Origin of the sequence: Azoarcus sp. DD4, from assembly GCF_006496635.1 — a bacterium.
Classification (GTDB): Bacteria; Pseudomonadota; Gammaproteobacteria; order Burkholderiales; family Rhodocyclaceae; genus Azoarcus.
In genome coordinates this window covers 2,790,705-3,018,566 of sequence record NZ_CP022958.1, presented here as the reverse complement: position 1 = coordinate 3,018,566, position 227,862 = coordinate 2,790,705, and the positions used below count along the sequence as shown (strand labels likewise).

214 protein-coding genes and 6 tRNA genes (2 of these 220 running past the window's edge) are annotated in these 227,862 nt (G+C 64.4%); 134 read left to right on the top strand and 86 right to left on the bottom strand.

All coding sequences use genetic code 11. The features are described 5' to 3' along the window. A protein-coding gene (locus tag CJ010_RS13950; RefSeq protein WP_141018597.1) for a bifunctional O-acetylhomoserine aminocarboxypropyltransferase/cysteine synthase crosses the window boundary here: on the bottom strand, nt 1–1,139 show its 5' portion. 133 nt of this gene lie to the left of the window's left edge; 1,139 of the gene's 1,272 nt are visible here — the first part of the coding sequence; its start codon is at nt 1,137–1,139; the stop codon falls past the left edge of the window. A 237-nt stretch (nt 1,140–1,376) separates the two neighbouring features. Between CJ010_RS13950 and CJ010_RS13945 the strand changes: the two genes are divergently transcribed. After that, nucleotides 1,377–1,706 (top strand): hypothetical protein, encoded by a 330-nt coding sequence (locus CJ010_RS13945; RefSeq protein ID WP_141018596.1) that lies wholly within the window; start codon nt 1,377–1,379, stop codon nt 1,704–1,706. Between the two features lie 6 nt (nt 1,707–1,712). On the opposite strand, the gene CJ010_RS13940 is transcribed toward CJ010_RS13945, so the two are convergent. Next, on the bottom strand, nt 1,713–2,342 hold the full coding sequence (locus CJ010_RS13940) for a YbhB/YbcL family Raf kinase inhibitor-like protein (protein ID WP_141018595.1): 630 nt from the start codon (nt 2,340–2,342) through the stop codon (nt 1,713–1,715). A gap of 66 nt (nt 2,343–2,408) precedes the next feature. Continuing rightward, on the bottom strand, nt 2,409–3,947 hold the full coding sequence (murJ, locus tag CJ010_RS13935; protein WP_141018594.1) for a murein biosynthesis integral membrane protein MurJ: 1,539 nt from the start codon (nt 3,945–3,947) through the stop codon (nt 2,409–2,411). A gap of 162 nt (nt 3,948–4,109) precedes the next feature. Here murJ and rpsT point away from each other — a divergent pair, with 162 nt between their 5' ends. Next, nucleotides 4,110–4,376 (top strand): 30S ribosomal protein S20, encoded by a 267-nt coding sequence (gene rpsT / locus CJ010_RS13930; protein WP_141018593.1) that lies wholly within the window; start codon nt 4,110–4,112, stop codon nt 4,374–4,376. A 161-nt stretch (nt 4,377–4,537) separates the two neighbouring features. On the opposite strand, the gene CJ010_RS13925 is transcribed toward rpsT, so the two are convergent. After that, on the bottom strand, nt 4,538–4,822 hold the full coding sequence (locus CJ010_RS13925; protein ID WP_141018592.1) for a DUF3579 domain-containing protein: 285 nt from the start codon (nt 4,820–4,822) through the stop codon (nt 4,538–4,540). Between the two features lie 244 nt (nt 4,823–5,066). Here CJ010_RS13925 and CJ010_RS13920 point away from each other — a divergent pair, with 244 nt between their 5' ends. From CJ010_RS13920 to CJ010_RS13890, 7 genes are all read left to right on the top strand, one after another. Then, on the top strand, nt 5,067–6,239 hold the full coding sequence (locus tag CJ010_RS13920; protein ID WP_141018591.1) for an aspartate aminotransferase family protein: 1,173 nt from the start codon (nt 5,067–5,069) through the stop codon (nt 6,237–6,239). A 17-nt stretch (nt 6,240–6,256) separates the two neighbouring features. Further along, nucleotides 6,257–7,183, top strand: a complete 927-nt coding sequence (gene argF / locus CJ010_RS13915) for an ornithine carbamoyltransferase (protein WP_141018590.1) — start codon at nt 6,257–6,259, stop codon at nt 7,181–7,183. A gap of 163 nt (nt 7,184–7,346) precedes the next feature. Next, the gene (locus tag CJ010_RS13910; protein ID WP_141018589.1) at nt 7,347–8,576 is read left to right on the top strand and encodes an argininosuccinate synthase; all 1,230 of its coding nucleotides are present in this window, start codon (nt 7,347–7,349) and stop codon (nt 8,574–8,576) included. Between the two features lie 12 nt (nt 8,577–8,588). After that, nucleotides 8,589–8,816, top strand: a complete 228-nt coding sequence (locus CJ010_RS13905; RefSeq protein WP_141018588.1) for a DUF2788 domain-containing protein — start codon at nt 8,589–8,591, stop codon at nt 8,814–8,816. A 14-nt stretch (nt 8,817–8,830) separates the two neighbouring features. Further along, nucleotides 8,831–9,154, top strand: coding sequence for a pyrimidine/purine nucleoside phosphorylase (locus tag CJ010_RS13900; RefSeq protein ID WP_141018587.1), 324 nt, complete (start codon nt 8,831–8,833; stop codon nt 9,152–9,154). A 20-nt stretch (nt 9,155–9,174) separates the two neighbouring features. After that, a complete protein-coding gene (locus tag CJ010_RS13895) occupies nt 9,175–9,660 on the top strand; it encodes a YajQ family cyclic di-GMP-binding protein (protein ID WP_141018586.1) in 486 nt (161 codons plus the stop codon). 22 nt (nt 9,661–9,682) lie between these two features. Further along, the gene (locus tag CJ010_RS13890) at nt 9,683–9,877 is read left to right on the top strand and encodes a YjfB family protein (RefSeq protein WP_141018585.1); all 195 of its coding nucleotides are present in this window, start codon (nt 9,683–9,685) and stop codon (nt 9,875–9,877) included. Nucleotides 9,878–9,879: 2 nt separating this feature from the next. Here CJ010_RS13890 and CJ010_RS13885 read toward each other — a convergent pair whose 3' ends face one another. After that, nucleotides 9,880–10,929: a 2Fe-2S iron-sulfur cluster-binding protein gene (locus CJ010_RS13885; protein ID WP_141018584.1), complete on the bottom strand. Its 1,050-nt coding sequence runs from the start codon at nt 10,927–10,929 to the stop codon at nt 9,880–9,882. A gap of 1 nt (nt 10,930) precedes the next feature. Next, entirely contained in the window at nt 10,931–11,956 is a 1,026-nt protein-coding gene (locus tag CJ010_RS13880) for a diiron oxygenase (RefSeq protein ID WP_141018583.1), read from the bottom strand. A 236-nt stretch (nt 11,957–12,192) separates the two neighbouring features. Here CJ010_RS13880 and CJ010_RS13875 point away from each other — a divergent pair, with 236 nt between their 5' ends. From CJ010_RS13875 to CJ010_RS13830, 10 genes are all read left to right on the top strand, one after another. Then, nucleotides 12,193–12,843, top strand: a complete 651-nt coding sequence (locus tag CJ010_RS13875; protein WP_141018582.1) for a TIGR02281 family clan AA aspartic protease — start codon at nt 12,193–12,195, stop codon at nt 12,841–12,843. Between the two features lie 115 nt (nt 12,844–12,958). Further along, a complete protein-coding gene (locus tag CJ010_RS25620; RefSeq protein WP_141018581.1) occupies nt 12,959–13,381 on the top strand; it encodes a type IV pilin protein in 423 nt (140 codons plus the stop codon). Nucleotides 13,382–13,394: 13 nt separating this feature from the next. After that, nucleotides 13,395–13,874, top strand: coding sequence for a GspH/FimT family pseudopilin (locus CJ010_RS13865; protein WP_141018580.1), 480 nt, complete (start codon nt 13,395–13,397; stop codon nt 13,872–13,874). Nucleotides 13,875–13,921: 47 nt separating this feature from the next. Then, on the top strand, nt 13,922–14,407 hold the full coding sequence (locus CJ010_RS13860; protein WP_168224954.1) for a pilus assembly protein: 486 nt from the start codon (nt 13,922–13,924) through the stop codon (nt 14,405–14,407). After that, nucleotides 14,404–15,309 (top strand): PilW family protein, encoded by a 906-nt coding sequence (locus tag CJ010_RS13855; protein ID WP_141018578.1) that lies wholly within the window; start codon nt 14,404–14,406, stop codon nt 15,307–15,309. Before CJ010_RS13860 ends, CJ010_RS13855 begins: the two co-directional genes overlap by 4 nt. 16 nt (nt 15,310–15,325) lie before the next feature. Continuing rightward, nucleotides 15,326–16,057, top strand: coding sequence for a hypothetical protein (locus CJ010_RS13850; protein WP_141018577.1), 732 nt, complete (start codon nt 15,326–15,328; stop codon nt 16,055–16,057). Nucleotides 16,058–16,073: 16 nt separating this feature from the next. Continuing rightward, on the top strand, nt 16,074–19,526 hold the full coding sequence (locus CJ010_RS13845; protein ID WP_141018576.1) for a pilus assembly protein: 3,453 nt from the start codon (nt 16,074–16,076) through the stop codon (nt 19,524–19,526). Nucleotides 19,527–19,775: 249 nt separating this feature from the next. Continuing rightward, a complete protein-coding gene (locus CJ010_RS13840) occupies nt 19,776–20,312 on the top strand; it encodes a CoA pyrophosphatase (protein WP_240794610.1) in 537 nt (178 codons plus the stop codon). Nucleotides 20,313–20,403: 91 nt separating this feature from the next. Further along, nucleotides 20,404–21,330 carry a CobD/CbiB family protein gene (locus CJ010_RS13835; RefSeq protein WP_141018574.1) on the top strand — a complete coding sequence of 309 codons (927 nt, stop codon included), beginning with the start codon at nt 20,404–20,406 and terminating at the stop codon, nt 21,328–21,330. Nucleotides 21,331–21,350: 20 nt separating this feature from the next. Beyond that, a complete protein-coding gene (locus CJ010_RS13830) occupies nt 21,351–22,532 on the top strand; it encodes an acetyl-CoA C-acyltransferase family protein (RefSeq protein WP_141018573.1) in 1,182 nt (393 codons plus the stop codon). A gap of 67 nt (nt 22,533–22,599) precedes the next feature. On the opposite strand, the gene CJ010_RS13825 is transcribed toward CJ010_RS13830, so the two are convergent. The 4 genes from CJ010_RS13825 to CJ010_RS13810 all read right to left on the bottom strand — a co-directional run bounded on the left by CJ010_RS13825 (nt 22,600) and on the right by CJ010_RS13810 (nt 26,912). After that, nucleotides 22,600–24,255 carry a methyl-accepting chemotaxis protein gene (locus CJ010_RS13825; RefSeq protein WP_240794366.1) on the bottom strand — a complete coding sequence of 552 codons (1,656 nt, stop codon included), beginning with the start codon at nt 24,253–24,255 and terminating at the stop codon, nt 22,600–22,602. Between the two features lie 107 nt (nt 24,256–24,362). Beyond that, complete coding sequence (msrB, locus tag CJ010_RS13820) at nt 24,363–24,791, bottom strand: peptide-methionine (R)-S-oxide reductase MsrB (protein WP_141018572.1); 429 nt, start codon at nt 24,789–24,791, stop codon at nt 24,363–24,365. Between the two features lie 39 nt (nt 24,792–24,830). After that, on the bottom strand, nt 24,831–26,000 hold the full coding sequence (locus tag CJ010_RS13815) for a DUF2863 family protein (protein ID WP_141018571.1): 1,170 nt from the start codon (nt 25,998–26,000) through the stop codon (nt 24,831–24,833). Between the two features lie 78 nt (nt 26,001–26,078). Continuing rightward, complete coding sequence (locus CJ010_RS13810) at nt 26,079–26,912, bottom strand: pyruvate, water dikinase regulatory protein (protein WP_141018570.1); 834 nt, start codon at nt 26,910–26,912, stop codon at nt 26,079–26,081. Nucleotides 26,913–27,073: 161 nt separating this feature from the next. Here CJ010_RS13810 and ppsA point away from each other — a divergent pair, with 161 nt between their 5' ends. The 4 genes from ppsA (at nt 27,074) to CJ010_RS13790 (ending at nt 31,453) form a co-directional block, all read left to right on the top strand. Then, on the top strand, nt 27,074–29,440 hold the full coding sequence (gene ppsA / locus CJ010_RS13805) for a phosphoenolpyruvate synthase (RefSeq protein WP_141018569.1): 2,367 nt from the start codon (nt 27,074–27,076) through the stop codon (nt 29,438–29,440). A 229-nt stretch (nt 29,441–29,669) separates the two neighbouring features. Beyond that, on the top strand, nt 29,670–30,608 hold the full coding sequence (locus CJ010_RS13800; RefSeq protein WP_141018568.1) for a M23 family metallopeptidase: 939 nt from the start codon (nt 29,670–29,672) through the stop codon (nt 30,606–30,608). 1 nt (nt 30,609) lies between these two features. Continuing rightward, nucleotides 30,610–30,972 (top strand): hypothetical protein, encoded by a 363-nt coding sequence (locus tag CJ010_RS13795; protein WP_141018567.1) that lies wholly within the window; start codon nt 30,610–30,612, stop codon nt 30,970–30,972. A gap of 58 nt (nt 30,973–31,030) precedes the next feature. Continuing rightward, nucleotides 31,031–31,453, top strand: coding sequence for a polymer-forming cytoskeletal protein (locus CJ010_RS13790; RefSeq protein ID WP_141018566.1), 423 nt, complete (start codon nt 31,031–31,033; stop codon nt 31,451–31,453). Between the two features lie 84 nt (nt 31,454–31,537). Here CJ010_RS13790 and CJ010_RS13785 read toward each other — a convergent pair whose 3' ends face one another. From CJ010_RS13785 to CJ010_RS13765, 5 genes are read right to left on the bottom strand one after another with little or no spacing between them, the layout of a single operon-like run. Beyond that, nucleotides 31,538–32,272, bottom strand: coding sequence for a phosphatase PAP2 family protein (locus CJ010_RS13785; RefSeq protein ID WP_240794365.1), 735 nt, complete (start codon nt 32,270–32,272; stop codon nt 31,538–31,540). A 13-nt stretch (nt 32,273–32,285) separates the two neighbouring features. After that, nucleotides 32,286–33,821, bottom strand: a complete 1,536-nt coding sequence (locus CJ010_RS13780) for a glycosyltransferase family 39 protein (RefSeq protein ID WP_240794364.1) — start codon at nt 33,819–33,821, stop codon at nt 32,286–32,288. A gap of 8 nt (nt 33,822–33,829) precedes the next feature. Next, nucleotides 33,830–34,876: a glycosyltransferase family 2 protein gene (locus tag CJ010_RS13775; protein ID WP_141018564.1), complete on the bottom strand. Its 1,047-nt coding sequence runs from the start codon at nt 34,874–34,876 to the stop codon at nt 33,830–33,832. A 16-nt stretch (nt 34,877–34,892) separates the two neighbouring features. After that, entirely contained in the window at nt 34,893–35,813 is a 921-nt protein-coding gene (locus CJ010_RS13770) for a lysylphosphatidylglycerol synthase domain-containing protein (RefSeq protein ID WP_240794363.1), read from the bottom strand. After that, complete coding sequence (locus CJ010_RS13765) at nt 35,810–36,622, bottom strand: phosphatase PAP2 family protein (RefSeq protein WP_141018562.1); 813 nt, start codon at nt 36,620–36,622, stop codon at nt 35,810–35,812. Before CJ010_RS13765 ends, CJ010_RS13770 begins: the two co-directional genes overlap by 4 nt. A 228-nt stretch (nt 36,623–36,850) precedes the next feature. Between CJ010_RS13765 and purL the strand changes: the two genes are divergently transcribed. From purL to CJ010_RS13720, 9 genes are all read left to right on the top strand, one after another. After that, nucleotides 36,851–40,792: a phosphoribosylformylglycinamidine synthase gene (purL, locus tag CJ010_RS13760; protein ID WP_141018561.1), complete on the top strand. Its 3,942-nt coding sequence runs from the start codon at nt 36,851–36,853 to the stop codon at nt 40,790–40,792. An 87-nt stretch (nt 40,793–40,879) separates the two neighbouring features. Further along, nucleotides 40,880–41,272: a DUF2946 domain-containing protein gene (locus tag CJ010_RS13755; protein WP_141018560.1), complete on the top strand. Its 393-nt coding sequence runs from the start codon at nt 40,880–40,882 to the stop codon at nt 41,270–41,272. 228 nt (nt 41,273–41,500) lie between these two features. After that, nucleotides 41,501–43,792, top strand: coding sequence for a TonB-dependent receptor (locus CJ010_RS13750; protein ID WP_168224953.1), 2,292 nt, complete (start codon nt 41,501–41,503; stop codon nt 43,790–43,792). 9 nt (nt 43,793–43,801) lie between these two features. Then, nucleotides 43,802–45,055, top strand: a complete 1,254-nt coding sequence (locus CJ010_RS13745) for an exo-alpha-sialidase (protein ID WP_205754786.1) — start codon at nt 43,802–43,804, stop codon at nt 45,053–45,055. A 101-nt stretch (nt 45,056–45,156) separates the two neighbouring features. Next, nucleotides 45,157–45,516, top strand: coding sequence for a hypothetical protein (locus CJ010_RS13740; protein WP_240794362.1), 360 nt, complete (start codon nt 45,157–45,159; stop codon nt 45,514–45,516). A gap of 58 nt (nt 45,517–45,574) precedes the next feature. After that, nucleotides 45,575–46,045 (top strand): copper chaperone PCu(A)C, encoded by a 471-nt coding sequence (locus CJ010_RS13735; protein ID WP_141018557.1) that lies wholly within the window; start codon nt 45,575–45,577, stop codon nt 46,043–46,045. Between the two features lie 124 nt (nt 46,046–46,169). Next, nucleotides 46,170–46,514: a DUF2946 family protein gene (locus CJ010_RS13730; RefSeq protein ID WP_168224952.1), complete on the top strand. Its 345-nt coding sequence runs from the start codon at nt 46,170–46,172 to the stop codon at nt 46,512–46,514. Nucleotides 46,515–46,804: 290 nt separating this feature from the next. After that, nucleotides 46,805–48,862, top strand: a complete 2,058-nt coding sequence (locus CJ010_RS13725) for a TonB-dependent copper receptor (RefSeq protein ID WP_141018555.1) — start codon at nt 46,805–46,807, stop codon at nt 48,860–48,862. Between the two features lie 179 nt (nt 48,863–49,041). Continuing rightward, nucleotides 49,042–50,082, top strand: a complete 1,041-nt coding sequence (locus CJ010_RS13720) for a DUF481 domain-containing protein (protein ID WP_168224951.1) — start codon at nt 49,042–49,044, stop codon at nt 50,080–50,082. 87 nt (nt 50,083–50,169) lie between these two features. On the opposite strand, the gene CJ010_RS13715 is transcribed toward CJ010_RS13720, so the two are convergent. Then, the gene (locus CJ010_RS13715; RefSeq protein ID WP_141018553.1) at nt 50,170–51,813 is read right to left on the bottom strand and encodes an electron transfer flavoprotein-ubiquinone oxidoreductase; all 1,644 of its coding nucleotides are present in this window, start codon (nt 51,811–51,813) and stop codon (nt 50,170–50,172) included. 197 nt (nt 51,814–52,010) lie between these two features. On the opposite strand from CJ010_RS13715, the gene CJ010_RS13710 reads away from it, so the two are divergent. The 7 genes from CJ010_RS13710 to ftsB all read left to right on the top strand — a co-directional run bounded on the left by CJ010_RS13710 (nt 52,011) and on the right by ftsB (nt 59,391). After that, nucleotides 52,011–52,418 (top strand): thioesterase family protein, encoded by a 408-nt coding sequence (locus tag CJ010_RS13710; RefSeq protein ID WP_141018552.1) that lies wholly within the window; start codon nt 52,011–52,013, stop codon nt 52,416–52,418. 37 nt (nt 52,419–52,455) lie between these two features. After that, nucleotides 52,456–54,435, top strand: coding sequence for an acetoacetate--CoA ligase (locus CJ010_RS13705; RefSeq protein ID WP_141018551.1), 1,980 nt, complete (start codon nt 52,456–52,458; stop codon nt 54,433–54,435). Nucleotides 54,436–54,489: 54 nt separating this feature from the next. Further along, nucleotides 54,490–55,032: an isochorismatase family protein gene (locus CJ010_RS13700; protein ID WP_141018550.1), complete on the top strand. Its 543-nt coding sequence runs from the start codon at nt 54,490–54,492 to the stop codon at nt 55,030–55,032. 104 nt (nt 55,033–55,136) lie between these two features. Further along, entirely contained in the window at nt 55,137–56,777 is a 1,641-nt protein-coding gene (locus CJ010_RS13695; protein ID WP_141018549.1) for a CTP synthase, read from the top strand. An 11-nt stretch (nt 56,778–56,788) separates the two neighbouring features. After that, nucleotides 56,789–57,628 (top strand): 3-deoxy-8-phosphooctulonate synthase, encoded by an 840-nt coding sequence (gene kdsA / locus CJ010_RS13690; protein WP_141018548.1) that lies wholly within the window; start codon nt 56,789–56,791, stop codon nt 57,626–57,628. Nucleotides 57,629–57,724: 96 nt separating this feature from the next. Then, on the top strand, nt 57,725–59,014 hold the full coding sequence (eno, locus tag CJ010_RS13685) for a phosphopyruvate hydratase (protein WP_141018547.1): 1,290 nt from the start codon (nt 57,725–57,727) through the stop codon (nt 59,012–59,014). 101 nt (nt 59,015–59,115) lie between these two features. After that, nucleotides 59,116–59,391 (top strand): cell division protein FtsB, encoded by a 276-nt coding sequence (gene ftsB / locus CJ010_RS13680; RefSeq protein WP_141018546.1) that lies wholly within the window; start codon nt 59,116–59,118, stop codon nt 59,389–59,391. A 122-nt stretch (nt 59,392–59,513) separates the two neighbouring features. On the opposite strand, the gene CJ010_RS13675 is transcribed toward ftsB, so the two are convergent. The 5 genes from CJ010_RS13675 to CJ010_RS13655 all read right to left on the bottom strand — a co-directional run bounded on the left by CJ010_RS13675 (nt 59,514) and on the right by CJ010_RS13655 (nt 62,419). After that, nucleotides 59,514–59,948: a cyclic nucleotide-binding/CBS domain-containing protein gene (locus tag CJ010_RS13675; RefSeq protein ID WP_141018545.1), complete on the bottom strand. Its 435-nt coding sequence runs from the start codon at nt 59,946–59,948 to the stop codon at nt 59,514–59,516. A 96-nt stretch (nt 59,949–60,044) separates the two neighbouring features. Continuing rightward, a complete protein-coding gene (locus tag CJ010_RS13670) occupies nt 60,045–60,668 on the bottom strand; it encodes a C40 family peptidase (RefSeq protein WP_371415667.1) in 624 nt (207 codons plus the stop codon). A gap of 41 nt (nt 60,669–60,709) precedes the next feature. Further along, the gene (locus CJ010_RS13665) at nt 60,710–61,063 is read right to left on the bottom strand and encodes an MliC family protein (RefSeq protein WP_240794361.1); all 354 of its coding nucleotides are present in this window, start codon (nt 61,061–61,063) and stop codon (nt 60,710–60,712) included. Further along, nucleotides 61,056–61,772, bottom strand: a complete 717-nt coding sequence (locus CJ010_RS13660; RefSeq protein WP_141018544.1) for an SIMPL domain-containing protein — start codon at nt 61,770–61,772, stop codon at nt 61,056–61,058. The genes CJ010_RS13665 and CJ010_RS13660 overlap by 8 nt, the downstream gene beginning before the upstream one ends. A 101-nt stretch (nt 61,773–61,873) precedes the next feature. Next, nucleotides 61,874–62,419 carry a gamma carbonic anhydrase family protein gene (locus CJ010_RS13655; protein WP_141018543.1) on the bottom strand — a complete coding sequence of 182 codons (546 nt, stop codon included), beginning with the start codon at nt 62,417–62,419 and terminating at the stop codon, nt 61,874–61,876. A 225-nt stretch (nt 62,420–62,644) separates the two neighbouring features. On the opposite strand from CJ010_RS13655, the gene CJ010_RS13650 reads away from it, so the two are divergent. The 4 genes from CJ010_RS13650 to CJ010_RS13635 all read left to right on the top strand — a co-directional run bounded on the left by CJ010_RS13650 (nt 62,645) and on the right by CJ010_RS13635 (nt 65,865). Then, complete coding sequence (locus CJ010_RS13650; protein ID WP_141018542.1) at nt 62,645–63,490, top strand: 23S rRNA (adenine(2030)-N(6))-methyltransferase RlmJ; 846 nt, start codon at nt 62,645–62,647, stop codon at nt 63,488–63,490. After that, nucleotides 63,487–63,840, top strand: a complete 354-nt coding sequence (locus CJ010_RS13645; protein ID WP_141018541.1) for a nucleotide pyrophosphohydrolase — start codon at nt 63,487–63,489, stop codon at nt 63,838–63,840. Before CJ010_RS13650 ends, CJ010_RS13645 begins: the two co-directional genes overlap by 4 nt. 82 nt (nt 63,841–63,922) lie before the next feature. Continuing rightward, on the top strand, nt 63,923–65,503 hold the full coding sequence (locus tag CJ010_RS13640) for an inorganic phosphate transporter (protein WP_141018540.1): 1,581 nt from the start codon (nt 63,923–63,925) through the stop codon (nt 65,501–65,503). A 32-nt stretch (nt 65,504–65,535) separates the two neighbouring features. Continuing rightward, nucleotides 65,536–65,865: a DUF3301 domain-containing protein gene (locus CJ010_RS13635; RefSeq protein ID WP_141018539.1), complete on the top strand. Its 330-nt coding sequence runs from the start codon at nt 65,536–65,538 to the stop codon at nt 65,863–65,865. A 15-nt stretch (nt 65,866–65,880) separates the two neighbouring features. Here CJ010_RS13635 and folE read toward each other — a convergent pair whose 3' ends face one another. Next, complete coding sequence (folE, locus tag CJ010_RS13630) at nt 65,881–66,558, bottom strand: GTP cyclohydrolase I FolE (RefSeq protein ID WP_205754785.1); 678 nt, start codon at nt 66,556–66,558, stop codon at nt 65,881–65,883. Nucleotides 66,559–66,739: 181 nt separating this feature from the next. Between folE and CJ010_RS13625 the strand changes: the two genes are divergently transcribed. Further along, the gene (locus CJ010_RS13625) at nt 66,740–67,723 is read left to right on the top strand and encodes an AAA family ATPase (protein WP_141018538.1); all 984 of its coding nucleotides are present in this window, start codon (nt 66,740–66,742) and stop codon (nt 67,721–67,723) included. A 24-nt stretch (nt 67,724–67,747) separates the two neighbouring features. Here the strand turns inward: CJ010_RS13625 and CJ010_RS13620 are convergent, their stop codons facing one another. Both CJ010_RS13620 and fabI read right to left on the bottom strand, forming a co-directional pair. Then, nucleotides 67,748–68,344: a hypothetical protein gene (locus tag CJ010_RS13620; RefSeq protein ID WP_141018537.1), complete on the bottom strand. Its 597-nt coding sequence runs from the start codon at nt 68,342–68,344 to the stop codon at nt 67,748–67,750. Nucleotides 68,345–68,358: 14 nt separating this feature from the next. Further along, the gene (gene fabI / locus CJ010_RS13615; RefSeq protein ID WP_141018536.1) at nt 68,359–69,138 is read right to left on the bottom strand and encodes an enoyl-ACP reductase FabI; all 780 of its coding nucleotides are present in this window, start codon (nt 69,136–69,138) and stop codon (nt 68,359–68,361) included. A 214-nt stretch (nt 69,139–69,352) separates the two neighbouring features. Between fabI and CJ010_RS13610 the strand changes: the two genes are divergently transcribed. From CJ010_RS13610 to CJ010_RS13600, 3 genes are all read left to right on the top strand, one after another. After that, nucleotides 69,353–69,850: an HAD domain-containing protein gene (locus CJ010_RS13610; protein ID WP_141020696.1), complete on the top strand. Its 498-nt coding sequence runs from the start codon at nt 69,353–69,355 to the stop codon at nt 69,848–69,850. A 134-nt stretch (nt 69,851–69,984) separates the two neighbouring features. Then, nucleotides 69,985–70,770, top strand: a complete 786-nt coding sequence (locus CJ010_RS13605; RefSeq protein ID WP_141018535.1) for a hypothetical protein — start codon at nt 69,985–69,987, stop codon at nt 70,768–70,770. A 10-nt stretch (nt 70,771–70,780) separates the two neighbouring features. After that, nucleotides 70,781–71,332 (top strand): YaeQ family protein, encoded by a 552-nt coding sequence (locus CJ010_RS13600; RefSeq protein WP_141018534.1) that lies wholly within the window; start codon nt 70,781–70,783, stop codon nt 71,330–71,332. A gap of 10 nt (nt 71,333–71,342) precedes the next feature. Here the strand turns inward: CJ010_RS13600 and CJ010_RS13595 are convergent, their stop codons facing one another. The 5 genes from CJ010_RS13595 to CJ010_RS13575 all read right to left on the bottom strand — a co-directional run bounded on the left by CJ010_RS13595 (nt 71,343) and on the right by CJ010_RS13575 (nt 76,295). Next, entirely contained in the window at nt 71,343–72,224 is an 882-nt protein-coding gene (locus CJ010_RS13595) for an alpha/beta fold hydrolase (RefSeq protein ID WP_141018533.1), read from the bottom strand. 76 nt (nt 72,225–72,300) lie between these two features. Continuing rightward, the gene (locus CJ010_RS13590; RefSeq protein ID WP_141018532.1) at nt 72,301–73,287 is read right to left on the bottom strand and encodes a serine/threonine protein kinase; all 987 of its coding nucleotides are present in this window, start codon (nt 73,285–73,287) and stop codon (nt 72,301–72,303) included. 3 nt (nt 73,288–73,290) lie between these two features. After that, on the bottom strand, nt 73,291–73,941 hold the full coding sequence (locus CJ010_RS13585) for a GDSL-type esterase/lipase family protein (RefSeq protein WP_240794360.1): 651 nt from the start codon (nt 73,939–73,941) through the stop codon (nt 73,291–73,293). Then, entirely contained in the window at nt 73,917–75,863 is a 1,947-nt protein-coding gene (locus CJ010_RS13580) for a DEAD/DEAH box helicase (RefSeq protein ID WP_141018531.1), read from the bottom strand. Before CJ010_RS13580 ends, CJ010_RS13585 begins: the two co-directional genes overlap by 25 nt. Before the next feature lie 222 nt (nt 75,864–76,085). Next, the gene (locus tag CJ010_RS13575; RefSeq protein ID WP_141018530.1) at nt 76,086–76,295 is read right to left on the bottom strand and encodes a cold-shock protein; all 210 of its coding nucleotides are present in this window, start codon (nt 76,293–76,295) and stop codon (nt 76,086–76,088) included. 280 nt (nt 76,296–76,575) lie between these two features. On the opposite strand from CJ010_RS13575, the gene ylqF reads away from it, so the two are divergent. Next, complete coding sequence (ylqF, locus tag CJ010_RS13570) at nt 76,576–77,487, top strand: ribosome biogenesis GTPase YlqF (protein WP_141018529.1); 912 nt, start codon at nt 76,576–76,578, stop codon at nt 77,485–77,487. Nucleotides 77,488–77,511: 24 nt separating this feature from the next. Here ylqF and CJ010_RS13565 read toward each other — a convergent pair whose 3' ends face one another. Then, nucleotides 77,512–79,023, bottom strand: coding sequence for an aldehyde dehydrogenase family protein (locus CJ010_RS13565; RefSeq protein WP_168224950.1), 1,512 nt, complete (start codon nt 79,021–79,023; stop codon nt 77,512–77,514). A gap of 482 nt (nt 79,024–79,505) precedes the next feature. Continuing rightward, the gene (locus CJ010_RS13560) at nt 79,506–79,805 is read right to left on the bottom strand and encodes a DUF6156 family protein (RefSeq protein ID WP_141018527.1); all 300 of its coding nucleotides are present in this window, start codon (nt 79,803–79,805) and stop codon (nt 79,506–79,508) included. 233 nt (nt 79,806–80,038) lie between these two features. On the opposite strand from CJ010_RS13560, the gene CJ010_RS13555 reads away from it, so the two are divergent. From CJ010_RS13555 to pnp, 15 genes are all read left to right on the top strand, one after another. Continuing rightward, on the top strand, nt 80,039–80,818 hold the full coding sequence (locus CJ010_RS13555) for an alpha/beta fold hydrolase (protein ID WP_371415666.1): 780 nt from the start codon (nt 80,039–80,041) through the stop codon (nt 80,816–80,818). An 11-nt stretch (nt 80,819–80,829) separates the two neighbouring features. Beyond that, on the top strand, nt 80,830–81,660 hold the full coding sequence (locus CJ010_RS13550) for a 3',5'-nucleoside bisphosphate phosphatase (RefSeq protein WP_240794359.1): 831 nt from the start codon (nt 80,830–80,832) through the stop codon (nt 81,658–81,660). 15 nt (nt 81,661–81,675) lie between these two features. Then, nucleotides 81,676–82,308 carry an L-threonylcarbamoyladenylate synthase gene (locus tag CJ010_RS13545; RefSeq protein ID WP_141018524.1) on the top strand — a complete coding sequence of 211 codons (633 nt, stop codon included), beginning with the start codon at nt 81,676–81,678 and terminating at the stop codon, nt 82,306–82,308. A gap of 46 nt (nt 82,309–82,354) precedes the next feature. After that, the gene (locus CJ010_RS13540; RefSeq protein ID WP_141018523.1) at nt 82,355–83,014 is read left to right on the top strand and encodes a site-2 protease family protein; all 660 of its coding nucleotides are present in this window, start codon (nt 82,355–82,357) and stop codon (nt 83,012–83,014) included. 37 nt (nt 83,015–83,051) lie between these two features. Beyond that, nucleotides 83,052–83,882, top strand: a complete 831-nt coding sequence (locus CJ010_RS13535) for a ScpA family protein (protein ID WP_141018522.1) — start codon at nt 83,052–83,054, stop codon at nt 83,880–83,882. After that, nucleotides 83,860–84,471: an SMC-Scp complex subunit ScpB gene (gene scpB, locus CJ010_RS13530; RefSeq protein WP_141018521.1), complete on the top strand. Its 612-nt coding sequence runs from the start codon at nt 83,860–83,862 to the stop codon at nt 84,469–84,471. The genes CJ010_RS13535 and scpB overlap by 23 nt, the downstream gene beginning before the upstream one ends. Nucleotides 84,472–84,583: 112 nt before the next feature. Next, nucleotides 84,584–85,453 (top strand): 23S rRNA pseudouridine(2605) synthase RluB, encoded by an 870-nt coding sequence (gene rluB / locus CJ010_RS13525; protein ID WP_141018520.1) that lies wholly within the window; start codon nt 84,584–84,586, stop codon nt 85,451–85,453. Between the two features lie 120 nt (nt 85,454–85,573). After that, nucleotides 85,574–85,714, top strand: a complete 141-nt coding sequence (locus tag CJ010_RS25150; protein WP_168224949.1) for a hypothetical protein — start codon at nt 85,574–85,576, stop codon at nt 85,712–85,714. A 10-nt stretch (nt 85,715–85,724) separates the two neighbouring features. After that, nucleotides 85,725–86,159, top strand: coding sequence for a ribosome maturation factor RimP (rimP, locus tag CJ010_RS13520; protein WP_141018519.1), 435 nt, complete (start codon nt 85,725–85,727; stop codon nt 86,157–86,159). Between the two features lie 27 nt (nt 86,160–86,186). Beyond that, nucleotides 86,187–87,662 (top strand): transcription termination factor NusA, encoded by a 1,476-nt coding sequence (gene nusA / locus CJ010_RS13515; protein ID WP_141018518.1) that lies wholly within the window; start codon nt 86,187–86,189, stop codon nt 87,660–87,662. 13 nt (nt 87,663–87,675) lie between these two features. After that, entirely contained in the window at nt 87,676–90,480 is a 2,805-nt protein-coding gene (gene infB / locus CJ010_RS13510; RefSeq protein WP_141018517.1) for a translation initiation factor IF-2, read from the top strand. Between the two features lie 3 nt (nt 90,481–90,483). After that, nucleotides 90,484–90,867: a 30S ribosome-binding factor RbfA gene (rbfA, locus tag CJ010_RS13505; protein WP_141018516.1), complete on the top strand. Its 384-nt coding sequence runs from the start codon at nt 90,484–90,486 to the stop codon at nt 90,865–90,867. A gap of 19 nt (nt 90,868–90,886) precedes the next feature. Next, complete coding sequence (truB, locus tag CJ010_RS13500) at nt 90,887–91,792, top strand: tRNA pseudouridine(55) synthase TruB (protein ID WP_205754784.1); 906 nt, start codon at nt 90,887–90,889, stop codon at nt 91,790–91,792. 97 nt (nt 91,793–91,889) lie between these two features. Further along, the gene (rpsO, locus tag CJ010_RS13495; RefSeq protein ID WP_141018514.1) at nt 91,890–92,159 is read left to right on the top strand and encodes a 30S ribosomal protein S15; all 270 of its coding nucleotides are present in this window, start codon (nt 91,890–91,892) and stop codon (nt 92,157–92,159) included. A gap of 194 nt (nt 92,160–92,353) precedes the next feature. Beyond that, complete coding sequence (pnp, locus tag CJ010_RS13490; protein WP_371415710.1) at nt 92,354–94,459, top strand: polyribonucleotide nucleotidyltransferase; 2,106 nt, start codon at nt 92,354–92,356, stop codon at nt 94,457–94,459. Between the two features lie 94 nt (nt 94,460–94,553). Here pnp and dksA read toward each other — a convergent pair whose 3' ends face one another. Beyond that, nucleotides 94,554–94,979, bottom strand: a complete 426-nt coding sequence (gene dksA / locus CJ010_RS13485; protein WP_141018512.1) for an RNA polymerase-binding protein DksA — start codon at nt 94,977–94,979, stop codon at nt 94,554–94,556. Nucleotides 94,980–95,156: 177 nt separating this feature from the next. Between dksA and CJ010_RS13480 the strand changes: the two genes are divergently transcribed. The 4 genes from CJ010_RS13480 (at nt 95,157) to ftsH (ending at nt 97,617) form a co-directional block, all read left to right on the top strand. After that, nucleotides 95,157–95,233, top strand: a tRNA-Pro gene (locus tag CJ010_RS13480). Between the two features lie 24 nt (nt 95,234–95,257). Further along, a tRNA-Arg gene (locus tag CJ010_RS13475) sits at nt 95,258–95,334 on the top strand. A 51-nt stretch (nt 95,335–95,385) separates the two neighbouring features. Continuing rightward, nucleotides 95,386–95,461 (top strand) — tRNA-His (locus CJ010_RS13470). 257 nt (nt 95,462–95,718) lie between these two features. Further along, nucleotides 95,719–97,617 carry an ATP-dependent zinc metalloprotease FtsH gene (gene ftsH, locus CJ010_RS13465; RefSeq protein WP_205754783.1) on the top strand — a complete coding sequence of 633 codons (1,899 nt, stop codon included), beginning with the start codon at nt 95,719–95,721 and terminating at the stop codon, nt 97,615–97,617. 81 nt (nt 97,618–97,698) lie between these two features. On the opposite strand, the gene CJ010_RS13460 is transcribed toward ftsH, so the two are convergent. After that, complete coding sequence (locus CJ010_RS13460; protein ID WP_141018510.1) at nt 97,699–98,139, bottom strand: Hsp20/alpha crystallin family protein; 441 nt, start codon at nt 98,137–98,139, stop codon at nt 97,699–97,701. Between the two features lie 454 nt (nt 98,140–98,593). Between CJ010_RS13460 and CJ010_RS13455 the strand changes: the two genes are divergently transcribed. Together CJ010_RS13455 and CJ010_RS13450 are read left to right on the top strand one after the other, a co-directional pair. After that, the gene (locus CJ010_RS13455) at nt 98,594–99,901 is read left to right on the top strand and encodes an aspartate aminotransferase family protein (RefSeq protein ID WP_141018509.1); all 1,308 of its coding nucleotides are present in this window, start codon (nt 98,594–98,596) and stop codon (nt 99,899–99,901) included. 27 nt (nt 99,902–99,928) lie between these two features. Next, entirely contained in the window at nt 99,929–101,422 is a 1,494-nt protein-coding gene (locus CJ010_RS13450; RefSeq protein WP_141018508.1) for a CoA-acylating methylmalonate-semialdehyde dehydrogenase, read from the top strand. 143 nt (nt 101,423–101,565) lie between these two features. Here the strand turns inward: CJ010_RS13450 and CJ010_RS13445 are convergent, their stop codons facing one another. After that, nucleotides 101,566–103,083, bottom strand: a complete 1,518-nt coding sequence (locus CJ010_RS13445; protein ID WP_141018507.1) for an alkaline phosphatase PhoX — start codon at nt 103,081–103,083, stop codon at nt 101,566–101,568. A gap of 119 nt (nt 103,084–103,202) precedes the next feature. Next, nucleotides 103,203–103,844: a lytic transglycosylase domain-containing protein gene (locus CJ010_RS13440; protein ID WP_141018506.1), complete on the bottom strand. Its 642-nt coding sequence runs from the start codon at nt 103,842–103,844 to the stop codon at nt 103,203–103,205. A gap of 197 nt (nt 103,845–104,041) precedes the next feature. Between CJ010_RS13440 and gspG the strand changes: the two genes are divergently transcribed. The 14 genes from gspG to CJ010_RS13370 all read left to right on the top strand — a co-directional run bounded on the left by gspG (nt 104,042) and on the right by CJ010_RS13370 (nt 116,735). Beyond that, entirely contained in the window at nt 104,042–104,479 is a 438-nt protein-coding gene (gspG, locus tag CJ010_RS13435) for a type II secretion system major pseudopilin GspG (protein ID WP_141018505.1), read from the top strand. 4 nt (nt 104,480–104,483) lie between these two features. Next, the gene (locus CJ010_RS13430) at nt 104,484–105,680 is read left to right on the top strand and encodes a type II secretion system F family protein (protein WP_141018504.1); all 1,197 of its coding nucleotides are present in this window, start codon (nt 104,484–104,486) and stop codon (nt 105,678–105,680) included. Then, nucleotides 105,677–107,353 carry a GspE/PulE family protein gene (locus CJ010_RS13425; RefSeq protein WP_141018503.1) on the top strand — a complete coding sequence of 559 codons (1,677 nt, stop codon included), beginning with the start codon at nt 105,677–105,679 and terminating at the stop codon, nt 107,351–107,353. The genes CJ010_RS13430 and CJ010_RS13425 overlap by 4 nt, the downstream gene beginning before the upstream one ends. Then, entirely contained in the window at nt 107,334–108,056 is a 723-nt protein-coding gene (locus CJ010_RS13420) for a hypothetical protein (protein WP_141018502.1), read from the top strand. The genes CJ010_RS13425 and CJ010_RS13420 overlap by 20 nt, the downstream gene beginning before the upstream one ends. Continuing rightward, on the top strand, nt 108,053–108,610 hold the full coding sequence (locus CJ010_RS13415; RefSeq protein WP_141018501.1) for a PilN domain-containing protein: 558 nt from the start codon (nt 108,053–108,055) through the stop codon (nt 108,608–108,610). The genes CJ010_RS13420 and CJ010_RS13415 overlap by 4 nt, the downstream gene beginning before the upstream one ends. Further along, entirely contained in the window at nt 108,607–109,188 is a 582-nt protein-coding gene (locus CJ010_RS13410) for a hypothetical protein (protein WP_141018500.1), read from the top strand. The genes CJ010_RS13415 and CJ010_RS13410 overlap by 4 nt, the downstream gene beginning before the upstream one ends. After that, on the top strand, nt 109,185–109,688 hold the full coding sequence (locus CJ010_RS13405) for a hypothetical protein (RefSeq protein WP_141018499.1): 504 nt from the start codon (nt 109,185–109,187) through the stop codon (nt 109,686–109,688). The genes CJ010_RS13410 and CJ010_RS13405 overlap by 4 nt, the downstream gene beginning before the upstream one ends. Further along, a complete protein-coding gene (locus tag CJ010_RS13400; RefSeq protein WP_141018498.1) occupies nt 109,685–111,697 on the top strand; it encodes a secretin N-terminal domain-containing protein in 2,013 nt (670 codons plus the stop codon). The genes CJ010_RS13405 and CJ010_RS13400 overlap by 4 nt, the downstream gene beginning before the upstream one ends. Then, nucleotides 111,694–112,170: a type II secretion system protein gene (locus tag CJ010_RS13395; RefSeq protein ID WP_141018497.1), complete on the top strand. Its 477-nt coding sequence runs from the start codon at nt 111,694–111,696 to the stop codon at nt 112,168–112,170. The genes CJ010_RS13400 and CJ010_RS13395 overlap by 4 nt, the downstream gene beginning before the upstream one ends. 5 nt (nt 112,171–112,175) lie before the next feature. After that, nucleotides 112,176–112,592 (top strand): type II secretion system protein, encoded by a 417-nt coding sequence (locus tag CJ010_RS13390; protein WP_141018496.1) that lies wholly within the window; start codon nt 112,176–112,178, stop codon nt 112,590–112,592. Between the two features lie 16 nt (nt 112,593–112,608). Next, the gene (locus CJ010_RS13385) at nt 112,609–113,097 is read left to right on the top strand and encodes a type II secretion system protein (RefSeq protein WP_240794358.1); all 489 of its coding nucleotides are present in this window, start codon (nt 112,609–112,611) and stop codon (nt 113,095–113,097) included. After that, the gene (locus CJ010_RS13380) at nt 113,094–113,855 is read left to right on the top strand and encodes a LuxR C-terminal-related transcriptional regulator (protein ID WP_141018494.1); all 762 of its coding nucleotides are present in this window, start codon (nt 113,094–113,096) and stop codon (nt 113,853–113,855) included. Before CJ010_RS13385 ends, CJ010_RS13380 begins: the two co-directional genes overlap by 4 nt. Before the next feature lie 136 nt (nt 113,856–113,991). Next, nucleotides 113,992–115,443 (top strand): mannose-1-phosphate guanylyltransferase/mannose-6-phosphate isomerase, encoded by a 1,452-nt coding sequence (locus tag CJ010_RS13375; RefSeq protein ID WP_141018493.1) that lies wholly within the window; start codon nt 113,992–113,994, stop codon nt 115,441–115,443. A gap of 59 nt (nt 115,444–115,502) precedes the next feature. After that, nucleotides 115,503–116,735, top strand: coding sequence for an MFS transporter (locus CJ010_RS13370; protein ID WP_141018492.1), 1,233 nt, complete (start codon nt 115,503–115,505; stop codon nt 116,733–116,735). A gap of 8 nt (nt 116,736–116,743) precedes the next feature. On the opposite strand, the gene CJ010_RS13365 is transcribed toward CJ010_RS13370, so the two are convergent. Next, complete coding sequence (locus CJ010_RS13365) at nt 116,744–117,124, bottom strand: Mth938-like domain-containing protein (protein WP_141018491.1); 381 nt, start codon at nt 117,122–117,124, stop codon at nt 116,744–116,746. A 219-nt stretch (nt 117,125–117,343) separates the two neighbouring features. On the opposite strand from CJ010_RS13365, the gene CJ010_RS13360 reads away from it, so the two are divergent. The 3 genes from CJ010_RS13360 (at nt 117,344) to thrC (ending at nt 121,662) form a co-directional block, all read left to right on the top strand. Beyond that, entirely contained in the window at nt 117,344–118,687 is a 1,344-nt protein-coding gene (locus CJ010_RS13360; protein WP_141018490.1) for a pyridoxal phosphate-dependent aminotransferase, read from the top strand. 39 nt (nt 118,688–118,726) lie between these two features. Next, nucleotides 118,727–120,037: a homoserine dehydrogenase gene (locus tag CJ010_RS13355; RefSeq protein WP_141018489.1), complete on the top strand. Its 1,311-nt coding sequence runs from the start codon at nt 118,727–118,729 to the stop codon at nt 120,035–120,037. Nucleotides 120,038–120,198: 161 nt separating this feature from the next. After that, entirely contained in the window at nt 120,199–121,662 is a 1,464-nt protein-coding gene (gene thrC / locus CJ010_RS13350; protein WP_141018488.1) for a threonine synthase, read from the top strand. Between the two features lie 93 nt (nt 121,663–121,755). Here thrC and nadC read toward each other — a convergent pair whose 3' ends face one another. The 7 genes from nadC to CJ010_RS13315 all read right to left on the bottom strand — a co-directional run bounded on the left by nadC (nt 121,756) and on the right by CJ010_RS13315 (nt 131,358). Next, complete coding sequence (gene nadC, locus CJ010_RS13345; protein ID WP_141018487.1) at nt 121,756–122,604, bottom strand: carboxylating nicotinate-nucleotide diphosphorylase; 849 nt, start codon at nt 122,602–122,604, stop codon at nt 121,756–121,758. Between the two features lie 85 nt (nt 122,605–122,689). Beyond that, nucleotides 122,690–123,583: a DMT family transporter gene (locus CJ010_RS13340; protein ID WP_141018486.1), complete on the bottom strand. Its 894-nt coding sequence runs from the start codon at nt 123,581–123,583 to the stop codon at nt 122,690–122,692. Between the two features lie 39 nt (nt 123,584–123,622). After that, nucleotides 123,623–124,870: an HD-GYP domain-containing protein gene (locus CJ010_RS13335; RefSeq protein ID WP_141018485.1), complete on the bottom strand. Its 1,248-nt coding sequence runs from the start codon at nt 124,868–124,870 to the stop codon at nt 123,623–123,625. 138 nt (nt 124,871–125,008) lie between these two features. Beyond that, complete coding sequence (locus CJ010_RS13330) at nt 125,009–126,520, bottom strand: NAD(P)H-hydrate dehydratase (protein WP_141018484.1); 1,512 nt, start codon at nt 126,518–126,520, stop codon at nt 125,009–125,011. Between the two features lie 54 nt (nt 126,521–126,574). Next, on the bottom strand, nt 126,575–128,110 hold the full coding sequence (locus tag CJ010_RS13325; RefSeq protein ID WP_141018483.1) for a SpoVR family protein: 1,536 nt from the start codon (nt 128,108–128,110) through the stop codon (nt 126,575–126,577). Further along, nucleotides 128,107–129,375 carry a YeaH/YhbH family protein gene (locus CJ010_RS13320; RefSeq protein WP_141018482.1) on the bottom strand — a complete coding sequence of 423 codons (1,269 nt, stop codon included), beginning with the start codon at nt 129,373–129,375 and terminating at the stop codon, nt 128,107–128,109. Before CJ010_RS13320 ends, CJ010_RS13325 begins: the two co-directional genes overlap by 4 nt. Nucleotides 129,376–129,435: 60 nt before the next feature. Then, the gene (locus CJ010_RS13315) at nt 129,436–131,358 is read right to left on the bottom strand and encodes a PrkA family serine protein kinase (RefSeq protein ID WP_141018481.1); all 1,923 of its coding nucleotides are present in this window, start codon (nt 131,356–131,358) and stop codon (nt 129,436–129,438) included. 335 nt (nt 131,359–131,693) lie between these two features. On the opposite strand from CJ010_RS13315, the gene tig reads away from it, so the two are divergent. The 10 genes from tig to arsC all read left to right on the top strand — a co-directional run bounded on the left by tig (nt 131,694) and on the right by arsC (nt 141,521). Next, nucleotides 131,694–133,007 carry a trigger factor gene (gene tig / locus CJ010_RS13310; RefSeq protein WP_141018480.1) on the top strand — a complete coding sequence of 438 codons (1,314 nt, stop codon included), beginning with the start codon at nt 131,694–131,696 and terminating at the stop codon, nt 133,005–133,007. Nucleotides 133,008–133,024: 17 nt separating this feature from the next. Further along, entirely contained in the window at nt 133,025–133,663 is a 639-nt protein-coding gene (gene clpP / locus CJ010_RS13305; RefSeq protein WP_141018479.1) for an ATP-dependent Clp endopeptidase proteolytic subunit ClpP, read from the top strand. A gap of 17 nt (nt 133,664–133,680) precedes the next feature. Then, nucleotides 133,681–134,949, top strand: a complete 1,269-nt coding sequence (clpX, locus tag CJ010_RS13300) for an ATP-dependent Clp protease ATP-binding subunit ClpX (protein WP_141018478.1) — start codon at nt 133,681–133,683, stop codon at nt 134,947–134,949. Nucleotides 134,950–135,026: 77 nt separating this feature from the next. Continuing rightward, complete coding sequence (gene lon / locus CJ010_RS13295) at nt 135,027–137,447, top strand: endopeptidase La (RefSeq protein ID WP_141020694.1); 2,421 nt, start codon at nt 135,027–135,029, stop codon at nt 137,445–137,447. 196 nt (nt 137,448–137,643) lie between these two features. Beyond that, complete coding sequence (locus tag CJ010_RS13290) at nt 137,644–137,916, top strand: HU family DNA-binding protein (protein ID WP_141018477.1); 273 nt, start codon at nt 137,644–137,646, stop codon at nt 137,914–137,916. Between the two features lie 37 nt (nt 137,917–137,953). Continuing rightward, nucleotides 137,954–138,029 (top strand) — tRNA-Val (locus CJ010_RS13285). Between the two features lie 132 nt (nt 138,030–138,161). Further along, a tRNA-Val gene (locus tag CJ010_RS13280) sits at nt 138,162–138,236 on the top strand. A gap of 49 nt (nt 138,237–138,285) precedes the next feature. After that, a tRNA-Val gene (locus CJ010_RS13275) sits at nt 138,286–138,360 on the top strand. A 967-nt stretch (nt 138,361–139,327) separates the two neighbouring features. Further along, complete coding sequence (locus tag CJ010_RS13270; protein ID WP_141018476.1) at nt 139,328–141,145, top strand: M61 family metallopeptidase; 1,818 nt, start codon at nt 139,328–139,330, stop codon at nt 141,143–141,145. Nucleotides 141,146–141,167: 22 nt separating this feature from the next. Then, entirely contained in the window at nt 141,168–141,521 is a 354-nt protein-coding gene (gene arsC / locus CJ010_RS13265; RefSeq protein ID WP_141018475.1) for an arsenate reductase (glutaredoxin), read from the top strand. Nucleotides 141,522–141,531: 10 nt separating this feature from the next. Here the strand turns inward: arsC and CJ010_RS13260 are convergent, their stop codons facing one another. The 3 genes from CJ010_RS13260 to lexA all read right to left on the bottom strand — a co-directional run bounded on the left by CJ010_RS13260 (nt 141,532) and on the right by lexA (nt 144,252). Continuing rightward, entirely contained in the window at nt 141,532–142,899 is a 1,368-nt protein-coding gene (locus CJ010_RS13260) for an MATE family efflux transporter (RefSeq protein ID WP_141018474.1), read from the bottom strand. Between the two features lie 54 nt (nt 142,900–142,953). Beyond that, complete coding sequence (locus CJ010_RS13255; protein ID WP_141020693.1) at nt 142,954–143,499, bottom strand: hypothetical protein; 546 nt, start codon at nt 143,497–143,499, stop codon at nt 142,954–142,956. Nucleotides 143,500–143,643: 144 nt separating this feature from the next. After that, entirely contained in the window at nt 143,644–144,252 is a 609-nt protein-coding gene (gene lexA, locus CJ010_RS13250; RefSeq protein WP_141018473.1) for a transcriptional repressor LexA, read from the bottom strand. A gap of 267 nt (nt 144,253–144,519) precedes the next feature. Between lexA and CJ010_RS13245 the strand changes: the two genes are divergently transcribed. The 3 genes from CJ010_RS13245 to CJ010_RS13235 all read left to right on the top strand — a co-directional run bounded on the left by CJ010_RS13245 (nt 144,520) and on the right by CJ010_RS13235 (nt 147,642). Continuing rightward, the gene (locus tag CJ010_RS13245; RefSeq protein WP_141018472.1) at nt 144,520–145,047 is read left to right on the top strand and encodes a peroxiredoxin; all 528 of its coding nucleotides are present in this window, start codon (nt 144,520–144,522) and stop codon (nt 145,045–145,047) included. Next, on the top strand, nt 144,992–145,477 hold the full coding sequence (locus tag CJ010_RS13240) for a peptidylprolyl isomerase (protein WP_141018471.1): 486 nt from the start codon (nt 144,992–144,994) through the stop codon (nt 145,475–145,477). Before CJ010_RS13245 ends, CJ010_RS13240 begins: the two co-directional genes overlap by 56 nt. A 77-nt stretch (nt 145,478–145,554) precedes the next feature. Further along, a complete protein-coding gene (locus CJ010_RS13235) occupies nt 145,555–147,642 on the top strand; it encodes a dipeptide ABC transporter ATP-binding protein (RefSeq protein ID WP_141018470.1) in 2,088 nt (695 codons plus the stop codon). Here the strand turns inward: CJ010_RS13235 and CJ010_RS13230 are convergent. Next, nucleotides 147,632–149,035, bottom strand: coding sequence for a transglycosylase SLT domain-containing protein (locus CJ010_RS13230; protein WP_141018469.1), 1,404 nt, complete (start codon nt 149,033–149,035; stop codon nt 147,632–147,634). The two genes, CJ010_RS13235 and CJ010_RS13230, sit on opposite strands and share 11 nt — an antisense overlap. Before the next feature lie 229 nt (nt 149,036–149,264). On the opposite strand from CJ010_RS13230, the gene CJ010_RS13225 reads away from it, so the two are divergent. Beyond that, entirely contained in the window at nt 149,265–150,242 is a 978-nt protein-coding gene (locus CJ010_RS13225) for a diguanylate cyclase (protein ID WP_141018468.1), read from the top strand. A 2-nt stretch (nt 150,243–150,244) separates the two neighbouring features. Further along, a complete protein-coding gene (locus CJ010_RS13220) occupies nt 150,245–150,631 on the top strand; it encodes a response regulator (RefSeq protein WP_141018467.1) in 387 nt (128 codons plus the stop codon). A gap of 40 nt (nt 150,632–150,671) precedes the next feature. On the opposite strand, the gene gloB is transcribed toward CJ010_RS13220, so the two are convergent. Beyond that, nucleotides 150,672–151,433 (bottom strand): hydroxyacylglutathione hydrolase, encoded by a 762-nt coding sequence (gloB, locus tag CJ010_RS13215; protein ID WP_141020692.1) that lies wholly within the window; start codon nt 151,431–151,433, stop codon nt 150,672–150,674. 28 nt (nt 151,434–151,461) lie between these two features. Between gloB and CJ010_RS13210 the strand changes: the two genes are divergently transcribed. From CJ010_RS13210 to dnaQ, 3 genes are read left to right on the top strand one after another with little or no spacing between them, the layout of a single operon-like run. Further along, nucleotides 151,462–152,199 carry a class I SAM-dependent methyltransferase gene (locus CJ010_RS13210; protein WP_141018466.1) on the top strand — a complete coding sequence of 246 codons (738 nt, stop codon included), beginning with the start codon at nt 151,462–151,464 and terminating at the stop codon, nt 152,197–152,199. Further along, complete coding sequence (rnhA, locus tag CJ010_RS13205) at nt 152,200–152,658, top strand: ribonuclease HI (RefSeq protein ID WP_141018465.1); 459 nt, start codon at nt 152,200–152,202, stop codon at nt 152,656–152,658. 14 nt (nt 152,659–152,672) lie between these two features. Next, entirely contained in the window at nt 152,673–153,392 is a 720-nt protein-coding gene (gene dnaQ, locus CJ010_RS13200; protein ID WP_141018464.1) for a DNA polymerase III subunit epsilon, read from the top strand. Nucleotides 153,393–153,435: 43 nt separating this feature from the next. Here the strand turns inward: dnaQ and CJ010_RS13195 are convergent, their stop codons facing one another. From CJ010_RS13195 to CJ010_RS13185, 3 genes are all read right to left on the bottom strand, one after another. Beyond that, complete coding sequence (locus CJ010_RS13195; protein ID WP_141018463.1) at nt 153,436–154,191, bottom strand: fused MFS/spermidine synthase; 756 nt, start codon at nt 154,189–154,191, stop codon at nt 153,436–153,438. Continuing rightward, nucleotides 154,188–156,725 (bottom strand): DNA mismatch repair protein MutS, encoded by a 2,538-nt coding sequence (gene mutS / locus CJ010_RS13190; RefSeq protein WP_168224948.1) that lies wholly within the window; start codon nt 156,723–156,725, stop codon nt 154,188–154,190. Before mutS ends, CJ010_RS13195 begins: the two co-directional genes overlap by 4 nt. Before the next feature lie 149 nt (nt 156,726–156,874). Beyond that, nucleotides 156,875–157,687: an inositol monophosphatase family protein gene (locus CJ010_RS13185; RefSeq protein WP_141018462.1), complete on the bottom strand. Its 813-nt coding sequence runs from the start codon at nt 157,685–157,687 to the stop codon at nt 156,875–156,877. Nucleotides 157,688–157,778: 91 nt separating this feature from the next. Between CJ010_RS13185 and CJ010_RS13180 the strand changes: the two genes are divergently transcribed. From CJ010_RS13180 to iscX, 11 genes are all read left to right on the top strand, one after another. After that, nucleotides 157,779–158,507 carry an RNA methyltransferase gene (locus tag CJ010_RS13180; protein ID WP_141018461.1) on the top strand — a complete coding sequence of 243 codons (729 nt, stop codon included), beginning with the start codon at nt 157,779–157,781 and terminating at the stop codon, nt 158,505–158,507. Between the two features lie 98 nt (nt 158,508–158,605). Continuing rightward, entirely contained in the window at nt 158,606–159,361 is a 756-nt protein-coding gene (gene cysE / locus CJ010_RS13175; protein WP_141018460.1) for a serine O-acetyltransferase, read from the top strand. Nucleotides 159,362–159,483: 122 nt separating this feature from the next. Then, entirely contained in the window at nt 159,484–159,966 is a 483-nt protein-coding gene (gene iscR, locus CJ010_RS13170; RefSeq protein WP_141018459.1) for a Fe-S cluster assembly transcriptional regulator IscR, read from the top strand. 12 nt (nt 159,967–159,978) lie between these two features. Continuing rightward, a complete protein-coding gene (locus CJ010_RS13165; protein WP_141018458.1) occupies nt 159,979–161,127 on the top strand; it encodes a cysteine desulfurase family protein in 1,149 nt (382 codons plus the stop codon). Nucleotides 161,128–161,163: 36 nt separating this feature from the next. Further along, a complete protein-coding gene (locus tag CJ010_RS13160) occupies nt 161,164–162,372 on the top strand; it encodes an IscS subfamily cysteine desulfurase (RefSeq protein WP_205754982.1) in 1,209 nt (402 codons plus the stop codon). Between the two features lie 31 nt (nt 162,373–162,403). Next, on the top strand, nt 162,404–162,787 hold the full coding sequence (iscU, locus tag CJ010_RS13155) for a Fe-S cluster assembly scaffold IscU (RefSeq protein WP_141018456.1): 384 nt from the start codon (nt 162,404–162,406) through the stop codon (nt 162,785–162,787). A gap of 16 nt (nt 162,788–162,803) precedes the next feature. Continuing rightward, the gene (gene iscA / locus CJ010_RS13150; RefSeq protein ID WP_141018455.1) at nt 162,804–163,127 is read left to right on the top strand and encodes an iron-sulfur cluster assembly protein IscA; all 324 of its coding nucleotides are present in this window, start codon (nt 162,804–162,806) and stop codon (nt 163,125–163,127) included. 13 nt (nt 163,128–163,140) lie between these two features. Further along, the gene (hscB, locus tag CJ010_RS13145) at nt 163,141–163,674 is read left to right on the top strand and encodes a Fe-S protein assembly co-chaperone HscB (protein WP_141018454.1); all 534 of its coding nucleotides are present in this window, start codon (nt 163,141–163,143) and stop codon (nt 163,672–163,674) included. 14 nt (nt 163,675–163,688) lie between these two features. Continuing rightward, nucleotides 163,689–165,557, top strand: coding sequence for a Fe-S protein assembly chaperone HscA (gene hscA / locus CJ010_RS13140; RefSeq protein WP_141018453.1), 1,869 nt, complete (start codon nt 163,689–163,691; stop codon nt 165,555–165,557). After that, nucleotides 165,554–165,895 carry an ISC system 2Fe-2S type ferredoxin gene (gene fdx / locus CJ010_RS13135; RefSeq protein WP_141018452.1) on the top strand — a complete coding sequence of 114 codons (342 nt, stop codon included), beginning with the start codon at nt 165,554–165,556 and terminating at the stop codon, nt 165,893–165,895. The genes hscA and fdx overlap by 4 nt, the downstream gene beginning before the upstream one ends. Further along, the gene (iscX, locus tag CJ010_RS13130; protein ID WP_141018451.1) at nt 165,895–166,089 is read left to right on the top strand and encodes a Fe-S cluster assembly protein IscX; all 195 of its coding nucleotides are present in this window, start codon (nt 165,895–165,897) and stop codon (nt 166,087–166,089) included. The genes fdx and iscX overlap by 1 nt, the downstream gene beginning before the upstream one ends. A gap of 18 nt (nt 166,090–166,107) precedes the next feature. On the opposite strand, the gene CJ010_RS13125 is transcribed toward iscX, so the two are convergent. The 6 genes from CJ010_RS13125 to dapC form a co-directional block, all read right to left on the bottom strand. Continuing rightward, nucleotides 166,108–166,566: a response regulator gene (locus CJ010_RS13125; protein WP_141018450.1), complete on the bottom strand. Its 459-nt coding sequence runs from the start codon at nt 166,564–166,566 to the stop codon at nt 166,108–166,110. 77 nt (nt 166,567–166,643) lie between these two features. After that, nucleotides 166,644–167,600, bottom strand: a complete 957-nt coding sequence (gene prmB, locus CJ010_RS13120; RefSeq protein ID WP_141018449.1) for a 50S ribosomal protein L3 N(5)-glutamine methyltransferase — start codon at nt 167,598–167,600, stop codon at nt 166,644–166,646. A 10-nt stretch (nt 167,601–167,610) separates the two neighbouring features. Further along, nucleotides 167,611–168,756, bottom strand: a complete 1,146-nt coding sequence (gene dapE, locus CJ010_RS13115; protein ID WP_141018448.1) for a succinyl-diaminopimelate desuccinylase — start codon at nt 168,754–168,756, stop codon at nt 167,611–167,613. A gap of 46 nt (nt 168,757–168,802) precedes the next feature. After that, entirely contained in the window at nt 168,803–169,984 is a 1,182-nt protein-coding gene (locus tag CJ010_RS13110) for a PilT/PilU family type 4a pilus ATPase (RefSeq protein WP_141018447.1), read from the bottom strand. Nucleotides 169,985–170,077: 93 nt separating this feature from the next. Next, nucleotides 170,078–170,899, bottom strand: coding sequence for a 2,3,4,5-tetrahydropyridine-2,6-dicarboxylate N-succinyltransferase (gene dapD / locus CJ010_RS13105; protein WP_141018446.1), 822 nt, complete (start codon nt 170,897–170,899; stop codon nt 170,078–170,080). Nucleotides 170,900–170,910: 11 nt separating this feature from the next. Next, nucleotides 170,911–172,128 carry a succinyldiaminopimelate transaminase gene (gene dapC / locus CJ010_RS13100; protein ID WP_141018445.1) on the bottom strand — a complete coding sequence of 406 codons (1,218 nt, stop codon included), beginning with the start codon at nt 172,126–172,128 and terminating at the stop codon, nt 170,911–170,913. A gap of 205 nt (nt 172,129–172,333) precedes the next feature. On the opposite strand from dapC, the gene smc reads away from it, so the two are divergent. Genes smc through galU form a run of 4 tightly spaced genes read left to right on the top strand, consistent with a single transcriptional unit; the run spans nt 172,334 to nt 180,002 of the window. Beyond that, nucleotides 172,334–175,873 (top strand): chromosome segregation protein SMC, encoded by a 3,540-nt coding sequence (smc, locus tag CJ010_RS13095; protein WP_141018444.1) that lies wholly within the window; start codon nt 172,334–172,336, stop codon nt 175,871–175,873. A gap of 15 nt (nt 175,874–175,888) precedes the next feature. Further along, nucleotides 175,889–177,010, top strand: coding sequence for a cell division protein ZipA C-terminal FtsZ-binding domain-containing protein (locus CJ010_RS13090; RefSeq protein WP_141018443.1), 1,122 nt, complete (start codon nt 175,889–175,891; stop codon nt 177,008–177,010). Between the two features lie 4 nt (nt 177,011–177,014). Further along, nucleotides 177,015–179,060 (top strand): NAD-dependent DNA ligase LigA, encoded by a 2,046-nt coding sequence (gene ligA, locus CJ010_RS13085; RefSeq protein WP_141018442.1) that lies wholly within the window; start codon nt 177,015–177,017, stop codon nt 179,058–179,060. Nucleotides 179,061–179,093: 33 nt separating this feature from the next. Next, nucleotides 179,094–180,002: a UTP--glucose-1-phosphate uridylyltransferase GalU gene (galU, locus tag CJ010_RS13080; protein WP_141018441.1), complete on the top strand. Its 909-nt coding sequence runs from the start codon at nt 179,094–179,096 to the stop codon at nt 180,000–180,002. Between the two features lie 446 nt (nt 180,003–180,448). Here galU and CJ010_RS13070 read toward each other — a convergent pair whose 3' ends face one another. Beyond that, nucleotides 180,449–181,213: an SDR family oxidoreductase gene (locus tag CJ010_RS13070; RefSeq protein ID WP_141018440.1), complete on the bottom strand. Its 765-nt coding sequence runs from the start codon at nt 181,211–181,213 to the stop codon at nt 180,449–180,451. A gap of 153 nt (nt 181,214–181,366) precedes the next feature. Here CJ010_RS13070 and CJ010_RS13065 point away from each other — a divergent pair, with 153 nt between their 5' ends. Next, nucleotides 181,367–182,236, top strand: a complete 870-nt coding sequence (locus tag CJ010_RS13065; RefSeq protein WP_240794357.1) for an AraC family transcriptional regulator — start codon at nt 181,367–181,369, stop codon at nt 182,234–182,236. 421 nt (nt 182,237–182,657) lie between these two features. Here CJ010_RS13065 and typA read toward each other — a convergent pair whose 3' ends face one another. Then, the gene (gene typA, locus CJ010_RS13060; RefSeq protein ID WP_141018438.1) at nt 182,658–184,475 is read right to left on the bottom strand and encodes a translational GTPase TypA; all 1,818 of its coding nucleotides are present in this window, start codon (nt 184,473–184,475) and stop codon (nt 182,658–182,660) included. Nucleotides 184,476–184,631: 156 nt separating this feature from the next. Here typA and CJ010_RS13055 point away from each other — a divergent pair, with 156 nt between their 5' ends. Continuing rightward, on the top strand, nt 184,632–185,372 hold the full coding sequence (locus CJ010_RS13055; RefSeq protein ID WP_141018437.1) for an S-methyl-5'-thioinosine phosphorylase: 741 nt from the start codon (nt 184,632–184,634) through the stop codon (nt 185,370–185,372). 16 nt (nt 185,373–185,388) lie between these two features. On the opposite strand, the gene CJ010_RS13050 is transcribed toward CJ010_RS13055, so the two are convergent. The 26 genes from CJ010_RS13050 to CJ010_RS12930 form a co-directional block, all read right to left on the bottom strand. Further along, complete coding sequence (locus tag CJ010_RS13050; protein ID WP_141018436.1) at nt 185,389–185,913, bottom strand: MarR family winged helix-turn-helix transcriptional regulator; 525 nt, start codon at nt 185,911–185,913, stop codon at nt 185,389–185,391. 135 nt (nt 185,914–186,048) lie between these two features. Next, nucleotides 186,049–186,927 (bottom strand): alpha/beta hydrolase, encoded by an 879-nt coding sequence (locus CJ010_RS13045; RefSeq protein ID WP_168224947.1) that lies wholly within the window; start codon nt 186,925–186,927, stop codon nt 186,049–186,051. Next, nucleotides 186,917–187,627, bottom strand: a complete 711-nt coding sequence (locus CJ010_RS13040; RefSeq protein ID WP_141018434.1) for an ABC transporter ATP-binding protein — start codon at nt 187,625–187,627, stop codon at nt 186,917–186,919. Before CJ010_RS13040 ends, CJ010_RS13045 begins: the two co-directional genes overlap by 11 nt. Next, complete coding sequence (locus CJ010_RS13035; protein ID WP_205754782.1) at nt 187,624–188,397, bottom strand: ABC transporter ATP-binding protein; 774 nt, start codon at nt 188,395–188,397, stop codon at nt 187,624–187,626. The genes CJ010_RS13040 and CJ010_RS13035 overlap by 4 nt, the downstream gene beginning before the upstream one ends. After that, entirely contained in the window at nt 188,397–189,428 is a 1,032-nt protein-coding gene (locus tag CJ010_RS13030; protein WP_205754781.1) for a branched-chain amino acid ABC transporter permease, read from the bottom strand. The genes CJ010_RS13035 and CJ010_RS13030 overlap by 1 nt, the downstream gene beginning before the upstream one ends. A gap of 5 nt (nt 189,429–189,433) precedes the next feature. Continuing rightward, nucleotides 189,434–190,354, bottom strand: coding sequence for a branched-chain amino acid ABC transporter permease (locus tag CJ010_RS13025; protein ID WP_141018433.1), 921 nt, complete (start codon nt 190,352–190,354; stop codon nt 189,434–189,436). 90 nt (nt 190,355–190,444) lie between these two features. Beyond that, on the bottom strand, nt 190,445–191,614 hold the full coding sequence (locus CJ010_RS13020; RefSeq protein WP_141018432.1) for an ABC transporter substrate-binding protein: 1,170 nt from the start codon (nt 191,612–191,614) through the stop codon (nt 190,445–190,447). Nucleotides 191,615–191,727: 113 nt separating this feature from the next. Next, nucleotides 191,728–193,332 carry an AMP-binding protein gene (locus tag CJ010_RS13015; RefSeq protein ID WP_141018431.1) on the bottom strand — a complete coding sequence of 535 codons (1,605 nt, stop codon included), beginning with the start codon at nt 193,330–193,332 and terminating at the stop codon, nt 191,728–191,730. Between the two features lie 252 nt (nt 193,333–193,584). Continuing rightward, entirely contained in the window at nt 193,585–194,358 is a 774-nt protein-coding gene (locus tag CJ010_RS13010; RefSeq protein ID WP_141018430.1) for a class II aldolase/adducin family protein, read from the bottom strand. Nucleotides 194,359–194,398: 40 nt separating this feature from the next. Beyond that, the gene (locus tag CJ010_RS13005) at nt 194,399–195,409 is read right to left on the bottom strand and encodes a ketopantoate reductase family protein (protein WP_141018429.1); all 1,011 of its coding nucleotides are present in this window, start codon (nt 195,407–195,409) and stop codon (nt 194,399–194,401) included. A 190-nt stretch (nt 195,410–195,599) separates the two neighbouring features. Continuing rightward, nucleotides 195,600–196,361, bottom strand: a complete 762-nt coding sequence (locus CJ010_RS13000) for an ABC transporter ATP-binding protein (RefSeq protein WP_141018428.1) — start codon at nt 196,359–196,361, stop codon at nt 195,600–195,602. 3 nt (nt 196,362–196,364) lie between these two features. Then, on the bottom strand, nt 196,365–198,170 hold the full coding sequence (locus tag CJ010_RS12995) for an ATP-binding cassette domain-containing protein (protein ID WP_141018427.1): 1,806 nt from the start codon (nt 198,168–198,170) through the stop codon (nt 196,365–196,367). A gap of 65 nt (nt 198,171–198,235) precedes the next feature. Then, the gene (locus CJ010_RS12990) at nt 198,236–199,273 is read right to left on the bottom strand and encodes a branched-chain amino acid ABC transporter permease (RefSeq protein WP_141018426.1); all 1,038 of its coding nucleotides are present in this window, start codon (nt 199,271–199,273) and stop codon (nt 198,236–198,238) included. Between the two features lie 281 nt (nt 199,274–199,554). Next, the gene (locus tag CJ010_RS12985) at nt 199,555–200,706 is read right to left on the bottom strand and encodes an ABC transporter substrate-binding protein (protein ID WP_141018425.1); all 1,152 of its coding nucleotides are present in this window, start codon (nt 200,704–200,706) and stop codon (nt 199,555–199,557) included. 65 nt (nt 200,707–200,771) lie between these two features. Further along, on the bottom strand, nt 200,772–201,500 hold the full coding sequence (locus CJ010_RS12980; RefSeq protein ID WP_141018424.1) for an SDR family NAD(P)-dependent oxidoreductase: 729 nt from the start codon (nt 201,498–201,500) through the stop codon (nt 200,772–200,774). A 10-nt stretch (nt 201,501–201,510) separates the two neighbouring features. Further along, on the bottom strand, nt 201,511–202,296 hold the full coding sequence (locus CJ010_RS12975; RefSeq protein WP_141018423.1) for a cyclase family protein: 786 nt from the start codon (nt 202,294–202,296) through the stop codon (nt 201,511–201,513). 202 nt (nt 202,297–202,498) lie between these two features. After that, on the bottom strand, nt 202,499–203,758 hold the full coding sequence (locus tag CJ010_RS12970; RefSeq protein ID WP_141018422.1) for an SDR family NAD(P)-dependent oxidoreductase: 1,260 nt from the start codon (nt 203,756–203,758) through the stop codon (nt 202,499–202,501). A gap of 1 nt (nt 203,759) precedes the next feature. Further along, nucleotides 203,760–204,935 (bottom strand): thiolase family protein, encoded by a 1,176-nt coding sequence (locus tag CJ010_RS12965; protein ID WP_141018421.1) that lies wholly within the window; start codon nt 204,933–204,935, stop codon nt 203,760–203,762. After that, entirely contained in the window at nt 204,932–206,566 is a 1,635-nt protein-coding gene (locus tag CJ010_RS12960; RefSeq protein WP_141018420.1) for an AMP-binding protein, read from the bottom strand. The genes CJ010_RS12965 and CJ010_RS12960 overlap by 4 nt, the downstream gene beginning before the upstream one ends. A 13-nt stretch (nt 206,567–206,579) precedes the next feature. After that, entirely contained in the window at nt 206,580–207,062 is a 483-nt protein-coding gene (locus CJ010_RS12955; RefSeq protein ID WP_141018419.1) for an aromatic-ring-hydroxylating dioxygenase subunit beta, read from the bottom strand. 182 nt (nt 207,063–207,244) lie between these two features. Further along, the gene (locus CJ010_RS12950) at nt 207,245–208,567 is read right to left on the bottom strand and encodes an aromatic ring-hydroxylating dioxygenase subunit alpha (protein WP_141018418.1); all 1,323 of its coding nucleotides are present in this window, start codon (nt 208,565–208,567) and stop codon (nt 207,245–207,247) included. Between the two features lie 16 nt (nt 208,568–208,583). Continuing rightward, the gene (locus CJ010_RS12945) at nt 208,584–209,561 is read right to left on the bottom strand and encodes a PDR/VanB family oxidoreductase (RefSeq protein WP_141018417.1); all 978 of its coding nucleotides are present in this window, start codon (nt 209,559–209,561) and stop codon (nt 208,584–208,586) included. Nucleotides 209,562–209,605: 44 nt separating this feature from the next. Then, nucleotides 209,606–211,192, bottom strand: a complete 1,587-nt coding sequence (locus CJ010_RS12940) for an indolepyruvate oxidoreductase subunit beta family protein (protein WP_141018416.1) — start codon at nt 211,190–211,192, stop codon at nt 209,606–209,608. Nucleotides 211,193–211,206: 14 nt separating this feature from the next. Continuing rightward, the gene (locus CJ010_RS12935; protein ID WP_141018415.1) at nt 211,207–213,420 is read right to left on the bottom strand and encodes an indolepyruvate ferredoxin oxidoreductase subunit alpha; all 2,214 of its coding nucleotides are present in this window, start codon (nt 213,418–213,420) and stop codon (nt 211,207–211,209) included. Beyond that, on the bottom strand, nt 213,413–213,535 hold the full coding sequence (locus CJ010_RS25570) for a hypothetical protein (RefSeq protein ID WP_256378925.1): 123 nt from the start codon (nt 213,533–213,535) through the stop codon (nt 213,413–213,415). The genes CJ010_RS12935 and CJ010_RS25570 overlap by 8 nt, the downstream gene beginning before the upstream one ends. Before the next feature lie 446 nt (nt 213,536–213,981). After that, a complete protein-coding gene (locus CJ010_RS12930) occupies nt 213,982–214,758 on the bottom strand; it encodes a cyclase family protein (protein WP_141018414.1) in 777 nt (258 codons plus the stop codon). Between the two features lie 467 nt (nt 214,759–215,225). Here CJ010_RS12930 and CJ010_RS12925 point away from each other — a divergent pair, with 467 nt between their 5' ends. The 8 genes from CJ010_RS12925 to CJ010_RS12890 all read left to right on the top strand — a co-directional run bounded on the left by CJ010_RS12925 (nt 215,226) and on the right by CJ010_RS12890 (nt 223,385). Further along, nucleotides 215,226–216,566 carry a Rieske 2Fe-2S domain-containing protein gene (locus tag CJ010_RS12925; RefSeq protein ID WP_141018413.1) on the top strand — a complete coding sequence of 447 codons (1,341 nt, stop codon included), beginning with the start codon at nt 215,226–215,228 and terminating at the stop codon, nt 216,564–216,566. A gap of 274 nt (nt 216,567–216,840) precedes the next feature. After that, complete coding sequence (locus tag CJ010_RS12920; protein WP_141018412.1) at nt 216,841–217,737, top strand: alpha/beta fold hydrolase; 897 nt, start codon at nt 216,841–216,843, stop codon at nt 217,735–217,737. 22 nt (nt 217,738–217,759) lie between these two features. Next, nucleotides 217,760–218,713: a 3-carboxyethylcatechol 2,3-dioxygenase gene (locus CJ010_RS12915; RefSeq protein WP_141018411.1), complete on the top strand. Its 954-nt coding sequence runs from the start codon at nt 217,760–217,762 to the stop codon at nt 218,711–218,713. A 54-nt stretch (nt 218,714–218,767) separates the two neighbouring features. Beyond that, entirely contained in the window at nt 218,768–219,562 is a 795-nt protein-coding gene (locus tag CJ010_RS12910; RefSeq protein ID WP_141018410.1) for a 2-keto-4-pentenoate hydratase, read from the top strand. A gap of 30 nt (nt 219,563–219,592) precedes the next feature. Continuing rightward, on the top strand, nt 219,593–220,513 hold the full coding sequence (locus CJ010_RS12905) for an acetaldehyde dehydrogenase (acetylating) (protein WP_065340438.1): 921 nt from the start codon (nt 219,593–219,595) through the stop codon (nt 220,511–220,513). 14 nt (nt 220,514–220,527) lie between these two features. Then, nucleotides 220,528–221,562 carry a 4-hydroxy-2-oxovalerate aldolase gene (gene dmpG / locus CJ010_RS12900; protein WP_141018409.1) on the top strand — a complete coding sequence of 345 codons (1,035 nt, stop codon included), beginning with the start codon at nt 220,528–220,530 and terminating at the stop codon, nt 221,560–221,562. 138 nt (nt 221,563–221,700) lie between these two features. After that, nucleotides 221,701–222,798: an alcohol dehydrogenase catalytic domain-containing protein gene (locus CJ010_RS12895; protein ID WP_141020688.1), complete on the top strand. Its 1,098-nt coding sequence runs from the start codon at nt 221,701–221,703 to the stop codon at nt 222,796–222,798. A gap of 53 nt (nt 222,799–222,851) precedes the next feature. Then, entirely contained in the window at nt 222,852–223,385 is a 534-nt protein-coding gene (locus CJ010_RS12890; RefSeq protein WP_141018408.1) for a cupin domain-containing protein, read from the top strand. A 24-nt stretch (nt 223,386–223,409) separates the two neighbouring features. On the opposite strand, the gene CJ010_RS12885 is transcribed toward CJ010_RS12890, so the two are convergent. Continuing rightward, complete coding sequence (locus tag CJ010_RS12885; protein ID WP_141018407.1) at nt 223,410–224,147, bottom strand: FCD domain-containing protein; 738 nt, start codon at nt 224,145–224,147, stop codon at nt 223,410–223,412. 181 nt (nt 224,148–224,328) lie between these two features. Between CJ010_RS12885 and CJ010_RS12880 the strand changes: the two genes are divergently transcribed. From CJ010_RS12880 to CJ010_RS12860, 5 genes are all read left to right on the top strand, one after another. After that, complete coding sequence (locus CJ010_RS12880; RefSeq protein ID WP_141018406.1) at nt 224,329–225,183, top strand: alpha/beta fold hydrolase; 855 nt, start codon at nt 224,329–224,331, stop codon at nt 225,181–225,183. A 29-nt stretch (nt 225,184–225,212) separates the two neighbouring features. Then, nucleotides 225,213–225,656, top strand: coding sequence for a lipocalin-like domain-containing protein (locus CJ010_RS12875; RefSeq protein WP_141018405.1), 444 nt, complete (start codon nt 225,213–225,215; stop codon nt 225,654–225,656). Nucleotides 225,657–225,679: 23 nt separating this feature from the next. After that, nucleotides 225,680–226,564: a VOC family protein gene (locus CJ010_RS12870; RefSeq protein WP_141018404.1), complete on the top strand. Its 885-nt coding sequence runs from the start codon at nt 225,680–225,682 to the stop codon at nt 226,562–226,564. 82 nt (nt 226,565–226,646) lie between these two features. Beyond that, nucleotides 226,647–227,648, top strand: a complete 1,002-nt coding sequence (locus CJ010_RS12865; RefSeq protein WP_141018403.1) for an AraC family transcriptional regulator — start codon at nt 226,647–226,649, stop codon at nt 227,646–227,648. A 101-nt stretch (nt 227,649–227,749) separates the two neighbouring features. Continuing rightward, on the top strand, nt 227,750–227,862 hold the 5' portion of the coding sequence (locus CJ010_RS12860) for an AraC family transcriptional regulator (protein ID WP_141018402.1). The gene runs 874 nt beyond the window's last position; only the first 113 of its 987 coding nucleotides appear in the window; it begins with the start codon at nt 227,750–227,752; its stop codon lies off the right edge, out of view.

The following is a 227,862-nucleotide window of genomic DNA, read 5'->3' as shown; positions in this document are numbered from 1 at the left end:
GTGGAGGCCGGGTGGCAGGCGAGCGATTTGGCGTCGCCGATGTTCACCAGGCGCGTCACCAGTTGCAGCGCGTCCTGGAAGCGGCCGCCCGCTTCAAAACCACCCTTGACCCCGAACGACAGGATGCCCGAGGCGCGGCCGCCGAGGTATTTCTGCACCAGACCGTGATCCGCATGGTCGGGCAGGCCGGCGTAATTGACCCATTCCACCTTGGGATGTCCCTTGAGGAACCCGGCAACCTTGAGCGTGTTGTCGCAGATCCGGTCCATGCGCAGGGTGACGGTTTCGATGCCCTGCAGGATGAGAAAGGCATTGAACGGGCTGAGCGCGGCGCCCGTATTGCGCAGCGGCACGACGCGCGCGCGGGCGATGTAGGCGGCGGCGCCGAGGGCTTCGGTGTAGACCACGCCGTGGTAGGACACGTCCGGTTCGTTGAGGCGGCGGAAGCGCTCCTTGTGCTGCGCCCAGGGGAATTTCCCCGAATCCACAATGATGCCGCCGATCGAATTGCCGTGGCCGCCGAGATACTTGGTGAGCGAATGCACGACGATGTCGGCACCGTGTTCGAACGGACGGCAGAGGTAAGGCGTCGGCACGGTGTTGTCGACAATCAGCGGCACGCCGGCGCGGTGCGCGATTTCCGCGAGACGCTCGAAGTCGGTGATGTTGCCCAGCGGGTTACCGACGGATTCGCAGAAAATGGCCTTGGTGCGGCCGTCGATCAGGGTCGCGAACGCGTCCGGGTCACGATGGTCCGCGAATCGGACTTCGATGCCGAACTGCGGAAAGGTGTGTGCGAAAAGATTGTAGGTACCGCCGTAGAGCGTCGAAACCGACACGATGTTGTCGCCGGCTTCGGCGATCGTCTGGATGGCGTAGGTGATCGCAGCCATGCCGGATGCAACGGCCAGGGCCCCGATGCCGCCTTCCATTGCTGCGACGCGCTGCTCCAGCACCGCAGTGGTCGGATTCATGATCCGGGTGTAGATGTTGCCCTGGACCTTGAGGTCGAACAGGTCGGCGCCGTGCTGGGTGTCGTCGAAGGCGTAGGACGTGGTTTGGTAGATCGGCACTGCCACGGCCTTGGTCGTCGGATCGGGCGAGTAACCACCGTGCACTGCCAAGGTTTCGAGCTTCATTGGATCCCCCTCGGTTGAACTGGGCGCCGAGTATAGCCAGCGCTTCACTGATATCGAAATAAGTTGTTTCGATTTGGATTTCCCTAGTGAAATAGCATCGATCGCGGGGTCGGGGCCATGAGCACTTCGGGGCCCCGCTTGATGCCTCTCGTTGCGCGTGGATAATGCTTGCTAATACAGCGATAAATACAACGCCCCGACGAGGGCGAGTCGGCAATTCACGAGGAGGGGGTCACCATGGACAACATCGCGACATGGCTGGATCTGGCGCTGGTCTCAGCCAGGCCGGAGAGGGCGCGCACGGTGCGCATTCACGATGTCGGCAGCGGCGCGCGCCGCAACTGCTTCGCACTCAGCGTGGAAAATCGCTGGTTGCATGCCGGCGGCGGCGAACTGACCGTGTTCCACGGCATGAGCACCGTGCTTCATTTTCTCAAGCTCGCCGGCGTGCGCGCATTCGAACCGGGCCTGCCGCGCCGGGAGCCGGTAAGTTGCGGTGGCGGCGCATGTCTGTGCCTGGATGGGCGCCGCAAACTGGAGCGGTGCGCTCGGGCGGCTGGCAGCTAGGTGGCGTCAGTCAGTTAGCCGGGGGTTGAGCGAATAGGTCGACGTCAGGCTTGCCTGGGCCAGCACATGGCCGGCCACTGCATTGCGCACCAGGGGACCATCGAACCGGCCTTCCACCGGGCAGCGGTCGACGTCTAGTGCGTAGAGCGTGAATACATAGTGGTGCACTCGCTCGTCGTTCCACGGCGGGCAGGGGCCGTCGTAGCCGTAATAGTCGCCGCGCATGGATTCGTCCGCGGCAAACCATGCGGTGTAGTCGTTCACTCCATGGCGTGTTCCCTGCGGTCCCGCCGGTCCGGGCTTGCCGGCCGGCGTGACTTCGCTCGAGAAGGCGCCGGCTTCGATCTCGCGCAGGTCGGCAGGCAGATCGACCATCACCCAGTGGAAGAAATCCACCCGTGGAAGGCTGGCGGCGATGATGCGTCCTTCCTGATTCACGTCATCGCCCACGCTGGGAACGTCGGGATCGTGGCAGATCAGCACGAAAGACTTCGTCCCAGCCGGCACGTCCGACCAGCGCAGCTGGGGATTGCGATTTCCGCCAAGGCAGACGTGGTCACTGCTTGACGGATTGCAGAACGCGAACTCGTCGGGGATGCGGCTTCCGTCGGCAAAGCTGTTGCTGGTGAGCTTCATGTGTGCCTGTCTCCTGGTAAGCGGGTCCGTCGTCCGCCAGTTTGACCTTCGGCTGAAATGCTACGCCTATTCGGCAGCCCGACGGCGGAAGTCGCGCGGACGGAAGCCGAGCGCAAACAGCGTTGCGAAGTAGCTGGCGATGCCTGCCGAGATCACCATGCTCAGTTTCATGATGCGTTCGCTGCCGCTGCGGCTGAGCCAGGTTTGATCGGGGCCGGCGGTGAGCCAGAGTACGCTGCCCATGACGATGAGTGCCGCGAGCAGCTTCAACCAGAATTTGGTCCAACCAGGTTGCGGTCGGTAGATGCCGCGCCGGCGCAGGCCGAGATAGAGCAGGCCGGCGTTGAGACAGGATGCGAGGCCGATGGCGAGCGCAAGCCCGGCGTGGCGGAACGGCACGATGAAGGCGAGGTTCATCGCCTGCGTTGCAGTCAGCGTGATCAGGGCAATCTTCACCGGGGTGCGGATATCCTGGCGAGCATAGAAGCCGGGGGCCAGTACCTTTACCAAGATCAGGCCGGTCAGGCCGACGCTGTACGCAACCAGGGCATCGCGGGTGTGCAGCACATCGCTGATTTCGAATGCGCCGTAGTGAAAGAGTGTCGCCACCAAGGGTACCGAAAGTATTGCCAGCGCGAGCGCGGCGGGCAGGGTGAGCATCAGCGTCAGCCGCAGCCCCCAGTCGAGTAGCGAGGAGAAGGCCTCGCTGCGTTTGTCTGCATGCAGTTTGGCGAGACTGGGTAGCAGAATGGTGCCAAGGGCCACCCCGAGCAGGCCGGACGGGAATTCCATCAGGCGATCGGCGTAGTAGAGCCAGGACACGCTGCCGCTTTCGAGGAAGGATGCGAAAATGGTATTGATGAGCAGGGAGAGCTGGCTGACCGATACGCCGAGTATGGCCGGCGCCATCAGCTTGAGAATGCGGCGGACGCCCGGGTCGCCCGGGTCCAGGTCGAAGCGGGGCAGCATTCCGATGCGTGCCAACGGGCGGGCCTGCAATACAAGTTGCAGTATTCCGCCGAGGAACACTGCCCAGGCGAGCGCGAGGACAGGAGGGTCGAAATAGGGGGCGGCGAACAGTGCCATGCCAATGAAGGAAAGGTTGAGCAGCACCGGCGTGAATGCCGGAATGGCGAAGCGGCTCCAGGTGTTGAGCACGCCGCCGGCAAGAGCCACCAAGGCCATGAACAGGATGTAGGGAAAGGTGATCCGGGTAAGTTCCACGGTGAGTGCGAACTTCTCCGGGCTTTCGGAGAAGCCGGGAGCCGACACCTGAATGATCAGTGGAGCGCCGATCACGCCCAGAATCGCGACAAAGGCGACGATCAGCCCGAGCAGCGTGGCAACCCGGTCCACCAGCACCCGTGTTGCATCGGCGCCCTGCGTATTCTTGTATTCGGCGAGAATCGGCACGAAGGCCTGCGAGAAAGCACCTTCGGCGAACATGCGGCGCAGCAGGTTGGGCAGGCGGAAGGCGACAAAGAAGGCATCGGTGGCAATGCCCGCGCCGAATGCGCGCGCGATCACGAAGTCACGTACGAAGCCGAGGATGCGGGAGAGCAGGGTCATGCCGCTCACGGTGGCGAGGGCGCGCAGCAGGTTCATGCGTGGTCGGCGGCAGCAATACGGAAAGCGCGCATGATAGCCGGCCGCGGGGGATGCGTCAGTGCGACTCGGGCACGGCGTCTGCATAAGCTTCTTGCAGAGGCCGGAATTAGTCGATAGAATCGCGAGCTTTACAGAACCACCATTACGGGAATTAGACATATGGCCAACTCGGCACAAGCTCGCAAGCGCGCACGTCAGGCGACCAAGGCTCGCGCTCATAACGCCAGCCTGCGTTCGCGTCTGCGTACTGCGATCAAGGCCGTGCGTAAGGCTATCGTGGGTGGCGACAAGACCGCTGCACAAGCCGTCTTCCGCACCTCGATGAGCACCATCGACAGCATCGCCGACAAGAAGATCATCCACAAGAACAAGGCTGCTCGCCACAAGAGCCGTCTGTCGTCGGCCGTCAAGGCCATGGCTGCCTGATCGTACATAGCCCGTTCGGATTGCGCCTCCTGGAGGCGCCAAAAAAAACGGCGACCATCCGGTCGCCGTTTTTTTATCGTCCATCCGGTTGTCGGGCAATCTTCCGGTTCAGGCTGGCTATGGGGTGCCGGTCCGCCGGGTTGTGCCTCTGCCCGTTCCGCTCAATCGTCTTCGATGGGCTCCATCTGGAGGTCGTTGTCGTTCGCGAAGTTGATCAGAAACTTGTAGGCGAGCGGTTCTATGTCATAGAGGCGGGCGTTCACAACGACGGTCTTGTCGCCTTTCAGAGTGCAGCCCGGACGTACATAGGGTGAGTACATCATGCGATGGTCGGCGCCGAAGGCCGACATGACGCCGCAAAGACGATCCGCCCAGTCGCTGGGGCGAAACTTCTTCCCATCCCTAGTGACCCCGATGATGACAAAGCTTTCGATCTTCTGGTTCATGTGTCACGCCATGACGGCTACAGGGGCTCAGGTCGCCCGCAATCACTTCGGACGCCGCGCAAAACGGGCGGCATTCTAACAGAAACCTCATCGTTGGCGCAGCTTAGATCCGCATGCCTGGGAGCCCGAAAGCGGCCGCGAAGCTATACAGCCCTCCCTCTTTTGGCTTAACATCGCCGCCTTGACCTCTCACGGCGGCTTGTGCCGCCGTGTGCATTTCTGGTTCACCTGATCGGGGTTTCCCATGTCCCACGTCATGAACACCTACGCCAGATTGCCGGTGGCCTTCACGCACGGCGACGGCGTCTGGCTATACGACGAGGCCGGCACGCGCTATCTGGATGCGCTGTCCGGGATCGCGGTGTCTACGCTCGGCCACAATCATCCGGCGCTTGTCGAAGCCATCGCCGGGCAGGCGTCCCGCGTGCTGCATACGTCCAACCTCTATCGCATTCCGCTGCAGGAAAAGCTCGCCGATCGCCTGTGCGAGGTTTCCGGAATGGACGAGGTTTTCTTCTGCAACTCCGGTTGCGAAGCGAACGAGGCGGCGATCAAGCTGGCGCGACTCCACGGGCACCGCAAAGGGGTAGAGCAACCCACGATCATCGTCATGGAGAACGCCTTTCACGGGCGTACGCTGGCGACCCTGTCGGCAACAGGAAACCGCAAGGCCCAGGCAGGGTTCGACCCCTTGGTGTCCGGTTTCATTCGTGTGCCGTACAAGGACATCGACGCCATCCGGCGGGTGGGTGAGCACAATCATGATGTCGTCGCCGTGATGCTGGAAATGATCCAGGGCGAAGGCGGCATCAATATCGCGGATGAAGCCTTCCAGCGCGAACTGCGCGCATTGTGCGATGAGCGTGGCTGGCTCCTGATCTGCGACGAAGTCCAGTGTGGCCTGGGACGTACCGGGAGGTGGTTCGGCTGGCAGCATGCGAACGTGAGACCGGACGTGATGACGCTCGCCAAGGGCCTGGGTTCGGGCGTGCCGATCGGTGCGTGCCTGACATCGGGCGCAGCCGCAGGGCTGTTCGGTCCGGGCAATCACGGTTCGACCTTCGGCGGCAATCCGCTTGCCTGCGCAGCCGGGCTGGCCACGCTCGACACCATCGTTGCGGATGGCCTGTTGGAGCGTGCGGTCACCGTTGGCGAGGCGATCCGTTCCGGTCTGCATGAAGCTCTGGCGGGGCAGGCTGGCGTGGTCGACATCCGTGGCCGCGGTCTGATGATAGGGATCGAACTCGACCGTCCGTGCGGCGAACTCGTAAAGCGCGGCCTGGACGCCGGTTTGCTCATCAACGTTACCGCCGAACGCGTGGTCCGTCTGTTGCCCGCCCTCGTATTCACCACCGCGGACGCGCAAGGCCTGGTGGCCGCGCTTGCTCCGCTGATCCGCGACTTCTTGTCGCAGTAAAGGGAAGGTGTCTGCCGATGATAGCCCCAAGACACTACCTGCAGTTCAAGGACTTCGCCGCCGAAGAGTACGACCACATTTTTGCGCGTACTCGCTGGATCAAGGAGAAGTTCAAGCAGTACGAACCGTATCATCCGCTGTTCGACCGCACGCTGGTGATGATCTTCGAAAAGGCCAGCACCCGCACCCGGCTTTCGTTCGAAGCGGGCATGCAACAGCTTGGCGGTTCCGCGATCTATCTCAATACCCGCGATTCGCAACTCGGGCGCGGCGAGCCGGTGGAGGATGCGGCCCAGGTCATTTCGCGCATGAGTGATCTGGTCATGATCCGCACCTTCGAACAGGCCATCATCGAACGCTTTGCGGCCCACTCGCGGGTGCCGGTGATCAATGGCCTGACCAACGAATACCATCCTTGCCAGATCCTTGCCGACATCTACACCTACATCGAGCACCGGGGCAGCATTCGCGGCAAGACGGTGGCCTGGGTGGGCGACTCCAACAACATGTGCAATACCTGGCTGCAGGCCGCGGAGGTGCTGGATTTCAACGTCCATGTGTCGACGCCGCCAGGCTACGAAGTCGAGCCGGAACGTGCGGGCCTGCATGGAACCGGGCACTTCGCGCAGTTCGCGGATCCGTTGGAAGCCTGCCGCGGTGCCGATCTGGTAACAACCGACGTCTGGACCTCCATGGGCTTCGAAGCCGAAAATGAGGAACGGATGAAGGCTTTTGCTGATTGGTGCGTGGATGCGGAGATGATGTCGGTGGCTGCACCGCAAGCCGTCTTCATGCATTGCCTGCCGGCGCACCGTGGCGAGGAGGTGACCGCCGAGGTGATAGACGGGCCGCAATCGGTAGTCTGGGATGAAGCCGAGAATCGTCTCCACGCGCAAAAGGCGTTGATGGAATACCTGGTCCTCGGGCAGGTCGAAGACAAGTAGGCCGATACCGCAATCCGGGAGGCACAGCCGAACGGGTTGCCGCATCGAAGTGAAGTGAGTGTCTCGTTTCCGGTCGCGTCGGAAACGATGAGTCTGAAAACGCGAGATTGCTGCTAACCGCCGTGCGCCCATGAAGCGATACGGCAACAGATTGGACAGGACGATGAGCGACGTGAAGAAAGTGGTGCTCGCCTATTCGGGCGGGCTGGATACCTCGGTGATCCTCAAGTGGCTGCAGGACACCTACCAGTGCGAAGTGGTGACCTTCACCGCCGACCTCGGCCAGGGCGAAGAACTCGAGCCCGCTCGCCAGAAAGCGCTCAAGTTCGGGATCAAGCCGGAAAACATTTTCATTGACGACCTGCGCGAGGAGTTCGTCCGCGATTTCGTCTTCCCGATGTTCCGCTGCAACACGGTCTACGAAGGCGAGTATCTGCTCGGTACGTCCATCGCGCGCCCTCTGATCGCCAAACGCCAGATCGAGATCGCCCGTGCCACCGGTGCCGACGCGGTGTCGCACGGCGCGACCGGCAAGGGCAATGACCAGGTCCGTTTCGAACTCGGCTACTACGCACTGATGCCGGGCGTGAAGGTGATCGCACCGTGGCGCGAGTGGGATCTGCTGTCGCGCGAAAAGCTGCTCGCCTACGCCGAAAAGCACGGTATCCCCATCGAGATGAAGCACAAGCGGGGCGGTTCTCCCTATTCGATGGACGCCAACCTTCTGCATATCTCCTTCGAAGGTCGTCACCTCGAGAACCCGGCTGCCGAAGCCGAGGAGTCGATGTGGCGCTGGACGGTGTCGCCGGAAGCTGCCCCGGATGCTGCCGAGTACATCGATCTCGAATTCGAGAACGGCGACGTTGTCGCCATCAACGGTACCCGTCTGAAGGCGCATGAAGTGCTTGCCAGGCTCAACGAACTGGGTGGCAAGCACGGCATCGGACGCCTCGATCTGGTCGAGAACCGTTACGTGGGCATGAAGAGCCGCGGCTGCTACGAGACGCCGGGGGGCACCATCCTGCTGAAGGCGCACCGCGCGATCGAATCGATCACGCTGGATCGCGAAGTCGCCCACCTCAAGGACGACCTGATGCCGCGTTACGCCAGCATGATCTACAACGGCTACTGGTGGAGCCCCGAGCGTCAGGCCCTGCAGGCGCTGATCGACCACACGCAGCAAACCGTCAATGGTTGGGTGCGGATCAAGCTGTACAAAGGCAACGTCATCGTCACGGGCCGCGATTCCAAGAGCGATTCGTTGTTCGATCCGACGATCGCGACCTTCGAGGACGACCAGGGCGCCTACAACCAGAAGGATGCACATGGTTTCATCCGCCTCAATGCACTGCGCATGCGCATTGCTGCAAACGCGAAGGCAAAGCGGGGTTAAGGAGCTGCGGTCATGGACGACCCGCTGATCTTCGGGCTGACGATCGCCGAGTTCGAAGACATCTCGCTCAAGGTGTGTTTCACAGCCTTGATCCTGTACATGCTGTTCATCATCGGCAACCTGGCGAAGGAGTCGAAGGCGGGCAAATACGGAACGATGTGGATGTTCCTCGCGCTCGGCCTCGGCTTCATCGGCTTCGTCGCCAAGGGTTTTATCCAGAAGTTCATGGGTATCGAATAAGGAATCAGGTTTTCATGAGCATTACCGAAAAGCTCGACGGCGTTGCCGTCACCACCAAGGCCAATGTCTATTTCGATGGCAAGTGCGTCAGCCACAGCGTGCGTTTTGCCGACGGTACAGGCAAGTCGGTTGGCGTGATCCTGCCGGCGACCCTCACCTTCAACACCGGCGCGCCCGAAGTGATGGAAGGCGTGGCGGGTAGCTGCCGAGTGCGCCTGAAGGGCGAGGCGGAGTGGAAGACCTATGGTGCGGGCGAGTCCTACCAGGTGCCGGGCAACTCCAGCTTCGACATCGAGGTGACGGGCGACCCCTATCATTACATCTGCCATTTCGGCTGAACCTTGCACGGACGCGAACCATGCCTTCATTCGATATCACGTCCGAAGTCGATCAGCCGGCGCTGCGTAATTCGATCGATGTCGCCAACAGCAAGATCGCTGGTCGCCACGATTTCAAGGGTACCAGCGCAAACGTCGAACTGAACGAGAAGCTGCTGACCCTGTATGGAGATAGCGATTTCCAGCTCGATCAGATGAAGGCGATCCTGCTGCCCGAGATGACCAAGAAAAAGGTGGATGTCCGCTGTCTGGATTACGGCGACGTGCAGAAGGTCAGCGGCAACAAGGTCAAGCAGGAAGTAAAGGTGCGCGTCGGCGTCGAGCAGGATCTCGCCAAGAAGATCGTCAAGCTCCTGAAAGACAGCAAGCTGAAAGTTCAGGCTGCCATTCAGGGCGACGCGGTCCGCGTGTCCGGTGCCAAGCGCGATGTGTTGCAGGACGCGATTGCGCTGGTGAAGAAGGAAATCGTCGATTTCCCGCTGCAGTTCGGCAATTTCCGCGAATGACGCAGCGTCGGAGGGGCGCTCTATGGACGTGAGTTCGATAGCCGCTGCTGCCAGCGCAAATGCGATGGCGCAGGTGCAACAACAAACCTCGGTTGCAGTGCTGAAGAAGGCGCTGGACATCCAGGAGCAGAGCGCCCTTCAGCTGCTTGAGGCCTTGCCTCCGCCCGTCAGTGCCCCGGTTGGCACGATGGGCGGGGTGATCGATACCTACGCCTGAGTTCAGGCGGGGATCAGATGGCTGGCCGGTGCGGTTTCCGGCTGTGCCTGGCCGAAATAGCCTTCCGTGTGGATCATGTTGCGGCGGGCGCCCAGTGCCTGGGCCGCGTCGACGCAGGCGCTGACGAACTCAGGGGTTCCGGCGACGAAGACGCTGTGTTGAGACAGATCCTTGAACACGGAAGGCAGAATCTCCGGTATGCGCCCCGACAGGCAGCCGTCCACGGTTTCGCGTGTGAGCGTGGGCTTGTAGGTGAAGTTGCGATGCTTGGTTTCCCAGTAGCGCATCAGCCCCGAGTCGTACAAGTCTTCCGCACGTCGTGCCGAGAACATCAGCGTTACCGGCTTGCGATAGCCCCGCCTGAGTGCTGCCTCGGTCAGCGACAGGATGGGAGCGAGGCCCGATCCAGCCGCCATGCAGAGCACCGGCGATTCCACCGCTGGATCCCCGATGAAGGTGCCGTACGGGCCCGACAGCTTGACGACGTCGCCCAGCCGCATGTTGTCATGCACCCAGCGGCTGGTCAGGCCTTCGTCCACGCGCGTCACCTGCAGCACGATCTCGCCGTCCGGCCGCGGCGCATTGGCGATCGAGTAACAGCGCGGCGGCGCTCCTGCCTTGTCGTCGCCCAGCGTGACGTACTGGCCGGGCCAGTAACGCATGGCCTGGCCGACAGGGCGCAGCCGTAGCTCGACGATGCGTGGCGTCCGTTGCAGGCGGTCCACCAGGACGAAACGCTGATCTTCACGGGGCGGGAAGAGCTTGGGCTTCGCGTCCTCCGTACCCCATTCGATCACCAGTTCCGCCGAGAGCGGCTTGGCCATGCACATCAGGCCGTAACCCTGCTTGCGCTCGTCCTGCGAGAGCGCCATGTCGAGCACCATGCCCTGGTCGAACTGGCCCGACAGCACCTTGACCTTGCACTCGCCACAGGCGCCTGCCCGACAGTTGTTGGGCAGGGCGTAACCCGCTTTCTCGAGTGCGCCGAGCACGGTATCGCCCGCGGCGCACTCGACCTCCCGTCCGGACGGATGGAGTCTGATTCTTTGCATTTCAGAACACCGGGATGATGTCGTTCATTTCGATATCGGACACTTCCTGGCCGGTGATGCCGACTTCGGGGATGGCGGGGAAGGGGATGTCGTAGCGGTCGAGCACGCCCTTGAGGTTGAGCATGGCGTTGCGCCAGTTGTCCAGCTTCGCGTCGTAGCTGGGTACGCCGAAACCGGCGCCACGTGCGACTTCCTCGGCTTCGCGCTGGTTGTCGATGAAGTCGTTCGGCAGATCCCAGAATTCCATCGGCGGTTCGAACAGCACCGCGGACAGGAAGAGGTAGCCGGCACGGATCTGCTTGGTCACCACCGCCTTGTCTTCGGCCGGCAAGCGCGGATAGTCGCGTTCCATCAAGGCCATGCAGATCGCCATGTGACGGCCTTCGTCCCGACCGATGTTGCGGAAGGCCTCCTTGAACACGAGTTCGCGCGAGTTGTCGTGCATCTGCTTGAAGATGGTCGCAGCCGCGATTTCGCCCATGAGGAAGGAGCTGAACAGCACCGCGAGCGAGTACTTCGGCACGGCCTTCTTGTAACCGGTCCAGTAACGGCCACCGTTGTAGTAGAGCCACTTTGCGTTCTTCTGCAGGCGGCCACCGAGGTCGGTCTTGGGTTCGTAGGTGATAGGGTCCGGATGGCCGAGGAACTTGGTGATCGCGAGCCCGCACATCTGCTCGTGGTTCTGCTCGTCGCGGGTCACCGAGAAGAAGCAGCGACGTACCGGGTCTTCCTCGTGGACCTCGTAGGTCTTGATGAAGGCTTCGGCAAACACGGGGGGCGCCGAGGCGTCGAAGACCGACAGCAAGGTCCACCAGTAGGCGATCGATTCGCGCTCCTCCCAGGTGTAGGAGTCGACGTCGAGCGTGTCCCACGGCAGCTTCTTGGGATCCCAGTTCTCGCGCTGAGCGGCATCCCAGACTTCTTCCATCTTGGCGGTCTGAGCGTTCCACGACAGCGGATAGACGTTCGGCTGTTCGGTTGCCGGGGGGAACTCCATCGACTGCGCGAGTTTTTCGTTATGGGCCATGCTGGTCTCCTCTTGCTCTGGTCTGAATTTGTCTGCGTCGAAGCGCGGGCTGAACGATGCAGTCTTGAGCGGCCGACAGGTTTGATCCAGGTCAACAAATCGCCATATTGATCGACCGGTCGGTCAGAATTGTGTGTGGCGAAGCCGCGTCGTACATGCGCTCATCCGCTCAAGCGACAGACCTGCGTTCGCCGGGCATCTGGCACAATCCGCAACGCATACAACCGGAGCTCACCATGCCCTTTCTCCAGCGCGCTTGCCTGGCTGTCGCGACCCTGCTGTGTCTCAGTCCCGTCGCCCATGGTGCCGACGTCCAGCTCGGCGGCGTCATCGGTAATCGAGCCATCCTCATCGTAAATGGGGGGCGGCCACAAACGATCGCGCCGGGGGCGGTGACAAAGGAGGGCGTCAGGTTGTTGTCGGTCTCCGGCGACGAAGCCGTGATAGAGATCGAAGGTCGACGCGCACGCGTCGGCCTGGGCGATCAGCCGATCTCGATAGGCGGCAGCGATGCCGGCAGAGGAGAAGTGCGTCTGACTGCCGACAGCCGAGGGCACTTCTCCTCGGCCGGTCTCATCAATGGGAGTCGTGAGCAACTCCTGGTGGATACAGGCGCCACCTTCGTCTCCATGGGGGCGGACGCAGCCAAGCGTGCGGGTATCGACTATCGGGCGGGCAGTCCGGCTATCAGCACGACGGCCAATGGCCAGGTTCGCAGCTGGATCGTCAGGCTCGATACCGTCCAGGTGGGCGGTATCGTCCTTCATGGAGTCGATGGCGTGGTCCATGAGTCGCCGCTGCCGGTGGTGTTGCTGGGGATGAGTTTTCTCAATCGAACCGAGATGCGGCGTGAAGGCAATACGCTCTTGCTCCGCAAGACTTACTGAACACGCAGCCGGCACTGCTGCCACTGGTCCCTTTCCGTATGCCGTTCATCTCGCTGGAGTAGCGTTCGGCGACGTGGGAAAGCAATCATTCAGCGTGGGAAATCAGGAATCCGTCATGACCATTCGTTCCGCCATTCGATCGCGTTCCGTTGGCGCTCGCCCTGCGGGCTTCTCGCTTATCGAGCTGATGATCGTTGTTGCCGTGATCGGCATTTTGGCCGCCATCGCTTATCCAAATTATCAAGAGTACGTGGTCAAAACCAATCGTACCGCGGCGAAAAGCTTCCTAATGGAAGTCGCCCAACGTCAGCAGCAATACCTGCTCGATGCGCGTGAATACGCAGCCGACCTGACTACCTTGGGAATGACGGTGCCGGCCGACGTGAGTCGCTACTACACGGTTTCGATCACGGGCGTCGCGGCCGGCGACTCTCCTCCCGATTTCGTTGCGCAGGCAGTCCCGATCGCGGGCAGTACTCAGGCTAACGACGGAAACCTGACGGTCGACGAAACCGGGGCCAAGACTGGAAAATGGTGACGAGGGCCTTGTCATGAAGATCTTGGGACTCACGCCAAGAATGCGTTCTGGCGGTTTCAGTCTGGTCGAACTCATGGTTGTCATCGCCCTGCTGGGTATCGCCATGGCGATTGCCACGCCTTCATTCACAAGAATGATTGCGGATCAGAGGGTGCGGGCCGCCGCCACTGATTTCCACACGGCCATGCTCCAGGCGCGCAGTCTTGCGATCACTCACAATCTCAACGTGACAGTAGAACCCAACGACGCCGGATGGGAGGCTGGTTGGTCGGTGCATCCGGAGAGCGGTGCGTCGCCCGTCTATGACCAAGGAGGGGTCTCTGCCGGCGTTACGGTTAGTGGTGGTGACGCAGGCGTGACCTTCACGCCATCAGGGCGGGTTAAAGCCGCTGCGGCTTTGACTGTGACCTCTGACTCCGACAACTCCCTTGTACGTTGTGTTCGGGTTGAACTCACGGGGCGGCCGGTTACCGAAGCAGGAGCCTGCACATGAGAGCAGCGCATAGCGACATGGGGGGATGCCAGGGAGGTTTCTCCATCATGGAGATCCTCATTTCCATCGTGGTGATTGCGATCGGATTGCTTGGACTCGCCGGCTTGCAGACCAAGATGGTTGGCGTCGAACTCGAAGCCTATCAGCGCAGCCATGCGCTCATCCTTCTCGACGACATTATGAATCGCATCCGCGCTGACGAAGCCAGTGCGCGGGCGGGTGCTTACGACGCCTTGCCAGGCGACTGCACGACTCCGGGGACTACCGCGGCTGCGAACATGTGTGCCTGGCTGAATGCCATCCAGGGCGTTTCCGGAGGGGAGGAGGTGGGCTCGCTCATTGGTGGTCAGGGGTGCGTTGAGTCGATCGGGATCGCCCCCAAGACCTTGCGCGTGACCGTAGCTTGGCAAGGCTTGACTCCCACTGCCGCGCCGGAAGCAGGCATTACTTGCGGTGCTGACGACTACGGGGACGAGGCAATGCGCCGCGTGGTCTCCGGCGTCGTCGTGATTCTGCCGGAAGAGGAGGAATGATGGTAAGCGAGTCTTCACATGGTCTTTGGCGTCGCTGCAAGGGCATCACCCTTGTTGAGGTCATGATCGCAATGGTGCTTGGCCTGATTCTGCTAGCAGCGTTATCGAACGTCTTTATCGGAAACATGCAAACGCGCGCAGAGATCGAGCGGGTAGGACGCCAGATAGAAAATGGCCGTTTCGCGATGCAGATCATGTTAGAGGACATCAGCAATGCGGCGTTCTATGCGGGTGCGACGCGTGGAGATGGTAATGACGACGGGAACGATGATGCACTCGAGGAGCTGAACTATTGCGATCTGTCTGCAATCAATTCACGCATGCTCGTGCCCGGGCTTGCTACTACGTCCGCGGCGCTTGCCTGCACGCCGGACCATAAGGCAGGTACGGACATCGTCATCGTTCGGCGTTTCAGCACTAACGCGGTGGGTACGGCTGTGGCGCAACACTGCGGTGACGATGCCGAAGGTGCGCTCGCGCCGGCAGCGACTTGCGTGCAGATCGATTCGAATGGTGTGGCTCAATTCGGCCGGGGGGCGATGAACGCCAAGTTGCATGACGGCGTGACCTATGCGCCCGTGCGCATCCCGGTGGCACACATCTACTACGTGGATGTCTCGAATAACCTGCGCCGTGCGGACATCGTCTGGGCGGACGGCAGTGCGTCGTTCCCCGACGCCCCCGAGACCCTGGTCGATGGCATAGAGATGATGTCGTTCTCAATCGTTGGACAGAGCGCGCAACTGAACCTGCTGGCGCGCGCTGCTAGCGGCTCGCCCAAGCTTCAGGTGGAAACCAAGACCTATCCGGCCTTTCAGGTTGCCGGGGTGGATTATGAAACCAACGACAACATTCGCCGCCAGTTCTACTCTGCGGCCATCAATATCTACAACCCGCTCTGAGTAAATGGTGGATCCGATGACATCGCAACTACGCGCGGTAGGTTTCGGGGGAGAGCGCGGCTCCACCCTGCTGATTGCGTTGATCATGCTCATCATGATTACCCTGATGGTCGTGACCAGCTTCAAGATCGGATCCGGCAATCTGAAAATTGTCGCGAACGCGCAGGACAGGCAGCGCGCGACGACGATAGCCGAGGAGCTTCTCAACGAAAAGCTGTTCGACATCAACAGTGGATTGAGCAGCGACCCGTGCGACATGACCGCTCTGCTTGCCGAGGATGGCACTCTGACCGAAACGCGCGACAACGTCGCTGTGACCTTCTCGCGGACGCTCACGCGCGCTGAGTGCGTAAGCAAGAATAGCGTCGTCGATCCGTTGAAGCTCGCCGAGCAGGCTCTGTTGGCTGCGGAGGCAACGGTGGTTCAGGAATGCGCAGCCGAAGCGGAAAATTCGGCCGAATGCCTCCAGGCGAAGGCGGACCGTGACAACAAGCGTGCGATTCGGGACAGAACCCAGAAGAGGGCCCTCGAATGCATCACGCCAGGCGAAAGCGGTGGCAGTCATGTCGGTACCGATCCTGCGCTCGGCTCTGCTGCCGAGGATGCTGCAGTGGCTGGATCGACCTATTGCGTCGACGTCGTAATGGAACTCACGGCGGAAGCGAGAGATTCCATCAGCGGCGCCAGAGGCACAGTCATGCGTGGGATCGCTCTCCACTGCAGCAACCACGATATTCCAGAATGTTGATTCCGAGGGCACGGCAATGAAGCGCAATTGGAAAAAGGCGATTTGTGCGGTCGCCACAGCGGGCCTTGCGTTACAGCCCCTTACCGCACACACCGAGGATATTGATCTCTTCGTTGGCAATAATAGCGATACAACTAGACCCAACATTCTGATCGTGCTCGATAACACGTCGAACTGGTCGCGCCAGAGCCAGCAGTGGCCCGGGGGCTTGGCCCAGGGACAGTCCGAGGTGAGGGCGATCAAGAATGCGCTCGCTGGCATTGCGACGGGTTCGGTGAACGTTGGCTTGATGGAGTTCGTCACCGAGGGCAATGCCAATGATGACGGTGGCTATATCCGTCATGCGGTGAAGTTGCTCGACGAGACAAATTACGACCTCTTTTCGGATAAGCTCGATACGATCTTCGATGGTATAGGGACGCCGATCGAAAAACGAAACTCGAATACCGCCTACGGTAACCTCGTCTACGATGTCTATAATTATCTTGCTGGCATAGATGTATACAACGGCGGCGCAGGTACGCCTAATCTGCGTGACGCGGATGGCTATACCGCTGTGCACAGCCGGTTTCGATCGCCTTTGACCGAGGAGACGATCTGCGGTAACACCTATGTTATCTACATAACGAATCCCAATAGCAGTGGGCCGGCTACCGATAGTTCTGCGAACTCCACGACGCTAAAGAACCTCATCGCGGGTGTCAGTGGTACGGCAGCCAAGTTGGCTGGCGACTCATCGGGTACGCCACTGCCGCTCCCGAACTTTAGTACGTCGTCCACTACGACGACTCAAAGTTTTGGTTTGACCTCGCAGTGCTACAACCGGAACAACGCGACTTGTACGGACATCGGGGCCAATGCCACTGACGCTAGCTTGATTACTCAATGCACTGCTTACGGCACGTGCATTTGTGCGGCAAGCTCAACCAGTTGCGGAGGTAGCAACCGGAAGTTCGAGATCACGGGTGAGAACACCGTGTTTACTGTGACGCCCACGAACACGTTCAACAACGTGATCGGTTCGGCCTGGAACTTCGATGACTGGGCGCGCTTTCTCTATAACTACGGTGTTCCCTTCGGTTCCGGGGAGTCGGCGACGCGTGGCAAGGTGGTGACCTACACGATTGACGTATTCAATGCGCATCAGAACGGCGAGCACACCAGCCTCATGATGAGTGCCGCGAAGGTTGGTGGTGGACGCTATTTCGCTGCGAGGAACGAGGAGGCAATCGAATCTGCTCTGGAGGAAATCTTTGCCGAAATCCAGGCGGTCAACTCGTCCTTCGCCTCGGCCGCGCTTCCGGTTACCGCGACCAACCGGAGCGAAAACGAAAATCAGGTCTACGTACCGATGTTCCGCCCGAGCCGCCTGCAGAAGCCGCGTTGGTTCGGTAACCTCAAGCGATATCAGATCGGTTACGTGAACGGCTTTCTTTCGCTCACCGATGTAGAAGGCACTCAGGCTTCGAATCCCCAAACCGGCTTTATTGCCGACTGCGCCAGAAGTTGGTGGACCTCCGCTCCCGGTACGACGGCGTTCACCGACCAAAATGGGGCGGCGCTGTACAACTACTGGGATGCTACCGCTCACTCCGTCACACTCGATGATGACCTCGCGAGCAAGTGCTTGAACGTCGCTTATCCGTATTCGGATAGTCCAGATGGTCCATTTGTCGAGAAGGGTGGTGTCTCGGAGCAGCTACGCAAGGGCAACAATGGACTCGAAAACCGTACCATCAAGACGCGTAGCGGCAATACGCTGGTGGACTTCACTGACACCGTCGATCTCGGTCTGGCCTCGGGCCTGGACAACGCGGACGTCGTCAATTTCATTCGCGGGCGGGACGTCGACAATGCCGAGGGCAACAAGACCGCCGAGAGTGAAGCCCGCGTCGGTATCCATGGCGATGTTGTGCATTCCCGACCGCTTCCCGTCAATTACGGCGGAGATACGGGCGTCGTGGTGTATTACGGAGGTAATGACGGCACGTTCCGTGCAGTAGATGCCGATACCGGTGCGGAGTTATGGTCCTTCGTGGCGCCGGAGCATTACAGCAAGTTCTCCCGCTTGTACGCGAATTTGCCCAACATCCGCTATCCGAATCAATCGGACGAGGTCGCGGCCGGGAATCTGCCGAAGGACTACTTCTTCGACGGGTCGACGTCGTCGCTGCTCTATTATGACGCCGATAACGAGATCAGTCGCGCCTGGATCTTCCCGACCATGCGTCGCGGTGGTCGGATGGTTTACGGTTTCAATGTAACCAATCCGGCTTCTCCTGCACTGCTATGGGCCGCCGGTTGCCCCAATATGGCCAACGATACCGGTTGTAGCACCGACATGTCGGGTATAGGCCAGACTTGGTCGCTCCCGACGGTTGCCCTCATCAAGGGGTATGGCCGGCCGCTGGGCGGCGGTGCCACTGAAACGGCTGGGAACAGTCCGGTGCTGGTGATCGGCGGTGGTTACGATAGTTGCGATGACGACGAGTCGACCACGGTCGACGGCAACGGCGCGATCACTGCGGTTTCTGCGGCATGCACCAGCAGTGCGAAAGGGCGCAAGGTGTTTGTTCTCGATGCGACCACCGGCACGGTGATCCGCTCCTTCGATACCGATGCCCCGGTTCCAGCGGACATCTCGGTGACTGATATCAACTCCGATCGACGAGCCGACTTCGCCTATGTGGCCGACACCGGCGGCAATGTCTATCGGATCGATTTCGTTACCCCGTCGACCGGCCTGCCGCGAGCTCCTGCCGACTGGACGATCCGTAAGATCGCGTACATCCAGGTTGCGAACGGGAGCGTACGTAAGTTCCTGTATGGTCCGACTGTTCTCAACGTCGGTGATGGCAACTACCTAGCCCTTGGTACAGGGAACCGGGAGCGTCCGCTGATGGTGAATTACCCTTACGCGGTAGACGTGCAGGATCGCTTTTACGTCTTCTACGACCACTATCGATCTGATGTGGCCGCATTCAACCTCGATGATACGACCTACATGCAGGCTGCTCGTGACGCGACCTGCGACACCGAGGGGGTTGGGTTTGGCAGTACGAAGCTCGGTTGGTTTTACGACTACGCAGCGCGGGGGGAGCAAACGGTCACCTCGGCGGTCATCCATCTTGGCACGGTCACTTTCAGTACCAGTCAGGCGGGGCCCACCCAGTCGGAGAACAACATGTGCGTCCCGGATCTTGGCACTGCACGTAGCTATACGCTTAACCTCCTGACCGGTTCGGGCGCGCGCAATACGGCGAACGGGTGTGGCGGCGATGACTTCGTCGTGATGGCGGGCGGTGGTATTCCACCGTCTCCGGTACTCGCCACCGTCAACGTTGGCGGTAAGAAAGAGACGGTCATCATCGGTGCCGGTTCGGGGGGCATCGGCGACGTTGCCGATGCCCGACCCAAGGTTGCGCCGAAAGTGAAGCGGAAATACTGGAGTTCGAAGATCGACGAATAGTAGGTTTCGTGTAGGTGCCGTTCTGCAGTAGAGGCAGAGAGGCGGCCCCGGTATGGGGCCGTTTCTGTCTGCTGGTCGACTGCGCCTCTGTGGCCAATCTACGATCGTGCCTCAAGGCCTCGGATTGACGGCGCAGCCTTGCGGGCGGTCAAATAGTGCAAAGTCTGAATCGAGCTTCCATTGTTGCCCTCTCTCTCTCCGCTGTCCCTCCTGCGTGAGCGTCTGGCCCTGATACCGGGGGGGCACGCGCTGGCCGCAGCAGATTGGCCTGAAGCGCTGGAATCCGACGACCACACTCCTGCAGCGGTACTAGTGCCGATTGTCAGTAGGGGAGATTCGACGTTTGTTCTGCTCACGCGTCGCACCGATCATCTCCATCATCATCCGGGGCAAATCAGCTTTCCCGGCGGCAGAATGGAGCGTGCCGATCGTTCGGCGGCCGATACTGCCTTGCGCGAAACCGAGGAGGAGATTGGCCTCGATCGCACGCACGTCGAGTTGCTTGGTGTCTTACCCGACTACATTACCGGCACGGGCTTCCGGGTGACTCCGGTCGTCGGGCACGTACAGGCTCCCTTTCAGCTCACACTCGATTCCTTCGAAGTCGCCGAGGTCTTCGAAGTCCCGCTCGCTCACTTTCTCGACCCGGCCAACCATCAACGCCACAGCAGGGAATTCGAGGGCAGGCTGCGGCATTTCTACGCAATGCCCTATGGCGACTATTACATCTGGGGTGCGACCGCCGGGATGTTGATGTCGCTTTACCAGGTGCTGAGCGAGGATTGACGCGCCGTCCGGCGTAGCCAGCCGGTCTCGCCTTTGTGGTATCTTGGCCATCAATCCGTTGTCGTTTTGCCATCCAGGCCATCCCTTCCGAATGACCCTTTTCTCGCTGATATTTGCTCTGCTGATCGAGCAGGTGCGTCCGCTTCCGGTGCAGCAGCTTGTCCTGTATCCCTTGCGCAAGTTGTCGGCTGCGCTCATCGAACGTTTCAACGATGGCCAGGATCGACATGGCAAGGTGGCATGGTGGTTGATCGTATTGTTGGCGACGGTTGGATGCGCGGTCGTCTATTTTCTTCTGTGGCATCTCCAGCCGCTGCTCGCGGTGGCCTTCAATGTTGGGGTTCTCTACCTGACGCTGGGCTTTCGCCAGGAGAGCCATTTCTTTACCGATATTCATCTGGCCCTGCGCATGGGCGAAGTGGAACGGGCGCGGGCCCTGCTGGCGGAATGGCGTGGCGGGCAGTATCAGGATGCGAGTTCGAGCGAGGTCGCCAGGCTGGCGATCGAGCAAGCGCTGATCGCGGCGCATCGTAACGTTTTCGGGGTGGCGTTCTGGTTTGTGCTGCTGCCGGGGCCGAGCGGCGCGGTAATGTATCGCCTGGCGCGCTTCTTTGCCGAAGAGTGGGGTAGCCGGCAGGATGTCGAGTTCGGTCAGTTCGGGGCCTTCGCCAGACGGGCGTTCGAGTTGATCGACTGGCTGCCGGTGCGGCTGACTGCTGCGTCGTTCTCGGTTGTTGGAGATTTCGAGGATGCCGTGTACTGCTGGCGCACCCAGGCCATGCTCTGGCCGGACAAAGGCTCGGCTATACTCATCGCAAGTGGAGCCGGCGCGCTGGGCGTAAAGCTGGGCATGCCGGTACACGAGTCAGGCGAGATCGTCGAACGCCCCGAAATGGGCGTTGGCGATGAAGCCGATGCCGACTACATGCAGAGCACGGTGGGGCTGGTGTGGCGAGCCCTGGTCGTGTGTCTGCTGATGCTGACCCTGCTCGGTGTTGCCGGCTGGGTCGGTCGATGAATCTCTAGGAGGGAGTGCAGATGGCAAGTCGTGAAGTCGTTGTGCTGAGCGCAGTGCGTTCGGCCGTTGGTGGTTTCGGTGGTTCGCTCAAGGACTTGGAGCCGGCTGAGCTGGGCGGACTGGTGGTCAAGGAAGCGATCGCCCGAGCAGGCGTCGATCCGAAGGAAGTGAGTTTCGCCACCGTAGGTAACTGCATTCCGACCGAGTCGCGCTACCCGTACGTTGCCCGCGTTGCGACGATCCAGGGTGGTATGTCGATGGACTCCGTTGCATTTGCGGTCAATCGTCTTTGTGGTTCTGCGCAGCAGGCCATCGTCAACTCCGCGCAGGCGATCATGCTCGGCGACGCCGACTACGCGATCGGCGGTGGTGTTGAAGTCATGTCGCGCGGCGCCTACCTGTTGCCGGCGCTGCGTACCGGTGCCCGCATGGGTGACACCAAGGCGATCGACGCCATGGTCGCCGTGCTGACCGACCCGTTCGGCGTCGGCCACATGGGGATTACCGCCGAGAATCTGGCGTCCAAGTGGGGCATCACCCGGGAAGAGCAGGACGCCTTTGCGCTCGAGTCGCAGAATCGTGCGGCTGCAGCCATCGCCGATGGCCGGTTCAAGGGCCAGATCGTCCCGATCTCCTTCGAGACCCGCAAGGGAACCGTCGTGTTCGACACCGACGAGCATCCGCGCGCAACCACCATGGAAGCGCTGGCCAAGATGAAGCCGGCCTTCAAGAAGGACGGTTCGGTTACCGCCGGCAATGCGTCCGGTATCAACGATGCCGCCGCCTTCCTGGTTCTGGCCGATGCGGCCAAGGCTGCCGCCGCCGGTCACAAGCCGATGGCGCGCCTGGTTGGCTACGCGATTGCCGGTGTGCCGAACGAACTGATGGGTGAAGGTCCGATCCCGTCGTCCAAGTTGGCCCTGCAGCGCTCCGGTCTGACGCTCGACAAGATTGATCTGATCGAATCCAACGAAGCCTTTGCTGCCCAGTCGCTGACCGTGGCCAAGGGTCTGGAGCTGGATCCGGCCAAGACCAACCCGAACGGTGGCGCGATTGCGCTCGGCCATCCGGTCGGCGCAACCGGTGGGGTGATCATCACCAAGCTGTTGCACGAACTGCACCGTACCGGTGGCCGTTACGGCATGGCCACCATGTGTATCGGCGGTGGCCAGGGCATCACTACGATCTGGGAACGTATCTGAGTCGCGCCGATAATCAGGTGTGAAAAAGCCGGCGGAGTTCCGCCGGCTTTTTTTGTTGACGCCGCCGTCAGAGCTGGAAGCGTTTGACGGTGTCCAGCATGTTGGCGGCGACGCCGTTGAGGGTGTCGGCCGAGCGTGCGGCTTGCGCCGTGGCGGCGCTGGTTTCCTCCGCGTGCGTCGCGATCTCCTCGATTCGTTTGGCGACTTCGGCGGAGGCGGAGGATTGCTCCCGCAGCGCGGTATCGACCTCGCCGATAATCTCGGCAACCCGGCGCGCGATGTCCTGGAGAGCGGCGATGGTCTCGCCAGCGTGTTTTGCGTGCTCGACGCTGTTGCCGACGGCGCTCACGCCCTCGTCGATGCCTGCGACCACCTGCCGGGTCGAGTCCTGGATCGAGGCCACCATGCCGGTGATCTCGCTCGTGGAATGCGCAGTGCGCTCGGACAGTTTGCGGACCTCGTCCGCTACGACGGCAAAGCCGCGTCCATGTTCGCCTGCCCGCGCTGCCTCGATGGCCGCATTGAGTGCGAGCAGGTTGGTCTGCTCGGCGATTTCCTTGATCACCTGGACGATGTTCGAGATTTTCTGTGACTCGGACTCGAGCCCCGTGATGCGTTCCGACGCCGCGCTGACCACCTTGGAAACGCGGTGGATCTCCTCGATCAGCCTGTTGATCGTTTCACGTCCCTCGCGGGCCTGCCGGTCGGAGTCCTGAGCGAGGCGGCTGGCGTCTCCGGTGCTATCCGAGACGTGCGTGATCGACACGGTGAGCTCCTCGACGTTCGCTGCAATGGCCGAGGCGGCGGAACTCTGGACGGTGACACTGCGCTCCATCTGGCTGACACCGTCGCCGAGTTGACGGGCAGCCGCGGAAAGTTCACTCGCGTTGTCGCTTGTCTTGCGCAGGGTGTCCTGCAAGGCCGCTTGCATTTCTCCCATGGCCTTGACCAGTTGGCCGATTTCGTCGCGTGACTGCGGCGGCAGCGGGCTGCGCAGGTCACCTCCGGCGATGCGTCGCGCGGCACCGACGACCTGAGTGAGCTGCAGGCCCATGCGGCGTGCCATCAGCCAGCTGGTAAGCATCGCGATCAGAATGCCGAATACCAATGCGCCGAAGCCGTATAGTCTGGCCAGACGTATCTGTTCGTCGACATGCCGGGCATCCACAGCGGCACCATCGACGTTCAATTTGGTCAGGCTGGCGAGGGCGTCGCGCAGTTGGTCAGCGCTCTTCACCCACTCGCTACGTCGCAGCGCTTGGGCGCCTTCCTCGTCACCGCCTTGCTGCAATTGCACGGCCTTGTCTACGCTGGCCTTGTAGGCGGCGGCGTACTGCGCGATCTGGTCGATGAGCTGTCTTTCTTCCGGCGAGGTTACCAGCGGGCGGTACTCGTCGATGGAGGCGACCACGCTCTTGTTGAGCGATTCCAGTGATGCGGCGAGTTTGGCGCGTTCGTCGGTGCCGCCGGGCAGCATGTATTCCAGGCTGCGAACGCGGAAGCGCAGACGCTCACGGCTCATCTTTTCGATCTGGACGAGCGAGGGCAGCCAGTTCTTGGAGATTCGCTCAGCATCGGCGGCAATCCTGTCGATCTGCCACAGGCAGACAATGATGGCGAGAATGAAAACGCCACCCGAAACCAGGAAATTGACGATGAGCTTGCCTCGCAGGCCGAGGTTGTCGAACCATTGCATGCCTTTCTCCCCTTTGCTGTCGAACATGTGCCGCCTGCCGCTGTGGTGTCAGCGGGTGGTGGTCTTACCACTTCGCTAACGGCACTGGAGCCGTGGGGCTTGAGCGCAATATTCGATGGCGCCTGCCGGACGGGTCAGACGGCCTTGTCGTCGTCCGCTGCCGTGGCCGGATCTGGCGCCAGCTTTATCGAGGCTGAGTTGATGCAGTAGCGTAAGCCGGTCGGCTGGGGGCCGTCTTCGAACACGTGGCCGAGATGTGCGCCGCAATCGTGGCAGAGCACTTCGGTGCGATGCATGAAGTGGCTGAAGTCTTCTGCCGTTTCGACCTTGTCAGGCTCGGCCGCAGTCCAGAAACTCGGCCAGCCGCAGCCGGCGTCGAACTTGTGTTCGGAGCGAAAGAGCGGGGCGCCACAACATACGCAGTTGTAGGCGCCCTTGGTCCAGGTGTTCCAGTATTCGCCGGTAAAGGCGCGTTCGGTGCCTTTTTCGCGCGTGACGTGATACTGCGTGGGGGTGAGTTCGGCACGCCATGCGGATTCGGGCTTCTCGATCTTGCGGCTCATGGTCTGCTTCTCCGTGTGGTCGCGCCGACCTGTCGTCGATCAGTGCAGGTGGCGTGGCATCTGGTCGGCCTGTTCTGCAGGCATTTCGGCATGGACGACCTCGCCTTCCGGCGAGGGGTAGAGCGGGGCGCCGCAGTCGTCGCAGTATTCGAGCGGAAAGCGGTGTTCGAGCACAAGAATGTCGTTGACGCCACACTCCCGCAACACGCTTTCGATCTGCGCAACGCCCTCGCCGTTCTCGTCCTCGACGCCGAGCAGCGGCCAGACGACGCCGTGTACCACCTCTTCGCGACCGCGCAGGGTGATGCCGATCCGGTATTCCTCGAGCTGGTTCTCCCAGAACGGGGCGATCACTGCGCGCAGATTGGAGGCGGGCGCGTCGAGCGAGGTTCCGAGGAAGGCCACCGAAGCCCGCACCGCATAGGGTCGGCTCGCCTTGTCTGCGGCACGGCTGGCGGCGAAATAGGCCTCGGGCAGCACCACTTCGATGGCACAACCCGGCAGCAGCGGCGCAAGACTGGCACCGCCCTGGGCCCGCCACTGCGCCAGTGCCTGATCGCGGCTGCTGTCCCGTTCCTGCCAGCGGAACAAGGCCTGGCCGCGGGGGACTGCGACGGCAGCCAGCAGATAGCGCGTATCCGACAGGAATTGTGCGGTTTCGGGCATGCCGTCGGTTTCGATGTGAACGTCGTGGTTGTCCAGCGCCGCTGCGCCCAGGGTGCTGGCGAATTCGGCGGTGGCGCAATAGCCCTGCGGCAGTTGATCCGGACTGAACAGGAAATCGGCAAGGGCCAGGCGGGCGCCGTCGGCAAGCACGTGCGCCTGCAAGTGGACGCGAAGGTTCGCGAGGGCGGCTGGCGGAATGGTCGTTGCGGAGATGCGGTATCTCGACCAGGCGAGGACCGGTGCGGCGATCAGCAGGATGTCGTGATCGGCTGAGAGGCGAGCGACGGATTCGGCGCGCGATTCGATGAAATCGGCGAGTTCGTCGTAGCCGGCGGCATCTGCGCTGAAAAGATGGTCGAGCGCTGCATTGAGGACTTCCTCGTCGTGCTGCTCGAGTTGCTCGTCGATACTGGCGGCGAGCCCCAGCTCCCAGTGGCGGTCTTCGGCGCGGGAGCCCGACTGTGCAAGGCCGCTTGCCAGCCAGATGAGCTTTTCAGCGTTGCGGCCGAGGCCGCCACGGCGCTTGATGCGCGTTCTTTTCATTGTGTGTCCTGTTTGGGATGCATGGTGTCCGTCGATGCAGGGCACCGCGGGAGGCCAGCTTCATTCTAGCAGTCGGTTTCAATAGCCCGGACGATTGAGGCGAACCGACTGGAGGATGGTGGCGGAGATCTCTTCGATCGACTTGGTGGTCGAATCCAGCCAGCGGATGTTCTCCCGCCGCATCAGCTTCTGTGCAGCGTCGATTTCGTACTGGCAGTTGTCGAGCGAGGCGTAGCGGCTGTTGGGGCGACGTTCCTGCCGGATCTGCGACAGACGTTCCGGTGCGATGGTGAGGCCGAAAAGTTTGTTGCGATAGTTGTGCAACTCGCCGGGTAGCTTGTTGCGTTCGAAGTCTTCGGGAATCAGCGGGTAGTTGGCGGCCTTCACGCCGAACTGCATGGCGAGGTAGAGGCTGGTGGGTGTCTTGCCCGAACGCGAAACGCCCACGAGTATGACGTCGGCTTCCGCGAGTTCGCCATCCGAAGAGATGCCATCGTCGTGCGCCATGGCGAAGTTGATCGCCTCGATGCGGTTCTTGTAGTCGGTGCTGTCGGCGATGCCGTGGAAACGGCCGACCGTGTGGGTCGAGCGCTGGCCGAGTTCGGTTTCGAGCGGACCGATGAAACGGTCGAAGAGGTCGAGAAAGAGCGCGTCCGCCTTGTGCAGGGCCTCTACCGTGTCCGGGCTGACAAGGGTGCTGAAGACAATGGGGCGCACGCCATCGTTGCGCGCCGCTTCGCGGATCTGGTTGGCGCAGTCGATGGCCTTGTCGAGATCGTCGATGAAGGGAGCCCGCACCTGGCGGATGCGGGCATCCGGGAACTGCGCGAGCAGGCTGTGGCCCAGGGTTTCGGCGGTAATGCCGGTGCCATCGGAAATGAAGAAGACTGTGCGGATCGGCGGGGTGCTCATCGTGTTTCGCTGGGCTGGCTGAAGGGTGTTGGACGGGCCGTTTGCTTGCGTCCCGTTACACAGCGGACCGGGTATTGGGGCAAACCCTGCCGTGCAGCGCAGCACCAATTCTCGGTAAAATCACATTTTGCTTTTTCTTTGTTCATTCCGGAAGGCCATCCATGACCCGCTATGTCATCCCCTTCACCGAGTTGCGCATGACCGACGTCGACCAGGTCGGCGGCAAGAATGCCTCGCTCGGCGAAATGATCAGCCAGTTGCCCTCGAGTGTGCGCGTGCCGGGCGGCTTCGCCACCACCGCGGCAGCCTATCGCGAGTTCCTCGCCCACGGCGGGCTGGCCGACCGGATCAATGCCGCGCTTGACGCACTCAACGTCGACGACGTCGATGCCCTGGTCAAGACTGGTGCGCAGATCCGCCAGTGGATCGTCGACACGCCGTTCCCGAGCGCACTCGAAGCCGAGATCAAGACTGCCTACGACAAGATCACGGCCGAAGGCGAGGGCAGCTTCGCTGTGCGCTCGTCGGCAACCGCCGAAGACCTTCCGGACGCCTCCTTCGCCGGTCAACAGGAAACCTTCCTCAACATCCACGGTTACGAGAACATCCTTCACGCGATGAAGGAAGTGTTCGCGTCGCTCTACAACGACCGTGCCATCGCCTACCGGGTTCACAAGAACTTTTCCCACGCCGAAGTGGCGCTGTCCGCCGGCGTGCAGCGCATGGTGCGCTCGGATACCGGCGCCTCGGGTGTGATGTTCACCATCGACACCGAATCCGGCTTCAACGACGTGGTGTTCATCACCGCGTCCTTCGGCCTGGGCGAAACCGTGGTGCAGGGTGCGGTGAACCCCGACGAATTCTATGTGCACAAGCCTACGCTGGCGCTCGGCAAGCCGGCGGTGATCCGTCGCAACCTCGGCTCCAAGCTGATCAAGATGGTCTTCGCAGACAAAGCCGTGGCCGGCAAGTCGGTGCGTACCGTCGATGTGCCGGAGTCCGACCGCAACCGTTTCTCGCTGACCGACGAGGACGTGCTCGAACTCGCCCGCTACGCGGTGATCATCGAGAAGCACTACGGCCGGCCGATGGACATCGAGTGGGGCAAGGACGGCCAGGACGGCAAGCTCTACATCCTGCAGGCGCGCCCGGAAACCGTTAAGAGCCAGTCCTCCGGCCTGGTGATGGAAAAGTACCGCCTCAAGCAGTACGGCAAGGCGCTGACCCACGGCCGCGCCATCGGCCAGAAGATCGGCGCCGGCACCGTGCGCGTGGTCAAGGACGCTTCCGAGATGAACCGCGTCCAGGCTGGAGACATCCTCGTCACCGACATGACCGACCCGAACTGGGAGCCGGTGATGAAGCGTGCCAGCGCCATCGTCACCAATCGCGGTGGCCGGACCTGCCACGCGGCGATCATCGCGCGTGAGCTCGGCATCCCGGCCATCGTCGGTTGCGGCAACGCCACCGAGGTGCTGGAAGAGGGCGATTCCGTCACGGTGTCCTGCGCCGAAGGCGACACCGGCTATGTGTATCGCGGCAAGCTGGAATTCGAAGTGATCACCACCGACATGGGCAATCTGCCCGAGATCCCGGTGAAGATCATGATGAACGTCGGCAATCCGGAACTCGCCTTCGAGTTCGCGCAGATTCCGAACGGCGGCGTCGGTCTGGCGCGCCTCGAGTTCGTCATCAACAACATGATCGGCATCCACCCGAAGGCGATCCTCGAACTCTCGCAAGTGCCCGCCAGCCTGCGCGACGAGATCATGCGCCGTTCGCGCGGTTACGCGACGCCGAAGCAGTTCTTCATCGAGAAGCTGGCGGAAGGTGTGGCGACGATTGCCGCGGCCTTCTACCCGAAGCCCGTGATCGTCCGCATGTCCGACTTCAAGTCGAACGAGTACCGCAAGCTGCTTGGTGGCGACATCTACGAGCCGGAAGAAGAAAACCCGATGCTCGGCTTCCGTGGCGCCTCGCGCTACATCGCTCACAGCTTCCGCGACTGTTTCGAGCTGGAATGCGCGGCGATGAAGAAGGTCCGCAACGAGCTTGGTCTGACCAACGTGCAGATCATGATCCCGTTCGTGCGCAACGTCGAAGAAGCTGCTGGCGTTGTCGACCTGCTTTCCGAGCATGGTCTCAAGCGTGGCGTGAACGATCTCAAGCTCATCATGATGTGCGAGATCCCATCCAACGCATTGCTGGCCGACAAGTTCCTGGAGCACTTCGATGGCTTCTCCATCGGCTCCAACGACCTGACGCAGCTGACGCTCGGTCTCGACCGCGATTCGGGTCTGGTGGCGCACGCTTTCGACGAGCGCGATCCGGCTGTCAAGCAACTGCTGTCGATGGCGATCAGCACGGCGAACAGGTTGGGCAAGTATGTCGGCATCTGCGGCCAGGGGCCGTCGGACCACGCGGATTTTGCCGAATGGCTGATGGATGAAGGCATCCAGACCATTTCGCTGAACCCCGACACGGTGGTCGACACCTGGCTGAAGCTCGCTTCGCACAGCAAGAAATAAGTCCCGATTCTTGGCAAAGAACGGCGGCCGCGTGCCGCCGTTTTTTTTGGGGCGCGCGCGGGCCCCGGGGGAGCTTGCTCGAAGTGGGCACGATGGTGTTACACTCGCCGAGCTTTGTGTTTGACCAAATGAAACCGGCAGCGCTGGTTCTTGGTCGGCTTCCCGAATTCTGTCGATCTGTCTGCAAGCCTGGTTCCAGGACGACAATCGAACCAACCGGAGGAACAGGATGGCACTGGTCATTCTTTCCGCCGGGACGATGACCCAATCCAGGGTACGTACCCTCAGCCTCAGGGCGACGATTGTCTTCGTCTCGGTATTTCTGCTTGTGGTCGCGGCTGGCGCTTTTGCGCTTGGCGTCGGCGTGGGGCGGAGCGTGTCCGAGCCGGTGCCCGAGGTGGCCCGGGTGCAGTTCGACCAGCCCGAAGGCAAGGTTCTGATCGATCGCGTCGGGGAAATCTCCGGCCGCCTGGTCCGGCTGGAAAGCGAGGCAGTGACGCTTGCGCAGCGTATAGGCTTGTTGAAGGATTTCGAAGCACGCCAGGCAACGCCACTGCGGGAGCCTGTCCGCAAGACCTTCGAGGGCATGCGCCCGGCCACGCCGGCAGGCGGCCCGATGATTCCGCCGCGTTTGGCGATGAATCCGGGGGAGGCGGAGGTTGCGGATGACCACGGTACCGGGCTCACTGCGCTCGAGCGCGATCTTCAACGCCTGGATGCCACGCTCCTGGCGATCGAGCGCGCAACCGACGAACGCAATCTCGAGTTCATGACCTATCCGAGTCGCACGCCGGTGCCGGGCGTGGCGCGCAACTCCGGTTTCGGCAATCGTGCCGACCCGTTCAACCGTGCTGCGGCCTTTCACAGCGGTCTGGATTTTCCGGCACCGACCGGCACTCCCATCGTGGCCAGCGCAGGCGGCCGTGTGATTTACGCGGGTTACCGTGCCGAGTACGGCTACACGGTCGAGATCGATCACGGTAACGGATTGGTGACGCGCTACGCCCATTGCTCCCGTCTGATGGTCAAGCTCGGCGAAGTCGTATCGCCCGGGCAACGCATTGCGGCGATCGGCAGCACCGGTCGCTCGACCGGCCCCCACCTGCACTTTGAGGTGTTGAAGGACGGCCGCTATTCCGACCCCGAACTGTATCTCGCCAGTTCCTGACTTGATGCGTTTCTTCCGGCGATCGCCAACCCGTTCGCTGACCGGCGCCCGTCTTGAGCTCGCATCCGGCCAGCGTCACCGCCGGACCGCATTGCTGGCTGTCGGCCTGCTGCTGGCCGCAGCGCTGCTCGCTGGCGGCCTGCGTTACTTCGAAAGCCATTTCTCGCCGGCCCGCCGCGCTGCCGAACTCGAACGCGAGAATGCCGCCTTGCGGGCCGCGGTGGACCGTGACCGGCTCGCGCTTGAGATGGAGAAGGCGACAAGGCTGGAACTGGAGAAGCAGCTTGGCGAACTGAACGACAAGCTGAAGGCCTTGCAGGCGGAGCTTGTTTTCTACAAATCTCAAGGCCAGGCACGGCCCTGAGCCAGCTTCCTTCCGGGCTGTGCGGTTTGCGGCTCATCCAGAACAAGGAGTGTTCACCATGTTTCGCAAGAAGCAGGGCAAATCCATCGAGATCACCAAACTCTCAAGCCTGATCGCGGACAACGTCCATATCGTCGGCGACGTGGTGTTTTCCGGTGGTCTGCGCGTTGACGGTCATATCGAGGGCAACGTCATCAGCAAGGAAGGTGCCCGGGGGCTGCTGGTCGTCAGCGAGAAGGGCAGCATCAAGGGCAAGGTGGTGAGCTACGACGCGGTGGTGAATGGCAGTATCAGCGGCGAGCTCACCGTACAGCATTTTCTCGAGCTGCAATCCAAGGCGCGGCTGTCGGGCAGCATCAGCTATCGACAACTGCAGATGGAGTGCGGCGCGACGATGGAAGGCCAGTTGCACAGGCTCGATGAGACGAGCCACGAAGCCAAGGTAGTCGACATCGGCGCATCCCAACACGTCGCGGCCTGATCAGGCCGCAGGAGCGCATTAGCGGGGCGTCATGTTCCGCTTGCACCTCGTCCTCGTTTGACAGGCGGCCTTGTCCGGCCGATGTCAGGCGCCCGGCGGGTCGTCCTCCAGCCAGCCCAGCTTCACGAACAGGCGCCAGGCTAGCCACGCGCCGAACCAGGTCGCGTAGAAGCTGAAGACGATGTCGCTCAGAAAGTGCCCCCCCTGGGTGACGCGGCCCAGGCCGAAGACCGTGCCGACGACGAGGCCGATCAGTGTCCAACGGCGACGTGCGAGCGCTCCGCCGAGAAAGCCCAGGCTTACCAGATAGAACCCTGCCGAGGCATGACCACTGACGAAGGAGCAATTGCCTTCACACTGGTCGGATGGGACGAGGGCTGGCGTGAAAGTGCTGGCGCCTCCAAACACCTCGACCTTGGCCGGGCGGGCCCGACCCCAGTAATCCTTCAGCAGTACATCGACCAGCAGACCGGGGCCGAGTGCAAGGGCGGCGATCAGGAAACCGACCTGAATGCGCCGCCGCCGGCCGTGTGCCCCCCGCTGAAAGCTGTAGGCGAACAGCGCGATGAACAGGCCCAGGATGGTCGCCTTGGACATCAGTGGCACCCCCCGGTAGATCGCGAGCACGAGCGGATGCTGTTCGCCGATGAAACCATGGCTCGCGTTGTAGAAGCTGGCGCTGACCGCGATGTCGATCTGCGGCCACAGGCTGAAGACGATGCCGCAGATGACCATGCTGACGAATACCGTGAGTGTCAGCCGGCTGATGGGGCGTTCGGTCGCAGGTGGCAGATCGGCGATGGGCTTGTCGGTGTTCAAGGGAGGCAGGTCATCAGGTTGGGGGCAAACGGCGGATCAAGGCGACGCCGCCTTTGCGGAAGAGAACGTCGTAACCGCTGTCTGGGATACGGTCGACGCGGGTCAGCGCGATTTCTCCCACTGCCGGTTCGCGTGAAGGCGTGACCGCCTGTCGATACACGCTGAAGCTAGGGGCGTCCAGTCGCCAGACGACTACCGTCGCATCGTACTTGCGTGCCTCGGCTGCAGCGAGCTTGATTGGTCCTTGGAGCACGGCGCCGACCCAGGGGACGACGGTGGTCGTCAGCACGACAACCTGGAGGACCGCTGCGATGGATAGCTGCTTCCAGGCCGGTAGGGTCGTGCGCAGCGCGATCAGCAGCCATCCGGCGAGGGCAGCGATGGTGACTGCGTAATAAGGCCAGCCTGCTTCGCCGAGCGCTTCGCCGAGCTGGGCACGGTAGTAGGCGTTGCCTGCATCGCCCAGCGACAGCTGATGAAAGATGAAAGGCAGTACCACGAAGCAGGCCAGCAGCAGCGTGGGTGGGGCGAGGTGCAGCCATTTCCGCCGCAGGAGATCGCGATGGCAGGCGAGCATCAGGAAGAGTGGCGTCGAACCGTACAGCACGTAGTGCGGTAGCTTGGTCCCGGAAATCGAGAAGAAGACGACGACAAAACCCGCCCAGATCCACAGGAAGCGTCGCACGCCGGTCGCGGCGTCGCTGCGGATCTGGCGCAGCGAGGCCAGCAGCGGCGACGTCCAGGGCAGCATCAGCAGCGGTACCGCGAAGATGTAATAGAACAGGCTGCCTGCGTGGCCTTCCAGTGTGCCGGTGAAGCGTTCGACGTTGTGCTTCAGGATGAAGCCGTCGATGAACTTCTGGCCGTGGATCGCCAGGGCGGCGGTGTACCAGGGCACGACCAGCGCGGCGAGGATGATCCAGCCTATCGGATCGAACACCGAGCGCAGCCAGCGGCGCCATTCCAGCCGGCTGGCGCAGTACAGGAAGCTCACCGCGCCGGGAACGATCAAGGCGATCGGCCCCTTGGTGAGCACGCCCAGGCCGATCCACACATAGCTGCGCAACAGCGGGGCGCGCTGCCCGCTCTCCAGGTGACGCCAGGCGTCGAACAGGGCCAGCGCGAGCAGCATGTTGAGGAGGGCGTCGGCGGTGGCCGCGCGACCGATGGCGAAGGGGCCGAGTGCGGTTGCAGCGACGGTGAGGGCCGCGATCGCGGTGTCGGCACCGAAGCGTTCGCGGGCAAACTGCCAGGTCGCATAGCTCCACACTGCAGCCGCCACGGCCGACGGCAGACGGAAGGCCCATTCGTTGGCGCCGAAGATCAGGAAGCCGATCGCCTGCAACCAATAGACGAGAATCGGCTTGTCGAAGCGGTGCTCGCCGTTGAGATAGGTGGACAGGAAATCGCCGCGCTCGAACATCTCCCGCGTCGCCTCGGAGAAGGCGCCTTCATCCACGTCGAAGAGCGGAAAGGCGCCAAGGCAGAGGAAGAAGCTCAGCAGCGGCAGCAGCAGGGCGAGAAGGTCGAGCGCCTGCTTGCGTTGCATCGGACCGTTCATCTTGCGCCCGCGCGGTACCAGCCGTCGTCACGGGCAAGCTCGCCGGCCGGGCGGGCGAGATAGGCGCGGGTGGAGCCGGATTCGTAATAGACGCGCGCGAGCAGTTCGGCGAGCACGCCGGAAGTCACCATCTGAATGCCGGCGATGACCATGAAGAAGCCGCCGAAGAGCAAGGGCCGAGTGCCGATGGATTCGTCGAAGATGAGCTTGACGCCTGCCAGGTAGGTGAGGATGAGCATGCCTATGGTGCCGAGGCCGATGCCGATGCCACCGAAGAAGTGCCCCGGACGGGTGCGGTAGCGCATGAAGAAGTAGACGAAGATGAGGTCGAGGACGACACGGAAGGTGCGCGAGATGCCGTACTTCGACTGGCCGAACACGCGGGCGTGGTGGGTGACCACTTCCTGGGCGATGCGCCGTGGCGTGGTCACGGTGGCGAGCCAGGCCGGGATGAAGCGGTGCATCTCGCCGTACAGCCGGACGCTCTTGATTGCGCTGGCGCGGAAGACCTTGAGGCTGCAGCCGTAGTCGCGCAGATGAACGCCGGTCATGCGGGCGATCAGGCGATTGGCGATGCGCGACGGGATCTTGCGCAGCAAGAGGCCATCCTGCCTGTTCTTGCGCCAGCCGGCGACCAGGTCGAGGTCCTCGGTGAGCAGGCGGTTGACCATGCGCGGGATGTCGATCGGATCGTTCTGAAGATCGCCGTCCATGGTCACGATCACGCTGCCGCGGGCCGCGTCCAGGCCGGCCTGCATTGCGGCGGTCTGCTTGAAGTTGCGCACGAGCTCGACGATGCGGACATGGGGGCCGAACAATTTGGCGCAACGTGACAGTTCCGCCGGGGTGGCGTCGGAGCTGCCGTCGTCCACCAGCACCACCTCCCACGGCCAGGGGTAGGGGCCGAGGGCGAGGTGAATGCGGTCGAGCAGGGGTTCGACGTTCTCGGCCTCGTTGTACATCGGCACCACGACGGAAAGCGTGTGCTCGGGCAAACCTTCGGGAATTTGCGGTTCGGCGGCGGGCAGGGGCGATTTGCTCATCGAGATCGAGGCTCTTTCAAAGGGAAGTATTCGGGTGGCGGCCGTCGGTGGTCGGCCCCGCATTCGGGAACAGACTTGCGATGGCGCCGGCGGTGACCGCGCAGGCAATCACGAAAAGATGGAGTGCTAGCGCGGCGCGAAGACCAGCGGCGATGTCGATGCCGGCCGGCAGCAGTGCGGCGGCGGCTCCGGCTTCGTAGGTGCCGAAACCTGCTACGCCCTGGATCGGCAGAATTGCCGCGAGTTCCGCCCCGAGGGCGCCGCTGGCACCCACCGCAAGCGGGGCGGCGAGCAGCGCACCGAGCAGCCAGGCCTGGGCTGCGAGCTTCACCATCCAGTTCGTCACGGTCCACAGCCAGCCGTAGCGTGCGTGTGCGGCGGATTCGGCGAAGGCGTCCCGCAACTTGGCAAGCTTGCCGGTGAAGGCGCCGCGCTCGTTCCAGTTGTGCGGACGACGCGCCCAGCGCGGCAGAAACCAGGCTGCGGCGATCAGGCAGAGGATGCCGCCTGCACGCAGCGGGAGGGGCAATCCGGGCCATATCAGTGCGGCCACGATGGCGACGACGAAGGCATCCTGCAGACGAAACCAGAACAGCGATGCGATCGCACGGGGCAGGGGGGTGCCGAAGGTGCGCCCGAGCAGCATCGGAAAGGCCGCCTCGCCGCCCCTAAAGGGCACCACGTTCACCATTGCGTTATGGATCAGCACGATGCGCAGGCAGGCGCCGAAGCGTCCGTGGGCGCTGCCGCGAAATTCGTCGTACACCCGCAGCGCGCGCAACAGGTAGCTGGCGGCGAAGCCGGTCGCGGCGATCGCGACGGCTTGAGGGTCCAGGCGGCCAATGGTCTCGCCCAGCTCGCGCCAGCGCCCGTCGGCGGCCAGCCAGGCCAGCAGCCCAAGGCTGAGGAGAACGGCAAGCAGACGCTTGAGCTTCACGGGGCGCTCCGGCCCTTGAGGCGCAGGAGGGCATGCGCCGCGCCAAGAAGGCCGCATGCGACCAGCAGGTACTGCGCCCACAGGCCTTCTGGATAGCCGACGTCTTCGAAGGCGAAGGCGACGGCTATCAGGGTGAGGATCATGGCCATCGTCCGCACACCGCGGGCGCGCTCCCAGAAGCGCCAGCGCGTGGCGAGCGCGGTGCCGATCGCGCCGCATAGCCAGCCGCCGGCGGCACCGGTGAAGATGTCCAGTGGCCAATGGGCGCCGACGGCGATGCGCGAGAACGAGACGAGGGCTGCTGCTGCCAGCACGAGCAGTGCCGGCCAGCTGCGACCGCTGCGCAGACTGTAGAGCGCGACGACACCGGCGACGACGAAGGCAGTCGTCGAATGCCCCGAGGGGAAGGAGTCGGTTCGCAGGGCCAGGCCGACGACGGTGAAGCTGTCCGGATCGAGCACCGCGGCCGGGCGAGGTTCCGCATAGGTGTATTTCAGGCCTTGTGCAAAGACGCCGGCAAAGGGCGCCGCCAATAGCGTAGCGGCGACCCAGTGTGGTTTTCTCGCCAGCGCCAGCGCGATCAGGCAGAAGGCGCCCAGGGTGGCGCCGAAGTTGGTGATACCGGCCCACAGCGTCGGGGGCAGCCAGCGGCTGGCTGCGGCGTTCCATGTCAGGAAAAGGCCGGTATTGAGGTCTTGCGCCGCGATCAGCCCGGCCATCAGCGCACACACGAGGGCCGGAACCACGATCCAGGGAAGGATGAGGCGGTGGTCGGAGCGGCTGGCGGAGGAATCCGGGGGCAGGGGCATGGGCGAAGCCGGGAAAAAAGCGCGCTATTTTAGCCGATAGGCGTGCTGTTCTGCCTCCTTGCGCATTTCCGCTTCGTCGGCCCGTGGCGCGGGCAGCGCCGTCGTCCGGCTTGGGTGCCGGAAACGGTCAGTGGCTCGGGTATAATCGCCGGTCTTTGTAGCAGCCGGTTGCGCCATGCGTACCGAGCAATGCCCGCATACGTTCTCCACGCTCCTGACTCCATCGAAATGACCCAAATTCTCAAGCTGCGGGGCACGCCCGCTTTGTCCGCTTCCCGTCTGGAACGTCTTTCCCGAGCCGTCGGGGCTGCGTTGCCGAAGCTGCGCGGGCTTGCGGCCGAACACTGGTATTTCGTGGAATTGCGTGCCCCGCTCGGCCAGGATGAGCTCGATCGCCTGATCGATCTGCTCGATGCACGTCCGGTCAGTGCCGAAGCGCCGGCCGGCCATGCGCTGCTGGCAGTGCCGCGCCTGGGAACGATCTCACCCTGGTCGTCCAAGGCCTCCGATATCGCCAGCCAGTGCGGCTTCGACAAGATCGTCCGGATCGAGCGCGGCACCTGCTATTCGCTGGATATCAAGGCGCTGGACGAGAAGCAACGCGCCGCGGTGCTGCCGCTGCTGCACGACCGCATGACAGAGTCGGTGCTGGCCACGACGGACGAGGCCGAGGCGCTGTTCCATCACTACGAGCCGCAGCCGCTTACCACAGTGGATGTGGTCGGCGGCGGCCGCGCCGCGCTCGAAGCCGCCAACGGCGAGCTCGGCCTCGCGCTGTCTGACGACGAGATCGACTACCTGGTCGACAACTTCACCCGCATCGGCCGCAACCCGACCGACGTCGAGCTGATGATGTTCGCCCAGGCCAACTCCGAGCACTGCCGCCACAAGATCTTCAACGCCGACTGGGTGATCGACGCCCGGCCGATGGAGAAGAGCCTGTTCGGCATGATCAAGGACACCCACAAGGCTCACCCCGAAGGCACGGTGGTGGCCTACTCGGACAACGCCTCGGTGATCGAGGGTGCGGTCATCGACCGCCTGTACCCGGACGCCGACGGCGCCTTCCGCTATCACAACGAGGAAACCCACATCCTCGCCAAGGTGGAAACCCACAACCACCCGACCGCGATCTCGCCCTTCCCGGGCGCCTCCACCGGCGCCGGCGGCGAGATCCGCGACGAAGGCGCCACCGGCCGCGGTTCCCGTCCCAAGGCGGGCCTCGCGGGCTTCTCGGTGTCCAACCTCAACATCCCGGACTTCGTCCAGCCCTGGGAACAGCCCTACGGCAAGCCGGAGCGCATCGCCTCGGCGCTCGACATCATGATCGAAGGCCCGCTCGGCGCCGCAGCTTTCAACAACGAATTCGGCCGTCCCAACCTCGCAGGCTATTTCCGCACCTTCGAGCAGGCGGTCGAAGGCGAGGTGCGCGGCTACCACAAGCCCATCATGATCGCCGGCGGCCTCGGCAACATCCAGGCGCAGCAGTCGATGAAGCCGCAGTTCCCCGCCGGCACGCTGCTGATCCAGCTCGGCGGCCCGGGCATGCTGATTGGCCTGGGCGGCGGTGCCGCCTCGTCGATGGCCACCGGCACCAACACCGCCGACCTCGACTTCGCCTCGGTGCAGCGCGGCAATCCGGAAATCGAGCGCCGTTGCCAGGAGGTCATCGACGCCTGCTGGCAGCGCGGCGACGCCAACCCGATCATCGCCATCCACGACGTCGGCGCCGGCGGCCTCTCCAACGCGATGCCGGAGCTCGCCGACCACGCCGGTCTGGGCGCGAAGTTCGAGCTGCGCGAAGTGCACATCGAAGAGCCGGGCATGAGCCCGCGCGAAATCTGGAGCAACGAATCGCAGGAGCGCTACGTGCTGGCGATCTCGCCGGACGATCTCGAAGTCTTCCGCGCCATCTGCGAACGTGAGCGCTGCCCGTTCGCGGTGCTCGGCACTGCCACCGATGACGGCCACCTCACCGTCACCGACCGCCATTTCGACAACAAGCCAGTCGACATGGACATGCAGGTGCTGCTCGGCAAGCCGCCGAAGATGACCCGCAACGTATCGCGCCGCGCCGTCTTCCTGCCGCCCTTCGACGTCGCCGGGCTGGACCTGAAGGACGCTGCTTTCCGCGTGCTGCGCAACCCGACGGTGGCGAGCAAGAGCTTCCTCATCACCATCGGCGACCGCTCGGTCGGTGGCCTCACCGCCCGCGACCAGATGGTCGGCCCGTGGCAGATGCCGGTCGCCGACGTCGCCGTCACCGCGATGAGCTTCCACGGCTACCGCGGCGAAGCCTTCGCCATGGGCGAGCGCACCACGGTGGCTTGTCTCGATGCGCCGGCTTCCGGTCGCATGGCAATCGGCGAGGCGATCACCAACATCGCCGCCGCCGACATTCCGAACCTCGGTGACGTCAAGCTTTCCGCCAACTGGATGGCCGCCGCCGGCCACCGTGGCGAGGACGCCAAGCTGTTCGACACCGTCAAGGCGGTGTCGGAGTTCTGCATCAGCGCCGGCCTGTCGATCCCGGTAGGCAAGGATTCGCTGTCGATGCGCACCGCCTGGCAGGACGAGGGTGAGAACAAGCAGGTGGTGGCGCCGCTGTCGCTGATCGCCACCGCCTTTGCGCCGGTGGAAGACATCCGCAACACGCTGACACCGCAGCTGCAGTTCCCCGAAGGCGAGGAAACCGAGCTGCTGCTGCTCGACCTCGGTAACGACCGCAACCGCATCGGCGGTTCGGTGCTGGCCCAGGTGTACAACTCGGTCGGCGAACACGCGCCGGACGTCGATCCCGCCCAGCTCGCGACCTTCTTCAAGGTGGTGCAGCGTCTGCGCCGCGAAGGCCTGATCCTGGCCTACCACGACCGCTCCGACGGCGGCCTGTTCGCCACCGTGTGCGAAATGGCTTTCGCCTCCAAGTGCGGCCTGTCGCTGGTGCTCGATACCGTCTGCTACGACGTCTTCATGAACGACGTCGACGGCCTGGAAAAGAAGCCTGACACGCTCAAAGGCCGCTTCGACGACCGCCTGGTCGGTGGCCTGTTCGCCGAAGAACTGGGTGCGGTGGTGCAGATCCGCCGTGCCGATCGCGCGAAGATCACCGAGATCCTGCGCGCCGAGAAGCTCAACTACCACTTCATCGGCGAGCCCAACGACAAGGACGAGCTCCGCTTCTGGCGCAGCGCCAAGCTGGTGCTGAGCGCCACCCGGACCGAGCTGCTGCAGGCCTGGTCGGAAACCAGTCACCGCATCGCGCTGCTGCGCGACGATGCCGAATCAGTCCAGCAGGAATTCGACGGCCTCGCCGACGCGGCCGATCCCGGCTTGTCGGTCAAGCTCTCCTTCGACGTCACGGAGGACGTCGCCGCGCCCTTCGTCGCCAGCGGCAGCCGGCCCAAGGTCGCGGTGCTGCGCGAGCAGGGTGTCAATTCGCAGTTCGAGATGGCGGCGGCGTTCGAGCGCGCCGGCTTCGAGCCGGTGGACGTGCACATGTCCGACCTGCAGAGCGGCCGCCGCCAGCTGGTCGATTTCCACGGGCTCGCCGCCTGCGGCGGTTTCTCCTACGGCGACGTGCTCGGCGCCGGCCAGGGCTGGGCAAAGTCCATCCTGTTCAATCCGGCGCTGCGCGCGCAGTTCGAAGCCTTCTTCGGCCGCAGCGACACCTTCGCGCTCGGCGTCTGCAACGGTTGCCAGATGATGGCCCACCTCGCGCCCATCATCCCGGGCGCCGAAGCCTGGCCCACCTTCCACCGCAACCGCAGCGAGCAGTTCGAAGCCCGCTTCGTGATGGTGGAAGTTTCGGAGAGCCCGTCCATCCTGTTGCAGGGCATGGCCGGCAGCCGCATGCCCATCGTCGTCAGCCACGGCGAGGGCAGGGCCGTGTTCGCGGCCGAGGCCGACCGCCAGCAGGCGCTGGTCGCGCTGCGCTACATCGACAACCACGGCGCACCGGCCGTCGCCTACCCGAAGAACCCCAACGGTTCGCCGGACGGCGTCACCGGCTTCACCACCGCAGACGGCCGCTTCACCATCATGATGCCGCACCCGGAGCGCACCGCCCGCACGCTGCAGATGTCGTGGGCGCCACAGTGGCTGGTCGAGACCAGCCCGGATGCCTCGCCCTGGCTGCGTATGTTCCGCAACGCGCGCAAGTGGCTGGGCTGAGGAAAATGATGTCGATCAAGGCGGCGATCCTGGCAACCGTTAGAATCGCGCCTTGAGCTGAACCCTGACCCAAGCTACCCGACCACCATGTTCCGAGTCCACGCCCGGCAGCGCTTCACCGCCTGGATCGCCTGTCTGGCGGTCCTGCTGGGTGCATTGATGCCGACGATCGGGCAGGCAACGGTGGTCGCTGGCGACAGTTCGGGGCGCTGGCTGGAAATCTGTACCGCGATGGGACTGGAACGCATCGCGGTGAACGATGGCAGCGACGAGCCGGATGGTTCGCCCGCTGACGCAGACGTGGCGCATTGCCCCTACTGTCTCACCCATGCCGGCAGCTTCGCGCTGCCGCCGGTCGAACTGCCGGCCTTCGCCGTGCTTGGCGGGGCCGATGTCGTGCCCACGCTCTTCTTCCTCGCGCCGCGCCCGCTCTTCGCCTGGGCGAGTTCCCGGTCGCGCGCACCGCCTCCCTCCGCCTGACCCTGCCGCACGTTGCGCTTCCCCGTCCTCGGGACAGGGTAGAGCGCACTGCCGGCTCCTGTCGTTCATAACGATTCGTCGCTGCGGCGCTGCCGCCTGGTGTGCTTCCGCACCCGTCCTGCGCCGACCAAACCGGTCGCGCGGGGCCGCGAGTCGTCACGTGGGATACATCCGTTACGGTCCCGGGCTTCCTGCGAAGCACGAACCGGACGTGGGAAGGGGATGCACATGTTTCGTCAGCCGGAGATCAAGCCGGTGGCTGCCGCGGTGGGTGCCGTGCTCGCAGTCTTGTTTTCGCAATTGGCGGTCGCGCAGGGAGTGGCGACAGAGCGTGAATTGAGTCCCGTCGTGGTTGCCGACGGTGGCAGCTATGTACCGCTGGATCCGACACTGCCGTCGTCCAGCCACTCGGTCACGCGCAAGGAGTTGCAGAACCAGAGTTTCGTCAACACCGAGGACGCGCTTGCCTACGCACCCAATACCACGGTCCGCAAGCGTTTCATCGGCGACCGCAATGCCAACCTGTCGGGGCGCTCGTTCGGGACGCTGCAGCCGGCTCGCGGGCTCGCCTATGTGGACGGGTACCTGATCTCCAACTTTCTCGGCCGTTTCGATGCGCCGCGCTGGAACATCGTCGCGCCGGAAGAGGTGGCTCGGACCGACGTGCTCTACGGACCGTTCTCGGCGATCTACCCGGGCAATTCGATCGGCACCACGGTGGCGATCACCACCCGTACGCCCGATGCCCCCGAAGCGTCGGCACGCGTGCTGGCTTACCGGCAGACTCACGACGATTACGGCCTCAAGCGCGACTATGGCGGCGACCAGGAAAGTGTCTTCGCCGGTCGCCGCTGGGGCGACCTGTCGATGTCGGTGTCGCTCAACCGCCTGGCCTATGAGTCGCAGCCGATGGCCTATGCGAGCGCGAGCGCGACCAGTGCCAACGTCGCCGGTCTGCCGGTGGTGAGTGGCGCGGTGCTCGATCGCGATCCGTCCGGCAAGGCGCGGGCGGTGCTTGGCGCGACAGGCATGCAGGAAGGCGTGCAGACCCAGGCCAAGATCAAGCTCGCCTACGACATCGGCAAGGAGCTCCAGGCCGACATGCTGTTCGCGCACTGGCGCAACGACTACCGGGTGAGCAACGAGACCCTGCTGCGCGACGCCGACGGCAACCCCTACTGGCGACCGGCCAGCGGCAGCAGTGCGGTGAACATCGACGGCCAGCGCTACACCGTGCCGGCGATGCCGCCACAGCGCGGTGAGGACGAGCATGTGCAGTTCGGTGGCCGCCTGCGCACCACACGCGACGTCGGCTGGAACCACTCGATCCAGGTGTCGCGTTACCAGATGGACACCGACAGCCTGCGACAGGCGAATGTGTCGGATCCCTTCGCCAAGGGCGCGGTCGCGGGCTCCGACACACGGCGCGACGGGACCGGCTGGACCACGCTGGAGCTGCAATCGACCTGGACGCCGGCGCAGCACCTCGGCCATGCGCTTACGTTCGGCTATCACCGCAATCTCTATGAACTCGAGAACCGGGTGTATGCGCTTGCGAACTGGCATTCGTCGGCCAATCGCGGCGCCGAGACGCAGAGCTATCTGGGCAAGACCGAGGTGCAGGCACTCTATGCACAGGATGCCTGGCGCTTCCACCCCGACTGGGTGGCAACGCTGGGCCTGCGGCTGGAGCGCTTCCGTGCCTTCGACGGCGCGCAGTTCGCGGCCGGAAGCAGGGTGGAGCACGACGACCGCAGCGCCTCGGCGGCCAGCCCCAAGCTGTCGCTCTCCTATGCGCTCAGCGACACCTGGCTGCTGCGCGCGTCCTACGGTCGCGGCGTGCGTTTCCCGACGGTTTCCGAACTCTTCCAGGGCACGGTTTCCAACAACAGCATCTATAACAACGATCCCGATCTGAAACCGGAAAAGAGCGACGCGATGGAACTGTCGGCGATGCGCGATACCGGCGCCGGCAACCTGCGGATCTCGCTCTACCAGGACAACATCCGCGACGCGATCTATCAGCAGCGCCAGGATGTCGGCGGTGTCGCGGTCAACACCGTGCAGAACGTGGCGAGGGTGCGCACCCGCGGGATAGAGATCGCCTGGCAGGCGGCCGACGTCCTGATCGAGGGCTTCGACCTGCAGGCGAGCGCCGCCTACAACGATGCCGTCACCGTGTCGAATCCGGCTCTGCCGGCGACCGAGGGCAAGCGCTTCCCGCGCATTCCGCGGGTACGGGCAAGTCTTCATGGCAGCTACGAGCACGGACCTTGGACCGCTTCGCTGGGGATACGGCATTCAGGCCGGCAGTACGGCGAACTCGACAACAGCGATCGCAATGCCGACACCTTCGGCGCGGTGTCCAGCTTCACCGTGGCGGATGCACGCTTTATCTATCGCTTCGGCCGGCAGGCGAGTCTTGCCCTCGGCGTCGACAACCTGACCGACGAGCGCTACTACGTCTATCACCCTTATCCCGGGCGGACCCTGTATGCGGAATTCAGCCTTGCGTATTGAGGAGCTTGCATGACATCGAACAGAACACTTGCGGGCGCGTGGCTGCGCAGGTCCGGGGGCGTCGTGCTGCTGGCTGTCCTTGTCGGCGGCAGCGCCTATGTCGGGGCGCATGAGGGCCATCGCGGACAGGAGGCTGCAGGGACTCGCGCCACCCCTTCCACCACCTCTGCCCCGGTTCGTCCGGCGCTCGGCAGCAGCGCCGCCTACGCACCCGACGGCTGGCTGTATGCGGTGACGAGCGAGGACGGTCATGTGCTGTTGCACCGCAGCGCCGAGGGCCGGATATGGCAGACGGTGACCAAGGTCAATCGCGAGCCCGAGCCGATTTCCGCTGACGGCGAAAACCGGCCCAAGCTTGTTTTCGGCGCCGATGGCAGCGCGCTGGTGTCGTGGACGCGGCCGCTGTCCAAGCCCTACAGCGGCGAGATCCGTTTCGCCCGTGCAGCGGACGGCGAGCATTTCGACGCGCCGATCACCGTGCATCGCGATCGCAGCGAGATCACGCACCGTTTCGAGTCCATGATGGTGTCGGGCGAGGGGCAGGTGGTCGTGGCCTGGATAGACAAGCGCGACCTCGAAGCGCACAAGCGGGGCGGGGAGGGCGATAGCGCCTATCGCGGCGCCGCGATCTATGCTGCCGTCTCCACCGACAACGGTCGCAGCTTCGCAGCTGAGCAGAAGCTCGCCGACCATTCCTGCGAGTGTTGCCGGATTGCGATGGCGCGGGATGTCGATGGCCAGCCGGTGCTGCTTTGGCGGCATGTGTTCGAACCCAACGAACGCGATCACGCGATGCTCCGCATCAATGCCCGGCTGCGGCCGGAGGGCTTGCAGCGCGCCACCTTCGACCGTTGGCGGATCGATGCCTGCCCGCACCACGGCCCCTCGCTCGCCATCGCCGAAGACGGCACGCGCCACGCGGTGTGGTTCAACGAGCGGGACGGCGAGACCCGGGTGTTCTATGGCCGCCTGGGGGCCGCAGCCGTCGAAGGCCAGCGGCTGGTGGGTGACGATCGTGCCGCACATGCCGATATCGAGGTCACGGGGAAGGAGGTCGCGATCGTCTGGAAGGCGTTCGATGGCGAGCGTACCGTGCTGCGCGTGGAACGCTCGATGGACGGTGGCCGGCATTTCGACGAAGCGAAAACGCTCGCTACGACCGAAGGCGCATCCGACCAGCCGCGACTGCTGCGACATGGCTCTCGCATGTTGGCATTCTGGCGAACCGAACGTGAAGGCATGAAGGGGTACCCCTTACCATGAAGCGCCTAACACTCGTGATGCTCTGCTTGCTGCTTGGCGCGACGACCGCATCGGCCGCAGACGGGTTTCGCTTGCTCGACCGGGCTGCCGCCCAAAGACTGGTGGATCCGGCCGCGTACCGCTCGCCCACCATCGTCGCGCTGTGGTCCACCGACTGCGTGCACTGCAAGAAGAACCTTCGCCTGCTCGCCGAACTCGCCGCGGCCGGGCACGACCTCAAGCTTGTCACGGTCGCGGTCCAACCCTATTCGGACGACCTGGCCGAGCCCTTGCTGCGGCTTGCGGTGCCGGGAGAACGCTACGCCTACGGCCACGATGCGCCGGAGGCGCTGGCGTTCGCGCTGGATCCGAAATGGCGCGGCGAACTGCCGCGTACGCTGCTGTTCGACGGTCGCGGCCACCGTATCGCCATCTCCGGGGTGCTCGACCGCGACGCGGTGGTCAGGGCGCTCGGGCGCTAACCGGTATGCCCGGCAGGTTTCGATTAGACAACTCACCCACTCAAGCAGGAGAACACACATGAAGAACCGTACGATCGCCGGCCTGTGCGTCGCACTTGTTGCCACCGTCGTTTCCGCCACGGCGCTGGCGCAGGTCAGCGTGAGCGAGCCCTGGGTGCGCGCCACCGTGCCACAGCAGAAAGCCACCGGCGCCTTCATGCAGCTCACTGCGGCCGAGGATGCGAAGCTGGTCGAGGTGCGTTCGCCGGCGGCCAAGGTCGTCGAGGTGCATGAAATGGCGATGGAGGGCAACGTGATGAAGATGCGCGCCATTCCCGCGCTCGCGCTGCCGGCCGGTAAACCGGTCGCGCTCAAGCCGGGTGGCTACCACGTCATGTTGATCGACCTCGTGGCGCCGGTTAAAGAGGGAGAGACGGTGCCACTGACGCTCGTCGTGGAGGGCAAGGACGGCAAGCGCACGACAGTGGACGTGGCGGCGACGGTCCGGCCGCTGAACGCGCCGGGCGTGGCGCCGATGCACAAGCACTGACCGGACATGTCATGCCCGCCGGCCCGCTGGGGTCGCCGGGCCTGGTGTCGATGCCGACACTTCATTCCTTGCTCAGATGATCAGGCGCAGCCTTCGCCGACGGTTCATCGCGGCCGTGGTCCTGGTGACCCTGCTGCTGCCCGCGTTCGCGCCGGCGTTGCCGATGGACGTCCACCGCCGCGGCGCCGATACGGCTGCCTGGGCCGAGGTGTGTACGACGGATGGCATCCAGCGCCTCGCCGTATCGGACGAAACGGGCGGTAGCGAGCCGCCCGATGCGGGCAGGGCACATTGCCCGCTCTGTCTGCCCAACGGCAACCTCCTGGCCTTTCTGCCGCCACCACCCCCGTGGGTGCCTGCCTTGCCGGCTGCGAGCACGCGGCCGGCCTACCCCGAGACGCCCGGCGAACCGCCAACCGGCGCCATCTGGCCGGCGTTTCATTCGCGTGGGCCGCCGCCGTCCGCCTGAGCTTCTTCCCCGGTATTCCCTTTCCCGTTCCATATCGCTGAACGCCGGCGTCGGATGGCTGCGTCCGCAGTGTTCCGTGCCGCGTGTGCTGGCTCGTTCCGATGGTGCTGGTGCCGTCTTGGGGCGATCCGATGACCTTCTCCCGCCGACGCAGTCGTCGCGCGGGTGGCAGCGCACGTCCAGGCGTCATGTATCTGGTTTGAACCGAAGCGGATGGGACACACGCGATCTGTCGACCGGCAGCCCACTTGCCGACGGCAGCGCTCTCTTGAACTCGTGGAGCTTTGTCGATGTATCGTCTGAAATATTCCCCGTTCGCCGCCGTGCTGGCTGCGATCGCCGTACCGCTGCATGCGGCGGAAGCGCCGTCTTCCCTCGAGCAGGTCGTGGTGACCGCGCCGACGATGGCCGATCCGCCGACCGTGGTGACCGACCCGAAGGCACCGCGCCAGCCGATTCCCGCCCATGACGGCGCCGACTTCCTCAAGAGCATTGCGGGCTTTTCAGTGATCCGCAAGGGTGGCACCGACGGCGACCCGCTGCTGCGCGGGATGTCCGGCTCGCGCCTGGGCATCCTGCTCGACGGGCAGGAAATCTACGGTGGCTGTGGTGGTCGCATGGACCCGCCGACGGCCTACGTCTATCCCGAATCCTATGACAGGGTGACGGTGCTGAAAGGACCGCAGAGCGTGATCTATGGTGCGGGTTTCTCGGCCGGCGCCGTGATGTTCGAGCGCGATCTCAAACCGCTGGTCGAACCGGATTGGGCGCTGGACGGCAGTCTGACGGTGGGCAGCTTCGGCCGCAACGATCAGGTGGTGGACGCACGCGGTGGCACCCCGGCGTTCCAGGTCCGGGCCGGGGCAAGCCGTGCGCACGCCGACGACTACGAGGACGGCGACGGCACGAAGATCCACTCGCGCTATACCCGCTGGAGCACCCAGGCGGCGGTGGCGTGGACGCCGGACACCGATACCGCCCTCGAACTGTCGATGGCGCACAGCGACGGCGAAGCCGCCTATGCCGACCGCGGCATGGATGGTTCGCGCTTCTCCCGCGACAACCTGGCGCTCATGTTCGAACGACGAGAACTGTCGCCGTTGGTCGAGAAGCTGTGGGCGCAGGCCTACTACAACTACGTCGATCACGTGATGGACAACTACAGCCTGCGCGATCAGCCGCTGGCCAACCGGTTTTCGGCGATGAACCCCGACCGCATTACCACCGGCGCACGCATCGGCGTGGTGCTTGCGCCGGGCGAGGCGTGGCGGGTGACGCTGGGCGCGGACGCCAAGGAAGACATTCATCGCGGTCGCAGTGCGATGAACAGGGCCAGCGGTGATGCCGCGGAGGACTACTTCGAGAGCCTGCCGTACGAGGAGGACATGCGCTTCCGACAGTTCGGCGTGTTCGGCGAAGTCGCCTATCGTGATGCCGGCGGCGGCCGCACCGTGGCCGGGTTGCGGATCGACGAGCATGCCGCGAAGGACGGTCGGCGCTGCGTCGCCGGCATGTTCATGAACGGCATGTGCATGATGGTACCGGCCAACCAGACCCGCGGCGAAACCGACCGCGCGACGCTGACCAGCGGTTTCATGCGCTACGAGGGAGTGCTTGGCGATACGACCTGGTATGCCGGGCTAGGGCATGCCGAGCGTTTTCCCGACTACTGGGAGCGCCTGTTGCGCGACGAGGATACGCTCAACAGTGCTTTCCTCAGCATCAAGCCGGAAAAGACCACCCAGTTCGACCTCGGCGCAAACTGGACGAGTGGCGCCTGGAGCGGATCGTTGTCGGGCTACATCGGCAAGGTCCAGGACTACATCCTTCTGACCTGGATCGCACCGAGCCGGGTGCGCAACGTCGACGCCACCGTGGTCGGGCTGGAGGCGGACAGCGTCTGGCGATTCGCGCGCAACTGGCGCGCAACCGGCACGCTGGCCTGGGTGCGGGGTGAAAACTATACCGACGACAAGCCGCTCGCGCAGCAGCCGCCGCTCGAAGCCAGGCTGGCGCTGGAGTACGACGACGGCACTTTCTCCTATGGTGGCCTGCTGCGCATGGTGGCGGACCAGCACAGGGTGGATGTCGGCTCCGGCAACATCGTCATGAACGGGCAGGACATCGGTCGTTCGCCCGGATTCGCGGTGTTCTCCGTGAATGCGGGCTGGCGGCCGCGCAAGGGGTTGCTGGTGACGGCGGGTATCGACAACCTGTTTGATCGGACCTACGCGGAACATCTGTCGCGTACCGGGGTGTCGCTCCCCGGCTTTGTGTTTCCGGCGGATACGCGGATCAACGAGCCCGGCCGCAACCTCTGGTTGAAAGCCCGGCTCGCGCTGGACTGATCGAGCCAATGCATCCTCCCCGTCGACGGATGGACTTCGTCGGGTGTCTGTCGGCGGGCGTCGTTCAATACGTTTCAAACCGTAAGCGAGTCGGTTGCTGCATTGCGGGATCGGGGCTTTGGTCATACCCTTTCCCTGTACCCGTCAGCGTCAGTCCCGCGCCCCGCGCCCATTCCCCGATGAGTTCCGACCAGATCTGCTCAAGGCACGTATTCGCACTTGTCTGGCCCTTGCTGGCCACGATGCCGGCCCTGGCCGACGAAGTGATCCTGACCAACGGTGACCGTCTGAGCGGAACGGTGCTCAGCAAAACGCCGGAAGGCCTGGTGCTGGAAACGAAGTACGCCGGCAAGGTGAGGATCGACTGGAAAATGGTCGAGACACTCAACACCGAGAAACCGGTGCGCGTGCTGATGCGTAACGATGAAGGCGCGCTCGACACCCGGCTCGGCAGTTCGGACGAGGTAGGTACGGTCAAGCTTAGCGAGGTGCCGGAAGTGCCGCCGCTCAAGCTGGATCGGATCGCCTATCTCAACCCGACGCCGAGTCAGTCGGGAGAGGGCACCGAGTACAAGGGCCGCATCAATCTGGCGGGTAGCGCCACCAGCGGCAATAGCGATACGACGCAACTTGCCATCGAGACGGAACTTAGCGGCGTGGCAAAGACGTCGCGCTTCACCACGCGTCTGCGCGGAGAGCAACGCACGGAGAACGGCGGTACCTCGGCCTCGAATGGCCTCGCGAGCGCTGACCGCGACTGGTTTCTTGGTCAGAAGCACAAGGATTTCGTGTATGGACGGACGTCGGCCGAACACGATCGCTTCCGCGACCTGGCCTCGCGCTTCACCGCCGGCGGCGGCTACGGCGTACAACTGGTCGAGAATGACGACGTCGGCCTGTCGGTGAAGGGCGGTCTCGATTATGTGCGCGAGAATCGCTACGACGAACAGAGCCAGTCCTATCCGGCGCTCGGTTGGGGCCTCCGTTACCGCCACTGGCTGGTCGGCCGGTCGGCCGAGTTCTTCCACGAACAGGATGGCTACATGAACGTGGATGAGGTTGAAGACGTGACTTGGCGCTCCCGTACCGGCATGCGCGTCCCGATCGCCGACCGCCTGACTGCTCAGGTCCAGGGCCTGTACGGTTGGGAGGGCAAGCCGGCAAAGGGCAAGGAATCCGGTGATCTCAGCCTTCAGTTCGGCGTGGGGTACGAGTGGTAGGAGTGAAGGAATGAGGGCATCACCGCCAAGCGCGATGATGCCCCCGTAAGCAAGGCGCCGTGTGTTGCCAATAACGGCCGTGTTGACTTACATCCCCTGATAGATCGGCCCTTCGCCGCCCTGCGGCACGACCCAGTTGATGTTCTGGGTCGGATCCTTGATGTCGCAGGTCTTGCAGTGCACGCAGTTCTGGGCGTTGATCTGCAGGCGCGGGGCGCCGCCTTCTCCATCACGGACAATCTCGTAGACGCCGGCCGGGCAATAGCGCTGCTCGGGCGCGTCGTACATCGCCAGGTTGATCGCGATCGGCACCCCGGCATCCTTGAGCTGCAGGTGACAGGGCTGCTCCTCCTCGTGGTTGGTGTTCGACAGGAACACCGAGGAGAGCCGGTCGAAGCTGAGCTTGCCGTCCGGCTTGGGGTAGTCGATCTTCGGGCACTCGGCCGCGGGCTTGAGCGCGGTATGGTCGGCGCTGTTGTGCAGCGTCCACGGCACCTTGCCGCCGAAGAGCTTCTGCTCCGCACCGAACAGGAAGGAGCCCAGCCACAGGCCCTTCTTCATGTAGGGCTTGAAGTTGCGCGTCTTGTAGAGCTCGGCGTGCAGCCAGGAATCCTGGAAGGCCGACGGATAGGCGGTGAGTGCGTCGCGCTCGCGCTTGGCCACCAGCGCATCGAAAGCAGCCTCGGCGGCGAGCATGCCGCTCTTGATCGCCGCATGGCTGCCCTTGATGCGGGCGGCGTTGAGGAAACCGGCGTCGTCACCGATCAGCGCGCCACCCGGGAAGACGAGGCGCGGCTGGCTCTGCAGGCCGCCGGCAGCGATCGCGCGGGCACCGTAGGCGAGGCGCTTGCCGCCCTCCAGATACTTGCGGATCTCGGGATGGGTCTTGTAGCGCTGGAACTCCTCGAAGGGCGACAGGTGCGGGTTGCTGTAGTTGAGACCGACCACATAGCCGACCGCGACCAGGTTGTCCTCGAGGTGATAGACGAAGCCGCCGCCGTAGGTGTCCGCGGGCAGCGGCCAGCCGGCGGTGTGCACCACCAGGCCGGGGCGGTGGTTCTCCACAGGCACTTCCCACAGCTCCTTGATGCCGATGCCGTAGGTCTGGGGATCGACGCCGTCGCGCAGCTTGTACTTCGCTTCGAGCTGTTTGCCGAGGTGGCCGCGGCAGCCTTCGGCGAAGAGGGTGTACTTGGCGTGCAGCTCCATGCCGGGCTGATGATGGGGGCCGGGGCTGCCGTCGCGGTTCAGGCCCATGTCGCCGGTGGCCACGCCCTTCACCGCACCGGCCTCGTCATAGAGGATCTCGGCGCCGGCGAAACCCGGATAGATCTCGACGCCCATCGCCTCGGCCTGCTCGCCCAGCCACTTGGCGACGTTGCCTAGGCGCACGATGTAGTTGCCGTGGTTGATGAAGCAGTCGGGCAGCAGGTTGTTGGGGATGCTGCGGCCGCCCGTCTCGTTGAGGAAGATCACCTTGTCCTCGGTGACCGCGGTGTTGAGCGGGGCGCCGCGCTCCTTCCAGTCGGGGAAGAGCTCGGTGAGCGCCTTCGGGTCCATCACCGCGCCGGACAGGATGTGGGCGCCGATTTCGGCGCCTTTCTCGATCAGGCACACCGAGATGTCCTGACCCTTGGCTTCGGCCAGCTGCTTCAACCGGATCGCAGAGGCCAACCCTGCAGGGCCGCCGCCGACGATCAGGACGTCGAATTCCATCGACTCACGTTCCATCCAATTCTCCTCGTACTCGCTTGCTTGTATCTTGTTCGCTTGGCGGCGGACAGTGTAATACAGGGGGTGAGTCTTGAGCGCCGCAACACCATCGGAAAGCCCGCTGCGCCTTGCTAAGGGCTGCTGCGGACCTGGTCATTAACATACGGTGCCGTATGTTACATTAGACGCGAAGAGCAACCAACAAGGAGACCGGTATGGAGGCCAAGGGCAAGTTCCTGCACGAAACGCGAATCGCCGTACGCTGGGGCGATCTCGATTTCTATGGTCACGTGAATAACACGATCTACTTCCGCTACTTCGAGCAGGCGCGGGTGGAGTGGATAGAGCGGATGGGGTACCGCGTCGGACCCGACGTGCCGACGGGGGCGGTCATCATCAATGCCGATTGCACCTTCTACGCGCCGGTCAATTACCCCGCGACGGTGATCGTACGGATGTATGGCGGAGAGCCTGGCCGCTCGAGCGCAATGACCTGGTATGAGCTCTACGTCGAAGGTGAAGATCGTCTCTACGCGGACGGTGCTGCCAAGGTGGTGTGGATGGATACCGCCACTGGTAAATCGGTGGCGTTGCCGGATACACTTCGCGAAGCGTTGAGTTAGCTATTATCAAATAAATTAAACAATAGAGGAGACCAGTATGAGCATTGCCACCGATCAGGCCTTGTGGGCCCCTTCGCCTGCGCGGATTGCTGCCGCCAATGTCACCGCCTTCCGCCAGACCGCCGAACGCCACTGGAACGTGTCGCTACCCGATTATGGTGCGCTCTACGACTGGTCGGTCGCACAACCCGAGCAGTTCTGGGTCAGCATCTGGGAGGATGGCAAGGTGCTCGGCGAGCGCGGCGAGCGCGTACTGGTCGATGGCGACAGGATGCCGGGCGCGCAATGGTTCCCGGACGCGCGGCTCAACTTCGCGCAGAACCTGTTGCGCAGTCGTGACACGCACGATGCGGTGGTGTTCTGGGGCGAGGACAAGGTCAAGGACCGTCTCTCGCACGGCGAGCTCTATCGCCGCGTCGCCCAGTTCGCCGCGGCATTGCGCGAGCAAGGGGTTGTGGCGGGCGATCGCGTTGCCGCCTATATGCCCAACATGCCCGAGACGCTGATCGCAATGCTCGCCGCGGCCAGCATCGGCGCAATCTTCACCTCGGCCTCGCCGGATTTTGGCGTGCAGGGCGTGCTCGACCGCTTCGGCCAGACCGAACCCAAGGTGCTGGTCGCCTGTGACGGCTATTACTACAACGGCAAGACGGTCGATTGTCTCGCCAAGCTCGCCGAGATCGTGCCGCAGCTGCCGTCGGTCGCGCGCGTGGTGGTCGTGCCTTATGTGCATCACGACCACCACGCGCTGGCGGGTATCCCGCATGCGCGCCTCTATGCCGACTTCGTCGCCCCGCATCATGCGATCACCGAGATCGACTTCGCGCCGCTGCCGTTCTCGCATCCGCTCTACATCATGTATTCCTCGGGAACGACCGGCGTGCCCAAATGCATCGTGCATTCGGCCGGCGGCGCCTTGCTGCAGCACCTGAAGGAGCATCGCCTGCACAGCGACGTGAAGCCGGGTGACCGGGTGTTCTATTTCACCACCTGCGGCTGGATGATGTGGAACTGGCTCGTCTCTGGCTTGGCGGCCGGCGCCACGCTGCTGCTCTACGACGGCTCACCGTTCGCGGCCGACAATCGCATCCTGTTCGACTACGCCGATGCGGAGGGGATGACCCACTTCGGTACCTCGGCCAAGTTCATCGACGCGGCCGCCAAGTTCGGTCTCAAGCCGCGCGAGACGCACAGCCTCGTCACCGTGCGCGCAATGATGAGTACCGGCAGTCCGCTGGTGCCTGAAGGTTTCGACTACGTTTATCGGGATATCAAGGCAGACCTGCAGCTGTCGTCGATCTCGGGCGGTACCGATATCCTGTCCTGCTTCGTGCTCGGCAGCCCGGTGCTGCCGGTGTGGCGGGGCGAGATACAGTGCCGCGGCCTGGGGCTCGCGGTCGACGTGTGGGATGACGAAGGTCGGCCGGTGCGCGGCGAGAAGGGCGAGCTCGTTTGCGCCAAGCCTTTTCCGGCAATGCCCGTGGGATTCTGGAAGGACGAGGACGGCAGCAAGTACCACGCGGCCTATTTCGACCGCTTCCCCAATGTGTGGTGTCACGGCGACTTCTGCGAGATCACGTCGCACGGTGGACTTGTCATCTACGGTCGTTCGGATGCGACGCTCAACCCCGGCGGGGTAAGGATCGGAACCGCCGAGATCTACCGTCAGGTGGAAAAGCTCGATGAGGTGGTCGAATCCATCGTGATCGGTCAGGACTGGCCGCCACAGAACCCCAACGACGTGCGTGTGGTGCTGTTCGTCAAGTTGCGTGAAGGGCTCACACTCGACGACACGCTGATCGAGCGTATCAAGCGCACCATACGCGACAACACCACCCCGCGCCACGTGCCGGCCAAGGTGCTGCAGGTGGCCGACATTCCGCGCACCAAGAGCGGCAAGATCGTCGAACTGGCGGTGAGGAACGTGGTGCACGACCGGCCGGTGAAAAACCAGGAGGCGCTTGCCAATCCGGAGGCGCTGGATTACTTCCGTGGGCGCGACGAGCTGCATGGCTGAATATGTTATGTCGCCGGGCCGCGCGCCCGGCGAAGGATGTTCGGAGGGTGCATCATGCTGATGAATCGTGAAACATCGACATTGCTCGTCATCGACATGCAGGCGCGACTAGCGCCCGCTATCGATGATGGCGAACGCGTCGTCGACAACTGCGCCTGGCTTGCGGCCGTGGCGGGGCGGGTCGGGGTGCCGATCGTTGTCACCGAACATTGTCGCGACAAGCTTGGCGAGACGGTCGATGCCGTGAGGGCAGCAACGGTGGGCGCCGCCTACGTCGGCAAGACCTGGTTCTCGGCGCAGCGGGAGGGGAGTTTGCACGGAACCGCGGTCGATGGCCGGCGCCAGGTCGTGATCTGCGGCGCCGAGGCTCACGTCTGCGTACAGCAGAGCGCGCTGGAGCTGCGCTGGGCGGGCAAGGAGGTCTTCGTGGTGGCGGACGCTTGCGGTTCGCGCGCGGCAGCAGATCGCGAACTTGCGTTCTCGCGCATGCGGTCCCACGGGATCGAGATCGTATCCCGCGAAATGGTTGCCTTCGAGTGGTTGCAGCGCGCGGGTACAGACCTCTTTCGCAGCGTCAGCCGCGACTTCATCCGCTGAGCGTATTGCTGCGAAACAAAGCGAAACCGGCGTAAACCGCCGGGCGCGCTTCCGGCTGCGGGGGGTGATCGGTTATCATCGCGCTTTCCCGCAGCACAGTTCCCATGACCAAATACGTCTTCGTTACCGGCGGTGTCGTGTCCTCCCTGGGCAAAGGCATCGCGGCGGCCTCGCTCGGGGCCATTCTCGAATCCCGCGGCATCAAGGTGACCCACCTCAAACTGGATCCGTACATCAACGTCGATCCGGGCACCATGAGCCCCTTCCAGCACGGTGAGGTCTTCGTCACCGAGGACGGCGCCGAAACCGACCTCGACCTCGGCCACTACGAGCGTTTCACCAGCGCCAAGATGAGCAAGCGCAACAACTTCACCACCGGCCAGATCTACGAGGCGGTGATCAAGAAGGAGCGGCGCGGCGAATACCTCGGCAAGACGGTGCAGGTCATCCCGCACATCACCGACGAGATCAAGAGCTACGTCAAGCGCGGCGCCGAAGGCGCGGACGTTGCCATCGTCGAGGTCGGCGGCACGGTGGGCGACATCGAATCGCTGCCCTTCCTCGAAGCCATCCGTCAGATGGGCATCGAGGAAGGCCGCAACGCCACCTGTTTCATCCATCTCACGCTGCTGCCCTATATCCCGACCGCCGGCGAACTCAAGACCAAGCCGACCCAGCATTCGGTCAAGGAGCTGCGCGAGATCGGCATCCAGCCCGACATCCTGCTGTGCCGTGCCGACCGCTCCATTCCGGCCGACGAACGCCGCAAGATCGCGCTGTTCTGCAACGTGATGCCGGAAGCGGTGATCGAGTGTCTCGATGCCGACTCCATCTACAAGATCCCCGGCCAGCTGCACGACCAGATGCTGGACGAGATCGTCTGCCACAAGCTGGGCATCCTCGCCCGCGCGGCCGACCTCTCGGTGTGGGAAAACCTCATCCGCGCGCTGGAAAACCCGAAGCAGTCGGTGGATATCGCCTTCGTCGGCAAGTACGTCGATCTGACCGAGTCCTACAAGTCGCTGATCGAGGCGCTCAACCATGCCGGCATGCACACCGAATCCAAGGTGAACATCCACTATCTCGACTCCGAAGAGATCGAGCGTAGCGGCTGCGGCGTGCTCGACAAGATGGACGCCATCCTGGTGCCGGGCGGCTTCGGCAAGCGCGGCACCGAGGGCAAGATCGCTGCAATCCGCTATGCGCGCGAGAACAAGGTGCCTTATCTCGGCATCTGCCTCGGCATGCAGCTCGCCGTGGTCGAGTTCGCCCGCGACGTCGCGGGCATGACCGAAGCCCACTCGACCGAGTTCGAGCGCGACACGCCGTATCCGGTGATCGGCCTGATCACCGAATGGGCCGACCGCAGCGGCAAGGTCGAGAAACGCAGCGAGGATTCCGATCTCGGCGGCACCATGCGTCTGGGTGGCCAGGTCTGCAAGCTCGCCGACGGTTCTCTGGCGCGCGAGGTCTACGGCGCAGGCGAGATCATGGAACGTCACCGTCACCGCTACGAGGTGAACAACACGCTGCTCGCCAAGCTGGAAGAGAAGGGGCTGGTGGTGTCGGGCCGTGCGCCGGTCACCGATTTGTGCGAAATGGTCGAACTGCCCGCCGAGGTCCATCCATGGTTCGTCGGCTGCCAGTTCCACCCGGAGTTCACCTCGAACCCGCGCAAGGGCCATCCGCTGTTCACCGCCTACGTGAAGGCGGCGATCGCCCGTCGAGTGGCGGTCAAGGCTTGAAGGAGCGCGCCATGAAATTGTGCGGATTCGAAGTCGGTATCGACAAGCCGGTTTTCCTGATCGCCGGTCCCTGCGTCATCGAGTCGCGCGAGATGGCCTTCGAGACCGCCGGTGCGCTCAAGGAGATCTGCGCCGAGCTCGGCATTCCCTTCATCTACAAGTCGTCCTACGACAAGGCCAACCGCAGCTCGGGCAAGTCCTACCGCGGCATGGGCATGGAGAAGGGTCTGGACATACTCGCGGACGTCCGCAAGCAGCTTGGCGTACCCGTCCTGACCGACGTGCATGCAATCGAGGAGATCGAGGCGGTCGCGGCGGTTGTCGACGTGCTGCAGACGCCGGCCTTCCTGTGTCGCCAGACCGACTTCATTCATGCGGTGGCCGCCAGCGGCAAACCGGTGAACATCAAGAAGGGCCAGTTCCTCGCCCCGGGCGACATGAAGAACGTGGTCGACAAGGCGAAGGAAGCGAATGGCGGCGCCGACACCATCATGGTATGCGAGCGCGGCGCTTCGTTCGGTTACAACAACCTCGTCTCCGACATGCGCTCGCTGGCGATCATGCGGGAGACCGCTTGCCCGGTGGTCTTCGACGCCACCCATTCGGTACAGCTGCCGGGCGGGCAGGGGACGGCTTCGGGCGGGCAGCGCGAATTCGTGCCAGTACTGGCGCGTGCCGCGGTGGCCGTCGGCATTTCCGGTCTCTTCATGGAAACGCATCCCGATCCGGCCAAGGCATTGTCGGACGGCCCCAACGCCTGGCCGTTGCCGAAGATGAAGGCTTTGCTGAAAACCTTGAAGGACATCGACGCGCTGGTGAAGTCGCACGGTTTCCTCGAAACGGCTCCCTGATCGGGGGCGATCAAGGAAGCAGCGGGAGAAGCTTGTGCCTTCATCCGTACAGTATTGTTTTTCCGATTCAAATCCGTAACCGAAACAGGAACAATCATGAGTGCAATCGTTGACGTGATCGCCCGCGAGATTCTGGACTCCCGCGGCAACCCCACTGTCGAAGCCGACGTGCTGCTGGAATCCGGTGTGATGGGCCGTGCCGCAGTGCCGTCCGGCGCCTCCACCGGTTCGCGCGAAGCCATCGAGCTGCGTGACGGCGACGCCGCCCGCTTCCTCGGCAAGGGCGTGCTGCGTGCGGTCGAGAACGTGAACACCGAAATCTCGGAAGCCATCATCGGCCTCGACGCCGAAGAGCAGGCCTTCATCGACCGTACCCTGATCGAACTCGACGGCACCGAAAACAAGTCGCGCCTCGGCGCCAACGCCACCCTGGCGGTGTCGATGGCGGTGGCCAAGGCTGCCGCTGAAGAGGCCGGCCTGCCGCTGTACCGCTACTTCGGCGGATCGGGCCCGATGGCCATGCCGGTGCCGATGATGAACGTCATCAACGGCGGCGAGCACGCCAACAACAGCCTCGACATCCAGGAATGCATGATCATGCCGGTCAGCATGGGCAGCTTCCGCGAAGCGCTGCGCTGTGGCGCCGAGATCTTCCATCACCTGAAGAAGATCACCGACAAGAAGGGCTACCCGACCACCGTCGGCGATGAAGGCGGCTTCGCCCCCAACGTCGCGGGTACCGAAGAAGCGCTCAACCTGATCCAGGAAGCCATCGCCGCCGCCGGCTACGAGCCGGGCCGCGACGTGCTGCTGGCGCTGGACTGTGCCGCTTCTGAGTTCTACAAGAACGGCAAGTACGAACTCAAGGGCGAGGGCCTCAGCCTGAGCTCCGAAGGCTTCACCGACTACCTCGCCACGCTGGCCGACAAGTTCCCGATCGTTTCGATCGAGGACGGCATGGCCGAAGGTGACTGGGCGGGCTGGAAGCACCTGACCGACCGCCTCGGCAAGAAGATCCAGCTGGTGGGCGACGACCTCTTCGTCACCAACACCAAGATCCTCGAGCAGGGCATCGACCAGGGCGTGGCGAACTCGATCCTGATCAAGATCAACCAGATCGGTACCCTGTCGGAAACCTTCGCCGCGGTCGAAATGGCCAAGCGCGCCGGCTACACCGCGGTGATCTCGCACCGCTCGGGCGAAACCGAGGACTCCACCATCGCCGACATCGCGGTGGGCCTGAACGCCATGCAGATCAAGACCGGTTCGCTGTCGCGCTCGGATCGCATCTCGAAGTACAACCAGCTGCTACGCATCGAGGAAGATCTCGGCAACACCGTCAGCTACCCGGGCAAGCGTGCCTTCTATAATCTGCGCGCGCGCTGATTGCGCTAAGGCGCCGCAGTACCGCTGAAATCGAAAGGCCGACGGACTCCGCCGGCCTTTCGATTGTTATCGTTGTCCTTGTTCGAGGTCTTCCCCGTGTCATGCGCTGGCCTGTAATCATTCTCCTCGCACTGGTCGTCGTGTTGCAGTACCCGCTCTGGCTGGGTAAGGGCGGCTGGTTGCGCGTCTGGGAGGTCGATCGCAAGCTGCACGAACAGCGGGAGGAGAATACGCGCCTTGAAAACAGGAATGCCGGACTGGATGCCGAGGTGCGTGACCTCAAGTCGGGCAACGAAGCGATCGAGGAGCGCGCCCGCTTCGAGCTCGGTCTGACCAAGCCCAACGAGATCTTCGTGCAGATCCCCCAGCGGCATTGAGCGGCGCTTGCGAGCCCGCTCTGAGGACCCGCGTCGCTTTGTTGGCCGGCGTTGGATATATAAAAGCCGGCATGAGGCCGGCTTCAATTCACTGCGATCTCTTGTTTGCTGTATGACGCGATTCAGAGCAGTTCGGTAATCAACTCCCGCTGTTCGAGCTCTTCCTCGAAAGCAACCATTTCGGGTCCCAGCGCATCGCGCGCCGAGATCATGCCCATCGGCCTACCGTTGCCGTCAACCACCGGTACGTGACGGAAGCCCCCGTCGTACATCAGATGCATTGCGTGACCAAGCGGCTTGTCGGGCGAGATGGTCTGCGGATCGCGGGTCATCACCTCAGACAGCTTGGTGCGACAAGGGTCGCGGCCGGATGCGATCACCCGCACCAAGGCGTCGCGCTCGGTGAATATCCCGTGCAGGCGACCGTCTTCGACGATCATGATCGAACCCACCCGCAAGTCCGTCATCCTGCGCGAAGCTTCCAGTACGGTCATGTCTTCATCGGTCGTCAGGATCTTCTGTCCCTTTACCACGTCTCCAATCTTGCGCATCGGCATGTCTCTTCCTCCTCCGGAAAAACAACGATCGGCTCCTTCAAGTTAGATAGTTGACGGAGCGGAAGCAAGTCGGAACAAACCCCAACTTTCGGGGCCTCAGTTGCTTGCGAGGAGGCGGCGGGCGCCGTCGATGCGGGGCGCGAAATAGGGGCTGTTCAGCTTTTCGATACGGACGCTGCCACGGCTCGACGGCGCATGGACGAAGCGGCCGTCGCCGATGTAGATGCCCATGTGCGAATGACGGCGCCGCATGGTGTTGAAGAACACCAGATCGCCCGGAGCGAGTTCGTCTATGTCGATCGGTCGCGTTCGATCGGCGATCTGCGCCGCGTTGTGAGGCAGGCGCTGGCCGCTGATCTGCTCGACGATGTAGCTGACCATCCCGCTGCAATCCAGGCCCGCCTCCGGATTGCGTCCACCGAAACGATAGCCGGTGTCGAGCAGGCCGAGTGCGAAGACGACCATTTCCTGGGTGTGAGCCGGATCTTCGAGCGTGAAGTAATTGCGTGTGGGCTGTGTGGCTGGCGTTGGGGGCTGCGCGGGAGTTGGCTCGAACCGCGGCGGTGGGAGTGTTCCGCAAGCCGAGATCAGCAGGCTAATTGTCACTGCGGCCAAGCTGGCGCGGGTGCGCACATGGCCATGCGAACGGATTGACGCGATCGAATTCAGCATGGGCGCAAAGATAGGCGATCCCATCGTTGGCGTCCACCCGGTGGTCATCCACGGCGCCACGGAAGACGCCATGCCAATTGGATTTTGAGTCAGGAGCGGGTGGCTTCCCGCATGCAACCGTTTGCCGCAGGCAGGCCAGCCCGCTCGAGGATGGCGTCGGTGCCGTTGTCCCAGAACACGGTCTGGCCGTCCGTGTACTTGTCGCCGCGAGAGGCGGGAACCGAAGTTAGGGCGAAGATTCCGGCACCGGTACGCAGACGGATATGGTTGGTGTGATGTTCGACGGCAAAGCGTTCGCCGTTGCGGCAACTGTAGTTGTCGATTGCAGCGCCTTCGCGCGTCCAGGCGGTGGACGCGAGCCCCGCGGTGACGGTGGCGAGAAGCGCCGCAGCGAGAATACGTAGGGTTCTGGGCATGTTTTTCTGAGAAAGGGATTCAGTCAATCAGCTCGATGCTGCCGCTGATCGTTACGCTTACATCGGTTTCGCCGGCTTCGAGTGGGGCAGGCGCTGCTTCCGCCATCATCGGCGCCGCACGCATGCGGGTGTAGATCGGTCGATGCCCGCTCTCGGCGACGTTGAGCTGGCGTATACGGTAACGCTTGCCCAGCGTGCTCGAGACCAGTGCCGCGCGCTGTTCGAAAGCACGAATGGCATCCACCGTGGCTTCGTCCAGTACCTTGCGGCGCGTGTCGGGTGCCGGCTGCATGTTCACCTGTGCCAGCGCGAGCGTGGCCTGCAGCTTGCCGATCAGTTCGGACATCGCGGCGAGGTTGCGACCTTCGAGGCGCACCTCGGCGCGCATGCGCCAGCCGTCGATCTTCCCGCTGCTGCTGTTCTTGCCGTAGACCGGCCAGGTGCTCGTACCGGCAGACTGGGCTTTGATGTCCGTATAGGGGCGGGCAACATCGAATGCTGCCGCCACATTGCGATTGACCTGACGGGCCAGGGCTGCAGCGTCCGTTCCTGCCTGTTCCACGTACAGGATGGCAACGATAAGGTCGTTCGCTGCAGGGCGGCTGGCGTCAGCGGAAAGCTCGATTGACGCGGTGGCTGCCGAAGGCGTTTCGGCTGCATGTGTGGACCACGCCACACCGGCAAGCAAGACGGCAACGAGTACGCTGGAAAGTCTTTTTTGGGGTCTGCGGGTCATGACGATTGAGGAACGGCACTGATGCGGCAGCTTTATACCGTATCGGCCTTGGTATCGGACCGGTGAGGTGTAAGCGGGTGTGATACGAAAGCCACAGCGAATCAGGTGCCGAGCACCTCGGTCGGGTCGAGCGGCCGGAGTTCGGCTTCGTATTGCCGGGCGTTATCCACATAGTGCTGCGCATTGCGCTTGATGTCGGCGATCTCGGCGTCGGTGAGTTCGCGGATCACGCGGCCGGGCGAACCGACGACCAAGGAGCGGTCCGGAATCACTTTGCCTTCGGGAATCAGGGCATTGGCACCAATGATGCAATGCTTGCCGATTACTGCGTTGTTGAGAACAACCGCGTTGATGCCGATCAACGTACCGTCGCCGACGGTGCAGCCGTGCAGCATGACCATGTGGCCAATGGTGACGTCCGAACCGATGGTCAGCGGGATGCCTTCATCGTTATGGAGGATGGAGCCGTCCTGGATGTTGGTGTTGTCGCCGATCACGATGGGGTCGTTGTCGCCCCGTATCACCGCGTTGTACCAGATGTTGACGTTGCGGCCAGCCTCGACCAGGCCGATCACGGTCGCGTTGTGGGCAACCCAGCACCCCTCGCCAAAACGGGGTCTGCGCTCTCTCAGGGCATAGATGCTCATTTGTCTCTCAGGTGATTTTCTGCGTGCCCGATGTGACCCGGGGGCGGAATCATAGCAAGTGGGGGGCAAAAGGTGGGCAAGTCCTTGGTGCGGATGAATCTTCTGGCGCTTGCGGTGTGCCCGCGGCGGGCCGGCAGTGGTAGCATGCTGCGCCTGTTGCCGCCAGCTGCGACATCGTTGCAATCGCCTGCGGCAAGCCGATTCTGCCCGTCTTCTTCGATCTACATGCTCAGCTACCGTCACGCCTTTCACGCCGGCAATCATGCCGACGTCCTCAAGCACACCGTGCTGCTCGAGCTGCTCGAGTACTACAACCGCAAGGACAAGCCCTGGTGCTACATCGATACCCATGCGGGTGCCGGTTGTTATGCGCTCGACAGCGAACATGCATCCAAGAATGCGGAGTTCGCGGACGGTATTGGCCGGCTGTGGGAGCGCGATGACCGGCCGGCTCCGGTCGAGGCTTATATCCGTGCGGTCCGCCAGTTCAACCCGCATGGGCGGCTGCTGTTCTATCCGGGTTCGCCGGCCTTGGCGATGACGCAGGCGCGGCCCCAGGATCGCCTGCGCCTGTTCGAGATGCATCCGGCCGATGCAGTGTCCCTGGAGCAGACCTTCCACAATGAAGCCGACCGGGTTCAGGTACGCAAGGCCGATGGTTTCGGCGGACTGCGGGCCTTGCTGCCGCCGCCTTCGCGACGCGCGATCGTGCTCATCGATCCGCCCTACGAGCTGAAGGAAGACTATCGCCGCGTGGTCGATGCGGTGCGTGAGGCCATGAAGCGTTTCGCCAGCGGCACCTACATGGTGTGGTATCCGCTCCTGGCCCGGCCTGAAGCCCGCCAACTGCCGGAACGCCTGGCGGGGCTGGGGGCCGAGAGCTGGCTGGATCTCCGTCTGGCGGTCCGGCAGCCTTCGCCGGACGGCTTCGGCATGTTCGGCAGCGGTCTTTTCATCGTGAATCCGCCCTGGGTGTTGCCCGAACGGCTCGAAGCCATGATGCCGTGGCTGGTGCAGGTGCTTGGTATGGATGACGGTGCCGGCTTCGATCTGGAACATTCGATCGCATGACAAACGACGCTTTGCTCGCGCTGCGCGACCAACTCCGCTCCTTTGCCGCGGAACGTGAATGGGAGCGCTTCCATACGCCGAAGAACCTCGCGATGGCACTTGCAGGCGAGGCGGGCGAGGTCATCGAGCACTTCCAGTGGCTCACGGCGGAAGAGTCGGCGCAGTTGCCTTCCGAGGTGCAGGGCGAAGTTGCGCTGGAACTCGCGGATGTCCTCCTTTACCTGGTACGGCTGGCTGATGTGCTCGGTATCGATCTGGCCGATGCCGCCGCGCGCAAGCTTGCGATCAACGCGGAGCGCTATCCGGTGGATCGCGCCCGTGGCAAGGCAGAGAAGTACACCAAGTCGTAAGCAAAGCACTATCTGCGCGGCGTTTGGGCGAGTGCAGCTTTTCTGAAACAATGCGCGCTCACCGCCTACGGGATCCACTGCATTGGAACTGCAACATCTGACCGAGATCGAGCGCGCCGCTGCACACGGCCGCGGCGAACTGCTGCGGCTCGGCACCGCCTTCCTCTTTCTCGTCGGGGTGATGGTCCATGCGGTGGTGCACGGCGGTGACGGCAATGTAATCCTGGTGATCGGCGCCATGCTCGCCGCCTACCTGGCGATGAACATCGGCGCCAATGACGTGGCCAACAACGTCGGGCCGGCCGTTGGCGCGAGGGCAATCAGCCTGGTGGGTGCGCTGTCGATCGCCGCCGTCTTCGAGGCGGCAGGCGCCCTGATTGCCGGTGGGGCGGTGGTCGATACCGTCCGTGGCAGCATCCTCAACCGCAGCCTGTTGCCCGACGATCAAACCATCGTCTGGATCATGCTCAGTGCACTGTTGGCGAGCGCGCTCTGGCTGAACCTTGCCAATGTGCTCGGCGCACCGGTGTCGACGACCCACTCCATCATCGGTGCGGTGTTGGGCGCGGGCATCGCTGCGAGTGGGATGCGCATCGTCAACTGGGATACCGTGGGCGCCATCACGACCAGCTGGGTAATCTCTCCCCTGCTGGGGGCAGGCTTTGCTGCCGCTTTCCTGTACATCATCAAGCGCATCATTACCTATCAGGTCGACATGGCTGGGGCTGCGCGCAGGATGGTGCCCTACATCATGGCCGTGGTGAGCTGGATCTTCTGCGCCTTCCTGCTGCTGAAGGGGCTGAACCGGCTTGTTTCCATCCGTCTTGTCGAGGCGGCACTCTATGGTCTGCCTCTGGCCGGACTCGTCTTCCTGTGGACTCGATCGACGCTCAGGCGCAAGGGCGGGTTGATCGCGAATACGAAGGACAGCGTAAACCGCTTGTTCAACCTCCCCCTGGTTCTGGCGGCGGCCTTGTTGAGCTTTGCCCACGGCTCCAATGACGTGGCGAACGCGATCGGGCCGCTGGCTGCCATCGTGGATGCGATGGGCGGGGTGAGCTGGACAAGCACCGTCGTCGGGCCACCGACCTGGGTCATGGTGATCGGCGCCTTCGGCATTTCGGTGGGGCTGGCTTTGTTCGGCCCGCGGGTGATTCGTACCATAGGCAGTGAGATTACCGAACTCGACCAGATGCGCGCGTTCAGTATCGCGATGTCGGCCACGGTGACGGTCATCGTCGCCTCGGAGCTTGGTTTGCCGGTCAGTTCGACGCATACCGTGGTAGGCGGCGTGTTCGGTGTCGGCTTCCTGCGGGAATTTCTCAAGAGCCATTACGAACGTACCGTCGCCGAGATCAAGGCCCACCATCCGGCCGGCGAACAGCAACAGATCGATGACTTTCTTGCCCGTTTCGAACGCGCATCGATTGCGCAGAAGGATGTGCTCCTGAAGGATCTGAAGGCGCGTTCCAAGCGGAGCGAGGATCCGGCGAATTTCTCCAAGGCAGAGCGCAAGCATCTGAAGCGGGTGTACAAGCAGGAACTGGTCAAGCGCTCGCAGTTGGTGCGTATCGTGACCGCGTGGATCATCACCGTTCCTGCGTCGGCAGGGATGGCAGCGGGGCTTTACCATCTGATCGGCAGCACGCTTCGGCAAGGCTGAAGCGCGTCCTTCCCCACACTTTCCGTTGTGTCATGTCCGGATACGAACTCGCCATCCTGCTTGCCCTGGGTCTCGTGGCCTGGTATTGGTTCGACAGCCTCAAGGCGCGCGAGGTCGGCATTGCCGCAGTGCGGACAGCCTGCGCCCGCGATGGCGTCCAGCTGCTCGATGAAACCGTCGCGGGGCAGGGCGTGCGTCCGGTACGGGGCGATGATGGACGGCTGGTACTGCAACGTTCCTACGCCTTCGAATACTCCGATTCCGGCTTCGACCGTTTTCGCGGATCGGTCACGTTGCGGGGGCGGGAAGTGGTGATGCTCGAACTGTCGGCGCACCGCGGCCATCTGCGCGTGATCCACTGAGCAGCGCTTGCATCGTCACGCCAGGCGGTTGCCGGCGATGGCACGCAGGAATTCATTGCGCAACTGGTCCGAACGTTCGAATTCGCCGGAGAAGGCCTGGGTGATCACGCGCTCATCGCCACGCCTGTCCTCGCCGAGAAGCAGACAGAGTTGTTCCGCTTCGATCACGCAGGCGGCGCCCGATGCCCTACCGTGGTGCATCAGCGCGTCGGCGATGTCGCGCGTCATCCACTCCTGATAGGTAAAGCGATGGCCGATGGCATCGACCAGGCGGGCGATGCGACCGAAGCCGTGCAGACGGCCGCCGGGCAGGTAGGCGACATGGGCGAGCCCACGGAAGGGAACGAGGTGATGGGGGCAGACACCGTGGACGGCGATTCCACGCACGACCACCATGTCACGGCGCGTGTCCTCGAAACCCTCTCCAAGCGCTTCGGCCGGATCGAGTTCGTAGCCGCCGAGCAGGCGTTTTTGCCACAGTTCTCGAACCCTTAGCGCCGTGCGGCCGGTATGCGCGGTATCCGGTGCCACGCCGCAGGCATGCAGCAGGTCGGTGACGGCACGCTCGAAGGCCACGGGGTCGAAGCCGCCCACGCGCGGGATGCCTATCGTGCCGGGGCGGGGCGAGGGCGTGTGATCGTGGTCGCAGGCTGGCAATGGATTGTCGGGCTGTGTCGATTTTGGGGGTGACATTGTCGGATTTCCGCGTACTGGTGGCCCCGATGATACGCCGGATGCCTGTCGGCACTGGTTTGCTGCGTTGCAACAAAACCGGCACGCCTCCTGCTTGTCGAAAGTCGTAGACTCGGATGGCGATCGGGTTGCACGTGATCCGGGTGGTGAGCACACTGCGGTGAATGGCGAGGAGGCCAAGATGATTGCGACAGCAACGAAACAGCCGAACGAAATCTGCATTCCGCTGGCCGACTCCCGGCAGATCTACCGGGTAGAGGACGTGGACAAGGCGCTCGAGGCGAGTGCGCCGGCACGCAACGAGGCCCTCGCGTCCTTCTACGAGCGCATGCGGGAGACGGGTGGTACCCGTTTCGTCGTTAAACCCAGCCGGGCCGACAGTGTGGATCCCTTGCATGAAAGTTGCCCCAATTTTGGGGAGGTGATCGAGGACATCCGCAAGTCGCTCGCGCTCGCGGTGTCCGGTAACGAACCGGTGTCTTTCGCCCCCATCCTGTTGCTGGGTGAACCTGGCATCGGCAAGACGCACTTTGCCCGCGCGCTCGCCGAACGGCTGGGCACCGGCTACCACTTCGTATCGATGAGCTCGCTGACCGCCGGCTGGATCCTGTCTGGCGCTTCGGCACAGTGGAACCACGCCAAACCCGGCAAGGTTGCCCAGGCGCTGGTTGGCGGCGAACTCGCCAACCCGGTCATCGTGCTCGACGAGGTCGACAAGGCTGGCGGCGATGCCCGCTACGATCCGCTCGGCCCGCTCTACGAACTGCTCGAGCATGACACCGCCAGGCGTTTCCGTGACGAGTACGTCGATGTGGAGATGGATGCCTCGCACTTACTGTGGGTGACCACGGCCAATGACGAGCGCAACATCCCGGAGCCCATACTCAACCGGATGAATGTCTACGTTGTGCCGCGTCCGGATGCCGACGAGTCGTTCATGATTGCCTGCCGTCTCTATCGCGACATCGTTTCGGCACATGACTGGGGCTTTCCGATGGACCCGCCGCAGGACGTCATGGAATGCCTGGCCAGCTTGCCACCGCGCTCGCAGCGGCGGGCGTTGATGTCGGCCTTCGGCAGTGCCAAGCTGGCCGGGCGCGACCGCCTGGCTGCCGATGACCTCGACAGCTACCGGCCGGGCAGCAAGCGCAAGATCGGCTTCTGACGAGTGCGGGGGGCGCTGGTACGCTCAGGCGATGAACACCGGATCGGCGAACACCAGGGTCCCGTCCTTGCGCGTCATCAGGTTGTTGGCGTTGAGTATGTCCGGGAGCACGTGGTATTCCTCGACGAAATCGGACAGGGCCCGCAGTGCCTGTTGCACGCTGTCGTTGACCTCGAGCGGATTGCTGGTCATGTGATAGAGCGCGATGCGGCCCATGTCCATGCCGAGTCGGCTCCATTGTTCGCAGGCCGACCAATAGACGTCGATGAGTCGGGTGGCAAGGTCGGCAGCCGGCGTGTCGTCCTGCAGGGGGTACAGGCGTTCCATCTCGAGCAGATGGAACGGGTAGCCCGACTGTGCCCGGCCGACCACGCCGTGATCGGCATAGACGATGGGAAAATGCTTGCCTTGCGGCCTGTCGGGCGCGGTCAGCAGGAAGTAATCGGCCGGCGAGCTCACTACTTTGTACACGCGCTCGCCGTCACCCTTGTCGATCACGATTGAATACTCGCCGCGGCCGATTTCAGGTTTGCCGTCGAGCAAGGGGTGGGGCGGGACGGGATCGGGAAGCAGCAGCGCTGCTCGACCCAGTTTCGCCCGCGCGGCGGATAGATCGACCATCCTCTCGGCCGCGATCAGCCCATGACGTTGTAGCCGGCGTCCACGAAGTGCACGCCGCCGGAAATCAGGCGTCCGGCGTCGGAAACCAGGAAGGCGGTGAGGGCGCCGATGTCTTCCGGGGTTACCAGGCTGTGCATGGGGGAGCGTTCGACCGCAGCGGCCATCAAACCGTCGAAGCCGGCGATGCCGGAAGCGGCACGGGTCATCAGGGGGCCGGGAGACACGGCGTTCACACGGATGTTCTTGCCACCGAGTTCGGCAGCCATGTAACGGGTGGCGGCTTCCAGCGCCGCCTTGCACAGACCCATCACGCCGTAGTTGGGAATGACTTTTTCCGAGCCGAGATAGGTCATTGTCACCAGGGCGCCACCGCCAGCCTTTTCCATCAGCGGTTCGGCCTTGCGCGCGAGGCGGACGAAGGAGTGGGTGGAGACGTCCATCGCAAGCGCGAAGCCGTCAGACGAGGTGTCGACGACGCGGCCGTGGAGGTCGTCGCGCTTGGCGAAGGCCATGCTGTGCACGGCGAAGTCCAGCTTTCCGTAACGTGCCTCGATCTCGGCAAAAGCGGTGTCCAGGGTCTCGGGCTGGGTGACATCGAGCAGGAAGACGTCGGTGATGCCGAGGCGATTGATGATCGGTTCGATGAAGGCGCGGGTTTTCTCGTTCTGGTAGGTGATGATGAGCTTGGCGCCGGCCTGGGCGCAGGCTTCGGCAACGCCGGTCGAGATCGATTTTTCGTTTGCGATGCCGGTGATCAGGCCGACTTTGCCTTCGAGATTGATGATCGGTGTCATTACGGAGCTCCGGTTTCTTGTTGGTCGTTGATTTGCTGGTGCCGTGGCATTGCATCACGGCGGGATGACGATTGAAGGAAGATCCTGGTTTGCCGGCGCAAAAAGGCATGCACCGTATTGCAGCCAGGACGATGGTTTGAAGTATATTCTGCAATGCAGCATCAATGAACCCTCGGAGTCCGGGGTTTCTCCGGTTTACAGCAATGAGCAAGCAATGACCCGTACTGCCTACATCTTCATGGATTTCGATGGCGTTACCCATCCGTGGGGCGAGGTCGAGGATTTCCGTTGCCTGCCCCTGATCGAATCGGTAGTGCGTGATTTTGACGAGGCGCGCATCGTGATCGCGTCCGACTGGCGCATGCTGTTTTCATTATCGAAGCTGGTCAGCCGTTTCTCGGAGGATGTGCGTCCGAAAGTTGCTGGCGTTACCCCGCACATGCTGCCCAAGCACGGGACCGAACTGCATGGTCTGCGGGAACGCGAGGCGATGCTGTGGCTCGCCCAGCACGAGCCGGATATCGAAACCGCGCCTTGGTGCGCGCTCGACGATGCGCCGGGCAACTGGCTGACTCGCTCCCGCCTTGTTTTGACCGACTTCAAGCGCGGCTTCATCGAGGAGGATGCGGAAGCCCTGCGTCGCATGCTCAGCGGCTTCCGCGAAGGTCTGCCGGACAACGCACGGCCACGCTCGATGCTGCGCTGGGCCTGAGCCGCTGCATCGCCGGCCGGTCGTAGCATGTAGACCGCCGGTGACGGCGATGGCTGTGTGACGTGCCCGCCGTTGTCCCGCGGATTGCCCGAACGGTGCCTGCTGGGCACAATGCCGCATTTTGGGATTCCTTCATGTCCTCCCCGTCTTCCGAGAATGCGCTGCCGGCCATCCCGGCCGATCCACTGGCCGCACTGGCCAGCCCGGACATCCAACGCCAGGCTTCGCGGATGGCGCAGGACGCGTTCGCGCGAGTCTTTCGCCTGTCGGTCGAAGCAGGCGACGACGCGCGCCGGGAGGGCGTCGCGGAGTTGCAGCAGGCACTCGGCAACTGGGCTCTGGCGGCAGACGGCGACAGCGCCCGGGCCCTGCGTCTGGCCATGTTGTTGACCGGGATGGATCAGTGGGGGCTTGCCTGGACGCGCGCTTTCGGCCTGGTTGCGATTCCCGGTCTGACCGAGCTGATCGGCGCTCTGCGTACCGGACTGTCGGCCGAGGCCGATGCCCGTTTCCTGCAGCAGTTCGAGGCGCTGTCGGCTGCCGAGGAGAATGCGATCGACTTCAAGGTCGAGTTGCGCCGCGGCATACACCTGGCCCTGTGGCATTCGGCGATTGCGGCAGAGGGGCGTGACGAAGCGCTCAGGCTTGCTGCCGAGCTAGGATCGCAGCTGCTTGCCCTGGTCCGCGACATGCCGGTGGCGGGCTGGCGACTGGCGGCCGACGCACTCGCGCACATCCAGATCCGTTGTCTGGCGGAAGGTCTGGCGACCGACGACATCGGGCAAGAGGCGACGCAGGCCTTGTTCACGGCGCTGGGACGCGAGCTTCCGGTCGATCGGCGCGACATCGTGATGGCTCATGCCAGCCAGGCGGTCATCTCGTGGCAGCGGGCCGGCCGCCCGACGGCAACGGTCCACTGAGCACGGCGACATGGCACTGAAAGCAACGGTATACAAGGCGGATCTGCAGATCGCCGACATGGATCGCAGCCACTACGGCGACTACGCCGTGACGTTGGCGCGACATCCTTCCGAGACCGACGAAAGAATGATGGTGCGCCTACTCGCCTATGCGCTCTATGCCGATCCGGCGCTCGCCTTCGGCAAGGGGCTGTGCGTGGAGGACGAGCCGGACCTGTGGCAGAAGGATCTGACCGGTGCGATCGACCGCTGGATAGACGTCGGTCAGCCGGACGAGAAGTGGATACGCAAGGCTTGCGGACGCGCGGCCGAAGTCGTGGTGCTGAGTTATGGGCGTGCGTCGGACATCTGGTGGAATGGCGTGCGCGACAAGCTTGCCCGCCAGGAGCGGCTCACGGTGCTCAACATTCCGCCGGAGGCCGCCCCCGATCTTGCCAGGCTGACCGGGCGCACGATGCGGCTCCAGTTTACTATCCAGGATGGGCAGGTTTGGGTGACCAACGGGCAGGACACGGTCCAGGTCGAACCGGTGGTCTGGAAAGGCAAGTCGAACGCCGCTTGAGCGGCGTGCTTCAGCCGCCGGCAAGGAGGAAGCTGCGGATTGCGGCCGCAGCGGTCGCCGGGTCTTCCTGCATGAAGCAGTGTCCTCCGGGAAGTGCTGCCTGGCTCACATGGGGGTTTTCGACGCACCAGCGTGCGATCCCCTTGGCTGCGAAGGGATAGCTGCCTTCTCCGCGCAGCACCTGCGTCGGGGTCACGACGCGGGCGAGCGAAGCCCACAGCCGGCGCGGGTAGGAGCTGAAAATCTCGGCTTCGCGTGCGGGCCGGCATTTCAGTTCGACGCCACCGTTGGCCGCATCGCGCAGGGCGTGATTGACATAGGCCCAAAGCGCCTCCTCGCGCCAACCCTTGAACATGCCGCGTTCGCTCAGGGCCGCATAGGCGGAGCGGCGGTCCGGCCAGTGATGGCGTCGCTTGCGGGCGCGTTGGGCGAGCGCGTTGCGCGAGTAGAGGCCGACGACATCCGACAGGGCCATCAAACCTATCATCGCCGGCGTGAACAGCACAGGATCGAGCAGGACTGCGCGCGAGAACGCCTGCGGCGCACGCGCCAGCATCAGGCTGGTGATGACGCCGCCGAAACTGTGGCCGACGGCGAAAACCGGCACGTTGCCGAAGATCCTGCCGCGGGCCCGCCACGCTTCCAGCGCCAGTTCGGCCGTGCGGTTCCAGCCATGGAAGCGGCCACCGTGGTCGCTGTCGCCATGGCCTTGCACATCGCTCAGAAAGAGGTCGAAGTCGTGTGAGAGCCGCGCCAGCATCGGTTCATAGGTGCGCCCGCAATAGCCGTTGCCGTGCACGAAATGGATGACTGGCTTGCCCGAAGGCAGGGAGTGTTCGCCGCGCAGCGTGAAGCCGGCGGAGCAGGAGTGATACCAGGCCTGGAGTTGCATGAATAGGGCATGTCCGCGTGATGCCGTCGAGTTTAACCCGTCATGCCGGGGCTGCGGCGTGGCTGGTCGCGCCTGATCACGCGGGCCAGAGCGGCGCTTCGTCCATGAGGGCGATCTGCTCGCGCAGTTCGAGCACGCGGTCCTGCCAGTAGCGTTGGGTGTTGAACCAGGGAAACGCGGAGGGGAAGGCCGGGTCGTCCCAGCGGCGCGCAAGCCAGGCGGAGTAGTGGATCAGGCGCAGGGTACGCAGCGCCTCGATCAGATGCAGCTCGCGCGCAGAGAACTCGCAGAAGTCTTCGTAGCCGGCAAGGATATCGGCGAGTTGGCTGGCCATCTCGGGGCGTTCGCCTGACAGCAGCATCCACAGGTCCTGCACCGCCGGGCCGCTGCGCGCATCGTCGAAATCGACGAACTGTGGCCCGCCGCCGTCGCCGGGCAGCCAGAGCACGTTGCCCATGTGGCAATCGCCGTGCAGCCGGAGGGTGGCAAAGTCACCGGCACGGTCGAAGGCGCGTCGAACGCCGTCCAGTGCCTGATCGACCGTGGTGCGCCAGGCGGTGAGCAGGTCGGGCGGAATGAAATCGTGTTTGAGCAGCCAGGCGCGTGGCTCTTCGCCGAAGCTGGCGATGTCGAGGTCGGGCCGGACGGCGAAGGCGCGGGTGGCCCCGACGGCATGGATGCGGCCGATGAAGCGGCCGAGGCGTTCCAGCGTGGCAGGGTCGGACAGCTCGGGAGCGCGGCCGCCGAGCCGGGGAAACACGGCGAAACGGAGCTCGCCGAAGTGATGCAAGGTCGTTCCGGCGTGCGCGATCGGTGCCGCGACGGGAATCTCCCGTTCGGCGAGTTCGGCGGTAAACGCATGCTCCTCGAGGATGGCCGCATCGCTCCAGCGCGCCGGGCGGTAGAACTTGACCACCCGCATGGGCGCATCGTCGATGCCGACCTGATAGACGCGGTTCTCGTAGCTGTTGAGGGCGAGCAGGCGCCCGTCCGGTGCAAGACCCACGCTTTCGAGTGCGTCCAGCACCACATCCGGTGTCAGGATGGAAAACGGAGCAGTCATCGTTCAGCGCCCCAGCAAACCGTGGCCTTGTAGCGCTTTGGCAATACCTTCGGCCAAGCGGCGGTAGCCGCTGGCGTTCGGGTGGATGGGGTCGGCCCGAAGCGTGGATTCGGACAGCACGTCGGCAAATACCGTCTCGATGAGCGGCACGTTCTCTTCCTGTGCGAGTCTGCGATAGAGCGCTGCATCCTTCAGATTGCCGGTCGCCGCACCGATGGGTGAAAAGGCCGGAACGGCAACCAGCACCGGTTGCACACCGGCGTCGCGGATCGCACGGAGGATGGCTCGCAAGTCCTCTGTCACTTCACCTTCGGCCCGTCGCCGCAGAAAATCGTTGCCACCGAGTTCGACCAGCACCAGACGCGGGGCGTGCTCGGCAAGCGCCTCGTCGATCCGGTGCCTGGCGGTCTCTGCGAGATCGCCGGGAATGCCCGCATTGGCGATCTGCCAGCCGCTCAGCGCCGCAAGCTGGGTCGGGTAGTCCTCGCCCGGCGCAGCGCCGGTGCCCCAGGTGACGCTGTCACCGAAGGCAAGGACGGCGGTGCCTGCAGGCAACGGGGAGAATTTCGGTCGATCGTTGCCGCAGGCGGTCAGGAACAGCAGAGCAAGGATCGCCAGCCAAGCTCGCATCAGCGTTTTTCCTTGCGCTTCCAAGGCTTGTCTGAACCTTTGTCGGGATGAGGCTTGCCCGTGCCGAAACGTGCCGGCTTGGCGCCTTGCTCGCTACGCTCCTGGGGCTGGCTGGGTGTCGTGCGCTTTTGCCCCCATTCCTTGCGTTCTTCGGTGGGGTGGCGCCTGCCGGCCTCGGGACGCTGGCTGTCACGTTGCGGACCGCGGCGCGGTGGTTGCGCGTTTGCCTCGGCTTCAGTCAGGGGGCGGATGTTGAGTGAGCACTGGCGCACGCGGGTGCGCTTGAGCAGACCGAGGAGTTCGCCTGGCAGGCTGGCAGGCAGTTCGACCGTGCTGTAGTCGTCGAACAGGTGGATCTGTCCGATGTACTTGCCCTCGATGCCGCCTTCGTTTGCGATTGCACCAACGATTTCCTTGGGCGTGGCACCCTGGCTGCGACCCACGTCTATGCGGTAGCGCACCAGGGCGCCGTCGGCGAAGGCACGCCGACGGTTGAGGATCTCGTCACGGTTGGGGCGCGGTGCACGTTCGGGACGCTCGCTCCAGGTGTTGTCCCGTTGCGTTTCGCGGGCGGGGCGACGTTCGCGCTCCGTCGGTGCCGTTGCCACGTCCCAGCCACGGCCGCTTTCTTCGACTTGCAGAGGTTTGTCGCGCTGGGCGAGATAGGTCAGCGCCGCGGCGATTTCGTGTGCGTCGAGTTCATGCTCCTCCGCCAGTCCGTTCACCACGTCCATGAAGAAGCCCAGGTCTTCCTGTTGCAGGGTGTCGAGCACCAACTGCTTGAACTGGGCGACCCGCCGGCCGGCGACAGCTTCGCGGCTGGGCAGCGCGATAGCTTCGATGGGCTGGCGCGTAGCGCGTTCGATCGCCTTCAGCATACGGCTCTCGCGCGGCGCGACGAAGAGGATGGCGCTACCTTCGCGGCCGGCGCGTCCGGTGCGGCCGATACGGTGTACGTAGGCTTCGGTGTCGTAGGGGATGTCGTAGTTGATGACGTGACTGATGCGCGGTACGTCGATGCCGCGCGCTGCGACGTCGGTGGCGACGACGATGTCCAGCGAGCCGTTCTTCAGCTGCTCGATAACACGCTCGCGCAGGCCCTGGGTCATGTCGCCGTTGAGTGCGGCCGCGGCGTAGCCGCGGGCTTCGAGCTTGTCCGCGAGCTCGGTCGTTGCCGTCTTGGTGCGTACGAAGACGATGGCCGCATCGAGCTTTTCCTCGGCGTCGAGGATGCGCGTGAGGGCGTCGAGCTTGTCGACGCCGCGCACCAGCCAGTAGCGCTGGCTGATCGCCGACACCGTGCTGGTCGCGGCCCGGATCTTCACTTCCTTAGGTTCGCGCAGGTGCTGGTGCGCCACGCGTCGGATCGCATCCGGCATGGTTGCGGAAAACAGCGCGGTCTGGCGCTCCGGCGGCGTGTGCTCGAGGATCCATTCGACGTCTTCGATGAAGCCCATGCGCAGCATCTCGTCGGCCTCGTCCAGCACCAGGGCGGACAGTCCGTCCAGCTTGAGACTGCCGCGCTCCAGGTGGTCCATGACCCGGCCAGGGGTGCCGACGATGACCTGGGCACCGCGTGACAGCTGGCGCAGCTGCACCACCATGCTCTGGCCGCCGTAGAGCGGCAGCACATGAAAGTCGCGCAGATGATGAGCGTACTTCTGGAAGGCCTCTGCAACCTGGATCGCGAGTTCGCGGGTTGGCGTCAGCACCAGCACCTGCGGATTGCGTTTGGCGAGGTCCAGGCGAGCCAGCATGGGCAAGGCGAACGCCGCAGTCTTGCCGGTGCCGGTCTGCGCTTCACCAAGGATGTCGTGACCGTCAAGCAGCTGTGGAATACACGCGGCCTGGATGGGCGAAGGGGTTTCGTAGCCGACGTCGGCAAGCGCCTGCAGCAGTGCAGGGGGCAGGTTGAGGTCGGCAAAGGTGGCGATCGGATCGGTCATGTCGGAAAGGCCTGGCAAGGCAGTACGGCCGCCCGGGCGGGCGCCCGGCGGGGGAAAGACGTACGACGCTGAAGTATGGACGACGAGTCGGGAAATGCGAAATCGCGGCAGCAGGCGCTGGCTGCGCCGGTGTCCCCGAGCAGGGGAGCGGGGTGCGCGTGCCGGCCGGAAAAGAAAAAACGCGGCACAAGGCCGCGTTTTTCGCGATACGGCAGGAGCCGATCAGAGCGGGCGAATCTTCGCCGCTTGCAGACCCTTGGGGCCCGACTTCACTTCGAATTCCACGCGCTGGTTTTCAGCGAGGGACTTGAAGCCGTTGCTCTGGATTTCAGAGAAGTGGGCGAAGAGGTCGTCGCCGCCGTTTTCCGGGGTGATGAAGCCGAAGCCCTTGGCGTCGTTGAACCACTTGACGGTACCGGTTTGAGTGCTCATTTATGCGTTCCAAAAATAAAAGTTAGGCGTTTGCCCGAAATGCAGGAACGATCAAGAAACGTATCGAGGGAATCAGACCGGATGGGTTCGGAACCGGAAGGTTTCGCGGAGCGAACACGCGGAGAAGACACCACAAGGACAACCACTGCTTGAATCGACTGCGAACGTCACAATACACGGTTTCCGACCGTGCGGGTAATTTATTTGTCGCAGCCGATTTCGCGTGGCTGCCTGCTTCAGCAGTGGGATAATGCGCAGCCTGTTTTTTCCAGGATAAGAAATGCCCATCCAGTGGTTTCCCGGTCATATGAATTCGGCCCGCAAGAAGGCGGCCGAAATGCTGGCAGCGATCGATGTGGTGATCGAAGTGACCGATGCCCGCCTGCCCGAAGCGAGCAGCAATCCGATGATCGGCGAATTGCGGCGCTTCCGTAATCGCCCGTGCCTGAAGTTGTTGAACAAGGTCGATCTCGCCGATCCGGCGGCCACCAAGGCCTGGATGGATTTCTACAATCGCCAGCCCGGCGTCAGGGCTGTCGCCATTTCGGCCAAGAAGTCGGCCGACGTGGCACGCATTCCCGGTCTGTGTCGCACGCTGGCGCCGCATCGCGACGACGGCACCAAGCCGCTGCGGATGATGATCATGGGCATTCCCAACGTCGGCAAGTCGACCATCATGAACGCACTGCTCAAGCGCAAGGTGGCTGCGGTGGGCGACGAGCCGGCCGTCACCAAGCAGTTGCAGACACTGGATCTGGGGCCCGGCATGACCTTGACGGACACGCCGGGGCTGATGTGGCCGAAGATCGAGCACGATTCCGACGGCTACATGCTGGCGGCGAGTCACGCCATCGGCCGCAATGCGGTAATAGACGAGGAGGTCGCCGCCTTTCTCGGCGAAATCCTGATCGTCCGCTACCCGGACCTGCTGGCTGCGCGCTACAAGCTCGATCCTGGCGGTATGGATGGTCCCGCGCTGGTAGAGGCGGTCGGACTCAGACGTGGATGTCGCGTCAAGGGCGGCGGACTGGACCTGGAGAAGGCGGCACACATCCTGCTGAACGATTACCGTAGCGGGACGCTCGGCAGGATCAGCCTGGAAACGCCCGACAGCCGGGAAGCGATGCTGGCGACTGCGAAGGCCGAGCAGCGCGACGACAGTGCGGATGTGGACGAACCCGAGCTGGAATGAGGGGCATTCTTCGCTTCTTATTTGTTAGTCCTGTGTCTCCAGCCCGAAACTGATGCCCTGTGCGAGCGGCAAGCTGCCGGATGCGTTGACCGTGCACGTAGTCCGCCGCATGTAGGCCTTCCAGGCATCCGAGCCCGCTTCGCGGCCGCCGCCGCTATCCTTTTCGCCGCCGAAGGCGCCGCCGATTTCCGCACCGGACGGGCCGGTATTTACGTTGACGATGCCGCAGTCGCTTCCGGCAGCCGACATGAACAACTCCGCCTCTGCGAGGTCGCGGGTGAAGATGGCCGATGCCAGGCCTTGCGGTACGGCATTGTTGAGGGTGATGGCCTCGCGGAGATCACGGTAGCGCAGCAGATACAGGATGGGCGCAAAGGTCTCGCGCATCATGATGTCGGTCTGAGCAGGCATTTCCACCAGGGCGGGGCGGCGGTAGTAAGCCCCGCTGCACCCTTCGACGGCGACCGTTTCCCCGCCCCAAACGATGCCACCTGCGGCTTCGGCTGCAAGGAGTGCGGTCGACATGGCATCGTCGGCACGCTGGTCGATCAGCGGACCGACCAATACACCGGGAAGCAAGGGGTTGCCGACTTTCACCCGCTGCCATGCCGCGCGAAGCCGGTCGCGCAACGTATCGTGGATCGCGTCGTGAACAATGAGGCGGCGCAGGCTGGTGCAGCGTTGGCCGGCCGTGCCGACCGCGCCGAACAGCACTGCACGTTCGGTCAGCGCGAGGTCGGCGCTGGGCGTGACGATCGCCGCGTTGTTGCCGCCAAGCTCGAGTATGGCCTTGCCCATGCGGCGGGCGACGACCGGTGCGATCGCCTGGCCCATCTCGCAGGAGCCGGTTGCCGACAGCACGGCAATGCGTTTGTCGGTCGCGAGAAGCTCGGCGAGACTACGCCCACCGACCAGGACTTCGAGCAGACCCTCGCAGACATCCCCCTGGCTGGCGCAGGTGTCGGAGAACAGGCTGGCGCAGGCAAGCGCAGTCAGCGGTGTTCGCTCAGAAGGCTTCCACACCACCGTGTCGCCGCAGACCCACGCCAGCGCCGCGTTCCAGGCCCAGACGGCCGCCGGGAAGTTGAAGGCGGAGATGATGCCCACCACGCCTGCCGGATGCCAGAGTTCCTGGATGCGGTGACCCGGCCGCTCGCTGGTGATTGTCAGGCCATGTAATTGGCGGGACAGTCCGGCGGCGAATTCGCAGATGTCGATCATCTCCTGTACTTCGCCGAGCGCTTCCTCGTGGATCTTGCCGCTCTCCAGCGTAATGAGCTCGGCGAGCTGAGTCTTGTGCTTGTGCAAGGTGTCGGCATAACGGCGGACGAGGGTGCCGCGGACCGGGGCAGGGACCGTGCGCCAGTACAGATAGGCGTGGGACGCTCGTGCGATCGCCGCTTCCGCTTCGACGCTGCGCGTTGCCTGCAGGCGGACAAGGGGGGCGCCGGTGATCGGCGTGCGAACAACGAAGTCGCCGCTGTGCAGCTTTTCGGTTGCGAGCCCGAGCCGGGCCAAGAGGGTATCGACGTCCACGGCCGCACTCCCGTTTGGCGGATACGCGGTGGACTCGCAGAGTTCGCGATTTGTTCGCTGAGAGTGATTCGCACCAAAAGCCTGCCGTGGATCGAGCGGAGGTACAGCCGGCTGTGGGGTGGCAGTCAGCGGCTTGCCTATTTCCTGCCATTGCAGCCATTGCCCGCAGGCATTGCGCGGACCACGCAAGGATCCGTGCCACGGCCCTTCCCGGCAGGGGCCGCGCGGCTGAGCCGGGTCGAGTTCGACCGTTTCCCCATCCGCCCCCAGCCTGCGCGCACCTCCCCAGCGATTGCAGGTCGGACAGCGGCGCAATTCGCCGACCGTGACGTTGGCTGCTGCCGTCGTCGGAGGGGTTTGGGGCAGGGGGGGCGTGGATGGGGATTGCATCGGCGACGTGGCGGGCGAGCATGGGGGCTGCTTTCGATGATAGCGCGCTACGTCGTCGGGTGGTCCGTAGCGACCATCCGCCGGCGGAAAGCTCAGGCGGGCTGGCCGGCCTCGTCGAAATCGAGCACGGTGAGTTCTTCATCCGCATCGGTGATCTCGGCGCGCAGCAGCTTGCCGTTGTCGTGATAAGTGTAGCGGTGCGACAGCTCGATCTCGCCGTAAACCAGTTTGTCGAAGCCGCTCAGCCGGCCGTCCGCGTCGAAGTAGCCGCGGAAGTACGTATTGCGGTTGCCCAGTTCGTTGTCGCCCAGTTCATTGACCAGCTTGAATGGCAGCTTGACGCCGCTGTAAGTGACGAAATGACGGCAGGTGCCTTGGCTTGTCGTGCTCATGACCATTTCCTGAATGTGGTTATAGACCGGGCGGATCATCGCACAGCTGTCACTCGGCATGAAGGGTGTCCATGTACCCTGCGGGACCTGGCCGGGATGCATGCGTGCCGCTTTGTTATCATCGCGCCATGAAACCATCACGAAGCCGATTCATCGACGTACGCGGTCTGAGCTATCACCTTCGCGAGTGGGGGGAGGCAGGGGCGCCCAAGCTTTTCATGCTCCATGGGTGGATGGACGCATCCGCCTCGTTTCAGTTTGTCGTCGATGCCTTCGCACAAGACTGGCACGTCATCGCACCGGACTGGCGGGGCTTCGGGCGATCGGACCGGCAGGGGGATGCGTACTGGTTTCCCGACTACCTCGCCGATCTCGACGCGATTCTCGAAGTCGAACAAGCGGGCGAGGCGGTCACGCTGATCGGTCACAGCATGGGTGGCAACGTGGCCTGCCTGTATGCCGGTGTCCGTCCCGCCCGGGTAGGCCGTGTCATTGCGCTGGACGCATTCGGCCTGCTGGACCGCGCGCCGGAGGAGGCGCCGGGGCGCTACGAGAAGTGGCTCGATGAGCTCGGCCGTCCGGGCGTGTCGCGCGAGTATCCGGATTTCGACGCTCTCGCGGCGCGTCTGCAGCGCGAGAATCCACGGCTTGATCCGACCCGAGCTGCCTGGCTGGCCAGGCAGCTCGGCGAGCACACGGAAAGCGGGGCCGTGCGGTTCGCCGGCGATCCCAACCATAGGCGCATCAACCCGGTGCTCTATCGCCGCGCCGAGTCCGAGGCTTGCTGGCGGCGGATCACCGGCCGGGTCCTCTGGGTGGAGCCCGCGGAGCCCGAGTTGCGCCGGCGTGTTGGTATCAGCGACGAGGTAGATGCGGCCGCCAAGGCCTGTTTCCGCGATCTCCAGCTGGTGAGTGTTGCCGATGCCGGGCACAACCTGCATCACGATCAGCCGGAACGGATTGCGGCGATCATCGAGGATTTTTTGCGGGATACACGGTCGACGTCGATATGAGCATTCAAACGATGAACGTGGACCTGCATTGTCATTCCACCGTATCCGACGGCTGGCTGGAGCCGGATGCGGTGGTCCGGCGTGCGCACGCGAACGGGGTCGAACTGCTTGCGCTTACCGACCACGACGAGCTCGGCGGTATCGCCTTGGCACGTGAGACAGCGACCGCACTCGGCATGCGCTTCGTGGCCGGCGTCGAGATCTCGGTGTCGTTCGCCGGGGAGACCATCCACATCGTCGGGCTCGGCGTCGACGTCGATGCCCCGGGGCTGCGGGCCGGGCTGGAGTTGGTCCGCAGTGGCCGCGATCTGCGTGCCCGCAAGATGGCAACTGGCCTGGAGGGCATAGGTTTCGTCAATGTGCTGGAAGGGGCGCGCCGTTTCGCCCGCAATCCGGCTTTGGTCAGTCGCGCCCATTTCGCCCGCCATCTGGTTGCGATCGGGGTGATGCCTGACGTCAAGACGGTGTTCGATCACTACCTCGTACGGGGCAAGCCTGGTTTCGTCGAGCATGAATGGGCAGCGCTGGAAGATGCAGTCGGCTGGATACGTGCAGCCGGTGGCATTGCCGTAGTTGCGCATCCGGCCCGCTACCGGCTCTCTTCCGCCAACATGGACGCCTTGTTCGATCGTTTCATGGCGGCCGGAGGTGAGGCGGTCGAGGTCGTTTCCGGTGCGCACACCGACGACGAGATGCGGCGCTTCGCCACGGTGGCGCGTTCGCGCGGCTTGCTTGCGTCGCGGGCGTCCGATTTTCATGGCGAAAATGAGAGTCCGGTCGATCTCGGCCGCTGCAATCCTTTGCCTTCCGATCTTTTGCCGGTATGGTCCCGGCTGCTCTGAATCGACAACAACACAATGGCCCAGTTCTTTTCGCTGCACCCGGAGCAACCCCAGCCCCGCCTGATCCGCCAGGCGGCGGAGATCATCCGCGGCGGTGGCCTGATCGTCTTTCCGACCGATTCTGCTTATGCGCTTGGCGGACATACCGGCGATGCCGGTCTTCTCGAGCGGATCCGACGCATACGTGGCGTGGACGAACGCCATCAGTTCACCCTGATGTGCCGCGACCTCTCCGAAATCGCCACCTATGCACGGGTCGACAACAGCCAGTACCGCCTGTTGAAGGCGACGACGCCCGGCCCCTACACCTTCATCCTGGAAGGTACGCGCGAGCTGCCGCGGCGGGTGTTGCATCCCAAGCGCAAGACCATAGGCTTACGCATCCCGGAGCATGCGGTCGTCTCTGCGCTGCTGGCCGAGCTCGACGAGCCTCTGCTGTCGTCGACCCTGTTGCTGCCCGGCGAGGATCTTCCGCTCACGGACGCGGAGGACATTCGGGACCGGCTGGAGAAACAGGTCGATCTCGTCATCGAAGCCGGGTTCTGTGGGCCTGAAGCGACCACCGTGATCGATCTGACAACCGGTGCGCCGGTGCTGATCAGGGTAGGGCGGGGGGATCTCGCGCCGTTTGGACTGGAAGCCGAGTGAGCATGCGCGCCTCTGTTAAGATGCCGGCCTTTGAGTCATCCGCTCCATGGATTCGTTGATTCCCACCCTGGCCATCTGGGCGTTGCCCGTGCTGCTCGCCATCACTCTGCACGAGGCAGCGCACGGCTATGTGGCACGCCATTTCGGCGATCCGACCGCCGATCAGGCCGGGCGGATCACGCTCAATCCACTCAAGCACATCGATCCTGTCGGTACCCTGCTGGTGCCAGCAGCCATCCTGGCGGCAAGCACCCTGTTCGCCGGCGGCGGCATCCTGTTCGGATGGGCCAAGCCGGTACCAGTCAATTTCGGCCGCCTGCGCAAGCCAAAGGCGGACATGCTGTGGGTTGCCGCGGCAGGGCCTTTCGTGAACCTGCTGATGGCCATCGGCTGGGCGATCGTCTTCAAATTGGCATTGAGTCTGCCGGGGAGCGTTTATACCTTGCCGATGATGAAGATGGCGGACGCCGGCATGCAGATCAACACCGTACTGATGGTGTTGAACCTGCTGCCCATTCCGCCGCTGGACGGCGGCCGGATCGCCGTGAGCCTGCTGCCCAACAGACTGGCGTGGCAGTACGCGCGGCTCGAACCGTTCGGCTTTCCCATCCTGCTGATCTTGCTGTTCACAGGCTTGCTCGGCAGCGTCCTGTGGCCTTTCATCGCGGGCTTCCGCTTCCTGCTCGCCGCACTGATGGGGCTGTGAACCCGCCGGCAATGATGCTCGACAGTACTGGCAACTTATGAACCTGCCGCTGGAACTCGCACCGGTCGAGGAATTGGGCGCGCTCGAATCGGTCGCACGGCTGTATGGCGAACCGCTGCTCGAATTGCCCAAAGACCTGTATATTCCGCCCGACGCGCTACAGGTCTTTCTGGAGGCATTCGAAGGGCCGCTGGATTTGCTGCTCTATCTGATCCGCAAAGCCAACGTGAATGTGCTGGACATTCCGATGGCGCCGCTCACCGCCCAATACCTCGACTATGTCGAGGCGATGCGGGCGAGCAACCTGGAGCTGGCCGCGGAGTATCTGCTGATGGCGGCGATGCTGCTCGAGATCAAGTCGCGCATTCTGTTGCCGCGTCCGCCGCGTGAAAGTGAAACGGAAGAAGATCCGCGTGCCGAACTGGTGCGTCGGCTTCTCGAGTACGAGCAGATGAAGCTTGCCGCTGCGCGCCTCGATCTGCTGCCGCGAGCCGAGCGGGATTACGAATGGGTCGGGGTTTTCGTCGCAGAGAAAGTCGTCGAGCGTCTGCCGGAGGTCAGTCTGCATGATCTGCAGCTTGCCTGGTTGCGGATCATGAAGAAGGCGCGGCTGACTCAGCACCATCGCGTCGGCCGCGAACAGCTTTCGGTCCGCGAACACATGACCGCCATCCTGCGCAAATTGTCGGATGGTGTCTTCGTGGTCTTCGATACGCTGTTCGACGCCGAACTCGGTGCCGCCGGACTGGTGGTTTCCTTCCTTGCCGTGCTCGAGCTGGTCAAGGAAAAACTTGTCGAAGTGACGCAGAACGAAGCGTTTGCACCGATATACGTGAAGCTCGCAGATGGATCACGGGACGACGCCTGAGCACTACAAGCGGATCATCGAGGCCGCCTTGCTGGCCGCACCGGCTCCGCTGCCGGTCGCGAGTTTGCGGCGGCTGTTCGACGACGATCCGGGGCCCGATCTGGTGCGACGGTTGCTGGATGAGCTGCGCAGCGAGTGGGAGGCCGCGCAGCGCGGCGTGGAACTCGTTCTCCTGGCGAGCGGATGGCGGTTTCAGACCCGCCCGGAATGCCAGGTCTACCTCGACCGGCTGAAGGAGGAAAAACCGCCGCGCTATTCGCGTGCGGTGATGGAAACGCTGGCGATCATTGCCTATCGTCAACCGGTTACGCGCGGCGACATCGAAGACATTCGGGGCGTGGCGGTGTCCGCCAACGTATTGAAAACACTGGAAGCGCGTGGTTGGGTCGACATCGTCGGCCATCGCGATACGCCGGGGCGCCCGGCGCTTTTCGCAACCACGCGGCGCTTCCTTGACGACATGGGCTTGCGCAGCCTGACAGAGTTGCCCGCGCTGGCCGAAATCGAAAGGATCATGGACCTTGTCGACACCTCACAAATCGAAGCGGCCGCTGCGGCCGCCCCTGAAGAAGAAGACCCCGACGCCTGAGGGTGGCAATGCCGAGGCCCACGGGCGCGAGCGCCGCAGCGGAGCGCACGGCGACGATCGTTCGCCGTCGCGCCCCGATGCGCACCGTTCAGCGCTCGGCAGTCCGGAAAGCATGGGCGCAACGCGTTCGCCAAGGCCGCGCAGACCGGCTGGCGACCGCCAGCCGGCGCCTACCTTCACCGAGCCCGAGCGTCTGCAGAAGGTGCTCGCTCAGGCCGGCGTGGCATCTCGGCGGGAGATCGAGGAACTGGTCATCGCCGGACGGATTTCGGTAAACGGCCTGCCGGCGTCGCTGGGTCAGAAGATCGGCCCGGGTGATCGGGTCAAGCTCAACGGCAAGCTGATTCCCCTGCGTTTTGCGCAGCGCTCGCCGCGCGTGCTGATCTATCACAAGCCGGAAGGCGAGATCGTCTCCCGCGACGATCCCGAAGGCCGTCCAACAGTGTTCGAGCGCCTCCCGCTGCTGCGCAAAGGGCGTTGGCTGGCAGTCGGTCGTCTCGATTTCAATACGTCCGGTCTGCTGTTGTTTACGAATGACGGCGACCTGGCCAATCGCTTGATGCACCCGCGCTACGAATTGACGCGCGAGTATGCCGTCCGGCTGCTTGGCGCGCTGACGGACGAGCAGGCACAATCGCTGACCGACGGCATCCAACTGGAAGACGGGCCTGCGCGCTTTCTGTCCCTGTCGGATGCTGGAGGTGAAGGGGTCAATCACTGGTATCGGGTGACCCTGTCCGAAGGTCGGAACCGCGAGGTGCGGCGCATGTTCGAGGCCGTCGGCCTGACGGTGAGCCGGTTGATGCGGGTGCGCTACGGCTCGGTCGAGCTACCCGCAAGGCTCAAGCGCGGTATGTGGATGGAAATGCCGGAAGCCGATGCTTGCGCGCTTGCGGGCCTTCCGCCGCCGCAGGTTCAGCAGGGCGACAACCGCGCCAAGAAGCCACCCAAGCTGCATCACACCACGCCGCGCGAACGCTGAGGGCTGCACCCCCGACGCTGCCGGGCCAATTGCTGATTTGATCGGCGGTTTGCCCGGCTACGCGTTTTAGCGCTATACTTCAAAGGCTTTGACAGGCGTCGATTCTTCAAGCGAAATGCCATGAGCAAAAAGGTGCTCGACTGGCGTGGTGCGGGGGAATGCAGCGGCGGGCTGTCGCTCCGGTTGTGGACAACAGGAAATGGGCGTTTCGCCCATTTTTTATTTGTGGCGTGGGATTGGCGGTTGCGTGAAGGCGGGTGAGTAAGTGGGTATGCAGACAAGCGTCGAAAAGCTGGTAGAGCAGGTGGTAAGCGGCCTGGGGTTCGAGTTGGTGGATTTCGAACTTTCGCCGAAGGCCAGGCTACTGCGGGTGTTTATCGACATCGAGCGCGGTGTCACGGTCGATGATTGCGCGACAGTCAGCAACCAGCTAACCCGGGTGTTCGAAGTCGAGAATGTCGATTACGACCGCCTCGAAGTGTCGTCGCCCGGTCTCGATCGCCCACTGAAGAAGTTCGCTGATTTCGAACGCTTTGCCGGCCACGAGATCCAGTTGCGCCTCACGCTGCCGATCGGTAATCAACGCAATTTTGTCGGTGTGATCGAGGGTGTCCGTGACGGTGCCATTGTCCTGCACACAGATAAGGGGGAGTTGCTTGCCCCGTTTGAAGAAATCGAAAAGGCACGCCTTGTTCCCAAATTTTGAGACTCTGGATGTGGAGGTTTTCCTGAAATGAGCCGCGAGATTCTGCTGCTTGTGGATGCACTGGCGCGCGAAAAGAACGTCGCCAAGGATATCGTGTTCGGCGCCCTTGAGTCGGCGCTTGCCTCCGCGACCAAGAAACGTATTCACGACGAAGCCGATGTGCGGGTTTCGATCGATCGCGATACCGGCGATTACGAGTCCTTCCGTCGCTGGGTTGTCATGCCCGACGAAGAGGTGACGAACGACGAAGCCGAGATGGGCATCATCGATGCGCGCGAGGTCGATCCCAAGATCGAGCTTGGGGAATACATCGAGGAGCCGCTCGAGCCTATCGATTTTGGCCGAATCGGCGCGCAGGCTGCCAAGCAGGTCATCCTGCAGCGCATTCGCGACGCCGAGCGCGAACAGGTTCTCAACGACTTCCTCGATCGCAAGGAATTCCTCGTTTCGGGTTCGATCAAGCGCATGGAACGCGGTAACGCGATCATCGAGGTGGGACGCCTGGAAGCGGTGTTGCCGCGCGACCAACAGATCCCGCGCGAGAACCTGCGCGTCGGTGATCGCGTCAAGGCCTATCTGCTCAAGATCGATCGCGGCGCCCGCGGGCCGCAACTGATTCTGTCGCGTACCGCGCCCGAGTTTCTGATGAAGCTCTTCGAGCTCGAAGTGCCGGAAATCGAAGACGGCCTGCTCGAGATCAAGGCCTGCGCCCGCGACCCCGGTCTGCGTGCCAAGATCGCGGTCAAGTCCAACGACCAGCGCATCGATCCTATCGGCACCTGCGTCGGCTTGCGTGGTTCGCGCGTGACCGCGGTGCGCAACGAGATCGGCGGCGAACAGATCGACATCATCGTATGGGCGGCCGATCCTGCCCAGTTCGTGATTGCCGCGCTGCAGCCGGCCGAAGTCGTTTCCATCGTCGTTGATGAAGAGGCGCACGCGATGGACGTTGTGGTCGACGAAAACAACCTCGCCATCGCTATCGGCCGTAACGGGCAGAACGTCAAGCTGGCGTCGGAACTCACCGGCTGGACGATCAACCTGATGAGCGAGCAGGAGTCGGCCGAGAAGTCCGAGCAGGAGAAGGCGGGCATCCGCAGCCTGTTCATGGCCAAGCTCGATGTGGACGAGGAAGTTGCCGACATCCTGATCGACGAAGGTTTCTCCTCGCTGGAAGAAATCGCCTACGTGCCGCTCGCCGAAATGCTGGAGATTGAAGCATTCGACGAGGACACCGTGACCGAACTGCGCAATCGCGCACGCAATGTCCTGTTGACCGAAGCCATCGTCACCGAGGAGCAACTCGAAAACGTTGCCGACGATCTTCTCGGCCTTGAGGGCATGGACAAGTCCCTCGCCGCCACGCTGGCGGGCAAGGGCATTCGTACCCGGGACGATCTTGCCGACCTTGCGGTCGACGAACTGGTCGACATGGCCGGGTTGGACGAGGAACAAGCCAAGGCGCTGATTTCTGTTGCTCGCGCCCACTGGTTCGAAGAATGACGGGAGGGCATTGATGGAACAAATGAGCGTGACCCAGTTTGCCGGCGAACTGAAAATGCCGGCGACGGCGCTGCTCGAGCAGTTGAAGCGCGCTGGGGTCGACAAGACCAGTGCGGCAGATCTGCTGACCGAACAGGACAAGGCCCGATTGCTCGAATACCTGCGCCGTGCGCATGGTGGTGCCGAGCCCAAGGGCAAGATTACCCTCACGCGCAAGCAGACTACCGAAATTCGGGCGACCGATTCGACCGGCCGTGCACGTACCGTCCAGGTGGAAGTGCGCAAGAAACGCACTTTCGTGAAACGAGACGAATTGTTGACGGAAGCCGCAGCTACCGAGAGCGGCGCGGTGGAAGAGGAACTCACTGTCGCCGCAGACGATGTGGTGGAGACAGTGCCTGAGCCCGTGGCTGAGGTGATCGAGCCGGTGGTGCCGCAACCCGAACCGGAACCCGAAGTGGTGGCGCCCATGCCTGAACCGGAGCCCGTCGTCGAGGTTGTGCCGGTCGAAGAGGTCGCAGCAGCTGCCGAAATCGCGGAAACCGCAGATGCCGAATCCGCCCAGGCGAAGACGCCTGCTCCGGTTGCACGCCCGCGTCCGGTCTCGATTACCGAACTGCTGAGCGACGAGGAAATCGCCGCTCGCGAACGCGAGGCTCGTCGTCATCGCGAACTGGTCGAACGCCAGCAGGCAGACCTGCGCGCACGTCAACAGCGTGACGCCGCAGCGAAGGCCGCTGCCGAAGCACGGCGTGCCGAAGAGGAAGCTCGTGTGCGTGCCGAGCAGCAGAAGAAGGAAGAAGTGGCCAAGCCTGCTGCGACCAAGCCTGCCGCAGGTACTTCGGGAACGCTGCACCGTCCCGCCAAGGCCGACGACAAGGGGGCGAAGGACGCCAAGCGCGGCACACGCGAGAACGAAAGTGCCAAACGTCGCGGCATCAAGACCCGCGGCGAAGTCGGCGGTCCGGCTGCCGGCAATGCCTGGCGGGGTGCGAAGGGCGGTGGTCGTCATGGCCGCCAGCAGGAAGATCGCCAGAGCTTCCAGGCTCCGACGGAGCCCATCATCCGTGAAGTGCACGTCCCCGAAACCATCACGGTTGCCGACCTCGCCCACAAGATGTCGGTGAAGGCCACCGAGGTCATCAAGACCCTGATGAAGATGGGCAGCATGGTTACCATCAATCAGGTGCTGGACCAGGAAACCGCGATGATCGTCGTCGAGGAACTGGGTCACAAGGCGCTGGCCGCCAAGCTGGACGATCCGGATGCCTTCCTCGAGGAAACGGAAGAGCACAAGGACGCCGAGGTGCTGCCGCGTGCTCCGGTCGTTACGGTCATGGGCCACGTCGACCACGGCAAGACCTCGCTGCTCGACTACATCCGGCGGGCGAAGGTGGCTGCGGGCGAGGCGGGTGGTATTACCCAGCACATCGGCGCTTATCACGTCGAGACGCCGCGTGGCGTCATCACCTTCCTTGATACGCCGGGCCACGAAGCATTTACCGCGATGCGTGCCCGTGGAGCGAAGGCGACCGACATCGTCATCCTCGTCTGCGCTGCCGACGACGGCGTGATGCCGCAGACCCGTGAGGCTATCCACCATGCGAAGGCCGCCGGTGTGCCGATGGTCGTGGCGATCACCAAGATCGACAAGCCGGAAGCCAACGCGGAACGTGTCAAGCAGGAACTCGTCAGCGAAAGCGTGATCCCGGAAGAGTATGGTGGCGACACCATGTTCGTGCCGGTGTCGGCGAAGAGCGGCGTCGGTGTCGATGAACTGCTCGAAGCAGTGCTGCTGCAGGCCGAGGTGCTGGAACTCACCGCGCCGGTCGAGGCGCCGGCCAAGGGCCTGATTGTCGAAGCGCGCCTGGATAAGGGGCGTGGTCCTGTCGCTTCCTTGCTGGTCCAGTCCGGTACCCTGCACAAGGGCGACGTCTTGCTCGTCGGCGCCACCTTCGGCCGCATCCGCGCGATGCTGGACGAAAACGGCAAATCGATCGATGAGGCCGGGCCGTCGATTCCGGTGGAAATCCTCGGTTTGTCGGACGTGCCGGCTGCCGGCGATGAAGCCATCGTGCTTGGCGACGAGAAGAAGGCACGCGAAATTGCGCTCTTCCGTCAAGGCAAGTTCCGCGATGTCAAGCTGGCGAAGCAGCAGGCCGCCAAACTCGAGAGCATGTTCGAGCAGATGGCCGAAGGCGAGGTCAAGAGCCTGCCGCTCATCATCAAGGCTGACGTGCAGGGTTCGCAGGAAGCGCTGGCGCAGTCGCTGGCCAAGCTGTCCAACGACGAAGTCCGCGTCAACGTCATCCACGGTGCGGTCGGCGCGATCAGCGAGTCGGATGTCAACCTGGCGCAGGCCTCGGGCGCCGTCATCATCGGTTTCAATACCCGGGCCGATGCCGGTGCGCGCAAGCTGGCCGAGAGCTTCGGCGTCGATATCCGCTACTACAACATCATCTACGACGCTGTCGATGAGGTGAAGTCGGCGCTGTCGGGCATGCTGGCCCCGGAGAAGCGCGAAGAGGTCATCGGCACGGTGGAGATTCGTCAGGTATTCACGATCTCGAAAGTCGGTTCGGTCGCGGGCTGCTACGTGCTCGAAGGTCTCGTCAAGCGTGGTTCCTCGGTGCGCCTCATCCGCAACCATACGGTACTGTGGACGGGCGAACTCGAATCGCTCAAGCGCTTCAAGGATGACGTCAAGGAGGTCAAGTTCGGCTACGAATGTGGTCTCCAGCTCAGGAACTACAACGACATCCAGGTCGGCGATCAGCTCGAGGTCTTCGAAATCAAGGAAGTTGCACGGACCCTGTAATCGATGCCTAAGGAATATTCCCGCAGCCAGCGCGTGGTGGAGCAGATCCGCCGCGAACTGGCAGAGCTGATCCGGTTGGAGGTGAAGGACCCGCGCGTTGGGTTCATCACCTTGACCGACGTTGAAATCACGCCCGATTACGCTCATGCCAAGGTGTTCTTCACCTCGATGACGGGCGAGGAGAGCGTACCGGAGATCCTGCAGGGGCTGCGCCGTGCGAGCGGTTTCCTGCGGCGGGAGCTCGGACGTCGGGTGCGCATTCACACGATTCCCGAGCTGCACTTCCATTACGACCGTTCCGTCGAGCAGGGGAGCCGGCTTTCCCGTCTGATCGATGAAACCGTTCGCGAAGACGAGGCCCGTCATCGCGAAGACGACGCCAGCTGATTCCGGCGGAATGACCTCCATGCAGCGCAAGATTCCGCGACGTATCGTGGATGGCGTGCTCTTGCTCGACAAGCCCCAGGGCCTGACCAGCAACGCAGCCTTGCAGACGGCGCGACGTCTGCTCAACGCCGCCAAGGCGGGTCATACGGGGACGCTGGATCCGATGGCGAGCGGATTGCTGCCGCTCACCTTCGGCGAGGCGACAAAGTTCTCCCAGATTCTGCTGGACGCGGACAAGACCTACGAGGCCGGTGTACGACTGGGTGTCGAAACTGACACCGGCGACGCGGAGGGTGAGATCCTGCGCCGCGCCGCGGTCGATGTCGATCGGGCCAGGCTCTGCGAGGTGCTCGCCGGTTTCGTGGGCGAAATCGACCAGATCCCGCCCATGCACTCGGCGCTCAAGCGCGACGGCAAGCCGCTCTACGAGTACGCTCGTGCGGGCATCGAACTCGAGCGCGAAGCGCGCCGCGTCGTGATACACGAACTCGAACTGAGAGAATTCAGTGGTGAGCACTTCGTGATCCGGGTGCGTTGCAGCAAGGGTACCTATATCCGCAGCCTGGCGATGGATATCGGTGCCGCACTGGGTTGCGGTGCTCATCTTGATGCCCTGAGACGGACCGGAATCGGGGCGTTCTCGGTGGAGAGTTCGGTTACGCTTGCCGCTGTGGAGGAGGTGGCGTTCGACGCGAGAGATGCCATGCTTGCACCGGTGGATGCGCTTGTGGCGCATTTCGGTCGGATCGATCTCGATCCGACCGACGCGGCAGGTATCCTGCAAGGAAGGGCTTTGCGCCTCGCGCAGAGTGGCTGCGGCACGGTGCGGATCTACGGCGGCAGACGCTTCCTTGGGCTTGCTGAGTGGCATTCCGACGGCAGTTTGCGGCCGAAACGCCTTATCGCGACCGCCGAGATGCAGTAACTGGCAACAAAGCGCATATTTTTAATTGAGTTTACTTCCTGGCGTTGGGTATAATCCTGCGCTTCTGATTGGCAGAACGAATAGAGTAAAGACATCAATGGCTCTCGATACCTCGACCAAAGCGCAAATCGTCACCGACTACCAGCGCGCGCAAGGCGACACTGGTTCCCCGGAAGTTCAGGTTGCGCTGCTTACCGCCCGCATCAACGGTCTGACTGACCACTTCAAGGCAAACGCCAAGGATCACCACTCCCGTCGCGGCCTGCTGAAGATGGTAAGCCAGCGTCGCAAGCTGCTCGACTACCTGAAGGGTCGCAACGTTGACAGCTACCGCAGCCTGATCGAACGTCTGGGCCTGCGCAAGTAAGACGGCTGCCCGTGACGCGTTACGCGGCAACGAACGACGCGACGCCGGTCAACAAAGGCTAGCCAGCAAAGCCGGTGCGAGCCCCCGACGGGCCGCACCGGCTTTGTCGTTTGTATCGTTCGTTGCTGTTCCGGCGGCTGTCGTTGCGGTGGCCGCCTTTGCAGTTGTTGTCCGCTGCACTCTTCTAGAAAGGAATTCCCTTGCCTACCGCTATCAAGAAAACCTTCGCCTACGGCGCACACACCGTTACGCTCGAAACCGGCGAAATCGCTCGTCAGGCCGGTGGCGCAGTCATCGTGAACATGGACGACACCGTGGTGCTCGCGACCGTGGTCGCTGCCAAGGATGCCAAACCGGGTCAGGACTTCTTCCCGCTTACCGTTGACTACGTCGAGAAGTTCTACGCCGCCGGCCGTATTCCCGGTGGCTTCTTCAAGCGCGAAGGTCGTCCGACCGAGAAGGAAACCCTGACGTCCCGCCTGATCGACCGCCCGATCCGTCCGCTCTTCCCGGAAGGCTTCTACAACGAAGTCCAGGTCATCGTCACCGTACTGTCGCTCAATCCGGAAGTCGATGCCGACATTCCGGCCATGATCGGCGCCTCCGCGGCGCTGGCGATTTCCGGCATCCCCTTCGATGGCCCGATCGGTGCCGCCCGCGTCGGCTACGCGGACGGTCAGTACCTGCTCAATCCGACGACCGAACAGGTCAAGACCAGCCAGCTTAACCTGGTGGTTGCTGGTACCGCCGCTGCCGTGCTGATGGTCGAGTCCGAGGCTGACGAGCTGTCCGAGCAGGTCATGCTGGGCGCCGTGGTGTTCGGCCATGAGCAGATGCAGACTGCGATCCGTGCGATCAACGAGCTGGTGGAAGTCGCCGGCAAGCCTGAATGGAACTGGCAGCCGCCGGCGCCTAACGAAGCGCTGATCGCCCGCGTCAACGAACTGGCCCGGGCCGATGCCGAGGAGGCCTTCCGCATCACCAGCAAGCAGGCCCGTTCGGAGCGCCTGTCGGAAATCCGCAAGCGCACCATCGCAGCCCTGACCGAAGGTGTGGACAACGCGCCGTCGGAAAACGAGATCAAGGACATCTTTTTCAATCTCGAATCGAGCATCGTGCGTAGCCGCATCCTCAACGGCGAGCCGCGTATCGACGGCCGTGATACCCGCACCGTGCGCCCGATCGACATCCGTGTCGGCGTACTGCCGCGTACCCACGGCTCCGCGCTGTTCACCCGTGGCGAAACCCAGGCGCTGGTCGTGGCCACGCTGGGCACCGGGCGTGACGAGCAGATCATCGACGCGATTGCCGGCGAGTACAAGGAGCGCTTCTTGCTCCATTACAACTTCCCGCCGTTCTCCACTGGTGAGACCGGTCGTTTCGGCGTCACCAAGCGCCGCGAGATCGGCCACGGCCGCCTTGCGAAGCGTGCCCTGGTGGCGATGCTGCCGAAGGGCGAGGAGTTCAGCTACACGATTCGCGTGGTTTCCGAGATCACCGAATCGAACGGTTCCAGCTCCATGGCTTCGGTGTGCGGCGGTTCGCTGGCGATGATGGATGCCGGCGTGCCGATGAAGAACCACGTCGCCGGTATCGCCATGGGTCTGATCAAGGACGGTAACCGCTTTGCTGTGCTGACCGACATCCTCGGCGACGAGGATCATCTCGGCGACATGGACTTCAAGGTTGCCGGTACCGAGAACGGCGTGACGGCCCTGCAGATGGACATCAAGATCCAGGGCATCACGAAGGAGATCATGCAGGTCGCACTGGCGCAAGCCGGCGAGGGCCGTCTGCACATTCTCAAGCAGATGAAGGATTCGCTGGGTGCCCACCGTGGTGAGGTCTCCGAATTCGCGCCGCGCATGATCAACATGAAGATCAACCCGGAGAAGATCCGCGACGTGATAGGCAAGGGCGGCGCGGTGATTCGCGCGCTGCAGGAAGAGACCGGCACAGTCATCGAGATCGAGGACGATGGCAACATCACCATCTCGTCCGTGTCCGCTGAAGGTGCGCAGAAGGCGAAGTCGCGCATCGAGGACATCACTGCAGAAGTCGAGGTCGGCAAGGTTTACGAAGGTACGGTTGTGCGCCTGCTGGACTTCGGCGCCATCGTGAATATCCTGCCGGGTCGCGATGGTTTGCTTCACGTTTCGCAGATCGCCAACGAGCGCGTGAACAACGTCGCGGACTACGTGAAGGAAGGTCAGGCGGTGCGCGTGAAGGTGCTGGAAACCGACGAGCGCGGCAAGATCCGTCTGAGCATGAAGGCGCTGCTGGGCGAAAACGCCGGCTGAGCCTTGCCGGGCTGAATGAAAAAGGGACGCCAAGGCGTCCCTTTTTTCTACTTCGGCTGACTGATCGCTTGTACGAACAGGGGAGGCTGCTGGCCTACTTGGCCAGTTGTCGTTCGCGCATTTCTTCCAGGGTCTTGCAATCGATGCACAGCGTCGCTGTCGGTCTGGCTTCCAGCCGCTTCAGACCGATTTCGACGCCGCAACTGTCACAGTAGCCATACTCCCCGGCATCGATCCGACCCAGCGCTTCATCGACCTTCTTGATCAAGCGCCCCTCGCGGTCGCGATTGCGAAGCTCCAGGGCAAGATCGCTCTCCAGACTGGCGCGATCATTAGGGTCGGCAGGCGCAGGCGCTTCGTCCTGCAACTGATGCACGGTTTGCTCGATATCCCCCATGAGTTCGAGTTTGAGGGAGTCCAGCACAGCCCGGAAATGGGCGGTCTGGCGTTCGCTCATGTAGTCCTCTCCCGGCGCCAGTACATAGGGGGGGAAGGATTTGCGGGGCGTATCGTCGGACATGTCCGAAGCTTCCGTAGGCATTGAATTCAATGCCAAAAGTAATAGCAGAATCCGCAATGTGCATCAAGCCGCGGACCGCACGGAAAGCGTCGGCGTTATTGCCCGAGGCCGTTCGCGAAGAAAATTTATATCGATTGTTTGACGGCTGAGAATTGTCTCTGTATAGTGCGCGGCTCTCGGGGTGTAGCGCAGTCCGGTAGCGCGCTTGCTTTGGGAGCAAGATGTCGGGGGTTCGAATCCCTCCACCCCGACCAGCTCACCCCGAATGCCCGCGGGATCTGCCCGTAGCTCAATTGGATAGAGCACCGGCCTTCTAAGCCGGGGGTTGCAGGTTCGATCCCTGCCGGGCAGGCCAGGTAGCAAAAACAGGTTTCCGGACCTTGACCTAGTCAGGGTTCAGATAGTGGCGGCATTAGCTCAGTTGGTAGAGCGTTGGATTGTGGCTCCAAAGGTCACCGGTTCGAAACCGGTATGTCGCCCCAAATAATTAGGCAGGTAGATCAAAACCTGCAAATCAGCTGAAAGGCCGATCTTACCAAGTGCGTAAGATCGGCCTTTTGCTTTTTTGCCGTAGTGGCGGCGATGCCGTGCGAGCGCCTTGTCGGTCAGGGGCAGTGATCGAAGCCGGGATGAGGGCGCGCAAGAGGGCTAGAGTAATAGCAGTGAGCAATCGTCGATGCAACGCAGTCTTGTGCGAGGCGGAGACCGAGCGGTCCACCTGCCGGATGCGGAGATGCCCGTGCCCGAGAAGTCCCCTCTGCCCGATTCACCCTCGTGGCGCGTGCTGGCGTATTTCGCGGCAGCGCTGCTTTTCTTCGTCCTTGCACGATTGTTTCTCGGCGGCCCCGACGCAGCGGAAATCAGCTACAGCGATTTCAAGCAACGTATTGCGGCCGGGCAGGTGGCGGAGGTTACCCTGCAGGAGGACCGCGTCGTCGGTCGGCTTTTGCAGGCTCAAGCAGTCGGCAAGGATGGACGAAACTCGGCGTGGTTCTCGACCCGAGTGCCCAGGATGGGCGACGATGAACTGCTGAAGGCGCTCGAAGCGGCAAACGTGCAGATCAATGTGGTTGCGGCGCCGGGATGGGAGCAGCTTGCCTACGGCCTGCCTTCGCTGATCCTGCTCGGGCTGCTGGTGATGGCGGTGTGGCGGACGAGCCGGATGGCGGGCGGAAGCCTGGGGGGCGGCACTGATCTTCAGCGTTTCCTGCGCAGCGTGGTCCGCACTGCCGATCGGCCGCAGACGACCTTTGCCGACGTGGCCGGTCAGGACAACGCCAAGCGCGATGTCGAAGAACTCGTTGCCTACCTGCGTGAGCCCGCCAGATTCGAGCGGCTCGGTGCGCAGGTTCCGCGCGGCGTGCTGCTGATGGGGCCGCCGGGAACCGGCAAAACTTTGCTGGCCAAGGCGCTGGCGGGTGAGGCCGCGGTGCCGTTTTTCTCGATCTCGGGTTCAGAGTTCATCGAGGTCTTCGTTGGCGTCGGTGCATCGCGGGTGCGCAATCTGTTCGAGGCGGCCAAGAAGCAGGCGCCGGCGATTGTGTTCATCGATGAACTCGATGCCGTTGGACGGACCCGTGGCACAGGTTTCGGCGGCGGTCACGACGAGCGCGAACAGACGCTCAACCAGATCCTGGCCGAGATGGACGGTTTCGAGCCTCACGAAGCTGTCATCGTGCTGGCCGCAACCAACCGGCCCGACGTGCTTGATCCGGCACTGTTGCGCCCTGGCCGCTTCGACCGGCACGTGGTGCTCGATCTGCCTGACAGGAAGGATCGCGAAGCCATCCTTGCAGTGCATGCGCGCAAGGTTCCGTTGGCAAGCGATGTCGATCTGGCGAACATGGCCGCGACGACGCCCGGTTTCTCGGGGGCCGACCTGCGCAACCTGGTCAACGAGGCGGCGATCCTGGCTGCGCGCGAAGCACAGCAAAGGGTTGCGCATCGTCATTTCGTCGAAGCGCGCGATAAGGTCATCCTCGGCAGTATGCGGTCGCTGGCCATCCAGCCTGACGAACGCCACCGGCTTGCGATACACGAAGCGGGACACGCGGTCGTGGCCTTCTTCCTGCCGCACGCCGATCCGCTCTACAAGGTGAGCATCATTCCGCGCGGCCGGGCGCTCGGCGGCACGCAGCAGCTTCCCGAGTACGAACGCCACACCCTGCCGGAGGATTACCTGCGCGACCGTCTGGCGGTGATGTTGGGCGGCCGGACAGCGGAGCGCCTGATGCTCGAAACGGTCAGTTCCGGTGCGGACGACGACATCCGACAGGCAACCGCGCTCGCGCGGGCCATGGTGGCGCGCTGGGGAATGTCGGAGGCGGTGGGGCCGGTCGACCTGCGCGACAGCGAAGAGCATCCCTTCCTTGGCCGCGAGATCGCACAGCCGCGGCACTTCTCGGAATCGTCCGCCCAGGCCGTGGATGACGGCGTGCGCAGCCTGTTGAACGAGGCCGAGCGCCGCGCCGGCGAGGTGCTGAACCAGCACGGAGGCGCACTGGAACGCCTGGTCGCCGCCCTCGAGGCGGAGGAGGATCTCGACCGGGCGCGGCTGGAGCAGGTGCTGCAGGCGCCGGTCGCGAGCGCAGCGCCGCCCGCCAGGCCCCAAGGGATCGATCCCCCGCGTGCAGCCTGAGTCGGATGCACGGGCGGCAGCGCCACCCCTAACGGCGGGGCAGCTTCGCTTGACCGGCAGCGCGGCTCCGCCTCGCGGCATTCAGTCGATCTTCACTTCCAGCGCCTTCGGTTTGGCCTCGGCCGATTTCGGCAGCTGCACCGTCAACACGCCGTCCTTGAACTCGGCCTTGACCCGGCTTTCATCCACGTTATCGGGCAGGCTGAAGCTGCGGCAGAAGCTTCCGTAGTAACGCTCGACGCGGTGGAACTTCGTGCCTTTCTCTTCCTTTTCCTGCTTGCGCTCGCCTTTGAGGGTGATGACGCCGTTTTCGACGGTGACATGCACATCCTCCTTCTTCACCTCGGGGATCTCAGCCTTCACCACGAACTCACCCTCGGTTTCGGCGATGTCCACCCGCGGCAACCAGTCGCCCGAGGCGATCGGTTCGTGCGTCCCCTGGCGCAGTGCGCCAAAGGACTTCATGTAGCGGTCGAACATGTCTTCCATTTCGCGCCACGCATCCCATTTCATCAGTGCCATGATGACTCTCCTTTGCGTTCGGGGCTTAGGTGGATGTCGCCGGCGACCTGGCCCCGGCTTATCGCCGTCTGTGGAGTCCTTGCCCGTTTGATCCTAGACAAGGATCGGATGGCTGCAACGGGAAGACACAGGCGATTTGACCAAGGTCAAGGGGGTGCGGCGCAAGGGGCGAACGTCGCCGCACGGATCAAATCGTTGCGGGACAGCGCACGCGAAGCAGGGGCACCCACAAGCGCCACGGACGGACTCTTGCTCGCGCAATGGGTTGGATTCGGCGATTGCGATGAAGATCCGCCACACCCGCCAATCGGCTTCGGCACGCTCGGAGATCAGGGCGAGGGTTTTCCGCGCGATTGTCGCGCCAATCCGAAATCCGGCTTTCGTTATTTGGTATCTTCAGCAGGCGGTCCCGGCGCAAAAGTGTCGGCGAGACGCACCTGACCCCGGAACCTCCATGAGCCACGACCACGCCTACTGGCTACCGTTTACCGCGAATCGCGCCTTCTGGCAGTCGCCGCGCATCGTCAAGGCGGCGCGCGGCCATTACTACACCACCGCGGACGACCGCCGGCTGCTGGACGGCTTCTCCGGGTTGTGGACGTCCGGCCTGGGCCACTGCCATCCGCGCATCGTTGCCGCCGTGCAGGAACAGGTGGCGACGCTGGACTACGGCATGAGCTTCCAGGTGACCAACGACAAGGCAATTGCCCTTGCCGACGAATTGGCGGCGCTGGCGCCGGCCGGGCTGGATCGCGTGTTCTTCACCAACTCGGGGTCCGAGTCGGTGGAGACCGCGCTGAAAATTGCGCTGGCGTATCACCGCGCGCGTGGCGAGAGCCAGCGTACCCGCCTGATCGGACGCGAACGCGGCTACCACGGCGTGAACTTCGGCGGCATGTCGGTCGGCGGCATCGGCAGCAATCGCAAGGCGTTCGGTGGCGCATCGGTGCCGGGCGTCGATCACATCCGCCACACCCACAGTCTGACCGACATGGCGTTCAGCCGCGGGCAACCCGCCTGGGGCCTGGAACTGGCCGACGACCTCGAACGCCTCGCGACGCTGCACGACGGTGGCAACATCGCGGCGCTGATCGTGGAACCGGTGGCCGGCTCGACCGGCATCCTGGTGCCGCCGGTAGGCTACCTGCAACGCCTGCGCGACATCTGCGACAGACACGGCATCCTGCTGATCTTCGACGAAGTGATCACCGCCTTCGGCCGCGTCGGCGCAAGCTTCGCTGCGGAACGCTTCGGCGTCACGCCGGACATCGTCACCACGGCCAAGGGGCTGACCAATGGCGTGGTGCCGATGGGCGCGGCGATCGTGCGCGAGGAGATCTACCAGGCGCTGATGCAGGGGCCGGCGCATGCGGTCGAGTTCTTCCATGGCTACACCTACTCCGGCCATCCGCTGGCTGCCGCAGCCGGACTCGCCACGCTCCAGGTCTATCGCGAGGAAGACAGCTTTGCCCGGGCGCGCGCGCTGGAGCCAGTGTTCGAAGAGGCCATCCACGCGCTGCGCGGCGAACCGAACGTGATCGACATCCGCAACTTCGGCCTGATGGGCGGGGTCGAACTGGCTGCGCGGGGCGGCGCACCCGGCCTGCGCGGCTTCGAAGTCTTCCTCAAGTGCTTCGAGGCCGGCGTGGTGATACGCAATGGGGGCGATATCCTCCAGTTCGCGCCCTTCCTCGATTCCACCGCCGACGAGATCGGGCGCATCTTCGACACGGTGCGGCAGGCTATCCGCAGCACTGCCTGAGCATACGAACACGACAGGGAAGGAGCCATGGACATCCTCGGACACTACATCGCAGGCCGCATCGTGGCCGACGACAACCGCCCGCAGGCGGTCTTCAATCCGGCCGTCGGGCGTGCCGTCCGCCAAGTGGCGATGGCGAGCAAGGCGACCATGGAATCGGCCATCGCTGCTGCCGACGCAGCCTTTCCTGCGTGGCGCAGAACGCCGCCGCTCAAGCGCGCGCGCATCCTCTTCAAGTACAAGGAACTGCTCGAACGGCACGCCGACCGCATTGTCGCCGCCATCGTCGAGGAGCACGGCAAGGTCTGGGAAGATGCGCATGGCGAACTCGCGCGCGGCATCGAGGTGGTCGAATACGCCTGCGGTGCGCCCGAATTCCTCAAGGGCGAACACAGTCGCGATGTCGGACCGGAAATCGATTCCTGGTCGGAGTTTCCCCCGCTCGGCGTGGTGGCGGGCATTACGCCCTTCAACTTCCCGGCCATGGTCCCGATGTGGATGTTTCCGATGGCACTGGCCTGCGGCAACTGCTTCGTGCTCAAGCCGTCGGAGAAGGATCCGTCGGCTTCGCTGATCCTCGCCGAACTGCTGACCGAGGCTGGTCTGCCCGACGGCGTGTTCAACGTCGTCAATGGCGACAAGGAGGCAGTCGATACTCTGCTCACCGATGCACGCGTCAAGGCGGTGAGTTTTGTCGGTTCGACGCCGATCGCCGAGTACATCTACGCCACCGGCACCACCCACGGCAAGCGCGTGCAGGCGCTCGGCGGAGCCAAGAACCACGCGGTGGTGATGCCGGACGCCGATCTCGACAATGCGGTCAACGCGCTCATGGGCGCCGCCTATGGTTCCTGCGGCGAGCGCTGCATGGCGATCTCCGTGGTGGTGGCGGTGGGGGACGCCGTGGGCGACGCACTGGTCGCACGGCTCAGGCCCAAGGTCGAGGCGTTGCGCATCGGCAACGGCAAGGAATGCGGGCTGGACATGGGGCCCCTCGTGACTTCCGCGCATCGCGACAAGGTGCGCAGCTACATCGACCTCGGCGCGGAAGAGGGCGCCCAGCTGGTGGTCGATGGCCGCGGCCTGAAGGTGCCCGGCCATGAAGAGGGCTTCTTCCTCGGCGGCACGCTGTTCGACCGGGTGCAGCCGGGCATGCGCATCTACAAGGAAGAGATCTTCGGTCCGGTGCTCGTGGTGGTACGGGTGCCGACGCTGGAGGCGGCGATGGCCCTGATCGACGCCCACGAGTTCGGCAACGGCACCTGCGTATTCACCCGCGACGGCGCGGTGGCCCGTCTTTTCAGCGATACCGTGCAGATCGGCATGGTGGGCGTGAACGTGCCGCTGCCGGTGCCGGTCGCCTGCCAGAGCTTCGGCGGCTGGAAGCGCTCGCTGTTCGGCGATCTCTATGCCTACGGTCCCGATGCCGTGCGCTTCTACACCCGCCGCAAGACGCTCACGCAACGCTGGATGACCGCGGGGATCGAGAAGGCGCAGTTCGCGTTTCCGAGCAACGGCTGATGCGGACGGCGCCGCCGGTCCTCCGACCGATGGCTGGTGTGATGACCTGATGCGGGTGAAAAAAATCGGGCTGCCCCGCAAGGCGCAGCCCGATTCGCTTTGCTGCCGTCGTCAGCCGGGGCTGCACCCCGGCCGCAGCCGGTTCAGAGGTTGCCCGTGGCCCAGGGTCCGGTGATCGCGAAGGTGATGCCCGGCGTCTGGATGTTGACGAACAGGGTGCGGCCCAGCGGATCGAAACAGGCGCCGCAGAACTCCGAACCCAGCTGGTTGCCGTTGCCGGCGGTGAGCGTCTTGCCGGCAGCGGCGTACTGCTCGGCGCTGAAGTTCAGGTTGTTCTTCGCCAGGATGAACGGGCTGCCCTGGTTGTCGATGCCGAACAGGCGCGAACCGTTGCCGAACTGGTCCGGGCTGTTGCCACCGTCCTCGCAGCAGATGATGCCGCCGCGCGGGCTGATGGTGATGTTGTCGAGGTTGTTGCCGGCGAGCTGGTTATTGCTGACGTAGATGCACTTGATGCGGCCGGAGGCCGGGTTCAGTTCCCACAGCGCGCCGTCGCCGCCCGCCGCGGTGTCGACGATGTAGATGCGGCCACCGTGATACCAGATGCCTTCGCCGCGCAGCATGCGGGCACAGCCGGCATTCCAGGCCTGGGCGAAGGGCCCGGAGACGTTGCGGACGGTGCCGACGACGTTGGCAGTCGTCGGTGCGGCGTCCGGATTCGCCAGTTCGACCCATTCCAGCAGGTATTCGTCGCCGACGCAGGGCGAGGCGAAGGCGGTGGCGTTGGCGTCGACCAGGGTGGCCGCGGCCGAACGTTCGATGCGCTTGATGCGGGCCGCGTAGAGTCGGCCGCCGTCGGCGTAGGCGCCGGTGTAGCCGCCGCCATTGTCCGGCACAAAGCGGTACAGCGCGGACACCGGGCTGGCGTCCTCGGTCTGGTAGCAGATGTTGTTGGTCGGGTCGATGGCGACGGCTTCGTGCTTGAAACGGCCCATCTGCACCAGCGGCTGGGCGGTGGTGCGGGCGGGATCCGGATCCACTTCGAAGACGTAGCCATGCTTCTTGCCACCGACCGCGGTACGATCCTCGGTGTTTTCCTCGCAGCTCATCCAAGTGCCCCAGGGCGTTGCGCCGCCGGCACAGTTGGTCATGGTGCCGGCAAGGCTGGCACGCACATCGACCACCTCGCCGTCGCGCAGCACCAGGGTGGTGGTGCCGCCACCTGCGTGCAGGCCGGCCGCGTTGAGCGCGCTGTCGTAGGTCGGAGCCGCACCGGTCTTGCGGGCGAAGTTGCCGACCTCATGGTTGCGCACCAGCACCAGCTCGGTGCTGCGACCGTCGCGGCGATGCTGGACCACAGCCATGCCGTCGAAGCGCGCCGGACAGGTGACGCCGTCGCTCATGAGGTCGTCCTGCCAGCCGATGGTGCGATAGCTAAAGCCGGCCGGCAATTGCAGCAGCGGCATGCCGGTGGTGAGATCGGCCACCGGCGCGACCGGGCCGAACGGGCTGGCCGCCATGGTAGCCAGACGGGTGCAATCGGCGGCCTGCGCGTTGCGCGCAGCCATCAGCGCGAAAGTGGAAACGAAGGGCACGGCGGCGAGGCCGGCGGAACCCTTGAGCATGTTGCGGCGCGAGGCGTTGAAGCCGAGGTCGTTCATCTACTGCTCCTGTGAGGTTGGACCGCCGTTTGCACGTTGGCGCACGGCGTGAGTGCGACGAAGATGCGTCCGGGGCGGTAGGCCGCCCGGTGCGGGCCACACTCTAGGAGCGGGGTGTTTCAGCGGATGCAGGTGGACGGCGCGCCGCGATAGTCCGAATGGATCATTCCGGCTTGTCCGGAAAGCTCGGCATGGCGCGCGAGGATGCGAGGCACATAGGCCTGCGTTTCGGCATAGGGCGGAATGGCATTGCCGTGGCGGGCGACCGCGCCTTCGCCGGCGTTGTAGGCGGCCAGCGCCAGCTCGGCGCGGCCGAAGAGGGCGAAGAGGTCGCACAGGTAGCGCATGCCGCCGCGCAGGTTGGCGTCGACATCGAGCGGATCGGCCACACCGTAGCGAGCCGCCGTGGCGGGCATCAGCTGCATCAGGCCGAGAGCGCCCCTGGGCGAGCGCGCCTCGGTGCGGAAGCCGCTTTCGACCTCGACCAGCGCCAGGGCAAGCGTCGGCGCGATGCCGTGTTCCGTGGCGATGCGGACGATGCGCTTGCGCAGTTCGGCGGTCACCTTCGGCGCCGCCGACAGTGTCCGGCGCGGCGCAATGGCGGCGTTGGAGCCGGGCAGGCGCAGGCGCTGGTAGCGGTGGTCGTCGGCGACGTCGCTGAAGTGGGCGACGCCCGACTCGTCGACGAATCCATAGAGGTTGGCGGCCTGGACCGCGAAGGGCAGGGCGCAGAGCGCGGCGGATAACAGCGGGCGGAGCACGGGCAGGGAGAGGGCCGTCAGGCGCGAGGGCGGGAAGGGGCGAGACTAGGCTCCTGTTGTGACGTCAAGGTGGCTCTGGGATGACGGCACCGTGACGGCATCATGACGATGCGGTTAATCGTCATATGACGTCACCGCGCTGAAACATAGGCCGACTAGCCTAGCGCGCTTTCCAGTACAGCGCCTCCGGCCCTCCCATGCAGTCAGCCCTTAGACAGTCCTGCAAGCGTCGCCGCAACCTCGGTTTCACCCTGCTTGAGTTGCTGGTGGTGATGGTCATCATCGGTTTGCTGGCGGGTTACGTCGGGCCGCGCTTTTTCGCCCAGATCGGCAAGTCCGAGGTGAAGACCGCCCGCGCCCAGATCGACGCCTTCGAAAAGGCGCTCGACCAGTACCGGCTCGACATCGGCCGCTACCCGAGCACCGAACAAGGGCTACAGGCGTTGATGGCAGCGCCCGCGGGTGTGAATCGCTGGGCGGGGCCCTATCTGCGCAAGGCGGTGCCGGCCGATCCCTGGGGACAGGCCTACCAGTACCGCCAGCCGGGCGAACACGGCGAGTTCGACATCTTCTCCTTCGGCACCGACGGCCAGCCCGGCGGCGAAGGCGAAGCCGCCGACGTGGGCAACTGGTAAGCCGATGCGCTACCGGATCAGGGCTGTCGGGCAGGCCAACGTGGTCGTCGATCTCGAGATCGATGCCGGCTCGGAACAGGAACTGCGCAACATCGCCACAGGCCGCGGACTGCGGCTGCTGAGTGCGCGCAGCGCCGAACCGGGCAGCGTGCGCGCCGCGCTCCAGGCACGTGGTCAGCGCTTTCCGCTGCTGCTGTTCAATCAGGAATTGTTGGCCCTGCTGCGGGCTGGCATTCCGCTGGCCGAGGCGGTGGCCGCCCTGGCCGAAAAGGAGAGCCGGCCGGGCGTGCGCGGCGTGTTGCAGGGTCTGCTGCGCGCCTTGCGCGAGGGCCGCAATCTGTCGGCGGCGCTCGAGGCGGAGCCGGCCGCCTTTCCCGAACTTTATGTGGCAATGATGCGTGCGGCCGAGCGCACCAGCGACCTCGACCTCGCCGTCGAGCGCTACATCGCCTACCAGCAGCAGGTCGGCGCGCTGCGCGGCAAGCTGGTAAGCGCGGCGATCTACCCGGTGCTGCTGCTAGGCGTCGGCGGATTGGTGGTGCTCTTCCTCCTCGGCTACGTGGTGCCGCGCTTCTCGCACATCTATCAGGACGTCGGCAACGACTTGCCCTTCATGTCGCGCCTGCTGCTGGACTGGGGCCAGTTCATCGAGGCGCATGCGGCGGCCGGTGCGATCGGGTTGGTGCTGTCCGCCCTGGCCGCTTTCGCAGTGAGCCGCCACCCGGCCTTCCGTGCCGCGCTCGGCCGGCTCAGCTGGCGCTTGCCGCTGCTCGGCGAGCGGCTGCGCGTGTTCCAGCTCGCGCGCTTCTATCGCACGCTGGGCATGCTGCTGTCGGGTGGCATTCCGGTGGTGGTCGCGCTCGGCATGGTGGGCGGCCTGCTCACGCACGGCCTGCGCGCCAGCCTGGACGGCGCCATCGCGCGCATCCGCGAAGGGCGTGGCTTCGCCGCGACGCTGGCGGCCGGCGGCCTGACCACCCCGGTGGCGATGCGCATGCTGGAGGTGGGCGAACGCGCCGGCAACCTGGGCGAGATGCTCACCCGCGCGGCCGAATTCCACGAGGACGACACCGCGCGCCAGGTGGAGTGGCTGACGCGTCTGTTCGGCCCCCTGCTGATGCTCTTCATCGGCTGTGCCATCGGCCTGATCGTCGTGTTGATGTACCTGCCCATCTTCCAGCTGGCGGAGAGCATAGGATGAACGCGCCCGCAGAAATGCGTCTGCCCCAGGCATTGCCATTCTCCGCCGCCGAACTCGAACGCGCCGGCGCCATGGGCGGGAGGCTGCTTGACCGCCTCGTCGAGGTCGTCGCCGATCCGGCGGAGCGGCTTGCCCGCCTGTCGGCCACCTGTGGCTTGCCTGCCGTCGGTCATGCGCGCCTGATGGGCCTTCCGCCCGACTTCGATACCATCGGTTTCGAGACCGCGCTGCAACGCGAATGTGTGGCGCTGCGGGACGAAGCGGGCCGGCTGCTGCTCGTGCTCGCCGACCCCTTCGATGCCGATCTGCTCGATGGTCTCGGTGCGCGCCTGGCCGAGGGTTTCGAGCTGGCGCTCGGCGACCGCGACGACATCGCCGGCTACCTCGCCCGCCACGAAGACGAGGTGCGCCGTGCCGCCGGCCTGCAGCTTGGCGATGACGAGGCTCACGCCGGCGAGACGGTAGAAGACCTGTCGCTGCGCCGTATCAGCGCGGATGCGAGCCCGGTGGTGAAGCTGGTGAACTCCACGCTCTACGACGCGCTCAAGCAGGGCGCGAGCGACATCCATCTCGAGGCGGTGCCCGGCGGCCTCGTCATCAAGTACCGGGTGGATGGCGTGCTGAGCCGGGTCGGCGGCGCCAGCGGTGCCGAGCTGGCCGAACAGGCCATCTCGCGTATCAAGGTGATGGCCGAGCTCGACATCGCCGAGCGCCGGGTGCCGCAGGACGGGCGCTTCAAGGCGCAGACAGCGGGGCGCGAGATCGACTTCCGCGTCTCCATCATGCCCAGCATCCACGGTGAGGACGCGGTGCTGCGGGTGCTCGACAAGGAGCACCTGACCGAGGAGATGAGCGGGCTCACGCTGGAGTCGCTCGGCTTCGCTGCCGACACCCGCGCGGTACTGCGGCGGCTGGCGGGCGAGCCCTACGGCATGCTGCTGGTCACCGGTCCCACCGGCAGCGGCAAGACCACCACGCTGTACGCGACGCTGGGCGAAACCAACCACGGCCTGGACAAGATCATCACCATCGAGGACCCGGTGGAGTACCAGCTGCCCGGCGTCCTGCAGATCCCGGTGAACGAGAAGAAGGGACTCACCTTCGCCCGCGGGCTGCGCTCCATCCTGCGCCACGATCCCGACAAGATCATGGTCGGCGAGATCCGCGACGGCGAAACCGCCGAGATCGCGGTGCAGGCGGCGCTCACCGGCCATCTGGTGTTCACCACCGTGCATGCCAACAACGTGTTCGACGTCATCGGCCGCTTCATGCACATGGGCATCGATCCCTACAACCTGGTCGCCGCGCTCAACGGCGTGGTCGCCCAGCGTCTGGTGAGGATCAACTGTCCGCACTGCGCGGACGACGTGGCGCCGGACGCCGCGGCGATCGCCGCATCCGAACTGCCGGACAGCGTGGTCTTCCGCTTCCGCGCCGGCCATGGTTGCGGGCACTGCCGCGGGTCGGGTTACCGCGGCCGGCGGGCGGTGGCCGAGGTGCTGCTGCTCGACGACGAAATCCGCGAACTCATCCTGAGCCGCGCGCCCATCCGCTCGCTCAAGGATGCGGCACGCCGCCGCGGCTTTCGCAGCCTGCGCGAAGTGGTCATCGACATGGTCGCCAGCGGCGACACCAGCCTGCAGGAACTGAATCGTGTCACGCTTCTCGGCTGAATACCTGCAACTCGCGCTCGACAGCACGGGCTGGCAGCTGCGCCAGGGCGACGGCATTACCCGCGTTGCAGCCGGCAAGGACCCGGCCGCCGCGCTGGCGACCCTGGCCGTGCCATCCGTTACCCGCCGCCTGCTGCGTCCCAGGCTCGAGGTCGACATCGCCGACCATTGGCTGCGCTATCTCGTCATCGACTGGCCGGCCGGCCTGCGCGGCCGCGCCGAACGGGCGACATGGGTGAGCGACCGCTTCTTCGCGGTGCATGGCATCGAAACGAGCGCCTGGGCGACCGCGCTGGACCGCGACGCCGCCGGCAGCACCACGCTGGCCTGCGCCGCACCGCGGGAACTGGTCGACGCGGTGGTGAGTTTCGCCAGGGCCGGGCGGATGCGCATCGGTGCTTTCGGCGGGCACTTCGCCCAGACATACAACCAGCTTCTGCCACGGCTGGGTGCAGGCGCCGGCGCGCTCGCGCTGTGCCGCGACGGACGGCTCACGCTCGGGCTGTGGCGCGGCGGGAGATGGCAGCGAGTGCGCAGCCTGACCGTAGGCACAACACCCGGTCTGACGCTGAGCCAGACCTTGGCCGCGTGGTTGCCCGGCCTGGGAGCAGATGCAGACGAAGGGCTGATCCATACCGTGGGTATCGAGCCGGCCTTCCTGCCCGCCGGCTGGCGCACTGTGACGCTCGGAGCCGGGACATGAGCGATCGAAGCAGACTCCCGCTGCCGGTGGCGCTCGATTTTGTTCCGGTGCGACGTGGCCCCGGTGTGGCTGGCTGGGCTTTGCTGGCTGCCGGCCTGTTCTGTATCGGGCTGGAGGTTGCCGACTATCTGGATGCGCGTGCAGCGCTGGATGAGCGAGCGCGCCTCGTCGCCGCATTGCGCGAGGCGCACCGTCCCACCGGCCCGGCGGCACCCGATGAGCCGTTGGATGCTCAGGAGCGCGATGCCCTGCTGCGGATATCGAGCCGGCTGGATGCCGATTGGAGTGGCGTCTTCGCGGCGCTGGCGCGGGTGCGCAACGACGACGTCGCGTGGGTTGAGGTCGGCATGGAAGCACAGGGCGACGGCGCCCGCGGCGGTCTGCGGCTGACCGGTCAGGCCCGTTCGCTCGACGCCGTGCTCGCGGTGCTGGCGCGCATGCGTGCCGAGCCGGCCCTGAGCAGCACGGTGCTGGTAAGCCATGAAGAGGTGATGGCCGACGGTGTGGACTTGGTGCGCTTCAGCCTGGCGATGCCGGCGCGGAGGGCGGGATGAAGAGCATTGCCGCTTGGTGGGGCGACCTGGCTTCGTCGTCCTGGCAGCATCGCTTGTCGCGCCGAATGCGGCGCGAAATAGGCTGGGTGGGATTCGTCGGCCTGGCCATGATCGGCACCGCACTGATAGGCGGCCAGCTTGCCGGACACGGGCTGGAACAAGGTCGCGAGGCGCTGGCGGCCCAGCGCGCCCGCCTGCTGCGCGCGGCGGAGATGGTCGAATCGGCGCCGCAGGGCGAAAAGCGACTGCTGGCCGCCTACTATGCCCGGCGCTTTCCGGGCGAGTCGACGTTGCCCGAACGGCTGGCCGAGCTTTACGCCCAGGCCGACACCCATGGCATTGCGATCCGCCGGGTGGATTACCGCGCGGCGGCGGAGCCGGCTACGCCCTTGCAGCGCATCACCCTGGATCTGCCGGTGCAGGGCGATTTCGCCCGCATACACGGTTGGCTCAGCGCGGTGCTGGTGGCCATGCCCGAGCTTGGGCTCGAGGCGATCTCGGTGAAACGGGCCGGCAGCGAGTCGGCCAGCATCGAGGCCGAGCTGCGCCTGGTGCTCTTCGTCGGAGCCGGCCGATGAAGGCGCGCCAGAGCGGATTGATTGCCGCGCTGGTGCTGACCCTGGCGGCAAGCGGGTGGCTGGCGGCGCAGGAGGAGGGCGAGGCCGGTGAGCGTCCCGCCAAGGAAAAGCGCGAAGCGGGCAGGGCAGTCGTGGCCTCGCGCCCGGCGACCGGCGCTCGCGGCGGACTGCCGGCCATCGACTTCACCGTGCCCGAGCGTAGACCGCTGGCGGCGGAAGGTGCCGAGTTCGCCGCCCCGCTGAGCTTCCGCCCACCCCCGCCAGCACCCGTGGCCGCGCCGCGCCCGCAGGCGCCGCAGCTGCCTTTCCGCTTCGTCGGCGTGATCGACGACGAAGGTACGCGCAGCGTGTTGCTGATGGAGGGCAATCGCCTGCATGTCGTTCAAAGCGGCGAGCAGATCGACGGCCGCTACCGCGTCGAGCGCATTGGCGACACCGCCATCGAATTCACCTACCTGCCGCTGCTGCAGCGCCAGACATTGCCCACCGCCAGCTCATGATCCCACTTCGTAAGACCCGCCTGTTGTTGCCTTGTCTGTTCGTCGTGCTGTCCGCCTGTGTCACCAATCCCGCGCTGGAACGCAGCCGCGAGGCCTTTGCCGGCGGCGACCGGTTTACCGCGTTGATGTCGCTTAAGGAGGAGGTCGCGCGTGATCCGCGCAACCACGAGTTGCGCGCCTACTATGTGCGCCAGCGCGAGCTCCTCACGACCGAACGTCTGATCGCCGCTGAGCGGGCGCGCACGGCTGGGCGCAGCGACGAGGCCGAGCGGCTCTACGCCGAGGCCCTGCAGATCGAGCCGGATCATCCACGGGCACGCATCGGTGCCGACGAGGTGACCGCGGATCGGCGTCGCGCGGCGCGAATCGACGAAGCCCGCTCGGCCCTGGCCAAATCCGATCTTGCCGGCGCCGAGCGCATCGCCCGGGCGGTGCTGGCCGAACAGCCGGGCAATGCGGGGGCACGGCAGGTGCTGCGCGAAATCGACGAGCGCGCCGAGATCGCCACGCCGTCTCCAACGGCGGCGCCTGCCGGGCCGCTGGCACGGCCGGTGACGCTGGAGTTTCGCGAGGCGCCGCTGCGGGTGGTGTTCGAGGCCTTGTCGCGCGCGAGCGGCATGAACTTCGTGTTCGACCGCGACGTGCGGGCGGAATCCAAGGTCACGCTCTTCGTGCGCAACAGCAGCATCGACGAGGTGTTGAGCCTGGTGGGGGCCACCCAGGCGCTGGACCGAAAGATGCTCAACGCCAACTCGGTGCTGGTCTATCCGGCAACGCCGGCCAAGCAGAAAGAGTATGTCGACCTCGTCACCCGCAGCTTCTACCTGGCCAACGCCGATGCCAAGCAGGCGATGGCCATGGTGCGCCAGCTGGTGAAGACCAAGGACGTCTTCATCGACGAAAAGCTCAACATGGTGGCGATCAAGGACACGCCGGAGGCGGTGCGCCTCGCCGAGCGGGTGCTCGCCTCGCTCGACATCGCCGAGCCGGAGGTCATGCTGGAAGTCGAGGTGCTGGAGGTAAGCCGCAACAAGCTGCTCGATCTTGGCATCGACTTTCCCACCCAGGTCGGATACGGCCTCCTCACGCCCGACGTGACCAGCACGGTGTCGACCGCGGCGGGGTTCGCCACCAGCACCACGCTGGGTGGTGAGCTGGCGTCGGGCATGGTCAATCTGCGCAACCGCGGCTCGCTGGTGCCCTATGTGTCCAACCCCGCGGCCCTGCTCAACCTGCGCGACGAGGACGGCGACACCAGCCTGCTGGCCAACCCGCGCATCCGTGTCAAGAACCGCGAGAAGGCCAAGATCCACATCGGCGAGAAGCTGCCGGTGTTTACCACCACGGCCACCGCCAACGTCGGCGTGTCTGCTTCGGTGAACTATCTGGATGTCGGCCTCAAGCTCGATGTCGAGCCCAACGTCACCCTGGAAGACGACGTTGTCATCAAGGTTGCGCTCGAAGTCAGCAGCATCGTGAAGGAGGTCACCGGACCGTCGAGTTCGCTCGCCTACCAGGTCGGCACCCGCAGCGCCGCGACCACGCTGCGCCTGGCGAATGGCGAAACGCAGGTACTGGCCGGGCTGATCAACGACGAGGAGCGCTCCAGCGCACGGCGTCTGCCAGGTCTGGGTGAACTCCCGGTGGTCGGCCGCCTGTTTTCGGCGCAGCGCGACACCAACACGAAGACCGAGGTGGTGCTGCTGATCACGCCCCGCATCGTGCGTAATGTGGTGGCCCCGACCATGACCCGGGCCGACTTGCCGGCCGGGACCGAAGCGACGGTCGGCGCACGCCAGTTGCGTTTGCGTCCGACCGCGCCGAACAGCCTCGGCCTGCAGGGCGGAGCCGTGCCGGGTGGGGCGTCGCGGCAGGCGCCGGCGCCTGCCGAGCCGGTATCGGCAGAGCCTGCGGACAACGCGGCGTCGGACGGCAACTCGGTGCCGGTGGCCCCGGCTGAAACCGCGGCGCCGGCCGCCGAACCGGATAACGGCAGGGACGAACGGTGAAGCGACAGTCCCGCGGCTTCACGCTGATCGAGCTGGTGGTTACGGTGGCGATCATCGGCGTCCTCGCGGCCGGTGCCGTGCCCCTGCTCGAGATCGGTGCCCGCCGGGCCAAGGAGAGCGAACTGCGCAGCGCGCTGCGCCAGATCCGCGGCGCGCTGGATGCATACAAGACCGCCGCCGACGCAGGCCGCATCGCGCGCGCGGCCGACGCCAGCGGCTATCCGCCAAAGCTGACAGTGCTGGTCGACGGCGTGCGCGACATCAAGGATCCGGAGGGCGCGCGTATCTACTTTCTGCGCCGGCTCCCGCGCGATCCGCTGTTCCCCGACGCCGGTGCGCCCGCCGAGGCCAGCTGGGGCCAGCGCAGCTACGCCAGTTCCCCCGACGCGCCGGCCGCAGGTGCCGACGTGTTCGACGTCTATTCCCTGGCCGAAGGCACCGGACTCGACGGTGTGCCCTACCGGGCGTGGTGAATGGAATGAGGCAGACCAGGCTGGCGGCTCGTTCGCTTCACTGCTGGCGTCGAGGCTTCACGCTGATCGAGCTGCTGGTGGTGATGGCCATCGTCGCCACCCTGCTGGCGATTGCGGCGCCGCGCTATTTCGACCATCTGGAGCGCGCCCGCGAGGCCAGCCTGCGCCAGACGCTGGCGGTCATGCGCGATGCGCTCGACAAGTACAAGGCGGATACCGGCCGCTTCCCGCACGAGCTGGCCGAGCTGGCGGATCGGCGTTACCTGCGCAGCATCCCGCGTGATCCGATTACCGAAAGCAGCACGAGCTGGATCGTCGTTACCGAGGCGGCCACGACTAGCGCCGACAGCGGCGGGATCCGCGATGTGCGCAGCGGTGCCGAAGGCAGCGGCATGGACGGGAGCCCCTATGCGGACTGGTAGGCCCCTGGCGGCGTCGGTGCGACACCAGCATGGCTATACCTACCTGCTGGTGCTCTTCCTGGTTGCTACCCTGGGCCTGGGCGCGGCCCAGACCGGCGTCGTCTGGGAGCAGGCCGCGGCGCGTGAGCGCGAAGTCGAACTCTTGTACCGCGGCGCCGACATCGCCCGCGCCATCGGCCGCTACCGGGCGGCATCGCCGGTCGGCAGTCCTGCGTGGCCGCAGAGCCTGGACGATCTCGTCGAGGACAGGCGCCAGCCGATGCCGGTGCGTCACCTGCGACGGGTGTGGCACGACCCGTTCACCGGAGCGGTGGATTGGGTGCTGCTCCGTGCGGGCGGCGGCATCGTCGGCCTGCACAGCCGTTCCGAGGCCGCACCGATTCGTATCCACGAGCTGCCGCCGGAACTCTCGCCGACCGCGGCCCAGGCCCGCAGTCATGCGGAGTGGGTCTTCCGGCCGGTGCTGCAGGCGGATGCGTCAGCGGCGGAGGGCGCTGCGCCATGAACCACGTCATGTCACTGGTGGGGGAGGAGCTGGAGCGGTTGCAGCTTGCTCTGGAAGCATCGATCCGGGTCAGCCGGCGCTCGCAGTTCTACCTGTGGGTGCAGGGCGCGCTGCAGAGCTTCCTGCCGCACGAAACCCTGGTCTGCGTTTGCAGCACGCCGGAAGATCCGCGGACGGCCAACGAGGTCTTCTCGCGAAGCCTGATCCCGGCAGTGGTCGAAGACATCCTGGCTGATCCGAACGGTGCCCTTGTTGCGCCGCTGCGGGCCGCCTGGCAGAGGGCGGGGCAGGCCCCGCTGACCATGCCCGCGGCCGCATTTCCTCCTTCACCCGCCAGGGCCGGCCTCGGGGAGGGCGGGCTGCTGTGCCACGGTGTCGGCGGCTCCAAGGGCATGACGGCGAGCTTCTTCGTTTTTCTCGGCTGGCCGCGTCCGCCCGGACCACGTGAGCGTTATCTCGTCGAGTTGCTGATGCCGCACCTGCATCTTGCCTTGCTGCGTATGCGCGAGGGCGAGCAGACCGTCGCCAGTGCTGCCACGGGCGCGCTGCTGTCGCCGCGCGAAGCCCAGGTGCTGGGCTGCATGCGCGACGGCAAGACCAACCAGCAGATCGGCGGCATCCTCGACATCAGCCCGCTCACGGTAAAGAATCATGTGCAGCGCATCCTGCGCAAGCTCAATGCCAACAATCGCGCACAGGCAGTGGCAAGCGGTGTCGCAAGCGGCTTGATCGCCGGACGCCTCCCCCCAAGGGATTGATTTCGCGCGTGACGCGCGTTCCGGCCCGGATGTTCGCAGTTGTTTCGCGGCGCCCGGATGCTGTTGCGATGCAATATCATCAAGGCCGTTCCGTAGCCCATGTGCTCCGTCAACCGATCGAGCGAGGTTTTTTCTTATGACAATCAAGAGCGTAATCCTGTCTGGCGGTTCCGGTACCCGGTTGTGGCCCGCTTCGCGCGAGGCTTATCCCAAGCAATTGCTGCCGCTTACCGGCGAGTTTTCGCTGCTGCAGGAGACCGCGATACGGCTTAAGAACTTCAGCGACTGCGAGGTGGACGCGGTGCCTTTGGTTGTGACCAACGAGGAATACCGCTTCATCATCGCCGAGCAGCTGCGCCAGATCGGCGTGCCGAGTGCCGGCATCGTGCTCGAGCCAGTTGGCCGCAACACCGCGCCGGCGCTGACGCTTGCAGCGCTTGCGGCAACCGCCGAGGGCGCCGATCCGGTGCTGCTGGTGATGCCGGCGGACCATGTGATCACCAAGGTCGATGCCTTTCAGCACGCAATCGCCGAGGGGGCGCAGCTGGCGGAGGCCGGTGCGCTGGTGACCTTCGGCATCGTCCCCGAGCGGCCGGAGACCGGCTATGGCTACATCCGGGTCGGTCCGGCGGTGAACGGCTCTGCCAGCTCGCGGGTGCTCGCCGAGTTCGTCGAAAAACCGGATGAGGACACCGCCCGGCGCTATGTCGCCAGCGGCGAGTACTTCTGGAACAGCGGCATTTTCATGATGAAGGGCTCGGTGTGGCTGAAGGCGATCGAGCGTTGCAATCCCGCAATGGCGGCGGCATGTGCTGCAGCCTTCGCCGAGCGCAAGGCCGACTCGGATTTCCTGCGCGTTTCCAGGGCCGAGTTCGAAGGCTGCCCGTCCGACTCGATCGACTACGCCGTCATGGAAAAGCTGCAGGCATCGCCCGAGCTGGGGCAGGGCGTGGTGGTACCTCTCGCCGCGGGCTGGTCCGACGTCGGCGCCTGGGATGCGCTGTGGGAGGTGTCGCCGAAGGACGACGAAGGAAACAGTTCGCGCGGCGAAGTGCTGTTCGAGTCCAGCCGTAATACCCTGGTACATGCCAACACGCGCTTGGTGGCTGCGGTCGGGTGCGACGACATGGTGGTGGTGGAAACCGCCGATGCCGTCATGGTGGCGCACAAGAGCCGTACCCAGGACGTCAAGAAGGTGGTGGCCCGCCTCAAGGCGGAAGGCCGAAATCTGACGCAGACCCATCGCAAGGTCTATCGGCCGTGGGGCTGGTACGACTCGATCGATGCCGGCGACCGCTTCCAGGTGAAGCGCATCGTCGTCAATCCCGGCGCCAAGCTCAGCCTGCAGATGCACTACCACCGCGCGGAGCACTGGATCGTGGTACGTGGAACGGCGGAGGTGACGACCGGCGACAAGGTCTTCCTGCTGGCGGAGAACGAGTCGACCTATATTCCGCTCGGTCACACGCATCGGCTGTCGAATCCGGGCAAGGTGCCGCTGGAAATCATCGAGGTTCAGTCGGGCAGCTACCTGGGCGAGGACGACATCGTTCGCTTCGAGGATACCTACGGTCGCACCGCCGGCTGAGCGCGCGTATCGATCCGGGATAGGGCAGAATCGCGCGTTTGCAACACGCGCGATTCCGCATGAGCCCAATCGGAACCCCCGCGGCCTGGGGGCGGATCTTCCTGCCCTTCGCCCTCGGCTACTACCTCTCCTACCTGCTGCGCACGGTCAATGCCGTCATTTCGCCGGCGCTGACCGGCGAACTCAAGCTCACGGGCGGTGAGCTGGGCCTGCTCACCAGCACCTATTTCCTGGCCTTCGGCCTGGCACAGATTCCAGTCGGTATTGCGCTGGACCGCTATGGGCCGCGGCGGGTCGAGGCAGGCTTGCTGTTGATCACCGCCGCGGGTGCTGCACTGTTCGCGCTCGGCGAGGACTTTGGCGCGCTGGCCGGAGCGCGGGCCTTGATCGGGCTCGGCGTGTCCGCTTGCCTGATGGGCGCGCTCAAGGGCTTTGCGATGTGGTACCCGGCCGAACGCCAGAGTTCGATGACGGGCTTCATCATGGCGGCCGGTGCGCTTGGCGCCCTGACGGCGAGTACGCCGGTTGAGGCGATGTTGCCGCTGCTCGGCTGGCGTGGGGTGTTCTGGATCGTTGCGGCGGTGGCACTGCTGATCGCGGTCCTGATCCTGATGTCGCTGCCCGACGAGGCAGCCCACGCTTCGCGCGACACACTGAGGCAGGCGCTCGCGTCGGTCGCCACGATCTTCTGCTCCAGGGCCTTTTGGCGCTTTGCGGCTTCGTCGGCCTGCTTCGTCGGCGGCTTCATGGCGATGCAAAGCCTGTGGGCGGTGCCGTGGCTGATGCACGCCAACGGCCTCGATCTCGCACATGCGGCACGGGAACTGGTGGTGCTCAATATCGGCATGCTGGCGGGACAGCTATCGATCGGCGTGCTCGGCACGCACCTGGCGCGCCGGGGCGTGCGTCCGCTTCATCTGCTGCGGGCGGGTTTTGCCGGCATGCTGTCGGTGGAGCTTGCGGTCCTGTTCGACCTGGCGCCGCTGTCCGTGCTCTGGTTCCTGCTGGGGATGCTGTCCGCGGTGAATTCGCAGTCCTACCTGGCGGCTGCATCGAACTTTCCCCGGCCGCTGTTCGCCCGGGTGAGCACGGCGATCAACCTGATGGCGTTCGCCGGCGCCTTCCTGGTGCAGTGGGGCCTGGGGCTGGCGCTCGACGAACTGCGGGCTGGAGGCCTGGATATGGCAAGTGCGCTGAGCGCCGCCTTCGGCGGACTGATCACCCTGCAGGCGCTGAGTTACCTGCCGTTGCTGCCGGCATTTCGCGTCAGGCGGGGTGCATCTGCCAGTTGAGGGTGCGATCAGCTGGCAGTATCGAAGATCAGCGCGGCGGCAACAGAACGGCCTTCTCCGACGAGGATGTTGTAGGTGCGGCAGGCAGCGGCGAGATCCATGATCTCGAAGCCGATGCGGGCGTCCATCAGCGGGAGGAGCAGGGCTGGCTTGGGGAAGCGCTGGCGGCTGCCGGTGCCGATCAGCACGATTTCGACACCCAGTTCGCGCGCTGCCGCGAAGTCCTGTTCGGTCAGGCCGGCAAAACCGCCCGGCGCCCATCCGGTCACGATGCGATCGGCGGTGAGCAGCAGGTTGCCGTCGTGACGCACCTTATTGATCATCAAATGATCGTTGCCGTAGCCGGTGACGATGTTGATGCTTGCGTTCTGGTCCAGGTTGAGCTTCATGGCGGAATTCTGTCAGGGAAAGGCGGCTTGACCGGGCAAATTGCCGGCCTGCGGTTGCAGGGCTAAGATAGCAGTCTTTCGCCTGCGATGCAGGTCGCGGGCGAAAGCGGCAGAAAGCCCGCGGTGTGGATCGCGGGCGGGCATCCCGGGGTTGTTTCATGCGCGGCAATCCGTGCCGCAAATCGACCGGCCCCCAACAAACCATACAGGATGAAGGACATGAACGCGGCGAAGACTCTGAATCTGGCAACAGCCCCCACGGAACCTGTGGTCGTGGTTGAGGCCGGCGCCGCCGCCGCGCGACCCGATGCCGCAGCCCCTGCCAGCCGTCCCGTCCGGAAGTCGGCCAAGCTTGCCGATGTCTGCTACGACATCCGCGGCCCGGTGCTGACCCGCGCCAAGCAGATGGAGGACGAGGGCCACAAGATCATCAAGCTGAACATCGGCAACCTCGCCTCCTTCGGCTTCGACGCGCCCGAAGAGATCCAGATGGACATGATCCGAAACCTGCCGAATTCGGCAGGCTACTCGGATTCGAAGGGGATCTTCGCGGCGCGCAAGGCGGTGATGCACTACACCCAGCAGAAGCACATCAAGGGAGTGGGCATCGAGGACATCTACATCGGCAACGGCGTGTCAGAGCTGATCGTGATGGCGATGAACGCGCTCCTCAACCCAGGCGACGAGGTGCTGGTGCCGGCGCCGGACTACCCGCTGTGGACAGCAGCGGTGAGCCTTTCCGGCGGCACGCCGGTGCATTACATCTGCGACGAGGCCAAGGACTGGATGCCGGATCTGGCCGATATCCGTGCCCGCATCACGCCCAACACCCGCGCGCTGGTCATTATCAACCCGAACAATCCGACCGGTGCGCTCTATCCGGATTCGGTGCTGAAGGGCATCGTCGAGATCGCCCGCGAACACGGCCTGATCCTGTACGCGGACGAGGTCTACGACAAGGTGCTGTATGAAGGTGTCGAGCACACCTCGCTCGCCTCGCTGTCGGAAGACGTGCTCACCATCGTCTTCAACGGGCTGTCGAAGAATTACCGGTCCTGCGGCTACCGTGCCGGCTGGATGGTGGTGTGTGGCGACAAGCGCAATGCGCAGGACTACATCGAGGGGCTGAACATGCTGGCCTCGATGCGCCTGTGCGCCAACGTGCCGGGCCAGTACGCCATCCAGACCGCGCTCGGCGGCTACCAGAGCATCGACGATCTGGTCGGCCCCGGCGGGCGCCTGCGCCGTCAGCGCGATCTCGCCCACGAGCTGATCACCGCGATTCCCGGTGTCAGCTGCGTCAAGCCCAAGGCGGCGCTGTACATGTTCCCGCGGCTGGATCCAAAGATCTACCCGATCGAGGACGACCAGGCCTTCATCGCCGAACTGCTGGAGGCCGAGCGGGTGCTGCTGGTGCAGGGCACCGGCTTCAACTGGCCGCATCCCGACCACTTCCGCCTGGTTTTCCTGCCACATGAGGACGACCTGCGCGATGCCATCGGCCGCGTCGCCCGTTTCCTCGAAAGCTATCGCAAGCGCCACGGCACGCAAGACCTGGCCTGAATCGCATCCACCCATCAACGACACACACGGAAGCACTGAATGAAACCGATCAACGTTGGCCTGCTGGGCATCGGAACCGTCGGCGGCGGTACCTTCACCGTCCTCAAACGCAATGAAGAGGAAATCACCCGCCGCGCCGGGCGCCCGATCCGCATTACCACGGTGGCCGACAAGAACCTCGAACTTGCCCGCAGCGTGACCGCCGGTTGCGACGTCAAGCTGGTCGACGACGCCTTCGCCGTAGTGACCGATCCGGAAGTCGACATCGTCGTCGAGCTGATCGGCGGCTACGGCGTGGCGCGCGAGCTGGTGCTGAAGGCGATCGAAAACGGCAAGCATGTGGTCACTGCCAACAAGGCCCTGCTCGCAGTTCACGGCAACGAGATCTTCGCGGCAGCGCAGGCGCGTGGCGTGATGGTGGCCTTCGAGGCCGCGGTGGCCGGCGGCATCCCCATCATCAAGGCGCTGCGAGAAGGGCTGTCGGCCAACCGCATCCAGTGGCTGGCCGGCATCATCAACGGCACAACCAACTTCATCCTGTCGGAGATGCGCGACAAGGGCCTGCCCTTCGCCGACGTGCTGAAGGAAGCGCAGGCGCTCGGCTACGCCGAAGCCGACCCGACCTTCGACATCGAAGGCATCGACGCCGCCCACAAGGCAACGATCATGAGCGCGATCGCCTTCGGCATCCCGATGCAGTTCGACAAGGCCTACGTCGAGGGCATCACCAAGCTCGACGCGTCCGATATCCGCTATGCCGAGCAGCTCGGCTATCGCATCAAGCTGCTGGGCATCGCCCGTCGCCGCGACGAAGGTGTCGAGCTGCGCGTGCATCCGACCCTGATCCCGGAAAAGCGCCTGATTGCGAACGTCGAAGGCGCGATGAACGCGGTGCTGGTGCAGGGCGATGCCGTCGGAGCGACGCTGTATTACGGCAAGGGCGCCGGTGCCGAACCGACCGCTTCGGCTGTGATTGCCGACCTGGTCGACGTCACCCGCCTGCATACTGCGGATCCGGAACACCGCGTGCCTCACCTGGCCTTCCAGCCGGACCAGGTGCAGGACGTTGCCGTGCTGCCGATCGAGGAGGTGGTCACCTCCTACTATCTGCGCATGCGTGTTGACGACAAGCCGGGCGTGCTCGCCGACATCACCCGCATCCTGGCCGACAGCGACATTTCGATCGACGCCATGATCCAGAAGGAACCGGGGGAAGGCGAAGCGCAGACCGACATCATCATGCTGACCCATCAGACGGTGGAGAAGAACGCCAATGCGGCGATCGCCAAAATCGAATCCCTGGCGGTGGTGCAGGGCAAGGTCACCAAACTGCGCCTCGAAAACCTCTGAACGGGCGTTTTCGTGGAGATCGGCGCTGCGGCGCCGATTTTTCGTTCACGCGTCATGCCGGCACAAATCCGCGATCGGATAGCCGGCTTTCGTTAAACTCTCGCCTTCGCGTCTGCGCCATGCGCGGAACGCGCCGAATACGCTGATCCGAGGACTGCTCCGTGAAGTACATCTCCACCCGTGGCCACGCCGGCCAGCCCGCCAATCCGGAATTCTGCGACATCCTGCTGGGTGGCCTGGCGCCAGACGGCGGTCTCTACCTGCCCGAAAGCTATCCGCAAGTGACGCGCGCCGAACTCGACGCCTGGCGCTCGCTGTCGTACGCGGAGCTCGCCTTCGCCATCCTGTCGAAGTTCATCACCGATATTCCCGCCGGCGATCTCAAGGCCATCTGCGACAAGACCTACACCGCGAAGGTGTATTGCCATGCCCGTGCCGGCGACAACCCGGCCGACATCACCCCGGTGCATTGGCTGGAGAAGGATGGCGAGGGCCGCGGCCGCTTCGGTCTGCTCGAACTCTCGAATGGCCCGACGCTCGCCTTCAAGGACATGGCGATGCAGTTGCTCGGCAACCTGTTCGAGTACGTCCTCGACAAGCGTGGCGAGACGATCAACATCCTCGGTGCCACCTCGGGCGATACCGGCTCGGCGGCCGAGTACGCCATGCGCGGCAAGCACGGCGTGCGCGTCTTCATGCTGTCGCCGCATGGCAAGATGAGCGCCTTCCAGCGTGCGCAGATGTACTCGCTGCAGGACGACAACATCTTCAACATCGCCGTCACCGGCATGTTCGACGACGCGCAGGACATCGTGAAGGCGGTTTCGAACGACCACGCCTTCAAGGCGAAGCACAAGATCGGTGCGGTCAATTCGATCAACTGGGCGCGCGTCGCGGCGCAGATCGTCTATTACTTCAAGGGCTATTTCGCCGCTACCGAGAGCAACGACCAGCAGGTCGCGTTCTGCGTGCCCTCGGGCAACTTCGGCAACATCTGCGCCGGCCACATTGCCCGCCAGATGGGTCTGCCGGTGGCCAAGCTCATCCTCGCCACCAACGAGAACGACGTGCTCGACGAGTTCTTCCGCAGCGGCGTGTATCGCCCGCGCAAGGCGGCGGAAACGCACGTGACGTCCAGCCCGTCGATGGACATCTCCAAGGCCTCCAACTTCGAGCGCTTCGTCTTCGATCTGGTCGGCCGCGATCCGCAGAAGGTCGCTGCGCTCTGGCAACAGGTGGACGGCGGTAAAGCTTTCGATCTCTCGGGGTCGGCGGATTTTGCGCGACTCGGCGAATTCGCCTTCGTCTCCGGCTGCAGTTCGCATGCCGACCGCCTCGCGACCATCCGCAAGGTGTTCGACAAGTATGGCGTGATGATCGACACCCATACTGCCGACGGCGTGAAAGTGGCGTGGGATCAGGCGGCGACGGTGCCGGCCGATGTGCCGGTGCTGGTGCTCGAGACGGCGCTGCCGGTGAAGTTTGCCGAGACCATCCGGGAAGCGCTCGGCCGCGAACCGGAGCGTCCTGCCGACCTCGACGGCATCGAAGCCTTGCCGCAGCGGGTGGAAGTGATGGCGCCGGACGCCGACGCCATCAAGCGCTTCATCAGCGAACGGGTCTGATAACGCTTACTCCACGACGGCCGCCCGGCTGTCGTGGGCTACCTGCAACGAGATAGGACGCAACGCTACGCGCCCATCTCGTGTGGGGTTCTCTTATTCCTCGACGTGGCGCAGCGACAGATCGAGCGCGCGGACGTCTTTCGTCAGGCTGCCGATAGAGATGCGGTCGACGCCGGTTTCTGCAATGGCTCGCACCTTTTCCAGGCTGACGCCGCCGGACGCTTCGAGCTCGGCACGGCCGGCGGTAATCCTGACCGCCTCGCGCATCTGCTCAAGACTCATGTTGTCCAGCAGCACCATGGTCACGCCGGCATCGAGTGCCTCGTGCAACTGCTCGAGGCTTTCGACCTCGACCTCGATGAAAACGTTCGAGGGTGCGATGGTTCGCGCCTTCTCAACCACCTGACGGATGCCGCCGGCCGCGATGATGTGGTTTTCCTTTACCAGAATGCCGTCGTAAAGACCAACCCGGTGATTGGTCCCGCCGCCGACCGACACTGCATACTTCTGTGCCAGACGCAGGCCGGGCAAGGTCTTGCGCGTATCGACGATCCGGGCGCGCGTGCCCGCCACGGCGTCGACGAAGCGCCGCGTGACGGTCGCGGTACCCGACAGCAGCTGCAGGAAGTTCAGTGCCGTGCGCTCGGCCGTCAGCAGCACGCGCGCGCTGGCGTCGACTTCGCACAGCAGCTGGCCGGCCTCGACCCTTTCACCGTCCCTGACGTGCCATAGCACCGATGCGGTGGGACTAAGCGCGGCGAAGGTCGCGTCGAACCAGGCCGTACCGCAGATGACCGCCTCCTCGCGCGTGATGACGCGGCCGCGGGCTTCGGTGTCCGCCGCAATGAGTCGCGCGGTGAGGTCGCCGGTACCGATGTCCTCCGCCAGGGATGCGGAAACATTGCGCTGAATTTCGACGCGGAGTTGCTCGGAGAGGCTCATGACGGTTCGGGCGAGTTACGAGAGCGGCGATTCTAGCACCAGCACGCCGTGGGCCCGAGCCTACCTGACTCGCCGAACACGGTATTCAGGCCTTGTGGCGGCCGGCTGCCGGTGCACGGCGGCTGTCGATGGCGATGATGGCGCCAGCGGTGGCGATGGTCAGGATGCCCAGCATGGCCGCACCATCAGGAACGTGATCGAACGCGATCCAGCCGACCACCGTCGCCCACACCAGCTGAACATACAGGATGGGGGAGAGTACCGATGCCGGCGCTTCACGGAATGCCCGGGTGAGCAGGAAGTGACCGATGCCACCCCAGGCGCCGAGCGATACGATCATGAGGCCGTCGAGCAGATTGGGCAGGGGACCGGCCCAGATCCACGGCAGTGCAGCCGACATCGCCACGGTGCCTATCATCGCCGTGTAAAACAGCATGGTCACCGGATTCTCGGTAGGCGACAGTTGTCGGGTGAGGATCTGATAGGCGGCATAGGAAAAGGCACCGCCGAGCGCAAGCATGACGCCTTCCTTGACCAGTCCGCTACCCGGGCGGGCGATCAGCAGCACGCCGACGAAGCCGATCAGCACCGCGATCCAGCGCAGCACGCCGATGTGTTCGCCGAGCAGAGGCCGCGCGCACAACGTGACGATCAAGGGTGCAGCAAAGACGATGGCGGTAGTTTCGGCAAGCGGCATGCGGGTGAGGGCGGCGATGCCGAAGAAGGTGGTGCCGAGCAGGAAGATCGCGCGCACGATCTGACGGGCGGGGCGGTTGGTGGCAACCAGCCGCCAACGCATGGACGGCGCGAGAAATATCATCATGAGTACGAAGTGGGCTGCGTAGCGAGCCCAAACCAGCATCGGGACCGGGTAGGTCTTGCCCAGGTGCTTGGCGGTCGCATCGAGCAATACGAAGAAGAAAAGGGCGCCGAGCAGGAGGAAAATGGCGCGGAACAGATGCGATGAGGGTTCAGACATCAGGGGGCTTATGTTGTTGTTTTCGGGAAAAGGTGAGATTCAGCCGGCACCTTCCACGTAGTAATCCAGACGGCCGCGCGGTGCAAGGTATTCGACAACCTCCATCGGCAGTTTCGCGGGGCTGAGTGCGCCCTCGACCTTGAGCTCGACCTCCTTCAGGTCGAGCAGCATCGCCTCGCCGCGGGGAATGTCGGGATCATGCAGCATTACCAGTGGCCGCAACAGATCGTCCGGATGCGTTTCCACCACGAGGCCGACTGCGGCATTGGAAAGGCGGACAAAGGTGCCTGGCGGATAGACGCCGAGCGTCTTCACGAACAGTTGCAGCAGAGCGGGATCGAAGAGTCGGCTGTCGGTACCGAACATCTGGCGCAAGGCTTCGGCGGGCGTTTTCGCGCCGTGAAGGTCGAAAGGGTTGCAGAGGTTGTCGTATCGGTTGGCGATGGCGACGATGCGCGCCAGCCGGGGGATTTTCTCGCCTGTCAGGGCGTTGGGGAAGCCGCTTCCATCCCAGCATTCGTGATGACATGCAAGGATGTTGCGCACCGGCACGGCGATATCCCTCACCGCCGCCAGCGCCTTGATGCCATAGCCGATATGCGCGCGATAGAAGGCCTCTTCCGGCGGCGTGCGGTTGGCGGTGCGCAGGATGCGCGGCGGGATCTCCATCTTTCCGAGATCGTGCAGCAGGCCGCCGACGCCAAGCAGTCGCAGGTCCTCTGCTGGCAACCTGGCTGCGCGCCCCAGCAGCAGCGACAACACCATCACATTGAGGGCATGGGAGGCCATGCCTGCCTCACGCGCTTTCTGGTTGACGAGATGGATCACCATGCTCTCGGCACCGATGAGTCCATCGACGATACGCCCGACGAGCGCCTTTGAGCCGGCGTGGGCTTCGGTCGCGCGCGCGGGAAAACCCTTGAGGATGTCGCCGGCAGCGATCGTTGCCTGTTCGAACTGGCGCTCCCGCCGTGCCAGGTTCTCGCGGCGCTCGCGTACGGCCTCCAGACGGGCGCGTTTTTCGTCTAGCATGCCGGCCAGCGCAGCCGCGGCGAAGTCGTCGCTACCCGGAACGGGGGGCTCGGCAGCCTGCTCGGGAAGTGGTTGTACGCTGCTGCGGGCGGGATCCCAGTCGATGGTGCCCAGCCCCAGTTCCCGCAGGGTCTGGATCTGCTTGGCGCTGGATATCCGGAATTCGTTGAGCAGAAACGGGTGTCGCATCCAGCCTAGCGAGGCGAGCGAGATGTAGATGCCGGGCTGGAGACGGTCGACGCTGAGTTTCTGCATAGGCTGCGGAGCCAGACTTGGAGACGGTGCACGTTGGGCGAAAAGCTTCCCGATTGTAAGCCCCGCTTCGATGAAATTCGCCGCTTGCGTGCGGCAAAGCTCACGCCGTGCCTGAAAGATGCCGGGCAGGGGCGGGGTTCAACTCACCGCGCGATTGCGCTCGACCAGCCAGCCGTTGAACACGCCACGGGCAGCGTCGATGACCTCGCTCGCGCTGAGACCGATGGGCCCGACGCCCTCACGGGCAAGGCGGTCGGCCGCCGCTCCATGCAGATGCACGCCGGCAATCAGGGCTTCCTCCGCAGGCCAACCCTGGGCGAGCAGGCTGACCAGCAGGCCGGTGAGAACGTCTCCCATGCCGGCGGTCGCCATACCCGGGTGCCCCGTACCGTTGATGAACCAGTGCTCGTCCGGCGTGGCGATGATGCTGCCGCAGCCCTTGAGCACGACATAGGCGCGGAAGCGCCGCGCCAGTTCGCGCGCTGCCGCAACGCGATCGAGTTGGACCGTCGCGGTGTCGCTGCCGAGCAGACGAGCGGCCTCGGCCGGATGCGGCGTCAACATGGTGGGCGCCTTACGTGCAAGCAGTGCGGTACGCAGTTCTTCGTGGCGCGAGATGAGGTTGAGCGCGTCGGCGTCGAGCACCAGCGGCGTGTCATCGCGTTCGAGCGCGGACGCCAGCAGCTGCTGTGCACGTAGGCTGGTGCCCAGCCCGGGGCCGGCCGCGAGGGCGGTCAATGATCCCGGCAGCGCGTCGGCAGGACGCAGCATCAGCTCAGGGTGGAGTACATCCACCGTCGGCGCTGCCGGATCGAGAACTCCCCCGTATACTCGGCCGGCCCCCAGCCATAGTGCCGCACGGGCGGCCAGCAGCGCCGCCCCAGTCATGCCGGCATCGCCACCGAGTACACCGGCGTCGCCATGGCGGCCTTTGTGGGTGTTGCGCGGGCGCGGCAACAAGAGATGGGAAAACAGGTTCGGCCGTACGACCTTGCCGGCGCCTGGCAGCCAGGCAGTGGCATCGATTTCGAGGCGTTGGACCGAAATCTCGCCGCAGTAGTCAGGACCGTCCAGTGTAAGAAGGCCAGGTTTGAGACTGATGAAGGTGGTGGTGTGGGTGGCGCGAAAGGTCTCTCCCAGCGGCCGGCCAGAGTCGGCGTCGAGCCCGCTGGGGATGTCTAGTGCCATCCGCGGGGCATGGAGGGCGTTGAGCGCCTGGATCCATCTCGCCATCTTGCCGACTATAGGTCGCGCCAGACCGATGCCGAACAGGGCGTCTACAATCAGCGCCCAGCCGTTGGCGGGGGCGTCCGGAATATCGGCCAGCGTGCTGCCGCCGACATTGACGAAATCCGCATAGGCCTTGGCCGCTTCGGCGGGGAGTGCATCGGCGCTGCCGGCAAAGGCAACGACAGCCTCGCGTCCGGCCTGCAGCAACTGGCGCGCCATGACGAAACCGTCACCACCGTTGTTGCCTGGACCACAGGCGATCAGGATGGGGCCCGGCCTGTCCATGATGAGACGGACGGCGTCCTCAGCCGCAGCTCGTCCGGCACGCTCCATCAGCGACGGTCGGGCACTGGGGGTCAGCTTCCCTTCGATGGCGCGGATTCCGGCGACCGGGTAGATGGGGAGGGCAGGCGCGAACATCGGCGAAACTCCGTCTGGATGCGACACGTTAGGGGCGCCGATTCTACAGCCTGCTCAGCCTGGACCGTTGCCTCTACGCTTTTCCAACCGGGTTTCGTGTACGAGTTCGACGCCACCATGTTCATCGACCGCTTCCAGCCGGACGGTGAAGCCCCACAGCCGGGCGATGTGCTTGAGCACTTCCTCGGTGGTCCCAGCCAGCATGCGCCGGCGGTACTCCTGATGACGCAGTGTGAGCGAACGGTCGCCGCGCAGATCGACGTTCCAGACCTGGATGTTGGGTTCGCGACTGCCGAGGTTGTACTGGTCGGACATGATTTCCCGCAGGCGCCGGAACCCGGCATCGTCGTGAATCGCCGATACCTTGAGTTTGTCCTGATGGTCATCGTCCAGCACTGCGAACAGACGGAAGTCTCGCATCAGCTTCGGTGAGAGATACTGCGCGATGAAGCTCTCGTCCTTGAAGTTGCGCATGGCGAAATCGAAGGTCTCGCGCCACTCGCTGCCAGCGATGTCGGGGAACCAGCGCCGGTCTTCCTCGGTCGGGTTCTCGCAGATCCGGCGGATGTCCTGCCACATGGCAAAGCCAAGCGCGTAAGGGTTGATGCCGTTGTACCAGCGCACGTTGTAGGGCGGCTGGTAGACGACGTTGGTGTGCGACTGAAGGAACTCCAGCATGAAGCTGTCCGAGAGCAGGCCTTCGTCGTAGAGTGTGTTGAGCAGCGTGTAGTGCCAGAAGGTGGCCCAGCCCTCGTTCATCACCTGGGTCTGGCGCTGCGGGAAGAAGTACTGCGCGATCTTGCGGACGATGCGCACCACTTCGCGTTGCCATGGTTCGAGCAGCGGTGCGTTCTTCTCGATGAAGTAGAGCAGGTTCTCTTCGGGTTCGTCGGGAAAGCGGCGTTCGGCAGTTGCACCCGCACGGGCTTCTGTGTGCGGCAGCGTACGCCACAGGTCGTTGACCTGGCCCTGCAGATACTCCTCGCGTTCGGCCTGGCGCAGCTTTTCCTTCGCGAGCGAAAGTTTGGGTGGACGTTTGTAGCGATCCACGCCGAGGTTCATCAGCGCGTGACAGGAGTCGAGCAGCAGCTCGACTTCCTCCTCGCCGTAGCGCTCCTCGCAGCGGGCGATGTAGTTACGGGCGAAGACGAGGTAGTCGATGATGGCGTCCGCATTGGTCCAGGTGCGGAACATGTAGTTGCCCTTGAAGAAGCTGTTGTGGCCATAGGCCGCGTGGGCAATCACCAGGCCCTGCATCGGCAGGGTGTTCTCTTCCATCAGGTAGGCGATGCAGGGGTTGGAGTTGATGACGATCTCGTAGGCGAGCCCCATCTGGCCACGCCGGTAGCCCTTTTCGGTAGACAGGAAGTGCTTGCCGAAGGACCAGTGGTGGTAGTTCACCGGCATGCCTACCGAGGCATAGGCATCCATCATCTGTTCGGCGGTGATGATCTCGATCTGTACCGGATAGGTGTCGAGCCCATAGTCTGCGGCAACGCGCGCGATCTCGGTGTGGTAGCGGTCGATCGCCTCGAACGACCATTCTGAACCGCTCGGCAGCGGGGGCATCTTCTTCGCGGATCGCTTCATGCGAGGGTCTTCTTGAAGAGTTCTCTGAATACCGGATAGATGTCGGCCGGCTTCTCGATGCGCTGCATGGCGAAGTTGGTATGGAAGCCTTGCAGCTTCTCGTACTCCCGCCAGAGGTTCTGAGGCTCTCCCGGAGTGATTTCGATGTAGGCGAAGTACTGGCACCAGGGCAGGATGTCGTTGCCGAGCACGTCCTTGCAGATCGGCGAATCGTTGTCCCAGTTATCGCCGTCCGAAGCCTGGGCACCATAAATGTTCCACTGGCCGCCGGCGTAACGTTCGCGGATCACGTCACGCATCAGGTTGAGCGCGCTCGATACCACCGTGCCGCCGGATTCGCGAGAGTGGAAGAACTCGTCCTCGTCGGTCTCCTTGGCGACGGTGTGATGGCGGATGAAGACAACGTCGATGTGCTCGTAGGTACGATTGAGAAAGAGGTAGAGCAGCATGAAGAAGCGTTTGGCAGTCGCCTTCTTCTCCTCGTCCATCGAGCCGGAAACGTCCATCACGCAGAACATCACGGCCTGCGTGGTCGGCTGCGGTACCTTGATACGGTTGTTGTAGCGCAGGTCGAAGCTGTCGATGAAAGGAATGCTCTCGATCTTCACCCGTAGCTTGCCGATCTCGTCGCGCAGTGCGCGCACCTCGTCGCTACCGTCGCCGAAACGGAGAAGAGCCTCGTCCAGTTCTTTTTGCAATTCCCGCAGCCGGGTGTTGTAAGGAGACCCCAGTGCGAGCCGACGGCCAAGTGCACCACGCATGGAACGCACGATGTTGATGTTGGCCGGCACGCCACTGGAGGTGAAGCCGGCGCGCTGGGTCTTGAAGTCCGTGATGCGCGCGAGCTGTGTGCGCACGAGGTTGGGCAGGGCCAGGTCGTCGAAGAAAATGTCGAGGAATTCCTCGCGCGAGAGCTGGAAGACAAAGTCGTCCTCGCCTTCGCCCTCGTTGCTCGCCTTGCCGCTGCCCGAACCGCCCGACCCGCCGCCCAGCGGCCGGTTGATCAGATCCCCGCCGGAGAACTGGTCGTTGCCCGCATATACCTGTTCCCAGATGCCGCCCTTGCCGTGCTGGAAGTGCGGCTCGGCGAGATCGCGGGCGGGAATGGAGACTTGCTCGCCGTTGTCGAGGTCACGTATGGAGCGGCCTTGAATCGCCTCGGAAACCGCCTTGCGGATCTGTTGTTTGAACCGCCGCACGAAACGCTGGCGGTTGACCGCGCTCTTGTTCTTGCTGTCGAAGCGTCTGTCGATGATGCGGACCATGCCTCCTCCTCGGTGGGTGCTGCCGCACCGGCATGGTGCGGCAGGCGGGGCTTCGCACTCTTACGACGACTTTCTGACGCGCAGGTACCATTCACACAAGAGGCGAACCTGCTTTTCGGTATATCCCTTCTCGATCATGCGATCGACGAAGTCCTGGTGCTTCTTCTGCTCGTCTGCGCTGGCCTTGGCGTTGAAGCTGATCACGGGCAGCAGATCTTCGGTATTGGAGAACATCTTCTTCTCGATGACGGCACGCAGCTTCTCGTAAGACGTCCAGCTCGGATTGCGGCCTTCGTTCTTCGCGCGGGCGCGCAGCACGAAATTCACCACCTCGTTACGGAAGTCCTTGGGATTGCTGATGCCCGCCGGTTTCTCGATTTTTTCGAGTTCGTCGTTCAGGGCTGAACGATCCAGGATTTCGCCGGTGTTCGGGTCGCGGAATTCCTGGTCCTGGATCCAGAAGTCGGCGTAGATCACATAACGGTCGAAGATGTTCTGACCGTATTCCGAATAGCTTTCGAGGTAAGCAGTCTGGATTTCCTTGCCGATGAATTCGGCATAGCGCGGCGCAAGGAATTCCTTGATGTAGCCCATGTAACGCGCTTCGGTTTCCGGTGGATACTGTTCCTGTTCGATCTGCTGTTCGAGTACGTACATCAGGTGCACAGGGTTGGCCGCAACTTCGCGGTGATCGAAGTTGAACACCTTCGACAGCACCTTGAAGGCGAAGCGGGTGGATAGGCCGGTCATGCCTTCATCTACGCCGGCGTAGTCGCGGTATTCCTGGTAGCTCTTCGCCTTGGGGTCGGTATCCTTGAGGTTCTCGCCGTCGTACACCCGCATCTTGGAATAGATGCTCGAGTTCTCAGGCTCCTTGAGCCGGGATAGTACCGAGAACTGCGCCATCATCTTCAAAGTGTCCGGCGCGCAGGGCGCCTCCGACAAGGAGCTGTGGGCAAGCAACTTGTCGTAGATACGAATTTCATCGGACATCCGCAGGCAATACGGAACCTTGACGGTGTAGATCCGGTCGAGGAACGCCTCGTTGTTCTTGTTGTTCTTGAAGGCGACCCATTCGGACTCGTTCGAGTGGGCCATCACGATGCCGTCGAACGGGATCGCGCCAAAGCCTTCCGTGCCCTTGTAGTTGCCTTCCTGGGTCGCCGTCAGCAAGGGGTGCAGCACCTTGATGGGCGCCTTGAACATTTCGACGAATTCGAGCAAGCCGCGGTTGGCAAGGCACAGCCCGCCAGAGTAGCTGTAGGCGTCGGGGTCGTCCTGCGAGTACTGCTCAAGCATGCGGATGTCGATCTTGCCGACCAGCGAGGAGATGTCCTGGTTGTTCTCGTCACCCGGTTCGGTCTTGGCGACGGCAACTTGCCGCAGTACCGAAGGATTGAGCTTGATCACGCGGAACTTGGTGATGTCGCCATTGAACTCGTGCAGCCGCTTGACTGCCCACGGACTCATGATGGTGTTGAGGTAGCGACGCTGGATGCCGTAGTCGTCCTCGAGAATTCGGCCGTCCTCTTCGACGTCGAACAGCCCCAGCGGCGATTCGTGTACCGGCGAGTCCTTGATCGCATAGAAAGGCACTTTCTCGATCAGGCTCTTCAGCTTCTCGGCCAGCGAGGACTTGCCGCCGCCAACCGGACCAAGCAGGTAGAGGATCTGTTTCTTTTCCTCCAGCCCCTGAGCTGCGTGTCGGAAATATGACACGATGTGCTCGATCACCTCTTCCATCCCGTAGAAGTCGCGGAAAGCTGGATAGAGCTTCAGCACCTTGTTCGAAAAGATGCGCGACAGACGTGGATCCAGTCGGGTGTCGACCAGCTCCGGCTCGCCGATCGCCATCAGCATGCGTTCGGCAGCCGTCGCGTACGCGGAGCGGTCGGTACGGCACAGCTCCAGGTATTCCTGAATCGACATCTCTTCTTCGCGTGCTGCTTCGAAACGTGCCTGATAGGCGTTGAAGATGCTCATCGGAAAACCTCCTTCCAAGGCGGGTCGATCCGACCCGAAGCGGGTACGTCACGAAAGACCGGCAAGTCGCAGCGACTAACCCCTCGTGGGCATTGGTCACTCCATCAGAGAGCCTTGCAGCGATGCGAGTTCCGCGTTCCGGCATGCAATTTTTCACTACACGCGGTGCATTCTCGACCCTGGATGGCTCTGGAAGGAAGGTGGGGGGGCTGTGCTAGAATCCGGATTTTCGCGCAACACGTCCGTTAGGCCGCAAAACCGCTGGCAGTCCGGTTTTCAGGTGGTGATAAGTGGCCGTGACGGCAGTACTTTTTTGACTTCTCAGGATCGTTTTAATGCAGACCAACCAGGAAATCCAGAGCCCGCTGAACGCGCTCGAGCGCCGTATCGACATGGCCGTCGCCGTTGCGGAGATCGACAAGGATGTGGAATCCCGCCTCAAGCGTATGGCCCGCACCGTAAAGATGCCGGGTTTCCGTCCCGGTAAGGTGCCGATGAAGATCGTCGCCCAGACCTACGGCCCACAAGCGCGTTCCGAGGCGATCGGTGCTGCCGTGGAACGTGCATTCGGTGAAAAGATCCGGGAACAGAACTTGCGTGTTGCTGGTTACCCGCGCATCGAGCCGAAGGAGTCCGGTAGCGAGGGGGCACTGGAGTTCAGTGCGGTCTTCGAGGTTTACCCGGAAGTCGTGCCGGGCGACCTGTCGGCGCAGACGATCGAGCGTCCGGCGCTGACCGTGGGCGATGCTGAGGTCGACAAGACGATCGACGTCCTCCGCAAGCAGCGCACCACGTTCGAAGCGACAGATCGAGCGGCTGAAGACGGTGATCGCGTGGTGATTGACTTCGCTGGTCGCAAGGATGGCGAGTTGTTCGAAGGCGGGCAGGCGGAAGACTTCCCGTTCGTGCTTGGTGCAGGTTCGATGCTGAAGGATTTCGAAGCGGCGGTGCTCGGCCTGACGGTGGGCGCGACCAAGACCTTCGACATGACCTTCCCGGACGATTACCACGCCAAGCATCTGGCGGGGCAGGCGGTGCAGTTCGAAATCACCGTCAAGAAGGTGGAAGCGCCCAAGTTGCCGGAAGTCGATGCCGATTTCGCCAAGGCGCTGGGCGTTGCAGATGGCGAGGTCGCCAAGCTGCGCGAGGAAGTGAAGGCGAACCTGGAGCGCGAAGTGAAGCGCCGCATCCAGGCGAAGGTGAAGGAACAGGTGATGGACGCGCTGCTGGCGGTCACCCCGATCGAAGTGCCGAAGGCGCTGGTCGAGGCCGAAGCAGGGCAGTTGGCGGAGAACGCCAAGCGTGACCTGGCCGCGCGCGGAATGGATACGAAGAACATTCCGGTAGAGCCGGCCTGGTTCGGCGATCAGGCGATGCGTCGGGTGAAGTTGGGCCTGATCATGGCAGAGCTGGTGAAGGGCAACGAGTTGCACGCCAAGCCGGAACAGATCCGTGCCTTGGTTGAAGAGATGGCGCAAAGCTACGAAGATCCCTCGGAGCTGGTGCGCTGGTACTACGCGCAGCCCGAGCGGCTGGCGCAGGCCGAAGCGGTGGTGATCGAAGACAACGTCGTGAACTGGGTGCTGTCCAAGGCTCAGGCGAGCGACAAGGCGATCGCTTTTGACGAACTGATGGGCAACGCTGCATAACCCACGGAAGAGAGACCATGAACAACGGAACACCACAGCACAGCAGCGCATGGGAGCCGGTCGGCCTCGGCCTGATCCCGATGGTAGTTGAACAGAGCGGCCGCGGCGAACGTTCTTATGACATTTACTCGCGTCTTCTCAAAGAGCGCGTGGTGTTCCTCGTTGGTCCGGTGAACGATGTCACCGCGAACCTCATCGTCGCGCAATTGCTGTTCCTTGAGTCCGAGAATCCGGACAAGGACATCTACTTCTACATCAACTCGCCGGGCGGTTCGGTGACGGCTGGCATGGCGATCTACGACACCATGCAGTTCATCAAGCCGCACGTCAGCACACTGTGCATTGGCCAGGCGGCGAGCATGGGCGCTTTCCTGCTGGCAGCGGGCGAGAAGGGCAAGCGTTTCTGCCTGCCCAACTCCCGGGTGATGATCCATCAGCCGCTGGGCGGCTTCCAGGGCCAGGCTTCCGACATCGAGATCCATGCTCGGGAAATCCTGTATCTGCGTGAACGTCTCAACGGCATGCTGGCCAAGCACACCGGCCAGACGGTGGAGCAGATCGAGAAGGACACCGATCGCGACAATTTCATGTCCGCAACCGCGGCCGTGGAGTACGGGCTGGTCGACAAGGTCCTGACGAGCCGCGCCGATACCTGAAACAGGAGAACCAGAAAATGACGGAAAAGAAGACGGGCGGCGAAAAGCTGCTTTACTGCTCGTTTTGTGGCAAGAGCCAGCACGAGGTGCGCAAGCTTATCGCAGGGCCGTCCGTCTTCATCTGCGACGAGTGCATCGAGCTGTGCAACGACATCATCCGTGATGAGATCGCGGGCACCGTCGAAGCGGAGGGCGTCAAGGGCAAGTTACCGACGCCGCACGAGATCTGCCAGATTCTCGACCAGTACGTCATCGGTCAGGCCCAGGCCAAGCGCAACTTGTCTGTTGCGGTTTACAACCACTACAAGCGCCTGCGGCACTTGAGCGGTCGCCAGGATGAGGTCGAGCTGTCGAAGTCGAACATCCTGCTGATCGGCCCGACCGGTTCGGGCAAGACCCTGCTGGCGCAGACCTTGGCGCGCCTGCTCAACGTTCCGTTCGTGATGGCCGACGCAACGACGCTGACCGAGGCCGGCTACGTGGGCGAGGACGTCGAGAACATCATCCAGAAGCTACTGCAGAAGTGTGACTACGACGTCGAGAAGGCGCAGCAGGGCATTGTCTATATCGACGAGATCGACAAGATTTCGCGCAAGTCGGATAACCCGTCCATCACGCGCGATGTGTCGGGCGAGGGCGTTCAGCAGGCGCTGCTGAAGCTGATCGAAGGCACCATAGCCTCGATCCCGCCGCAGGGTGGTCGCAAACATCCCAATCAGGATTTCATCCAGGTCGACACCACCAACGTGTTGTTTATCTGCGGCGGCGCTTTCGACGGCCTGGATAAGGTCATTCGTAATCGCACCGAGAAAATGGGGATCGGCTTCGGCGCCGAGGTCAAGAGCCGCCAGGGCAAGAACCTCACCGAAACCTTCCGTCAGGTCGAGCCGGAGGATCTCGTCAAGTTCGGCCTGATCCCGGAATTCGTCGGCCGCCTGCCTGTGGTGGCAACGCTGCAGGAACTGGATGAAGACGCACTGATCCAGATTCTTATCGAGCCGAAGAACGCCCTGGTCAAGCAATATCAGAAACTCTTTGCTATGGAAGGGGTCGACCTTGAAATCCGGCCGGCTGCGCTGCATGCGGTGGCACGCAAGGCCATCCGCCGGAAGACGGGCGCGCGCGGTCTTCGGTCGATTCTTGAGGCGGCCTTGCTGGACATCATGTACGACCTGCCGCAGATGGATGGCGTGGAGAAGGTTGTCGTCGACGAAGCTAGCATCGAGGAAGGAAGCAAGCCTCTGCTGATTTACGCAGAGCAACCGAAAGTCTCCGGTTCAAACTAAGACCGGTTCAACCCGCCGCTTGAATTTCCAGGTCATGCCCGCATATGGGCATGACTAAACTCGCAAGGAAACTGAAAATGTCGGGTCCCCTTGACCTCCCCAACGAACAAATGGAACTGCCACTGCTTCCGCTTAGGGACGTAGTGGTGTTCCCGCACATGGTCATTCCGCTGTTCGTCGGCCGTCCGAAGTCGATCAAGGCGCTGGAAAATGCCATGGAGGCGAGCAAGAGCATCCTGTTGGTGGCGCAGAAGTCCGCTGCCAAGGATGAGCCCAGCATCGAGGATCTCTACTCGATCGGCTGCGTCGCCAACATCCTCCAGATGCTCAAGTTGCCGGATGGCACGATCAAGGTTCTGGTCGAAGGCGTGCAGCGCGCGCGTATCGACTCGGTCGAGGATCTGCGCCAACTGTTTGTCGCCAAGGCAACGCCGATTCCGGTGCCGGAAGTCGACAACAACGAGGTCGAAGCGATGCGTCGCGCGATCATCGCCCAGTTCGACCAGTACGTTAAGCTGAACAAGAAGATTCCGCCGGAAATCTTGACTTCGCTCGCCGGTATCGAGGAGCCGGGTCGGCTTGCCGATACCATCGCCGCACATCTGCCGCTTAAGCTCGAGCAGAAGCAGGAAGTGCTCGAAATGTTCGACACCGGCGAGCGGCTGGACAAGCTGCTGACCCAGCTCGAAACCGAACTCGACATTCTCCAGGTTGAAAAGCGCATCCGCGGTCGCGTAAAGCGGCAGATGGAGAAGAGCCAGCGAGAGTACTACCTCAACGAGCAGGTCAAGGCAATTCAGAAAGAGCTCGGGGAAGGCGAGGAAGGCGCTGACCTCGAAGAGATGGACAAGAAGATCAAGGCCTCCGGCATGCCGAAGGAAGCCTTGGCCAAGGCCCAGGCCGAGTTCAAGAAGCTGCGCCTGATGTCGCCGATGTCCGCGGAGGCGACCGTCGTGCGCAACTACATCGAGACCCTGATCGGCCTGCCGTGGAAGAAGAAGTCGCGCGTCAGCAAGGATCTGGCTGAAGCCGAAAAGGTGCTCGACAAGGACCATTACGGTCTGGAGCGCGTCAAGGAACGCATCCTTGAGTATCTCGCGGTCCAGCAACGCGTGGACAAGGTCAAGGCGCCCATTCTGTGCTTGGTCGGTCCTCCGGGTGTAGGCAAGACTTCGCTCGGCCAGTCCATCGCCAAAGCGACGAACCGCAAGTTCGTGCGCATGGCCTTGGGGGGCGTGCGCGATGAAGCCGAGATTCGCGGCCACCGGCGTACCTATATCGGTTCGATGCCTGGCAAGATCCTGCAGAATATGAGCAAGGTCGGGGTGAAGAATCCGCTGTTCCTGCTCGACGAGGTGGACAAGCTCGGAATGGATTTTCGGGGCGATCCGTCGTCCGCCTTGCTGGAAGTGCTCGATCCGGAGCAGAACCATACGTTCCAGGACCACTACATCGAAGTCGACTTCGATCTGTCCGATGTAATGTTTGTTGCTACGGCGAATACCCTGAACGTTCCGGCGCCCTTGCTCGATCGCATGGAAGTGATCCGCCTGTCCGGTTACACGGAGGATGAGAAGGTCAATATCGCCCAGCGTTATCTGCTCCCGAAGCAGATCAAGAACAATGGCCTCAAGCGCGACGAGATCTCGGTGACCGAAGAAGCACTGCGCGATGTCTGCCGTTACTACACACGTGAGGCAGGTGTGCGTAGCCTTGAGCGCGAGATCTCCAAGATTTGCCGCAAGGTCGTGAAATCCCTGGTGCTCAAGGCGCGCTCGAGCAAGATCGTGGTCAACGCCAAGAATCTCGACAAGTACCTGGGCGTGCGCAAGTACAGCTTCGGGATGGCCGAGAAGGTAAACCAGATCGGACAGGTGACCGGTCTCGCCTGGACGGAGGTCGGTGGTGAGCTCCTGACGGTCGAAGCCGTTGCCTTGCCTGGCAAGGGCAAGATAATGACTACCGGTAAGCTTGGTGAGGTCATGCAGGAGTCGATCCAGGCTGCGCTGTCGGTCGTTCGTAAGCGGGCGAGCTCGCTCGGCATCAAGGGCGATTTCTATCAGAACAGCGATCTCCATATCCACCTGCCCGAAGGGGCCATCCCGAAGGACGGTCCGTCCGCTGGCATCGCGATCTCGACAGCGCTAGTGTCCGTCCTCTCCGGCATTCCGGTGCGTTGCGATGTGGCGATGACGGGTGAGATCACCTTGCGCGGTGAAGTGCTACCGATCGGCGGGCTCAAGGAAAAGTTGCTGGCGGCCGTCCGCGGCGGGATCCGGTCGGCGCTGATTCCCGAGGAGAACGTCAAGGATCTGGCCGAAATCCCGGACAATATCAAGAATGCAATTGAGATTGTTCCGGTCAAATGGATCGATCAGGTTTTGGAGCTCGCACTCGAGCGCAAACCGGAAGCGCTTCCCGAAGAACAGGATGTCGGGGCAGTCGGAACCAAAACAGAGGACGCTGCCTTGGGCGCCCAGAATCTTCGCGCTCACTGAGCTTTTCTCGCTTCCCTTGTAACGGTCAAGCCGTGCAGTGCGCAAACGCGCGTTGCACGGCTTGACACGTCTGTTTTTGGCGCGTTATAACGTCCATGCAGTTCGCAACGCACATGGAATGGCTCTGAACCCCGCGTCGTGCTTGGGTTTTGCGGGGATCAACCCAACGCAATCCAATCCGAGAAGGGGGTATTACGTGAACAAATCAGAACTGATTGAGGTCATTGCCAAGGATGCCGAACTGTCCAAGGCGTCGGCGGGCAAGGCGCTGGATGCCACGATCGCAGCGGTTAAGTTGGCGCTCAAGAAGAACGACTCCGTCACACTGGTTGGTTTTGGTACCTTCTATGTTGGCGAGCGTGCAGCGCGCACTGGCCGTAACCCCCGCACCGGCAAGAGCATCAAGATCAAGGCTGCCCAAGTACCCAAATTCAGGGCTGGCAAAGGCCTGAAAGATGCAGTAAACTGATGGGCTTGCTTTGGCCTGGTTTCAAACGGGCCGGTGCGGGTGCTTAGCTCAGTTGGTAGAGCGTCGCCCTTACAAGGCGAATGTCGGCGGTTCGACCCCGTCAGCACCCACCAGATTCAGCAAAAGCCGGTGTAGGTTGCCGGCTTTTGTTTGCCGGAAGTAGATGCTGGTTCGCGCTGAGTTGATGAAATCATCTTCTTGACGCGCGATGATCGGCCTCCTACAATTCGGCCTCTTCGCAAAAGGGGCGGTTAGCTCAGCGGTAGAGCACTGCCTTCACACGGCAGGGGTCACTGGTTCGATCCCAGTACCGCCCACCATCGATTTGGTGTACCCCTTTGACGAAGCGCTTCAAATACCGCAATGCGTGGGCGGTTAGCTCAGCGGTAGAGCACTGCCTTCACACGGCAGGGGTCACTGGTTCGATCCCAGTACCGCCCACCACACGATGAAGCCGGCATATGCCGGCTTTTTTCGTTTACGCCCGCATTAGCGCAATCGTTCTAAGGTTTTCGTCTGGGATTCCGTTCGCCCCACGCGGTACTCCCTGCACGACGCTACATGCAGGACCGCTATCAGGTGGTGGTCGATGTGGATTTGGAGAGGTCCTTCGACCGGGCAATTACGGTATCGTGGCTAGGCAGTTCGACGACAAGGCGGTGCTGTGGCCGATCGCCGCTACCTCGTGGCCAGGGTCATGGATGGCTGGGTCGTCATAGAGCGGCATGAGGGGACGACACAAGGCGGGCCGCTGAGACCGCTGCTGACCAGTGTGCTGCTCGACGAGGTGGATCGGGAGCTGGATAGGCGTGGCCACCGCGTCGTGCGGCAGCGGGTACCTATGCCGTAGAAGGGCGGACGAACCTGTCTTTTTCGAGCGGCTCTATCTGAAGGCCAGCGAGACCAAGACGGCGGTCGCAAGGTTCTGGGCTACACGTTGAGGCGGGAGGGGGGACCGGATCAAATGCGCCGTCACCGACAAGGCGTACCTCCAGCTTGCGCAGACCGGCGAACTCGACGCGCGGGTGTGTCACCAGCTGCTTGCGCTGCAGCGCAAGCAGCTGGCGTCGGGGCACGACGACATATCGGGAGTTGCTGGCAATGAGCCTGCCGAGAACCGACGCTCAGCTGGTCGCAGCGAACAGTCGCCGATGGTGTTACAACAACCGCCTCGCACCGAATCGAGCGATGCCAATCGCCTGCTTCGACCGACTTGCCGTGCCTTGACTCTCATAACCTCAACGACTCGAACCGCCCGGTGCGGACCCGCACGCCGGGTGGTGTGGGAGGGGCGTGGTCAGAGATCCTGACGACCTCTTTTCCGATTCGCCGGCGCATTTATTCGGCGGGTCGGACGCTAGCGTCCTTCGCGGAGATAGACTTGAGTCTTCATAATTGAGCCCTTGTCTCCATGCCGCGTGAACATCCCGTGATTCGATACGTCATTCGTCCGTCAAAACCGGCGGCACATCTGTTCCAGGTCAGTTGCATTGTTGAAGAGCCGGATCGGGAAGGTCAGGTCTTCCGATTGCCGGCATGGATTCCCGGTAGTTATATGATTCGGGAGTTCGCTCGCAATATCGTATCGATACATGCAGAGGTGGAAGGCAGAGCGGTAGCACTTGAAAAGATGGACAAGCACAGCTGGCGGACGGGGAAACTGCCCAAGGCGGGCGCCTTGACCTTAAGTTACGAGATCTATGCGTGGGACTTGTCGGTGCGCGCGGCCCACTTGGACGAATCGCACGCCTTTTTCAACGGAACCAGCGTCTTCCTCGCAGTTGAGAACTGCACTGATCAGCCTTGTCTGGTCGAACTGCTCCGCCCCGAGGGTAGCCGCTACCGCGGTTGGCGGGTTGCCACTGCACTTACGCCAGCGACTGGAATGAAGGGTGCTGCAAAATTGCGTGGTTTCGGCCTGTATCAGGCCAGCGACTACGATGAGTTGATAGATCACCCAGTGGAAATGGGGAACTTCGCACTCGCAAGTTTCGAGGCGGGAGGCGTTCCTCACGACATCGTACTTACCGGCAGACATGACTGCGACCTGGATCGTCTCAGTGCCGATCTCAAGCGGATTTGCGACTGGCAGAATGCCCTGTTCGGCGGGGGCGCACCGATGGATCGCTACGTCTTCATGGCAATGATAGTCGGCGATGGCTATGGCGGCCTTGAGCACAGGGCCTCAACCGCACTACTGGCAAGCCGCAAGGATCTGCCGTGGGCGGGCATGGGCAAACCCACTGATGGTTACAAGACCTTCCTCGGGCTTTGCAGTCACGAATACTTCCATACGTGGAACGTCAAACGCATCAAGCCGGCGGCCTTTGTGCCCTACGACCTCAGTGTCGAGAACTATACCCACTTGCTATGGGCGTTCGAGGGTTTCACCTCCTACTACGACGATCTCGCGCTGGTCAGGTCCGGCTTGCTCGGTCACGAGGAATATCTGGATCTGCTTGGCAAGACGATATCCAACGTGCACCGCGGGCCTGGTCGCTTGAAGCAGAGCGTTGCCGAATCATCGTTCGACGCTTGGATCAAGTACTACCGGCAGGACGAGAACTCACCGAACGCTATTGTCAGCTACTACCAGAAGGGCGCACTCATCGCGCTCGCGCTTGACCTGCAGTTGCGCAAAATGAGCGATGGTCAGATCAGTCTCGATGACGTCATGCGCATGCTGTGGGATAGACACGGGCTCACTGGAGTAGGCGTCGCGGAGGACGGCATCTTCACTGCTGTGGAAGACGTCGCGGGCGATGGCGGAAAGGCAGTGGCTCACTGGCTGAAAAGAGCGGTGAACGGTACGGAAGAACTGCCTCTGGCGCGTTTGCTCAGGGATGTCGGGGTCAGCTATCAGGCAGCCTCGGGCAGCAAGGCGCCATCGCTGGGCATCAAGACGGGGCAGGGAAACGGTGAAGTCAGGCTGGCGAGCGTGTTCGACGGCGGCCCGGCTCAACAATCAGGCCTTTCCGCGGGCGACACCCTGATCGCAATCGACGGGATCAAAGTGACATCGGGCAACTTCGACGAGCTTCTGGCGCGTAAAGCGCCCGGAACGGAGGTGGAGGTATTCGCCTTCCGCCGCGATGAACTCATGCGCTTCTGCGTCACACTGGCACCCCCTGCACAGGATACGATCAAGCTCGGACTGGCAGGCAAGGCCTCACCGGAAGCGAAGCGGCTGCGCAAGGGCTGGCTCGGCCCGGATCTGCCCAATAATTGATTCCGCTTTGATGGAGATTTCGATGGACAAAGTTCGCATCTATCATAACCCGCGTTGCGGAAAGAGCCGTTCCGCTTGTGCCCTTCTGGCAGAGCGCGGCGTCGACGCGGAGGTGGTTGAGTACCTGAAAACGCCACCTAGCAAGGACGAACTCCGTGCCCTGGTGGCGAAACTCGGCATGAAGCCCGCTGAGCTCGTACGGCGTGGAGAGGCGGTTTTCAAGGAGAACTACGCGGGAAAGCTGCTTGATGACGACGCCTGGATCGACGCGATGCTTGCCCATCCGATCCTGATTGAGCGTCCTATCGTTGTTCTGGGAGACAAGGCCATTGTCGGTCGTCCTCCCGAGCGCGTGCAGGAGTTGTTCGGAGTCTGAGTAGCTCGGCCTAGGCCCTGTTCAGGCTTTCGCGACCGGCTATGAGGCGCAGAAGACCGCCGAACAGGATCGAGGCCAGTATGGTCGCGAGTACGCCACCTTCCCAAAAACCGGCGACGCTTGGTGCCCCGGAGCGCTCGCCGGCATGGAAGCTCAACCAATACCCGCATCCGAGTCCGACGCCCCAAAAGCAGAGCGTATGCAGGGCCATGGGCAAAAGGGTCACCTTGTAGCCTCTCAGGGCATGCGACGCGACAGTCTGCGCGGCGTCGAACAGTTGGTATAGGCAGATGTAGGGCAGGAGCGCGATTGCGATCGCGCGTACCACGACGTCGTCTGTCGACAGCGCCATCAGCGGCTCCCGCGCGAACCACAAAAGGATGCCGACCAAGGTGGCCAGGCACGTACTCAACAGCAAACCCACCCGGACTACGGTCCGAGCGCGCTGCCAGTCATGGGCGCCGGCGGCCTGTCCCACCAGGACCAAGGTTGCGGTTGAGAGCGACAGTGGCAGCATGTACACGAGCGCGGCCAGGTTGGCGACGATGCGATGCCCCGCGACGGCCTCAGCACCAAGCCGCGCGACAAAGAGTGCGATCAGCGTGAACGAGGTGATCTCGATGAACGTCGACATCCCCATGGGCAGGCCAAGGCGCAGCAGGGCAAAAAGGCTCGCGGCTCGCGGTCCTCGCCAGTTGTGGAAGATCAGATATGTTCGATATGCCGGGTTGCGGCTCAGGTAGGAGATGCCGCAGCAGAGGCTGATCCAGGCGACAACGGATGTCGAGACTCCGCATCCTGTTGCGCCTAGGGCGTCGATGCCCAAATGACCGTTTGTCAGCGCCCACGCAAGGGGAACATGGATGGAGCTGGCGATCAGGCTGATCGCCATCAGGGCCCGCGGCCTGCCTACCGCGTTGTTGAAGGCGTAGAACGTCCGGTACAGCAGGATCGCCGGTAAACCGGCTGCTGTTGCGCGTAGATAGGTACTGACTTTTTCGCCTGTATCGGGGGGTACCCTCGCAAGCTCGAGCAGCATTTGCGGAAAGACAAGAATCAACGTGCCGGGCACAGCAAGCAGCAGGGCGAGCCAGAAGCCCTGTTGCAGAGTTGCACCGATCTCGGTATGGCGTCCGCCGCCGACGAGGTGGGCGACCGTCGGAGCCACCGACTGAAGAATGCCGACCAGCAGCATCAGCACCGATACGTAGAGACCGTTGCCGACTGCAACCGCGGCCAGATCCGTGGTGCCGTAGTGAGCGGCTATCGTGGTGTCGGCGACCATCATGCTCATTGACAGCAACTGCGCAACGAGGACGGGCCAGGTATGTCCGAGCAGTTGTCTTGCTGTGCTGCCGAAGGGGGCGGACGAGCGCATGCAAACGTCAGCGACGCGGGCTGAAGCGCATCTGCGCGATCGATTGGCGAGCGCTCACCCGCGGGCGACCAGCTTGTTCCGCCAGTAGCGCCAGGACAGGAAGCCGAACATGGCAGCCATGATGAGCCAGAATCCGACGCCCTGCCAGAAAGCGACTGGATCGGTGGCAAGGAAATAGTCGCGAGGCGGACGCACGAAGTGGATGCGCCCCTCGACCAGCGCTTTCGCCGCTGCTGCGAGCAGGCCCAGTGCGGGGGCAAACCAGATGACCAGCCCCGCACCCACGATGCAACGATCCGTGAGTGGCGTCTCTCGCGTACGCGGCAGATAGACGCTTTCCACGCCGTACCACACCGCAAGCAGGAAGCCGAGCGCGGCGGCGAGCGGTGCCACTGCAAGGACGCCACCGAATGCAGTGGCAGCGATCATGAAGATAGCGCCGTCGAGCGGCTGGATCAGGCTCCACAGCGCCGCGAGTGACGAGAACAACCAGATCGATGCTGGCAGGGTCACGACAAAAAGCAGCAGCGCCCATCGAGCCCGCCACCGGGCGATATCACCGGCGCGCCCGGTATCGGCAGTCTGGAGGAGTAGCGGCATGGTCAACGAATACCCGAGGGTCGGGCAACAGGAAAGAAGAGCGTCACCAGAGTTTACTACGTGGGCTCCTGCCGCCGGCTCGGGCCGGCCTGATTCGCACAGGAGCGGGGCGGAAAACAGCCTGTGGTGCTCGGAGGAACTGCGTCAGTTGTCCTTGCGGATCAGCCCGACCATGACGCCTTCGAGCACCAGTGGCGTGTTGCGCGTGTCGACAACGATGGGCGCGTAATCCGGGTTGGCCGGTAGCAACTCCACCGTTGTCCCCTTGCGCTGCAGCGTCTTGACCGTGACGTCGTCATCGACGCGGGCGACCACGATCTGTCCGTTGCGCGCTTCTACCGCGCGATGGACCGCGATCAGGTCGCCATCCAGAATGCCGGCGTCGCGCATGCTCATCCCGCGTACTCGTAGAAGATAGTCCGCACGTGGCGAAAACAGCGCCGGATCGAGTTGGTAACGGGCTTCGACATGTTCGGCGGCAAGGATGGGACTGCCTGCCGCAACGCGACCGACCAGCGGCAGACCGAGCGCTTCGGCCAGCCGGATACCGCGGGCCCTGCCTTCTTCAAGGAGGATCGCCCCTTTGGCTGCAAGGGCGCGCAGATGGGTTTCGGCCGCGTTGGGCGATCGAAAACCGAAAGCTGTGCACACCTCTGCTCGCGTGGGCGGACGCCCCTCGTTTTCGACGGTCTGGCGGATGAAATCGAGAATTTCCTGCTGTCTGGTAGTGAGTTGTTCGCTGCGGGCACTCATAGCGGCCTCCTTTGACTGTATTTTCGAACAGTATTCAGAAGCACGCAAGCCTTGTGTCGTCGCGAGGCTAGTCGCGAATTGACGCAGTGCGCCTTGAGGCCGGCCGGATTCTGAGCTATTCGTTCAGTCATCCGTGCCAGTCCACCATGAAGTCAGCTCTCGAGGAGTGTCGTCATGCATGCTTTCTCCGGCAGCATCCCCGCAGCCCAGGTCGGTAGAGTTCAGTCCGGGTCTCGGCTAGAATCGCCGGCAGCTCAGGGAGAACCCATGTTGCAGAGCGGACACCTCGCCCCCGACTTTTCCTTGCCGGACGCCGACATGGAAGACTTCAGCCTGGCAGGTGAGCGCAACCGTCACCATGTGGTCCTCTATTTTTATCCCCGCGACAACACGCCGGGCTGTACGCTTCAGGCTGCTGATTTCAGCGATCATGAAGCGGATTTTGCCCGCCACGACTGCATCGTCGTGGGTGTGAGTCCCGACGACTGCCTCACCCATGCAGAGTTTCGCGACCAGCATGGGCTGTCGATCCGGCTGCTTTCGGATACTGAAACCGAGGTTTGCCGGCTTTACCATGTGTGGCAACAGAAGGAAGTCGACGGTGTGAAGAAGATGGGCGTGGCGAGGACGACCTTCATCATCGACAAGCAGGGCGTCATCCGCCACGTGCTCCGTGACGTCACACCCCGTGGCCACGCTGCCGCGGTTTTCAAACTGGTCAAGGAACTGGAATCCGACAATGCAAACGGAAATCGTCAAGAACAGCGTGGTTACGCTCAAGTACACCGTCCATGACGCGGATGGCAACATGGTCGACGACGGTCAGCACCCGCTGACCTATCTGCACGGCGGTTACGACGGCATCTTCCCTGTGCTTGAAGAAGCCCTGCACGGCAAGAAGCTGGGCGAACAGCTCACCATCAAACTGCAGCCCGAAGATGCCTTCGGCGATTACGACGAAGAACTCGTCATGATCGAAGACGCCTCCCTGTTCCCCGAGAATATCGAGGTCGGCATGTCCTTCGAGCGCGTGACTGACGATGGCGAAGAGGAAGTGATCTACCGGATCACCGATATTGCCGAAGGCAAGGTCGTAGTCGATGGCAACCATCCGCTGGCCGGCATCGCGCTGGTGTTCGATGTGACCGTTGCCGAGGTGCGTCCGGCAACGGCCGAGGAAATCGGCCATGGCCACGTGCATGGCCCGGGCGGGCATCACCACTAAGTCTGATCAGGGGGCCGCGAAAGCGGCCTTTTTCATTTTTCCCTGCCGTTTCCGATCCTTTCACTTCTCTGGCGCTCATGACGTCTTCATTTCACTCCGACGTATCACCGGCGCAAGGGCGCCTGCTCGAAGTCGAGAACCTGCGGGTGGCGATCGACGCCGGAGGCGCAAGCATCCGCCCCGTGGATGGAGTCGACTTTTTCATTGCTGCGGGTGAGACCTTCGCCCTCCTTGGCGAATCCGGGTGCGGCAAATCGATGACGGCCTTGGCGCTCACCCGTTTGTTGCCTGATGGCGGCCGCATTGCTGGCGGCGACGTCCGCCTGGCCGGGGACAGCCTGCCGGCGCTGTCGGAAGCGCGTATGCGTGATGTGCGCGGCGGGCGGATAGGCATGATCTTCCAGGAACCGTCGACCAGCCTCAACCCAGTGATGAGTGTCGGGGCGCAGATTGCCGAGGCCCTGGCGAAGCATCGTGGCCTGCGGGGGGAGAAGGCCAGAGTCGAGCTTGTCCGTCTGCTGGAGGCGGTAGGAATCCCCGATGCCGTTCACCGCGTCGACGACTTTCCCTTCCAGTTCTCGGGAGGCATGAAGCAGCGGGCGATGATCGCAATGGCGCTGGCGGGGCAGCCCGAATTACTGATCGCCGACGAGCCGACCACAGCGCTGGACGTTACCATCCAGGCTCAGGTCCTCGATCTGCTCAGGCGTCTCCAGGACGAGCGTGGCATGGGCATGTTGCTTATCACGCACGATCTCGGCGTGGTGGCGCGCATGGCGCACCGAGTGGGCGTGATGTACGCGGGTGAGCTGATCGAGACGAGCGGGCGGGAAGCCTTCTTCAGCACGCCCTTGCATCCGTATTCGCGCAAACTGTTCGCCGCCTTGCCGGGAGCGGCCCGTCGCGGTGCCCCCCTGGACGCGCCGACGGGCGGGGTGCCGTCGCTCGATCGCGAGTTCGTTGGTTGCCGCTTCGCCGACCGCTGTCCGCACGCCTTCGACCGCTGCGACGACGAGCCGCCCGCTTGGCATCGACTCGGTGACCAGTCGGTACGCTGCCACCTCTATGAGTCCGTCGCCGTGCCACGCCCGCTGGAGCGTCCTCTTGGGCGCTCCGGTACCACCATGGCCGGTCGGAAGGCCGCCGCGCCGGTGATCGAAGTCCGTGGACTGCGCGTGCACTTCCCGGTAAGAAAGGGGTTGTTGAAGCGCGTGGTTGGCGAGGTCAGGGCGGTCGACGGGGTCGACCTGGCCCTGGTGCCTGGCCGCACGCTGGCGGTCGTGGGGGAATCCGGCTGCGGCAAGACGACTGTCGGAAAGGCCATACTACGGCTGATAGACAGCACCGACGGCGAGATTTTCTTCGACGGCGACAAGCTGGCCGGCGCATCGGCGGCGGCCATGCTGCCGATGCGCCGTGCGGTCCAGATGATCTTTCAGGATCCATTCGCTTCGCTCAACCCGCGCATGCGGATCGGCGAGATCATCGAAGAGGGCATGATCAGTCTCGGCGTCGACAGCGATACCTTGCAGCGACGCCAGCGCGTCGAGGCGCTGCTTGAACGCATAGGGCTCTCGCCGGCGATGCGCCATCGCTACCCGCATGAATTTTCCGGGGGACAGCGCCAGCGAATCGCGATCGCCCGGGCGCTTGCAGTCTCGCCGCGCGCCATCATCTGCGACGAGCCAACCAGCGCCCTCGACGTTTCGGTCCAGGCCCAGCTGCTGAACCTGCTGCGCGAACTCCAGCTAGAACACGGGTTGGCCTACCTTTTCATCACCCACAACATCAGCGTAGTCGAATATCTCGCCGACGAAGTCGCGGTGATGTACCTCGGTCGCATCGTCGAGCGCGGGCCCGTCGACCGTGTGGCGTCCGCGGCAGCACACCCCTATACACGCATGTTGCTTGCATCCGTGCCGCGGCCGGAGGAAACCGAGCATGCCGGTCCGGCAACGGCGACGCCTCCGCCGGCGAGTGATCTACCGTCGCCGTTGGCTCCACCGCCGGGCTGTCATTTCCATCCGCGCTGCCCGCATGCTACCGATATCTGTCGTGTGACTTATCCGGTCGAAACGCGCCTCGGCGGTGCTCACCGGGTGAGCTGTCATTGGCCACGAACCGATGCGCCGATCGCCCGTGGAGCGGAGGAAGCTATCGGCTAGGGGGTTTTGCGGCAGTTTTCGGCTTTTTCGGCGCGACTGACTTGGCTGGCGGTTTGGCGGTCCCCGCTTTGGCGGCAGATTTCACAGGCGCTTTCGCGGTCCTTGCCGTCTTGCTTCTGGCGCTGACCTTGCCCGCGACCTTGCCTGCCCTCTTGCTCGGGGCCGCACGCGGGGCCGTCGTCGGCGCCCTGGAGGTAAAGGTGTTGTTCGGCAGCATGCGGGCGACCTGCAGTGCGCCGCTCGGATCGATGCCGTCCGGTACCAGCAGGGTGTAGCCGGGGCCAGTCTTGCTCTGTGGCGTGAGTCCGTTCAGCTGCAACAATTGCGGTAGGGACAAGCCGTGACGTTGCGCGACCTCGGCCAGCTTTTCCCCGGGCTGAAGTTCGTAGGCATGCCAGCCCTTGCCGGCAAGCTGAAACTCCGACAGGCGCATCTCGACATGAGGGGCTCGATCCACGGGCACGATCAGCGTCTGTCCGGTGCCGGTGATCACGGGTCGATTGAAACCGGGATTGAGCGCGACGAACTCTTCGATCGACATCTCGGCAAGTTTGGCCGCAGTCGCGAGGTCGATGCCCTTGGGCGCTTCGATCGCAACGAAGTGCGCCTCGTTCGGCACGTAAGGCAGTTCGAGGCGGAAGAGTTCCGGCTGAGAAACGATGTTCTTGATCGCCTGTAGCTTGGGGACGTAATTGCGCGTTTCCTCCGGCATGCGCAGTCGCGAATACTCGGTCGGGAGGCCATCCTCGCGGTTGCGCTGGAGCGCCCGTCCCACGGCACCTTCCCCCCAGTTGTACGATGCCAGTGCAAGGTGCCAGTCACCGTGCATTTCGTAGATGCTCTGCAGATAGTCGAGCGCCGCCGAGGTCGATGCGATCACGTCGCGGCGCTCGTCCACCCATTTATCCTGGGTCAGGTTGTAGTTCTTGCCGGTGGAGGGAATGAACTGCCACAGCCCGGAAGCATGGGCGCGGGAGTAGGCCAGGGGGTTGTAGCTGCTCTCCACCATGGGCAGCAGCGCGAGTTCGGTCGGCATGCCGCGCCGTTCCAGCTCGTCGACGATGTAGTAGAGGTAGCGACCGCCGCGCGCGAAGACCTGCTTGAGAAAGGCCGGACGGTTAAGGTAGAACAGCTGTTGCTCGGCAACCAGCGGGCTCTCCAGGTCCGGCATGCCGAAGCCGCGACGGATACGGTCCCAGATGTCGTTGGCGTCGCGCGTGAGATCGAGCGTGAGCACACGTGCCGGCGCCACCGGCGTATCGCTGTCCGATGCCGCCTGCAGACCGACTTTCGGTGTAGTCGCCATCATGCCGGCGGACGGCTCTTGCGCGTGCCCCGGCAAGGGCGCTGCTGCGAGCGCGAAGACGAAAAACAGCGCGAATAGCTTCGCCATTGGACACTCGAGCCGGTAGCGACGAAAAGCGCAAAAGTCTAGCAGAGGGCGCACCTCCCTCAAACGCGATCTTGTAAGCAGTAACGCGCGGCGAGGTGGGCGAACCATACGACAAAAGTTGCAGCGATTCGTGCAGAAATACCGGATGCCCAGCTAAAGAACTGTCGTCCGGCTGTGCACTTGGTAGCATTCGGGCGTCTGTTGCCGTTCGAGGCTTTGTATCACGATCATGAAAGTCCTGGTCATCGAGGACACCGTTACCAGTGCGACCCTGGTGTGTCACCAGCTCACCAAGATGGGCCTTGTTGCGCTGCACGCTCGCGACGGCGAGTCGGGCATCGCGATGTTCAAGCAGGAGCGGCCGGATCTGATCCTGCTCGACATCATCATGCCCGGCATGGATGGGTTCGAGGTCGCGCGATCCATCCGCGAACTCGAGGGCGAAGGTGACTGGACCCCCATCATCTTTCTGACCGCCCGCACTTCCGACGACGATCTGCAGCGCGGCATCGACGTCGGCGGCGACGATTATCTGGCCAAGCCGGTATCCGAAGTGGTGCTCAAGGCCAAGGTGCGTGCCATGCAGCGCATCGCGCAGATGCGTTATTCGCTGCTGGTGCTGACGCGCAAGCTCGATGATGCCAACCGCGAGCTTACCCGCCTGTCGGCGGTTGACGGGCTCACCGGCATTGCCAACCGCCGCCGCTTCGACGAGAGCCTGCTGCGCGAGTGGCGTCGTGCCGCGCGCGGCGGTCTGTCGCTCGCATTGCTGCTGGTCGACGTCGATTCGTTCAAGCAGTTCAACGACGGATACGGCCATCAGGTCGGCGACGAATGCCTCAAGGCAGTCGCGCGGACTCTCGAGCAGAAGCTGCGCCGGCCGACCGATCTGGTCGCACGTTACGGCGGCGAGGAGTTTGCCGCGATCCTGCCGGAAACGTCCGAAAGCGGAGCGCTGGCCGTCGCCGAAGCCATGCGCGCCGGTGTCGAGGGGCTTTCCATTACGCACCGCTTTTCCAGTGCAGCGCCAGTGGTGTCGATCAGCATTGGCGTCGCAACTCTGATCCCGCCGCGCGGGGACGACAACGGATTCATCGCGCTGCTCAAGGCCGCAGACGAAGCGCTGTACCAGGCAAAGGCGGTAGGTCGCAACCGCGTCCAGCTCTACTCGGGCGGCACCCAGGGGCGGGAGGCGCGTATCACTTGAGCATGCAGCGCTTCAACAAACGTGTCGTCCTCGTCGATGACAACGAAGTCATTCGTATGGCCCTGCGTGCCATCCTGCGCCAGGCGGGCTTCAACGTCGTAGCCGAGGGACGCGACGGCGAGGCCGTATGCGAACTCGTCGAACGCATGCAGCCTGATCTGGTGTGCCTCGACGTCGTGATGCCCAAGCGCAATGGTCTTGAAGCGCTTGCGGACCTGAGGGAGCGTTTTCCGCGGGTCAAGGTGCTGATGGTGACAGGTCAGACCGATCGCGAAAGCGTGGGCGAGATGGTGCGCATGGGTGCCGCGGGTATCGTCGTCAAACCGTTCAATGCCGCCCGCGTCGTCGAGATGGTGGAGCGCACGCTCGGTCTCACCCCACAAGCCTGAGTTCGTCGGCACCGGGGCGTGAAAACCGGCGCCTTCCTTCTCAGAAGACGTTCTTCCACTCGCGCAGTGCGGCAAAACACGCCAAGGCATCGACCGGACGCTGGCCGACATGGCGGGTCACCGCATCGATCACCTGCGCCTCGCCTGCACGCAGAAAGGGATTGATCGTCCTTTCGAGCCCGAGCGTACTCGGCAGCGTGGGGCGCCCCTCGGCTCGCAGCGTCTCGCAGCGAGCCTGATAGGCTTCTCGCGCCGGGTTCTCGGGCTCGGTCGCGCGGGCGAAGGCAAGGTTCGACAGGGTGTATTCGTGCGTGCAGTAAACGCGTGTGGCATCCGGCAGGGCGGCAAGACGTGCGAGCGAACCCGACATCTGCTCGGCGGTTCCTTCGAACAGACGACCGCAACCCGCAGAGAACAGTGTGTCGCCGCAAAACAGGGCGTCGGCGCCGTAGTAGGCGATGTGGCCGGCTGTGTGGCCGGGAACCTCGAGCACCTGCAGCGCCAGATCCAGCTCTGGTATCCGCGCTACGTCTCCGTCACTCAGCCTGACGGTAACGCAGTCTATGGCTTCCCTGGCCGGGCCGAACACGGGTATCTGTCGTGCAGTTGTCAGTTCAGCCAAGCCACCGGTGTGGTCATGGTGGTGATGGGTAATGAGCACCGCACACAGCGTCAGCCCATGTTGCGCCAGATAAGCCTCGACCACCGCTGCATCGCCCGGATCGACGGCCACGGCATGGCGGTCGTCGTGCAGCAGCCAGATGTAGTTATCGCGGAAGGCGGGAAGAGGGATAATGTTCATGGTTTCAATTTTGAAGTCCTGATCGCCCATGTCAATCCTCAGCCTGTCGGACTGGCTGGAAACGCCTCAGGGGCGTTACCTGCTCGAATGGGAACAGGCCAGGCTGGACGCGATGGTGGCCGACATCTTCGGCTACAACGCGGTCCAGATCGGCCTCCCCGAAGTCGACTTCCTGCGGATGAACCGGATGCCTTTCCGCTTTACATGCGGCAGGCTGGGTGAAGTCGCGGTGGTGTCGCAGCAGGACGAACTGCCCTTCGCCACGGCCAGCCTCGATCTCGTGGTGCTTCCTCACGTACTGGAGTTCGCCCGGCGTCCGCACCACGTGCTGCGCGAGGTCGAGCGGGTGCTGGTGCCCGAGGGCAGCGTGATCATCTCGGGCTTCAATCCCTTCAGCCTGTGGGGGGTGCGCCGTCTCCTCGCGCGCAAGCGCGGAGCCTTTCCGTGGCAGGGCCAGTACCTCTCGGTGATGCGCATCAAGGACTGGCTGACCCTGCTCGGTTTCGAGATGCAGAGCGGCGGATTCGGCTGCTACACGCCGGCAGTCGGCAGCGCCGAGTGGATCGATCGCTGGCGCTTCATGGACAAGGCCGGCAGCCGCTGGTGGCCGGTCTGTGGCGGAGCCTATGTCGTGCAGGGCATCAAGCGCGTGCAGGGCATGAGGGTGATCACCCCCAACTGGCGGGAAAAGAAGGCGACGGCCAAGCAGCTATCGACCGTTGCCCAGAGAGAGAACGGCGCCAACGGCGCAAGGAAAATACAGTAAATGGAAGAAGTCGAGATCTACACGGACGGCGCCTGCAGCGGCAATCCCGGCCCCGGTGGCTGGGGCGCCATCCTGCGCTCCAATGGGCACGAAAAGGAAATCTGGGGTGGCGAGCCGCAGACCACCAACAACCGCATGGAGCTGACGGCAGTCATTCGCGCGCTCGAGGCGCTAAAGCGGCCGGTGGCCGCCCGTGTTCACACCGACAGCCAGTACGTCCAGAAGGGCATTTCCGAGTGGATACACGGCTGGAAGGCGCGCGGCTGGAAGACCGCTTCCAAGGAACCGGTGAAGAACGCCGATCTGTGGCGCGCGCTCGACGAAGTCGCTTCGCGCCATCAGGTGAAGTGGTTGTGGGTGCGTGGCCATGCCGGCCACGTCGAAAATGAACGCGCTGACGAGCTCGCCCGTCGCGGCACGGAAGCGGCCCGCAAGTCAGGCAGCGTGGTCACGAATTAAGTAACGGAAACATCATGCGACAAATCGTCCTCGATACCGAAACGACCGGCCTGGACTGGCGCAACGGTGATCGCGTAATCGAAATCGGCTGCGTCGAACTGCTTAACCGCAATCTCACCGGCCGCCACTTTCACGTGTTCATCAACCCGGGGCGCGGCATCGACGCCGAAGCAGTTGCGGTGCATGGCATCACCGAGGAGTTCCTCGCCGACAAGCCGAAATTCGCAGCCATCGTCGATGATTTCGAAGCCTTCGTGCGCGACGGCGAATTGATCATCCATAACGCCAACTTCGACGTCGGTTTCCTGAACCACGAACTGAGCCTGCTTGGCCGACCCAAGCTCGACGTGTTGTGCGGCGGCGTGATCGACACGCTGAAAATGGCGAAGGAACAGAATCCGGGCAAGAAGGCCTCGCTCGACGCGCTGTGCGATCGTTACGAGATCGACAACGGCCACCGTACGCTGCACGGCGCCTTGCTCGATGCTGAACTGCTTGCCGAGGTCTACCTGGCCATGACGCGCGGCCAGGAGAGCCTCATCATGGCGCTGGACGAGCCGCAGCCGGGCGCGATGGAGGTAGATGGCCTGCCGGCAGAGCGGATGCCGGTCAGGGTGCTCCGCGCCAATGATGCGGAGTGCGAGGCCCATGTCGCCAACCTTGCGGAAATCGCCAAGGCGAACAAGGGTCTGTGTCTGTGGCTACCGCCGGAAGCCGAGGCGGCCGCAGCCTGAGCGGTGGATGGCCGGCGCGTAAATCTTGGTGCTGCGCCATTTCTCAAAGCATCAAGGCACCGCCGGGCAGGCTGCCGGCCTGCTCCAGGCGTGTCACCGTAGGCAGCAGATCGAGGCCGGTGCGCGTCTTCAGTGCCAGTGCACGTTCGCGCAGCTCGGTGACCGGCAGGCTGATCGACTCCCCAACCGCGCCGAAGGCGACCACGTTGCCGCTGTCGCAGGATGGAAAAGCGATCGCCCTGTCCTCGAACGCGGTGACGACGCGCTCGACACTCGCCTTGTAGCCTTTTGCGCGGCCGAAGAGGTTGACCGCCAGGATGCCGCGGGCCGAAAGCCGGGTGCGCGCGGCTTGGTAGAAGGGCAGGGTGTCGAGCGCGCCCGCGCGGGCGTTGCGGTCGTAGCCGTCGACCAGGATGTAGTCGTAGCTCGCAGCCTTCTCCAGCACGTACTGTGCGCCGTCGCCAATGTGGATGGAAAAGCGCGCGTCCTCGGTCGGCAGGCGGAAGAACTGGCGTGCAGCCGCTACCACCGCAGGTTCGATCTCGACGACCTTGATCCGGGCCTCGGGGCAATGGAGGTGCACGAACTTGGTCAGCGAGGCCGCGCCCAGACCGATGAGCAGGATGCGCTTCGGCCAGTTGTCGATGTCGCGCAGCAACAGGCCGGCCATCATCTCCCGCGTGTAGGCGAGTTCGAGTGCGTTCGGCCTGCGGATCCGCATGGCCCCTTGCACCCAGTCCGAGCCGAAATGCAAGTAGCGGACACCCGCTTCTTCCGAGATGTCGATAGGTGTGCTCATGCGCTCATCCGCTTCAAGGCGTAAAGCTGTTCCAGCGCCTCGCGCGGGCTGAGACTGTCGGGGTCGATTTCCGCCAGGGCCGTCAGCACCGGATGTGACAGTGGCACATCTTCGAGTTCCGGCAGCGCCGCGAACAGGTCGGGCTGGGGGCCGTTGCCGATTTCGCGGTTCTCCAGCGCGCGCAGACGGCGCTTCGCATCGCGGATGACTGCCGCCGGAATGCCCGCCAGGGCGGCGACCTCTATCCCGTAGCTCTGACTGGCCGGCCCTTCCTCGAGTGCGTGCAGGAAGACAATGCGGTGCGCGTGTTCCACGGCATCGAGATGCACGTTGGCGCACTCCGGGTACTCGGCGTTGAGCCGGGTCAGCTCGAAATAATGGGTCGCGAAGAGCGTCAGGCTGCGGTTTTTTTCCAGCAGGTGCCGGGCGATGGCGAAGGCGAGCGCCAGGCCGTCGAAGGTGGAGGTACCGCGGCCGATCTCGTCCATCAGCACCAGGCTTTGCTCGGTCGCGCCATGCAGGATGGCGGACGCTTCGGTCATCTCGACCATGAAGGTCGAACGGCCGGAGGCAAGGTCGTCCGAAGCGCCGATGCGGGTGAAGATCGCATCCAGCGGCCCCAGGCTTGCGGCCTGGGCCGGCACGAAGCTACCCACATGCGCCAGCAGGCAGATCAGCGCCACCTGCCGCATGAAGGTCGATTTGCCGCCCATGTTCGGACCGGTAATCATCAGCATACGGCGCGTCGGCGCCAGCCGGGCTTCGTTCTGGATGAAGTTCTCGACCTGGCGCTCGACCACCGGATGGCGGCCGCCGGCGATACTGATGCCGGGCTGTTCGACAAAGACCGGGCACACGTAGGCGTAGCGCAGGGCCGCTTCGGCAAAGGCGGCGAGCCCATCCAGCGTTGCCAGCCCGCGTGCGACCCGCTGCAACACCGGGATGTGCGGCGCCAGCTGGTCGAGTACGCCGTCGTACAGCTGCTTCTCGCGCGCCAGGGCGCGCTCCTGCGCCGACAAGGCCTTGTCCTCGAACGCCTTGAGTTCGGGTGTGATGTAGCGCTCGACGTTCTTCAGCGTCTGGCGGCGGCGGTAGTCGTCCGGCACCTTGTCGGCGTTGGCATGGCTCACCTCGATGTAGAAACCATGCACCTTGTTGAACTCGACCTTGAGGCTGGCAATGCCGGTCCGCTCGCGCTCGCGGACTTCGAGTGCCATCAGGAACTCGCCGCAGTTGGTCTGGATGCCGCGCAACTCGTCGAGTTCGGCGTCGAAACCCGGGGCGATGACACCGCCGTCGCGCACCATCGCGGCCGGCTCATCGGCGATCGCATGGCTTAGCAGTTCGACCGCGTCGGCGGGGACGTGCAGCGTCCCGGCAATCTCGGCGAGCAGGCCGTTCGCTGCCGCCGCCAGTATGTGCCCGAGGCCCGGCAGCTGGAACAGGCTGTCGCGCAGGGCCGAGAGGTCGCGCGGACGGGCGCTGCGCAGCGCGATCCGTGCGGTGATGCGGTCCACGTCGGCAACGCCGCGCAAGGCGGTCCGTACCGCCTGAGCGAGCTGGCCGTCGCCATCGCCGACCAGCTCGCCGACAGCTGCCTGGCGTGCTGCCGGAATGTGGCGGTCGCGCAGGGGATGATGCAAGGCGTGACGCAACCAGCGCGATCCCATGCTGGTGACGCAGGTGTCGAGCAGGGAAAGCAACGTGGGAGCGGCTTCGCCGCGGAGTGTTTCGGTAAGTTCGAGGTTGCGGCGGGTGGCCGCATCCAGCCGCAGGTATTCCGATTCCCGCTCCAGCGCCAAGCCGGTGATGTGGGCCAGGCTCTGGCGCTGCGTCGCCTTCGCGTAATCGTAGAGCGCAGCTGCCGCGCCGAGTGCGACCGGCGCATTCTCGACCCCGAAGCCGGCCAGATCGCGTGTTCCAAAGTGCCCGGTAAGCAGGCGGGTGCCGGTTTCGCCGTCGAACTGCCAGTCGGCCAGGCGCCGGAGGGCCGGCGCGAGGGTTTCGATCAAGGGCAGCGCAAGACCGTCTGGAATCAGCACTTCCGCGGGGCGCAACCGCTCGAACTGCGCCTGCAGCGATTCGGCGGGGCATTCCATCAGGCGCAGATCGCCGTTGGCCAGGTTCAGCCAGGCCATTCCGAGCACGCCGCGGTGCAGGTTGGCCGCCAGCAGCAGGGCATCGCGCCTGTCGTCGAGCAGCGCCGCATCGGTCAGCGTTCCGGGCGTGACGATGCGGCTGACCGCGCGCTCCATCGGGCCTTTGGTCGCACCCGGTTCGCCGACCTGTTCCGCGATCACGACGGATTCGCCGAGCTTCACCAACCGGGCGAGATACTGCTCGAGCGCATGGAAGGGCACGCCTGCCATGCGGATCGCTTGCCCCGCGGACTGGCCGCGCGTGGTCAGCGTGATGTCCAGCAGACGTGCAGCCTTCTCGGCGTCTTCGAAGAAGAGTTCGTAGAAGTCGCCCATCCGGTAGAACAGCAGGGTGTCCGGGTGCTGTTCCTTGATGCGCAGGTACTGCTGCATCATTGGAGTGTGGCTTTCGATGTCTCGGGCGGGCGGGGAAGGGCGGTTGTCATCGGCCGTGGCGCTCCGGGCGCGATTTCATGAGAGTCGGAAAAACAGCGCCCGCCGCGTACGCCACAAGGACGCAGGCGGCGGGCGCCGGGATATGGCCGTCAGGCCTGCAGGCTGGCCGGGCGGTAGGACTGGATGATGGGCAGCAGCTGGCCGAAGACCTTGGGCGTGCCGGCAACGACGTTGCCCGAGGTGAGGTAGTTCGCTTCGCCCGCGAGATCGGAGATCAAACCGCCGGCTTCCGAAATCAGCAGCGCTCCGGCCGCCATGTCCCAGGGCGACAGGCCGAGCTCCCAGAAGCCGTCGATACGGCCGCAAGCCACGTAGGCGAGATCGAGCGCGGCCGAGCCCGGACGGCGGATGCCGGCCGACTTCTGCGTCAGTTCGCGGAACATCGCCAGGTAGGCGTCGACGTGGTCGAACTGGCGGTAGGGAAAGCCGGTGCCGAGCAGGGCCTCATTGAGCCGGTTGCGGCGCGACACGCGAATACGGCGGTCGTTGAGAAAAGCGCCGCTGCCACGCGTCGCGGTGAAGAGCTCGTTGCGGTTGGGATCGTACACCACGCCGTGTTCGAGCACGCCGTTCTTGGTGAGCGCGATCGATACAGCGTACTGCGGGAAGCCGTGGATGAAGTTGGTGGTGCCATCCAGCGGATCGATGATCCACACGAACTCGCTCTCGCCGCCGTTCGCCGGGGCGAGCTCCCCGGACTCCTCTGCTAGAATCCCGTGCCCCGGATAAGCCTCGCGCAAGACCTCGATGATCGCTTCTTCGGCCGCGCGGTCCACTTCGGTGACGAAATCGTTCGGTGACTTCGATTGCACGCTGAGCAAGTCGAGCTGGGTCGAGGCCCGGTTGATGACGGTAGCGGCCCGACGGGCGGCCTTCACGGCGATGTTGAGGATGGGATGCATGCGGGTCGGTCTCGGCAATAGGGGTAGGGCAGGACACCGATGAAGCGTCCGGCCCGGCCGCAATCAATTACGTAAAACGCGGAATTTTAGTATGAATGGCGCTCTTGCGCTTGACCGTATCCGCATCGTGCTGTCGCGGACCAGCCATCCGGGCAATATCGGCGCCGCTGCACGTGCGATGAAGACCATGGGCTTGTCGCAACTCTGGCTTGTTTCCCCCGAGTCCTTCCCCGATCCGGTTGCCGATGCCCGGGCGTCCGGTGCGGGCGATCTGTTGCAGTCGGCGCGCGTGGTCGGCTCGCTGCGCGAGGCGCTGGAAGGTACGGTGCTGGCCGCCGCCGTTACCGCCCGCAGGCGCGAACTGGCGCTGCCGCGCCGCAATGCGCGCGACGCGGCACTCGAACTGGTCGGCTATGCCGAGCAGGGCGACGTCGCGCTCGTGTTCGGCAACGAGACCAGCGGCTTGTCGAACGAGGATGTGCTGCTGTGCGGCATGCCGGTGACCATCCCGACCAATCCGGATTTCTCCTCGCTCAATCTCGGCGCTGCGGTACAGTTGCTGAGCTACGAGGTGCGCATGGCGGCCTTGCAGCCGCGGCTTGACGCCGAGCCCCAGCCGCGCCTGGCGACCCACGATGAAATCGAAGGCTTCTTTGGGCATCTGGAACAGGCGGTCACGGAGAGTGGGTTTCACGAACCGGCCAATCCGCGCCGTCTGCTACCCCGTCTGCGTCGGCTGTTCGGTCGCATCCGCCTCGAGAAAGAGGAAATCGGCATCCTGCGCGGCATGCTGACTAGCTTTCAGCGTAAAGTTGATTAAAATAGTCGGAAATTAAATATCGCTCGGCGCCACCGAAGGGCCTCGCGCGATCTCGTTCCCGGTTACCCCGTTTCCAGTCAGTCGAAGGATCCACAAGCATGTTCAGCCACCTGCGTGAAGACCTGGCCAGTGTTCGCGAGCGCGATCCCGCAGCCCGATCGACGTGGGAGGTACTCACCTGTTATCCCGGTGTGCATGCGCTGATCTTCCATCGCCTCGCTCATGCCGCCTGGCGGCGGCACCTCTACTGGCTGGGGCGCTTCATCAGCCACGTCAGCCGTTTCCTGACCGGGATCGAGATCCATCCGGGCGCCACGATTGGCCGTCGTGTGTTCATCGATCACGGCATGGGTGTAGTGATAGGGGAGACGGCCGAGATCGGCGACGATTGCACCATCTATCAGGCAGTCACGCTCGGCGGTACTTCGCTCTATCGCGGCACGAAGCGGCACCCGACGCTGGGCAAGGGCGTGGTGGTGGGCGCGGGGGCCAAGGTGCTCGGCGGCTTCACCGTGGGTGATGGCGCCAAGATCGGCTCCAATGCGGTGGTGGTGAAGCCGGTGCCGGCGGGGGCTACGGCAGTCGGCAATCCGGCGCGGGTTCTCGATCCCGAGCGCGACAGCGCGCGCGAGCAGAAGGCCGAACAGATGGGCTTCTCGGCATATGGGGTAACGCGCGACATGGACGACCCGGTTTCCAAGGCGCTGCATGGCCTGCTAGATCATGCGGTGGAAACCGACAGGCGCTTCCAGTGTCTTCTTGAACGCCTTGCGGTTGCCGGCATCGACCTCGACAAGGCGGTCGAATCCGCTGACGGCTTCGATGCGAACCGGCTGTCCAAGATGGTCGATTGAATGGTTTGATCCAGGTCATTAGTTGACCGATTTTGTCGGGATAAGTATAGTCGAGCGAAACGTTTGGGTATTTTCCCAACGGCATCCTGCGACACCCTCCGTCGACCATTCAAGGAGCCACCATGAGACTCACCACCAAGGGGCGCTTCGCCGTCACCGCGATGATAGACCTGGCTTCGCGCCAGGCCGAAGGCCCGGTCACGCTGGCCGGTATCGCGGATCGCCAGAAGATTTCCCTGTCCTATCTCGAACAGCTGTTCGGCAAGCTGCGCCGCCACAAGCTGGTGACCAGCGTGCGCGGACCGGGCGGTGGCTATCGCCTTGCACGCGAGATGGCGACCATCACCGTGGCTGACATCATCATCGCCGTCGATGAGCCGCTCGATGCCACCCAGTGCGGCGGCAAGCAGAACTGTCACGACGAACACCGTTGCGTGACCCACGACCTGTGGGCAAACCTGAACAAGCGCATGTACGCGTATCTGGATTCGGTTTCGCTGGGCGCGCTGGTCCAGCGTGAAATCAAGCCTGATCCGGACATGAACGTGCTGAAGGACGTGCGCCGCCGGGCTGCCATCGCGCTGCGCGAAACCGCTGCGGCCTGAGGGCGGAGAAGGATGTTCAAGCCGGCCTATCTCGACTGGAACGCGACCACGCCGCTTGATCCGGCGGTGCGAGAAGCCATGCTCCCCTGGTTGGGTGCAGGCTTCGGCAATGCGTCGAGCCGACACGAGTACGGCCGGCAGGCGAGGGCGGCGATCGACGAGGCCCGCGCCAGGGTGGCCGCCGCCCTCGGCGCGCATCCGACCGAGGTGGTATTCACCAGTGGCGGATCCGAAGCCAACAACCTGTTCATCAAGGGCGCTGCGGCCGTCATGAAGACGGGCCTGATCGCAGTCAGCGCCATTGAGCATCCCTGCGTGCGCGAACCGGCGCGCCAGTTGCGCCGCAGCGGATGGGCGATGCGCGAAATCGCGGTGAACGGCGATGGCGTGATCGATCCGGCCAGTTGGCAGGCGACCCTGGAAGCGCGACCGGCGTTGATCTCTGTGATGCTGGCCAACAACGAGACCGGTGTCGTCCAGGACGTCGCCACGCTGGCGGCAGCCGCGAGGCCGGCAGGCGCCTGGTTTCATACGGACGCGGTGCAGGCCCTGGGCAAGTTGTCGCTGGATTTTCGCCGGCTGGGTGTGCATGCGCTGACCGTGTCGGCACACAAGGTTGGCGGGCCGCTGGGAGCTGGCGCTTTGGTGCTGGACAAGCGTGTCGAACTCGCACCGCTGATCGCCGGCGGCGGGCAGGAGCGCGGCCTGCGCTCCGGCACCGAGAACGTGGCTGCCATCGTCGGCTTTGGCGTGGCCTGCGAACGCGCCCACGCCCGACAGGCCGACGAAGCGCAGCGTCTTCTGCGCTTGCGTGAACGCGTCGAGGCTGGCGTGGCCGCTTTGGGCGCCCGGATATTTTCGGCAGGCGCGACGCGATTGCCGAATACCGTGTTTTTCGCGCTGGAGGGGCTCGATGGTGAAACCCTGGTCGGCAAGCTCGACCGTGCGGGATTTGCGGTTGCCAGCGGCTCGGCATGCTCGAGCGCGAACCCGGAACCGTCCCACACGCTATTGGCGATGGGCGTGGAGGCGGACATCGCGCGCGGCGCGGTCCGGGTCAGCCTGGGACGCGACACAACCGACGAGGACGTTGCCGGCTTCATCGCCACGCTGGGCCGCATCGCCAACGAATTGAGACAATTGACCGCAATGACGGTCTGACTGTACGAAACGATCTGCTTACGGAGTGACGCAATGTTGAAGTTCCCGATCTACCTCGACTATTCGGCCACCACGCCGGTCGACCCGCGGGTGGCGGCGAAGATGATTCCCTGGCTTACCGAGCAATTCGGCAACCCGGCCAGCCGTTCGCATGCTTTCGGCTGGGCGGCGGAGCAGGCGGTCGAGGAAGCGCGCGAAGAGGTTGCGAAGCTGGTCAATGCCGACGCGAAGGAGATCATCTGGACTTCCGGCGCGACCGAATCCAACAACCTGGCGATCAAGGGCGCTGCGCACTTCTACCAGGGCAAGGGCAAACACATCATCACGCTCAAGACCGAGCACAAGGCGGTGCTGGACACTGTGCGCGAACTCGAGCGCGAAGGCTTCGAGGCCACCTACCTCGATGTTCGGGAAGATGGCCTGGTCGATCTGGAGGTGTTCAAGGCCGCGCTCCGTCCGGACACGATCCTGGTTTCCATCATGTTCGTAAACAACGAGATTGGCGTGGTTCAGCCGATTGCCGAGATCGGCGAGATCTGCCGCGACAAGGGCATCGTGTTCCACGTCGATGCGGCACAGGCTACCGGCAAGGTCGACATCGACCTCGCCAGGCTCAAGGTCGACCTGATGAGCTTCTCTGCGCACAAGACCTACGGTCCCAAGGGCATCGGCGCGCTCTACGTGCGTCGCAAGCCGCGCGTGCGTCTCGAAGCGCAGATGCACGGCGGCGGCCACGAGCGCGGTCTGCGCTCCGGCACGCTCGCCACCCACCAGATCGTCGGCATGGGCGAAGCCTTCCGCATCGCCCGCGAAGAGATGGTCGAGGAAAACGCCCGTATCCGCCGCCTGCGCGACAAGCTGCTCGCCGGGCTGACCGACATCGAGGCCACCTACGTCAATGGCGACCTCGAACATCGCGTGCCGCACAACCTCAATATTTCCTTCGCCTATGTCGAGGGCGAGTCGCTGATCATGGCGATCAAGGACATCGCGGTGTCGAGCGGTTCGGCCTGTACCTCGGCCAGTCTGGAGCCTTCGTATGTGCTGCGCGCACTTGGCCGCAACGACGAACTGGCACATAGCTCGATCCGGTTCACGATCGGCCGTTTCACCACCGAAGAAGAGATCGACTACACCATCGACCTGCTGCACAAGAAAATCGGCAAGCTACGCGAGCTTTCGCCGCTGTGGGAAATGGTGCAGGAAGGCGTGGATCTGAATACCGTGCAGTGGGCTGCTCACTGAGCGGCCGGGCACATCCAGCAGGAGAGAGAAAATGGCATATAGCGACAAGCTTCTGGATCACTACGAAAACCCGCGCAACGTCGGTTCGTTCGCCAAGGACGACGAAGGCGTGGCAACCGGCATGGTCGGCGCCCCGGCCTGTGGCGACGTGATGAAGCTGCAGATCAAGGTTGGCAAGGATGGCGTCATCGAGGATGCCAAGTTCAAGACCTACGGTTGCGGTTCCGCGATCGCCTCGTCCTCGCTCGTCACCGAGTGGGTGAAGGGCAAGACGCTGGACCAGGCGCTGGAGATCAAGAACACGCAGATCGCCGAAGAACTGGCGCTGCCGCCGGTGAAGATCCATTGTTCCATCCTCGCCGAGGATGCGATCAAGGCTGCAGTCGCCGATTACAAGAAGAAGCACGAAGCCTGATTACGGGAGAACCGAGATGGGAGTGAGCCTCTCCGAAAGTGCTGCCAAGCACGTCGCCAACTTCATCAGCAAGCGCGGCAAGGGTCTGGGTATCCGCCTTGGCGTGCGCACCTCTGGCTGTTCGGGCATGGCCTACAAGCTCGAGTTCGTCGATGAGAAGCACGACGAGGACCTCGTCTTCGAGAGCCACGGCGTGCAGGTTATCGTCGATCCGAAGAGCCTGCCTTATATCGACGGAACCGAACTCGATTTCGTGCGCGAAGGCCTGAACGAGGGTTTCAAGTTCAACAACCCGAACGTCAAGGACGCCTGCGGCTGCGGCGAAAGCTTCAACGTCTGACCGCGGCGCGTACATGAGCATCGACCTCCAGCAGGATTTCTTTGGCCTGTTCGGGCTGCCCCGACGTTACCGGCTGGACGAGGCCGCGCTCGAAGCGGCCTGGCACGAACTGCAATCGCAGGTGCACCCTGACCGCCATGCACATCTGCCGGATGCCGAGAAGCGGCGTTCGATGCAGTGGGCAACGCGTGTGAACGAAGGCTTCCGCGTGCTGCGAAAGCCTTTGACGCGTGCGCAATACCTGCTTGAACTCGCTGGCGTGGATGCCGGAATCGAAACTAATACCGCGATGTCGCCCGAGTTCCTGATGGAACAGATGGAGTGGCGCGAGGCGGTGGAAGAGGCGCGTGACGCCGCCGAGATCGAGGATCTCGAACAATTGCACCAGCGCCTGCGCCAGCATGCGCGCGAGGTGCTCGGCGGGCTGGAGCGGGCCCTCGACGATGACGGCGACTACGTTGCGGCGGCGGATACGGTGCGCCGGCTGATGTTCATCGAAAAACTCCAACACGAGATCGACGACGCCCTAGAGGCGCTCGAAGACTGACAGGCGCTCAAAGCATGGCTCTGCTCCAGATCTCCGAACCGGGCATGTCCGCCGAACCGCACAAGCACCGGCTTGCGGTCGGTATCGACCTCGGTACTACCAATTCGCTCGTCGCGACGGTGCGTAACGGCATTGCCGTATGCCTCGCCGACGAAACCGGCCGCGCGATGCTGCCGTCGGTCGTACGCTACTGTGCCGACGGACACATCGAAGTCGGTCAGGCGGCGGTTCCCGCGCAGGCGACCGACCCGCGCAACACCATCGTCTCGGTCAAACGTTTCATGGGGCGGGGGCTCAAGGACGTCGCATACGTCGAGTCCATGCCTTACGACTTCGAAGACGAACCCGGTATGGTGCGGCTGCGTACCGTGCAGGGCGTGAAGAGCCCGGTCGAGGTGTCCTCCGAGATCCTCCGGGTGCTGCGACAGCGTGCCGAGGCAAGCCTCGGCGGCCCGCTCACCGGCGCGGTAATCACGGTTCCGGCCTACTTCGACGACGCCCAGCGCCAGGCAACCAAGGATGCTGCGCGCCTTGCCGGCCTCGAAGTGCTGCGCCTACTGAACGAGCCCACCGCAGCTGCGGTGGCCTACGGCCTGGACAACGCAGCCGAAGGCGTCTATGCGGTTTACGACCTCGGCGGTGGCACCTTCGACCTTTCCATTCTCAAGCTCTCGCGTGGCGTGTTCGAGGTGCTGTCGACCAATGGCGACGCGGCGCTCGGCGGCGACGACTTCGACCACCGCCTGTTCTGCTGGGCGCTGGACAAGGCCGCCATCGAACCGCCATCGTCCGAAGATGCCCGTCGCCTGCAGATGAAGGCGCGGGAAGCCAAGGAATTGCTGACCGCCTGCGAGGCGGCGCCTATCCAGTGCCGCCTGGCTTCTGGCGAGGAAGTCAATCTGGTCGTGAACCGGGATGAGTTCGCGCAGATGACCGAGCACCTGGTAAGGAAAACGCTCGGCCCGGTACGCAAGGCACTGCGCGACGCGGGCCTCACCCCCGAGGACATCAAGGGCGTGGTCATGGTCGGCGGCGCGACCCGCATGCCGCACATCCAGCGTGCGGTGGCCGAGTATTTCGGTCAGGAACCGCTCACCAATCTCGACCCGGACAAGGTGGTCGCGCTCGGTGCGGCGATGCAAGCCAACGTGCTCGCGGGCAACCGCAAGGACGAGGATGACTGGCTGCTCCTCGATGTCATTCCGCTCTCGCTCGGACTCGAGACCATGGGCGGACTGGTCGAAAAGGTCGTTCCGCGGAACTCGACGCTGCCGATCGCCCGCGCGCAGGAATTCACCACGTACAAGGATGGCCAGACCGCGATGGCCTTCCACGTGGTGCAGGGTGAGCGCGAGCTGGTCGCCGACTGCCGTTCGCTCGCGCGCTTCGAATTGCGCGGTATTCCGCCGATGGTGGCAGGCGCCGCGCGGATTCGCGTCGCCTTCCAGGTCGATGCCGACGGTCTGCTGTCGGTGTCGGCGCGCGAAATGTCTTCCGGTGTCGAGGCCAGCGTGCTGGTGAAGCCATCCTACGGCCTCAGCGACGAGGAGATCACCGGGATGCTGCGCGACGGCATCGAGCGAGCCGGCGACGACATGGCTGCACGTGCGTTGCGCGAACAGCAGGTCGAAGCCGACCGCGTGATCGAAGCCACCGAGCAGGCGCTGGCCGCCGACGGTGGTTTGCTCAACGCCGCCGAACGCGCGGCAATCGACGCGGCCATCGCTGCACTGCGCGACCTGCGGGCGGGAACCGACCATCGCGCCATCAAGGCCGGTATCGATGCCCTGACCCGCGCAACCGACGAATTTGCCGCCCGCCGCATGGACAACAGCATCCGTTCGGCGCTGGCCGGCCACAAGGTGGATGAGTTCGAGGTATGACCCAGATCATTGTTCTTCCGCACGTCGAGCTTTGCCCCGACGGCGCCGTCATCGAGGCCGCCCCGGGTGCGACGATCTGCGACACGCTGCTGGCCAACGACATCGAGATCGAGCACGCCTGTGAGCGCTCCTGCGCCTGCACCACCTGCCACGTGATCGTGCGGGAGGGTTTCGACTCGCTGAACGAGGCCGAGGAAGAGGAAGAGGACCTGCTGGACAAGGCCTGGGGCCTGGAGCCGCAGTCCCGCCTGTCCTGTCAGGCCATCGTCGCCGAGACGCCGCTGGTGGTCGAGATTCCGCGCTACACCATCAATATGGCGAGGGAGGGCAAGCACTGATGAAATGGACCGAAGTGCAGGAAATCGCGATCCAGTTGAGCGACACCCACCCCGACGTCGATCCGCTCAAGATCAATTTCGTCGATCTGGCGAACTGGGTGATGGCGCTGCCCGAATTCGACGACGATCCCAATCACTGTGGCGAGCGCGTACTCGAAGCCATCCAGCAGGCCTGGATAGACGAGCAGTCCTGAGCTGCCCGGCGGACGGCGTCAGTAGGCGCCGTTCGCAGCGGAATCGACGGTTTCGTTGAGCGAAAGCCAGTAAAGCCCGAGTTGGCCGACCGTGTGCAGGAAGCGCTCGAAGTCGACCGGCTTGCGGATGTAACTGTTCGCGCCAAGCCGGTAGGCTTGCTGTATGTCCTGGAGTTCACGGGAGGTGGTCAGGACGACCACCGGCAACAGGGCGGTATGTTCATCGGCACGAATGCGCCGCAAGACCTCCAGCCCGTCGATGCGCGGGAGCTTGAGGTCCAGCAGGATCACTGCCGGCATGACCGATGGGTCGCGCTTTTCCTGGGGGCCGGTACAGAACAGGTAATCGATCGCCTCGACGCCGTCGCGCGCCACGACGATGGGGTTGGTGATCTTGTTCTTGCTGAAGGCCCGCAAGGTCAGGGCTTCGTCGTCTGGATTGTCCTCGACGAGCAGGATGGGACGTTCGTTCGGCATGCCTCTTCTCTCCCTCGGGCGACAGGTGTCCGGCGCGGCAGTTTATTTGCCGTCGCCGGACGCGCCGGACACCCGTGTCAGTCGGCCCGACCGGGCAGCTCGTCGCGTTGCAGCAGAAATATCATGTCGTCGTCGCCGCGCGCAGACAGCCAGGTGAATGGCAGTTCCGGGAAGGCGGCTTCGACGATGTGCCGATTATGCCCCACTTCCACGGCAAGAAAGCCACCGGCCGTGAGATGTTCGCGCGCCTTGCCGATCAGCCTGCGTACCACGTCCAGGCCGTCATCGCCGGCCGCAAGCGCCATGCGAGGTTCATGGAGATATTCCGGCGGCAGGGCGTCCATCGCTTCCGCGGTAACGTAGGGCGGATTGCTCAGGATGAGGTCGAAGCGCCTTCCTGTCAGGCCGCTGAAAACATCGCTTTTCACCAGCTCGACACGCTGATCCAATCCGTAGTCGGCAACGTTCTGCGCGGCGACGTCGAGGGCGTCGTCGGACAGGTCCGCGCCCACGATCCGGGCATTCGGAAAGGCATGCGCCATGAGGATGGCGAGACAGCCGGAGCCGGTGCACAGATCAAGCGCCGTATTCACGTTCTCGGCGTCGTCCACCCAGGGTGCCAGGCCGTTCTCCAGCAACTCGGCGAAAAAGGAGCGAGGAACGATCACCCGCTCATCGACATGGAAGCGGAAATCGCCCAGCCAGGCCTCCTGGGTGAGGTAGGCGGTGGGAATGCGTTCGACGGTGCGGCGCTCGATGTTGTCGAAGATCTGCTGCCGTTCGTCCGACGGGATGCAGGCGTCGAGGAAGGGCTCCAGCCGGTCCAGCGGGAGGGCGAGGGTCGACAGGATCAGCCAGACCGCTTCGTCATAGGTGTCGAGCACCCCGTGACCGCAGAAGATGCCTTCGCGATTGAAGCGGGTGACTGCGTAACGCAGCCAGTCGCGCACGGTGACGAGTTCGGCGAGGGGGCCGTGCTCGTGCTCATGCATCTCGTCCTCGTGGTGGTCGTGGTCGTGATCGTGATCGGTCATTGAGGTAGCCTCAGGCAGGAAGCAGCAGGGTGCGCAAGGTGCGCTCGTAGACTTCGGACAGCGGCGCTACCGCGTCGACGGCGATGTGCTCGTTCACCTTGTGGATAGACGCGTTGACCGGGCCGAATTCGACCACTTCAGCACAGATCTCGGCGATGAAACGACCATCGGAAGTGCCGCCCGTGGTCGACAATTCGGTTTCGACCCCCAGGGTGTCGCGGATAGCGCCGGACAATGCGGCAACGAGCTTGCCGCGGCCGGTGATGAAGGGCTTGCCGGAGAGATGCCAGTCGAGCTCGTAGTCGAGCTGGTGGCGGTCGAGGAGCTCGTGGGTGCGCGCCTTCAGGCTCTCCGCGCTGCTCACCGAGCCGAAGCGGAAATTGAACAGCAGCTCGCAGACACCGGGAATCACGTTGTTGGCGCCGGTGCCCGCATGGATGTTCGACACCTGCCACGTCGTCGGCGGGAAGAACTCGTTGCCTTCATCCCAGCGGATGGCGGTGAGCTCGGCCAGCGCCGGCGCCACTTCGTGGATCGGATTGCGCGCCAGCTGAGGGTAGGCGACGTGTCCCTGCAGGCCCTTGACACGTAGGGTGCCGGACAGCGAGCCACGGCGGCCGTTCTTGATCATGTCGCCCAGCGTCTTCACCGAGGTCGGTTCGCCGACGACGCAGTAGTCCAGCTTTTCGCCGCGTGCAGCCAGCGCGTCCACCACCTTGACGGTGCCGCAGGTGGCGACGCCTTCCTCATCGGAGGTCAGCAGCAGGGCGATGCTGCCGTCATGGTTCGGATGTTCGGCGACGAAGCGCTCGATGGAGGTGACGAAAGCTGCCAGTGACGATTTCATGTCGGCAGCGCCACGGCCGTAGAGCACGCCATCGCGGATCACCGGTTCGAACGGCGGTGTCTGCCAAGCGTCGAGCGGCCCCGTCGGCACCACGTCGGTGTGGCCGGCGAAGCAGATCAAGGGCCGGGCCGTGCCCCGGCGTGCCCACAAATTGGAGACGCCGCCGACGTCGATGCGCTCGCAGGAGAAACCGAGGGGCGCGAGGCGGGCGGCGATCAGGTCGAGGCAACCGGCGTCTTCAGGTGTGACGGAGGAACGGGCAATCAGCTCGCAGGCGAGCGCGAGCGTCGGGTTGTCGGGGAGGGACATGGTCTTCTTGAGATGGCCAGGCGCCGGAGCGCAAACGCATCCGGGCCTATTCAGTGGGTTCGTCGACGTGTAGCGAGAATTCGCGGAAAGAGGCGCCGTCCGGTTGCGTGCGCTCGAAATCGATGACGGGCTGGCTGCTTTGAGCCATCGGCTGCGTGGGCGCGTCGCCGAACTGGGCGTTGTTGATCAGCCACGACAGGTTGGTCGGCGAGTCCGAATTGGCGAGCGCTTCGTCGAGCGTGATCGCCTTTTCGTGGTATAGCCGGAACAGATCCTGTTCGAAGGTCTGGGAGCCCGGCGCGAGGCTCTGCTCCATTGCTTCCTTGATCTCGTTCAGTTCGCCGCGTTCGACCAACTCCGCCACGTGGCGGGTATTCATCAGGATTTCCACCGTCGGAATGCGCTTGCCGTTGGGTTTGCGCACCAGGCGCTGCGAGATGATGCAACGCAGGGCGACGGCGAGATCGAGATACAGCAGCGAGCGGTTCTCGAGCGGGAAGAAGTTGATGATGCGGTTGAGCGCGTGATAGGCGTTGTTGGCATGCAGGGTGGCCAGGCAAAGGTGGCCGGTCTGCGAATACGACAGCGCCGCCTGCATGGTTTCACGGTCGCGGATCTCGCCGATCAGGATGCAGTCGGGCGCCTGCCGCATCGCGTTGCGCAGCGCTTCATGCCAGCTGAGCGTGTCGATGCCGACCTCGCGCTGGTTGACCACCGATTTACGATGCTGGAAGAGGTACTCGATCGGATCCTCGACCGTCAGCACGTGGCCCGACTTGTTGCGGATGCGGTGGTCGATCATCGACGCCAGCGTGGTCGACTTTCCCGAACCGGTGGCGCCGACCACCAGCACGAGGCCGCGCTTTTCCATCACCACTTCGGACAGCACGCCGGGCAGGCCCAGGGTATCGATGGTGGGGATGTCGCTCTGGATGAAGCGCACCACGATGGCCAGCGAATTACGCTGCCAGAATACATTGACCCGGAAGTTGCCCAGCTCGCGCCGCCCGAAGGACAGGTTGAGCTCCCTTTCCTTTTCAACCCTTTCGATCTGCTCCGGGGTCAGCATCTCGTAGATCATCCGCTGGATCATGGAGGGATCCATGACCTGCTGGTTGATCGGCATCGAATGCCCCTGGATCTTGATGTGGATCGCGGCGCCGGCGGAAATGAACATGTCCGAGGCCTGTTTTTCGGCCATGAGCTGGAACAGCTTGTCGAAAATCATCGGTATCGGACTCCGGTCAGGGTGGGAACGGCGCAGCGGCGGGTAGCCAAGGGGAAGCAGCGCGGGGGTGTAGGGCCCCCGCGATTGCGCGAATCAGGCGCCGCGCAGCAGTTCGTTGATGGCGGTCTTGGCGCGGGTCTGGGCGTCGACCTTCTTCACGATCACAGCGCAGTACAGGCTGTACTTGCCATCGGCCGACGGCAGGCTGCCCGGCACCACGACGGCGCCGGCAGGCACGCGGCCGTAGGTGACGGAGCCGGTCTCGCGGTCGTAGATCTTGGTGCTCTGGCCGATGTACACACCCATCGACAGCACCGCGTTTTCCTCGATGATCACACCCTCGACCACTTCAGAGCGCGCACCGACGAAGACATTGTCCTCGATGATGACGGGGCCGGCCTGCACCGGCTCGAGCACGCCGCCGATGCCAACGCCGCCCGACAGGTGCACGTTCTTGCCGATCTGGGCGCAGGAGCCGACGGTGGCCCAGGTATCGACCATGGTGCCTTCATCGACATAGGCGCCGATATTCACGTACGACGGCATCAGCACCACGTTCTTCGCGATGTAGCTGCCCTTGCGCGCCACCGCCGGCGGCACGACGCGGAAGCCGCCTTGCTGGAACTGCTCCGGGGTGTAGTCGCCGAACTTGGTCGGAACCTTGTCGAAGAAATTGAGCGAGCCGCCCGGCATCACCTCGTTGTCGCGCAGGCGGAAGGAGATCAGGACCGCCTTCTTGATCCACTGGTTGACCACCCATTGGCCGTCCTTCTTCTCGGCGACGCGCAGGCTGCCGGAATCCAGCCCGGCGATGACTTCGGCCACGGCGTCGCGCACGATGGCGGGGGCGGCGGAAGGCGACAGGCTGGCGCGGTTTTCGAAAGCGTCGTCGATGATCTTTTGCAGGTCTTGCATGGGGGAATCTCTCAGCGTTGTTGGTGGCGTTGGCAGAAAGCGATGATGCGCTCGGCGGCTTCGACGCACTCGGCAGTGTCGGCCACCAGTGCGATGCGCACGAAGCCCGCGCCGGGGTTGATGCCGTCCGCTTCGCGGGCAAGGAAGCTGCCGGGAAGGACCGTCACATTATATTCGGCGAGCAGGGCGCGGGCGAACTCGGTGTCGGAGCCTGCGCAGATCGATTCCGGTATCCGCGCCCACAGGTAGAAGCCGGCATCCGGCAGCGTCACCGCCAGCCACGGGGCCAGCATGGGTGTGACCAGGGCGAATTTCTCGCGGTACAAGCGGCGGTTCTCGGCGACGTGCTCCTCGTCGTTCCACGCCACCACCGACGCTGCCTGCACAGCCGGATTCATCTGGCAACCCTGGTAGGTGCGATAGAGCAGGAATTTTTTCAGGATCGCCGCGTCGCCGGCAACGAAGCCGGATCGCAGTCCGGGTACGTTGGAGCGCTTGGACAGGCTGGAGAACATCACGATGTTGCGGAAGTCGCTGCGCCCCAGCTTATGGGCCGCTTCCAGGCCGCCGATAGGCCTTTCGGCATCGTCGAAGTAGATCTCGGAGTAGCACTCGTCGGCGGCGATCACGAAGCCGTAGCGGTCGGACAGTTCGAACAGCCGCTTCCATTCGTCGAAACCCAGCACGCGGCCGGTGGGATTGCCGGGCGAGCACACGTACACCAGCTGGGTGTCGCGCCAGACCGATTCGGGCACCGAATCGAAGTCGGAGCCGAAGCGGTTTTCGGGAAGGTTGTTCAGGAATGCCGGATCGGCGCCAGCCAGCAGCGCCGCACCCTCGTAGATCTGGTAGAAGGGATTGGGGCACAGCACCTTGGCGCTCTTGCGGCTGCGATCGACCACGCACTGGGCGAAGGCGAACAGCGCTTCGCGTGTGCCGTTGACCGGAATCACCTGATGCGCGACATCGATGGCGGGCAGGCCGTAGCGTCGCTGCAGCCAGCCGGCGATGGCTCCGCGCAGGGCGTCGCTGCCCGGCGTGTTGGGATAGACGGACAGGCCGTCCAGATTGGCGACCAGCGCATCCTTGATGAAAGCCGGCGTCGGATGCTGCGGTTCGCCGATCGAAAGGCGTATGGCCGGCAGCCCGGCGGGGGGCATTACGCCGCGGAACAGATCGCGCAGCTTCTCGAAGGGATAGGTCTGCAGACGGTCGAGATCAGGATTCACTTTGGAACAATTTCCGCCCGCGACAGTGCCGGGGCAGGGAGGTCGGAAAGGGCGAAGATGTTATCATGGCGCGCCTTTCGGGCGTGGCCGATGCTGGCATGCAAGAAGCCAGGCAGCACGCCCGCTTGGTATCGACATCTGGCCCGAGCCATTCGCAACCGTTTCACCCGCCGTTCGTCCCCATCGCCCGCCCCGACCCTCCGACGTGCGCCTCGCCAAGCTAAAACTCGCCGGCTTCAAGACCTTCGTCGATCCCACCACGGTGCAGATGCCGGGCAACCTCGTCGGCGTGGTCGGTCCCAATGGCTGCGGCAAGTCGAACATCATCGACGCGGTGCGCTGGGTGCTTGGCGAAACGCGCGCCTCGGCCCTGCGCGGCGAATCGATGCAGGACGTCATCTTCAACGGCTCCACCACGCGCAAGCCGGTGTCGCGCGCCAGCGTCGAGCTGGTGTTCGACAACAACGAGGGGCGCGCAGCGGGGCAGTGGTCGCGTTACGCGGAGATCTCGGTCAAACGCGTGCTCGACCGCAGCGGCGAGTCCAGCTACTTCATCAACAACGTACACGTCCGCCGCAAGGATGTGATCGACCTCTTCCTCGGCACCGGGCTGGGGCCGCGTGCCTACGCGATTATCGAGCAGGGCATGATTTCGCGCATCATCGAGGCCCGGCCGGAAGACATCCGCGGCTTTCTCGAAGAGGCGGCCGGCGTCACCAAGTACCGCGAGCGCCGCAAGGAAACCGAGGGGCGGCTGTCGGATGCGCGCGACAACCTCGCCCGGCTCGACGACATCCGCATGGAGCTGGGCGAACGCATCGGCCACCTCGAGGCGCAGGCCGAAGTCGCTGCGCGCTATCACCGCCTCAACGCCGCCCACGTCGAGAAGCAGCAGCTCCTCTGGCTGTTCAAGCGCAACGAGGCGCGCGCCGAGCGCGACCGCGTCGCCGACGAACTCCACCGCAATACCGCACGCATCGAATCCGACAGCGCGCGCCTGCAGGAGCTGGAAGCCGCGGTCGAGGCCGCACGCGAGGCGCACTTTGCGGCATCCGAAACGGTGCACATCGCACAGAGCGACCTGTTCGCGGTCACCGCCGAGGTCAGCCGCCTCGAGACCGAACTCCAGCATCTCGGCGACGCGCGCAAGCGTCTCGAAGCCCGCATCGCTCAGCTCGACACGGATCATCTTCACTGGACCGGACGCAGCGAGGCCCTCGCCAGCGAGCGTGAGCGCTGGCTTGCACTGGCGGACAACGCGGCAATGCGCGCCGAGCACGCCGAAGCACGTCATGCCGAGATTTCCGATCGTCTGCCGGATGCCGATGCGGCGCGCCACTCTGCCGACACTACGGTCAGCACCGCGCGGCGCGAACTCGCTCAGACCGAGCAGCAGCTGCGCGTCGAGGAAGCCAACCGTGCCAGCGCGCAACGTGCGCTCGACGCACTGCAACAACGACGTGCCCGCATCGAGGGCGAACGCGGCGGTATCCAGGGGCCGGATGAGCGCGCGATCGCCGAGCGCGAAGCGCGTGTTGACACCCTGCAGGAAGCGCTCGACGGACATCAGCAGGAACTCGCCGCGCTGCAGTCGCGGCTGCCGGACGCGCAGGCCGCGCTCAAGGATGCCCTCGATCACGAGCGGGCGGTGCAACGACGTCTGACCGAACTGCGTGCCCGTCGCGACGCGCTGGTGCAGTTGCAGGCCAAGGTACAGTCGCAGGGCAAGCTGGGCGACTGGCTGCGGCGCCACGGTCTGGCCGAGCTATCACCGCTGTGGCGTGCGCTGCGCGTTGCCGAAGGCTGGGAGGCCGCCGTCGAGGCCGTGCTTCGCGAACGCCTGGCTGCACTGACGGTGGACGGCGAAGATGCCGAAAACCGGGCCTATGCCTTGCTCGACGAAGCCCCGCCCGAATCGCTTGCGCTTGCACTGGATGCCGGCGCTGCAGGCGTCGTCGGCGACGCTCCTGCGCTGACCGGAGCCACGCCGCTGATCGATCGCGTCACGCTGACCGACAGCACCTTGCTGCCGCTGGTGCGCGACTGGTTGCACGGCCATTTCGCCGTAGACCGACTGACCGACTGGCTGCCGCGACGCGCAGAACTTCCGCCGGGCGTAGTGCTTGTCAGCCCGCTTGGCCAAAGTCTGACCCGTCATGCGCTGACCCACTTCGTGCCAGACAGTCGTACGCACGGCGTGATGGAACGTCAGCGCGAAATCGATACCCTGGCCGAGCAGCAAGAGGTACTCGAGGACGAAGCCAGGCTCGCCCACGATACCCTGCTTGCCGCCGAGGCCAGCGCCGCGGAAATCCAGGAACGTGCCAACCTCGTTCGGCGCGACATCCAGGCCGCGCAGGGGCAGCTGCATGCCGAACAGGTCGAATTGCTCAAGCTGCAGCAGGCACGCAGCCGGGCCGACGAACGCCACGCGCAGCTCGCACGCGACCTCGGCGACCTGGTGCATCTCGAGGCCACCGAACGCGAACATCTGGCGCGTGCCGATCTCGAATACGCGCGTTCGGCCGAACTCGCCGAACTGCAGCGCAGCCGCCTCGACGCTGCCACCGAAGTGCTGCGCGAACATGAGCAAAGCCTGCGCGAACTGCGCACGCTGGAGCAGGCGGCGGCACGCGAGCTGCAGGAAGTGAGATTTTCCGAGCGCGAGTGCGCCGGCAAGCTCGACGACATTGCACGCAACCTGCAGCTTGCGGCCGAGCAGATCGAGCGCATCGTTGCCGAGCAGGCCACCCGCCGGCAGGAACTCGAGGCCACCGACGACGCCCGCAGCCACGAGGCCCTGCAGACTGCGCTCGGCTTGCGCAACAGCCGCGAGACGGCACTTGCCGCGCGTCGGGATGCCCTCGAACAGGCGGCGGCGAGCTTGCGCCAGACCGAAGAACTGCGCCTGCGCACCGAGCAGGAGGCCGCCCCCATCCGCAATCGGGTCGCCGAACTGCGGCTGGCGGTGCAGGCAGCCGAACTCGCGGCCTCGCAGCACGAAGAGCGTCTTGCCGAGGCCCAGGCCGACGAAGCCACATTGACGCCGCTGCTCACCCCTGACCTCAAGGAAAGCAGCCTGCAGCGCGAAGTCTCGCGACTCGCGCGTGAAATCGCCGAGCTGGGCGCGGTCAACCTGGCGGCGCTTGACGAACTGCGCAGCGCCAGCGAGCGCAAGGCCTATCTCGATGCACAGACCGAGGATCTGCTCCAGGCCATCACCACGCTGGAGGACGCGATCCGCCGTATCGACCGCGAAACCCGCGAGCAGCTTCAGGAAACCTACAATACGGTCAATCGGCAGTTCGCCACCCTGTTCCCGCTGCTCTTCGGCGGCGGCCGGGCCGAACTGGTGCTGACGGGTGACGAGATCCTGGATGCCGGCATCCAGATCGTCGCGCAGCCGCCGGGCAAGAAGAACGCATCGATCCAGCTGCTGTCAGGCGGCGAAAAGGCGCTGACCGCGATCGCGCTGGTGTTCGCGATGTTCCAGCTCAATCCGGCGCCATTCTGCATGCTTGACGAGGTAGATGCACCGCTGGACGATACCAATACCGAGCGGTATGGCCAGATGGTCAAACGCATGTCATCTCAGACACAATTCATCTTCATCAGCCACAGCAAGATCACGATGGAAATCGCCCAGCAGCTCGTCGGCGTGACGATGCAGGAGCAGGGCGTCTCGCGGGTGGTGGAAGTCGATATGGAAGAAGCGCTGCGCCTGGCCGAATCGGCTGCAGTGTGATTCGAGGAAAAGAATATGGATAGCGAACTGCAAGTCGCATTGATCGGAGCCGGTGCCGCGCTGGTGGTGCTGATCGTCGCCTACAACAAGTGGCAGGAGCGCAAGCACCGCCGCCGTGCCGAACAGGCTTTCAAGTCGGATCACCGCGACGTCCTGCTCGATCCGCAGGACGAACAGGCAGCCGCTGCGCGCGTCGAGCCCAGTTTCGACGGCGAGTCCGGCGGCGAGCGGGAACCATCGATCGGTGCCGCCCCCAGTGCGCTGCGCCCGGTACGCGAATCCACGGTACGTCGCAGCGTGCCGGAGAAACCGACGGAGCTCGACGCACGCGCCGACTGCATCATCATGATCGAAGCGATCGAACCACTGGATACTCCCAGGTTGTGGGCGAGCCAGCAGGAACAGCTGGCCGGGCTCTCGAAGCCGGTTCGCTGGTACGGCTTCGACGACGCAAGCAATCTGTGGCGCGAACTCGACGCCCACAACGCCGGCGCCTATCACTGGTTCTGTGCCGCAATGCAACTGGTCGACCGCGGCGGTCCGATCGGCGAGGCCGATTTCGCTCGCTTCTCGGGTGGCATCCAGCGTGTCGCCGAACAGTTCTTCGCCGTGCCTGCCGGCCTGCCTGCGCGCGTCCAGGCGCTCGGCGGCGCTACCGAACTTGACCGCTTCTGCGCCGATGTGGACGTGCAGATCGGCATCAACGTCGTCGCTGCCACACAACCCTTCGCCGGCACCAAGCTGCGCGGCCTGGCTGAAGCCGAAGGCATGCAGCTGGCGGACGACGGCAGCTTTCACATGTACGACGAGGCCGGCAACACGCTGTTTACGCTGGCCAATCTGGAGCCGGCCCTGTTTGCTCTCGACGGTTTGCGCAGCCTGCAGACGCATGGAATCACGCTCGTGATCGACGTGCCGCGGGTCGCCAACGGTGCGGCCTGCTTCGAACGCATGATGCAGCTTGCCAATCACCTCGCCGACGCCTTGCAGGGCGTCGTGGTCGACGACAATCGCGCGCCCTTCGGCGCAGACGCCGCCACCATGATCCGCAGCCAGATCGCCCAGTTCCAGGAGCGCATGGCAAGTCACGACATCCCTGCCGGCGGTCCGCTCGCCCGTCGCCTCTTCGCAATCTGAACCGATGCCATTGCTTTCCGCCGCCGCCGACCGGGCGGCGTTTCTGCGCGCCGAGATCGAGCGCCACAACCATGCCTATTACGTACTCGACGCGCCGACGGTGCCGGATGCGGAGTACGACCGTCTTTACCGCGAGCTCGAAGCGCTCGAAGCCGCGCATCCGGAACTCCGCACCGCCGACTCCCCCACCCAGCGTGTCGGTGGTGCGCCGCTACCGGGATTGGCGGCGGTGCGCCACGCGGTGCCGATGCTCTCCATCCGTACCGAGACCGATACAACCGAGCAGGGCGTGCACAACTTCGACACCCGGGTGCGTAACGCGCTCGGCCTCGGACCGGCAGATCCGCCGGTGGAGTACCTCGGAGAACTCAAGTTCGACGGCCTCGCGATCAGCCTGCGCTACGAGCACGGCTTGCTGGTGCGCGCCGCGACTCGCGGCGACGGCGAAACCGGCGAAGATGTCACCCACAACGTGCGCACCATCCGCCAGATTCCGCTGCGGCTGGCGGGTATGGCACCGGCGCTGATCGAAATCCGCGGCGAGATCTACATGCGGCGCGACGACTTCGATGCGCTCAATGCGCGTCAGCGCGAAGCGGGAGAAAAGGTCTTCGTCAATCCGCGCAACGCCGCGGCAGGTGCGGTGCGCCAGCTCGATTCCAGGATTGCAGCGCGCCGGCCGCTGTCCTTCTTCGCATATGGGCTGGGCGAACACGCCGGCTTCGTGCTGCCGGCCACTCAGGCCGATCTGCTTGAACGCTTTGCCGACTTCGGCGTTCCGGTGTGCGAGCACCGCAGCGTATCGAGCGGCGTGGACGGGCTCATAGCGTTCCACGCCCGCATCGCTGCGCTGCGCAATGCTCTGCCCTACGATATCGATGGGGTGGTCTACAAGGTCAACCGGGCCGACCTGCAGCGCGAACTTGGTTTCGTCACCCGCGAACCGCGCTGGGCGGTCGCCCACAAGTACCCGGCGCAGGAAGAGATCACCCGCCTGCTCGACATCGGCGTGCAGGTCGGGCGCACTGGCGCGCTGACGCCGGTGGCGCGGCTGGAGCCGGTATTCGTGGGCGGCGTCACCGTCACCAACGCCACCCTGCACAACCAGGACGAGATCGACCGCAAGGACGTACGTGTCGGCGACTGGGTGATCGTGCGCAGGGCAGGGGACGTGATACCCGAGGTGGTCGGGCCGGTGCTGGAGCGCCGTGAAGGCGAGCTGCTGCGCTTCGACCTGCTGGCCAGCTATCCGACCTGCCCGGTCTGCGGCTCGCACGTCGTGCGCGGCGAGGACGAGGCGGTGGCGCGCTGCACCGGCGGCTTGTTCTGCCCGGCCCAGCGCAAACAGGCATTGCTGCACTTTGCCTGCCGCCGCGCGATGGATATCGAAGGTCTGGGTGACAAGCTGGTGGATCAGCTGGTCGATGCCAGTATCGTCAAGACGCCGGCCGACCTCTACAAGCTCGGCATCCTCGCACTGGCCAACCTTGAGCGCATGGGCGAAAAGTCGGCGCAGAACCTGCTGGCGGCGATCGAGAAAAGCCGTAATACCACGCTGGCACGCTTCATCTTTGCACTTGGCATACGCAATGTCGGCGAGGCGACGGCCAAGGAGCTCGCGCGCCATTTCGGCAGCCTGGATGCCTTGCTGACTGCGGACGTGGCAGCGCTGCAGCAGGTGCCGGATATTGGCCCCATCGTGGCCGAGAGCATCGCCGACTTCTTCGCCGAGCCGCACAACGTCGAGGTGGTCGAGCAGTTGCGCGCGGCTGGCCTGCGCTGGGAAGAGGGTGCTCCTGCCGCGCCGGTCTCGGGCAAGGCTAGCGGCAAGACCTTCGTGCTGACCGGTACGCTGCCGACGATGTCGCGCGACGAGGCCAAGGCATTGATCGAGGCGCATGGCGGCAAGGTCAGCGGTTCGGTATCGAAGAAGACGGATTACGTGGTGGCAGGCGCCGAGGCCGGCTCCAAGCTCATCAAGGCGCAGGATCTCGGCGTAGACATCCTCGACGAGGACGGTCTGCGCCGTTTGCTGGAATCGGGCGACTGAGTCGCCCCAACAACAAGGACGGAGTCCCAGGAAATGAAAAAGGTCACCAAGGCTGTTTTCCCGGTCGCAGGCATGGGCACGCGCTTCCTGCCGGCCACCAAGGCCAGCCCGAAGGAAATGCTGCCGGTCGTGGACAAGCCGCTGATCCAGTACGCGGTCGAAGAGGCGGTTGCCGCCGGCATCACCGACATGATCTTCATCACCGGCCGCACCAAGCGCGCGATCGAAGACCACTTCGACAAGGCCTACGAGCTGGAAACGGAACTCGAAGCCCGCGGCAAGAAGGAACTGCTCGAAGTCGTCGCCAAGACCGTGCCGAAGGGCATGAACTGCATCTACATCCGTCAGTCGCAGGCGCTCGGCCTCGGCCATGCCGTGCTGTGCGCCTCGGCCGTGGTTGGTGACGACGAGCCCTTCGCCGTGATTCTCGCCGACGATCTGCTCGACAACCACGGCGGCAAGTCGGTGATGGCGCAGATGTGCGATGTGTACAACTATCACCGCTGCTCGGTGCTCGGCACCATGAACGTGCCGCGCGAGGAAACCCGCCAGTACGGCATCGTCAGCACCGAGAGCCAGAGCGGCAACATCCAGCGCATGACCGGCATCGTCGAAAAGCCGAAGCCCGAGGAGGCGCCGACCACCCAGGCCGTGGTCGGCCGCTACATCCTGACGCCGCGCATCTTCGAGCACCTGCGCGCGCTGAAGCCGGGCGCAGGCGGCGAGTTGCAGCTCACCGACGCGATCGCCTCGCTGTTGAAGGAAGAGGCGGTGTTGTCCTACCAGTACGACGGCGTACGCTACGACTGCGGCTCCAAGCTCGGCTACCTGAAGGCGGCGGTGGAGTTCGGTCTGCGCCACCACGAAGTGGGCGCGGAATTCGCGGCCTACCTCAACGACCGCTTCCCGGCGGCCGAGACGGCGAAGAAGAAGGAAAAGTAAGCTGTTCGTGCGAGGGAGGGCAACGCCGGCCCCGCATGGCTCAAACGAAAAGCGCCGCGATCTGCGGCGCTTTTTCATTTCACACTGACTCCAGTACCGGAATTCGCTGCACTACGCAGAAGCCAGATACATCCGGTTTATCAATCGCTTAGGCGCGTTCATCAGATGCCGGTGCTTTCTGAAACGTGATCCGGCTTCCTCCAGCGCATGCAGCACGCCCAGGTGGGCGAACCCGCGCAGCCCGCCGCCACCCAGCACCAAGGCGACCGAGGGCGAACGGCCTACCTTGGCTGCTGTCACCGAAGCGTGTGTCACGTCTGCCAGAGAACGGGGAGCTAGCTCGGCGGTGTTGGCATCGCGCAGGCTGGCACAGCCGACGATGCTGAGCGCCGACAGCAGCGCTACAGCGATAGTGCCCAGCTACAGGGACTTGGTGCGTTACTGCTTCATGATGGCACCCCCTCGCTCCGATGGGCCTGCGCCAGTGCTACGGCATCCGCTCCGGCCGCAAAGCGCAGGCGCTGCGTGGTGTCGTTCGCGGCCTGCCACACCACTTCGGCCACGTCGGTTTCTTTCGTTGTGGCCGCTGGTTTGGCAAACGCTTCGAAGATGGGTTGCGCGAAGGGCACATAGGCCTCGGGGATCAAACCCTGCATGCGCGCACCGCCGTTCTCGGTGAAGCGCGTTGTAGGGGCATAACCGGGCTCCACCAGCTTCACGCGGATGCCGAAGGCCGTCAGCTCAAAGGCCACCGAGCCGGTCAGGCCTTCGATGGCGGTTTTGCTGGCCGTGTAGACGCCCGCCAGCGGCATGGCGGCCAGCGCCACGCTGGAGGTCACGTTCACGATCACGCCCGCGCGGCGCTTGCGGAACTGCGGGATCACTGCCTGCATCATGGCCATGGTGCCGAAGGTGTTGGTCTCGAACACCTCACGCGCCGTGGCCAGCGGCGTCGCTTCGAAGGCACCGACGACCCCGATGCCCGCGTTATTGACCAGCACGTCGATGGGGCCTGCGGCCTGGACGGTTGCGGTGATGCTTTCGGGCCGGGTGACGTCCAGTGCCAGCAGCCGCATCCTGTAGGAGACGGGCAGCAGCCCCTCGCGCGGCTGGCGCATGGTGGCGATGACGTTCCAGCCTTGCGCATGAAAGTAGCGTGCGGTTTCCAGGCCGTAGCCGGACGAGCAGCCGGTGATGAGGACAGTCTTCATGGGTTCACTCTTGAGGGGTTGGTTGAGCTGGAGTGAACGATATGGCACCCTGACAGGATGATCTACGCCGATATGTCCTGAAGTTTTTAGTATTCGTCCATTCCAATGACTGATCCACTTACCGAGGTGGTCCAGCTTCTGCAGCCGCGCGCAGTGCTGGCCAACATCATCAGCGGCAAGGGCGACTGGGCCGTGCGCTACTCGGAGTACGGTCATCCCGGCTTTTGCATCATGCTGGAGGGCAGTTGTTTACTTACCGTCGATGGGCACGAGCCGATCACCCTGAGCGAAGGCGACTTCGTGCTGCTGCCCACGACGCCGGCATTCACGCTCTCCAGTTTCGGGCCTGCACTACCAGTCTTCATCGACCCCAAGGTGGTTCCAGGCGGCCAGGGTGAACGGCGCCACGGAGAGCCCAACGGTGCGCCCGACATGCGGTCGCTGGGTGGCGCGTTCATGTTCGATCGCGCCGACCCGGGCCTGCTCGTGTCCCTGCTGCCGCGCGTGGTGCACGTGCAAGGTTCTGCACGGCTGGCGCAGTTGGTGCAGATGGTGGGCGACGAGTACGAGAGCCAGAAGCCGGGCAGCGAATACATGCTCTCGCGGCTGGCCGGCATGCTGCTCATCGAAGCGATGCGCTCGACCGCATCCGGCAATGCGCCACCGGGACTGCTGCGTGGCCTGGGCGACGAGCGGCTGGCATTGGCGCTCAAGCAGATGCATGCCCATGTGGATCGGGACTGGACGGTCAACGATCTGGCGCAAGTCGCAGCGCTGTCGCGCTCGGCGTTCTATGACCGTTTCACGCGCACGGTCGGTGTAGCGCCCATGGCGTATTTGCTGGGCTGGCGTATGGAGATCGCCAAGCAGTTCCTGCGCCATGAGGGCCTGCCCGTGGCCAAGGTGGCCGAGCGCGTGGGATACGGGTCGGCCAGCACCTTCAGCGTGGCCTTCAGCAGGCATGTCGGACAGTCGCCGAGCCGGTATGCGTGCTCGGGCAAAATCGCCCCCGAGCCATCATGACACCGGCTCAGCCGTGGAACTGCGCGAATTCCGGAGTACCGTCGATGGTCTGCTGCGGTTGGCTCAGGCTTGCCATCCAAGTGCTCCTAGGTGGCTCTCAGCCCACGGCAGCACGATCGGAGAAAATGAACCGGATTCGCCCCAAGTCGTTGTCCTGCAAGAGATTCTTTGGCTTGTCTTGACTCAACGAATGACTTGACAGCGGACTCGGCGTGACCCCATCCTCATCCCGGCCCGGTAGCCAGTGCCAGGAGGCACTGTCGTTCGGCCGGCCGCGAGCACTGCTCGCCGAAACCCCATCCTCACCCCCTGAAGGGGGAGGGGCTGGCTCGCGGAAACTGAAAGGCTCGTCGCAAGCCCCCCAAGAAAAAACGCCCCGCCTGAATCAACAGTCGGGGCGTTCGATTGCAGCGGCGACGGCTTACGCGGCGTCGGCCTTGGCCGCGCGCTTGCGGTCGGTTTCCTTCAGGTGACGCTTGCGTAGGCGGATGTTCTTCGGCGTGATCTCGACCAGCTCGTCGTCGGCGATGAACTCGATCGCGGATTCCAGCGTCAGCGCGATGGGCGGGATCAGGCGTACGGCTTCGTCGGTGCCCGAGGCGCGCACGTTGGTGAGCTGCTTGCCCTTGATCGGGTTCACGACGAGGTCGTTGTCGCGGGTGTGGATGCCGATGATCATGCCTTCGTACAGCGCTTCGCCCGGGCTCACGAACATGCGGCCGCGGTCCTGCAGGTTCCACAGGGCGTAGGCCACGGCTTCGCCGTCGTTCTGCGAGATCAGCACGCCGTTGCGGCGCTCGGCCATGGCACCGGCCATCGGGCTGTAGTCGTCGAACACGTGCGAGGCGAGGCCGGTGCCGCGCGTCATGGTAAGGAATTCACCCTGGAAGCCGATCAGGCCACGCGCGGGGATGCGGTATTCGAGACGCACGCGGCCCTTGCCGTCCGGCTGCATGTCCTGCAGTTCACCGCGGCGGCGGCCGAGTTCTTCCATCACGCCGCCCTGGTGGTCTTCTTCCACGTCCACCGTCAGCATTTCGTACGGCTCGCACTTCACGCCGTCGATTTCCTTGTACACCACACGCGGACGGCCCACCGCCAGCTCGTAGCCTTCGCGGCGCATGTTTTCCAGCAGGATGGTGAGGTGCAGTTCGCCGCGGCCGGAGACTTCGAACACGTCGGAGTCGCCGGTGTAGTTGACGCGCAGCGCCACGTTTTTCAGCAGTTCCTTTTCCAGGCGCTCGCGGATCTGGCGGCTGGTGACGAACTTGCCTTCACGGCCGGCCAGCGGCGAGCTGTTCACCATGAAGTTCATGGTCAGCGTCGGCTCGTCCACCGCGATCGGGGTCATGCCTTCCAGACAGTCCGGGTCGCACAGCGTCACGCCGATGTTGACCTGCGAGATGCCCGCCACCAGCACGATGTCGCCGGCTTCTGCGAATTCGGCGGGCGAGCGCTCCAGGCCCTTGAAGGTGAGGATCTGGCTGACCTTGCCCTTGCCGCGGTTCTCGTCGCCGTACATGACGACCAGTTCCTGGTTGGGCTTGATGCGGCCGCGCTTGATGCGGCCGATGCCGAGCTGGCCCATGTAGGTGGAGTAGTCGAGCGAGCAGACCTGCAGCTGCAGCGGGCCTTCGGCATCGACTTCCGGCGCCGGCACGTGCTTGAGGATCGCCTCGAACAGCGGACGCATGTCTTTGCGCTCGTCGTCGATGTTCTCGACCGCGAAGCCGTTCAGGCCGGAAGCGTAGATCACCGGGAAGTCGAGCTGCTCTTCGGTCGCGCCGAGCTTGTCGAAGAGGTCGAAGGTATGGTTGATCACCCAGTCCGGACGCGCGCCCGGACGGTCGATCTTGTTGATCACGACGATGGGCTTGAGGCCGAGCGCCAGCGCCTTGCGGGTGACGAAGCGGGTCTGCGGCATCGGGCCTTCGACCGCGTCGACCAGCAGCAGCACGCTGTCGACCATGGACAGCACGCGCTCGACTTCGCCGCCGAAGTCGGCGTGCCCCGGGGTGTCGACGATGTTGATGTGGGTGTCGCCGTACTGGATGGCACAGTTCTTCGAGAGGATGGTGATGCCGCGTTCCTTCTCGATGTCGTTGGAGTCCATGACCCGCTCGGCAACCTGCTGGTTCTCACGGAAGGTGCCGGACTGGCGCAGAAGCTGATCCACCAGGGTGGTCTTGCCGTGGTCGACGTGGGCGATGATGGCGATGTTGCGAATGGCGCGGGACATGGAGGCGGGAAGTCTTTGAAAAGGCGCGGATTCTACCATGGGCTGCGGCATCGCAGCATGAATTCCGCGGCATCTCCGGCGCCGAACCGATAGCGAGGCCCGGAAGCACCGAGACAGCGTGCTAGAATCCGCGCCCTTCGGACAGGAGTAGCCTGCATGCTCGCAATCATCGGTGGTAGCGGACTGACCCAGCTTTCGACGCTGGAAGTGATGCGGCGCGAGGTCTGCCGCACCCCGTTCGGCGAGCCTTCGGGCGCCCTGACCTTCGGCACCCTGGCCGGAAAGACGGCGGTCTTCCTCGCCCGGCATGGATATGGCCACACCATTCCGCCGCACCTGGTGAACTATCGCGCCAACATCTGGGCGCTGAAGCAGGCCAAGGCCAAGGCCATCATCTCGGTGGCTTCGGTCGGCGGCATCCGCGAGGACTTCGCGCCCGGCACCCTGGTGATCCCTGACCAGATCATCGACTACACCTGGGGCCGCAAGAGCACCTTCTTCGAAGGCGGCGATACCCCGGTCCGCCATATCGACTTCACCCACCCCTACGACGACAAGCTGCGCCAGCAACTGCTGGCTGCGAGCGCGGCAGCGGGAGAGCATGTATTCGACGGCGGCGTGTATGCGAGCATGCAGGGGCCGCGGCTGGAAACGGCTGCGGAGATCAACCGCCTGGAACGCGATGGCGCGCATCTCGTCGGCATGACGGGCATGCCGGAAGCCGCACTGGCGCGCGAGCTGGAACTGCCGTACGCCGCGATCAACGTGGTGGTGAACTACGCTGCGGGGCGGTCGTCGAGCGAGCACGGCATCCACTTCGACAGCATCGAACTCGTGATGCACGAAGCGATGGTCCGGGTGCGGCGCATCCTCGAGGAATTCTGCCGGATCGCCTGATCGCCGCTGAGGCGGCTCAGGCCGCCGGCAGCCCGGTCTGTGCCAGGTGGCGCTTGAGCTTGTTCAGGAGTTCCAGCAACTGCATCTTCTCGTCGTGCTCGAGGCCGGCGAAGAGGTCGATCACCCATGTTTCGTGCGAACTGGCCATCTTGCGGAACTGGCGCTTGCCCTCGCGGGTGAGATGCACGGTGTAGGCGCGGCGGTCGCGCGGATCGTCGCGGCGCTCGACCAGACCTTCCTCGACCAGCTTGTCGGTAAGGCCGGTGACGTTGCCGCCGGTCACCATCAGCCGGCGTGACAGCTCGCGCATTTTCAGGCCATCCGGATTGCGGTCGAGCTGCGCCATCAGGTCGAAACGCGGCAGCGTGGAGTCGAAACCGGTGCGCAGCTGGTTGCGCAGGCGCGACTCGACGATGTTGGTGCAGGTCAGCAGCCGCAGCCACACCCGCAGCGCTTCGTGATCGTCGTCGGTGGCACGGGTTTCATGGTCGATGATGTCCGGATCGGCACCGGCGGTCGTATCGATTTGTTCTAGGCTCATGGCAATACCTGCGGCTTCTGCATTCGGTCGGCGGGAGGTCTTCCCCCGTGTTCGCTGCATTCTACTCCGTGCAAGCGACTAAATCATTCACGTCTAAATGATAGCGGGAGCAGCGTTGCTGCCACAGGGCAGAACCTAGCCCGGCAGGCCTCGCAGCAAGGCCAGGCTGCGCTGGAACAGCGGGGACGAAGGGGTGACGAAGGCATCGCACAGGCTGAGGTGGTCGTCGTCCGGCATTGAGACGGTTCCGCGCCAGACCGGCGCCCAGGCCCACGCAAGCATCCCGAGCTGGCGATGGAACTCCGGACTTTCGCGTCCGCCGACCGCGCCGAGCACCGGTGCTGACGTCGCCGGCGACAGCCGGCACGGGCTGAGGCCGGCGACACGCGACGGCGTAAAGTCGAGATCGGCATGAAGCACCGGCACCGTTGCCAGTGGCGCCAGATCGGCGAGTGGGCTGAGGGCGATGCCGCCTGCCAGCAACTCGGCCGGCAGATCGTTCGCCGCTGCGGGCCAGTCGGTGGCCAGCGCCATCGCCGCCAAGTGGCCTCCCGCCGAATGACCGCCCACCACGATGCGACGACGGTCGATGCGGTAGCAGTCGGCACCGCGGTACAGCCAGGCGAGGCTGCGGCGTACCTGGGTAACGATGTCTTCCAGCGTCGTTCCAGGGGCGAGGCCGTAGTTCACCACCGCCACCGCAACACCCCGGTCGCCGTAGGGCGGCGCCACCCAGGAGAAATCGTCCTTGTGCAGCCGTCGCCAGAAGCCACCGTGCAGGAACACCAGCAGCGGATGCGGACCGTCGCCCGCGGGCAGGAAGAGATCCAGCGTTTCCGCCTCGGCCGGCCCGTAGCGCAGGTCCAACAGGCCGGGATGTGTGGCGCGGGCGAAACCGGCGCGCGCCGTCCATTCGGCCAGACTGCCGGCGAAATCCGGCACCCAGGCGCGCACGTCGTACTGATGGGCGAAATCGGTGCCGGCCGGCGCGGCAAGTGCGGCCTCAGACGCCAAGATAGCGCTCCCACAGTTCCGGTTCGGCGGCGAGCGCGGCATTGTCGCCACGCCAGGGGCTGCGTCCCTTCTCGATGAAGGCGTGGCGGTCGGCCACCCGCATCAGCTCGTTCAGATACTTGTCGATCACCAGGATGGCCTGGCCGGCCTGCTTGAGTCGGCCGAGCACGTTCCAGATCTCGCGCCGGATCAGCGGCGATATGCCCTCGGTCGCCTCGTCCAGGATGAGCAGGTGCGGATTGGTCATCAGCGCGCGGCCGATCGCCAGCATCTGCTGCTCGCCGCCGGACAGCTGGTTGCCCATGTTGTCGGCACGCTCGGCCAGGCGCGGGAAGAGTTCGTAGATCCGCTCCAGCGTCCAGCGCTCGGTCTTGCCGCTGCGGTTGGCGGCAAAGGCCAGCAGGTTTTCCTTCACCGTCAGGTTGGGGAAGATCTGGCGGCCTTCCGGCACCAGCGCCAGTCCCATCTGCGCGATGCGCTCGGTCGGGCGGCCGTCGATGCGTTCGCCGAGGAAGCGGATTTCGCCCGACCAGCGCGGCAGCAGACCGAACAGCGCGCGCAGGGTGGTGGTTTTCCCCATGCCGTTGCGGCCGAGCAGGGTGGCGGCTTCGCCCTCGCGGATCTCCAGGTTCATGCCGAACAGCACCTGGCTCTGGCCATAGCCGGTTTCCAGGTTCTCGATGGAGAGCAGGGCGCTCATTGCACTTCCTCCAATGCGTCGGTTTCGTCCTCGCCGAGATAGGCGGCGATCACTTGCGGGTTGTTGCGGATCTCGTCCGGCGTGCCGCTGGCGATGACGTGGCCCGCCACCAGCACCGACACCCGGTCGGCAAGGCGGAACACTGCGTCCATGTCGTGCTCGACCAGGATCAGCGTGTGCTCGCCGCGCAGGCTGTGGATCAGTTCTCCCATGCGTTTGGATTCCTCCGGGTCGGTGCCCGCCATCGGCTCGTCGAGCAACAGCAGGCGCGGCTTGCAGGCCAATGCCATGCCCAGCTCCAGCGCGCGCTGGCGACCATGCGACAGCGTGTCGACCACGCGCTCCATCACGTCGAGCAGGCCGACGCGGCGGGCGGCTTCTTCCGCGCCCGCGTCGAGGTCGGACTCGTCCGCCACCGTACCGAGGAAATCGAACGAATGTCCGGTGCGCGCCTGAACCGCGAGCGCGAGGTTCTCGCACACGGTCAGCCGCGGCAGCAAAGTGGTGATCTGGAAGGAGCGGACGATGCCCGCCGCCACCCGCCGGTGGATGGGCAGCCGGGTAATGTCGCGCCCCTCGAACAGGATGCGGCCGCTGTCGGAGGCGAGTTCGCCCGACAGCTGGGCGAGCAGCGTGGTTTTGCCTGCGCCGTTGGGGCCGATCAGGGCATGCACTTCGCCGGCGCGGATCTCGAGCTGGCAGCGGTCGGTGGCCACGAGCCCGCCGAAGCGCTTGACCAGATTGTCGACTTGCAGGATGGGTTGGCTCATCAGGCTTTCTCCTCGCAAGCGGGGATGGTTGCGACTCGCGTCCCCTGCGGCAGTCTGCGCAGACGCTCGCGCAGGCTCATCACGCCGTTGGGGGCCACGATCACGATGAACAGCAGCAGCGCGCCGAGCACCAGGTTCCAGTGTTCGGTGTAGCCGGAGATGGTTTCCTCCAGGATCAGGAAGATCGCGGCACCGACGAGACCGCCCCAGAAATAGCCGGAACCGCCGATGATGACCATCACCATCAGGATGCCGGACTGGTGCCAGGTCAGCGTATGCGGCGTCACGCCCATGCTGAGGTTGGCAAGCAGCGCTCCCGCCAGTCCGGCCAGCCCGCCGGACAGGGCGAAAGCCATCAGCTTGAGCCTGTACACCGGGTAGCCGATCGCCGCCATGCGCCGTTCGTTCTCCCGGATCGCCACCAGCGCGCGGCCGAAGCGCGAGGCCACCAGCCGGTAGAGCAGCAGGAAGGCCAGCCCGGCGGTGAAATAGACGAAGTAGTAGAAGGCGAGGTCGCCCTCCAGCGACAGGCCCGGCACCAGCGAACGTGCAGCCAGCGGCAGGCCGTCGTCGCCGCCGAATTCCGGCAGCGAGATCGCCAGGTAGTAGAACAGCTGGGCGAAGGCGAGCGTGATCATGATGAAGTACACGCCGCGCGTGCGCAGGCTGATGGCGCCGATCAGGAGCGCCGCCGCCGCGGCCACGCCCACCGCCAGCGGCAGTGCGATCCAGGCTGCCACCACCCCGTGCTTGGCGAGGATGGCCACCGCGTAGCCACCGGCACCGAGGAAGGCCGCATGGCCCAGGCTGATCATGCCGCCGTAGCCGAGCGCCAGGTTGAGCGCACTCGCCGCCAGCGCCAGGATGAGTACCCGGCTGCCCACGCCGATGTAGAAGTCCTCACCCAGGGTGTTCATCGCCAGGGGGTAGAGCGCCAGCAGCACCGCCATCCCGATCGCGATCCACGGGCCGGGCAAGCCGGCGATCAGCGGCGTTTCGGTGCCGCGGCTGGATCCGTTACTGGAAATCATGCTGGTCACCCCCGTGCCGGGAAGAGGCCTTGCGGCCGGAAGAAGAGAACGCCCACCATCAACAGGCTCACCATCATCGAGGCCAGCGTCGGTCCCAACGTGGCGGCGGTGCCGGAGGCGACCACCAGCTTGAGGCCGAAGGTCAGCACCAGCCGGCCGACCGTGTCTATCATCCCGACCAGCAGCGCACCGACCAGCGCACCGCGCATCGAACCGATGCCGCCGATGACGATCACCTCGAAGGCCGGGATCAGGATGGATTCGCCCATGCCCACCGACACCGCCAGCAGCGGCCCGAGCAGCGCGCCGGCCAGCGCGCACAGCGCGGCACCGAGCGCGAACACGAAGGTGAACATCGGCTTGATGCGCACGCCCATCACCGCCGCCATTTGCGGGTTCGACGCACCCGCCCGCATCCACATGCCGACGCGTGTGCGATTGACCAGCAGGTAGAGGCCGAGCGCCACCGTCAGCCCGACGCCGATGATGAGCAGCCGATAGGCCGGGTAGTAGAGCTCGTCCGCCACCAGTTCGACCGCGCCGGACAGGCTGGCCGGCATGCCTATCATCAACGGCTGGGCGCCGAAGATGATCTTGATGGTTTCGTTGGCGATCAGGATGAGCGCGAAGGTCGCCAGCACCTGCGAGAGATGGTTCATGCCCTGCAGCCGTCGGTAGAGCAGGCGTTCGAGGATGACGCCGATCGCCGCGGTAGCGAGGATGGCCAGCAGCAGTGCCGGGAAGAAGCTCTGCAGCGCCTGGAAGAAGGCCGCGGTCAGGAAGGCGCCGATCATGTAGAGCGAACCGTGGGCCAGGTTGATCAGATCCATGATGCCGAACACGAGCGTGAGCCCGGCGGCGAGGAGGAAGAGCATCAACCCGTACTGCAGGCCGTTGAGAGCCTGTTCGAGTATCAGATAGAGCATGGGAGTCCTGCCAGATTCAGGGGACGACAGCGGCCCGCCGGCCGTCGCGCGGACGGCCGGTCGTGCCATTCAGGTGCGCCGGGGCGCTGCTTACATCCGGCAGTCCTTGGCGTAGGCGTCGGCGTGGCCGTCCATCACCTTGCCGACGTAGCGGTTGCTCACCGAGCCGTCGGCCTGCTTGACCACCTCGCGCAGGTAGTAGGCCTGCACCGGGTAATGGTTGTTGCCGAAGCGGTAGTCGCCGCGGGTGCTCGGCGCCTTCACCGTTTCCAGCGCCTTGCGGAAGGCAGCCTTGTCGGCGACCTTGCCGCCGGCGGCCTTCACCGCGGCGTCGATCAGCAGTGCGGCGTCGTAACCCTGCGAGGCATAGAGCGTGGGCAGGCGGCCGAAGTCCTTCTGGAAGTCGGCGACGAAGCGCTGGTTGGCGGGGTTGTCCATCTCGCGATACCAATGGCTGGTGTTGAACACGCCTTCCATCGCCGGCCCGACTGCCTTGACCACGTCCTCGTCACCGGAGAACCCGGGCGCGAACAGCGGCGTCTTCTTCGTCATGCCGGACTGGGCGTATTGCTTGACGAAGTTGATGCCCATGCCGCCGGGCAGGAAGATGTAGAGCGCATCGGCGCCGGCCGCGCGCACCTGGGCGATCTCGGCGGCGTAGTCGAGCTGGCCGAGCTTGGTGTAGATCTCCTCGGCCACCTCGCCCTTGTAGAAGCGCTTGAAGCCGGCCAGCGCGTCCTTGCCCGCCGGGTAGTTGGGCGCGAGCAGCACCACCTTCCGGTAAGCCTTGTCCTGCACGTGCTTGCCCATCGCCTCGTGCAGGTTGTCGTTCTGCCAGGCGACGTTGAAGAAGTAGGGATTGCACTCGGCGCCGGCGTACTGGCTGGGGCCCGCATTGGCGCTGATGTAGAAGGTTTCCGAGCCGAAGAAGGCCGGGCCGACGGCCAGCATGATGTTCGAGAACACCACTCCGGTCGCCACGTCCACCTTGTCGCGCTTGATGAAGCGCTCGGTGATCTGCTTGGCGGTCTCCGGGTTCTGCGCGTCATCGGCGACGATCACCTCCGCCGGAACGCCGCCAAGCTTGCCGCCGAGGTGCTTCACCGCCAGGTTGAAACCGTCGCGGATGTCGATGCCGAGTCCGGCGCCCGGGCCGGACAGCGTAGTCATCATGCCGACCTTGATGCTGTCGGCGGCGTAGGCGCCGCTGGCAAGGCCGAAGGAGGCGCAGGCGAGGGCGAGGCAGGTCTTTCTGATCATTATGGTGGTCTCCAGAGGTGCTGCTTGAGGGCGGCGAACTTTCTCGGGACGGCAACCCACCCGGCGGGCCGTCTTGCGACGGCCACCGTGCGCGTTGCGTCGGATTCGCTCGGTTACAGGGTCTTGAGGCGGAAGCGCTGCAGCTTGCCGGTCTCGGTGCGGGGGAGGGTGTCGACGTAGGCGATGGCGCGCGGGTACTTGTAGGGCGCCACCGTCTGCTTGACGAAGTCCTGCAGCGTCTTGGTCATCGCCTCGTCACCGTTGTTGCCCGGCTTGAGCACGATGAAGGCCTTGATGATCTGGCCACGGTCGGGGTCGGGCACGCCGATCACACCGCATTCGGCCACTGCGGGGTGCGCCAGCAGTGCCCATTCCACTTCGGGGCTGGAGACGTTGTAGCCCGAGGTGACGATGATGTCGTCCACCCGCGCGTGGTAGTAGAAATAGCCGTCGGCGTCCATGTGGAAGGCGTCGCCCGGCAGGTTCCAGCCATTGCGCACATAGTTCTTCTGGCGCTCGTCGGCGAGGTAGCGGCAGCCGGTCGGGCCCTTGATCGCCAGCTTGCCGGTTTCGCCCGGTGGCAGCGGGTTCATGTCGTCGTCGACGATCATCCCGATATAGCCCGGCAGCAGCTTGCCCAGCGCGCCGGGGCGGTAGTCGTCCGGGCCCGAGGCGATGTAGATGTGGATCATCTCGGTGCCACCGATGCCGTCGTGGATCTGGATGCCACTCGCCTCGCGCCACTTGTCACGGGTGTCGGTCGGCAGCGCCTCGCCGGCGGAAACACACTTCCTGAGGCTGGAAATGTCGTACTTGCCGACCAGGCCGGCCATCTGCCGGTAGGCGGTGGGCGAGGTGAAGCAGACGGTGGCCTTGTGCTCCTGGATCGCCTGCATCAGCGGCTCGGGCGCGAGCTTCTCGAGCAGCACCGTGCTGGCGCGTGCCCACAGCGGGAAGCAGAGCAGGCCGCCGAGGCCGAAGGTGAAGGCCAGCGGCGGCGTGCCGATGAAGACATCCCCCGCGGTGGGCTTGAGGCAGTGGCGCGGGAAGACCTCGCACATCGCCATCACGTCGCGGTGGAAGTGGATGGTGCCCTTGGGCACGCCGGTGGTGCCCGAGGTGAAGCCGATCAGCGCCGGATCGTCGGCCGCGGTATCGACGGTATCGAAGCTGTCCGGCTTGCCGTCCATGCGTGCGGCGAGTTCACCGCCGTCACCAAACAGCATCACGTGCTGCAGCGTCGGGCTCTCGGCGCGAGCGTATTCCAGTTCTTCCGCCAGGCTGGCGTCGCACAAGGCGTGGCTGATTTCCGCCAGCCGGATGATCTCCTTCAGCTCCTTCGCGCGCAGCAGCGGCATGGTGCCGACCGCGACGCCGCCGGCCTTCCACACCGCCAGCCAGCAGGCCGCCAGCCACGGCGTGTTGGCGCCGCGCAGCAGCACGCGGTTGCCCGCTACCAGGCCGAGGTCTTCGACCAGCACATGGGCGAGCCGGCTGACCTGCTGCTGCAGCTGACGGTAGGTCCAGTGGATGTTCTTGCCGATGATCGCCGGACGGTCGCCATGGCCTTCGGCGATGGCGCGATCGAGCAGTTCGGTGGTGGCGTTGAGCTGATCGGGATACTTCAGCTCGGGCCGCTCGAAGATCAGTTCGGGCCACTGATCGGCGGGCGGCAGCTTATCGATGACGAAACGATCGATATGGGCACTGCGGCTCATGTTGTCTCCTCTGCCTGGGGGGCGCCCCTTGTTCACGGACGGGCCTTGGGGCCCGTTGCGACGCTGGCAGGACGACTGCCGCGACGCGTTATGAATCAAGTTTTTGCCAAACGGCGGATGAAGTCAACAACTCAATAATAAAAAAACGAATATTTTATAACTAAACTATATGAAAATGAATGGAATATTTACAAGCACTTGAAAACACAAATAAGGACGGGGCCGGCTGACGACCCCGCCACTCATCCATGTTTACCAGAGCGCGCCGCGCGCCGCACGCATCTTGCGCACCATGGCATCGAAGAACTTCACCGCGAAACCGCTATCGCGGATCAGCATCTGCGTCAGGTCGGCGCACTTCTGGCCGATCTCGGCCGGCAGCGGGTTGTCCTCGCCCGGGATCATGCCGGCGTGGCACTGGATCTCGGCCGCACGCTGCACCGTCCACAGCAGGAAGAAGGTCTTGGCGATGTCCATCTCGCCGACCGCGACGCCGTGGTTGCGCAGCACCAGGATGTGCTTGTCGCCCAGGCTGGCGAGCATGCGCACCTTCTCTTCGGCGAACAAGGTGATGCCCTCGAAGGTGTGGTAGCCGACGCGGCCGTAGAGCTGGGCGCCGTAGAAGTTGTCGTGAGAAAAACCGGCCTTCTTGTTCGCGACCGCCGACACCGCGTTGGTGTGGGTGTGGATCACGCAGTGGATGTCCTCGCGCGCGCCGTGGATCGCGCTGTGCAGCGCGAAGCCGGCGGGGTTGGCGTCGTAGGGCGAAGGCTCGACCTTGTTGCCCTGCAGGTCGACCTTGAGCAGGTTGGCCGGGGTCACTTCGGTGTAGTTGAGGCCGAAGGGGTTCACCAGGTAGTAGTTGTCGCCACCCGGCAGGCGCGCCGAGATGTGGTTGAAGATGGTCTCGGTCCAGCCGAAGTAATCGACCAGGTGGTAGCACTCGGCGAGCTGGGTCCGCAGGGCCCACTCTTCGTCGCTGCAATGGGCCGGCTTGACGACGGCCGGGCTGATGGCTGCGTTCATGTCGTTTTCCTTGTTTCGGAGGGAGGGAGGAGGAAAGTTCTCAGGCGTTGACGGCGACTGCCTGAGGGTCGTGCAGATGCTTGCCGCGAAAGCGGGCCAGCGCGATCACCTTGCGGGTGACCGGCATCGGAATGCCGAAACGGTCGGCCAGTTCGAGCACGGCATCGCCAATCGCGGCAAGTTCCAGCGGCCGGTTTTTCTCGTAGTCCTGCAGCATGGAGGTGCGCACCGGGCCCATCGCCGCACCGAGTTCAAGGAAGGTGAGCGGGTCGATCTCCACCCGCGCGCCGTAGCTCGCGGCCACCAGCAGCACCTCGCGCATGATGGCGACCACCGTTTCCTTCAGCTCAGGGCAGGTGTAGAGGTCTTCCAGCGTCGCGCCGCTGATGACCGACAACGGGTTGGTGCTGATGTTGGCGATGATCTTGGTCCACAGCTTGTCGCGGATGCGCTCCAGCGGCCGCGCCTCGATGCCGCCGCGCTCAACGATGGCGCACAACTCGCGCAACCGCTCGCTCATGCTGTTGTCCGGCTCGCCGAACATGATCAGGTGCGGGTTGCGGGCCACCACATGGCCGGGTTGGGGCGCCTCGGCGGTGATGAAGACGACGCAGCCCATCACGTTCTTGTAGGGCAGGGCGGCAGCAAGCTTGCCCTCAGGGTCGGTCGCGCGCACCGGCTGATCGGCAAAGCGGCCGCCCTCGCCGTGGAAATACCACCACGGCACGCCATTGACCGCCGGGATCACGATGGTGTGTTCGCCGATCAACGGCGCGAGCCGCGGCACCATCGCTGGCAGGTCGTGTGCCTTGGCGCAGACGAAGATGACGTCCTGCACACCGAAATCGGGCTGGTCGCTGGCGCGCACCGGGACCTGGTGGGTGCCTTCGAGATCGGTCAGGGTGATGCCGTCGCGGCGCAGCGTATCCAGCGTGGCGCCACGCGCCAGCACGCTCACGTCGAGGCCAGCCTTGGCCAGGCGGGCGGCGATCGTGCCACCGATGGCGCCGGCGCCGGCAATGCAGATTCTCGGGTTTCGAGCGGAATTCATGTTCGGCTCCACAAGCGGACGGTGGGGGTCTCCCTGGGGTCCGTGTTACGGTCGCACTGTTCTGTTTCGACAGCGTTCATCGGCATGGTTGCGGGCGAGCGGATAGCATCACCCCTGCTCATGGCCACGATGGCCAAAGCACATGGTCTTCCGACTGACCGGAACAACCCGGCCAGTCGCCATTGATGCCTCAAGTCGCCAGCATCTCCTGATGCTTGCCCCCCAGCCCCAGGTAAGCCTCGATCACCCGCGGATCGTCCTTCAGCTGCGCCGCCGGCCCTTCCATCGCGATCTGGCCGGTCTCCAGCACGTAGGCGTAGTCCGCCACCTGCAGCGCCGCGCGCGCGTTCTGTTCCACGAGCAGGATCGACACCCCGCGCCGTCTGAGCTCCGAGATGATCCGGAAGATCTCGCGCACGATCAGCGGCGCAAGCCCCAGGCTCGGTTCGTCCAGCATCAGGAGCTTCGGTTTGGCCATCAGCGCGCGGCCCACCGCCAGCATCTGGCGCTCGCCGCCGGAGAGCGTGCCGGCGAGCTGGCTGCGTCTTTCCTTCAAGCGCGGGAAGAGGTGATACACCTCCTCCATGGTCTGGCCGTGGTCGCGCTTGCCCATGCGGTAGCGCTGGAAGGCGCCCAGCGTCAGGTTGTCCTCCACCGTCATCTCGCCGAAGAGTTCGCGCTTTTCGGGGACGAGGTTCATGCCGCGCGCCACCATCCGCTCGACTTCCGGCACCGCTTCGATGCTGCCGTCGAACTGGACTTTGCCCTTGGAGTTGAGCACCCCCATGATCGCGGAGAGCATCGTCGTCTTGCCCGCGCCGTTGGGGCCGATCACGGTGACGATCTGGCCTTCGCCCACCGTCAGGTTGGCGTTGGTGAGCGCTTCCACCTTGCCGTAGGCCACGCACAGGTCCTGGATCTCCAGCACCTTGTTCTTGGTTTCGTTCGCCATGATTTACTCCACCCCGCCCAGGTAGGCTTCGAGCACCTTCGGATCCTTCTGCACGTCTTCCGGCAGGCCTTCGGAGATCTTCTCGCCGAACTCCATCACCACCACCCGATCGACCAGGCCCATGACGAAGTCCATGTCGTGTTCGACCAAGAGGATGGCCATGCCTTCGGCCTTGAGTTTCCTGAGCAGCTCGCCCAGCGCTTCCTTCTCCTTGAAGCGCAGACCCGCGGCGGGTTCGTCGAGCAGCAGCAGGCAGGGGTCGGAACAGAGCGCCCGGGCGATCTCGAGGATGCGCTGCTGGCCGAGCGCGAGGCTGCCGGCTTCGTCGAACATGTGTTCCGCGAGGCCCACGCGCTCGATCTGGCGGGCCGCTTCTGCCAGGAGGCGCGACTCTTCTTCGCGGTCCATGCGCCAGGCCGAGCTGATCACGCCCTTGTCGCCGCGCAGGTGGCCGCCGATGGCGACGTTCTCGAGCACGCTCATGGTCGGGAGCAACTTCACGTGCTGGAAGCTGCGGCTCATGCCCATGCGGGCGATCTCGCGCGAGTCGTGACCGGCCACCGGCTTGCCACGGAACAGCACCTCGCCCGAGGTCGGGGTGTCGACGCCCGAGATCTGGTTGAACATGGTGCTCTTGCCGGCGCCGTTGGGGCCGATCAGCGCGAGGATCTCGCCCGCGCGCACTTCGAGGCTCATGTTGTTGTTGGCGACCAGGCCGCCGAACTTGCGGGTGACGTTCTTGGCTTCGAGGATGAGCTCGCCCTTCTTGGGCAGTTCGCGGCGCGGCAGCTCCTTGGCGGCGGCGTCCAACGTCTTCCGCTTCGCCCCCGCAACCAAACTACGCGGGACGAGCTTGGTGAGGATGGGCCACAGGCCGTCGCGGGCGCGTTGCAGCACCACCACCATCATCAGGCCGAAGACGATGACTTCGAAGTTGCCCGACTGGCCGAAGAGTTTGGGCAGCAGATCCTGCAGCCACTGCTTGAGCACGGTGATGACGCCGGCGCCGACCAGCGCACCCCAGACGTGGCCGGCACCGCCGACCACCGCCATGAAGAGGTACTCGATGCCGATGTGCAGGCCGAACGGGGTCGGATTGACGAAGCGCTGCATGTGGGCGTAGAGCCAGCCCGAGGCGCAGGCGTGCAGCGCGGCGATCACGAAGATGATCATGCGCGAACGCGAAGTATCGACGCCCATCGCTTCGGCCATCACCATGCCGCCCTTCAAGGCGCGGATGGCACGGCCTTCGCGCGAATCGAGCAGGTTCTGGGTGGTGAAGACCGCGGCGAGCAGGAAGACCCAGATGAGGTAGAAGATCTCTTCACCCTGGTCGAGCACCCAGCCGAAGATCGAGATCGGCGGAATGCCGGTGAGGCCGGTGTGGCCGCCCAGGCTTTCCATGGTGCCGAACAGGAAGTACAGCGAAATCCCCCAGGCGATGGTGCCCAGCGGCAGGTAGTGGCCGGAGAGCTTGAGGGTGAGGGAACCGAGCACCACCGCGACCACCGCGGTGAAGACCAGGCCCACCCCCAGCGCCAGCCAGGGCGAACCGCCGGCCCAGGCGAGCCAGGCGGGCAGATCGGTGGCGGTGCACAAGAGCGCGGTGGTGTAGGCGCCCAGCCCCACGAAGGCGGCCTGGCCGAAGCTGGTGAGGCCGCCGACACCGGTCAAGAGCACCAGGCCGAGCGCCACCATGGCGTAGAGGCCGATGTAGTTCAGCAGCGTCACGTAGAACGGCGGCAGCACCAGCGGGGCCACGGCCAGCAGCGCGAGGAAGACGCCGAGCACGAGGCGGGGCGAAAGCATGGTGGAGGCTCCCGGAGTGGAGGCGGAGGGCTTGGCCGGCGACGGCTCGATCGGAAGGCGCGCGGTCATTCTTCTTCCTCCACATGGCGGACGGTCAGCGAGCGCCACAGCAGGAAGGGGATGATCAGGGTGAAGACGATCACTTCCTTGTAGGTGCTGGCCCAGAAGGCGGAGAAGGCTTCGAGCAGGCCCACCAGCACCGCGCCGAGCGCGGCCACCGGGTAGCTCACCAGCCCGCCGATGATGGAGCCGATGAAGCCCTTGAGGCTGATGATGAAGCCCGAGTCGTAGTAGATAGTGGTGATCGGTGCGATCAGCACACCCGATAGCGTCGCAATCAGGGTGGCGAGAAAGAAGCTCGCCTTGCCGGCGAACACCGGCGAGATGCCCATCAGCTGGGCGCCGACGCGGTTGATGGCGGTGGCGCGCAGCGCCTTGCCATACACGCTGCGCTCGAAGAACTGGTAGAGCACGACGATGAGCCCGACCGACACCGCGATGACCCACAGCGTCTGGCTGTTCAGCGTAATCGGCCCGAGTTCGAGACCCGCCTCGGAGAAGGGCGTGGTCTTGGCGCCGCTCGGACCGAACATCAGCAGCGCAAGACCGACCATCGCCACATGCACCGCGATCGACACGATCAGCAGGATCAGCACCGGCGCCGACGCGATCGGCTGAAAGAACAGGCGGTAGATCTGCGGCCCGAGCGGCACGACAAGGGCGAGCGTAAGCAACACCTGCACGCTCATCGGTAGTTCGGCCAGCGGCAGGCGGTAGAGCGCAAAACCGAGCACGAAGGGGTAGGCGAGACGGAATGTCTGCGCGCCGGAAAAGCGCACGCGGCCGCTGTTACGGAAGGCGGCAAGCACGTCGGCGACGGCCACCGCGACGGCGAAGCCGGCGAGCAGCCAGACCAGCGCGGGCGCCTTGCCCGCCTGGAAGGCGGCCATGGTAAGCGCGCCGAAGGCGACGAATTCACCCAGCGGTATGAACAGCACCCGGGTGACGGTGAAGACGAGGAGGATGGAGAGCGCCAGCAACGCGTAGATCGCGCCGTTGGTCACCCCGTCCTGCCCGAGGATCATGGCTATCTGCAAGTTCATGGAATCACTAGTCCTTCGATCGGGGACCTCGCCCGGCGCTGGCAGCGCGCAGGGGTCGGCAGGGCGACGCGTGTGGCGCCATGTTCTCCGGGCCGGACGGAATCGCGGGATGAGCGAAACCGCCAGGCAAGCCCGCGCCACGGGGGTCGTCCCGTGGACGCCGGCTGGTCCGGAGAAACCGGGTGGTTGCCGCCGCCATGCTGCTGGCCGGCGGGTCCACCTCTGGCCGCTGCGTCCTCCTCAGACGCGCGGCGGTATGGAAGCGAACGTCAGGCGGGGGATTACTTCAGCAGCGCCCAGTTGCCGTTCTTCACCGTGATCATCTCCCGGCCGCGCTCGTCGAAACCGCTGTGGTCTTCCGGCGTCATGGTGTACACACCCTGGGTGGCGACCAGCTCCTTGGTCTGCTCCAGCGCGTCGCGCAGCGCGGCACGGAATTCCTTGGTACCCGGCTTGGCCTTCTTGGCCGCCGTCGGGATCGCCTGTTGCAGCAGCAGGCCGGCGTCATAGACGTTGGCGCCGAAGGTGGCCGGCTTGTTGCCGTGCAGCTTTTCGTAGGCGGCGATGTACTCGCTGGCGACCTTCTTCGACGGGTTGCTGTCCGGCATTTCCGGCAGCACCAGCATCAGGCTTGCGGCGAGGATGGTGCCTTCGACCTTCTTGCCGCCGAGCTTCAGGAAGTCGGGCAGCGCGGCGCCGTGGGTCTGGTACATCTGGCCCTTGTAGCCCATGTCGAAGAGGGTGGTCTGCGGCAGCACCGAGGGGCCGCCCGGGGCGGTCACCAGCACTGCATCCGGCTTGGCGCCGAGGATCTTGAGCGCCTGGCCGGTAACCGAGCTGTCGGAGCGCTGGAACTTCTCGCTGGCGACGATCTTGATACCCGCCTTTTCGGTGAGGCCGGCCATGACCTTGGCCCAGTTCTCGCCGTAGGGGTCGGCGGTGCCGATCAGGCCGATGGTCTTCACGCCGGCCTTGGTCATGTGGTCGACCAGCGCCTTGGCGATGATGTCGTCGTTCTGGGTGGTCTTGAACACCCACTTCTTCTGCTCGGTCATCGGCAGCACGACGGCGGCGGTCCCCACCGGCGCCAGCATCGGCACGCCCGCTTCGGCGACGAACTGGATGGTGCCCATGGCGTTGGGCGAACCGGAGGGCCCGATGATGGCGTCGACGTTCTGTTCGGAGATCAGCTTCTTGACCGCGGTGACCGAGGCGGTGGAGTCGGAGGCATCGTCGAGCGAGATGTACTCGACGGTCAGATCGCCTACCTTGGTCGGCAGCAGCGGCACGGTGTTCTTCTGCGGGATGCCGACCAGCGCGGTCGGGCCGGTGGCGGAGGCGATCACGCCGACCTTGACCTGGGCCAGCGCGGAGCCGGCGAAGGAGGCGAGTGCAGCGATGGCGAGGGCAGCGGGGATTTTCTTCAGCATCATGGTGTGCTCCGTTGGTATGGTCTTGCTGCGGGAAAAGAAAAAGGGGACTGCGCGTTGCTCGGGGTTCAGATCGTGATCGTGCCCACGCTCGCGCCGCCGCAGACGTAGAGCGTCTGCCCGGTGACGAAGCTGTTGGCGGGGTCGGCGAAGAACATCACCGCGCGGGTGACGTCGTCGGCGCGGCCGACGCGCTGGACCGGAATCGCCTTGGCCAGCGCCTTCTCGCGCTCGCTGCCGGGTTCGATCACCGCGTAATACATGTCGGTCTGGATCGGGCCGGGCGCCACCACGTTCACCGTGATGCCCTTGGGCGCCAGCTCCAGCGCCCAGGTGCGCGCCATGCCTATCATGCCGGCCTTGGTGGCGGAGTAGGCGGTACGGGTCTGCAGGCCGAGCGCGCCGCGCGAGGACATCAGCACCACGCGGCCGAAGTTGCGCTCGGTCATGCCGGGCAGGAAGGCCTGCATCAGGCTGATCGCCGCGCCGAGGTGGATCTGGGTGAGACCCTGCAGCTCTTCGAGCTTGACCTCGCCCAGCAGCTTCGGCCAGATCACGCCGGCATTGTGGATGAAATGGCTCACCGGGAATTCGCGCGCGATCTCCTGCGCGGCCTCTTCGGTGGCGGTGGCGTCGAGCAGATCCGCCTGCACGGTCTTGAGGCGGGGGTGGGTCCAATCCGGTGCGCGCCGCGCAATCGACACCACGTCGTAGCCGTCGTCCAGCATGCGCTTGCAGATGTCGGCGCCGATGCCCGCGGAACCGCCGGTGACCACTGCGACCATTTGTTCGCTCATCGTGATCTCCTCAAACCGCGGGGGTCAGCGCCAGCACCCGCAGCGGGCTGCCGGAACCGTTACGGATCTTGAGGGGGGCGGCGAAGATCAGCGCTCCCTGCGGCGGCAGCTGGTCCAGATTGGTGAGGCATTGCAGGCCGTAGCGGTTGTTGCCGTGCATGTAGTAGTGGCAGGGGTAGGGCGGATTGAGGTGGTGCGCCTGGCCGGCGTCGGTGCCGACCGATTCGGTACCGAACCCATGCACATTCCGTTCCTGAACCAGCCAGGGCACCACTTCGGCATCCGGGCCGGGCGAGTGGGCGCCGTCTTCGGCCATGTTGAGGTATTCCTTCGGCGTGGTGCGCTTGGACCAGTCGGTGCGCAGCAGCACCCAGGCGCGCTCGGGAATGCGGCCGTGCTTCTCTTCCCAGGCCTTCACGAAATCGATGGTGAGCAGGAAGTCGGGGTTCTCGGCGCACTCCTTCGACACGTCGATCACGCAGGCGGCGGCGATGAAGTTTTCCGCCGGGATGGAGTCGACCGCGTTGTCCGGCAGGTCCTTGCCGCTGATCCAGTGGATGGGCGCGTCGAAGTGGGTGCCGGTGTGCTCCGACATCGAGAAGTTGTTCCAGTACCAGGCGGGGCCACGCTCGTCGTAGCGCGAGATTTCCTCGACGCGGAAGGGCCAGGGCTGACCGAACTCCGGCGGCAGCTGGATGATGGGGAATTCGGGGGTGAGGGTCTGGGTGAGGTCGACCATTTTCAGCCGGCCCGACAGCAGCTCGGCGAGGAATTGGGTGAGGATGGGGGTGGTCATCTGTCGTTCTCCGTTCTGCGTTTCCGTTCCTCCCCCTTCAAGGGGGGCGGAGCAGGGGTTTCAGCGAGCCCGCTCGCTGCCTGCGTAGCGGCGAGGCGTAGCCGAGACTCCCGGTTAGGAGGGGGATGGGGTTGTTCTGCGCGCCTATTACCCCATCCCCACCCCAACCCTCCCCTTGAAGGGGAGGGAGTTCACTCGCGCTTTACTGGTTGCCAAGCTCGCGCTCGACCGCCTTGTGGTTCTCGCGCAGGCGGCCGCGGATTTCCTCCGCGATATCGCCGACATAAGCATCCTCGATGCCGTCCTGCAGCCCCTTGACGATGGCCTTGGCCACCGCCGACGGCGCGACCTTGGGCGGCGGGGTGAGCTGTTCCCACTCTTCTTCGATCGGGCCGGGGAAGACGTTCAGCACCCGCACGCCGGCGCCGCGCAGTTCGGCGCGCAGGGTCTGCGAGGCTGACAGCGCGGCGGCCATCGAGGCCGACCAGGCGCCGCGCGAGGGCAGGGCAGCCAGCGCGTGGATGGAGAGCACATTCACCCATGCCACCGCGTTGTTGGTACCGTCCGCCGCACGGAAGCACATGCCCGGAGCGAAGGCCTGGGCGAGGCGCATCAGGCCGAGCACGTTGACCTCCATTGCATCGCGGGCGAGGTTGATGTCCTTGCGGCCGAGGATGCCGCCGTCGCGCAGGTAGGCGGCGGTATTCACCAGGATCTCGACCTTGCCGCCGATCGATGCGGCGAGGCGATCCACCGAATCGGTGTCGGTGACATCCAGCTCGACCACCTGGATGCGGGCATCCGACGCGACCAGCTTGTCGAAGGCCGGCACCGTCTTCCAGGTCGAGGAGTCGCCGAGGAAGACCGCGCTGGCGCCGGCGTCCAGCATCGCCTTGGCGACCGCCATGCCGACCGCCGACTTGCCGTCGGTGACCAGCACGCGGCGGAACTTGGGATCGCAGGTCGATTCGCGCATCTGCGGGGCATCGTTCATGTTGGGGCTGTCCTTTTCCGGCAGGGCGTGGAGCACCGCCTGGCCGCTGCGGTCGAGCTTGAGGGTGAGGCGGACGCGGCTGCCGTCGTTGCCGGGCTCGGCGCAGTCCTCATGCACGTGGGCGACCACCGAGGGGCCGGCGTCCATCTTCACGGTGCCGACGCGCCAGGGCAGGCGTTCGCGGAAGTAGAGGTCGTTGCTGTGGCGCAGCGTGGTGCTGGCGATCAGCGTGCCGCGGTTGTTCACCGGCTTCCAGGCGAGGTGTTCCGACAGGCAGTGGCCGCAGACTTCGCGCGGCGGGTACTGCACGGTTTCGCATTCGGCGCAAACCTGCATCTCGAACACGCCTTCGGCCGCGGCGCGGGTGAGGCCGAGCGCGGTACGGCTGCGCGGCACCGGCGGCAGGGTGGCGAGCCGGGTCCGCTGGACCGGGTTCTTCTTTTTCGGTTTGGCGAGCGGTTCGGTCATGTCACTCTCCCCGTTCGAGGACCGCTGCGCCGGAACACAGGCCGCGGTCGTAGTTGATCATGCCGAAGCCGGACACCATGCCGATTTTCGCGTCCTGCACCTGGGTGCGGCCGGCGCTGCCGGTGAGCTGGCGCAGCGCCTGCACGAAGCCGAGGTAGCCACCGGCGGCGCCCGCCTGCCCGACCGAGAGCTGGCCGCCCGAGGTGTTGAAGGGGAAGCTGCCTTCGATGGTGAAGCTGTGCTCGCGCACGAAGGCGGGTGCTTCGCCCTTGGCACAGAAGCCGAGGTCCTCGAACTGCATCATGTTGATGACCGGGTAGTCGTCGTAGGTTTCGAGGAAATCGACGTCCTTGGGCGCGATGCCGGCGTGCTCGTAGAGCGCGTCCTGGTCCATCGCCCAGCCGCCGCGGAACTGGATCGGGTCTTCCGGGAAGGCGTTGTGGCGTTCGATGGTGGAGCGGATGCGCACGAAGGGCAGCTTGCGTGCGCGGGCACGGTCCTCGGTCATCACCAGATAGCCTTCGGCGCCGGCGCAGGGCATGACGCAGTCGAACAGGTGGATGGGGTCGGTGATCGCGCGCGCATCCATGTACTGTGCCAGCGTCAGCGGCTTCTTCATCAGCGCGTGCGGGTTCTTCAGCGCGTTGTCGCGCTGGGCGACGCAGAGCTTGCCGAAGTCCTCGCGGGTCGCGCCGTAGTGCTGCATGTAGTAGTCGGTCAGCAGTGCGAAGCTGGCGTTGGGGCCGCCGGCGCCGTAGGGGTAGACCGCGTCCTGCGCGAAGCGCGAGAACTGGCTGACGGTGTTGCGGAAGGAATCCACCGCGTTGGTGTCGCCGGCAATGCAGGCGATGATCTCGGCGTCACCCGCCTGCACCGCACGCGCCGCACGGCGCAGCGCGACCACGCCGGACGCGCCGCCCATCGGAATGTGGTCGAGCCAGCGCGGGCTCATGCCCAGATGCTGCATCAGGCCGACCGCGGTGTCCGGCCCGAGCGTGAAGCTGGAGACGCAGACGCCGTCGATGTCGGCCTTGGCCAGCCCGCTGCCGCGCACCAGTTCGCCGAGCGCGCGGCCCAGCCACCAGTGCGCGCTATGCGTCGAGTAGCGCGCATAGGGGATGGTGACCGGCAGCACGGCGACCACGCCGTCGTAGCCTTGCCGCTTGCGGCTGCTCACTTGTGGTCTCCCTGGCGCTTCTTCATCGCGCAGGTATTCACACAGTTGGGGCTGTCTACCAGCGTGGGCGCCAGGGCCTTCAGCTCGCCGCGCTGGATCTTGTTGGTGGTGGTGAGCGGCAGCCCATCGACGAAGGCGACATAGCCCGGCGCCTTGTAGTAGGCGAGCTGCGACAGCGTCCAGGTCACCAGATCGGCGGCAGCGGTTTCCATCTCCGCGCGATCGGCGGGCCGCTCCTGCGCCACGACCAGCGCCATCACCTCGTCACCGCGCACCGGGTCGGGCACCGCGGCCACCGCTACCGACTTCACCAGCGGATGTTGCTGCAGCACCGCTTCCACTTCCACCGCGGCGATGTTCTCGCCGCTGCGGCGGATGACGTTCTTCTTGCGATCGACGAAGTGCAGGTAGCCGTCGGCGTCGCGGCGCACGATGTCGCCGGTGTGGAACCAGCCGCCGGCCCAGGCTTCGTCGGTGGCGGCCGGGTCCTTCAGGTAGCCGGCGAGGAAGCCGTAGCGCGGGTCGTCGCCGGCATGGCGCACCAGCAGTTCGCCCTGTTCCTCGGCGCCGGCCTCGCCGCCGTCGTCCTTGACGATGCGCACCAGCACGTCGGCCTCTTCGCTGCCGAAGCAGGAGGTGCCGATGTGGCGCGGTTCCTTGTTGGCGATGATGACGGCGCCTGCGCCGGTCTCGGTCATCGCCCAGGCTTCCAGCAGCGGGAAGCCGAAGCGTTCTTCGAAGATGCCGTGCAGGGTGCGGTCCACCCCGGCGCCGAAGCCGAAGCGGACGCTGTGCTCGCGGTCGGCAACGGTGGCTTCGGCCTTCATCAGCATCGCCGGCATCACGCCCAGGTAGTGCACCACGGTGGCGCGCGATTCGCGCACGCTCGCCCACCAGCTGCGCGGGTGGAAGCGGTCGAGCGGGATCAGGCAGCCGCCCGTCATCACCATCGCCATCGCCGAGTAGGCCATGGCGTTCATGTGCACCAGTGGCAGCGGGGTGATCATGCGTTCCTTGCCCGGCTGCAGCGCGGCCAGGCCGCCGATTTCCGCATACCACTTGCCGGCATGCAGGAAGTAGCGGTTGGGCAGGATGCAGCCCTTGGGCCGGCCGGTGGTGCCCGAGGTGTAGAGCAGCGCGCACTCGCTGAGCTCGTGTGGCGCGGTGTCGGCGAAGGGTGCGGGGAAGGCGGCTGCCGGCGGCACATCGCGTTCCGCCATCACCTTGAACGGGCGGCCGGCCTTGTCGGCGGCGGCGAGCAAGTCGTCGTGGCGATGTGGCAGGGCGATGGCGAGCGCGATTTCGGAATGGCCGATGAGGTATTCGAGTTCTGCCGCGCGCATGTCGGGGTTGATCGGCACCACCGAGACGCCGAGCGCGTTGAGGGCGAACCAGTGCAGGAAGAAGCTGGGGCGGTTCTCCAGCAGGATGCCGACGCGGTGGCCATGGCCGTAGCCGGCGGCGGCATAGGCGGCACGCAGGAATTCGATGCGTTCGGCAGCCTCGGCGTAGCGCAGTTCGCCCGCGGCGATGCCGTAGATCTCGGCCGTTTCGGGCAGGATGCAGAGGAAGGGCTGTTTCGCCCAGCGCACTGCGGCGAGCGAAAAGGCCTGGTATACGGTGTTTGCCAAGTCGTTCTCCGGCTTACATGAAGAGCTGGATGTTGCCGAAGGCGGCATCGCAGTTCACGAGATCGACACGCTTGAGGCGGATCTTGAGGGCGCCGTCGACTTCGACCAGGTGGTGGGTGGCCCAGCCGGCGTAGAGCGTTTGCTTGTCGAGGCGCGTTTCGGTGTAGTGGAAGGCGGTGCGGACGACGTGCTCGCCCTTGGCTGCGTCGCTGGATTCCACGGTGGGGGCCTGCAGCAGGTGGTGGCAGCGGCTCTTGGGCTGTTGCGAGAAGGTGCGCTGGCCGTGGAGGCGTTCGATGCGGACGCGCAGCAGCAGCTTGTCTTCATACAGCAGCGAGGTGTGGAGCTTGGGGTCCTGCTGGTCGTGGGCGAGAGGCATCCAGTAGTAGGCGTCTTCGGTGAAGAGCTGGAGCCAGTCGTCGAAGCGCTGCTCGTCGAGCATGCGGGCCTCGGCGTAGACGAAGTCGGTGAGGGTCTTTTCGGTGATGGCGGTCATGGCGTTGTCCTTGTGCGGGTGTCGGCAGGCGTCGCTCAGTCGATGTTGATCGAGGGCAGTGCGGGCGTTCGGTATGGGCGCGGCATTTGTTCCGCTGGGCTGCGGAACTCGCCCTTCGGGCTCAGACAGTCCTCGCCCGGCTCCAAAAACGCCGCACCCATCCCTTGGGCCGTGCCTATTCCTTACATGCTTTCCGTCATGTACTTCAGCCACGCGCGGAACTGGGCGCGCATCTGCATTTCGTTGGTGCCGTTGGTCACCACGTTCTTCTGGTCCTTCTCGGTCGGGTCGTAAAGGCGGCCGATGTTGATCCAGTCGCGGCCGCGCGAGTGCAGGCCTTCCTGTGCGCGCTCATACATTTCGAGGTCGTCGTGGCCGACCACCGAGGTGGGGGCGTTGATCAGGCGGTTGTACATGGTGGTGCGCTCGAGCAGCATGTCCGGCGCGCCGACCAGGCGGAAGGTCCAGGATTCGACCAGGGTCTTGTCGGCGGCAATAGGCTTGAACAGGCGCAGGGTCTGGATCGGGCCCTTCACCATGATGTTGGGCCAGTACACCGTGTTGTGACGGGTGTCGCCGAGGATCTGGTGGGCGCGGTCCTCGCCGTAGGCGGCCACCATCTGGTCCCAGTAGCCGGGGATGGCGGAGTAGGCGGCGTGGATGGAGTTGGACACGCCGGTGTGGCCGTGGCCGTTTTCCCAGACGCGGATGCCCATGCCTTCGAAAAACTCGTAGGGCGACATGAAGGGCGCGAAGAGTTCCACCGCCATCGGCTTGGGCGTACCTTCCGGCGCCTCGTTCCAGACGCGCACCGCGGTGCCGGCGGAGGATTCGTGGGCGACCATCGGATGGCAGGTGTCGGTCTGGTTGTCGACCAGCATCTTCCAGTTGCAGTTGTGCATGTAGCGCAGCACGCCGCCGGCGACTTCCAGCTTGCCCTCGGGTGAGCGGTCGACCATGTTGTCCAGCGTGGAAAGCGACTGACCGAAGTACTCCTCGAAGCTCGGGCCGCCCGGATTCAGCCGGCAGAAGACGAAGTCGCGATAGACCTTGACGTTCTTCACCGGGGCCATCCCATGGCTGGCCTCGCAATTCTCGAAGCCGGTGTTCTCGTAGCCTTTCTTCAGCGGGATGGCGAGCAGGCTGCCGTCGGTCTTGAAAGTCCAGGCGTGGTAGGGGCAGCGGAAGAACTTGCCGGTATTGCCACAGACTTCGCCGGCGACCTTCACGCCTTTGTGCGGACAGCGGTTGTAGAGCACGCGGATGCTGTCGTCGGTGTGGCGCACCATGACCACGTCCTCCGTGCCGACGGTGGTGGTGTAGTAGTCGCCCTTGTTCGGCACCTGGCTGGCGTGACCCACGTACACCCAGGTGTTGGCGAAAAGGTGCTCCATCTCCAGTTCGAACAGCTCCTGGTCGATGTAGGTGTCCTTGTGCACCTCGGTGTCGCGCACCAGCGCGCGGATGGCGCCCGGATTGCCGCGATACTTGTTGGTCGTGCTCATCGTTGTCCCCCTTGGGTCAGAGATCGAGCACCAGGCGCGGGGTCTTGGCGCGCGAGATGCAGATCTGGATCAGTTTGCCGCCCGCCTTTTCGGCGTCGGACAGGAAGTAGTCGCGGTGGTCGGGCACGCCTTCCAGCACCGTGGCGGTGCACACGCCGCATTCGCCGCGCTTGCAGTCGTACATCGGATCGCAGCCTTCGGCCTCCATCACTTCGAGGATGGTCTTGTCGGCCGGGATCAGCAGAAGCTTGCCGGATTGGGCGAGCTCGACCTCGAAGGCCTGGTCGCCGGCCACCGGTGCGGCGGCGGCGAAGAGTTCGAAATGGACGCGCTCGGACGGCCAGCCACGCGTCTTGGCGCCTTCGATCAGCGCGTCGATCATGCCCTTGGGGCCGCACACGTAGAGGTGCTGGGCGGTGTCGAGGCCGTCGAGCAGGGCGCCGATGTCGAGCCGGCTGGCGGGATCGTCGTCGGCATGCACGTAGAGCGCGCTGCCGGCCAGCACCGAAAGTTCATCGACGAAGGCGAGCTGGTCGCGGCTACGGCCGCTGTAGTGAAGCTCATAGGCACGGCCGGATGCCTGCAGCGAGGCGGCCATCGAGGCGATCGGCGTGATGCCGATGCCGCCGGCGATCAATACGATGGGGCGCTCGCCGGCTTCGGCCGGGTGTAGCGGAAAGTCGTTCTTGGGGCCGCTCACCTTGACGCTGTCGCCGACGGCGAGCCCGTGCATGTAGCGCGAGCCGCCGCGGCTGGCGTCTTCGAGGCGGATGCCGAGGCGATAGCTCGCCGGGGCATCGAAACTGCCCGCTTCAGGGGTGAAGGAAACGAGCGAGTAGCAACGCGCATCGGCCAGGCCGGGAATGCTCACCTGCAGGTGGGCGCCGGGCGTGAAGGCAGGGAGGGAGCTTCCCGCCGGCGCCCGCAGGTGAAGGGTGCGGATCAGCGGGGTCTCCGCCTGGATCGCGCTGATCGTGAGTTCCAGTTCAGGCATTTGCGTGTCGTCCTCTCTCGTCCCGTTCGTTCCGTCTTCGCGGATCAGGCGGCCTGGCGGGCTAACTGCGCCCCGCCGGCCGGGTTGCTCTTGAGCAGCATGCCGAGCTGGGCATCCAGCTGGCGGCCCTGTTCGTCCGCCATCGCCGCTTCCAGCAGCTGGTGCAGGGTGGCGGCGGCCTGCGGGCGGCCAGCCAGTTCGTCGGCTGCCTTCATCAGCGCGGCGAAGCGCTTGTCGCCGCGGTCGTGGGTGCCGCTGTAACCCTTGACGATGCGGCGACAGTGCAGCGTTTCCACCGCGAGGTCGTAGTCGCCCTTGCCGACGAGGCGCACCACGCGCTCCAGCCAGTCGCGCTGCTGCGCGGTCTCGATCTGGTGGCGCAGCAGGCTGCGGCGGAAGCGGCGCATGCCGGCCAGCGCGTAGAGCGCCAGGAACCAGGTCAGCGTGCCGGTCTGGACACGGCGGCCGTGTTCCATCTTGCGCTTGACGAAGCCGCCGATGCCCTTGGAATTCTCAAGCCAGCGGCCGAGGCCGGCGGGCAGGGTGCCGCAGATCTCTTCCAGGCGCGGATGCATGAACTCGGTGGTGTAGACCAGCTGGTCCGCCTTGGCGCCCACTTCCTTCTTGACCCGCTCGAAACGGCTGCCGCGGGTCTTGAGGTCGGCGACGCGGATCACGTCGTCGTAGCTCATCGCCACCGCGATGCGATGGGCCGCGGCCTGGGTCAGCGCCCAGCCCTTGGCTTCGCCACCGTTGCGCTCGTCGAGCGCACGCAGCTCGCCGCACTTCTTCAGGTATTCGGCGGCGTAGGCGAGATCCTGGTAGTCGATCAGGCGGCGCAGGCCCGCCACCAGCATGCCGTGGGCGACGGCGGGGAACTCCGCCTTCACCTTGTCGAGCAGCTTCTGCACTTCCGGGTTGGCGACACGGTCGGGCACGGTCGGGGCGGGGCGGCTGGTGTCGATTTCTGCCGGCACTTCTGGCGCCTTGGCGGCAGCCTCGAAACCAAGCGCGAAAGCACGCAGGCTGGGCTCCACGCCCTTGCCGCTGGAGCGGATGGTTTCCTCGAAGGCTTCGCGGCCGAAGGGCAGCGCGCCGGAACCGGCGATGGCGCCGAAGAGGCTGGCCGAGATCACGCTGCCGGCCTTTTCGGCGAGCGACTGCAGATCGAAGGCGAGCACGCGCTTGGCGGCCTCGCGGCCGGCGTCGAGCACCTTGTTCGGGTCGCCGATGCCGTTGCCGAGCGCGGCCTTCTCGGTGACCGAGTAGCTGCGGTGGGTGGAGGTGATCAGCGTGGTGCGATCCGGCGCCACCAGCCCGCGCTGCATGGCGCGGCCGGCTTCCATCAGCTCGGCGGCCACCACCAGGTCGACGTCGCCCGGGGTGGGCATCATCGCCAGCGTGGGCGGCTTGCCGGCGGCGTGTGCTGCGGCTTCCGGCAGCAGTTCGAGGTAGTAGATGGTGGCGCCAGTGCGCTGGGCGACGCCCGGCACCGAGGTGGTCTGCGCCCACCAGCCGGCGTGTTCCGCCATTTCGACGATCCAGTCGGCGAGCACGCCGCCGCCCTGGCCGCCCATGGCGAGGATGGCGATCTTGATCGGGGTGCCCGGGTGAAGAACGATATTGCTCATGTCTGTTTCTCTCCTCACAGGGCGTACTGGGCCAGACGGGCGGCGCGACGGCGCTGCAGCCAGCCGATCACCGCGCTGCGGATCTTCGCGATGAAGCGGTCGCCGCCGGTGGGGTTGTGGATGATGTCGGCGCGGTAGAAGGACGGGCACAGCACCGCCGCTTCGGCCACTTCGCCGCAGTTGCCGCAGCCGACGCAGCCGCTGTCGACATGGGCCACCGGATCTTCCTTGAGCGGATCGCCGCTGTCCTTGACCGACAGCGAGGGGCAGCCGGACAGGCGGATGCAGGCATGGTCGCCGGTGCACACGTCCGGATCGACGCCGAAGCGCTCCTTCACCGCGCGCTCGCCGGCCTTGACCTTCTTGGTGAAGATCGGCTTTTCGCGGCGCTGGCGGTTAAGCATGCATTCCGACTGGGCGATGATGACCTTGGGGCCGTCGGTGGTGGTGGTCAGCGCCTCTTCCAGGGTGTCGCGCATGCGGGCGACGTCGTAGGTGCGGTCGATGGTGCGCACCCATTTGACGCCGGCGCCCTTGATGGCGGCTTCGATCGGGTTCTTGGTGGAACGGTCCGGGTTGTCCGCACGCGAGGACGGAATGTCCTGGCCGCCGGTCGCCGACGAGTAATAGTTGTCGACGATGACGATGACGCCGTCGTTCTTGTTGAACACCGCGTTGGCGATGCCGGAGGTCAGGCCGTTGTGCCAGAAGCCGCCGTCGCCCATCACCGAGATCGAGCGCTTGCCGGTCTTGACGTTGAAGGCCGAGCTGGACGCCGCGCCCAGGCCGTAGCCCATGGTGGTGGCGCCGAGGTTGAAGGGCGGCAGGATGGAGAACAGGTGGCAGCCGATGTCGCACGACACATGGTGTTCACCGAGGTCCGCCTCGGCGAGCTTCATCGCCGCGAAGATCGGCCGCTCCGGACAGCCGACGCAAAAGCCGGCGGGGCGGGGCGGCACCACGTCGGCGAGCGCCTTGACCTTGGGATGGAAGGTGATCGGCACCGCGGCCGGCTTGGCCTTGGCGACCGGCACCACCTGCGCCGCAGCGGCTTCGGCCACTTCGTCGGCGGCGACCGCTTCGTGCGTAGCCAGCGCGTCCGGCTGTTGCGCCTTGAGGAAGGCTTCGATGCCGGTCTTCATCGCCGCGGTGGTGTATTCACCGGCCATCGGCAGCACGTCCTTGCCGGACAGGTGGGTGGCGACGCCCGCCTTGCGCAGGATGGCGTGCAGGTTCTGCTCGATGTAGTCGGGCTGGCCTTCTTCCAGCATCAGCACCGCGCGCTTGCCTTCGCAGAACTGGACGACTTCCTCGTCGATCACCGGGTAGGTGACGTTCATCACGTACATCGGGATGCGGCTGTTGCCGTAGCTGTCGGCTAGGCCGAGCAGCTGCAGCGCGCGGATCACGCCGTTGTAGAGGCCGCCTTGCAGGATCAGGCCGATGTCCTTGAAGTCGCCGTCGAAGAACTCGTTGAGCTTCCTTTCGCGGATGAACTTCACCGCGGCCGGCCAGCGCTGCTGGATCTTCTCGTGCTCGTGCTGGAAGGAGGCCGGCGGCAGCACGATGCGGGTGGTGTCGCGCACCGGGTTTTCCAGCGCCTGCTTCAGCGTGTAGCGCGGGCGCTTGTTTTCCTTGGTGATGAAGCGGCCATGGACGTGACAGGAGCGGATGCGCACCTGCAGCATCACCGGCGTGTTGGACGCTTCCGACAGCTCGAAGCCGTCTTCCACCGACTGCACGATGGATTCCAGGTTGGGGCGCGGGTCGAGCAGCCACATCTGCGACTTCATCGCGAAGGCGTGCGAGCGCTCCTGCATGATGGAGGAGCCTTCGCCGTAGTCCTCGCCGATGATGATCAGCGCACCGCCGGTAACGCCGCCGGAGGCGAGGTTGGCGAGCGCGTCGGAGGCAACGTTGGTGCCGACGGTGGATTTCCAGGTCACCGCGCCGCGGATCGGGTACATCACCGAGGCGGCCAGCATGGCGGCGGCGGTGGCTTCCGAAGCGCTGGTTTCGAAGTGGACGTCGAGTTCCTGCAGGATCTCGTTGGCGTCGGCCAGCACGTCCATCAGGTGGGAGATCGGCGAGCCCTGGTAGCCGCCCACATAGCCCACGCCCGACTGCAGCAGCGCCTTGGTGATGGCCAGGATGCCTTCGCCGCGGAACTCCTCGCCCGCGGGGATGCGCAGTTGCTGCACTTCCTTCTTGAAGGAACGCTCAGCCATGAATCATCTCCTTTCCTGCGGCGCGAACGCCGTCCTTGCTGCAGGCCTGTTGGGGAGGCCGGTTGCACACCGCACTGCGCGGGGTGCCCGTTTGGGCCAGATCGTTGTCGGCCATGTTCTTCTCCTTCGACTCGCTCCCGATACCCCGGTGCCGATTGGTGCACCGCAATGGAATCAGGGCTGAAATCTACGCTCTGGTAACTACTTTAGAAATGAACATTTCCGCTGTCAATGGAAAAGATGAAATTTCATGGAATGCCAAAAATACCATGAAAAATCATCGCACTAGCAGTTCCATTCTGGTGCGCAAATGCACCATTCAGGTGCCTTGAAAAAGTCTTGTATCGACAGGGAAACGGGGTATTTCCATGCTGCGTCCGCACATACTTCGCGGGCCATTGCACCAAATTAATGCATTAGCATAGCTAATCCTCCAATAAAAAAATGCCCGGCAACCAGGGTTGCCGGGCAAGAGAAGGGACGGGCAGGAGAGGGTGAAACGGGTGCCCGTCCGGGGCGGGAAACCACGGAGTCGCAGACCGGAAGCGGTCCGCGGGAAAATCAGGATTCGATCAGCGCCAGCACACGCAGCGGACTGCCCGAGCCATTGCGGATCTTCAGCGGTGCAGCCAGGATCACCGCGCCCTGCGGCGGCAGCTGGTCCAGGTTGGTTAGGCACTGCAGACCGTAGCGGTTGTTGCCGTGCATGTAGTAGTGGCAGGGGAAGGGCGTTTCCCACTTGAAGGACTGGCCGGCATCGGTGCCGATCGCCTCCACGCCAAAGCCGCACACGTCGCGAGCCTCGATCAGCCACTGCACCACGCCGGCGTCCGGGCCGGGCGTATGCATGCCGTCTTCCTTGGCGTTGAGGTAGGCCTCCGGCGTCGGCTGCTTCGACCAGTCGGTGCGCATCAGCACCCACGCGCGTGCCGGAATACGGCCGTGCTTCTCTTCCCAGGCCTGGACGAACTCGACCGTCAGCAGAAAGTCGGGATCGGCGGCCACCTCGGCGCTGCAGTCGATCACGCAGGCCGGCGCGATGAAGTTCTGTACAGGGATGGTGTCGACGGCGTTGTTGGGCAGGTCCTTGCCCGTAACCCAGTGCACCGGCGCATCGAAGTGGGTGCCGGTGTGCTCGTTGCAGGCGAAGTTGTTCCAGTACCAGGCCGGACCGCGTTCGTCGTAGCGCGACACCTCCTCAATGGTGAAGGGGGCGCACTGGCCGAACTGCGGCGGCAGCGGAATGGTCGGGAATTCCGGCTTGAGCGTCTGCGTCAGGTCGACCACGCGGATGCGGCCCAGAGCCAGGTCGGCGGCGAATGTGGCAAGTGAAGACATCGGTGTTCTCCTGGAGTCGGCGGAAGGGCGCAGGGCCGCCGACGCGGCTTCGAACCGGCGCGTCAGTCGCGTTCCTGCATGCTTTATTCGAGGCTAGGGCTTTCGGCCCAAGGCGACTATCCCGTTTCCGCAGACCACTATCCACCAACGGCATATTTGGCCGAACGGCGCCGGCGCGGTCCTTCTCTGACCCGTCTCCCCCGCCGGACCGGGCGTTTTCCATCCGCCGCGGCGAGCGCGTACTTGGCGCGCTCGGCCTTGCCCACCGTCTCCACACCGCGTACCGCCGCGCCTCTGCTCCCCCGTCAGCGTTTTTTGCACTGACGGGATAAACGAGGAAGGGAAGGGAGCGCGCCGGTGGCGGGCGCTCCCTAGGATGACTTCCACCGCAGCGCAGTCCGCCCGCCGGAGCGCGCAATGCATCCGCCAACCGGGGCCGTGCCCCGACAGACGCAGGAGATCGACAGATGTCAGACCAACCGATCATTCGCCGGCGCACAGTGTCGCCCGGCCACGCCATCAGCGACGCGCGGGTCAACAATGCCCGCACCCAGAGCCAGTACCAGCCCTACAAGGACGCCGCCTGGGGCTTCATCAACCACTGGTACCCGGCCGTGTTCAGCAAGGAGCTCGCCGAGGACGAGGTCAAGGGCATCCAGATCTGCGGCATCCCCATCGTGCTGCGCCGGGTCGACGGCAAGGTGTTCGCCTTGAAGGACCAGTGCCTGCACCGCGGCGTGCGCCTCTCTGAAAAGCCGATGTGCTTCAACAAGAAGACCATCTCGTGCTGGTATCACGGCTTCACCTTCGATCTGAAGGACGGCAAGCTCTCCACCATCGTCGCCAACCCCGACGACAAGCTGGTGGGCACCACCGGCATCACCAGCTACCCCACCGAAGAGGTGGCCGGCATGGTCTTCGTCTTCGTGCGCGAGGACGGTTTCCCGGATTCGGACGTGCCCCCGCTCGCCGACGACCTGCCGTTCCGCTTCCCCGAGAACAGCGAGCGCTTCCCGCATCCGCTGTGGCCCGCCGCCCCGAGTCTCCTCGACGACAACGCGGTCGCGCTCGGCATGCACCGCACCGGCTACGGCAACTGGCGCATCGCCTGTGAGAACGGCTTCGACAACGCCCACATCCTGGTCCACAAGGACAACACCATCGTCCATGCGATGGACTGGGTGCTGCCGCTGGGCATCCTGCCCACCGCGGACGACTGCATCACCGTGGTCGAGGATGAAAAGGGCCCCAAGGGCATGATGCAGTGGCTCTTCACCGACAAGTGGGCCCCGGTGCTCGAGAACAAGGAGCTCGGCCTCAAGGTCGAGGGCCTCAATGGCCGCTTCTACCGCACCTCGGTGGTACTGCCCGGCGTGCTCATGGTCGAGAACTGGCCCGGCGAGCACATGGTGCAGTACGAGTGGTACGTGCCCATCACCGACGACCTGCACGAGTACTGGGAGGTGATCGTCAAAGTCTGCCCCACCGAGAAGGCGCGCGGCGACTTCGATTACAAGTTCGAGCGCGTCTACAAGCCGCTGTGCCTGCACGGCTTCAACGACTGCGACCTCTACGCCCGCGAGGCCATGCAGAACTTCTACGCCGACGGCACCGGCTGGGACGACGAGCAACTCGTTGCCACCGACATCTCCCCCATCACCTGGCGCAAGCTCGCCTCGCGCTGGAACCGCGGCATCGCCAAGCCCGGCAAGGGCGTCGCCGGCGCGGTCAAGACCCACAGCATCCGCTTCAAGGAGACGGCCGCGGGGAAACCGCCGGGGTACTTCGTGGAGCAGATCGAGGACTGAGCGGGCGCGGCTTACTCCCTCCCCTTCAAGGGGAGGGCGGGGGTGGGGATGGGGTTGGTCGCGGCGCTGAACTCAACCCTCTGACCCCATCCCCACCCTAGCCCTCCCCTTGAAGGGGAGGGGACAAAACCGACTCGGTCCCCAGCGTTCACCTCTGCTTGGCACCTTCCTTCGCCCGATGGCAAACCATGCTCGCCGAGCCTGTCGTCCCCCTTTTGAAGGCGAGAAAGCCCTCCGCCCATCTCCCCGTCCTCATCCCCCCGGAGCCCCAATCGTGCAAACCTCCTACCAAAGCATCTGGGCCGAGCTCAGACAGACCAGTTTCAGCCAGGGCTGGACCGACGCCGGTGGCATCAACACCCGCTACCTGCACTGCGGCGACCGTGCCGCCCCCGCGCTCATCTTGCTGCACGGCGTCGGTGGGCATGCCGAGGCCTACGTCCGCAACCTCAAGTCGCACGGGCACCATTTCTCCGCCTGGGCGATCGACATGATCGGCCACGGCTGGACCGACCTCGCCACCCGCGACCTCGAGATTCCCGCTTACATCGACCACCTGCTGCGCTTCATGGACGCACAGCGGATCGAACGCGCCAGCTTTTCCGGGGAATCGCTGGGCGGCTGGGTCGCCGCGCGCATGGCGATCGACCATCCCGACCGCGTCGACCGCCTGGTGCTCAATACCGCCGGCGGCTCGCAGGCCGACCCGGTAGTCATGGACCGCCTCAAGACCCTGTCGATGCAGGCGGCCACCGACCCGACCTGGGACTTCATCAAGGCCCGCGTCGAATGGCTGATGGCCGACAAGACCAAGGCCTACGACGACCTGATCGCCACCCGCCAGGCCATCTACGCGCGGCCGGGGATGGCGCAGGCGATGAAGCACAACATGGTGCTGCAGGACATGGAGACCCGCCTGCGCAACCTGCTGCGGGAGGAAGACTACGCCCGCATCGCGGCGCCGACCCTGGTGCTGTGGACCTCTCACGACCCCACCGCCAGCGTCACGGAAGGCCGCCGCATCGCATCGATGATCCCGGGCGCGCTGTTCACCGTGATGGAGGGTTGCGGGCACTGGCCGCAGTTCGAGGACCCGCAAGTCTTCAACCGCATCCATCTGGCCTTCCTGCTCGGCGGCAAGGTGCCCGAAGCCATGCCCGTCACCCGCTGATCGCCACGGAGGAGACACAACAATGAGCGCGATGCTGCAGTGTATGTCGCATACGCCCCTGAAGGGCTATTTCGACCCGGCGGCCGAGGTCGTCGCGGAGGTGGCGGCGCTGACCGCCGCGGTGCGCGAGGAGGTCGAAGCTTTCGATCCCGAGGTCGTGTACCTGTTTGCGCCGGACCATTACAACGGCTTCTTCCTCGACCTGATGCCGCAGTTCTGCCTCGGCATCGAGGCCAGCTCGGTGGGCGACTACCAGACGCCGAAAGGGCCGCTCCAGGTTCCGCGCGCGCTGGCCGAAGCCTGTGCCGCGGCGGTGATCGCGCACGAGATCGATCTCGCCTTCTCCTACCGCATGCAGGTCGACCACGGCTTCGCCCAGACCCTCGTCGAAGTCCTCGGTGGGCTGGCGCGCTACCCGGTGGTGCCGATCATGATCAACGCGGTGGCGCCGCCGCTGGCGACCTTCCGCCGTGCACGACTGCTCGGCGCGGCGGTCGGCGAATTCGCGCGCGAGCGCGGCCAGCGCGCGCTCTTCGTCGCCTCGGGCGGCATGTCGCACAACCCGCCGATCCCGCAGATCGCCACCACCACCGACCCGGTGGTGATCGAGCGCATCGTCGCCGGGCGCAATCCCACCCCGGAGGCGCGCGAGGCACGCCAGCAGCGCACGGTGGCTGCAGCTCGCGCCTTCGCCACCGGCGACAGCGAGCTGCGTCCGCTCAATCCCGACTGGGACCGCGCACTGATTAAGCGCCTGTGCGCCAGCGACTGGGCGGCGGTCGACGCCTACCGCAACGACGAGGTCAGCGTCGCTGCCGGCGCCTCCGCCCACGAACTCAAGACCTGGGTCGCCGCCACCGCTGCGATGGACGCCGCCACCGGCGGCAACTGGGATGCCCGCGAGCGCTACTACCGCGCCATTCCAGAGTGGCTGGCCGGTTTCGGCGCCATGTCAGGCCGCGGCCACGCTCGCTGACAACACCGCCGCGGCGCGAAACGACGCCTTCGGAACAGCCAAAAGGAAAATCAGATGCCCCTCGAATCGAACGAGATCGCAGCCGCCGCCGAGTTGCTGCACACCGCTGCCGCCCGGCGCAACCCGATTCCGCCGCTGCGCGAACGTATTGCCGACGCGTCGATGGAAAACGCCTACGCCATCCAGGCGCACAACACGCGCCGCGCGCTCGAAGGCGGCCGCCGGCTGGTCGGCCGCAAGATCGGCCTGACCTCGCCGGCGGTGCAGCGCCAGCTCGGCGTCGATCAACCCGACTTCGGCATGCTGTTCGCCGACATGGCGGTGGGCGACGCCGAGCCGGTGGCGCGTGGCCGGCTGATCCAGCCCAAGGTGGAAGCGGAGATCGCCTTCGTGCTGGGCCGGCCGCTGGAACGCGAACGCCACACATACGCCGACATCCTGCAGGCGATCGATTTCTGCCTGCCGGCGGTCGAGATCGTCGACAGCCGCATCGCCGACTGGCGCATCAGTCTGTTCGACACCATCGCCGACAACGCCTCGTCCGGCCTCTTCGTGCTCGGCGGCAATCCGGTGCGGCCAGGGGCTTTCGACATCGGCCGCTGCGCGATGCGCATGAGCGAGGGCGACCGCGTGGTGTCCGAAGGCAATGCCCGCGCCTGCCTCGGCAACCCGCTCAATGCCGCGGTCTGGCTGGCCGACATGCTGGTCCGCGTCGGCCAGCCGCTGCAGGCCGGCGACATCGTGCTCACCGGCGCGCTCGGACCGATGGTCGCCGTCGATCCGCAGCGGCCGCAACGCTTCCTCGTCGATATCGAAGGACTCGGCCACGTCGAGGCAGCCTTCGACTGAACGAGAACCGCATTCCCACGGAGAGAACGAATGAACAAGATCAAATGCGCGCTGATCGGCCCGGGCAACATCGGCACCGATCTGCTCTACAAACTGAAGCGCAGCCCGGTGCTGGAGCCGGTGTGGATGGTCGGTATCGACGCCGCCTCCGAAGGCCTGGCGCGTGCCCGCGAACTCGGGCTGAAAACCACCGCCGACGGTGTCGACGGCCTCTTGCCCCATGTGAAGGCCGACGGCGTGCAGATCGCCTTCGACGCGACTTCCGCCTATGTGCATGCCGAGAACAGCCGCAAGCTCAATGAACTGGGCGTGCTGATGATCGACTTGACGCCCGCGGCCATCGGCCCCTTCTGCGTGCCGCCGGTGAACCTCAAGGACCACGTCGGCCGGGGCGAAATGAACGTGAACATGGTCACCTGCGGCGGCCAGGCCACCATCCCGATGGTCGCCGCGGTGAGCCGGGTGCAGCCGGTGAAATACGGCGAGATCGTCGCCACCGTGTCGTCGAAATCCGCCGGCCCCGGCACCCGCAAGAACATCGACGAATTCACCCGCACCACCGCCGGCGCGGTCGAGAAGGTGGGCGGGGCCAAGGTCGGCAAGGCCATCATCATCCTCAACCCCGCCGAGCCGCCGCTGATCATGCGCGACACGGTGCATTGCCTGACCGAGACCGAGCCCGACCAGCAGAAGATCACCGACTCCATCCACGCGATGATCCGCGAGGTCCAGAAGTACGTGCCGGGCTACAAGCTGGTCAATGGCCCGGTCTTCGACGGCAACCGGGTGTCGATCTATCTGGAGGTCGAAGGCCTGGGCGACTACCTGCCGAAGTACGCCGGCAACCTCGACATCATGACCGCCGCCGGTGCCCGCACCGCCGAGATGTTCGCCGAGGAAATCCTCGCCGGCCGTCTCACCCTCGAATCCAACCGCGCCGTGCTGGCTTGAATCAGGAGAAAACCATGGACCTTCGCGGCAAACGCATCACCGTTCACGACATGACGCTCAGGGACGGCATGCATCCCAAGCGCCACCTGATGACGCTGGAGCAGATGAAGACCATCGCCCAAGGGCTCGACCAAGCGGGCATCCCGCTGATCGAAGTCACCCACGGCGACGGCCTGGGCGGCAGCTCGGTGAACTACGGCTTTCCGGCGCACACCGACGAGGAATACCTCGGCGCGGTGATCCCGCTGATGAAGCAGGCCAAGGTCTCGGCGCTGCTGCTGCCGGGCATCGGCACCGTCGATCACTTGAAGATGGCGCATGAACTCGGGGTGAACACCATCCGCGTCGCCACCCACTGCACCGAAGCCGATGTCTCCGAGCAGCACATCAGTTACGCCCGAAAGCTCGGCATGGACACCGTGGGCTTTCTGATGATGGCGCACATGAACACGCCGGAAGGGCTGGTGCAGCAGGCGAAGCTGATGGAGAGCTATGGCGCCAACTGCATCTACGTCACCGACTCGGCCGGTCACCTGCTGCCCGACACGGTGAAGGCGCGCATCGGCGCGGTCCGTGCTGCCTTGAAACCCGAAACCGAACTCGGCTTCCACGGCCACCACAACCTCGCGATGGGCGTCGCCAACAGCATCGCCGCGATCGAAGCGGGTGCGACCCGCATCGACGCCGCCGCCGCGGGTCTGGGCGCCGGCGCGGGCAACACGCCGATGGAGGTGCTGATCGCGGTGTGCGACCTGATGGGGATCGAGACCGGCGTCGATGTCTTCAGGATCCAGGACGTCGCCGAGGACCTCGTGGTGCCGATCATGGACTTCCCGATCCGCATCGACCGCGATGCGCTGACGCTGGGCTACGCCGGCGTGTACGGCTCCTTCCTGCTGTTTGCCAAGCGGGCCGAGAAGAAGTACGGCGTGCCGGCGCGCGAGATCCTGGTCGAGATGGGCCGGCGCGGCATGGTCGGCGGCCAGGAGGACATGATCGAGGACACCGCCATCACGCTGGCGAAGGCGCGCACGCCGGCAACAGCCTGACGCCGCCCGGCAGTTCCAACCGACAAGCCCGGTTCCGGCCGCGTCACGAGATGCAGCCGGCGCACCCCTGCGGACAAAGACGGCCCGGCCGCCCCGTCAGCGCGGCCGACACCCAAGGAGGACGAGACAGTGAAAACAATGAGGGCAGCCCGCCTGCACGAGATCGGCGGCAGCTTTTCCATCGACGAGCTTCCGGTGCCGACGCCTGGGCCGCATGACGTGCTGGTGCGGGTCGAAGCCTGCGGCGTGATTCCCAACCTGCGCAACGTGGTGACGCATTTCCCCAGTTGGTATCCCTTCCTGCCGCTGCCGGCGCTGCCCGCCATCTTCGGGCTGGACGCCGCGGGCACGGTCGCTGCCGTCGGCGAGGGCGTCAGGTCCGTCCGCCCCGGCGACCGGGTGTATGTGAACCCGGGCTTGTCCTGCGGCGAATGCCGCTACTGCAAGCAGGGCGAGCCGACCCGTTGCGACGCCTATACCTTCATGGGCTACTTCGGTTTCGGCCAGGGCTCGCAGGCGCTGTTCGAGCGCTATCCCTACGCCGGCTACGCCGAGTACATGACAGCGCCGGTCGCCAACCTGGTCCGCCTGCCCGACAGTGTCGGCACCGTCCAGGCAGCCCGCTTCGGCTACATGGGAACGGCCTACTCGGCGCTGCGCAAGTCCGGCTTGCGGCCCGGGCAAAGCGTTCTGATCCTCGGTGCCACCGGCACCCTGGGCGTGGGCGCCGCGCTGCTCGCGCTCGCCTTCGGCGCGGCTCGGGTGGTGGTGGTGGCGCGCGACCGCAATCTGCTCGACCGCCTGGTGCAGATCGACCCGCAGCGCGTGGTGCCGGTGCAGCTCGACGGTAGCGCCATCCATCCGCGGGTGCGCGAACTCGTCCCCGGCGGGGTGGACGCCATGCTCGACACCCTCGGCGCCAAGGCGCCGGCGGAACTGTCGGTGGACGCGATGCAGGCGGTCGCGCGCGGCGGGCGCATCGTGCAGATCGGCGGCGTCGCCGGGCCCATCCCGATCGATCCGCATCCCTTCATGTGCGCCCAACTCCAGTACATCGGCTCGCTGTGGTTTACCGCGGCCGAGGGTGACGAGATGGTGGCGATGATCGCGTCCGGCCAGGTGGATCTCGACGTGCTCGAGGCGCGCCCCTATGCACTGGAGCGCCTGAACGAAGCGCTGGAGGACATCCAGACCCAGGCCAACGGCTTCACCAACTTCCACATCGCGCACCGCTGATGCGCAGCGGGCCGGTGCAGCACCGGCCGGCCCGCCACACCCGAGGACACCCCATGCCTGCAAACCGCATCGTGACCGGCCACGACAGTGCCGGCCATTCCGAAATCCTCTACGACGGCCCGCCGCCCGGCGGCGCCTTCCGCCATACGCCCGGCTTCGAGGTGGGCATCGTGTGGCGCACCGGCGCCGCGCCCGCCATCGAGCCCCGCGGCGACGATGCCGGTGCCCTTGCGGCATCGGTGCTGCCGGTGCCCGGCGGTACCACGGCCTTGCTGGTGAGCTTTCCGCCCGACAGCGGGCTGGATGCCGATTTCGACCCGGTCGCAGCCGCGGGCGAATACGCGGAGCGGCTGCCCGGCCTCGCCGAGTGCTTCGAACCTGATGCGCCCGGCTTTCACCGCTCCGACACGATCGACTACGGCGTGGTGATCGAAGGCGAGATCTGGCTGGAGCTGGACAACGGCGTCACCCGCCAGCTGCGCCAGGGCGACGTCGTCGTCCAGCGCGGCACCCGCCACGCCTGGCGCAATCGCAGCGAGGCACCGGCGCGGATGTTCTTCACCCTGATCGGCGCGGCCGGGCGCTGACGACCGACGAACAGGCGGCGAGGCTCAGGCGGCCTCTCCGTCGCCTTCCGTATGTTCGTTGAGCAGGCCGCTGTCGCGGATCACATCCAGCGAGCGGCGCACGTGCTGACGGATCACCTCGGCCAGTTCGGGCCCCTTGCGCGCCAGCGCGAGTTTGAAGATCTGTTCGTGTTCGCTATGCACCGAGCCCGGCCGCGGACCGCGTAGCGCCGACAGGCGCCGGTAGCGCTCGGCCTGCAGGTGCAGCATCGCACGCAGGCTCAGCAGGCGAGGGGAGCCGCAGGCGGACACCAGCGCTTCGTGGAACTCGAAGTTGCGCAGCTCCCACTCCTCATAGACATCGGCGGTACGGGCGGCGAGCCGTTCTTCCGTGCGCGTGAGCTTGTGGAAGGTACTGACCAGGCGCGCCTCCCAGTCGTCGTCGCCGTGCACAAGGCTCTGGCGGGCGGCCTCGGCTTCCACCAGCGAACGCACATAGGACAGGTCGGTCAGGTCGGCCAGCGACATCGGCGCGACCGAGAAACCGCGCTGCCCCTGCGCCACCACCAGCGCATCGGACACCAGCAGCGCGAGCGCCTCGCGCAGCGTCCCGGAACTTGCCGCATAACGCCCCTTGAGTTGCTCGATGCGCAGCCGCTCTCCCGGCGCGTGCACGCCGAGCACGATGTCGCGCCGGATGTGGCGGTAGGCGGCCTCGATGAGGGTCGAGGGCGGTGCTTCAGTGGCGGAAGCGCTGGCAGCGAGTAGGGATTCGAGCGGCATCGTCGGGGAGGCGTGTGGTTGGGTGAAAAATCATAACACTCGTTGTTGACAACACTTCAAACAAAAGACAATCTAATTAAAAATTTATTTATAAATTAAATCTCGAGATTAAATGCGAGTTTGAACGACACGCCTGCCACCTCCACGGCCGGCGGCGGGCAGATCCCTGAGGAGCGGATGGATGACCCAGAGCAACCCTGAAATCGGACGCAGCATCGAGATCGACTCGGTGCGCACCAACTACCACGACCTCGGGAAAGGCTTCCCGGTGCTGATGATTCACGGCTCCGGTCCGGGCGTGAGCGGCTACGTGAACTGGCGCACGGTGATGAACCCGCTCGCCGAGAAGCGGCGCGTGGTGATTCCCGACATGCTCGGCTTCGGCTTCACCGAACGTAAGCCCGGCCAGCGCTACGACGTCGATGCCTGGGTGGCGCAGGCGATCGGCCTGCTCGACGCGCTCGATCTGCCTCAGGCCGACATCGTCGGCAACTCCTTCGGCGGAGCGCTCGCGCTCAAGCTCGCGATCCGTCACCCCAAGCGCATCCGCCGCCTCGTGCTGATGGGTAGCGCCGGTCTCGACTTCCCGCTCACCGAGGGGCTGGACGCGGTGTGGGGCTACGAGCCTTCGCCCGACAACATGCGCCGCATCCTCGACATCTTCGCCTACAACCGCAGCCTGATCACCGACGACCTCGCCCGCCTGCGCTACGAGGCGAGCATCCAGCCCGGCTTCCAGGAAGCCTTCGCCGCGATGTTCCCGGCGCCGCGGCAACGCTGGGTGGAATCGCTGGCCAGCGCCGAGGACGAGCTGCGCCGCATCCCGCACGAAACCCTGCTGGTGCATGGGCGCGAAGACCGCGTCATTCCGCTCGCGAGTTCGGTGGCGCTGGCCGGCCTGATCCCGCGCGCCCAGCTGCACGTTTTCGGCCGTTGCGGCCACTGGACGCAGATCGAGCAGGCTGCGCGCTTCATCCGCCTGGTGGGCGATTTCCTCGACGAAGCTGGCGGCGGCGAACCGCTGGCGCTCGCCTGAATTCCACAAGCAGACCTGAAGGAAGAACGATGACGAAGGGAATCGAAGGGCGCTGGGAGATCGTCTCCTGGCGGCAGGAATACGACGACGGGCGCTGCGTGCATCCGTTTGGCGAGTCGCTGGAAGGTTTCATCGACTACAGCCGCGACTCGGACGCGATGTTCTGCGTGATCTCGCGCAAGCCGCGCACGCCGTTCACCACCGGCGGCCAGTGGGACGCGGCCGATGCCGACAAGGCCAAGGCCTACGACGAGTACCTGACCTACGCGGGGCGCTACAGCTTCGATGGCGAAACCGTCACCCACCACATCCAGCAATGCATTTTCCCCAACTGGCAGGGCACGGCGCAGCGCCGCAAGGTCACGCGCACGGGCGACGACGGCATCACACTGGTGGCGCGCATCGAAGAAGGAACGAGCGAGGCGCGCACCGCGATCCTCGCATGGCGACGCGCGGCAAACGACCGCGCCTGAACGAGCAGGGGGAGACGACAAAGATGGCTCAGGTGAAACGGCTGGCCTACATCCAGATCGAGACCGAGGATGTGGCCGCATGGACGGACTTCGGCCGCGAGGTGCTGGCGTGCGAAGTGGTGGCGGGCAGCAACGAGGCCGAGGCGCGTCTGCGGGTGGATGACCGCCCCTGGCGTATCCATCTCAGCCGCGGGGCGCGCAACGACATCGTCGTGCTCGGGCTGGAGGTGGACAATCTGGCCGACCTCGAAGCGATACACCGGCGCCTGGAAGCAGCCGGCCACGCCGTGCGGGTCGGCACGCCGGAGGCCTGCAAGGCGCGCGGCGTGCAGGCGCTGCGTTGCTTCGACGACCCCGCCGGCCTGGCTGTCGAGCTCTGCTGCGGCTCGCTGATGCGGCCGCAGCATCCCTTCCACGCCCCGGTCGCGCATGGCGGGTTCGTCACCGACGGTCAGGGCCTGGGGCATGTGATGCTGGTGGTCGAGAACGTCGCCGAGGTGCACGACTTCTATTGCCGGCTGCTCGGCTTCGTCACCAGCGACTACGTATCCACCGCCGACTACGGCGGCCGCAAAGGCGACTTCGTCTTCATGCGCTGTAACGAACGTCACCACAGCCTCGCCATCGGTTATCTTCCCATCGGACGCCGGCTGGGCCACCTGATGCTGCAGGTACGCGAGTTCGACGACGTCGGCCGCGCGCTCGACCGCGTCCATCGCCACGGGGCGAAGCAGACCCGGGCACTGGGCCGGCACATCAACGACCGCATGTTCTCGTTCTACGTGCAGAGCCCGTCGGGCGCGCAGATCGAATACGGCTGGGGCGGGCTGGAAGTGGATGAGGACAGTCATGAAGTGCGGACCTACGACGTCACCAGCGCCTGGGGTCATCAGCACTTGAACACCTGATCGAAGCGGGGGCGGACGCCGGCCGAAGACCCGCGGCAGGCGGGCAGGGCGCCTCCCCACAGAGAGAACCGAGGAGTCTGACGTGGAATTGCATGCATGGGATGCCGGTCGCAACGACCATGCCGTACTGCCGAGTTTCGAACGCTTCCAGACGCGCGACCTCGAAGAGGCCAGGCGCTGGGGCACGCGGGTCTTCTGCGAGAACGAACTGCGCAGCCTGGATGCGCGCAAGCCGGTGGATGCACACATGTACTACCGCAAGCTCAAGGGCATAGGCATCGGCCGCATGAGCTACGGCGGCGAGGTCACCATCGCGCCGGGCCAGCTCGACACCTTCTACCTGGTGCAGATGCCGCTGTGCGGTGGCGAGCGCATCGATAGCGGCGACGACGCGACCTGGTCGTCGCCGACCACCGGAACCGTGCTCAATGCCCACAGACCCGTGCGCATCCGGCACGGCGAGCGCACCGAAAAGCTGATCCTGCGGGTCGATCGCGATCTGCTGGAGCGCCAGTGCAGCCAGCACCTCGGCCGCCCGCTGCAGCGCCAGATCGAGTTCGACACCGCGATGCCACTCGATTCCGCCGGCGGCGCACGCTGGATGCGCACCATCGCCTGGCTGCTGGAGAACCTGCACGACGACAGCAGCCCGGCCTCGCCACTGCTGTCGGCGCAGATCGAGCAGATGGTCGTAACCATGCTGCTGGTGTGCCAGCAGAACAACTATTCCGCCTCGCTGCACGAAGACACCCGCACCGTCACGCCCGCCTTCGTGCGCCGGGCGGAGCAGTTCATCGAGGAGCATGCGCACGAGCCGATCACCGTCTGCGAGATTGCCGAGCACGTGGGTGTCAGCAGCCGCTCGCTCTACACCGGCTTTCGCAAGTACCGCAACACCTCGCCGATGCTCTACCTGAAGGAAACCCGCCTCAACCGGGTGCGCGAACACCTGCTGCGCGCCGAATCGGGGCGCAGCACGGTGACCGCCGCCGCTTACCAGTGGGGCTTCGGCCATCTCGGCCATTTCACCACCGATTACAAGCGGCGCTTCGGCGAAAGCCCGTCGGAAACGCTGGCGCGATAAGCACCCCGCGACGCGTCGCGGCGGACGGGCACGATGACTGCTTGCCATGAGAAGAAGGGGCAAGCGGAGCCGGATCGATGAGAGGGGCAGGGGTGGCGGGCATGACCGACGGACACGAACAGGCCGAACGGGCATCGGCCATCTACTGCTCCCACGATCTCGACGAGACCCGCCAGATCGTCGCCGGCATCTATTGCGACCATCGACTGGAACA

Coding starts and splice junctions, on each gene's coding strand:
- CJ010_RS13670 (WP_371415667.1), bottom strand. CDS start 60,668: ATGACCACCGGGTGGACGCCAACGATGGGATCGCCTATCTTTGCGCCC.
- murJ (WP_141018594.1), bottom strand. CDS start 3,947: ATGAACCTGCTGCGCGCCCTCGCCACCGTGAGCGGCATGACCCTGCTC.
- CJ010_RS13210 (WP_141018466.1), top strand. CDS start 151,462: ATGTCAATCCTCAGCCTGTCGGACTGGCTGGAAACGCCTCAGGGGCGT.
- iscX (WP_141018451.1), top strand. CDS start 165,895: ATGAAATGGACCGAAGTGCAGGAAATCGCGATCCAGTTGAGCGACACC.
- CJ010_RS13800 (WP_141018568.1), top strand. CDS start 29,670: ATGGCACTGGTCATTCTTTCCGCCGGGACGATGACCCAATCCAGGGTA.
- ftsB (WP_141018546.1), top strand. CDS start 59,116: ATGCGCTGGCCTGTAATCATTCTCCTCGCACTGGTCGTCGTGTTGCAG.
- CJ010_RS13185 (WP_141018462.1), bottom strand. CDS start 157,687: ATGCATCCCATCCTCAACATCGCCGTGAAGGCCGCCCGTCGGGCCGCT.
- cysE (WP_141018460.1), top strand. CDS start 158,606: ATGTTCAGCCACCTGCGTGAAGACCTGGCCAGTGTTCGCGAGCGCGAT.
- CJ010_RS13330 (WP_141018484.1), bottom strand. CDS start 126,520: ATGTTCGCGCCTGCCCTCCCCATCTACCCGGTCGCCGGAATCCGCGCC.
- scpB (WP_141018521.1), top strand. CDS start 83,860: ATGGATCACGGGACGACGCCTGAGCACTACAAGCGGATCATCGAGGCC.
- CJ010_RS13895 (WP_141018586.1), top strand. CDS start 9,175: ATGCCTTCATTCGATATCACGTCCGAAGTCGATCAGCCGGCGCTGCGT.
- CJ010_RS12970 (WP_141018422.1), bottom strand. CDS start 203,758: ATGACCGAACCGCTCGCCAAACCGAAAAAGAAGAACCCGGTCCAGCGG.
- CJ010_RS13940 (WP_141018595.1), bottom strand. CDS start 2,342: ATGAAGCTCACCAGCAACAGCTTTGCCGACGGAAGCCGCATCCCCGAC.
- CJ010_RS13765 (WP_141018562.1), bottom strand. CDS start 36,622: ATGCCCCTGCCCCCGGATTCCTCCGCCAGCCGCTCCGACCACCGCCTC.
- dmpG (WP_141018409.1), top strand. CDS start 220,528: ATGGACCTTCGCGGCAAACGCATCACCGTTCACGACATGACGCTCAGG.
- CJ010_RS13410 (WP_141018500.1), top strand. CDS start 108,607: ATGAAGAGCATTGCCGCTTGGTGGGGCGACCTGGCTTCGTCGTCCTGG.
- CJ010_RS13405 (WP_141018499.1), top strand. CDS start 109,185: ATGAAGGCGCGCCAGAGCGGATTGATTGCCGCGCTGGTGCTGACCCTG.
- infB (WP_141018517.1), top strand. CDS start 87,676: ATGGAACAAATGAGCGTGACCCAGTTTGCCGGCGAACTGAAAATGCCG.
- CJ010_RS13125 (WP_141018450.1), bottom strand. CDS start 166,566: ATGCCGAACGAACGTCCCATCCTGCTCGTCGAGGACAATCCAGACGAC.
- CJ010_RS13545 (WP_141018524.1), top strand. CDS start 81,676: ATGGCCCAGTTCTTTTCGCTGCACCCGGAGCAACCCCAGCCCCGCCTG.
- CJ010_RS13015 (WP_141018431.1), bottom strand. CDS start 193,332: ATGAGCCGCAGTGCCCATATCGATCGTTTCGTCATCGATAAGCTGCCG.
- CJ010_RS13945 (WP_141018596.1), top strand. CDS start 1,377: ATGGACAACATCGCGACATGGCTGGATCTGGCGCTGGTCTCAGCCAGG.
- rluB (WP_141018520.1), top strand. CDS start 84,584: ATGGGCGCAACGCGTTCGCCAAGGCCGCGCAGACCGGCTGGCGACCGC.
- CJ010_RS13650 (WP_141018542.1), top strand. CDS start 62,645: ATGCTCAGCTACCGTCACGCCTTTCACGCCGGCAATCATGCCGACGTC.
- CJ010_RS13815 (WP_141018571.1), bottom strand. CDS start 26,000: ATGAAAAGAACGCGCATCAAGCGCCGTGGCGGCCTCGGCCGCAACGCT.
- clpP (WP_141018479.1), top strand. CDS start 133,025: ATGAACAACGGAACACCACAGCACAGCAGCGCATGGGAGCCGGTCGGC.
- CJ010_RS13260 (WP_141018474.1), bottom strand. CDS start 142,899: ATGCGCTCGTCCGCCCCCTTCGGCAGCACAGCAAGACAACTGCTCGGA.
- CJ010_RS13875 (WP_141018582.1), top strand. CDS start 12,193: ATGCCCTTTCTCCAGCGCGCTTGCCTGGCTGTCGCGACCCTGCTGTGT.
- CJ010_RS13925 (WP_141018592.1), bottom strand. CDS start 4,822: ATGAACCAGAAGATCGAAAGCTTTGTCATCATCGGGGTCACTAGGGAT.
- CJ010_RS13700 (WP_141018550.1), top strand. CDS start 54,490: ATGCTGATGAATCGTGAAACATCGACATTGCTCGTCATCGACATGCAG.
- CJ010_RS13380 (WP_141018494.1), top strand. CDS start 113,094: ATGAACCACGTCATGTCACTGGTGGGGGAGGAGCTGGAGCGGTTGCAG.
- iscR (WP_141018459.1), top strand. CDS start 159,484: ATGAGACTCACCACCAAGGGGCGCTTCGCCGTCACCGCGATGATAGAC.
- CJ010_RS13860 (WP_168224954.1), top strand. CDS start 13,922: ATGGAGATCCTCATTTCCATCGTGGTGATTGCGATCGGATTGCTTGGA.
- CJ010_RS13885 (WP_141018584.1), bottom strand. CDS start 10,929: ATGCAAAGAATCAGACTCCATCCGTCCGGACGGGAGGTCGAGTGCGCC.
- CJ010_RS13880 (WP_141018583.1), bottom strand. CDS start 11,956: ATGGCCCATAACGAAAAACTCGCGCAGTCGATGGAGTTCCCCCCGGCA.
- CJ010_RS13270 (WP_141018476.1), top strand. CDS start 139,328: ATGCCGCGTGAACATCCCGTGATTCGATACGTCATTCGTCCGTCAAAA.
- CJ010_RS13865 (WP_141018580.1), top strand. CDS start 13,395: ATGAAGATCTTGGGACTCACGCCAAGAATGCGTTCTGGCGGTTTCAGT.
- CJ010_RS13370 (WP_141018492.1), top strand. CDS start 115,503: ATGAGCCCAATCGGAACCCCCGCGGCCTGGGGGCGGATCTTCCTGCCC.
- CJ010_RS13675 (WP_141018545.1), bottom strand. CDS start 59,948: ATGCCGATGCGCAAGATTGGAGACGTGGTAAAGGGACAGAAGATCCTG.
- CJ010_RS13745 (WP_205754786.1), top strand. CDS start 43,802: ATGACATCGAACAGAACACTTGCGGGCGCGTGGCTGCGCAGGTCCGGG.
- CJ010_RS13920 (WP_141018591.1), top strand. CDS start 5,067: ATGTCCCACGTCATGAACACCTACGCCAGATTGCCGGTGGCCTTCACG.
- CJ010_RS13725 (WP_141018555.1), top strand. CDS start 46,805: ATGTATCGTCTGAAATATTCCCCGTTCGCCGCCGTGCTGGCTGCGATC.
- CJ010_RS13750 (WP_168224953.1), top strand. CDS start 41,501: ATGTTTCGTCAGCCGGAGATCAAGCCGGTGGCTGCCGCGGTGGGTGCC.
- CJ010_RS13450 (WP_141018508.1), top strand. CDS start 99,929: ATGGACATCCTCGGACACTACATCGCAGGCCGCATCGTGGCCGACGAC.
- CJ010_RS13715 (WP_141018553.1), bottom strand. CDS start 51,813: ATGGAACGTGAGTCGATGGAATTCGACGTCCTGATCGTCGGCGGCGGC.
- CJ010_RS13575 (WP_141018530.1), bottom strand. CDS start 76,295: ATGAGCACTCAAACCGGTACCGTCAAGTGGTTCAACGACGCCAAGGGC.
- CJ010_RS13245 (WP_141018472.1), top strand. CDS start 144,520: ATGTTGCAGAGCGGACACCTCGCCCCCGACTTTTCCTTGCCGGACGCC.
- CJ010_RS25150 (WP_168224949.1), top strand. CDS start 85,574: ATGAGCAAAAAGGTGCTCGACTGGCGTGGTGCGGGGGAATGCAGCGGC.
- iscU (WP_141018456.1), top strand. CDS start 162,404: ATGGCATATAGCGACAAGCTTCTGGATCACTACGAAAACCCGCGCAAC.
- CJ010_RS13375 (WP_141018493.1), top strand. CDS start 113,992: ATGACAATCAAGAGCGTAATCCTGTCTGGCGGTTCCGGTACCCGGTTG.
- CJ010_RS13900 (WP_141018587.1), top strand. CDS start 8,831: ATGAGCATTACCGAAAAGCTCGACGGCGTTGCCGTCACCACCAAGGCC.
- CJ010_RS13445 (WP_141018507.1), bottom strand. CDS start 103,083: ATGAACGACCTCGGCTTCAACGCCTCGCGCCGCAACATGCTCAAGGGT.
- CJ010_RS13195 (WP_141018463.1), bottom strand. CDS start 154,191: ATGAGCACACCTATCGACATCTCGGAAGAAGCGGGTGTCCGCTACTTG.
- CJ010_RS13025 (WP_141018433.1), bottom strand. CDS start 190,354: ATGCTCTATCTGATACTCGAACAGGCTCTCAACGGCCTGCAGTACGGG.
- CJ010_RS13050 (WP_141018436.1), bottom strand. CDS start 185,913: ATGAGCCTAGAACAAATCGATACGACCGCCGGTGCCGATCCGGACATC.
- CJ010_RS12950 (WP_141018418.1), bottom strand. CDS start 208,567: ATGAGCACGACCAACAAGTATCGCGGCAATCCGGGCGCCATCCGCGCG.
- CJ010_RS13620 (WP_141018537.1), bottom strand. CDS start 68,344: ATGGTCGATCTATCCGCCGCGCGGGCGAAACTGGGTCGAGCAGCGCTG.
- kdsA (WP_141018548.1), top strand. CDS start 56,789: ATGAAATTGTGCGGATTCGAAGTCGGTATCGACAAGCCGGTTTTCCTG.
- CJ010_RS13320 (WP_141018482.1), bottom strand. CDS start 129,375: ATGGTCCGCATCATCGACAGACGCTTCGACAGCAAGAACAAGAGCGCG.
- msrB (WP_141018572.1), bottom strand. CDS start 24,791: ATGAGCCGCAAGATCGAGAAGCCCGAATCCGCATGGCGTGCCGAACTC.
- CJ010_RS13845 (WP_141018576.1), top strand. CDS start 16,074: ATGAAGCGCAATTGGAAAAAGGCGATTTGTGCGGTCGCCACAGCGGGC.
- CJ010_RS12980 (WP_141018424.1), bottom strand. CDS start 201,500: ATGAGCGAACAAATGGTCGCAGTGGTCACCGGCGGTTCCGCGGGCATC.
- CJ010_RS13400 (WP_141018498.1), top strand. CDS start 109,685: ATGATCCCACTTCGTAAGACCCGCCTGTTGTTGCCTTGTCTGTTCGTC.
- CJ010_RS13020 (WP_141018432.1), bottom strand. CDS start 191,614: ATGATCAGAAAGACCTGCCTCGCCCTCGCCTGCGCCTCCTTCGGCCTT.
- CJ010_RS13655 (WP_141018543.1), bottom strand. CDS start 62,419: ATGAGCATCTATGCCCTGAGAGAGCGCAGACCCCGTTTTGGCGAGGGG.
- dapD (WP_141018446.1), bottom strand. CDS start 170,899: ATGCAAGACCTGCAAAAGATCATCGACGACGCTTTCGAAAACCGCGCC.
- CJ010_RS12925 (WP_141018413.1), top strand. CDS start 215,226: ATGTCAGACCAACCGATCATTCGCCGGCGCACAGTGTCGCCCGGCCAC.
- iscA (WP_141018455.1), top strand. CDS start 162,804: ATGGGAGTGAGCCTCTCCGAAAGTGCTGCCAAGCACGTCGCCAACTTC.
- hscB (WP_141018454.1), top strand. CDS start 163,141: ATGAGCATCGACCTCCAGCAGGATTTCTTTGGCCTGTTCGGGCTGCCC.
- CJ010_RS13090 (WP_141018443.1), top strand. CDS start 175,889: ATGGATAGCGAACTGCAAGTCGCATTGATCGGAGCCGGTGCCGCGCTG.
- CJ010_RS13230 (WP_141018469.1), bottom strand. CDS start 149,035: ATGGCGAAGCTATTCGCGCTGTTTTTCGTCTTCGCGCTCGCAGCAGCG.
- rpsT (WP_141018593.1), top strand. CDS start 4,110: ATGGCCAACTCGGCACAAGCTCGCAAGCGCGCACGTCAGGCGACCAAG.
- CJ010_RS13825 (WP_240794366.1), bottom strand. CDS start 24,255: ATGTTCGACAGCAAAGGGGAGAAAGGCATGCAATGGTTCGACAACCTC.
- CJ010_RS12905 (WP_065340438.1), top strand. CDS start 219,593: ATGAACAAGATCAAATGCGCGCTGATCGGCCCGGGCAACATCGGCACC.
- clpX (WP_141018478.1), top strand. CDS start 133,681: ATGACGGAAAAGAAGACGGGCGGCGAAAAGCTGCTTTACTGCTCGTTT.
- CJ010_RS13610 (WP_141020696.1), top strand. CDS start 69,353: ATGACCCGTACTGCCTACATCTTCATGGATTTCGATGGCGTTACCCAT.
- CJ010_RS13110 (WP_141018447.1), bottom strand. CDS start 169,984: ATGATTTTCGACAAGCTGTTCCAGCTCATGGCCGAAAAACAGGCCTCG.
- CJ010_RS13000 (WP_141018428.1), bottom strand. CDS start 196,361: ATGGCGAACGAAACCAAGAACAAGGTGCTGGAGATCCAGGACCTGTGC.
- CJ010_RS13005 (WP_141018429.1), bottom strand. CDS start 195,409: ATGAATTCCGCTCGAAACCCGAGAATCTGCATTGCCGGCGCCGGCGCC.
- truB (WP_205754784.1), top strand. CDS start 90,887: ATGCAGCGCAAGATTCCGCGACGTATCGTGGATGGCGTGCTCTTGCTC.
- fdx (WP_141018452.1), top strand. CDS start 165,554: ATGACCCAGATCATTGTTCTTCCGCACGTCGAGCTTTGCCCCGACGGC.
- CJ010_RS12880 (WP_141018406.1), top strand. CDS start 224,329: ATGACCCAGAGCAACCCTGAAATCGGACGCAGCATCGAGATCGACTCG.
- CJ010_RS13555 (WP_371415666.1), top strand. CDS start 80,039: ATGGACGCATCCGCCTCGTTTCAGTTTGTCGTCGATGCCTTCGCACAA.
- CJ010_RS13890 (WP_141018585.1), top strand. CDS start 9,683: ATGGACGTGAGTTCGATAGCCGCTGCTGCCAGCGCAAATGCGATGGCG.
- CJ010_RS13415 (WP_141018501.1), top strand. CDS start 108,053: ATGAGCGATCGAAGCAGACTCCCGCTGCCGGTGGCGCTCGATTTTGTT.
- CJ010_RS13340 (WP_141018486.1), bottom strand. CDS start 123,583: ATGTCTGAACCCTCATCGCATCTGTTCCGCGCCATTTTCCTCCTGCTC.
- CJ010_RS13365 (WP_141018491.1), bottom strand. CDS start 117,124: ATGAAGCTCAACCTGGACCAGAACGCAAGCATCAACATCGTCACCGGC.
- CJ010_RS13720 (WP_168224951.1), top strand. CDS start 49,042: ATGAGTTCCGACCAGATCTGCTCAAGGCACGTATTCGCACTTGTCTGG.
- purL (WP_141018561.1), top strand. CDS start 36,851: ATGACCCAAATTCTCAAGCTGCGGGGCACGCCCGCTTTGTCCGCTTCC.
- CJ010_RS13910 (WP_141018589.1), top strand. CDS start 7,347: ATGAGCGACGTGAAGAAAGTGGTGCTCGCCTATTCGGGCGGGCTGGAT.
- CJ010_RS13905 (WP_141018588.1), top strand. CDS start 8,589: ATGGACGACCCGCTGATCTTCGGGCTGACGATCGCCGAGTTCGAAGAC.
- CJ010_RS12895 (WP_141020688.1), top strand. CDS start 221,701: ATGAGGGCAGCCCGCCTGCACGAGATCGGCGGCAGCTTTTCCATCGAC.
- CJ010_RS13550 (WP_240794359.1), top strand. CDS start 80,830: ATGAACGTGGACCTGCATTGTCATTCCACCGTATCCGACGGCTGGCTG.
- CJ010_RS13030 (WP_205754781.1), bottom strand. CDS start 189,428: ATGATTTCCAGTAACGGATCCAGCCGCGGCACCGAAACGCCGCTGATC.
- CJ010_RS13220 (WP_141018467.1), top strand. CDS start 150,245: ATGCAGCGCTTCAACAAACGTGTCGTCCTCGTCGATGACAACGAAGTC.
- CJ010_RS12915 (WP_141018411.1), top strand. CDS start 217,760: ATGAGCGCGATGCTGCAGTGTATGTCGCATACGCCCCTGAAGGGCTAT.
- CJ010_RS13315 (WP_141018481.1), bottom strand. CDS start 131,358: ATGAGCATCTTCAACGCCTATCAGGCACGTTTCGAAGCAGCACGCGAA.
- arsC (WP_141018475.1), top strand. CDS start 141,168: ATGGACAAAGTTCGCATCTATCATAACCCGCGTTGCGGAAAGAGCCGT.
- CJ010_RS12990 (WP_141018426.1), bottom strand. CDS start 199,273: ATGAACTTGCAGATAGCCATGATCCTCGGGCAGGACGGGGTGACCAAC.
- CJ010_RS13850 (WP_141018577.1), top strand. CDS start 15,326: ATGACATCGCAACTACGCGCGGTAGGTTTCGGGGGAGAGCGCGGCTCC.
- CJ010_RS13660 (WP_141018544.1), bottom strand. CDS start 61,772: ATGACCCGCAGACCCCAAAAAAGACTTTCCAGCGTACTCGTTGCCGTC.
- CJ010_RS13255 (WP_141020693.1), bottom strand. CDS start 143,499: ATGCCGCTACTCCTCCAGACTGCCGATACCGGGCGCGCCGGTGATATC.
- CJ010_RS13595 (WP_141018533.1), bottom strand. CDS start 72,224: ATGCAACTCCAGGCCTGGTATCACTCCTGCTCCGCCGGCTTCACGCTG.
- ylqF (WP_141018529.1), top strand. CDS start 76,576: ATGCCCATCCAGTGGTTTCCCGGTCATATGAATTCGGCCCGCAAGAAG.
- CJ010_RS12995 (WP_141018427.1), bottom strand. CDS start 198,170: ATGCTTTCGCCCCGCCTCGTGCTCGGCGTCTTCCTCGCGCTGCTGGCC.
- CJ010_RS12910 (WP_141018410.1), top strand. CDS start 218,768: ATGCCCCTCGAATCGAACGAGATCGCAGCCGCCGCCGAGTTGCTGCAC.
- CJ010_RS13790 (WP_141018566.1), top strand. CDS start 31,031: ATGTTTCGCAAGAAGCAGGGCAAATCCATCGAGATCACCAAACTCTCA.
- CJ010_RS13240 (WP_141018471.1), top strand. CDS start 144,992: ATGCAAACGGAAATCGTCAAGAACAGCGTGGTTACGCTCAAGTACACC.
- CJ010_RS13165 (WP_141018458.1), top strand. CDS start 159,979: ATGTTCAAGCCGGCCTATCTCGACTGGAACGCGACCACGCCGCTTGAT.
- argF (WP_141018590.1), top strand. CDS start 6,257: ATGATAGCCCCAAGACACTACCTGCAGTTCAAGGACTTCGCCGCCGAA.
- CJ010_RS13070 (WP_141018440.1), bottom strand. CDS start 181,213: ATGAAGACTGTCCTCATCACCGGCTGCTCGTCCGGCTACGGCCTGGAA.
- CJ010_RS13040 (WP_141018434.1), bottom strand. CDS start 187,627: ATGAGCGCCCTGCTCTCCATCGAGAACCTGGAAACCGGCTATGGCCAG.
- CJ010_RS12935 (WP_141018415.1), bottom strand. CDS start 213,420: ATGGCTGAGCGTTCCTTCAAGAAGGAAGTGCAGCAACTGCGCATCCCC.
- CJ010_RS12985 (WP_141018425.1), bottom strand. CDS start 200,706: ATGATGCTGAAGAAAATCCCCGCTGCCCTCGCCATCGCTGCACTCGCC.
- ppsA (WP_141018569.1), top strand. CDS start 27,074: ATGACCCGCTATGTCATCCCCTTCACCGAGTTGCGCATGACCGACGTC.
- tig (WP_141018480.1), top strand. CDS start 131,694: ATGCAGACCAACCAGGAAATCCAGAGCCCGCTGAACGCGCTCGAGCGC.
- CJ010_RS12885 (WP_141018407.1), bottom strand. CDS start 224,147: ATGCCGCTCGAATCCCTACTCGCTGCCAGCGCTTCCGCCACTGAAGCA.
- CJ010_RS13635 (WP_141018539.1), top strand. CDS start 65,536: ATGTCCGGATACGAACTCGCCATCCTGCTTGCCCTGGGTCTCGTGGCC.
- CJ010_RS13235 (WP_141018470.1), top strand. CDS start 145,555: ATGACGTCTTCATTTCACTCCGACGTATCACCGGCGCAAGGGCGCCTG.
- nusA (WP_141018518.1), top strand. CDS start 86,187: ATGAGCCGCGAGATTCTGCTGCTTGTGGATGCACTGGCGCGCGAAAAG.
- rpsO (WP_141018514.1), top strand. CDS start 91,890: ATGGCTCTCGATACCTCGACCAAAGCGCAAATCGTCACCGACTACCAG.
- CJ010_RS13535 (WP_141018522.1), top strand. CDS start 83,052: ATGAACCTGCCGCTGGAACTCGCACCGGTCGAGGAATTGGGCGCGCTC.
- fabI (WP_141018536.1), bottom strand. CDS start 69,138: ATGACACCGATCATCAATCTCGAAGGCAAAGTCGGCCTGATCACCGGC.
- galU (WP_141018441.1), top strand. CDS start 179,094: ATGAAAAAGGTCACCAAGGCTGTTTTCCCGGTCGCAGGCATGGGCACG.
- CJ010_RS12930 (WP_141018414.1), bottom strand. CDS start 214,758: ATGTCTTCACTTGCCACATTCGCCGCCGACCTGGCTCTGGGCCGCATC.
- rimP (WP_141018519.1), top strand. CDS start 85,725: ATGCAGACAAGCGTCGAAAAGCTGGTAGAGCAGGTGGTAAGCGGCCTG.
- CJ010_RS13460 (WP_141018510.1), bottom strand. CDS start 98,139: ATGGCACTGATGAAATGGGATGCGTGGCGCGAAATGGAAGACATGTTC.
- CJ010_RS13035 (WP_205754782.1), bottom strand. CDS start 188,397: ATGAGCCAACCCATCCTGCAAGTCGACAATCTGGTCAAGCGCTTCGGC.
- CJ010_RS13180 (WP_141018461.1), top strand. CDS start 157,779: ATGAATGGCGCTCTTGCGCTTGACCGTATCCGCATCGTGCTGTCGCGG.
- lexA (WP_141018473.1), bottom strand. CDS start 144,252: ATGAGTGCCCGCAGCGAACAACTCACTACCAGACAGCAGGAAATTCTC.
- gspG (WP_141018505.1), top strand. CDS start 104,042: ATGCAGTCAGCCCTTAGACAGTCCTGCAAGCGTCGCCGCAACCTCGGT.
- hscA (WP_141018453.1), top strand. CDS start 163,689: ATGGCTCTGCTCCAGATCTCCGAACCGGGCATGTCCGCCGAACCGCAC.
- CJ010_RS13645 (WP_141018541.1), top strand. CDS start 63,487: ATGACAAACGACGCTTTGCTCGCGCTGCGCGACCAACTCCGCTCCTTT.
- CJ010_RS13810 (WP_141018570.1), bottom strand. CDS start 26,912: ATGAGCACCCCGCCGATCCGCACAGTCTTCTTCATTTCCGATGGCACC.
- CJ010_RS13755 (WP_141018560.1), top strand. CDS start 40,880: ATGTTCCGAGTCCACGCCCGGCAGCGCTTCACCGCCTGGATCGCCTGT.
- CJ010_RS12955 (WP_141018419.1), bottom strand. CDS start 207,062: ATGACCGCCATCACCGAAAAGACCCTCACCGACTTCGTCTACGCCGAG.
- CJ010_RS13540 (WP_141018523.1), top strand. CDS start 82,355: ATGGATTCGTTGATTCCCACCCTGGCCATCTGGGCGTTGCCCGTGCTG.
- CJ010_RS13325 (WP_141018483.1), bottom strand. CDS start 128,110: ATGAAGCGATCCGCGAAGAAGATGCCCCCGCTGCCGAGCGGTTCAGAA.
- CJ010_RS13390 (WP_141018496.1), top strand. CDS start 112,176: ATGAGGCAGACCAGGCTGGCGGCTCGTTCGCTTCACTGCTGGCGTCGA.
- folE (WP_205754785.1), bottom strand. CDS start 66,558: ATGTCACCCCCAAAATCGACACAGCCCGACAATCCATTGCCAGCCTGC.
- CJ010_RS13780 (WP_240794364.1), bottom strand. CDS start 33,821: ATGCAACGCAAGCAGGCGCTCGACCTTCTCGCCCTGCTGCTGCCGCTG.
- CJ010_RS13705 (WP_141018551.1), top strand. CDS start 52,456: ATGAGCATTGCCACCGATCAGGCCTTGTGGGCCCCTTCGCCTGCGCGG.
- CJ010_RS13590 (WP_141018532.1), bottom strand. CDS start 73,287: ATGACTGCTCCGTTTTCCATCCTGACACCGGATGTGGTGCTGGACGCA.
- CJ010_RS13830 (WP_141018573.1), top strand. CDS start 21,351: ATGGCAAGTCGTGAAGTCGTTGTGCTGAGCGCAGTGCGTTCGGCCGTT.
- prmB (WP_141018449.1), bottom strand. CDS start 167,600: ATGACCGATCACGATCACGACCACGACCACCACGAGGACGAGATGCAT.
- CJ010_RS13225 (WP_141018468.1), top strand. CDS start 149,265: ATGAAAGTCCTGGTCATCGAGGACACCGTTACCAGTGCGACCCTGGTG.
- CJ010_RS13695 (WP_141018549.1), top strand. CDS start 55,137: ATGACCAAATACGTCTTCGTTACCGGCGGTGTCGTGTCCTCCCTGGGC.
- CJ010_RS12945 (WP_141018417.1), bottom strand. CDS start 209,561: ATGCCTGAACTGGAACTCACGATCAGCGCGATCCAGGCGGAGACCCCG.
- CJ010_RS13835 (WP_141018574.1), top strand. CDS start 20,404: ATGACCCTTTTCTCGCTGATATTTGCTCTGCTGATCGAGCAGGTGCGT.
- eno (WP_141018547.1), top strand. CDS start 57,725: ATGAGTGCAATCGTTGACGTGATCGCCCGCGAGATTCTGGACTCCCGC.
- typA (WP_141018438.1), bottom strand. CDS start 184,475: ATGTCCCGCGCCATTCGCAACATCGCCATCATCGCCCACGTCGACCAC.
- CJ010_RS13360 (WP_141018490.1), top strand. CDS start 117,344: ATGAACGCGGCGAAGACTCTGAATCTGGCAACAGCCCCCACGGAACCT.
- CJ010_RS13430 (WP_141018504.1), top strand. CDS start 104,484: ATGCGCTACCGGATCAGGGCTGTCGGGCAGGCCAACGTGGTCGTCGAT.
- CJ010_RS25570 (WP_256378925.1), bottom strand. CDS start 213,535: ATGGCCGACAACGATCTGGCCCAAACGGGCACCCCGCGCAGTGCGGTG.
- CJ010_RS13580 (WP_141018531.1), bottom strand. CDS start 75,863: ATGACCGATCCGATCGCCACCTTTGCCGACCTCAACCTGCCCCCTGCA.
- dksA (WP_141018512.1), bottom strand. CDS start 94,979: ATGTCCGACGATACGCCCCGCAAATCCTTCCCCCCCTATGTACTGGCG.
- CJ010_RS13355 (WP_141018489.1), top strand. CDS start 118,727: ATGAAACCGATCAACGTTGGCCTGCTGGGCATCGGAACCGTCGGCGGC.
- CJ010_RS13710 (WP_141018552.1), top strand. CDS start 52,011: ATGGAGGCCAAGGGCAAGTTCCTGCACGAAACGCGAATCGCCGTACGC.
- rnhA (WP_141018465.1), top strand. CDS start 152,200: ATGGAAGAAGTCGAGATCTACACGGACGGCGCCTGCAGCGGCAATCCC.
- CJ010_RS13605 (WP_141018535.1), top strand. CDS start 69,985: ATGTCCTCCCCGTCTTCCGAGAATGCGCTGCCGGCCATCCCGGCCGAT.
- CJ010_RS12975 (WP_141018423.1), bottom strand. CDS start 202,296: ATGACCACCCCCATCCTCACCCAATTCCTCGCCGAGCTGCTGTCGGGC.
- CJ010_RS13625 (WP_141018538.1), top strand. CDS start 66,740: ATGATTGCGACAGCAACGAAACAGCCGAACGAAATCTGCATTCCGCTG.
- mutS (WP_168224948.1), bottom strand. CDS start 156,725: ATGATGCAGCAGTACCTGCGCATCAAGGAACAGCACCCGGACACCCTG.
- CJ010_RS12890 (WP_141018408.1), top strand. CDS start 222,852: ATGCCTGCAAACCGCATCGTGACCGGCCACGACAGTGCCGGCCATTCC.
- CJ010_RS12870 (WP_141018404.1), top strand. CDS start 225,680: ATGGCTCAGGTGAAACGGCTGGCCTACATCCAGATCGAGACCGAGGAT.
- ligA (WP_141018442.1), top strand. CDS start 177,015: ATGCCATTGCTTTCCGCCGCCGCCGACCGGGCGGCGTTTCTGCGCGCC.
- CJ010_RS13855 (WP_141018578.1), top strand. CDS start 14,404: ATGATGGTAAGCGAGTCTTCACATGGTCTTTGGCGTCGCTGCAAGGGC.
- nadC (WP_141018487.1), bottom strand. CDS start 122,604: ATGAGCCTCTCCGAGCAACTCCGCGTCGAAATTCAGCGCAATGTTTCC.
- dnaQ (WP_141018464.1), top strand. CDS start 152,673: ATGCGACAAATCGTCCTCGATACCGAAACGACCGGCCTGGACTGGCGC.
- CJ010_RS13055 (WP_141018437.1), top strand. CDS start 184,632: ATGCTCGCAATCATCGGTGGTAGCGGACTGACCCAGCTTTCGACGCTG.
- CJ010_RS13560 (WP_141018527.1), bottom strand. CDS start 79,805: ATGAGCACGACAAGCCAAGGCACCTGCCGTCATTTCGTCACTTACAGC.
- CJ010_RS13010 (WP_141018430.1), bottom strand. CDS start 194,358: ATGAACGCAGCCATCAGCCCGGCCGTCGTCAAGCCGGCCCATTGCAGC.
- gloB (WP_141020692.1), bottom strand. CDS start 151,433: ATGAACATTATCCCTCTTCCCGCCTTCCGCGATAACTACATCTGGCTG.
- dapE (WP_141018448.1), bottom strand. CDS start 168,756: ATGTCCCTCCCCGACAACCCGACGCTCGCGCTCGCCTGCGAGCTGATT.
- CJ010_RS13775 (WP_141018564.1), bottom strand. CDS start 34,876: ATGAGCAAATCGCCCCTGCCCGCCGCCGAACCGCAAATTCCCGAAGGT.
- CJ010_RS13455 (WP_141018509.1), top strand. CDS start 98,594: ATGAGCCACGACCACGCCTACTGGCTACCGTTTACCGCGAATCGCGCC.
- CJ010_RS13425 (WP_141018503.1), top strand. CDS start 105,677: ATGAACGCGCCCGCAGAAATGCGTCTGCCCCAGGCATTGCCATTCTCC.
- CJ010_RS13600 (WP_141018534.1), top strand. CDS start 70,781: ATGGCACTGAAAGCAACGGTATACAAGGCGGATCTGCAGATCGCCGAC.
- CJ010_RS12875 (WP_141018405.1), top strand. CDS start 225,213: ATGACGAAGGGAATCGAAGGGCGCTGGGAGATCGTCTCCTGGCGGCAG.
- CJ010_RS25620 (WP_141018581.1), top strand. CDS start 12,959: ATGACCATTCGTTCCGCCATTCGATCGCGTTCCGTTGGCGCTCGCCCT.
- CJ010_RS13735 (WP_141018557.1), top strand. CDS start 45,575: ATGAAGAACCGTACGATCGCCGGCCTGTGCGTCGCACTTGTTGCCACC.
- lon (WP_141020694.1), top strand. CDS start 135,027: ATGTCGGGTCCCCTTGACCTCCCCAACGAACAAATGGAACTGCCACTG.
- rbfA (WP_141018516.1), top strand. CDS start 90,484: ATGCCTAAGGAATATTCCCGCAGCCAGCGCGTGGTGGAGCAGATCCGC.
- CJ010_RS12940 (WP_141018416.1), bottom strand. CDS start 211,192: ATGAGCAATATCGTTCTTCACCCGGGCACCCCGATCAAGATCGCCATC.
- CJ010_RS13335 (WP_141018485.1), bottom strand. CDS start 124,870: ATGCAGAAACTCAGCGTCGACCGTCTCCAGCCCGGCATCTACATCTCG.